Below are 221612 nucleotides of genomic sequence, written 5' to 3'. Positions count from 1 at the left end.
CGTGAGTGGTGCAGCGTGAGTGGTGCAGCGTGAGTGGTGCAGAGAGGCGGGATCGAGTGGCCTTGGCCGCGGGGACGGATGGTCTGGCCGGTGTTGATGGCCTTGCGGGCGGCTGCGCCGGAGACGAGGTTGGCCCTCACGCCCGGGTCGTTCGACGCCCGCCACCACTGGTCGGGTTCTTCTTGATCGATCTGGTCGCAGAGCTGGTCCGCGCTGGACGCGTTTGAGGTGGTGGATCGCTGACGACCGGCGTCCCGGAAGTTTCTTCAAAGAAATCCGGCAGGCGGTGTCGGATCGCGGTGGTGGTGCTCCGAGCGACGAAACCAGCCCCGGCAACCGTGATCCGGGTCCGCCGTGACGCGGGCGGCACCGGCCGCTTTGTCCGGCCGCGGCGACCTGGCCCCGACCTCGGCGGCGCGAACTCCGAGTCCCGGCACCCAGCCGCGTTCACCGATCAGCGGCCAGCACAGCCGCGAGGCCTTCTTGTAGGTCCTTGACGAAAAACTCGGGAACCTCCAGCGCCGGGAAGTGTCCCCCGATTTCGGGGGACCTCCATCGGACGATCTGTCGGTACCGCTCCTGTGCCCAGGGGCGCGGACACTTCTCGACGTCGCGGGGATACATGGTGAGTGCTGACGGGACGTCGACCCGGAGTTCGGGGTCCAGCGAGTTGTGGCTTTCGTAGTAAATGCGGGCCGCCGATGCGCCGGTCCGCGTCAGCCAATACAGGGTGACGTCGTCAAGAACGCGGTCTCTGGAGATCGTCTCGAACGGGCTGTCTTCGGTGTCTGTCCATTCGGCGAACTTGTCAAGGATCCAGGCAAGAAGCCCGACCGGTGAGTCGACGAGCGAGTAGCCGATGGTCTGCGGTCGGGTCGCCTGCTGCTTCGCGTACGCCCCGTGGTGGCGCCAGAAATGGCGGGTTTCCTGTGTCCACTTGCGCTCGACCGCCGTCAGCCCGTCCGTTGTCAACCCGGGCGGTCCCTCCGCGAACGTTGTGTGGATGCCGAGAACGTGCTCCGGGAACCTGCCGCCGAGAACCGTGGTGATATTACCTCCCCAGTCGCCGCCGTGGGCTGCGAACCTGCTGTAGCCGAGCCTTCTCATCAGTTCCACCCATGCGGCCGCGATCTTTTCGGTTCCCCACCCGGTGGTGGCCGGCTTGTCGCTGTAACCAAAGCCTGGCAGTGACGGGACCACGACGTGGAACGCCGGCGCGTCTGCATCTTTCGGATCTGCCAGCTCGTCTACTACATCGATGAACCGAACAATGCTGTCTGGCCAGCCGTGGGTCAAGATCAGAGGAGTGGCATCTGCGCGTGCGGACCGACGGTGCAGGAAGTGGATTCCCAGATCATCAATGGTCGTGCGGAACTGGCCGATCCGGTTGAGTTGCTCTTCGAACGACCGCCAGTTGTACCCGGTGCGCCAGTAGTTCACGACGTCGACGAGGTCCGCGAGAGGAACGCCCTGGTCCCATCGGCGCGGGTCGGGCGCGGCGCGATAGACCGTCTCGGCCTCCGGTAGCCGCGCCGCGGCCAATCGCGCGCGCAGATCGTCGAGGTCAGCGTCAGTTGAGTGGGCTTCAAACGCCTGCACGTCGCTGGTTGGACGGGGCATGAGACCTCCTGGCCATTGCGGAACCGGCTAAGGCGGTTCTAACATGTCTTCATGCCAGCGTGCAACCAGCTGCCCTGGTCTTTCATGAAGGTCGCTGGGGCGGGGCGTTTGCGTCGTTACCCGTGACCAGGCTCGCTGGGTTCACCGGCGGGCATGGCGGGGTGTCGGCCGACGCTGCCGGGCTACCGGGTCTCTGGGGTGCCTCGTGGGTGGACAGGGTCTGGTCAGGCGGGTTGCGATGTTGGCGGAGATCGTGACGATCGCGGCTTGCCCAAGGGCCAGGTTTCAGACAGGCGCATCCGTCGCCCGCGCGCGCCGAGAGTGAGTCGGATGAGGCGTGCAAGAATCGGTAGCGGATGGCCTTCGGTTCGCACGCGGCCAGGACCCACGCGCGAGCAGTCGGGTCCAGGTGACCAAGTCGGCGGCGATCCGGGTAAGTGTCAACCAAGGGGTGTTGATCGCGAACTCCCGCGACGGGAACCGGCCCAGCGCCGAGTCTTTGGCGGGCCGGATGCGGTCCTCGAATGGACGATTGAGGCTAAGGTGGTTCCATGCGTGCTGGATTCCCTGACTTTCGCCTCGGTACCGTGCTGGCGACCAGCTTCACGGGGACTTTGACGGAGCGTCATGGCAACGCTGTGGAGCGCATTCCCACACCGCAGCGACTCGTCGACTGGCTGGCAGTGTATGGCCTGGCCGTGGACTCCTGCACCACCGCCCAACTCGAACTCGCTTGGGAACTGAGGGAATCAATTCACGCCGCCGCGACGGCGGCTGCCATCCAAGGCGCTCTCCCTACGTCTGCCATCCAAATCATCAATGATCGAAGCATTCAGGGTCGGGCCGCGGCCATCCTGACGCCCGAGAAAAATCGTCAATGGCGACTTAGCTCGGCTTCCTGCATAGAAGATGCCCTAAGCGTAATCGCCGCCGATGCGATCAGCATCATCGCAGGCGAACGAGACGGAAAATTGGCCTTGTGTGCATCACCAACCTGCCAAGCCGCGTTCTTCGACACCAGTCAGAGTCGCACCCGAAAATGGTGTGACATGAACACGTGCGGGAATCGTCAGAAGAAGGCGCGATTCAATGCCAACCAGCGCAAGAACGGGACTGCCGCACGGAAGGGTGTCATCTGATCTGGCTTGTCCGAGAGGGCGAGCCTGGAAGAAGGGACCGATGCGCGAGCAGGTGTCAGTCTGATCTGATCGTGCATCAGTCCGGTGAGACCTAAATGGCGCGGGGATTGGGCAGAGGATCAAGCGTCACGGGTTGCCGGTCGCGCCGATCGCCAGGCGTGCTCCAGGGTCCAGTGGACCTCGTCGTATGGGCGTACGTGGGTCCAGAACTGCGGACTGAGGCCGCGCCGGTCGGCCCACTCGGGTTCGGCAGGAACGTCTTGGAGTATGAGGGTGTTGACGTTCCAGGGCTCCACCATGTTCAGGCCCTCTTCGATCTCGCGTTGCAGGTCGCGTTCGCGCAGGTAGGGGGCGGCGAACCAGGTGCGCTGAGCGCGGCCGATCTCCAGCATGGCCTGGTAGGCGGGGTGGGACGGGGAGCGGGTGAAGCATGCCAGGATCGCTTCGGTGGAGGCGGCGCGGGTGCGGATCGCGGTGGTGTACTTGATGACCTGGCCGTAGTCGTGGGCGAGGACGTCCCACTTGATGGGCTGGGTCAGCACCGTCTCCAGGTTGGGGTAGGTGCCGGGGCCGCCGGCGGCGGGCCGGTAGACGTGGACCTTAGAGAACAACCCTGGTCGCCACCCGCGCACCGTACGAGCGGCATCATCGGGCCCGCGACCCGTCACCGGCCAATACCAAAACGGAATCTTGTTCGTGCGCTGGCTACGGCGACCCCGTCTACCCCTGCTCAGGCGGGTCCGGCGGCGGCAAGCTGCGCTCAGATCGTTCGGACCGGACCTCACGGTCGGGTCGCAGCTCCAACAGCAGGCGAAGGACGGCCAGAGCGGCGTGCTGACGACGCTCGGAACCGAAGATCGCGACCATTGTGATGGTGGCGATGAGCGAGACCAGCACGGCAGCCGCCGCGACGATGAGCGTCGCAGCAACTGGTCCGACGGTCAGATAGGCGCCCACGGTGGCCGCCAGGGCCAGCGTGGTATTCACGGCACGCGGAAGTCTTCCCACAAAACAGGGCCTCCCTGGCTACTGAACTCCAGAGAGGCTCATTTTCTAAAAGGGTCACCCGCCGAACCTGCACCAAACCATCTTCCTCAAGATTTCTGTCCGCCCGCCCGTCCCCGCCTGGATCACCACGGGGGACGGCCTACCGGCCCTTGGAGCACCGAAGGCCTGCACCCTGCCTATCCGACCGCGGTTCCCAGGACGTCCTGGGACGCTCTCCCCCGACATTCCTGGTCGCCGGGCTCCAGAGAGCGCAGAGGTCACGGTCAACACAGCCGCCGAGGGAGTTGGGGGCAGAGGGCGCGGCCCAGGTCCGGGGCGTGGTTCTCGGCCAGGGGCCGGACGGCGGCCGTGCGGGTCTGCCAGGCGTCCTCTTCGACGCTCGCGTCGACGTCGTCGAGCACCGCCTCCACCGAGGCTCCGCCGCGCAGCTTCCCCAGCGAGACCGCCCACCTCGCCTACGTCCCGCTGCTGGAGGTCGGCCGCCCCAAGCGCACGATCTCCCTCACTCGCCGACTCCTTTCGGCACACCGAGTTTCGTCTCGGTGGACTCGCCTCGTGGAGACGGCGAGTACACCATCAGGAAATGGTGGGGCGGCCCGGCCCTGGCCCAGGTCAGCACCCCCGCTCAAGCAATCGCCATCGCCGTGGACCGCATCCCGAGCCGACTCCTGCAGCAGTCCCCCAATGTCGCTCCTGAGGACTGAGATCGCATGGATACCGCTGAACCGGCCGTTCGTACGAATGTCACGGCAAGTCGATCGACTGCCACTGTGCGCAGGTCTTCTGACATTCGTGAAGCGGACCTCGGAAACTGACATTGGGTTCCCGGGTCCGTTTCCGGGGCGGGCTTGATCATGGGAGTCTGGGCGGCATGCGTCCTTCGCGGATCTATGTCCGTGGTCTGCCCTTGCCCGTTCTGCTGATCGAGTTGATGGCCTCCGGAGGCTGGCCGGCTCAAGACGACACACGGCTGCGCGCCGTCATGCCGTGGTTCGAGGACCCGGTGGATCTCCTTGCGGACGTGCATCAGATAGGGCGTGAATCCGCGTCCCTCGACAGGATCACCGACCACCACGCCACCGCCGAGCTCTTCCGGCAGGCCCGCGGCAGCCAGGCCACCGATCTGGTCGAGCTTCCCTGGCTCGATGCCGATCTGGCCGTGCTGATCGGGGTCAACCGCAACCCCGGGGACGACGTCGCCATCGCATTGGACTACCGGACCGGCAGCGACGATCCGAGGGTCGTCGCCAGCGACTGGTGGACCGACCCGCACCGGTGCGCCTGGCGGGTCGTCGCGCCGACGTTCTCGGCGTTCGCTGCAGCCTTGGGCCTCTCCGCGCAGCGTCGCTACCGGTACATCGGACCGGACGAGATCCGCATGCAGATCTGGTCGGACGGGAGGGGGCAGCCGATCACCTCGCCCGGCGATCTCTCCGCGTGGCTCGCCCGGCAGGACGTCCCGGAGCGTGAGGAACCCTTCACCTTCGTCATCGACGAGACCCTGACACTGCGCGTCGCCCCGCGGCGCAGCGAGCATGTCGTCTGCGCGGGCGGTGAGCCGGTGCTGAGCGCCGGCGAGATCACCTTCGCGGGGAGCGGTGAGGGCTGGCGGGTGAGCGAGATCAGTAACCAGTCGACCGGCTATTGCCCGGACTTGGACTCGTGGACCGCGGTTCAGGCGGCCCTCGGAAATGCCGGCCTCGATCACCCGGGGTCCTTCACGGTGCCGTTCGTCTTCCGGCGATGCATGTGCTGCGGCCAGCTCAACATCGTGAAGGACGACCACTACGCCTGTGCGATGTGCGACGGGCCGCTGCCCGCCGCCTGGAACGCTGACGCGCCCGGCGAACCGCCGCCTCGATCGGGGAGCGAGGTCGCCGTCGGTGACGTCGTCTCGGGGACGGTCGTGGCCGACCAGCGGCCGTACGGGCCGCGCATGCGGCTCGACGGAGACGCCTCATCAATGCCCGCGCGCATCAGGGACTTCCCGTGGGAGGGAACGCGGTCTGACGCGGTCAAAGTCGGCCGGCGCGTCACGGCCGAAGTCGTCTCCGTCGACAAGGCCGCCGGGCGGGTCTGGCTGTCCCTTGCTGCGACCGAGCATCCCGAACTCTGGCGCTTCTTGAAGGGACTGCGCACCGGCGACGTGCTCACCGGCAGGGTCGCCGACATCCAGAACTTCGGCGTGTTCATCACTCTGGACGAAGGCCCGCGGCACCCGGTCTATCCCGGGGTCGGGTTCGTCACGATCCCCGAACTGACGTGGGAGCACTTCGACGAGGCGGCCGACGTCGTCCGCGTCGGCCAGCGCGTCCGCGGGGAGTTTCTCGCCTTCGACACCAGTAACGGCGAGGCCCGGCTTTCCTTGCGCTCGTTGCGTCCGGACCCGTTCCAGGTGTTCGCCGACAGCGTCGTTGAAGGGCAGCGCCTCACCGGCACCGTCACCAAGATCGTTCCATTCGGGGTGTTCGTCGAAGTCGCCCACGGTGTCCAGGGCCTCATTCACAAGGACGAGCTCGCCGACGTCCCGGTCGATTCGCCCCAGCAGGTCGCCGAGCCGGGCGACGACGTCCAGGTCACCATCATCGGCTTGGACCGCGACCAGCGCCGTCTGCACCTATCCCGCAGACGCACAAGCCACGATCCGAACACGGCCGAGATCGAGAGACCGGCACAAGGTGAGTGACATCCAGCCGTTGAACAGCCGGTGCCTCGACGCCCTCAGCGAACTACCGCCGGACCGGGCCGTCTCTTCGGACGACCGTGCACCATAGAGGCGAGCGTGGTGAAGGAGCTCTGGAGTCCTGCCCCAGACACCAGCCGCAAGGCAGCGAGATGATCAGGTGCTCGCCGCCGTGGCGACCTGCTCGTCGTGTTCGCGGACCATTCGCTTGACGGGTAGGTGGGCACTGCCGGTCACTGCCGCATCCTCGGGTCCTGTGTGGGATCGGCATACATGTGCGGGCAATCATGATCGATCGCATTGGTGCGCAGTTCGTAGTGCCAGGGTTCGTTCCTGTAGATCTGGCACAGTCCGTACTCGGCGCCGTGCTCGGACAGCCACGCCGTGGCATTGGACCGCCCGATGTCGATCGCGTCCCCCGACACGTGAGGAGACGTGTCCGCAGTGGCCACCCATCGGGCTGCTTCCTCTTCCGAGCCGTACTTCGAGACCGCCTCACGAAGAAGCTGGTTCTGGCGCTCCGGAGAACGCCAGCCGCTGTTGACGTAGAACTTGACGCCGTCGTCGGCGGCATCCGTCGCCGCTGCGCGCAGGGCCCGGAGTAGATCGGGGTCGAGGTTGGCCACGGCGGGATAGCCGTCGTCAAACACCGTCACGCCGTCCGGGACGGCGCCGCCCGCGCCGAGGGAACCAGGGCGCTCACTGCGCGGAGCAATCGGGGAGGGCGGTGATGGGGCCGAGGAGGATGAGGCATTCTGCGACTGGTAGCCGAGCGCTGCGGCGATCGCTGCAATGACGACTATCAGGCCGGCGGCAAGGATCCTGGGAATCCCGCGGGTCGTTGTTCGTGCTGATTGTGGAGTTCGAGTCATGCCGCCAGTCAAGGCAGCGTGGTGTTGCCGACTCGTATGTGGTTTTCGATACGCCGACAATATGCACCGGCTCGTACCATCGGAGCATGCGCGTATTGATCGCCGAGGACGAGCCCTATATGGCGGAAGCCATCCGCGACGGCCTGCGCCTGGAAGCGATCGCCGCCGACATCGCCGGTGACGGCGACACGGCTCTGGAACTGTTGAGCGTCAACGCCTACGACATCGCCGTCCTCGACCGGGACATCCCCGGACCTACCGGTGACGAGATCGCCAAACGCATCGTCGCCTCCGGCAGCGGCATGCCGATCCTCATGCTCACCGCCGCCGACCGGATCGACGACAAGGCCTCGGGTTTCGAGCTCGGCGCCGACGACTACCTCACCAAACCGTTCGAGCTCCAAGAGCTCGTGCTCAGGCTCAGAGCACTCGACCGCAGGCGCGCGCACCACAGGCCGCCGGTGCGGGAGATCGCGGGTCTGCGGCTGGACCCGTTCCGCAGGGAGGTCTACCGTGACGGCCGCTTCGTCGCGCTGACCAGGAAGCAGTTCGCCGTGCTCGAAATCCTCATCGTCGCCGAAGGCGGTGTCGTCAGCGCCGAGGAACTCCTGGAACGCGCGTGGGACGAGAACGCCGACCCGTTCACCAACGCCGTGCGCATCACCGTCTCGGCACTCCGCAAGCGTCTCGGCGAGCCCTGGATCATCGCCACCATGCCAGGCGTCGGCTACCGCATCGACACGCAACCCGAGGCCGGACGCGAGGGAGAAGACCGTGGATAGAGCGCCTGGGTTGAGCGTTCGCCTCAAACTCACCCTCACCTACGCCGGATTCCTCATGCTTGCCGGCGCCCTGCTGCTCGCGGCGGTGTGGGTGTTCCTCCTGCGTTACGTCCCTGAGCGTGCGCTCATCGTCCCGGGTGACACCACCAATCATGCTGTCTTCCCCGTCCGGTCCAACCTCCTGCGCGTTTTTGGACCGAGGGCGGCCGCAGTACTGGCGTTCCTGCTGGTGTTCGGCCTCGCGGGAGGGTGGATCCTCGCCGGCCGGATGCTCGCTCCGCTGACCCGAATCGCGGACGCCACACGCATGGCCACGAACGGATCTCTTTCCCATCGGATCCGGCTACCGGGCCGCAATGATGAGTTCCGCGAACTCGCCGACGCCTTCGACACGATGCTCGCTCGGCTTGAAGCACACGTCGCCGAACAGCGGAGATTCGCGGCCAACGCCTCCCACGAACTGCGGACCCCGCTGGCGATCTCGAAGACACTTCTCGACGTGGCGCGCACCGATCCGAACCACGACACCGGCGAAATCATCGACCGCCTCCACGCCGTCAACACCCGGGCGATCGACCTCACCGAGGCACTGCTCCTGCTCAGCCGCGCTGACCAGCGATCCTTCACCCGAGAACACGTCGACCTGTCACTCATAGCGGAAGAGGCCACCGAAACACTCCTCCCCCTCGCCGAGAAGCGCGGCGTCACCATCAAGACCTGCGGCGACATCACCCCCACGATCGGATCGCAAGCGCTCCTGCTGCAGCTGACCTTGAACCTCGTGCACAACGCGATCGTCCACAACCTGCCTGAACAGGGCGCCGTGCAGGTCAACACCAGCGTCCGTTCCAAGACCGCGGTGCTCACTGTCGAAAACACCGGCGAGAAGCTCTCCCCACAACTGGCCTCGACACTCACCGAACCCTTCCAGCGCGGCACCGAACGCATACACACCGACCACGCAGGCGTCGGCCTCGGCTTGGCAATCGTCAAAACCATCACCCACGCACACGACGGAACACTCACCCTCAACCCGCGCCCTGCCGGCGGGATCTGCATCACTGTGGAACTACCCGCGATAACCCCGCACACCGACAGGTAACCAATCAGAAAACTGATGCGAGGCCACACAAGATCGACCGATTCGGCTTCGGCTCCGATGCCATCTCAGAGCATTTTCGATTCTCCTTCGTTCGTCTTGCCCCGTCATAAAAACGATCCTTTGCCGACAAGCCCCAGCGGCCGGGGTTCGCTCAGCGCCGGTCTCGTCCTCTCCAGCTCGGGCCCGTCCAGCAGCCGCGCGCGGGTAGGACCAGCGGTGCGGGGGCGAGGTGAACACGTCGCGCCGGTTCAGGGCCCGGTGCCACTGCTCCAGCACGCACACCACGTACGCGTTGCGGTCGTCCGCCCCCTGGGGCAGATCAGGGTTGGCATAGACGGCACCGCGCCAGGCCGGCGGCAAGCTTGTCATCCACCTCGCGCGCAAGGTCGCTCACCTTCCGCTGAGCCAGCGCTCGGAGACAGCACCCGCGGCCAGGACCGGGCGCCGCCCGTCGCAGCTGGCAGTGCTTTCGACTCACCCAGCAGCGCCAGGAACGGCTTCACCGTGATGTGCCGGGTGGCCAGGGCCGACCGCATCGCGGGCTGGGCCGAATCCTCGTCAGCGGCCGGCGCAACCGCTCCAGCTCCGAGCACTGCCTGCCTCCGGCGTCTTCAGCGTGGTCACCAGGTCACGCGGCAGTGCCGGGTCCGCCCGCCGGGTGGCCTTGGCGACCGTGGAGTGCAAGCGCTTCTCCCCGACCTTGCGGGCCTCCAACACCTGCCGGGCCAGCACACTCCGTCCGCCGGCAGCGCCCGGTGACGGCGCAGCCAGCCCACCGCCTGGTTGAACAGCGTCTTCGGACGCTCGGTGTACCGCACCTCGACGCCGAGCTGCGCGGCCATCGGCGAACGTCGCGTACGCCTTGGCTTGCTCATCTTCCAGAAACTCCACCGGCACGACCGGACCTCAGCGAACGAGCGGATCATGCACCAAACGACGCTCCACTCGGGAAGCCGATGAGGCACCGAGTAGCTCTGCGTAGTGTTCAGTTTTCGCCACGCCGCGATCACGTCACAGGCCGAAGCGCTTATCCACACGGCCTTGGCCCTTAGGCGAGTGGCTCCGTGGCATCCGGCCACGGAGCCTCAGTAAAACCCGTTGGCGAACCACGACGACCACTGCTACTTTGCCGGAGGCCGTGCCAGAGAACGAGGAGGTGGTACCCGTGAACACAGTATCGACATGGGTGCTCCCCTCTGGGGTCACGGTCGGACGATAGGTCGTCCGGGAGCGCCGTTCAGAGCACTCCCGAAAGGCACGACCATGCAATTCACCTCCGAGCAGCGCCTCGACGACGGCGTCCTCGAACGCGAATTCACCCTTGGCGAGATCCCCGGCATCCTGTGGACGCCCGCATCCGCATCCGCACCGGCGCAGCTGATCCTGATCGGCCACCCCGGCGGACTGCAGAGGATGTACCCCCGACTGGTGGCCAGGGCCCGGCACTCCGCGGCGGACGGCTTCGCCGCGGCCACCATCGAGCTCCCCGGAAGCGGTGACCGGCCCCGCTCGGCCGCCGCCGAGCAGGCCCGCGCCGACCTGCAGCGGACGCTGGAGGCCGGCGAGCCGGTCGACGAGGAAATCGTCGACCGGCTCATCCTGCCGCTGGTCGAAAAGGCGGTCCCGGAGTGGCAGGCCGTCCTGGACGCCCTCCTTTCGCTGCCCGAGATCGGCGGCCCGGTCGGGTACTCGGGGGGAGTGATCGCCATCGGCGTCCGGCTGGCGGTGGTCGAGCCGCGCATTTCGGCCGCCGTTCTGTTCGCCGGGAGTTTCGTGCCCCGCACCATGTTCGAGGAGGCCCGGCAGGTCACCATTCCGCTGCACGTCCTGCTGCAGTGGGACGACGAAGGGAACGACCGGCAGGCGGCCCTGGACCTGTTCGACGCCTTCGGCTCCAAGGAGAAGACGCTGCACGCCAATATGGGCGGGCACACCGGCGTCCCGCAGTTCGAGGGGGACCCCGCGGCGCGGTTCTTCACCCGGCATCTGAGCTAGCCGCCGACCACCCCCGCCGTCACGTCCGGCCGACAACAGACGGTAGGTGGTGCCGATCAGGACGCCGCTCATCGAGGACAGGCCCCGGCCCTCCTCGATGGCGGTGGCCGACAGATGCACAACCGCCCCGACCGCGGCGGTACCACCGCGGTCGGGGCGGCGCCCGGCCACCAGCGCCTCCATCAGCTGGACCACGCCGTCATCCACTCGGCCCCGGACCTTGCCGATCGCCGGGCAGGCGACCGACTCGACCACCAGCGCCCGGGCCAGGCCGGGGTCGGCGACCAGCAACCGGCCGTCTGCGAACCGCAGCGCAACATGGAGCACCATGCCAATTTCCACGCCCGAACGCCGGTCACAGACCGTAGTGACTACTATGCAGGGCTACTTAGGTCTCATCGCAGCTTCCCGAGCGGAAGGCCTAACGACCATGATGGTTCCCGGCGCCAACGGCTGTACCGAAGTTCCAAGGCCGAGCACGTCCAGGGAATCGTCGATCGAGGCCGCCCCCAAGTGCCGGACCGTGGCCGGCAGCATCGCAGTCTGCCGCCGCACTTCCAGTTCCCGCACCGACACCCGCCGGTCTTCCGGCACCTGGAGCAGGCAGCGCAGCGCCACAGCCATCTCGACGGGCGTCCGCTCGGCCAGCAGAACGCGCAGCCGGAAGTTCTCGGCCCGACGCACCTCGCTGACCAGCCGGGTCAGCGTCGTGATCACAGCGGGCAGCAAGATCCCGGCCTCTGGCACGTACACCACCGCCCGGGTCGGACGACGGGCGTCGGCCGAGGCCCATACCCGTCCCGCGATGAACGCCTGCACGTCCTGCTCCTGCTCCCGGTCGGCGCACTCCGGCAACCCCAGCAGGTCGCGGATCTCCCAGGCATGCTCATAGGCGGTCTTGGGCCGAGCCAGGTAGGCTGGCGCGCACGCCTGATCGACCTCCGCCTGCTCGGCGGCGAACTCGACCACCTCCGCCGGCACCCTTCAGCGGAGTGTCCGGCGGTACGTCCCCGGCATCCGGACCATGCCCCCACTACACCGCCCAGCCCGACTTCGTCGCCGGGCGCCGCCTGCTCGCCACCATCGCCCGCGCCTTGGCATTCAGACGGAAGGACTGCTCCAGCCCGCCGACCGTCACCTCACCACGAAACCGCCGATACCGCCCTGCTGGTCCGACAAGAAATCAACTGGTATGTCCAGGAACGTAGAGCCCCGCCAACCGCACCAAGCCCGTCGGACCTCCACCGAAATCCGGTCCGATCCTCTTCGCGGGCCGGCCCCGAGGGCGAGGTGGCAGTCCGCCGCAGCGTGTGCCCCGGCCACCCCCAAGGGACGCTGACCGGGGCCGGTCAAGGTCGGTCTGACGACGCTCAGGCTGTAGCGCGCCACCAGCGGCGCGATGCCAGGGCGGCCAGTCCGGCGCCGGCGGTGTTGAGCAGTACGTCGTCCACGGAGGACACCCGGTCCAGCCGCAGGACGTACTGCGCGGCCTCGACCAGGACCGAGCAGCCTGCCGCGAGCGCCAGGATCCGCGGTACCGATGCCAGGGCCGCGAAGCGCAGCGGGGCGAGAAACCCCAGCGCCGCGAACACCAGAAGGTTGCCCACGATCTGGCCCGTATCCATCGTGAGCAGGTCCCGCAGCGGTACCAGGCTCACGACGGCGCCGGCCTCGTCGCCCGGCAGCATGATCATCCAGACCCACGGCACCGTCCCGTAGACGATGCCGACCTCGGCCAGCGACATCTGCCAGGCCGATGTGACTCCGGCGGCACTCCGACGGCGTGCCAGAGCCCACACCGCCAGCGCGGCGAACGGCAGTGCGGCCACCGTGATGAGTGCCACGCCGTTGAACGTGCCGACCAAGACGTACCACCCTGGCCTGCGGATCGGCATGTAGAGGATCTTCAACACCGTGTCGGCCGGGCCGAACACAGCGATCGCCGCACCGAGGATCGCCAGACTGACGATCACGATCCTGCGTGTACGACGGGCTGGAGCTGACAATGATGCGCCGTGGTCCATGCCTGCATTGAAGCCGGAGGACAATATCGCGGGCGTATGCGTTTTTCGATGCGCCCGCGATACACGGATTCCCCGGCCTCAAGGAAGCGGCGCAAGCCGGCAGTGGGACGGCGCCGCCGCTGGTGATCTCGACAGCCCAGCGAAGCCGCACCATCGGTCCTCTTCTCAGGCGGCGGTCGTGGTGGACCTGGCCGGGGTGGTCGCGTCCGGTGGCGTGTCGTCCGGTACGGCGGGCGCACGGAGGCCGAACGCGATGACGGTCGCGCCGAGCACCGCCGCCGTCACGGGAACGATCAGCGCGGTGCGCAGGGCGTCCAGGCCCGAGCCGGCGGCGACGCTGACGGCGGTGACGGCCGACAGCCCGAGCGCTGTGCCGAACTGCATGGAGGTGTAGAGCAGGCCGCCCGCCAAGCCATGCTCGTCCTCGGCGACGCCGTCAGTGGCTGCCATGGTCAGCGGACCGTACGCCAGGGAGAAGGCCAGCCCGAGCAGGAGCAGCGCCGGGAGCATGGCTGCGTAGGTCCAGTCCATACCGACGGGAAGGAACAGCGCGTACGCGGCCGCGGCGAGCACGATGCCGCCGAACAGCACGCGGGTGTTGCCGAAGCGGTTCACCAGGCGCGGCGTCAGGACGGGCGCGAGAACGGTGTCGATGCCGATCACCAGCATGGCCATGCCGGTCTGCATCGTGTTCCAGCCGCGCAGCTCCTGGAAGTACAGGGTGGCCAGGAACTGGAAGCCCGCGAACGCGGCCAGGAACAGCAGCGCGGCCACGTTCACGCGCACCAGCGGCCCCGTCCGCAGGATGCCCATCCGCAGAAGTGGGGACGAAGACCGCTGCTCGACCGCGGTGAACAGCCCCAGCAGAGCGAGTCCTGCGGCGAACACGCCGGCGGTCAGACCGGGGCCGTCGCCTGCGTGCTCCAGCCGGACCACCCCGTACACCAGCAGCAGCATCGCTCCGGTTATGGTGAACGCCCCCGCCAGGTCGAAACCGCCCGAGGGGCGCTTGCCGGCCGTGTCGCGGACGAGGGCCAGGGCCGCCACCAGGATCAGCGCCGACAGGATGACCGGTGCGAAGAACACCCATCGCCAGCCGAACGAGGCGAGCGCGCCGCCCGCGACCACGCCGAGTGAGAACCCGCCCGCCGCCGTCCCCGCGTACACCCCGAGCGCTTTGGTGCGCGCCGGCCCCTCCGGAAAGTTGGATGTGACCAGCGCCAGCCCGGCGGGGGCCATGAAGGCGGCCGCGACCCCCGTGACGAACCGGGCGACCAGCAGCGTCCAGCCCTCGGTGGCGAGCCCGCCGAGCCCGGAGAAGACCAGGAAGACCGCCAGCCACAGCAGGAACATCCGGCGGTGGCCGAGCAGGTCGGCGGCGCGTCCGCCCAGCAGCATGAACCCGCCGTAGCCCAGCACGTAGGCGCTGACGACCCCGCTGAGCATCCCGGTGGACAGGCCCAGGTCGGCGCGGATCGACGGCAGCGCCAGATTGAGCATCGCCACGTCGATCCCCTCCAGGAAGATCGCGCCGCACAGCACCAGCAGGACGCCCCACGCACGCCCCGCAAGGCGGGCCGGCCCATCGGCTCCATTGACGGAATCGGACATCGGTACCCGGCTTCCTCTTGTCGCGGGAACCGGTCCCGGGGTGGTTCCCCGAGTGCCTGCCGGTTCCCTCTTGTAACCGACAGCATCGTCAGGCACCATCAGTGATCATGGAAGACGGCACTCTCGAGTCCCTCGGTTACTGCGCGGATACCGGCGTAGACGACGACGTTCTCCAGTGGGACCAGCGCGCCGACTGCGAGGTGCGGCAGATCCTCGACCGCGTCGCCGACAAGTGGTCGCTCCTGGTGATCGCGCTGCTGGACAAGCGCAGCCTGCGGTTCACCGAGTTGCGCCGCGCGATCGACGGGGTCAGCCAGCGGATGCTGACCCGCACTCTGCGGCATCTGGAACGCGACGGGCTGGTGAGCCGGACGGTGCACCCGACCGTCCCGCCGCGTGTGGACTACGCGCTGACGCCGATGGGCGCGACGCTTCACAGCACCATCCGCGCCCTGGTCGTCTGGACCGAGGAACACCAGAACGCCATCGCCGCGGCCCGCGCCGCCTACGACCGCCGAGCCGCCGCGGAGCAGGCGGCCGCCGAACGCGAGGCGGCCGAACGCGACGCCGTGGCCCGCGCCGTCCTGCCGGCCAGGGGCTGACCGGCAATGGTTGTCAGGCGCGGGTGGTTGCCGGGTCCGGCTCGGACGAGACAGGTGCCGCCGCGCGGCGAGGAAGGAGCAGCGGGGTCGCCAGGAGGAGCACGCCGGCCAGGCCGATGGCCGTACGCGGGCCGAGCAGCCCGCCCAGCACCCCCCAGACGGCGGTCAGGAGTGCGGTCGAGGCCTTGGTCGTCACCGCCCAGGCGGACAGCGTCCGGGTGACCCGGTCGGTCGCGGTGCGCTCAAGGCGGTAGGTGGCGGAGACGGGATTGAAGACCCCGCAGCAGAAGATGAGCCCGAGCTCGACGCCGATCACCAGCAGCAGCCCTCCGGTTCCCGGCCCCAGGAAGGCCAGGCCGACGGGCCAAAGGGCGCGCAGCGCCCCGGCCGCGACCAGGACCCGGTGCTGCCCGAGCCGGGTGACGAGCGGTCGGGCCAGCCGCGAGCCGACCAGCCCGCCGATCGCGGGCGCCGCGAAGGCGAGGCCGTACTGCCATGGCGTGAACCCGAGTCGGCCGAGCATCAGGACGGCCAGCAGCGGTTGGGCGGCCATCACCAGGCCGTTGAACAGGACGGTGTTGAAGAACAGCCGGCGCAGCGCCGCGTCGGCGAGGATGTACCGCCAGCCGTCGAGCAGGTCCCCGGCCCGCATGCGTGCGGCCTCCCGGCGTTCGGGCCGCGGCTCGTGCCCGCCCATCGCGCGGATGCCCAGGGCCGAGAGCAGGTAGCTGACCGCGTCGGCCAGCACCGTCGCCACCGGACCGAGGAGCCCGATCGCCACGCCGCCCAGCGGGGGTCCGATCACCGTGGTCGTCCAGGCCGTGGACTCGAATCGGGCGTTGGCGACGAGCAGGTCCTCGGCCGGCAGCAGTGTCTTCAGGTAAGCGCCCGAGGCGGCACGGAAGGTGATGTCGGCCGCCGCGACGACGACCGAGACCAGCAGGAGCTGGAGGAAGGTGAGCACGCCGAACGCGAACGCGGTGGGGATCGTCAGCAGCGCCGCGAACCGTGCCAGGTCCATCGCGATCAGCATCGGCCGCTTGCGGCGGAACTCCACCCACGGGCCGAGCGGCACCGCCATGGCCGCGCCTACCGCCGTCCCCGCGGAGGAGAGTGCGGCGACCTCGGCCGGTCCGGCGTGCAGCACCTGGATGGCGATCAGCGGGAACGCGCCGAAGGCGAGCCATGTGCCGAGCGCGCTGGTCCCGTACGCTGCCCAGAGCCACCCGAACGGCCGTCCCAGCCGATGCCCGAGCAGCTGTCCCTGCCGGTGCCCGCTCCTCATGTCCGATGCCCCTCGCCGCTTACCCGCACAACTGATCCGCGTCCGAATGCATCAAAGCGAGCGGTATTGCAAGGGGTCAAACAACCACGAGGCCATGCAGCTACAACTGGAGGTTGTGTCTATAGGGTATCGGCATGGACCTCGACATCGTCCGGACCTTCGTCGTCGCCGCCGAGGCGGGGCGGTTCCAGGAGGCCGCCGCCGAGCTGGCGGTCACCCAGCAGGCCGTCTCCAAGCGCATCGCCGCGCTGGAGCGCGACCTCGGCGTGCGGCTGTTCACCCGCACCCCGCGCGGCGCCGAGCTCACTATCGACGGGCAGGCGTTCCTGCCGCACGCGCGCGAGTTGCTGCGCGTCGCCGAGCGCGCGGTCGCGTCCGTGCGCACCGGCCGCCGTCCGCTGCGCGTCGACGTGATCGCCTCGCGCGGCGCGGCGACGGGCCTGATGCGCGGCTTCCACCGCGCGCACCCCGAGGTCGAGCTCGACGTGGTGATGCTGTTCGACATCGAGACGGCCGTCGCCGCCATCCGGTCCGGTGCGATCGACGCGTCCTTCCGCGCCGTCGCCGTGCCCGGCCGGCCCCTCCCGCAGGACATCGAGTCCGTCCGGGTGCTCGACGAGCCGCTCCAGCTCCTCACCGGACCGGCCCACGCGCTGGCGAGCGCCCGGTCGGTGACCATCGCCGAGCTCGCCGGGCACCGGATCTGGATGCCCGGCCTCGTCGCCGGCACCGAGTGGGCCGCCTACTACGACGACCTCGTCGCCGAGTTCGGCCTCACCATCGAGGCGACCGGCCCCAACTTCGGCTCCGACGCGCTCCTCGACACCGTCGCCGACACCCCTGCCCTGGCCACGTTCATGGGCGGGCAGACCCGCCTCGTGTGGCCCGCCGACCATGGCCTGCGCCGTATCCCGGTGACCGACCCCACGCCCGTGTATCCGCACTCGCTGCTCTGGCACCGCGACAACCCCCACCCAGCGCTGGCCACCCTCCGCGCCCACCTCGCCGACACAGCGGCCCGCCGCGACGACGTCGGCACCTGGGCGCCGAGCTGGGTGAATCCGCGTTAGACGACCTCTCCCCCGGCCGCACTGCCGTGCCCGGGCGGTGAACGTCCCGTTCGACTGCTCATCAGCTGAACCTCCACAGGCGCGGCTGGACGGTCGCCGGCATGGAGCCTCGCCCGGCGGCCTTCTCCGCGGACCCCGGCGGCGCGTCACGCTTCTGCCTTCTCCGAGGTGGACAGGGTCGGCTGATGGGCTGCGGGCACACGGTGGCGTGCGGTTGTCAGGTGGTAGAGCAGCCCCAGGGTCGTGACACCGGCGGCCGGCAGCCCGAGCGCGGCGGGCACGATGGCGAACCACTCCTGGGCCATTCCGCCCAGGCCGCCGCCGAGGCCTATCCCGACGTAGATGGCCGAGGAGTTGAGGCCGAGAAGAACCGGTGCTGCGGCCGGGCTGAGGGCGATGAGCCGGTGCTGTTGGGGCACGACGACGACGCCCAGGGCCGCACCCCAGATCGCGGCCCATGCCAGGGTGGACACGAGTGTGGCGGTCGCCACCGAAGTGAGGGCAAGGGCGATGGCGGCGATGATGAGGGGACCGGTCAACACGTGCGCTGGGTCGTGCCGGTCCACCAGCCGTCCGGCGATGATGTTTCCGGTGAGGACGCCGATCCCCCAGGCCAGCAAGATGACGGTGAGCAGCGATTCGGAGCCGCCGGTCGCATCCTGTAGTGCCGGGCCGATGTAGGTGTAGAGGGTGTAGGCGCCAAGGAAGACCAGCGCGGTGACGGCCAGCAGCGCGAGGACTCGGCCCTGCTTGAGCGGGCGCAGCCGGTCGCCCAGTGAGGCGGCGGGGAGCCTCACCTTGGGCAGGCCGGCGGCGATTCCCAGGACCGCGACGAGGCCGATCCCGGCGACGGCCCAAAGGGTGATGTGCCAATCGGTACGGCCGATCAGCGTGCCGAGCGGAAGACCCAACGCCGTTGCCAACGTGAGGCCGCCCAGCACGAAGGCCAGTGCCCTGCCTCGGCGTTCCGGGGGTGCGATCGCCCCCGCGGTGCTGGAGGCGGCGGAGTTGATCATCCCCGCCCCGGCCGCGGTGACGATGCGAGCGATCATCACTACCCGATAGGTGGTGCCCAGGGCGGTGACGGCGTTGCCGACCACGAAGACGCTCAACGCGATCAGCAGCGCGGTCCGCCTGTCCAGTCCACTGGTGAGCGCGCCCATGACGGGTGCTGACAGAGCCATCACCAGGGCGAACACCGTCACCAGCTGCCCGGCGGCGGGAGTGGAGACCTGCAGGTCGGTGGCGATGGCGGGGAGCAGGCCCGCGATGACGTAACCGTCGGTGCCGACGGCAAAGGTCGCCAGGGCCAGGGGAAGAAGTCGCTTCAACACCGGGTGGTGCCGCCTTTCCAGAGGAACCTCGGAAGTACCGAGCGGAACCCTAGGCAATATATGGATGCTTGTCCATGTATCCATGCGTTGGTAGTGTGCGGGTGTGCGGAACACAGGGGGCGGCGATGCGTGAGGTGTCACAGCCGGCGACCGAGGCCATCCGCCTGGTGGAGGTGCTGCGCGCTCTGGCCGATCCGGTGCGGCTGGACCTCGTCCTGCGGCTGGACCAGATGGGCGAGGACTTCTGCAACGCGATCGGCGCCGAAATCGACGTGCATCAGACGACGCTGTCGCACCACTACCGCGTGCTGCGCGAGGCCGGCGTCACGTGGACGAAAGTGCAGGGCCGGTCCCGGCTGGTCCGGCTGCGCAGAGAGGACCTCGACGCCCTGTTCCCCGGCCTGCTCGACTCTGTACTGAGCGCACAGCGCCAAACACGCGACACCGCGACCACCGGCTCCGTCGAGGCGCCGTAGGCGCCGGCTCCCCCGGCAGGCACACCGGGCGGGATATCAAGGCCCACCGCCCGGCTGCGTCACCGGCGCGGCGCCCGCCAGCGGGGTGTGGAGCCGGCCGTAGCGCATTCGGCCTGCCAAGCGGACGTGCAACGTCTCCGGCGTGTCGTCGCCCGCGCCCCTGCCGATCGCCAGTTCGTTGTGCCGCACCGACACCTCGTTGGCGTCCACCACCAAGCCCCGGGGCGAGCACCGGGCGGCCAGCGCCGTGTAAAAGGTGCCTGACAGCAAGCCGATGTGCTTTATCAGGTCGATGTCTTGCTTATTCCAGTCGGCGGCGAGAAGGGCGAGGCCGATGATGGTCGAGCACTGGTCGGGGCTGTGGCGGACCAGCCAGCGGCCTGCCTCCTGGACGCGTTCGCGGTCCGCGCGCAACGCCGCGGCGGTGATGTGGTCGTTGCAGTGGACAGGGACGTCCACGTCGTGGAAGGCCCATGTCAGCTCGTCCGGTGTGGCCTCGGGCCGGGCGAAGAACGCGTCCAGGATGGCGGCCGCCGCGACGCCCTGCCGCCGTCGGTCGTCGGCCTTGGATTCATCGGCGATGCGCGTCGCAGTTTTGGTAGGGATCGCCGTCGTCCGGCAGAGGCACGTCGGGGTGAAGCCGAAGGAGCCGCACAGAGTGGTCGTACAGGCTCATCTGTTCTCCGAGCGGTCCGGGCTCGGTCGTCTCGCTCACAGGCGGACGGAGGACTCGATTCTCTCGATCACGCGCGCAGCATACTCCCGGCATCGGTACTGATCGCCCGCATCATAGAACTGGCGACACCGGCGGGGCACCGTCGACCTCTCGGAAATCGGAACCGAAGGACACTGCTCGTTCCAACAGCAGTTTTCCGAAAGGCTTGTAGGAAGCTGATTTCCGGTACGATCCGCCGATGGCATCTACCGGCTCCGGGATCTGGGAGAAGCGGCATTTCATGGCTAGGGTGGGTTGCACGGCGAGTTTCATGAGCTCGTTCTCATTGACAGGGTGGCCAGGAACGTCGCCCCTGGTGGTGGCCGATGACTGACCAGCACGGGACCGGTGACATACCCTCGCCCCAGACCGCTGCCGCGTGATTCGTCCTGGGGCTGGCACCTACCGGGCGCATCCCCTGGTGGGCGGCCCAGTGGCTGGCTGACGGCCACGACGGCCAAGCGCTGCGGGAACTGGCGGGATTGGACGGTAGTGACTCGCGCTCCATCGGCGACCTGGTTCCCGTTGCGCTGGCCGAGATGGATGTCCCCCTCCCATCCGCCGAACAGGCCGCCGACGCCGTATGGGCAGATGGAAGTGCCCCAGAGGCCCCCGCCGAGGTCACCATCGACCTGTCCCAGGTGACCGACTCACAGAGTCTGCACCGCCTGTTGCAGCGCGAACTGGACTTCGGCCCCTACTACGGCCGGAACTGGAGCGCCTTCCGGGACATGATCACGGCCTCCGTCGCGCTCCCCCAGCGGGTGGTCTTCACCGGGTGGGCGCGCCTTGAGGAGGCCCTGCCTGAGGACGCCTCCACCATGAAAAGGCTGCTCAAGGATAAGAACGAAATGTACGGTGGCTCCACAGAAATCATCTATCGATAAGACAAGCCTCCACGGGTGCAGGGTTGAACACCGACCGACTCTGAATGCCGCCTCTGGATGGGCACGCCGTGACCGGTGGTGAGCGCCCTGCGGTATGGAGGGAGAGACGTTCCCGCTGTCCACTCGTGCGGCCGACTGGCCCGTGACGAGGCTGAGTGCAGGAATTGGCGATGGGCGCCAGCACTTCAGGCGGTGTGTTGATCCTGGGTGCGGGGAGCCGTTGCTGGGGTCTTGGCCTCGGGTTCAGCGCGTTGTGGAGGGTGGGAGGGTGTTGACGGGGGTTTCGTACTTGCGGCTGGCCTTGCGCGGCGGCCGGGGCGCTTCAGGGGTCCGGCGAGGCGCTGACAGCGCGCAAGGGGTTCACTGTGGACCGCCTGGGGTGCTGACCCGCAGGGTGTAACCCTGGTCGCGCCGAACAGTGACGCCGTGGTCGAGGGTGGCTCTTTCGGTGAACTCCAGTTCCGCGGCGCGGAGGAAGTCGGCGACCTTGCCGGGCATGTCAAGGTGACCGGCAGTTCCGGGGCCGGGACATCCTCGCGGCCGGGGGGACGGGCATGAGGTCGGCGATGACGTGTGCGGGGCCTGACGATCGCTGTGCAGGACGTCGAGGATGTGCGCTTCGTGCCCTTGGGGTGGGGTGGTCAGCTGGTGGAGTGTGGTGCGGGCGAGGGTGTCTGAGGGGTGGCGGCCCAGGAGGCGAGCAGGCGCAGTCCTTCTTCGGAGGGGGATCCGGGCTGGGCGGTGTAGATGGTGAGGGTGAGGCCCGGTTCGGCGGCCATCTCCAGGCCCTCGTAGGCGAGGGTGAGGTCGCCGACGGCCTGGTGGTGGAAGCGTTTGGTGCCTGTGCCGTGGTGGCGGACGTTGTGGGCGCTCCAGCGGGTGCGGAATTCGTCGCTGCGGGTGGACAGTTCGCCGACGAGGTCGTGCAGGTCCTTGTCGTGGGGGTTGCGGCCGGCTTCGGTGCGCAGGATGGCGACGGCGATGTCGGCGGCCTGGTCCCAGTCGGGGTAGAAGCGGTGGGATGCGGGGTCGAGGAAGTTGAAGCGGGCCAGGTTCGCCTGGTTGCAGGGTGCGGCGTAGACGTCGGTGTAGAAGGCGCGGGCGAGCTGGTTGGTGGCGAGGATGTCCATGCGGCCGTTGCGGACGAACGCCGGCCCTGCGGTGATGGCGTCCAGGGTCCATTGCAGGCTGCGGTGCGGCTTCCATTGGTCTTTGCTGCGCCGGCGGCGGGGGCGGGTGAGGGCGTCGGAGCCGTCGGCGGCCTGGGCCAGGTTCAGCAGGTGGGCGCGTTCGGCGTCGTCGAGCCGGAGGGCGCGGGCGAGGGATTCCAGGACGGACGGGGAGACGCCGGCGAGGTTGCCGCGTTCGAGTTTGGCGTAGTACTCGACGCTCATGTCGGCCAGGGCGGCGACCTCGCTGCGGCGCAGCCCCGGCACCCGGCGCCGGGAACCGGATGGCAGCCCGGCCTGCTCGGGGGTGATCTTTGCGCGCCGCGAGGTCAGGAACTCGCGGACCTCGTCACGGTTGTCCACACCTCGACGCTACGCGCTGCCCGCAGCCGGAGGGGTGTACTGCCGGTACACCCCTTGATGGTGTCTCGCTGCGTGCGCCAAGAGGCGGTTACCTGGAGGTCGAGGTGCTCCTGCCGCAGCTGAAGCCCGTTGCGGGAGGGGCCCCGCGCTCGGCCCCGGGGTCCGCCACTTGGTGCTCCGGGCATATATCCGCACTCGGCGCGGCCCGTACCTCTCTGCCGGGCACGCCATGGAAGCAAAGGAACCTTTTCATGCGCGGAGCAGTGATCCACGCCCCCGGCGATATCCGTTTGGAGACCCTGGACGACCCGAAGATCCTCCACCCCACCGACGCGATCATCCGCACCGCGGTGACCTGCGTGTGCGGCTCGGACCTGTGGCCTTACCGCGGTGCGGAGCCGACCGATGCGGCGCATCCGATGGGGCACGAGTACGTCGGCTTCGTGGAGGAGGTCGGATCCGAGGTGACCGCGGTGAGGCCCGGCCAGTTCGTCGTCGGGTCGTTCGCGACCTCGGACAACACTTGCGCCAATTGCCGCAACGGCTTCCCGTCCAACTGCCTGAACCGCGAGTTCATGAGCACCTGCCAGGCCGACTACGTCCGCATCCCCAACGCCCAGGGCACGCTCGTGGCCACCGATGGCATTCCCGGTGAGGAGTTCTGGCCGGGCCTGCTGGCGGTTTCGGATGTGATGGGCACCGGTTGGTGGGCCGCCGACGCCGCCGAGGTCGAGCCCGGCTCCACCGCCGTGGTCGTCGGCGACGGCGCGGTCGGCCTGTGCGCGGTGATCGCGGCCAAGGAGATGGGTGCCGAACAGATCATCGTCATGTCCCGGCACGAGCCCCGCCAGAAACTGGCCCGCGAGTTCGGCGCGACCGACATCGTCACCGAGCGCGGCGAGGACGGTGTGGCCCGAATCAAGGAGCTGACCGGCGGGATCGGCGCCGACAGCGTGCTGGAGTGCGTCGGCACCGCCCAGGCGATGCACCAAGCCCTGCACTCGGCCCGCCCGGGCGGCAACGTCGGCTTCGTCGGCGTCCCCCACGATGTCGCGATCGACGGGCAGGAGCTGTTCTTCTCCCACGTCGGCCTGCGCGGCGGCCCGGCTCCGGTACGCCGCTACCTGCCCGACCTGATCGACCGGGTCCTGACCGGCGCCATCGACCCGGGCAAGGTCTTCGACCTCACCCTTCCCCTCGACCAGGTCGCCGAGGGCTACCGGGCGATGGACGAGCGCCGCGCCATCAAGGCCCTCCTGCAGCCCTGACCCCGTCCGCACCCGCGCACGGGCTCCGTCAGCTCACCCCACTTGACGCTCACCGACAGGAACGACCATGCAGATCACGCGAAGCTCGATCGACACGGCCAAAGGCCCCGCAGAGTGGTTCACCGGCGAGGTCTACATCGACGCCGTCGCCGCGGCGCCCGCCCCGTCCCGGGTCAGCGCCGGCCTGGTGCATTTCATGCCCGGCGCGCGCACCCACTGGCACCGCCACCCGCTGGGCCAGACCGTCTTCGTCACCGAAGGGATCGGCCTGTGCCAGCGCCGGGGCGGGCCGGTCGAGGTCATCCGTCCCGGTGACCGCGTCCTGTTCGAGGCCGATGAGGAGCACTGGCACGGCGCCGCGCCGAACCGGCTGATGGTCCACCTGGCCATCAACGAAGGCGACGCCGACCACGACGTCGTGCACTGGCTGACCCCCGTCACCGACGCCGAGTACGCCGCCGCCCCGGCCACCGCCTGACCCCGCTCTGCGAGCACGAGCCGAGCCGCTGACATGATGAAAGGAGCACAGACCGCCCATGCCGCGTGCCCCTCTTCGTCTTGCCGCCGCGATGGCACTGGCCGTGGCCGCGACGGCCTGCAGCAGCGGCGAGTCGGTGCCGTCCTCCGAGCCGTCCGTTTCGACCCGCCGGCCGACCGCGCCGGGCGAGACACCCTCGGCACCGTCTGAGAGGAACACCGCTGTGGACATTCGTGTCACCCTCGATGGGCAGCCCTTCGACGCCACCCTGAACGGCAGCCCGGCCGCCCGTGACCTGGCCTCCCTGCTCCCGCTCACCCTGGACCTGGAGGACTTCCACGGCACCGAGCGGATCGGCTATCCACCGCGCAAGCTGACCACCGACGGCGCCCCCGGACCGGCCGCGGCCAAGGCCGGGGACATCGCCTACTTCGCGCCGTGGGGCAACCTCGCCCTCTTCTACCGCGACGGCCCCGCCGCCTCCCCCGACCTGCTGATCCTCGGCCACATCGACGCCGGCGCCGATCAGCTCGCCAAGGCCGAGCGCGTCATCATCCAGGCCGCCCCCTGACCCGATCCAGGCCCCAGTCCGCGCACCTCCGTCAGGAGAGACACCGCATGAACCCCGCCTACGACTTCACCGGCCAGGTCGCCTTCGTCACCGGCGCATCCTCCGGCATGGGGCTGGCCGCCGCCCGCGCCTTCGCCGCCTCCGGTGCCGCCGTCGGCCTCGCCGACATCGACGACAACGCCGTCGAGCAGGCTGCGAAGGACCTCACCGGCGCCGGGCACCAGGTCCTCGCCCTGATCTGCGACGTCACCTGCGAAGACCAGGTCGCCGCCGCCGTCGACCGCACCGTGGCGGCGTTCGGACGGCTCGACATGGCCTACAACAACGCCGGCATCATGGTCCCGCCCACCGACGCCGCCGAGGAGGACGCCGACCAGTTCGACCGCGTCAACGCCGTCAACCTGCGCGGCATCTGGGCAAGCATGAAGCACCAACTGCGCCACATGCGCGCCCAGGGCAGCGGAGCCATCGTCAACTGCTCCTCCCTCGGCGGCCTGGTCGGCAACCCAGGCCGCGCCGCCTACCACGCCTCCAAACACGGCGTCATCGGCCTGACCCGGAGCGCCGCCCTCGAATACGGCCCGCGCGGCGTCCGCATCAACGCCGTCTGCCCCGGCACCATCAGCACCCCCATGGTCGACGCCATGGTCGCGGGCGGAGAACTCGACCGCGGCCAAGCGGAGGCGGGCCAGGCCATCGACCGGCTAGGCACCGCCGAAGAGATCGCCCAGGCCGTGCTGTGGCTGTGCAGCCCCGGCGCGAGCTACGTCACCGGCGTCGCGCTCCCCGTCGACGGCGGGTACACCGCCCAGTGACCCGGCCCGGCGAGCCGGCTCGGAGCCCTCGTCCCTCGGCGGCCGAGTCGTGGAACGGCCGCAACCCCGAGCGTGCGTCGACGCAGGTGACGGCGTAGCGGCGAGAAACGAAGGGCATGCCCCGGGAACGTACGAGCCCCTCACCGACCCAAACCCGCCCCCTGCTCCGGCGGCAAGATCAAAGGCCGCCGACCCGCGCTCGCTGCCCGCCACCGGCGGTTACATCCCCAAACTGATGGAGTTCCTCTCCGTCGGCCGCACCACCTGCGTCTGCTGTGCGGCAGGTAGCGATGAAATTGATCACGGTGGCGACCACCACGGCGTCCCGCTGCTTGACCTTGACACAGTGACAAGGTCTTCACTGCAGCCGAGGAGGTGGTCCGGTGACCATGGCGGAACAGGACGCGGATGCGGTTCGGGTTTTCCGGGGACTTGAGAACAGCAACTCGTCGGTGCGGCTGCGGGCCGCGCTGGCGGTCGGCACGGCCCCCGACCCGAGGTTCATCGACAAGCTCATCGAACGGTGCGCGATCGAGCCCGAATTTCACGTGCGCGACATGCTCACGTGGGCCCTTACCCGCCACTCGGTATCGATGACGGTTCCAAAGCTCATCGATGAACTCCGCTCGGAGCGTGCGCAGGCACGAAGCCAGGCGCTGCACACGCTGTCCAAGATCGGGGATCGGCGAGCGTGGCCGGCGATCACACAGGCGCTTCTGTCCGACGCCGACGATGAGGTGGCGCGGAGCGCCTGGCGGGCTGCGGTCGTGCTCGTGCCCGAAGGTGAAGAACCCGGGTTGGCCGCAGTGTTGTCCACACAGCTGGGGCGCGGTGAACGTGCTATGCAGCTGAGCCTCAGCCGGGCGCTGATCGCGCTCGGTGAGGTGATCCTGCCGATTCTGCGTGCTGCGATGACGGATCTCGACCCTCGCGTAAGCGCGCACGCGATCGCCACGGAGCGGCTGTCGCGCGACCCGGATGCCGGATTCGAGTTCGCGATCGAGGAGGCGAAGCGCATCGTGGCCCTCGGCACGATCGGTCAGGAGGGGTGACAGGCAGTGTTGATCGGTGAAGTGGCACGACGGTCCGGGGTCAGCGCCCGCATGCTCAGGCATTACGATTCGCTCGGCCTGGTGCGGCCAACGGGGCGTACCGACGCCGGCTATCGGGAGTACTCCAGCGAGGACATCCGGCGGATCTTCCATATAGAGAGCCTGCGGTCATTGGGACTGTCGCTGCGTGAAGTCAGGCGCGCGCTCGATGATCCCGGCTTCAGGCCCTCGGAACTCGTCGACGACCTCATCCGCCAGACTCGAGAACGCATCGCAGGTGAGACGGAGCTGCTCACGCGTCTCCGCCGGATCGGTGCCGCGGAACCCGCCGGCTGGGAGGACGTCCTCCAGATCGTTGCGCTCCTCCAGGCATTGGGGTCGGAGAGCGCTGGAAAGCGCCAGCGCGCGGCCCTGTCCTCAGGCGAAAAGGTTCGGGTGCCAGTGGAAGCACTGGTCGAGGCGGCGCTGAGCGAGACGGACCCGAACGTCGCCGGAGCCCTTCGATGGGCTCTGGCGCAATCGGGCGACGCCGGATTGGCGCTGCTGGCGGATGGCCTCGGCTCACCGATGGCCGAGGTGCGGAAACGTGCCGTCCAGTCCATCGCCGAGATTCCGAACGGTGAGGCGACCGCACTTCTGCAGGACGCCCTCACGAGCCCCGACATCGTGGTCCGCGAGCATGCAGCCGTGGCGCTCGGGGCACGTGGAGTGGCCGACGCCGTCCCGACGCTGATCGACATGATCGTCGAGGGGACGAACGATGCCGATGCAGCCGATGCACTGAGCGCGCTGGCGAGCCATCCCGCGTTGGCGGATCAGATCGCTACCGGGCTCGTTGACCGCCTCGCCCGCCGCACCATTGGATCGTCTGCACGTCAACGGCTGACACAAGCGCTCGCGGATATCCCGGGAATCACGACGTCACGTGCCCTCGCAGATCTGTCACATGACGAAGACCGAGCCGTTGCGCTCACTGCGATATACATTCTTGGGATACGCAGCGCACGATAACGGATCGTTCAGGGGATCCCGTGTGCGGTTCCACGACCCCCGCACCCGGGTCGCCTGGCGGGAACAATCTCAGGATGACGCGGCCCCTGCTCCTCCTCGACGTCGACGGAGTCCTCAATCCCTACGGCTACAGCAGCCGCCCGACCGGCTTCACCGATCATCGCCTATTCCCAGAAGACGACGACCCCGTCTTGGTCAACGCCGAACATGGCATCTGGATCACCGAGCTCACCCGCGTTTACGACGTCACATGGGCGACCGGCTGGAACGACAACGCCAACCGTCTTCTGGCCCCCTTGCTCGGTATTGCCCCATTACCTGTCCTCACCATGCCGCCCATCCCCTTTCACCCCAGCGGCAAGGTCCCAATCGTCGCCCGGCTGGCCCGCCACCGCCCCACCGCATGGATCGACGACCTCCACACCCCCCAAGCCCACACCTGGGCCGACAACCGCCCCGAACCCACCCTCCTCATCACCATCGATCCCTCAACCGGCCTCACCCGCGGCTCAATCGACCAAGCTCTGGTCTGGGCCACAAACCTTTGACCACGTGACGAACCCCATCGGCCCGGCTGGAACCCACGTCGCGGCCCTGGGCCGTCAAAGAACTGGCTGCGCGCGGTTGATGCCCCGTAGGGTGCCGATCATGGCTTGTCGTATTTCCGAGCTGGTGATCGATTGCCGGGATCCGCAACGGCTGGCGGAGTTCTGGTGCGAGGTGCTGGACTTCATCGTGCTCGACATCGAAGACGGCGCGGTGGAGATCGGACCACGGGAAGGGTTCGGCGGGTTGCAGCCGACTCTGGTCCTCAGCCCCACCACCGAGCCCAAGGCGGGCAAGCTGCCGCTGCACATCGACGTCAGCGCCACCGACCGCGATCAGGACGCCGAACTCGAACGTCTCCTGAAGCTCGGGGCGCGCCCGGTCGACATCGGCCAGACCGGCGAGGAGTCCTGGCACTGCCTGGCCGACCCCGAAGGCAACGAATTCTGCCTCCTGCGAGCCCGCCTGAGCTGAGCATCGGCCCGAACCGGCAAACGCCGAAACCACATCCTCAGAGCACGCGCTCCACGAGGTTTCGTCACGGACGACGCCGACGGCCGAGCCGGTCGTCTTCCTCGACGGTCAGCGTGTCGCCCGAACGCATCTAGTCCAAGGGCGTCCGCAGGCCGGGGCATTCGTCGACCTTCAACTTGCCCGGATGCTTCTCAAGCCCCTGATGCAGATCGGATCGAACGCGTCGTGCAGGCGCGCGCGATCTCCGGATCCTGGCACTGATCCGGACGAGTTCCGACCAGAGTCAGAAAGGCCGAGATGGACGACACGACGCGCCGCAGGAGAAGCGAGTTCTTCGGCGCCGAGGAATCCAGCCGATACGCCTTCCCCGCCGTCGGAGATGAGCGGACGCTAATCGCCCATGTCCTCGCCGCGCAGAGGGCGACGCTGGAGCTGAAGTGCACGGGTCTGAACGCCGAGCTGGCCCGGCGCCCGGTCGAGCCGTCCACGCTGTCGCTCTTGGGCCTGGTCCGGCACCTGGCCGACGTCGAGCGCCGCTGGTTCAGAACGGTCTTGGCCGGCCAGAACGCGTCCCCCCGCTTCTCGTCCACCGAAAACCCCGACGGCGATTTCGACGGCGCCGCACCGGACCCCGAGGTCATCGTCGGCGCTTGGCGGGCCTGGCGGGAGGAGGTGGCCTTCGCCGACGCCTACGTCGCCGCGGCGCCTCACCTTGACGTCGAGGGTCACGACGCCTGGCGCGGGCGGGTCTCGCTGCGCTGGGTGCTCATCCACATGATCGAGGAGTACGCCCGGCACAACGGTCACGCAGACCTGCTCCGCGAACGCATCGACGGGGCGAGGGGCATGTGAGCGAGGACAGACCGGGCCTACGCCCAAGCGGCATCGGCCGGCAGAGGCTGGTGTTGCCCGGCCACAAGCTTCCGGTACCTGCTTGCGCTCGGCGGCAGCGACCGCTGGGCCGTGTTTCTTGATGCTTCTAGGTGGCGACGGCGTAGGCGGAGAGGAGCGTCGCAGCGGCGAGGCTGCCCCAGAGGGCGGCCGGGCCGCGGGAGGCGAGAGCGGTGATGACCGCCGGGGAGACGGCGAGGCCGAAGCCTGTGGACAGCTGGAAACGAGCGAGGGCACGTCCCAGGACATGGGCCGGAGCGAGTGCGGTGACGAGCGCGGTGGCGCTGCCGGCGTAGATGATCTCGCCGATGGTGCAGACCACGGACACGGCGGCGACGGCCGGGGTACCCCAGCCGTGTCCCAGTGAGGTGGCCGCGAGGAAGCCGAGGTAGGACGCGGCGAGCACCGCGCCGGAGAGGGCCAGCACGGTCCGCCGGGAGAAGCGGGACATCAGGACGGTGACCGGCACCTGCAGGGTGACGACCAGCGCCGTGTTGGCCACGAAGACGGCTGCAGGCCACACCGGGGATGCGTGGAACTGCGTCACCAGGACCAGAGGGATCGCGATCTCGGGGACGTTGAGGCAGAAGACGTAGACCACGTTGGCGGCAAGTAGCGCGAGCATCCGGGGTGCGGGCTCGTCGTCCCGGTCCTTGGCCAGGGCGGCGTCCGCTGGATGTGCGTGCACGTGAACCGACCACGCCAAGGCGGCTGCGGCAAGGTAGGCGAGCGCGGTGACAGCCGCCAGCGCCCGCAGTGCGGTGGTGCCGCCCGCCAGGCATACGGTGGCGAGGAGTGCTCCGACGCCCAGGGCGGCGTTGCGCAGGGCGCGGGCCCCGGCGAGGGCGGTGTCGCGTTCTCGGCCGTGGGCGACCGTGGCCACGAGCGCGGCGTGGGCGGCAGGCCATGCCTGGTTGCCGATGCCGAGGAAGAGCGCCGCCGCCGCGAAAAGCCAGACGTGCCCCGCCGGGGCCGCCAGCAGCAGCGCCACGCCCAGCACCCGCACCAGCATCGACGCCGCCACGACCGTGCTGCGTGCGCCGCGGTCCAGCCACCGGCCCACCGCGGGCATGCACACCAGACCCGCGACGATGCCGGCCGTCATGGCGGTGCCGGTGACCGGCGCGGACAGCCTCAGTACCGTCACGCCGTAGAGCAGCAGAAAGGGCCGCAGCAGGCCGGTGCCCAGCGCGTCCACGGCCAAGGCGACGGCATAGCGGGGGCCTCCGGAGGCGCGGACGAAGGCGCGCGGCCGGATCTTGGTGGTGGTTGCCATGGCGTCAACGGTGCGTTCGGCCGCCGGGCCGGCCGCGTCGGTTGACGAACACCGTCAATCGACGGGGTCGTCGGCCATCCGACCAGCGAGAATGAGGGGGTGACGTTGAGGATCGACATCGGCGGCGTGCCGTCCGGGCGCGTGCGGTTCGCTGCCTCCCCGCTGGCCGAGCTGACCGCGATGCTGCACGTGCTGGCCGAACCCGGGCATCATCCGCAGCTCGCCGGCTGGGCCGGGGACGTCTGGGCCGGGCTGCGGCCGGAGCTGGCCGAGCGGCTCAGGGAGGCGGAGTTCCTCTGGCGTTCCTCACGAGCCGACTTCCTGGTCCCCGCTCGTCCCCGGCCGACCCTCGCCGAGGAGTTGGACGATGTGGACCGGATCGACGATGAAACCTATGTGACCGCCGCCCTCATCACCACGTGCGGCAGCAACCGGGTCCACTTCGCCGCCCCGTCACCGCTCGCCGACGCGGCGGCGCGCGAGCGGGCCCTGGACCTCGCCCAGGCCCGCGGCGCGCTCCAAGAGGCCTTCGCGGAACGGCTGCTCGCGGACCCCGCGGCCGTGCGGGCGCGGATGCGTCACACCCTCGAACAGTGCGCCGAGGCCTTCTTCGACGCCGCCTGGACGGGCGTCGCCGTGCAACTCGCCACCGACCTGCGCCTGAAGAACGACCTGCTGAAGCGCCAGGGCATCGGGGCGGCACTCGCGTCAGTCTCCAGCGCCGTCACCCTGGCGCCGGACGGCAACTGCATCATCGTGGACAAGCTGCAGGACAATGCGACCGCCGCCCACGGCACCGGGGTCACCTTCCTCCCCAGCGTCTTCGGCCGCCCGCACCTGGTGGCGGTCCACGCGCCCGGGTGGCATCCGGTGGTGCAGTACCCCGTCGCCGAGCCGAGCCCATCGGAGCCGGTATCGCTGGAAACGGTCACGCTACGGCTGGAGGCACTCGCGCATCCGGTACGGCTGCGGCTGCTGCGCACCCTGGCCCGCGGCCCGCACACCACCGGTGAGCTGGCCCACGCCTGGGAACTTTCACCCCCGGAAGTTTCCCGCCACCTTGCCGTCCTGCGCCGCGCGGGCCTGCTCACGGCCCAGCGGCACGGTCGTTACGTCCGTTACACCGTCAATCTGCCCTATGTGACGGCGCTGGGGGCCGACCTGCTGGCGGCCGTACTGCGCTGAGCAGCTTCGGTCTGCGAGAACGCGGGCGACGGGCGGCTCGCTCGGGACCGCGTTGATCAGCGGTCGTTCCGGCGCCGGCACCATGGGCCGATGCGCGGTCAGGCCGACTCGCGGACGACCAGGCGGGTGTCGCAGATGACCGGTGCGTCCGCTACGGGTATGCCGCGGATCCGGCTGAGCAGCAGCTCCGCCGACCGCCGGCCCATCGTCTCGGTGGGCTGGTGCACGGTGGTGAGCCTTGGCTGGGCACGCCGCTCCGCGCCCGCGTCCTCGAATCCGACGACCGCGACGTCGTCGGGGACGCGCCGTCCGTGCCGCTCCAGCACGCGGAGTGCGCCGAGCGCCATGTTGTCGGACGCGGCGAACACCGCGTCCAGCGACGGCTCCAGGTCCAGTAGCCGCAGCATCGCCCCGGCACCTCCGGACTCGCTGAAATCACCGTGGGCCACCAGTTCCCGGCCGCCGGACAGCGCCTCCCGGTAACCGGCGAGGCGGTCGACGCCGACGGAGGTGTCCTGCGGACCCGCGATCGTGGCGATGCGGCGGCGGCCTTGTCCGATGAGGTACTCGACGGCCCGTCGGGCTCCGCCCCGGTTGTCGGCGTCCACGTAGTCCGGCCGTGCGGCACCGGAGTCGTGCGGCCGGCCTCCCAGCACGACGGGAACGCCGTAGCGCTCCAGCAGGCTGGGAAGCGGGTCCTCGCGGATCAGCGAGACCATCACCACGCCGTCCACCCGCTGCGCGCGTAGAGCGTCGGCGAGGTCCGCGCGGCCGGCGGGCGATTGGGTGAACGTCAGCGTCAGCGTCGTTTCGGCCGCGGTCACGGCGGAGCTGATTCCGCGCACGATGTGGCCGAAGTAGGGCTGTTCGAACGGCCGTCCCCGTTCCTCCGACATGACCAGCGCGACCGTGCCGGTACGCCGGGCGGCCAGCATGCGCGCCGCGCGGTTCGGCACGTAGCCGACTTCGTCGATCGCCTGGAGTACCGCGGCGCGAGTCCGCGCGCTCACCTTGCCGTCGCCGTTGACCACCCGGGACACGGTGCCTCGGCTCACCTTCGCCCGTGCGGCGACCTGCTCGAGTGTGGGACGGCGGTTGACCATCCCCTATGTGTACAGCGCGAGGCCACGGCGGCGCCACAGCACGCCGGCCGGTCACGGCGGCGACGGCTATGCATGGCCCGGCGTCGCCGCCCCTGGGCGTGATGGCGCGGCGTTTCGCGTGGACGGCTCACGATGCCTGAGGCCATAGCGAGCCGCAGGCCAGGAGGGAAACAGAGCCGGTGGCTGTCCTCGTACCGCATCAGCTCGCCGGGCTCAGGGACGCAGTAGTTGCCGCACCCGTGCGGCCTTCCGTGTGAGGTGGTTGGGCTCCGGGATGCCGGCGGCGGCGTTGGCGGCCTCGGCGTACAGTTCGGCGGCGCGTTCGTGCAGGTATGCCGTCACCGCGGCGTAACGGGGCAGGTCAGGGCCCACGTCGGCCAGTGCCGCCAGGCCGGCCTGGGGCCCGTCGGCCTCCCCGACCGCCACTGCGCGGTTGAGTCCCACCACCGGGCTGCCGGTGAGGAGCAGCAGTTCGTCGTACCATTCCACGATCTGCACCCAGTCCGTCTCGGCGGCGGTCCGGGCGTCGGCGTGCAGGGCGGCGATCGCGGCCTGTGCCTGGTATTCGCCCAGCCGGTCGCGGGCCAGCGCGGCCTGCAGGATCGCCACGGTGATCAGGCCGGTGTCCCAGCGCGATCGGTCCTGCTCGCCGAGTGGCACCAGGCGGCCTCCCGGGCCGGTGCGGGAGGCGCGGCGCGCATGGTGCAGCAGCATGAGCGCGAGCAGCCCCGCGACCTCGGGATCGTCGGCCGGACGGGCGAGCTGGCGGGTGAGGCGGATCGCCTCGGCCGCCAGGTCGACGTCTCCGCCGTACCCCTCGTTGAAGACGAGGTAGAGGACGCGCAGCACCGTCCCGAGATCGCCGGGCCGGTCGAGCGGCTGCCCCGCGATCCGGCGCTTGGCCCGGCCGATCCGCTGCGCCATCGTCGCCTCGGGGACCAGGTGTGCCGCCGCGATCTGCCGCGTGGTCAATCCACCGACCGCGCGCAGGGTCAGCGCGACGGCCGAGGCCGGCGGGGTCCGGGAGCGGCGGACAGCTCCCCGGCCAGCTCGACCACGCGATCCCACGAGTCCACGTCGATGATGTACCAGCCGGCGATGAGGTCCTTGGTCTCGGCGAACGGGCCGTCGGTCGTCGCGCGGCCCTTCGTGGCCGCTCCTGTCCCTGGGACGGAGCGGGCGCCACATTCTCGACACTAGAGACGGGATCTCGCTGAGAACCGGCCGGCCTCCCGCCAACGAGACCCGACCGCGGTCATCTGGCGAGGTCACTCGTACTCCTGGCGGTTGTCGCAGACGCCCGTCAAACTGAACTCTGGCCCGTAAAATCCACAACGGACAGGCCTCCAGATGACAACCAGGAGTGGTGAATGGAGCTGGACCTCGGCGCCGTCCGGGCCTTCCTCGCCGTCGTCGACGACGGGCATTTCACCGAGGCGGCCGACCGTTTGGGCGTGACTCAGCAGGCCGTGTCCAAACGGATCGCCAGGCTGGAATCCGACCTGGGCGTACCGCTGGTGCACCGCTCCCGCGCCGGTGCGAGGCCGACCGGGGACGGCGCGACCTTCCTCCCGCACGCCCGGGCACTGATCAGCCTCGCCGACCAGGCCACCGCGATGCTCCGCGCACACCGCCGCGCCCTGCGCATCGACGTGCTCGCCCGCGCCGCGGCATCGATCGCCATGGTCCGGGACTTCTACGAGGCCGGCGACGTCGACGTCGACATCGTCGTCTCCCGCGGCGCCGTCCCACGATCGACGGCGCTCGCCGGCGGCTCGGTCGACGCGGCGTTCGGCCGGGCCACGGGCGTACTCCCTCCGGGGATCGAGCGCATCCCAGCCTGCCTGGAGCCGATCCCCATCCTTGTCGGCCGCCGACACAGGCTCGCCAGGCGCAGGCGTGTGCCGATGGAGGAACTCTCAGGCCTGACGGCCTGGATGCCGGGCAACGCCCGCGACAGCGAATGGGAGGAGTACTACCGCCTCCTCAGCGCAGAGTTCGGCGTCCAGATCGACACCTCCGGGCCCGTCTTCGGCCATGACCACATCATGGAGAGGATCGGAGCCTCACCGGACCTCATCACCTTCGGCAACAAGACCCAGTTTCCCGGGCACCCGGACGTCGTCCAGATCTCCGTCACCGACCCCACGCCGGTGTACCCGTGGTCCCTCATGTGGCACGAGGCGAACCGCCACCCGTCGCTGCCGCTGCTCATCGCCCACGTGAAGGACCGCTACCGTCCCTTCGCCGCCGGAAGCCGGTGGCTGCCCGCCCCTGACCGGCCCCTCTTCCCCGCCGCCCCCGAGCCGGGACCCTAGGTTCGGGCCGGCCGCGCCGATCGGGCGAGGCCGGGGATCAGGACCGCCGCGACGACCAGGTGCATTCCGGTCAGGATCGCCATGGAGGCGCCGTCGCCGGCGCTGCCGAGCGGCCCGGTCATCGACAGGACGAGGACGGCCATGGCGGTGACGGTCCAGACCCGTCCCGGCCGGGCGACGGTCCGTTCCAGCAGCGCGAGCAGCCCCCAGGCGGCAAGCCCGGCGATCAGGCCGCCCGCGACGACGGCGCCCGCCCCGACCGGGCGGACCTCACCGCCGGTCTCGGTGGACGGGTCCAGACCGGCCACCGGGCCGGTCAGCACCCAGAGGGCGAGGGCGGCGGCGGTGGCTCCCGCGACGGTCAGTCCACGCCGTGCGAGGTTCTCCCGGAACATGTGCCTCTCCTTTTCCTTGCGGCTGTTGGCAGGAAGCGTCGCCCCCGGAGCGGGCCGGCGGCATCGGGCGCTCGGCGAGAGCCGCTCCGACCGCGGAACGGGCGGGCACCGACTTTGGTCGGTGTCGCGCCGCCGGCCCCCGCGGCTAACCTCGGTCCGGTGGACGAAACGACCCTTGACCAGCCCGGACCCGGCGCCCTGCGGCGCGCGCCCGCCGCCGCCGGCGTCGTCGCGGTCACCGCGGGCGCGCTGATCACGGCGACGGTCTGGGGCCGTTTCACCGCGGACGTGGGCGGCCTGCTGGCCCTCGACATCGCGGTCGGCGTGGCGAGCCTGCTGCTGTCCCCGCTGCTGGTGTGGCGTCCGGTCGCCGTGACGCTGGCGCTCACCGTGCTGGCGGCGCTGTCACCGGCCGCGACCCCGCCGGCCACGATGGGCGCGGTTCAGGTCGCCCAGCGGCGCCCGTTCCGGCTTGCCGCGTGGGTGGGCGTGGCGGGGGTCGCGGCGCACGTCGTCCAGGGGCTGTGGCAGCCGAGCGGCGGGATCTCCTTCGGCTGGTGGCTGCTGCTGATCTCGCTCGGGTACGCCGCGCTGATCGGCTGGGGCGCGCTGGCGCGGGCGCGCCGCGACCTGCTGGAGTCGCTCCGTGAGCGCGCCCGCCGCGCGGAGGCCGAGCAGGGCCGCCGGGTCGCCGAGGCCCGCATGATGGAGCGGACCCGGATCGCCCGGGAGATGCACGACGTCCTCGCGCACCGGCTGTCGCTGCTGGCCACCTACGCGGGCGCGCTGGAGTACCGTCCGGACGCGCCGCCGGAGAAGCTGTCCCAGGCCGCCGGGGTGGTCCGCGCCGGGGTGCACCAGGCGCTGGACGAGCTGCGCGAGGTCATCCTGCTGCTGCGCACCGAGGACGCGGCCGAGGAGGACCGGCCGCAGCCCGTCCTGGACGACGTGCCCCGGCTGGTGGAGGAGTCCCGCGACGCGGGCACTCGGGTGGAACTGCGCGACGAGACGACTGGCGCGTCCTCGCTTCCACCGTCGGCCGGGCGCACCGCGTACCGGGTCGTGCAGGAGGGGCTGACCAACGCCCGCAAGCACGCCGGGGGGCGTCCCGTCCGGGTGGTGCTGGAGGGACGGCCCGGCTCCCGCCTCGTGATCGACATCCGCAACCCGCTGCCCGAGGACGATGCGGGGCCGCTGGCGCCCGGCAGCGGGACGGGACTGGTCGGGCTGACCGAGCGGGTCCGGCTGGCCGGCGGGGTGCTCGACCACGAGGCCGCCGCGGGTGAGTTCCGGCTGCGCGCCTGGCTACCATGGCCCGCGTGAACCCGCCCCTGCGCGTGCTGATCGTGGACGACGACGCGCTCGTCCGCGCCGGGCTGTCGATGATGCTGGACGGGACGGGCGGCATCTCGGTGGCCGGTGAGGCCGCCGACGGCGACGAGGTGCCCGCCGCGGCCGACGCGCACGCCCCCGACGTCGTCCTGATGGACCTGCGGATGCCCCGCGTGGACGGCATCACCGCGACCCGCAGGCTTCGGGCGCGGCCGAACCCGCCGGAGGTCATCGTACTGACGACGTTCGACTCCGACGAGAACATCCTGCACGCGCTGCGCGCCGGCGCCAGCGGGTTCCTGCTGAAGGACACCCCGCCGGACCAGATCGTGCACGCCGTGCGGCAGGTCGCCGCCGGCGACCCGATCCTGTCGCCGCGCGTCACCCGCCGCCTCATGGACCGCGCGGCGGTGGAGGCCGGCGCGCACCAGCGGGCCCGCGCGGCGCTCGCCCGGCTCAGCCCCCGCGAGAACGAGGTCGTCCTGGCGATCGCCCGGGGACGCTCCAACGCCGACATCGCCGTGGAGCTGTTCATGAGCGTGGCCACGGTCAAGGCGCACGTCTCCAGCGTCCTGACCAAGCTCGACCTGGACAACCGCACCCAGATCGCCCTGCTCGCCCACGACGCCGGGCTCGACTGACCGTCCGCCCTGGCCGCCTCCTCTTGCGCACGTGCGTGCTCGCATGCCAATCTTGGAACAGTCATTCCAAGTTGGAGGGTGCGGGAGATGCCGGACGTCAAGCACTTCGATCCCGACGCCGTCCTCGACCGGGTGGTGCGGCTGTTCTGGCGGCGCGGGGCCGCCTCCACCGGGATCGCGGAGGTGGTGGCGGAGACCGGGATCAGCCGGTCGAGCCTGTACGCGACGTTCGGCGGCAAGCAGCAGCTGTACACCGCCGCGCTGCGCCGCTACGTCGATCACCACTCGCGTCCGGTGTTCGACCGGCTCGCCTCCGACGGGCGCGGCCTGCCGGGGATCGCCGCGTTCTTCGACGGGCTCGTCACCGCGCGGTGCTCCGGCGAGCACGCGCGCTGGGGCTGCATGGTGTCCAACGCGCACGCGGCTCAAGACGCCGGCGCCGGCGAACGGGAAGTGCTCGACGCTCACCATGAGGCGCTGAGCGCCGCCATGCGGACCGCCCTGCAGGCCGCTCGCGACCAGGGGCAGCTCCGCGACGGCCTGGAAGTCGGCCCCACCGCTCAGATGCTGGCACTGCTGGCCTACGGCGTGAACCTCCGCTCCCGCGCCGGCGCCGAGCCGGGCGAGTTGTCCGCCACGGTGGACGCCGCACTCCGCTCCCTCACGTCCTCCCCCGGCAACCCCTGAAGGAGATGAAAATGGCCGAGTTCATCGTGTACGACGAGACCGACGCCCCCGAGGAGGCCCGCCCGCAGCTGGAGGCGGCCAAGAAGCGGATGGGATTCGTCACCACTCTGAACGGCGTGATGGCCGAGTCGCCGGAACTGCTGGCCGGCTACAACGCCCTGTCGGAGCTGTTCGGCAGGTCGTCGCTGCCCAGGAACGCCAAGCACGTCGTGTGGATCACCGCCAGCGTGCTGAACGGCTGCGAGTACTGCGTGGCGGCGCACTCCACACTGGCGTTGCGGTCCCGCGTCCTGGCCGAGGTCGTGGCGGCGCTGCGCGCCGGGCGTGCCCTGGACGATCCCGCGCTGGAGGCCGCCCGCCGCTTCACCGACGTCATGGTCACGCGTCGAGGCTGGGCGGGCGACGAGGAGGTCGAGGCGTTCCTGGCCGCCGGCTACACCCGTCGCCACGTTCTGGACATCGTCCTCGGGATCGGCATGAAGACGCTGTCCAACTACACCAACCACGTCGCTCACACACCCCTGGACCCTGCCTGGGAGGACCAGGAGTGGACGGCGCCCGCACCGGCCTGACGTCCGGCGGGGATCACCCGAAGGCGTGCCGGGCTTCAGGTTCGCCGGCCGGGACCCCGGGCGACGCGCCGGTCCTGCCGGACGTCGCGACGAGCACGGCGAGCAGGGCGAAGATCGCGGTGGCGATGAGCCCGGTGACGTGCAGGCCCGTGGTGAACGCTGCGTGGGCGTCGTGCAGCAGCGCGCTCGCCTGTGGGGGCGGCAGGTGGCCGCTCTCGGCGACGGCACCCGCGAGCGTGCGGGCCGCCGCCCCCGCGGCGTGGTCCATCCGGGCGTGGTAGACGGAGGCGCCGATCGCGCCGATGACGGCCAGCCCCAGCGACCCGCCGAGGTAGTTGCCGGTCTCCGACATCGAGGCCGCCGATCCGGCCCGTTCGGGCGGAACGGACCCGACCACCAGGCTGGTCCCCAGCGCGAAGAGCGGGCCGGTGCCCAGCGCCAGGACGGTGATGCCCACGGCGACGGCCGGATACCCGCCGGCCAGGGCCAGCGGGAGGCAGCCCGCCGCCGACACCGCCAGCCCGGAGGCGATCGCGGTGGCCGGCCTCATCCGCCGGACGAGCACGGGCGCGATCATCGTCCCGGCCGCGACGGCGAGCCCCATCGGCGCGAACAGCACGGCCGAGGCGAGCGGCGAGTAGCCCAGCACGCTCTGCAGATACTGGGTCACCATCAGGCCCGTCCCCGCCATGGCGACGCCCGCGAAGACCAGGGCGGTCAGGACCGCGGCCAGCGGACGGTTGCGCAGCAGCCGCAGGTCGAGCAGCGGGTGGGCGAGCGTCAGCTGACGCCGGACGAAGACGCCGCCGAGCACTCCCCCGGCGAGGATCGCGACGAGCGGGGTGAGCTTGTCGTGGGCGTCGGCGACGGTGAGCTGCTTCAGCCCGTACACCATCGGCAGCACGGCGGCCAGAGAGAGGCCGACGCTGACCAGGTCGATCCGTCCGGCCGACCGGTCCCGGAACTCGGGCAGCAGAACCGGGCCGGCGGCAAGGATCAGGAGCATGACGGGCACCGCGACCAGGAACACCGACCCCCACCAGAAGCGCTGGAGCAGGATCCCGGCCAGTACAGGGCCGAACGCCCCGCCCGTGAACTGGCAGGTCGCCCAGATGGCGATGGCCTTCCCGCGGCGGCGCTCGTCGCGGAAGATGTCGGTGATCAGCGCCAGCGTCGAGGGCGTCAGGGTCGCGCCCGCCACGCCCAGCAGCGCCCGGGCGAGGATCAGCGTCCTCGGGTCGGGGGCGAAGGCGGCGACGGCCGACACGGCGGCGAACGCGGCGGCACCGGTGAGCAGGAGGCGGCGCCGGCCGATCCGGTCGCCGAGCGTGCCCATGGTGATCACGAACCCGGCGACCATGAACCCGTAGGCGTCGCTGATCCACAGCTGCTCGGCGCCGCTCGCGCCCAGGTCGGAGCTGAGCCGCGGCAGCGCCAGGAACAGCGCCGTCAGGTCCATGGCTATCAGCAGTGTCGGCAACGCCAGCAAGGCCAGCGCGAGCCATTCGCGCGTCCCTGCGGGCGCGCCGTCGACGTCCTGCTCCTTGTGACCCATATCGGTATGCCCCATATCGGTTTCCCTCCGGTCCGCATCACGTGTCATGCGTTGGTCGGAGCGGACGAGCGATTCTCGACATCGCCTCGCCAGGAAACCGGTGGGATGTGCGGACGCGCGGTTCGGGCGTCCGTCTCGCGAGGCGCCGGAAGGGCGCCGGCTACGGCCGGGCGACGGGCGCGGTCGTGGTGCAGGACGCCAGCAGACGCAGCGCCGTGTGGGACGGGGAGCCCTCTTCCACGGTGTGGGCGATCAGCGCCTGGTCGGGGTCGTCGGCCGGGCGCAGCGTCTCGAACCCCAGGTCCAGCAGGCCGACGACCGGATGCCGGTACACATAGCGGCCGTGGGTCTTGTCCTTCAGGCGGTGCTCGGACCAGATCTCGCGGAACTCCGGGCTCGCCACCGACAGTTCGTCCACCAGCGCCTGGGTGGACGGGTCGCCCGGGTGGCGTCCCGCGTCCAGCCGCAGGTAGGCGGCCACGTCCTCCGCTTTGCCGCGCCAGTCGGCGTAGAGGCCGCGCATGCCGTCGTCCAGGAACACCAGGCGGGCGAGGTTGCGTTCTGCGGGCGGCAGCGCGCCGAAGTCGGTGATCAGCGCGGCGGCCAGGTCGTTCCAGGCCAGGACGTCGGTGTTGCGGCCGACGATGTAGGCGGGGACGTCGCCGGTCGAGTCCAGTAGCCGCCGCAGGCCCGGCCGGACCAGCTGCGGTTCGTCCTCCGCCGGTCCGGTGAAGGGCCGCGCCAGCCGGTACAGGTGCTCGCGCTCCACATCGCCGAGCCGGAGCGCGCGGGCGACGGCGTCCAGGACCGCCTCGGAGAAGTGCAGTGTGCGGCCCTGCTCCAGCCGGACGTAGTGGTCCACGCTCACCCCGGCCAGCTGCGCCAGCTCCTCCCGGCGCAGGCCGGGGACGCGGCGGCGGCCGCCGTAGTCGGGCAGCCCCAGTTCCTCGGGCCGCAGCCGGGCCCGGCGGGACCGCAGGAACTCCCCCAGTTCGGCGCGCCTGTCCAATGCCATGCCCCGATTATCGCGTGGCCACGACGGCGCGGGCGGGCCGGAGCCTGGTCACGCCGTGCCTAGGCATCGGCCGCAACTGGGTGGACGCGCTCCACCCGACCAGGCTCAGTGGCATGCAAACGATCAGCACACGCCCTCTGGGCGAGACAGGCATGAACATCTCCAGCGTCGGCTTCGGCTCCTGGGCGGTGGCGGGCTCAGGCTGGCGGTTCGGCTGGGGCGCCACCGACGACGCCGAGTCGGTCGCCGCGATCCGGCACGCGGTCGAGTCGGGCGTCAACTGGATCGACACCGCCGCCGTGTACGGGCTGGGGCACTCCGAGGAACTGGTCGGCAAGGCCGTCGCCGGCCTGCCGGAGGCGGACCGGCCGCTGCTGTTCACCAAGGCCGGTCTGGTCTGGGACCCGGACGACCCGCAGGCTCCGCCGCGCCGGATCATGAAGCCCGCCAGCGTGCGCCGCGAGGTCGAGGACTCGCTGCGGCGTCTCGGCGTCGAACGGATCGATCTTTACCAGGTGCACTGGCCCGACACCGGCGAGTCCCTGGAGTACGCCGGCGACGGCGGCGGCGCGGTGTCGCCGAACGCGACGCCCCTGGAGGAGTACTGGCAGGTCATGGCCGACCTGAAGGCGGAAGGCAAGGTCCGTGCGATCGGGCTGTCCAACCACCCGCCCGCCCTGCTGGAGGCCGCGGAGAAGGTCGCGCACGTGGACGCGATCCAGCCGCCGTTCTCGGCGGTGAACCGGTCCGCCGCCGCGGAGATCGCCTGGGCCCGCGACCGCGGGACCGGCGTGATCGTCTACTCGCCGCTCCAGTCCGGGCTGCTGACCGGCGCGTTCACCGCCGAGCGCGCCGCGGAGCTGCCGCCCGACGACTGGCGGGCCGCGCACGCCGACTTCACCACCGGGCTGAAGGCCAACCTGCGGCTGGCCGGGGCGCTGCGGCCCGTCGCCGCACGGCACGGCGCCACGGTCGCCGAGGTCGCCATCGCCTGGGTGCTGGCCTGGCCCGGTGTCACGGGCGCGATCGTGGGCGCGCGCCGGGCGGCGCAGGTCGACGGCTGGGTCGGTGCGGGCGCCGTGGAGCTGACCTCCGCCGACCTGGACGAGATCGCCGCGGCGATCACCGACTCGGGCGCGGGCACCGGCCCGGCCCGTCCGTGAGACCGGAAGGGAGCACCGTCATGTCGCTGACCGTCGTCGCCGAATGCCTGGCCTCGCCCGGGCAGGAGGACCGCCTGCGCACCGCCCTGGAGGCGATGATCGAGCCGTCCCTGGATGAGCCCGGCTGCCTCGCCTACCGCCCGTACGCCGACCCGAACCGTCCCGGCCGCATGGTCATCGTGGAGGAGTGGACGGACGGGGAGGCTCTCGACGAGCACTTCGCCACGCCCCATTTCCTGCACGCCGAGCGGGTGCTGGGGCGGATCCTCGCCGAGCCGATGACGATCAGGAGGCTGGTTCCGGCCCGCGGGTGAGGGCGCCGGAGCGGGCGGCGGCGCAGGCGGCCGCGGCTGCGTGGTCGGCGGCTGCCTCGTCGACCGGCTCGCCGGTGATGAACAGCCGGTAGTAGAGGGGGGCGACGGTGATGCGGACGACCTCGGCCGCGTCCGTCCCGGCCGGGACCTCACCGCGCCCGGCCGCGCGTTCGACGAGGACGGCGGCCTGCTCGTTGCGGCGGGCGAGGAAGGCGTGCAGGGCGCGGGCGGCGTCGCCGCTCTGCGCGGCCGCCAGCACGAACGCGCGGGCGACCGGGCCCTCGGCCGGGTCGGTGAAGCCGTGCAGGACGAGCCGGGCGAGGTCGCGCAGGTCGCCGGCGAGGGTGCCGGTGTCGGGGACCGGCCACGGTTCGTCGGCGGCGCGGTCGAGGGCGTCGGCGATGAGGCCGTCGGCGTTCCCCCAGCGCCGGTAGACGGTGGTCTTGTGCACCCCGGAGCGGGCCGCGACGCCCTCCACGGTGAGTCCCCGGTAGCCGTGCTCGGACAGTTCGGCGAGCGTGGCCTCCCGGACGGCGTCGCGCACCCGCGCGGTGCGGCCGCCGGGGCGGACGGTCCCGGGCCCGGCCGCGGTCACCCGGCGGCCCGGTGTTCTCGGCAGGACGTCACGTTCCGATCGTAACGCAACACAGGTTGCGTTAACCTCGACGCTGGGAGGAAACAGCACTTGAGGGACGAGGGGGGACGATTCATGCCGCAGGGTTCTTACGCCACGATCAAGGAGTTCACGGTCTGCGACCCGGACGCGGGCCCGTACGGCATCACCGCCGGCCCGGACGGCGCGCTCTGGTGCACGCTCGTCCACGCCGGCCGGATCGCCAGGATGACACCCGGCGGGGACCTGGTCCTGCACGGGCCCGTCCCCGCCGGCCCGATGATCATCACGGCGGGCCCGGACGGCGCACTGTGGTTCACCGCGTTCCAGGACCACGCCATCGGCCGGATCAGCACCGCGGGCGAGGTCACGCGGTTCGCCGCCCCCGAGGGCTGCGGCCCGTGCGGAATCGCGGCCGGACCCGACGGCGCCCTCTGGTTCACCCAGATGCACACCGGCGGCATCGGCCGGATCACCGTGGACGGGCGGCTGACCTCCCATCCGGTCCCCGGCGACGGCACCATGCCGTCGATGATCACGGCCGGGCCGGACGGGGCACTGTGGTTCACCCTCAACCAGGGCAACGCCGTCGGCCGGATCTCCCCGGACGGCGACGTCACCGTCCACGCGCTGCCCACCGAGGGGTCCGCGCCGGTCGGCATCACCGCCGGGCCGGACGGCGCGCTCTGGTTCGCCGCGATCGGCACCGCGCACATCGGGCGGATCACCACCGACGGGAAGGTCACCGAGTTCCCGCTGCCCGACCGGGGCGCCCGTCCGCACGCCATCGTCACCGGCCCCGGCGGGGACCTGTGGTTCACCGAATGGGGCACCGCCCACGTCGGCCGCATCACCACCGGCGGCCGCATCGACGAGCACCCGCTGCCCACGCCCGGATGCGAGCCGCACGGTATCGCGCCCGGCCCGGACGGCGCCCTGTGGGTGGCGCTGGAGACGGGCGCGATCGCCCGCGTCGCCGCCGGCTGACCCGCCGCCGACGGGCCGGGCACGAACAGGGGGCGCGGACGGTTCGAGCCACGCCGAAACGTCCCCGGGCCACCGTGGAGGCATGGGTTCCACGACGCAAGCCACCGACCGTCCCGGCGCCCGCGAGACGGGGACCGTACCCCGTCGCGGCGCCATGCTCGCGATCCTGTGCGCGGGAATGTTCCTGGTGCTGCTGGACGTGACGATCGTGAACGTCGCCCTGCCCGGCATCGGCCGGGCGCTCGGCACCGGCCTGCCCGGCCTGCAGGGCGTCGTGGACGGATACGCCGTCGCGATCGCCGGGCTGCTGCTCGGCGGCGGCGCCCTCGGCGACCGGATCGGGCACCGCCGCATGACGATGCTCGGGTTCGGCCTGTTCGGGCTCGCCTCGCTGGCCTGCGGCGCCGCGCCCGGGGCCGGGCCCCTCATCGCGGCGCGCGTCGCCCAGGGGGCGGGTGCCGCGCTGCTACTGCCCGGCAGCCTCGCCCTCATCACCGCGTTCTACCCGGGGCGCGCCGAGCAGGCCCGGGCGCTCGGGGTGTGGGCCGGCATCTCCTCCACCGCCCTGCCGGCCGGGCCGCTGCTGGGCGGGCTGCTGGTCGACACGATCGGCTGGCGGTGGATCTTCCTGCTGAACGTCCCGATCACGGCCGCGGCGATCGCCGGCGTCCGCGCGCTCGTCCGCGAACCCGGCGGGCCGCACGGGCGGGACGTCCCCCTCGACCGCGCGGGGATGGTCCTGGCGCCGCTCACCCTCGGCGGCCTGGTCTGGACGGTCATCGCCGCCGGCCACGGCCACCGGGAGACGGCCGCCGTCACCGCCGCCCTCACCCTGGCCGCCGCGGCGGCGTTCGTCGCCGCCGAGCGGCGCGCGGCCGCGCCGATGTTCCCGGGCGGGCTGCTGCGGGCCCCGGCGTTCCTCGGCGCGGGCGGCATCGCGCTGGCCATGAACCTGGTCACCAACGGGGTGCTGTTCGTCGCGACGCTCCAGCTCCAGCAGGCCGGGCACCGGTCCGCGCTGGCGGCCGGGGCGATGCTGCTGCCGATGGCCGTTCCGCTGGCGCTGCTGGCCCCGGTGAGCGGACGCCTCACCGCCCGGTTCGGGACCCGGGTGCCGCTCACCGCCGGCACCGCCGTCGCCGCGGCCGGATCCCTGTCCCTGCTCGGCGCCGCACCCGGCGGCCGCTACGGCGCGCTGCTTCCGGCGCTGCTCGGCATCGGGATCGGCGACGGCCTGATCGTCACCGCCGTGGTCGCCGCCGCGATGCGCGCCGTCCCGGCCGAGCACGCCGGCCTGGCCGGAGGCTTCAACAACACCGCCCGGCAGGTCGGGACGGCGCTCGGCGTCGCGGTGTACGGGGCGGTCGCCGGGCCTGCGCCGCGGCCCGCGTTCACCTCCGGCCTGCACGTCCTCGCCTGGGTGAGCGTCGCGCTGTGGCTGGCCGCGCTCGCCCTCACCCGTGTCGTCCCGGCCCGCTGAGGGAGCGAAAACCGGTTGGCATGATCGGCGGTGTTCGTTAGAACGGTCGGCATGCTGCGCAAGTACCCCCGGACCCGGCACATCGAGGGTTCCCGGCTCCAGCCGGGCGACCACGACCTCGCCTCGGTGCCGTTCACGGCGATCGCCGGGCGGTACCTGGTGGTGGAGGAGAAACTCGACGGCGCCAACGCCGGCATCAGTTTCACCGCCGACGGTGAGCTGCGGCTGCAGAGCCGAGGCCACTACCTGACCGGCGGGCCCCGCGAACGCCAGTTCGGGCCGTTGAAGGCGTGGGCGGCGTCCGTCCAGCACGTCCTGCGCGAGCACCTGCGGGATCGGTACGTCATGTACGGGGAGTGGATGTACGCCAAGCACACCGTCTTCTACGACGCGCTCCCCCACTATTTCTGCGAGTTCGACGTCCTGGACCAGGCCGACGGGACGTTCCTGTCCACCGAGGCGCGTCGTGAGCTGCTGGACGGCGCACCCGTGGTGTCGGTTCCCGTCCTGCATGAGGGGCCGCTGCCGGACGTGGCCGCGCTGACCGCGTACGCCGGGCCGTCCACCTGCCGCACCCCGGCGTGGCGGGACGCGCTGCGCGCGGCGGCGGAGGCGGGCGGCGCCGACCCCGGCCGCGTCACCGAGGAGACCGACACCGCCGAGGAGATGGAGGGCCTCTACATCAAGGTGGAGCAGGACGGGAAGACCGTCGACCGCTACAAGTGGGTCCGGCCGAGCTTCCTGACCGCGATCCTCGACTCGGGAACCCACTGGCAGGCCCGGCCGATCGTCGCCAACGGCCTCGCCGACCCGGAGGTGCTGTATGCGGGTGTTCGATGACCTGTGCCCGGCACCACCGCACTGGACCGTCCCCTGGGAGCGGATCCGGGACGCCTTCGCCTGGGTGCGTGACATGGCCGGCGTCCCGCAGGACGCCGTCTACCACGGCGAAGGCGACGTCGAGGTCCACACGCGGATGGCCTGCGAGGCGCTGGCGGCGATGCCGCAGTGGCGGGCTCGCCCGGCGGACGAGCGGGTCCGCCTGTTCACGACCGTGCTCATGCACGACATCGCCAAGCCGCACTGCACCGCCATCGACGACGAGGGCCGCATCACCGCCCGCGGCCATTCGCGCCGCGGCGACCTGATGGTCCGCCGCATCCTGTGGGAGCTGGGCGCGCCGGTCGAGTGGCGCGAGCACGTGGCGGCGCTGATCCGCCACCACCAGGTGCCGTTCTGGGCGCTGGAACGCCCCGACCTGCAGCAGATCGCGTTCCGGGTCAGCCTGCTGGCCCGCAACGACGACCTGGTGCTGCTGGCGTCCGCCGACATCCTCGGCCGGATCTGCCCCGACACCGAGGAACTGCTCGACAACGTCGCCCTGTACGGGGAGTACTGCGCCGAGCAGGAGTGCCTGGACGGGCCGCGCGCGTTCCCGTCCGACCATGCCCGGTTCTGGTACTTCCGCAAGCCGGGCCGCGACCCCGGCTACGCCGCCTACGACGACACGCGCTGCACCGTGACCGTCCTGTCCGGCCTGCCTGGCGTCGGCAAGGACCACTGGATCGCCGCCAACCGCCCGGACGTGCCCGTCGTCAGCCTCGACCGGCTCCGCGCCGAGATGGGCGTCGACCCGGCCGGCGACCAGCGCGCCGTGGCCGCCGCCGCGCACGAGCTGGCCCGCGAGCACCTGCGCGCCGGGCGGTCGTTCGTGTGGAACGCCACCAACGTGTCCCGGACGCAGCGCGACCTGTGCACCGGCCTCATCGCCGGGTACCGGGGGCGGGTCGAGGTGGTCGCGCTGGAGGCGCCGCCGCGGGTGGTCCGCGACCGCAACCGGGCGCGGTCCTCGCCCGTCCCGGACGCGGTGATCGACCGGCTCGTCCGCCGCTGGGAGACGCCCGACCCGACCGAGGCCCACCGCGTCCACTGGCTCAGCACCGCCTGAGCCGATAATGGAGGCGGCTACGGAGAGGAGGCCGCCGATGGACGGACGGGTGGCGCTGGTGACCGGCGCCGGATCGGGCATCGGCGCCGCGACCGCGGCCGCGCTCCTGGACGGCGGCTGGCGCGTGGCATTGGCCGGGCGCCGCGCGGAACGCCTGGAGGAGACGGCGCGCGGCTCCGCCGGGGAGGCGCTGGTCGTGCCCGCCGACGTCACCGATCCCGGCTCGGTCGAGGATCTGTTCGGCGCCGTCCGCGACCGGTGGGGACGCCTCGACCTGCTGGTCAACAACGCCGGCGTGTTCGGCGCGCCCGCGCCCGTCGAGGAGTTCTCCCACGACGAGTGGCGCACGGTGATCGGCACCAACCTCACCGGCGCGTTCCTGTGCGCGCAGCAGGCGTTCCGGATGATGAAGGAGCAGGACCCGCAGGGCGGCCGCATCATCAACAACGGGTCGCTGTCGGCGCACACGCCGCGCCCCCGCTCGGCCGCCTACACCGCCAGCAAGCACGCCGTCACCGGGCTGACCAAGACGCTGTCGCTGGAGGGCCGCCCGTACCGGATCGCCTGCGGGCAGATCGACGTGGGCAACGCCGCCACCGAGATGACCGGCGGCTTCGCCACGGGCACCCTGCAGGCGGACGGGTCGCTGAAACCCGAGCCGGTGATGGACGTCCGGCACGTCGTCGGCGCCGTCCTGTACATGGCGGGCCTGCCGCTGGAGGCCAACGTGCAGTTCATGACGGTGATGGCCACCGCGATGCCCTCGTTCGTCGGCCGCGGCTGACCGGACGCCCCCGCCCCGGCCCCGCGTCCATCGATCACCGCGCGTCGGGACACGCCCACGTTTAGCCCATGAACTGAGGGAACGCCACCAACCAGGCTTCGTAACACGACGCGGAGGGGGCCTGGAGGCTATGAGCATCGTGCGGCAGCGCCACGACGGCGAGAGCCAGGCCGGGACGATGGGCGCGCACCGGCAGGAACTCGGGCACGCCGCGGAGTTCCGCGGCGCGCGCCCGGAGGCGGGGACGGGCGAGCTGGTCCGGCAGGCCGCGCAGCAGGTGTCGGAGCTGATGCGCGCCGAGCTGCGGCTGGCCACGGCCGAGCTGAAGGACAAGGCCCGCCATGCCGGAACCGGGGCCGGCATGTTCGGCGGCGCCGGCCTGGTCGCCCTGTACGGGATCGGGGCCCTGCTGGCCGCCGCGATCGCCGCGATCGCGCTGGCGCTGCCCGTGTGGGCCGCCGCGCTGATCATCGGCGGGTTCCTGATGCTGGTGGCGGGCGTGCTGGCCCTGCTCGGCCGCGCGCAGACCAGGCGCGCCACCCCGCCCAAGCCCGAACGGGCGATGGACGAGGCCAGGCAGGCCGTGGCTGAACTGAAGGAGAGGGCGACGCACCGATGACGACGCAGGGCAAGCACGGCGCGGCCGCCGGCACCGAGGAGCTGCGCCAGGAGGTCGACCGGGCCCGGCACGATCTCGGCGAGACGGTCGAGCAGCTGGCCGCGAAGGCCGACGTGAAGGCCATCGCCCGGGAGAAGGCGGAGTACGCGCGCGGCAGGGCCCGGGACGCGGCGGCGTCGGCCTGGCAGGCCGCCGGTTCGGAGAAGACGATGACCAGGGCGCGGCGCGGCGGGGCGGCCATCGTCGCCGCGGGCGCCGTCGCCGCCGCGGCGGTGTGGATGCGCCGCAGCGGCACGCCGCGGGCACTGCCCGGACGCAGCCGCACGTCATGGGCACTGCCCGGACGCGGCCGCACGTCATGGGCACTGCCCGGACGCGGCCGCACGCTGAGAGCGCGGCTCGGACGTGGCCGTAACGTGCCGGTGCGAGTGCGGTTCAGCGTCGGCCAGAAACGCGCCGTGAAGGTGCGCCGCCGCAAGATGTTCTGAGAGGTCCGGAAAAGAGACAAGTCATGCGCAAGCGACCGGGCTCACCCACCGATCTGCCCGCGCGGTCGTGGGGACAGGCCCTGAAGCGCACGGCCGGCCAGTTCCAGAAGGACAACCTGTCGGACTGGGCCGCCGCACTCACCTACTACTCCGTCCTGTCGATCTTCCCGGCGATCCTGGTGGTGGTGTCGCTGGTGGGCCTGTCCGGCACGTCGGCCACCGACAGCCTGATCGACAACGTCGGGGACCTGGCGCCGGGCGCGGTCCGCGACCTGCTGATCAGCTCGATCAGGCAGCTTCAGGGAGGCAGCGGCGGCGCGGGCGCGATCGCCGTGCTGAGCCTGGCCGCCGCGGTGTGGTCCGCCTCGGGTTACGTGGGCGCGTTCATGCGCGCCTCCAACGCCGTCTACGACGTCCCCGAAGGCCGCCCGTTCTGGAAGACCCTGCCGATCCGCGTCGCGGTCACGGTGGTGACGCTGGTGCTGCTGTCGGCCTCGGTGATCGCGGTGGTGGTGTCCGGGCCGCTGGCCCGCAAGGTCGGCGACATGCTCGGGCTCGGCTCCGAGGCGGTCACCGTCTGGGGCATCGTCAAGTGGCCGGTGCTGGTGCTGGTGATCGGGCTGCTGTTCTCGCTGCTGTACTGGGCGTCCCCCAACGCCAAGCGCGGGTTCCGCTGGGTCACGCCGGGCAGCGCCCTGGCGATCGCGCTGTGGCTGGCGGCGTCCGCCCTGTTCGCGTTGTACGTGGCGAACTTCGCCTCCTACAACAAGACCTACGGCAGCCTCGCCGGGATCATCATCTTCCTGGTGTGGCTGTGGATCACGAACCTGGCGATCCTGCTCGGCGCCGAACTGGACGCCGAGGTCGAGCGCGGCCGCGCGATCGAGGCCGGCCGCCCCGCCGGGGCGGAGCCGTACGTGGAGTTCCGCGACACCCGGGCGTTCGACGAGGACGAGCGCCGCGAGACGGGCGTCGAGCAGGAACGGAGACCGGACGACGCAGACCGGCACGAGGCGGATGAGCACGAGGCGGACGGGCGCGGCGGGGATCAGCCGGAGGCCGCACCGGGTGCGAGCCGCGGCCATCCGGGGGCGCACCGGTCCTAGGCTGGGCGGGATGGTGCGTTTCCGGGGAATCACGGGTCGCACAACGGCAAGCACCGTGAATAGGATCATCGCATGCTCCGTCCCGCCTACCCGATCGAGACCGAGCGTCTGACCCTGCGGCCGTTCCAGGAGAGCGACCTTGAGGGGTTGTACGCCTACCAGTCCTTGCCCGAGGTCGCGCGGTTCCTGTACTGGGAACCCCGCTCCTTGGAGGAGTCGCGGACGTTCCTGAAGCAGAAGATGGGCGCGGCGACCGTGGAGAAGGAAGGCGACTGGCTGGTCCTGGCCGTGCAGTGGCGCGAGACCGGGGACCTGATCGGCGAGGTCAACCTGCAGTGGCGCAGCCGCGAGCACCGGCAGGGCGAGATAGGCTACATCTTCAACCCCGCCTACCACGGCAAGGGGTTCGCCACCGAGGCGGCCGAGGTGGTGCTGCGGCTGGGCTTCGAGGGCCTGGACCTGCACCGTGTCTGCGGGCGGCTGGACGGCCGCAACGCCGCGTCCGCCCGCGTCCTGGAGCGGCTCGGCATGCGCCGTGAGGCCCACCTGATGCAGAACGAGATCGTCAAGGGCGAGTGGAGCGACGAGGTCGTCTACGCGATGCTCCGCCACGAGTGGGACGCCCGCGCCGAGTCCTGACCGAGACCCGGTGGCCGTGGCCCCGTCAACGCGGACGGGTCCTGTCCGGTATCGACCGTAGCGTGGGTTCACATCCACGTGAGAGGGCGGTCGGCAGTGACATCCACGAGAGCGACGTTCGTACTGGTCCCCGGCTACTGGCTGGGCGCATGGGCGTGGGACGAGGTGGCCGCGCGGCTGCGGGACGCGGGCCACGACGTGCACGCGGTGACGCCGGCCGGGCAGGCCGAGCGGGCCGACGAGCGGGCGGACGAGGCCGCGCCCGGCGTCGACGTCGACACCCAGGCCGCAGACCTGGTGAAGCTCATCGAGGACGGCGGCCTGGAGGAGGTCGTCCTCATCGCGCACAGCGGCGCGAACATGGCCGCCACCGGCGCCGCCGACCGGATCCCGGGGCGGATCGCCCGCGTCGTCTACGTCGACACCGGGCCCATGCCGTCCGGCCTGGCCGCCATCGACTTCCACGACCCCGAGGCGCGGGCGGCGCTGGAGAAGTCGATCGCCGAGGAGGGCGGCGGCCGGTGGATCCCGGTGCCCCCGTTCGACCCCGGGGCCGACCCCGTCAACCTCGCGGACCTGACCGGGGAGCACCTGTCCGCGCTGCGGCGGCGCGGCACGCCCCAGCCGTCCGGGACCGCGACGCAGCCGCTCACCCGGCCCGATCCGCTGCCGGCGACGCCGCGGACACTCGTCGCGACCACCATCCCGCTCGCCGCGGTCAGGCAGATGGGCGAGAGCGGGCACCCGATCTTCTCGATGATGGCCGGGCCCGGCTGGACCTACCGGGAACTTCCGACCGGGCACTGGCCGATGCTGTCCAAGCCGCGCGAACTCGCCGCGCTCCTCGCCGGTCTCGCCACCGGCGACTCCTGAATGACTCACTTCTCCACAGCCCCACGGGCGATTCTTGTAACCCGCCCATGTAGATCATCTAGCGGGGGGCGAGGACACTCTGCGGGAGTCGCGCGGCCACGGGGGTCGGGCCGATCCTCGAGGTGAAGCACATGACACCGACCGTCCGCCCTCGATCACACCGGGTGCGGTGGCGGCGCTCGCTGGCGTCCGGCGCGGTCACCGCCGTCCTGGTCGCCGGGTTCGGTGCGGTGGCGACCGGGCCGGCGCGGGCGCTGGCCGGGCCGGTGAAGGCGGACGACGGCGCGCGCATCACCGCGGAGCAGAAGATCGCCTCCCGCGAGGTCGACATCACGATCGCCTCGCCCGCGCTCGGCAAGTCGGTGAAGACCCGCATCCTGCTGCCGAAGAACTGGACGCGGGGCGCGACCGCGACGTGGCCCGTCCTGTACGCCTTCCACGGCGGCCAGGACAACTACACCTCATGGACCCGCAACACCGACATCGAGGCGTGGGCGGCCAAGTACAACGTCATCGTCGTCATGCCGGAGGGCGACAACGGCTCCTACACCGACTGGTACAACTACGGCAAGGGCGGGACCCCCAGGTGGGAGACCTTCCACACCGCCGAGGTGCGCCAGCTGATGGAGCGCAACTACCACGCGGGCGCGCTGCGCGCGGCGATCGGGAACTCCTCCGGCGGCGCGGGCGCGATGTCCTACGCCGCCCGGCATCCGGGGCTGTTCAAGTACGCGGCGTCGCTGAGCGGGATCCTGTCGATGCGCTCGATCGGGATCCCGGCGCTGCTGATGTTCACCAACGCCGGGAACGGTCAGGACCCGTTCGCGATCTGGGGCATCCCGTGGGCCGACGACGCCAACTGGGTGGCGCACGACCCGTACTCGCTGGCGCCGAAGCTGCGCGGCACCGGGCTGTTCTTCTCCGCCGGCACGACCGGCCGGCCGGGCCCCGGCGACCCGGACGTGGCGCCGTGGGACATCGGCCTGCTCAGCGAGATCGCGGTCGGCGCGAACAACAGGGACTTCAAGAAGCGGCTGGACGAGCTGAAGATCCCCTACACGGCGCACATCTACGGCGACGGCCGGCACAACTGGCCGGCGTGGGTGCGTGAGGCGGGCTCGCTCTGGCCGACGCTGATGAAGTCGGTCGGCGCCCGCAAGGTGTGACCCTCACGGAAGGCGTGACGCTCACGGAAGGTGCGCGCTCTTCTGGACCGGACCCGGCCCGGTTCCGGTGCGGCTGCGGCTGCCGTCCCGGAACCGGGTCGCCGTCTTCGCGGGGTCAGTAGCCCAGGCCGTGCCCGAACGGGTAGAGGGCGGTGCCGGGCTGGTCCCGGACGGGGACGGTGACGGGCAGGCGTCCACCCGGGTTCAGCTCGCCGAACAGGGTTTTCGCGGCCGACCGCAGTGCTTCGGCGGTGTAGGAGTAGGTGGCCGCGTAGGTGGTCGCCTCGGGGAACCAGGCGATGTCGTAGGGGTCGCGGACGGCGATGACGACGACCGGTTTGCCGGTGGCGGCCAGCGCCTTGACGAGGTTCATCTGCCCGGGCCCGTTGTGGGTGGGCTCTTCCTTGATGTCCCAGGCGCGGTTGGTGACGGCGACGACGAGGTCCTGGTTCTTCGCGGCGGCGACGGCCTCGTCGATCTGGGCCTGGCCGGGGCTGATGCCGGTCTGCCGGATGGTGGTGGCGGCGCCGCGCCGGGCGATCTCGGTGCCGAGCGTCGCGGTGGTGGACACCCCCCAGCCGGTGACGAGGACGTTGCGGGCGCCGGCCCGCAGCGGCAGGATCCCGGCGTCGTTCTTGATCAGGGTGGTGGTGCGGTCGGTGGCGCGCTGCGCGGTGGCCAGGTGCGCGGGCGTCCCGACCACGTTGTCGATCTTCGACTCGTCGGCGTAGGGGTCGCGGAACAGGCCGCGCCTGTTCTTCAGCTCCAGGATCCGGTAGACGGACTCGTCGAGGCGCTTCTCGGTCAGGTCACCGGACTTGACGGCGTTGACGACGGCGGCGAGCTGGCGGGGGAACACGCCGTTGCCCTGGGCGTCGGCGGGCGGTTTCAGCAGGACGTCCGCGCCGGCCTTGAGGGCGAGGACGGGGATGTTCTCGTCGCCGTACTTGTCGCGGACGCCCTGCATGTCGAGCGCGTCGGTGACGACGACGCCGTGGTAGTGCAGCCGGCCGCGCAGTATGCCGGTGAGGATGGGCCGCGACAGGGTGGCGGGGTCCCCGGACGGGTCCAGGGACGGCACGACGATGTGCGCGGTCATGATCGAGTCGACGCCGTGCGCGATCGCGGCGCGGAACGGCGGCAGGTCGAGCCGTTCCCATTCGGCGCGGGTGTGGTCGATGTGCGGGACGCCGGTGTGGCTGTCGGTGGTGGTGTCGCCGTGTCCCGGGAAGTGCTTGACGGTCGCGGTGACGCCCGCGGACCGGTATCCGCCGATCTGCGCGGTGACCATGTCGGAGACGAGTCCGGGGTCGGATCCGAAGGACCGGACGCCGATGACGGGGTTGGCCGGGTTGACGTTGACGTCGGCGTCGGGCGCGTAGTCCTGGTTGATCCCGATGGCGCGCAGCTCGCGGCCGGTGATGCCGGCGAGGGCGCGGGCGTCGCCGGTGCGGCGTCCGGCGGCCAGGGCCATGCTGCCGGGCGACTGCGTCGCGGGCGGCAGGACGCGGGCGACGATGCCGCCCTCCTGGTCGGTGGCGATCGTGGCGGGGATCCGCAGCGGCGTCGCCGCGGCGGCGCGCTGGATGCCGTTGGAGAACGCGGCGATCTGGTGCGGGTCGGCGACGTTGTCTCCGTAGTAGATGATCCCGCCGGGGTGGTAGCGGGCGATGACCTGCGCGGCGTTGTCGGCCCCGTACAGCTTGCGGTTGGCGGCGACGGCGGCGGGGTCCGCGGTGGTCGCGCTCTTGCCGAAGATCTGCAGGACGAACAGCTGCGCGGCCTTGTCCTGCAGTGACATCGACCGCAGGGTCCGCATCAGCCGGGGGTCCTTGCCGCCGTGCGGCGCGGCCTGCGCGGCGGACGCGTCCAGTCCGCCCAGGCCGGTCACCGCGAGTGCTCCGGCCGTGAGGCCGGCGAGCCACCGGCGGCGGCGCGTGCGGGGACGGTACATGACGGCTCCCTCCCGCCCCCGAGGTGCCCGATGATCAAGGTTCTCCTTGGCACGTTAGACCGGGCGGGCGGCTCCGTCCACGGCAATGCTCGACGATCCGCCCTGGAACTGGGCCGGATCCGGTAAAGGGCCCCGCGTTTGGGTTCCACAATCGCAGCACTATCCTCAAACATCCCCATCACTCCCTAAGTAGGGTATTTTAGGGAGTGATGACGGAGCGAATGTACTCGGTGGAGGAGGTCGCGGACCGCCTCGGCCTGCATGTGCGGACGGTGCGCGGCTACATCCGTGACGGCCGGCTCAGGGCGGTGCGGATCGGCAAGCAGTACCGGATCGCGCGCGCCGACCTGGAGGCGCTGACCGGCCGGCCGGCCTCCCCGCCGGCGGGGGCGGTGGAGGTGTCGAGCATCGTGCAGGTCGACGGCGTCGGCCGGGCCGAGGCCGACCGCCTCGGCACGCTGCTGCAGGCCGGGACCAACACCGGCGACCCCGGTCGCGCGCTGCGCCTCCAGGTCGTCCACGACGAGGAACGGAACCGGATGAAGATCGTGATACTGGGCGGCGCGGCCGCCACCGCCGACGCCCTGCACCTGCTCGACTCGGTGATCGATTCGGTGCTCGGCGAGGCGCTCGGGCGGGAGGACGCCGGCGATGCCTGACGTGATCCAGGAGCGGGCCGGGGTCGCGGTGCTGATGTGCGACCCGGACGGCCCGCCGATCGCAACCGTCGAGGACGCGCTGGAGCTGATCGGCGCGGTGTTCCTCGGCGCCGAGGTGGTGGCGGTGCCGGCGGGCCGCCTCGACGAGCGTTTCTTCTCCCTCGGCACCCGCTTCGCCGGCGAGGTCATGCAGAAGTTCGTCAACTACCGGCTGCGCCTGGCGGTCGTCGGCGACATCTCACGGCACGCGGCGGCGAGCCCGGCGCTGCAGGCCCTCGTCCGCGAGTCGAACTCGGCCGGCCATGTGTGGTTCGTCCCGGATCTGGACGCGCTCGACGCCCGCCTGCGCACGGTCGCCTGAGGGCACGGCCGCCCGAGGGCCGGGCTCAGTCGCGGCGCAGCCATCGCCACCAGTGTGCGCCGGGCGCGTCCGGTTCGGTCAGGGGATGCTCCTCCACGTCGTAGCGGCGCACGTAGGCGTCGGCGAACGCCTGGAGGCTGGCGCCGAGCGGGATCGCCAGGACCACGCCGATGGGCCCGGCGACGGCGGCGCCGGCCAGGATGAGCCCGAACGCGACGGCCGGGTGCATGTCCAGGGTCTTGGCGGTGATGCGCGGCTGCAGCAGGTAGTTCTCCAGCTGCTGGTAGGCCAGGACGAACAGCAGGATCCACAGCGCCGTCGACGGCCCTTTCGTCAGCGCGATCAGCACGGGCACCGCACCGGCCAGGTAGGTGCCGACGGCGGGGATGAACTGCGACACCACCCCGACCCACAGCGCCAGTGTCGCCGCGTACGGGACGCCGAGCCCGGCCATGGCGGCGTAGTGGGCGATGCCGGAGATGAGGGCCAGCAGTCCGCGCGAGTAGATGTATCCGCCGGTCTTGTCGACGGCGATCTCCCAGGCGCGCAGCACCTCCAGCTGGCGGCGGGGCGGCAGCAGGGAGCAGACGGTCCGGCGGAACCGGGGGCCTTCGGCGGACAGGTAGAAGGTGAACAGCAGCACGCCGAGGGCGTTGAAGATGACGCCGAACGCGGTGGTCCCGATCCCCCACACGTTCCCGGCGAGGTCGGTCAGGTGCCGGGACAGGGTGTCGGTGACGGTGGGCAGCCGCTGGAGCAGGTTCCGCTGCGACAGGTGCGTCCCGAACGTCGAGTTCACCCATCCGATGAGGCGGCCGACGTAGTCGGGGAACCCGTCGATCAGGTTGGCGGCCTGGGTGGCCAGCAGCGACCCGATGCCGCCGAGGAACCCGGCGAACAGCAGCCCGACGACCACGAACATCGCACCGGTCGCGAGGCCCCGCCGCCATCCGCGCCGGGCGAGCCAGTTGACGGCGGGTTCGATCGCGAACGCCAGGAACAGCGAGATCAGCAGGAGCGTCAGCAGTTCCCGCAGCCGCTGCAGCAGCCACAGCACCGCCATGAACGCCAGCACGACCGCGGCGGCCAGGGCGAACGCCTTCGGCAGCCACGGCGGCATCCGCTGCCCGGCGGCGGGGCGCCCCGCGGCGGGGCCGGCAGCGGGTTCGGCGGCGGGGCCGGGGGCGTCGGGCGGGACGTCTGCGGGTGCGTAGGCGGGCGTGTCGCCGGGCGCCGGGTCTGGCGTCTGCGGCATTCCCGCACGTTAACGGCGTCTCACCGGTCATTTCGGGTGTTCTGCCCGCGGCAGGGTGAATCTTTGCCGAGACTTCAGCCCTCGGTCGCCGCGGTGAGCTCGGCGAGCAGTTCGCTGGCGTGGATCGCGTCGAGGTCGCCGGTCACCTGGACGCCGCCGATCGTGACGACCTCGGCGGGGTCGCGGCCGCCGATCGCGACCGCAGGCTCGAAGCCGAGCTCGGCGGTGGCGCCGCCGAGCAGTTCGCGCGACATTCCGCCGACGATGCCCGCGTCGGCCGGGCTCTCGTGTTCCCAGCCGTTCTGTTCCAGGCCGAGGAGCCGTCCCAGCGGGACCCTGACGCCGTCGAACCGGGCGAGGTGCCCGGTCCGGCGTTCCTCGCCGGTGAGGGTGTGGACGGGACGGGCCAGCTGCGGGAACGGCTGGGCGATCTCGTAGTCGGCGAAGACCTGCTCCCACGCGGCGAGGTCCTCCCCGGTCAGGTCGAGGCGGTGCGCGATGCGGACCTGCGCCGTGGCGTCGAGGACGAGGGCGTCGTCGGCGGGGCCGGCGAACGTGCCGTCCTCGGCGACCCGGAAGGTGGTGCCGCCGCCGGTGATCCAGACGAGGCGGCGGACGATGTGGCGCAGCAGCGGATGGGCGGCCAGCAGCCGCTCGAAGTCGGGAAGCGGCCAGCAGCGGCGTTCGATCATCGCGGTCTCCAGCCGCAGCACCTGCCCGGCGGCCACGGCGCGGACGTCCTTGCGCAGCGCCGCGAACCGCTGGTGGGCGGCGGGGGCGAGGCCGGGGTCGTCGTTGGCCCCGGGTCTGGGCAGCGTCTTGCGCGGCCTGCCGGACTCGTCCAGCACGTACGGTTTGAGCTGCTCGTCGAAACCGACGGTGAAGCGGCGCGGCCCGTAGTCCAGGACGAGCCCGCCCGCGGGGTCGAGTCCGAGGTCGGGCACGAGCCGGTCGGCGAGTTCGTCCCGCGTGAGTTCCAGCGTCCCGGCGATCTGCTCGATCTTCTCGCGGGCCTTGTCCCGGAGGGCCTTGAACCGCAGTTTCCGGGAGATGCCGTGCAGGTGCATGAGCGCGACGTCGGTGCCGATCTCGGCCAGGACGTCCAGGCCGGCGGCGGCGTTGCGGTGGCGACTCTGCCCGGGCCATGCCCGGATCAGCGGGGTGAGGCGGCGGGCGGCCTCGTCCCCGCCGAGGAGGCCGAGCTGGGTGAGCGCCCAGCCGTCCTTGGCCGGGTGCCCGGCCGCCTCCCACCGTTCGAAGGTCGCCCACGAGAACGCGGCGAGGGACTCGCGGTCGCAGGCCTGGAGGATCCCGGCGACGTCGGGGCGGGCGCCACCGGGGCGCTCCAGGGCGAGCGTCATCAGCAGGTTCCGTGTCGCGTCCTGCGGCAGCGCCCGTTCGCGCCCGTTCATCAGGATCTGCGGCAGCAGTGCCGGGTCGGCCCAGCCGCCGGTCTTCGGCGCGCGGGCCGGGGCCAGGTCGAGGGGGTCGGCGGCCATCAGCCCGGTGATCGCGTCCGCGGCGGCGTCCCCGTGGACGCGGGCGGCCTCGACGACCGCCTCCCGGCCGTCGATCCCGGCAGTGCCTTCGATCCCGGCGATGTGCAGCAGCGCGACCTCCGCGGCGCGCCGCTCCGTCCCGGCCGGTCCGAGCGCGGCGGGGATCAGCTGCCGGGCGGCGTCGATCCGGTGCCGGGCGAGCCAGGCGTGCGCGACGGGCCGCGCCGACTTCAGCCGGAGCGCCCAGTCCGCCATGAGCGCGGCGATCCGCGGGGTCAGGAACGGCAGCAGCACGTCACCGTCGGAGGCGGGCGCGTTCGCCGCCGCTTTGATCAGGAGCGGGACGGCGTCGAGCTCGTAGCGGGCCGCCACCTCCTTCAGCCCCCATCTGAGCGGAGGGTCGCCGGCCGCCCATTCGGCGAACAGGGGCCGCACCAGTGCCTCGGGGCCGTGGGTGAACAGCTCCAGCATCTCCCAGTTGGGCAGCCGGCCCGCCTTGTAGTCGTGGATCTTGCTGACCCAGCCGTCGCGTCCCGGCCCGTGTCCGGCCGGGGCCCATGCCTCGCGCTCGCCGGGCGCCCAGCGCACGGCGTCGACGTCCGGCGGTACCAGCCCGTCGATCACCGCGTGCCCGCGTTCGCGGCGTCCGCGGGCCCACGGCGGGTTCACCAGCGACGGCGGCACGTCACGGGTGTCCGCGTCCGGGACCCGCGCCGCGGCCGTCTCGCCCTCGGCGAGTTCGGGGTGGGCCACGAGGTGCTCGTCCAGCAGCTCGGCGGCGACCTTGGCGCCCTTGCCCGCCCCGGCGGCCCTGTCCCTCAGCAGCCGTGCCCCTCGGACGGGGAACCGTTTCATCGCCGCCGCCAGCGCGGGCCTGACGCGCTCCTGATCGGCGCGGTCCGTGAGCGCCCGGAACGCCTCGTCGGTCGGCAGGATCGCCAGCGCCTCGGTGGTGTTCTTGCGGGCCTTGGCGTTGTGGGCGGAGTCGTAGGCGTCGGCCAGGAGCGGCGCAAGGGCCGTCCCGACCCCGTCCACGGCGGTCGTCACCAGGTCGGCCTGGGACGCCTGCCACCCCAGGGGGCCCAGGGCGGGCAGCTGCGCGGCGGACTGCACCGAGCACCACAGCATCCACGAGTACATGTAGTCCGAGGGGCCGCCGTGTTCGGCCAATGACTCATCGACCCAGTCCTGGCGGGTGGGCGCGAGGTAGGCGGTCACCAGACGCAGCAGGATGTTGTCGCGGCACTCCCCCAGCTGCGCGACGGCCGCCTCGTACTCGGTGTCGTCCGCCGCGGCGAGGACGGCGCGCATCCGCCGCAGCGCGAACCGCGTCCCCCACCAGTGCCCGTACTTGGCATGCGGGTCCCGCAGGCGGACCCACGCCTCGCTCCTGACGCCCTGAACGATCCACTGCCAGGTGGGCTCGGCCTTGCCGATGCCCCCGACCGCCGCCGCGGCGAACGCGGCGCCGCGCTCGGCGCACCAGGCGTCCACGAGCCGGCTGTGCGGGTCGTCCTGCCAGGGGTCCTTGCGGATGGCGATCTGCCCGGCGACCGCGGCACCGAGCGGATCGGCCCGCCCGCCCAGGTACCGCCGCGCCGCCGCGACGAGGCCGGGGTCGCTCTGCGGGTTGGCGAGCACGTCCTCGATGTCGGTGGCCTGCTCGTCGATCTTCGCCCGGAGTTCGTCCGCGGCGCCGGGGTCGAGCTTGACCGCCGTTCCGGGCGTCCCGCCCCGCCGCGGGTGCACGCGCCGCCGCCACGCCGCCGGAATGACCAAGATCTCCTCGTCCATGCCCCCGCAACGTAGACCCCTGTAACGACAGAATCCGGCGGCGCCGAGGGTTCTAGCCGGGTTCGGCCGCTCGTTCCCGGCCTCGCGGTCGGCCGCCGGTCCAGTCGAAGCCGGTGATCGTGGTGCGCATCAGGTCGGCGGCGGTCGAGAGGCGGCCGCCGGCGAGCCAGAGCAGGGTGAGCCTGCGGCGGCAGTCGGGGCTGTCGACGGCGACCCAGGCGACGGGGGCCTGGGCGGCGGCGTTCCGGGCGATGTCGGGGGTGAGGCCGATGCCGATTCCGGCGCTGATCAGGGCCTGGACTGCGCTGGGCTCGTCGCCTTCGCAGACGATCCTCGGTGTGAGGTCGCGTGCGGCGAAGAGGCGATCGAGCAGGCGGCGCTGCCAGTGCCCCCTGCGGGAGGTGACGAAGGGCTGGTCGGCGAGTTCCTCGATGCGCACCGAGGCGCGGCCCGCCAGCGGGTGGCCGAGCGGGGTGGCCAGCCACACCGCCTCGTCCATCAGCTGAACCGCCTCCAGTCCCTCCGGGCGGATCGGCTGGGAGGCGACGCAGAGGTCGACGTCCTGGGCGTGCAGGTGGCGGACCATCTCCTCGGCCTGCATCTGGTGGAGCTCGACCTCGATGTGGGGATGGGCCTGCTTGTAGGCGGCGAGCGGCCCGGTGAGGGTGAGGAAGGTCTCCGACGCCAGTCTCACGGTGCCGAGCCCCGCGCCGGCGGCCTCGGCGACGGCCCGGCGCCCCGCCTCGAGCGCGCCGAGGGAGCGTTCGACGTAGCCGAGGAAGAGTTTCCCGGTGTCGTTGAGCCGGAGCCGGCCGGCCCGGTCGAACAGCGGTGTGCCGAGTTCGCTTTCCAGCCGGGCGATGGTGCGGCTCACTGACGGCTGGGCGACGCGGAGCTCGTCGGCCGCGCGGCTGAGGTGTTCCAGGCGTGCCACCACGAGGAACTGCTGGAGCGTGTTCAGGTCCATGGCACTCCGCTCGCTCGTTCGCGATCACTGATCGCGGGAACCTCGCGGTCATGACCGCGAGTGCATAACTGCATAGCAATATTGATCTTAGACAGGATAACTTGCCGATCATAATGTCGTGGGGCGTAATCGGAATCGACAGAAGTGAGGAGGACGCCCCATGCTCACCGCAGCGGGCAAGTCCCGGGCGGCCATGCCGGGCCGGTCCGATGCCGCGCGCCGGACGAGGCCCACCGTGTGGGTCCTGCGGGCCGTCGTCAGCGCGCACATGGTCGCGATCTTCGGCCAGCCGGTGTTCGCGGGCGTGTACTTGAGCGGCGACTACGACGGTCTTCGCTGGCACGAGGCGGGCGCCAACGCCGTCACCTCCATCGGCTACCTGCAGTTGATCGCGGCGATCGTGATCTGGGTGCGGCTGCGCCGGGCCTGGCCTTTCCTCGCGGCGGCGGCCGTGGTGACGGCCGAGACCGTGCAGTACTTCGCCGGGATGGCCGGCGCGCTGTGGCTGCACTTCCCGCTGGGAGTGATCACCATCGTCGCGGTCGCCGTGCTGTTCATCGACGTGTGGCGCGGGCCCCTCCGGGTGCGGCCGCGGCCCGCGCGCGAGCAGGAGCAGCCAGTGGAGGGGCCGGAGCAGCGAGGGGACGAGGATGCGTGAGGACGGCGACGGGCCCGGCGGAGCCCGTGGAGTGGGCAGGCGTCAGGTGCTGGGCATCGGCGGGGCGTTCGGGCTGATGGCGGCCGCCGGGCTGTCGGCCTCGGCCGCGCTGGCCCGCCGCCCGCCGGTCACGGGCGCCGAGTTGCGCAGCGCGGTACCGCTGCCGCCGGCTTTCCAGGTGCCGTTGCCGGTCCCCCGCGTGCTGGCGCCGGCCGGAACCTCGGGCGGCGCCGACCGTTACGAGATCACCCAGCGGGAGGCGACGCTGGAGATCCTGCCCGGCGTCAGGACACCGATGTGGACGTATGAGGGCACCTTCCCGGGGCCGACGATCGAGGCGCGCCGCGGAAGGCCGATCACCGTGAGGCATCGCAACGACCTGCCCGTGCCGACCGTCGTCCACCTGCACGGCGGACGGACCCCGGCGTCCTCCGACGGGTACCCGACCGACCTCGTCCTGCCCGAAGGCTGGCCCGGCACCGCTCACGGCTCAGGGCACGGCTCAGGGCACGGCTCAGGGCACGGCGGTCATGGCGGGCACGGGCATGCGCAGGGCTCTGCGCATGGCTCTGCGCATGGCATGAGCGATCCGCGGGCGGCGCCGACCAGGCTGACGCACGAGTACACGTTCCCGATGGAGCAGCGGCCGGCGCTGCTGTGGTACCACGACCACCGCATGGACTTCACCGCTCCGGCGATCTGGCGGGGCCTGGCCGGGCTGCAGATCGTCCGCGACGACGCCGAGGACGCCCTCGGCCTGCCCGCGGGGCCGCGCGAGCTCCCCCTCATGATCGCCGATCGTGCGTTCGCCGCCGACGGGAGCCTGGCCTATCCCTCGCTCGACCCGTCCCTGCGGGAGCGTCCGGGGGTCCGCGAGCCCTATCTCGCCGGAGTGCTCGGTGACGTGATCCTGGTCAACGGCGCCCCGTGGCCGATGCACGAGGTCGACGCCGCCCGGTACCGGCTGCGCGTCCTGAACGCCTCGAACGCCCGGCACTACGACCTCGAAGCGGTCGGCGACGACGGACGCCGGCTGGACCTCGTCCAGATCGGCGCCGACCAGGGCCTGCTCGCGGCGCCGGTGACGCACCGGTCCCTGCCCGTCGCGCCGGCCGAACGCTACGACGTGATCATCGACTTCTCGGCCGTTCCGGTCGGCGGCCGCGTCCGGGTGGTCAACCGGCTGGGCTCCGGGCGCACCCGCGACGTGATGGCCTTCCGGGTCGCGCGCCGCGCCGCCGACGACAGCCGCGTCCCGCGCGTCCTGTCCGCCGATCTGCCGCAGTGGCGGCGGTCGGACGCCGTCAGGGTGCGCGAGTTCTCCTTCCGCGCGGGGCGGATGCGCGGCGGGCATGGATGGCTGATCGGCGGTCTGCCGTTCGACCCCGCCCGCTCCGACGTGACCGTCCGGCTCGGCGATGTCGAGGTGTGGCGGCTGGTGGCCGACGTCCATCACCCCGTCCATCTGCATCTGGCCGGGTTCCGGGTGCTGTCGCGCCGCGGCGGCCCGCCGTTGCCCCACGACGCGGGTCTCAAGGACACCATTTCGCTGCGCCCGGCCGAGTCGGCGGAGATCATCACCCGCTTCGACGGCTACCGGGGCCGCTATCTCTTCCACTGCCACAACGCCGAGCACGAGGACATGGGAATGATGGCCAACCTCGAAGTCATCTGACACCGCTGTGCGGGGCGTCCCGCCGGTCAGGTGAGGCCGTCGCGGACGATCGAGAGCAGGCGGCGGACCCGGGCGGGATCGGCGCCGGAGGCGGCGACCGCGTTGGCCAGCGCCAGCACCTCGGTCACGGTGACGTCCCCGCGGACGGCGCCCGCGTCCTGCGCCCGTGCCAGCAGCCGCTCCGCGGTCGAGGTCAACGCGGAATGCCAGCGCTCGAACAGCTCGGTGCGCCGATCGCCGTCGCTCTCGGTGCCGGCGAAGGCCAGCGTCCGCCTGGTCGCGACGTGGACGGCGAAGGCGTCCAGCCAGGTGAAGAACGCCTCGCCGGGCGCCGTTTCGGCCGGCAGGGCGGCACCCTGGTCGCAGAGCGCGGCGACCTCGTCGGCGTAGACGGCGACGAGCAGGTCGCCCCGGGTCGGATAGTGCCGGTAGAGGGTCGCGTTGCCGACGCCCGCCCGCCGGGCGATCTCGTCCAGGGGCGCGCCGGGGCCCTGCTCGTCGAAGAGCTCCCGGGCGGCCGTGAGCAGCAGGCGGGCGTTGCGCTCGGCGTCCGCGCGGCGCGGCCGGCCGGAGGCGGCTGTCATCCCGGCTCCTGGTTGTTAAACGGGGACATCCCTGGTTAGCCTAGCGGAGGCATTAACCGGGGAGTACCCCGCTTAGTGCCCGCGCCGAACCCTGAGGAGGAGCGATGGCGTTCACCGCCGACGACCGCACCGAGATCACCGAGCTGATCTCCATGCACGGACACCTGTGCGACAGCGGGGAACTGGACCGGCTGGACGAGGTGTTCACCCCCGACGTCGTCTACGACGTGTCCGACTTCGGGCAGGAGCCTTTGCTGGGCGTCGCGGCGTGCGCCGCCGCGGGGCGTGCGCTCGGCGAGCTCAACCCGGTCGCCCATCACGTCACCAACGTCGTCCTCACCGAGGCCGCCGACGGCCGGGTGCACGCGCGCTCCAAGGGGATCGGCGTCAACGCCGACGGCACCGCCGGGAGCGTGACCTACGAGGACACCGTCATCCGAACCCCGCACGGCTGGCGGATCGGCCACCGAAAGATCCACGCACACCGCACCCCCTTGGGCGGACACGTGTGAGCGCCAAAGTTGGCAGGGCGACGCGTGCCGGGAACACCGGCGCTGCCCGTTGGCGTCACCGCTCAGGCAAGGCGCGGCTCAGGCAGCGCTGGGTCCAGGCCGTGTGTCGGGCGCGCAGGCCGCGGGTGGTGAGGTCGGCGCGTCCGAGGCTTTGGTAGTTCGGCAGCCAGGACTCGACGGTGGCGTGGGAGTTGCGTATCGCGAACAGATCCCACAGCTGCAGGTGGGCGATGGACCAACCGCGCCGTCGCCGGGCGGCAGGACGCGCAGGACCACACGGCGGGCGGCGCAGGTCTCCAGGACGTAGGTGCCCGCGTGTTTCCCCCCGGCCGGTCGCCGGACCATGGCCGCGGGGCGCTTCTCCCCCAAGGCTTCGGCAGCCTAGCTGAGCAGTGGCGCGAGATCTTCCACTGAGGTGGTCTCCCGCCGCATCGCGGTCTTCCACCATCGGGTTTCGGCGTGCACGACCAGGGAGATCAGGCGCGGGTGTCGGTGAGGAGGCGTTTGCGGTCGGGGGTGTAGTGCCACCAGGGGCGGGCGGGGCGTCCTTCGGCCTGGTCGACGGCGGACATGACGGTGTCGAGCAGGCAGGGGTCGAGGCGGTGGCCGCACGCGGCCGACATGCGCTCGTACAGCTCGACGGGGTCCCGGCCGGGGAGCTGGGCGATGGTGGTGATGCCGATGCGTTCGAAGTAGCGGGCCACGGCCGGTCCCACGTTGGCCAGCTCGGTCAGGTCGGTGCTCATGGGGCCACCGTAGGCGGGGGCTGCGGTGAGGTCTTGTCGGAATCGGTCAGGGGACGGCGAGGTCGAGGGCCTTGAGGCGGGACGGGTCGGCGATCATCTCGTATTCGGTGACGCGGCCGTCGTGGACGGTGATGGCGAGGGCGAGCAGGAGGCGGCCGTGGGGGGCGACGACGGCGCCGGCCGTGCCGTTGACGAGGGCGGGTCCGGCGTACCTGGCGCGGCTGCCGAAGAGCTGCATCTCGCGGGCGACGGTGCCGGCGCCGCGCAGGACGGAGGGGCGGCCGGGGGTGAGGGCGGCGTGGTCGGCGCGGCGGACGACGTCGGGTGCCAGGACGCCGAGGAGGGCGTTCAGGTCGCCGCTGCGGGCGGCGGCGAGGAACGCTTCGACGACGCGGCGTTGTTCGGCGAGTTCGGTGGTGGGGGCGGTGGCGCCGCGGACGCGGTGGCGGGCGCGGCTGGCGAGTTTCTTGGCGGCCGACGGGGTGCGGCCGACGATGGCGGCGATCTGGTCGAAGGGGACGGCGAACACGTCGTGCAGGACGAACGCGACGCGTTCGGCGGGGCCGAGGGTGTCCAGGACGACGAGCATGGCGCGTCCGACCGACTCGATCAGGACGGCCTCGTGTTCGGGGTCGCCGTCGTGTGCCTGGACGGGTGAGTGCCAGCCGTAGGGTTCCTCGCGCCGGGACGTGCGGGAGCGGAGCATGTCGAGGCAGATGCGGGCCACGACGGTGCGCAGCCACGCCTCGAGGTCGTCGATGCCGGCGGCGCCGGTGCGGGAGAGGCGCAGCCAGGCCTCCTGGACGGCGTCGTCGGTTTCGCCGGGTGTGCCGAGCATCCGGTAGGCGACCGCGCGCAGTGCGCCCCTGTGCGCCTCGAAGCGTTCGGCGAGTTCCTCGTCCATCGGTCACCTTTCCGCGCCGGGTTCCGTCTGCTTCGTGGCATCCGAGAGACGACTACGGCGGGAAGACGATGATCCGATGTGACCAGGGTAGCGAGCCGGGCGGGCAGCCGCTGCTGCGGCCGGTGACGCTCGGGGACCTGCGGCTCCCCAACCGGGTGGTGATGGCGCCGTTGACGCGGGCCCGGGCGACCAATTCCGAGCTGGTGCCGACGGACCTGCACGCCGCCTACTACGGGCAGCGGGCCACGGCCGGGCTGATCGTCGCCGAGAGCGCGTGGGTGAGCGAGCGGGCGATCGGGTTCCCCGGCGTGCCCGGCATCTACAGCGAGCGGCAGGTGGCGGCGTGGCGGCGCGTCGCCGGCGTCGTGCACGCCCTCGGCGGGCGCGTGGTGCTGCAGTTGTGGCACACGGGCGCCGGCTCCCATCCCGATCACCTGGGCGGGGCGCTGCCCGCCGGGCCGTCGGCGGTGGATCCGGGCGAGGTGTGCTGGACGGCGGCGGGACCCCGACCGACCGTCACGCCGCGGGAGATGACGGCCGCGGAGATCGGGCGGACGGTCGCCGACTACGGTGCGGCGTCCGAGCGGGCGCACCGGGCCGGGTTCGACGGTGTGGAGATCGCCGCGAACGGCACGTATCTGATCGCGCAGTTCCTCAACCCGCGCCTCAACCGCCGCGCCGACGGCTACGGCACCGACCGCGGCCGCCTGCTGCTGGAGATCGTGGACGCGGTGACGGCGGCGTGGGACGGGCGCCGGACCGGGGTGCGGCTGTCACCGTACTGGACCGTCCGCGACACCTCCGCCGGGGTGCGCGGCGACGGCTACCCCTACACCGCCGACGAGGAGACCCTCGCCGCCTTCGACGGCCTGGTGGCCGAGCTGGACCGCCGCCCGCTCGCGTATCTGCATCTGCGGGGGCCGGTGCCGGGCGGCGTCCCGGACTTCGACGCGTTCGCCCGCTACCGCAAGCTGTTCGGCGGCGCCCTGATCGCCAATCACGGGTTCGGCCGGGAGTCGGGGAACGCGATCGTCGAGGCGGGGGTCGCGGACGCGGTGTCGTTCGCGCGGCCGTTCGTCGCCAATCCCGACCTGGTCGCCCGGTTCGCGCTGGGCCAGGGGACGGCGCGCGGCGACCGGGGCACCCACTACCGCGGCGGGGCGCGCGGCTACGTCGACTACCCGATCTGGGCGGGGTCCTAGGCCCCGGAGGGCGGAACGAACTCGGGCTGGTCGAGGACGCGCAGCCAGCTGCCGTCGGGCTGGCGGCGGACGACCTGCGCGCGGGCGCCCGCCCCGTCCCTGGGCGGCGTGGAGGTGAGGGCGAGGTCGCCGCTGACCAGGGTCGGCAGGGGCTCCTCGGGCTCGAAGCGGGGACGGCTTGCCAGGACCTTCTCCCACAGCGCCCGGATCGCGTCGCGTCCCACGGTCTGTGATCCGGGCGGGTAGGCCATCACCGCGTCCTCCGCGTAGAGGGCGGCGACGCCTGCCGCGTCGCCGGCGTTGGAGCGTTCGACGAACAGCCGGGTGATGTCCTCGGGCCGCATGGCCTTGGCGTATTCGGTCATGGTCTCCTCCTTGTGCCGCTGACACCTCCCATCGTGGCCGCCTCCTGCCCGATAAGTCCAAGAGATGATCGTTCTCCAGTCCAGAAGCACCGGTTATACCAAGCCGGCTATGACGCTCGTTATAGCCCGTGGCCGGAGGCATGGTCGAGGAGGCGCGTGTCATGCCGAAGATCCGCCTCGTCGCCGCCCGGGGCGCGCTCGCGCCTGGGGGGCACCTGAACGTGCGGTCCGGGTCTGCGGCCGGGAGGCGGGGCGGGGATGCGTGAGCTCGTCACACCGGCCGCGGCGCCGTGCGGTGGCGCGAGCGGCCCGATCCGGTGGTGGCCGGGCCGGGTGAGGCGGTGGTGGCGCCGGTCGTCCCGCCGCTGGTGGAGCGGGAGGGCGGCACACTCCTGGTGCTGGGCGGCGGCGCCAAGAGCATCGGCCTGGACGCGGCCGGGCTGGCGGTCGCGCGCGCCGCGCAGATCGACTAGCTCGACGACGCCCCCGCCGCGTACGCGGCCCGCACCACCAGGCTCGTCCTGCGGATGCGGCAGGATGCCCGGTATGGGTGAGGTGTTCACGCATCGGCTGCGGGTGCGGTACAGCGAGTGCGACCAGCAGGGCGTGGTGTTCAACGGCCACTACCTGTTCTTCTATGACGTGGCGCTGACGGAGATGTGGCGGGCGCTGTTCGGTGACTGGGCCGGCATGGTGGAGCAGGGGTACGACCTGGTGGTGGCGGAGGCGCGGATCCGCTACCGGGAGGGCGCGCGGTTCGACGAGCTGCTGGACGTGTCGATGCCGGTGGCGCATCTGGGGACGACGAGCATGGTCGTGCGGCCGGTGTTCCGGGTGGGTGGGCGGCTCATCGCCGACGGGGAGGTGCGGCACGTGTTCATCGACCCGGCGTCCAAGGCCAAGAAGGAGATGCCGTCGCAGGTCAGGTCGGGCCTGGGGCCCTACCTGGACGGGGCGGGACAGGCGGCCGGCGCCTCGTCAGGTTCATCATCGCCTTGACGACGTCTCGAGCGTCGCGCGTTTCCCGGATTTGGAATCGGGGTTCCGCCTGACGTGCCCGGCACAGTTCCCGCGGATCTGATTCAACCGACTGCCGCGCCCCCGGGGCAACCCCTTTTCCTTTTGCGGGGCCCCAGCCGGGGGTTCAGCGGGCGAACAGGGACGCGTAGACGGTGCGGCCGCCGTCGGTGACGATCTGCCCGGCCAGGTGCGGGGCGGTGACGGTGGACAGCCGCAGGTCCAGGTAGCGGTCCTCCTCGGTCAGTTCGACGGGTCCGGCGGGGGCGGCGGCGAGCCATCCGCCGATCTCGGCGAGGCGGGCGGAGCGGTCGCGTTCCAGGGCGCCGCGCAGCCCCGCGAGGCCGTCCGCCTCGAAGGGCACGGGCCCGGCAGTGCTGGATTCGGCGGTGGCGGATTCGGTTGCGGATTCGGTGTGCCAGGCGGCGACGCCGTAGGCGAAGCAGACCAGCGCGGTCCACATCTCGGCGAAGTAGCCGGGGTCGGGCGCGATCTCCAGGCCGGCGAACCGGCCGGCGACGAAGAACAGTGCGCCGACCTGGCCGGGCTGCGGTTCCAGCCGGGACCGGAACTGGGTCAGCACGGGCCGCTTGCGGGACAGGATCTGCTCCAGGTGGCCGCGCCGCGGCAGGCCGTAGCGGGCGTTGAGGTCGGCGATGTCGCCCCACAGCTTGCTGTAGCCGGTGACGCCGCGCAGTTCCAGGGCGCGGGCGCGCAGTTCGACGGGCAGGACGAAGAACCACTGGTCGCGTTCGGTGAGGTAGCCGCCCTGGCTCTCCTGGACGCAGCAGGCGTCGTCGAACCGCAGGGTCTGCCCGGCGGCCAGGAACGCCGACCGGCACAGGGCGTGGTTCTGGGCGCGGTCCTGGATGTAGCCGATGTGCAGCGGGACGATCGCGACGCCGGAGCCGGCGCCGTTGGTGAGCTCGACCTGCCCGTAACCGACGACCCTGGACAGCTTGAGGCCGGTGCGGGGCGGGACGAAGCCGGGGTGGGCGGGCCCGGAGATCGGCACCATGGTGAGCGCGCCGGCCTGCTGGGGGGTGCCCAGGCGGTGCCCGGCGAGGCTGAGCGGGCCGGGCAGGAGGGTGTCGAGCGCCGTCATCTCGGTCATGCGGTGCTCCCTTTCCGTTGGTGCGGGCGGGCGCCGGCGGGACGTGCCGTCCGGCGCCCGCCCGGAATGGCTCGGGCGGCGTCCTCAGGGGTTCTCGGCGGGTTCTCAGGCGGCGAGGCGGGCGGCCAGGCCGTCGGCCTGCCGGTCCAGGACGTCCAGGCGGGCGTGCAGGGCGGCGCGCAGCCAGGGCGCGCCGGCGTCGCAGTGCCCGAACATCCACGGCAGCAGTTCGGCGAAGTCGTCCTGGTGCCAGAATCCGCGCTGCGGCAGGGACGGGGCGGGGCGCCGCAGCGTCAGGTCGTCGCTGCCGGTGAACAGGGCGTGGCAGAACACCACGGGGGTGGTGATGCCGGCGCGCGGCAGGCTCGCCGCGACGCGGGCCAGGTCGCCGGGGAAGACGTTCTCGTAGCCGTCGGAGACGACGGCGACCAGGTCGGGGTCGGTGCCGAGCGCGTCCAGGACGCCGGTGGCCAGGTCGGTGGCGCCGCGCGGGGCGCGTTCGTCGCCGCCGGCCTCGATGACCTCCAGCCGGTCGCACACCTGCGACAGCACCATCCGCAGCGCGGCGGCCTGGGACAGCACGGCCCATTCGCGGTCGCCGTAGCCGCGCATGGACGCCGAGGCGTCCAGCACGAGCGCGACCGTCCCGGTGAAGCGGGGGAACGCGCCGGCGGCGGCGCCGACGTAGCGGCCGAGCGCGGCGTACAGGTCCTCGGCGGGGCCGCCCCGGTACAGGTGGACGAGGGTGGCGGCGATGTCGCCGCGGTTGGTCGCGGTGATGGTGGCGGGGCGTTCCCGGACGGTGTCGACGGGCAGCACCGGATCGTCCGGCATCCCCGCCTCCGGCGCGGTGTCCGTTGCCGTGCCCGTGGTCCGGTAGAGGGCCTGGACGCGGTCGGCCGCGGCGGCGGGGTCGGTGAGGAACCGCAGGAGGCGGCGCCGCAGGTAGTCCGATCCGGTGTCGCCTCCGTCGATGCGGCGGGCGCAGCCGCGGGCGGTGGCGGTGCCGAGGGCGTGCTCGAAGCAGTCGAGCAGGGCGGGGCGGCGCGCGGCGATGAGCGCGTCGGCGGCCGGGTGCTCCAGGACGAACCGCAGCGCGGTGCGGGTGGTGTGCTTGTGGTTGGCGCGCTCCCGCCGCAGCGCGAGCAGGACGGTGATGACATGGGCGGGCGGCAGGCCGAGGGTCAGGACGCGGGCGACGCGGGCCTGCACGTCGCGGGCGGGCTCGTCCAGGCCGGCCTGGGAGGCGGCGAGGATCTGCAGCAGCACGCGGGCGCGCTGCCAGGGCCGCACGCCGGGCGCGAGGCCGAGCAGCGCGTAGCCCTCGGCGTCGTCGGTGTGGGCGGCGCGGTGCAGGTCCGCGTCGTCCCAGCGCAGTGAGGATCCCCTGGGCAGGGTGAGGGCGGTGTCGTGGTTCTCGAGGTGGGCAAGGAGCGTGGGGGTGTCCATGATTGTTCGCCTCCGCAATCATGGAGTGTAGGAATGATCGGGAGGGGCCCGACACTCATTTTCCGGTGGCGCGCTCCCCGGTGTCGCTTTCCGCCGCGCCTCCGGCCGGCGGCGCGGCGGGGGGTGCGGCGGCGTATCCGCCGAGGCCGTGTTCGAGGAGGTCGAAGGCGCGGGCGGCGGCGGCGTAGACGTCGTCGCGCATCTCCTCCAGGGTCTCCCCCGCGCTCTTGCGGTCGGCGATCTGCTCGACGAGCGTGGTCTGCACGGCGAAGATCATCGCGGCGGCCGCGCGGGGGGCGATGTCGTCGGGGCCGGCGCCGGTGTCGTCGGCGAGGAGCCCGGCGAGGTGGTCCTGGGCGAGGCGGACCATCTCGCGCCCGCGGGCGGTGAGGGCGGGGCTGTTGCGGACGGTGTCGGTCCAGACCTCCGAGCCCTCGTGGAAGGCGGTCTGGTAGGCGCGGGCGTCCAGTCCCTCGAAGAACCGGCGGCGGAACAGGGCGGCGGCGCTCTCGCCGGGGCGGCGGCCGCGGAAGTCGCGCGCGGCGGCTTCGATCATCTCGTCCTGCCGGTCGAAGAACAGGTCCTCCTTGGTCTTGAAGTAGTTGAAGACGGTGTTGACCGACACGTCGGCGGTGCGGGCGACGTCGGCGATGGTGACGTTGTCGAACCCGCGCGTCATGAACAGCCCGGTGGCGATGTCGGCGATGCGGCGGCGCGTCTCGCGCTTCTTGCGTTCCCGCAGTCCGAGTTCCGGCTGCGCGTCCGGGACGAGCTCTTCACCCATGCCCCGGAATATACCTTCGTTAGAGTCACTGAAAACTTGGTGTGACTCTAAAATTGGGGTTACGCTAGCGGGCGTCGTCGTTCTCTGAGGAGGTCATCGTGATCCAGGCGCGCGGGCTCGCCCGCACCTTCACCGGCGGGCACGGGACGGTCGAGGCCGTCGCCGGCGTGGACCTGTCGGTCGCGGCCGGCGAGATCGTCGGGTTCCTCGGGCCGAACGGCGCCGGGAAGACCACGACGCTGCGGATGCTGACGACGCTGCTGGCGCCGACCGCCGGGACCGCGACGGTCGCGGGATGCGACCTGCGCGCCGACCCGGCCGGCGTGCGGCGCCGCATCGGCTACGTCGCGCAGGGCGGCGGCACCGACCCGTCGGTCCCGGCGGCCGAGGAGCTTGACCTGCAGGCCCGCCTCTACGGCGTCACCGACCGCGGCGCGCGGATCGCCGCGCTGTGCGCCCGCCTGGACATCGGCGGCCTGGGGTCGCGTCCGTCGGGGGCCCTGTCGGGCGGGCAGCGGCGCCGGCTGGACATCGCGCTCGGGCTGGTGCACCGCCCGCCGCTGCTGTTCCTGGACGAGCCGACCACCGGCCTGGACCCGCAGAGCCGCGGCAACCTGTGGGACCACATCCGCTCCATGCGCGACCGGGACGGCACGACGGTGTTCCTCACCACGCATTACCTGGACGAGGCCGACGCGCTGTGCGACCGGCTGCTGATCATCGACCGGGGGCGGATCGTGGCCGAGGGCACGCCCGCCGACCTCAGGCGCCGTGTCGCCGGCGACGTCGTCACGCTGGAGCTGGCCGACCCGTCCGGCTCCGACGGCGCCCGCAAGGCGCTGTCTGAGCATCCCGCCGTCCGCGAGGCCACCGTCACCGGCGGCACCGTCCGGCTCACCGTGGAGGACGGCGAGAGGGCGCTGATGAGCCTGATCCGCGCGCTGGACGGCGCCGGGGTGGAACTGGCCTCGCTGAGCCTGGCCCGCCCCACCCTCGACGACGTGTTCCTCACCGTCACCGGCCGGTCCCTGCGCGACGCCGCCTGACCCCCCGGCTGAATCCCCCGCCGGCCCCTGCCCTGAATCGAGGAGTTTCGATGTCTCTCGCACGGACCGTGTCCGACACGCGGCTGATCTTCCTGCGGCACATGCGGCAGACGCTGCGCAGCAAGGTCGCGGTGGTGTTCGGCGCGATGCAGCCGCTGGTGTACCTGGTGCTGTTCGGGCCGCTGCTGTCGGAGCTGGTCGACGTCCGGGGGTTCGGCGCGGGCAACGCCTGGCAGGTGTTCGTGCCCGGGGTGCTGATCCAGCTCGCGCTGTTCGGCGCCGGGTTCGTCGGGTTCGGGCTGATCGCCGACCTGCGGTCGGGGGTGGTGGAGCGGCTGCGCGTCACCCCGGTGAGCCGCACCGCGCTGCTGCTGGGGCGGGTGCTGCGCGACACCGCCGTCGTGGTGTTCCAGGGGGTGGCGCTGGTGGCGGTCGGGCTGGCGCTGGGGCTGCGGGCCCCGGCCGGCGGGATCGCCGTCGGGCTGCTGCTGGTGGTGTCGCTCGCGGTGAGCGTGGCGTCCCTGTCGTATGTGCTGGCGATGAGGACGCGCAGCGAGGACGCTTTCGCTCCGCTGCTGTCGGCGGTGACGCTGCCGCTGATGCTGCTGTCGGGGATCCTGCTGCCGATGAGCCTGGCGCCGGGCTGGCTGGACGTGGTGTCGCGGTTCACGCCGTTGCGTTACGTGGTGGACGCGGCGCGGGCGGCGTTCCTCGGCGACTTCTCGTCCGCGGCGGTCGCCGAGGGCGCGCTGGTGGCGGTGGTGCTGCTGGTGGTGTCGGTGGCGCTGGGCGTCCGCCGGTTCCGCGGCGAGAACGCCTGAGCCGGTTCGGACGGGACCGCTCAGACCTGGTCGGCGGCCGGGGCGGCGGGGCGGTCACCGCCCCAGCGCCGCCGCGGCCTCACCGGCGCGTCCCCTGCTGTGGCCCCTGCTTTGTCCTCTGTCGCGTCCGCTGTGGTGCGGCCCGCCGGCGGAGCCGTGCCCGGCCGGGTGGCGGCGGCTCGCTGGGCGATGTAGGCGCCGGCCAGCACGATCGCGCCGCCGGTCATCTGGACGGGGGTGAGGCGCTCGCCGAGCGCGGCCCAGGCGATGAGGGCGGCGGCGACGGCCTCGGTGTAGCAGATGGCGCCGCCGACCTGCGCCGACAGCCGTTGCAGGCCGGCGACACCGGTGAGGTAGGCGATGACGGTGCTGACGATCCCGATCCAGGCGACCAGGGCCCAGCCGGGCGCGGTGTGCCCGGCGACGGGGACGTGCGCGGGCAGCACGTCCCACGGCAGCGCCCACGGGGCGGCGAACACGGTGAGGACGGCGGCGGCGACGACGCTGCCGGCGGAGGTGATGACGAGGGGGTCGACCTGCCCGGTGAGGCGGTCGACGATGAGGAAGTAGGACGCCTGGCAGGCGGCGGCGCCGAGCCCGGCGGCCAGCCCGACCGGGTCCAGCGACAGGCCCGACCACACCTGCACCACCAGCGCGAGGCCGGTCATGGCGATCGCGACGCCGGCGGCGGCGCCGCGGTGCACGGGGGCGCGGCGGACCAGCCGCAGCCAGCCGAGCACGATGACGGGGCCGGCGAACTCCAGCAGGATCGCCACGCCGACCGGCAGCCGGGAAGCGGCCACGAAGTAGAACGCCTGGCAGCCGGCGACGCCGGCCAGCCCGTAGACGGCGACCGACCGCAGGTGGGGGCGCAGCGCGCGGGCGGCCGAGGCGCCCCGCAGCGCCAGTGCGAGCGGGACCAGGACCGCCGCCGCCACCGCGATCCGCAGCCACACCGCCTGCAGGGGGCCGAGCCCGGCCTCGATGAGGGCCTTGCCGAACGGCCCGGACGCGCCGAAGCACACCGAGGAGAACAGCGCCAGGCCGAGGCCCCAGGCGCGGGTCCGTGCGGCGCCGTCCATCGTGCCCCCCGTTCGTCGCACCCGTTCACGCGGCGGCCCGCCGCACGGCAGGCTAAGGAGCATCCTGCCATAACGGTGCTTACACGTCGATGGCGGGGCTACCCGCCCGTAACTCACGCGATGCCGGACGGACCGCCCACTGGGACTACTATTCGCGTGATGAGCTGGCAGGCGGCCGGGGCGGGGCCCGGCGGAACCGGAGGCGGCCCGGGCGGCGACCTGTTCGCCTCGGTCGAGGGCAACGTGCGCGAGCTGGTGGCCTCACCGTGGTGGCAGACGGCCCAGCCCGCCGACCGCGCCGCCCAGGTCGCCGCGCGGATGCTGTGGGGCGCCGGCGAATGGTGGCTCTACGGCGCGTGGGGACGCTGGTACCGGTGCGGGCTGGACGGCACCTGGCACCCCTGCCCGCCGCCCGCGCAGCCCGAGGACCGCCGCGTCGCGGTCCCCGCGCCGCAGGGCGCCGGGACCCCGCCGGTCCCGCCGCAGCTGTTCCCGACCGGCCCCGACCTCGCCGCCGGGCGGGTCGCGCCGCTGGGGTTCCTCGGGCCCGTGCCCGACACCGCCGTCGTCGCCCGCATCTCCCAGGCCCTCACCACCGCCCTCGCGGTCAACCCGCAGCAGTTCGCCCAGCGCGACCCCATGTTCCAGCCGGGCACGCCCAGCACCGTCGCCGCCGCGTGGGGCGCGCTGCTGTGGTGCGCCGGATCCCCGGTCGTGCTGACCGAGCACCCCCTGATCGAGTCGTTCATCCCGTTCCTGACGACGTCGGCCGACCAGCTGCACTGGATGATGCCGCCCGACTTCGGCACCCTGGCCGGCTACTACGTCCACCGGCTCGGCGCGGGGGACGGCGGCGGCGCCGCCCACATCGCCCGCGTCATGTACGAGGTCGCGGCCGGGCTGCAGGCCGACCCCCGGTTCCGGCCCGGCGCCGACGCCCTGGCCGCGGTGACGGCTGCGTCGCTGCGGATGGTCAACCAGGACATGGCCACCGTCCGGTACGGGCCCGACGCGATCCTGCAGGAATGGCGGCGCCGCTGCCCCGCCGAGTTCGCCACCCCGATGGTCCGCGACACCGCGCCCGGCGAGTACCTGCGCCTGGCCCTGTACGACCTGCAGGAGATCGTCGCCGGGCTGACCGGGCCGCGCCCGGCCGCCACCGGCCGCGGCCACGACGAGGTCCGCCGCGCCGGGATCGCGGTGCTGGCCGCCGACCTTCAGGCCGCGCCGGGCGCGCTGCCCGCACTGCAGCGCTGGCTGGACACCGACAGCGCCCGGACGCTGCAGGCGGTGCTGGCCGACCCGGCGAACCCGCTGCGGTCGCTGTGGCCGCGCGACGGCCGGCTCCCCGACGCCCTGCGCAGCGACGACCCCGACGCCCTGGCGGCGCTGCTGTCCGCCACCTACACCCTCGGGCTGACATGGTGCCGGCTGGCGCAGGTGCCGCCGCCGGCGACGGGGTTCGCGGTGCCGCAGGCGGTCGCGGCGGAGCTGACGTCCCCGGCGATGCACACTCCGCCGTCCACCGACGAGCTGTCGGCGTGGGACATCATCAAGGCCGCCCGCGCCCACATGGCCGCCGAGCGCGCCACCTCCGGCACCGACCAGCCTGTCGCGCCGGTGCCCGAGCCGACGCAGGACGCCCCGGGCCCGCCGCCCGCGGTCGCGCCCGCCCCTCCCCCGGCCGCCCCGCCGGTGCCGCCGCCGGCCGCACCGGAACCGCCGCCACCACCGCGGGGTGAACAGCCCCACTACGAGCAGCACCGCAACGACCAGCCCCGCTACGAGCAGGCCCACCACGAGGCCGCGGCTCCGCCGCCGCCGGCCGCTCCCGCGGACCCGTTCGCCTCGGTTGCGCCGCCCCCGCGGATCCCTCCGCCCCCGGCGCCGGCTCCCGCGCCGCCGGTCCCGGGCCCTGCGGCCGCGGAGCCGCACGCTCCGGCCCCCGCACCGGCTCCCGTACCGGAGCCGCCGGCGTGGCCGCAGCCGGGCCCCGCCCCGGTCCCGCATCCGGCGCCCGAGCCGGTGTGGCCGTCGGATCCGCAGGAGACGCAGCTGGACCCCGGCCCGGTCCGCGCCCCCCGCGGCCCCGCCCCCGATCCCGGCCCGGCGTGGCCGGGTGCGGACGCCCCGGCGGCGCCGCCCGCCCCGGCCCCGGCACCGCACGCCGACCTTCCGCCGCCGCCGGCGCCGGTGCCCGAGCCGCCTCCCCCGACGCCGCCCGCGCCCGTCCCCGAGCAGAGCCCGCAGGTCGCCGAGGCGTACGGGATCCGGTTCCTGTGCGGCGCCGACGACATCGAACGCGTCGTCACCGAGGTGCGGCGGCGCGGCAAGTGGGCGCGGCGGCTGCGCGGGCAGCAGGTGTCGAGCGCGTCGGCGCCGGCGCTGCTGCTGATCGGGGCGCCGTCCAGCGGGCAGCGGCGGCTGGCCCGGATGGTGGCGCGCGCGCTGGCGGAGGTGGAGGCCTCCAGCGGCGAACTGCACGCCGTCCACGCCGAGGACCTGCGCGAGCACGGCCCCGACGGGCTGCGCGCCGCGCTGGAGGAGCACGCGGGCCATGTGCTGCTGCTGGACGGCCTGGACGGGCTGATCCTGGACGAGTCGCAGGGCGCGGCGTACGCCTCCGTGCTGTACCGGACGCGGCTGGAGGGCGTGAACGACACCGCGCTGCTGGCGACGTGCGAGCCGGACCGTGTCGGGGAGCTGTCGGCGGCGTCGCCGGAGCTGGTGACGGATCTGCGTGCGGTGCGGCTGCCGGACCTGGCGGTCGCCGATGCGCGCGCGGCGCTGGTGCGGCTGCTGGCCGAGGAGCGCAGCCTGCGGCTCGGGTCGGACGCGTGGGCGGTGGTGAACCGGGAGGTCGGCGCGCTGCGCCCGCGCGGGCGGCTGACGGGTGCGCGGCTGGTGGAGGCGTACCTGGACCGGGCGGCGACCCGGCATCTGGGCAGCGCGGAGGCGACGCAGGCGATCGGCAGCGCGCTGTCGCTGACGGCGGCCGACTTCGAGGGGCTGGCGGCGGAGCTGTCGGGCCGCTGACCCCGCGCGCCCACGGGGCCCGATTTCCCTTGCCCGCAGGGGATTTGGGCCCCTGCCGGGCGGCGGAATGTCGGTGGGCGGGGTCACGATGGAGGGCGTGGATCGCGTAGACCGGCTGCTGGCGCTCGTCGCGGAGCTGCGCGCGGCCTCCCCCGAGCCGCTGGACCCGGCCGTGCTCGCGGCGCGGCTGGGCGTCAGCGAGCGGACCGTCCGCCGCGACCTGGACCTGCTGGCGCACGGCGGGCTGCCGGTGCGGGCGGACAAGGGCCGCGGGTACGCCCTGACCGAGCCGCCGGAGCCCGAGCCGCTGAGCGAGGCGGGGTCGCTGATGGGCCCGGTGCACGACACCCTCGCCGAGGCGGTCCGCGCCCGCCGGGTCGTCCGGCTCGCCTACACCGATCAGGCGGGGGCCCGCAGCTTCCGTGACGTGGAGGCGCACGGCCTGGTCGTCGCCCCCTACGGGGAGTACCTGGTGGGGTGGTGCCGGATGCGGGACGGTCCGCGGATGTTCCGGCTGGACCGGATCGGCGCGGCGTTCCTGTCGGGGCGGGGCGCGGAGGTCCGCGATCTGGACGAGCTGCTGGCGGCGCTGCGGGTGCCGATGCCGCGTCCCCCGGCCGAGCCGGGGCCGCGCGGCCCGGCGGGCGCGGCGCGGGCCCGGGCGTGGACGCTGGACCGGCTGGAGTTCGTGCGGTCCCGGCTGCGCGACGCGGCCGCGGAGGTCCGCACCCCGGGCCCGCGCGGCGCCGGTGCCGGCGGAAGTGGTGCGGGGGCCGCGGCGCTGCGGGGGGTGCTGGGGCATCTGGCGGAGTGGACGCGGTGGCAGGCGGCGGCGATCCGGTCGGCGGCGACCGGTGAGGAGCCGGTCCTGGCGGGGCGGCCGCCGCCTTTCCCGGCGGATTTCGGGCGGGAGATGCCCTTCGACGCGCGGGAGCGGATGATCCAGGACGCGATGGCGCTGCGGTCGCTGGGCGATCTCGCGTGTGATCTGCAGGAGGTGCTGGAGGCGGTGGGCCATTGGGCGGCCGACTGCGACGACGCGCTGTGGGAGGCGGAGCTGCCCGACCCGCGCCCCTACGGCCCGCCGGGCCCGCCGCGTCCGCTGGCGGACCTGCTGGCGGGGTGGCGCGGCCCCCTCGCGCACATCGAGTGGCATCTGGACCGTCTGTCCGACGAGCCGCCGCTGCCACTTTCGGGTGACGACGAGGAGGTGTGGATCGTGGACCGCTGCCCCCTGCAGGCCTGACCCGGCCGGTTCTTGAGAACGGCACGGCCTCTCAGGACCACACGGCGCCGTTCCCGCCGGCGCCGGGGACGGCGGCCGGGGGGCTGAGGCTGCGGGTGAACCAGACGGTCTTGCCGGAGGGTGCGGGGCGGGCGCCGAACTCGGTGGCGAGGGCGGCGACGAGGAGCAGCCCGCGGCCGGCCTCGGACCAGTCCAGGACGGGCGGCGGCCCGGCGGGGACGCCGGGTGCGGCGTCGGCGCCGTCACCGACCTCGCCGGTGAGCCGCGCACGGTCCAGGCGCAGGGTGAGGTGGACGGGTCCGGTGCCGTGCACGACGGCGTTGGTGACGAGCTCGTCCACGATGAGGACGATGTCGTCGACGTCCGCGGTGTCGGTGACGTGCCATCGCCGCAGTGTCCGGGTGGTGAGCGCGCGGGCGCGGGACGCGGCCCGGGGATCGGCGTCGAGTTCCCAGGCCGCCGCGGCGGCGCCCGCGGCGCGGTCGCCGCCTGTTCCGGTGCCGCCCGGTGCGGCGTCGGTCCCCCTGTCCGTGCCCCCGTCCGCGCCGCTGTCCGTTCTTCTGTCCGCGGGTCGTGTGGTCCCGGTCCCCGTGGTGTGCACTTCGCCGTCTCCTCACCCTCTGGCGGTGTTGCGCGGGTCGGCGGCCTGGTGATGTGCCGCGTTCCCTCGTCGCGGTCGGTGTGCGGGGGTGCCGTGGGCTTGTGGCCGTGGCGGCGGTCCCCGTGCCGGCGGCCGGTGTTCGGCATTCCCCGCTTTCGACTCATATTCAGTGACGCGCCGCCCGGCGGGGTGGTGCACGGGCGTAGGGCAACCCTCACTCCGGGGTGAGGTGAACGCCACATGCGGGGTGGCGGTGGAGGAGGCACCCGCGGGGAGCCGTTACAGTGGACGGGTCGGTGTGGCATGTGTCCCCCGGGCTCTAATTGACGCCTTCGGGGAATACCGCCGGTCCCATGCGGTCCGGGCTGGAGCTTCGTTGTGCCTTTCGCCGTGAGGCGACCACCACACCGGCTTGAACGCCGAGGCCCCGGCGAGTTCGTCTCGCCGGGGTCTCGGCGTTCGCGTGTCCGGGGTCGTCCCGGCGGGTGGCGGGTGTGTGCGGGGGCGGGTGTCAGAGCGCGGCGGCCGCGATGCCGGCGCCGATCGCGGCGAGGACGACGAGGACGGCGGCCGCTGCGAGCGCGATGGTGCGGGCGCGGCGGCCGCGTGGGGTGCCGAGCCGTGCGAGGCGGTGCGCCAGCCGCGGGTCGTCCTCGCTCAGGCGGACCTCGATCTGCGTGAGGATCCGCTGCTCCTCCATCGACAGCGCCATGCTTCATACCTCCGGGGGGTGGTCAGGTGTCTGGTTCCTCCCCACGGATCATGATCATTATCCCTCGGGTGCGGTGACCGTTGCGCCGCGTGCGGGCCGGCTCTCGTGGTGGAGCCGGTCGAGGGCGGTGACGTAGTAGGTGTAGGCGCGGCCGGGTTTGGCGGCGGGGTCGATGATGCCGCCGCCGCGGACGTCGGCGATGAGGCGGGCGGGGTCGGCGGGGGCGCAGCCGGGGTGCTCGCCGTCCACCCGGTAGACGCCGTAGGAGGTGGCGCCCTGGGACGGCCGCCAGGTGACCTTGACGCCCTTCACGCCTTTGACGCCCTTGCCGCCCGCGGCGTCGGCGGTGGCGGGTGTGGCGGTGGTGTCCTGGACGGGCGGGGGCGCCTTGCCGCCGCGGCGGGCCACGACGGGCTGGATCGCGGGGCGGGCGTAGTGGTCCTTGCGGATGCGGGAGGCGAATCCCCGGCGGTCGGAGGCGATGTCGGAGGCGCTGAAGAACACGTCGCCGCGGATCTGCGGGTATTTGGCGTTCAGGGTGAGGTGGCGGGACAGTTCGGCGGGTTTCTTCCAGGTGGCGTCCTCGCCGACGCGGTAGCCGGCCTGCCCGATGGTCAGCTGGACGCCGGTGCCCTTGACCTGGCCGGCCCACCAGGAGGCGAGTTCGGCGTAGTCGGCGCGGGGGTCGCCGATCGGCCAGTACAGCTGGGGGGTGACGTAGTCGAGCCACCCCTTCTTGATCCAGGTGCGGGTGTCGGCGTAGATGTCGTCGTAGCTCTGCAGGGCGCTGGTGCGGGACCCGGCGGGGTCGGTGCTCTTGTTGCGCCACACGCCGAACGGGCTGATGCCGAACTGCACCCATGGTTTGGCGGCGTGGATCCTGCCCGACAGGGACTGGACGAGGGTGTCGACGTTCTTGCGGCGCCAGTCGGCCTTCTTCATGCCCTTGCCGTAGGTCTTGAAGGTGGCGCCGTCGGGGAAGTCGCCGTCCTCGGGGTAGGGGTAGAAGTAGTCGTCGAAGTGGACGGCGTCGATGTCGTACTTGGTGACGACGTCCATGACGGCCTTGGTGGCCAGGTCCCGGACCTGCGGAAGTCCCGGGTCGTACCACAGTCCCTTGCCGTACTTGCGGACCCAGTCGGGGTGCTGCCGGGCGGGGCTCTTGGCCGGCAGTTTCTTCACGTCGTCCTGGCGGGACACGCGGTAGGGGTTGAACCAGGCGTGGAATTCCAGGTTGCGGGCGTGGGCCTCCTTCAGCATGAACGCCAGGACGTCGTAGCCGGGGTCCTTGCCCTGCGTGCCGGTGATCCACTGCGACCACGGCTCGTACGGCGAGTTGTAGAAGGCGTCGGAGTTCGGGCGGATCTGCACGAACACCGCGTTCATGTTCATCGCCCTGGCGGTGTCGAGCAGCCTGGTGTAGGCCTTCTTCTGCTTGTCCGCCGCGGCCTTGGGGAAGTCGGTGTTGCCGACGGTGGCGATCCACATGCCGCGCAGCTGCCGCGCCTTGGAGTCGCCGGGCTCGGCGATCTTCGGGCACTCGGCCTTGGCGCCGGGCGGGACGGGCCCCGCGGCCTCGCGTCCGCCGGTGCCGAGGTCGGGGATGCCGCAGGCGGCGAGGGCGCCCGCCGCCGCCCCCGCCGTCAACGCCGCCGCCACTGCCCGGGTCCTGGATCGCCATGCCATAGCGGCCCATTGTTACGCACGCGCCGCGGTGCCACGTACGAAACACCCCCGCCCGTGTGATCCCACCCCGTCCCGTTTCGTCCGATCCCTCCCTTGCGATCTTCGAACACGCGTTCCATACTGGCCGGACGATTTTATCGTTCACGTGTTCGAAGGGGGCGGGTGTGCGCTGGGATCATCTGCGGCTGGACGCCAACACCGGCCCCGAGCCGCCGCTGATCGAGCGGCGGGCCGTGGCGCGCACGTTCGACACGCCGGAGTTCCGCGGCATGACGTTCTACGAGGTGCGCGCCAAGTCGGTCGTCAACCGCGTCCCGGAGGCGTCCCGCCTCCCGTTCCACTGGACGATCAACCCCTACCGGGGCTGTTCCCACGCATGCGTTTACTGCTTTGCCCGGAAAACGCACGAATATCTGGACATGGACTCGGGTGCGGATTTCGACTCGCGGATCGTGGTGAAGGTGAACGCCGCCGAGCGGGTCCGGGCCGAGCTGGCGGCGCCGCGGTGGCGGGGCGAGCACATCGCGATGGGCACCAACGTCGACTGCTACCAGCGCGCCGAGGGCCGGTACCGGCTGATGCCGGGGATCCTTTCTGCGCTGGCGGACGCGGCGAACCCCTTCTCGATCCTGACCAAGGGCTCGCTGATCCTGCGCGACCTGCCGCTGCTCCAGGAGGCGGCGGCCCGCACCCGGGTGAGCACCGCGGTGTCGGTCGGCTCGGTCGACCGGGACCTGTGGCGGCTGGTGGAGCCGGGCACCCCGCCGCCGCGGCGGCGCCTTGAGGTGTGCGCGGCGCTCAACGAGGCGGGCATCGGCTGCGGCGTGCTGATGGGCCCGGTCATCCCCTACCTGTCGGACTCCCCCGCCCAGCTGGACGCGGCGGTCCGGCAGATCGCCGACGCGGGCGCCACGTCGGTGTCGGCGATCACGCTGCACCTGCGCCCGGGCGCCCGGGAATGGTTCCTGGCGTGGCTGCGCGAGCACCACCCGGGCCTGGTCGTCCCCTACGCGCGCCTGTACCGCGGCCGCGCCTACGCACCCCGCGAGTACCAGGAGGACATCTCCCGTCGGGTCCGCGACCTGGCCGTCAAGTACGGCATCGGCGACCGCGCGCTCCACCGCCCGGCCGCCCCGCCACCCGCCGCCGCGCCGCCTGAGCAACTGGCCATCCTCTGACCGCGCCGGACACATGCCGGGACCCGCCCGGTGCCGGTCCGGTGTCGGTCCTGGCGCGGTGCCCTGCGAACACGCGGTGCCCGGCGGTCCGGTCCGCTGCGTCCGCGCGCCCCCGTGACGTCTGCCACCGGGTGCCGAGCCTCACCTCGCCGCCAGGTGAGCGCGGTGGTCAGGCGGCGCCGGCCGCCGGGTGGGCGGGGTGGCGGTGGATGTGGAGGCCCGTGCGGCCAGGGGCCAGGTCGGGGCGCAGGACCAGGTCGTCGTCGTAGTCGCCGCCGAGTTCGGCGCGGTAGGGGATGGGGGCGGCGGCGGGCAGGGTGTGCAGGCGGGCGTCCAGGGCGGCGGCGGCCGCGGCCTGGTCGGCTTCGGTCGCGCGGTCGGCGCCGGTGACGACCAAGGGCGGCAGGACGTCCATGCCGGTGTAGAAGAGGGTGCCGTGCAGGAGGGGGAACAGGACGTCCTCGGACGCGCCGTGGACGCCGCGGGGCCCGAGGCCGCTGGGGCGCGCGCCGGCGGTGGTGACGACCAGGGCGCGGCGCCCGGCCAGGCCGCCGTTGCCGTAGCGCAGGGTGCGGCCGCGCTCGTCGGTGACGCCGAACGCGAAGCCCTGGACGAAGACGCGGTCGAACCAGCCCTTCATGATGGCGGGCATCCCGTACCACCACAGCGGGAACTGCACGATCAGCGCGTCCGCCCAGGTGACCTTGTCCTGTTCGGCGCGGATGTCGGGGGCCAGCGTTCCGGCGGCGTGGGCGCGCTGCGATTCGGCGCCGACGATGAGGCGCGCCGAGGGGTCGTGGCCGAAGTCGGCGGGGCCGACGACCGGGTTCCAGCCCATCGCGTACAGGTCGGAGTGGCGGACGTGGTGGCCGTCGCGGCGCAGGGTGGCGGCGCCGTGGTCGCGGAGGGCGCCGTTGAGGGAGCGGCCGTCGGGGTGGGCGAAGAGCCACAGGACGTTCACGGATTTCTCCTTGTCGATCGTCGGTGTCGGTGTCGTCGGTCCGTGGTCTTCGATGCTGCCGGGCCGGGCGGGCGGCGGGCAGTGGCCGGTGGGCCAAGATGTGCAAGGATCGGGCCATGAGCGCGGCCGGGGTGCATCGGGTGGCGGTGGTGGTGCGCGAGGGTGTGCTGCCGATGGAGCTCGGGATCGTCCATCAGCTGTTCGGGCAGGCCCGGGCACCGGACGGGGCACCGCTGTACGAGGTGGTGTCGTGCGCGGTGGAGCCGGGGGCCGTGCGGGCGGACGCCGATTTCGCGGTGGCGGTCGGGCACGGGCTGGAGGCGCTGGAGACGGCGGGCACGGTGATCGTCCCGGCGTCGCATCTGCTGGACGAGGAGTACCCCGGGGGCGGTCCGGTGCCCGCGGCGCTGGCCGCGGCGCACCGGCGGGGCACGCGGGTCGCGTCGGTGTGCACGGGCGCGTTCGTGCTGGCGGCGGCGGGACTGCTGGAGGGGCGGCGGGCGACGACGCACTGGCTGTCGTGCGGCCGGTTCGCGGCGATGTTCCCCGGCGTGGAGGTGGACGCCGCCGTGCTGTTCGTCGACGCGGGGGACGTGCTGACCTCGGCCGGGGAGGCGGCGGGCATCGACCTGTGCCTGCACATGATCCGCCGCGATCACGGCGCCGCGGTCGCGGGGGACGTGGCGCGCCGCACGGTGGTGCCGCCGCACCGCGAGGGCGGGCAGGCCCAGTTCATCGCGCTGCCGGTGCCGGGGCCGCGGGACACCTCGACCGGGGCGGCGCGGGCGTGGGCGCTGGAGCGGCTGGACCGGCCGGTGACGCTGGCGGGGATGGCGGCGCGGGCGTCGATGAGCGTGCGGACGTTCACCCGCCGGTTCCGGCAGGAGACGGGCGTGTCCCCGCAGGTGTGGCTGACGGTGCAGCGGGTGGAGCGGGCGCGGCGGCTGCTGGAGGAGACCGACCTGCCGGTGGACCGGGTGGCCGAGCGGGCGGGGTTCGGGACGGCGGCGTCGCTGCGGCAGCATCTGCACACCGCGGTCGGGGTGTCGCCGTCGGCCTACCGCGCCACGTTCCGCGGCCCGTGAACGAACGGCCCGTGAACGCCCGGCGGGCGGGCGCCGGGCAGGTGCCGGACGGGTGTCAGGCGTGCTCGGCGTCCAGCTCGACGGGTTCGGCGATGACGTCGACCATGGCGCCGTTGCGCAGCACCGTGATGGGCAGGGGCCGCCCGATCGCCTCGGCGAACATGAGCCGCTGCAGGGACTGGGCCTGGGAGACCGGTGCGCCCCCGGCGGTGAGGACCAGGTCGCCGCGGCGCAGCCCGGCCCGGTCGGCGGGGCTGCCGGGCACCACCTCGGCGACGCGCAGCGCGTCCCGCTGACCGGTGCGTTCACGCAGCGCGGCGGGCACCGGGACGGGCGCGGCGGCCAGGCCGAGGAACGCGCGGCGGACCCGGCCGTCGCGGATCAGCGCGGCGATGATGCGGCGCGTGGTGGCGTTGATGGGGACGGCCAGGCCGAGCCCGATCCCGGCGACCGCGGTGTTGACGCCGACGACGCGGCCGTGGGCGTCGGCGAGCGCGCCGCCGGAGTTGCCGGGGTTGAGGGCGGCGTCGGTCTGGATGACGTCCTCGATGACGCGGACGGCGGTGCCGGTGCGCGTCGGCTGCGAGGTGGGCAGGGACCGGCCGAGCGCCGACACGACCCCCGCGGTGACGGACCCGGCGAGGCCGAGCGGGTTGCCGACGGCGACGACGAGCTGCCCGACGACCAGGGCGTCGCTGTCGCCGAGGGTGACCGGGTCGGGGACGGGCCCGTCGGCGCGGACGACGGCCAGGTCCGACAGCGGGTCGGTGCCGGTCACGGTGAACGCGCCGGTGGAGCCGTCGGCGAACGCCGCCTGCCCGCCGGCCGCGGACCCGACGACGTGGGCGTTGGTGAGCAGGAACCCGTCGCCGGTGAACGCGACGGCCGACCCCGTGCCCTCGCCGCGGCGGTGCCGGACGCGCAGCGCCGCCACGCGCGGCGTCAGCTCGCGGGCGACGGCGGACACGACGCGGGAGTAGGCGTCCAGCGGCGGCCCGCCCTCACCGCCCTGTTCACCGGGCTCGTGTTCACCGGGCTCGTGTTCACGGGGGTCGCTGCCGTGGGGGATCATCGCACCTCCCAGATGATTACATCGTTACACGGCAACGCCGGGAGGTGAAGAGGTGTTCCCGCTACGGGAGCACCTCGGTGCGCAGGATGCTGTACAGCACCTCGTCGCGGTAGCGGCCGTCGCGGAAGCTGTAGCCGCGCATGACGCCCTCACGAGTGAACCCGGCCTTCTCCAGCGCGCGCTGCTCGGCGATGTTGTCCACCTCGGTCTCGGCCTGCACGCGGTGGGCCAGGGTGTGCGCGAACAGGTACTCGGCCAGAAGCCGCTGCGCGCGGCTTCCCGCGCCGCGCCCGCGCGCCTCGGGCAGCAGCGAGATGCCGACGCTCCAGCACCACGCCCGCACCGTGGTGGGGACACGGTGGTAGGACACGATGCCGAGGAAGCGGCCGCCGCCGGCGACGGCCAGGTTCCCCAGGTCCTCGCCCAGCATCCGGTTCTCCTCCCACCGCCGCCGGTAGCGGCGCGGGTCGTGCCACCCCTCCCACAGGAACGGCCCGCACAGCTCCGGATCGCTGCGCAGCCGCTCCACCGCGGCAAGGTCCTCCTCGGCGACCGGCCGCAGCTCCACCTCGTCGTCCATCGCAGGCCCCCTGTTCAGCTCTGTGCGGTTTCAGCGCAGTGTGGACAGGCCGCCGTCCACATGGACGACCTGCCCGGTGACATAGGACGCACGGTCCGACAGCAGGAACACCGCGACGTCTGCGACCTCCCACGCCGTCCCCTGCCGGTGCATCGGGATCAGCCGCGCCACCTGGTCGCGGGAACCGTCGCCGCCCGCCGACGCGGCACGCCCCATCACGGTGTCGATCAGACCGGGCGCCACCACGTTCGCGCGGACGCCGCGCGACGCGCCCTCGGCCGCGATGTGCCGCACCAGCCCCGTCAGCCCCGCCTTCGACGCGTCGTAGGACGGCGACCGCGAACCCGGCTTCGTCCCCGCCAGCGACCCGATGAACACCATCGCGCCGCCGGCGTCCAGCGCCGGCATCGCGGCCTTGCCGACCAGGAACGGCGCCCGCAGGTTCACCTGCAGCACACGGTCCCAGTCGGCCAGCGCCGTGCCCGCCAGCCCGTACCCGATCCCGATCCCGGCGTTGAACACCACCCCGTCCAGCCCGCCGAGCCCCTCCGCGGCCTGCGTCACGACCCGGTCGCACGACGCCGGATCGGTCACGTCGGCGACGACCACGCACGCCTGCCCGCCCTCCGCGGCGATCATCGCGGCGGTCTCCCCCGCCGCGTGCTCGTCCACGTCCCCGCACGCCACCATCGCGCCCTCCCGCGCGGCGGTGACCGCGATGGCGCGGCCGTTGCCGACCGGCGCGGCGGGATCGTCGCTCGGCCGCGTCCCCGCGCCGACGACCAGGATCCGGCGCCCCGCCAGCAGCCCGCCGGAACGATGAGTCTCGGGCATGATCGGCACCGTAGCCGACGCCGCCCTCCCCCGCCCAGCCCCCGCCCGGCCCCGGCTAGGGTTCTGGGGATGGGACACGCGACCGGGACGGCCGGGGAACCGGTGGTGATCGAACGCGCCGCCGGCGCCGGCGGCGAACTCGTGCTGCGCCGCCACGGCGCCCACTACGAGATCATCAGCAACGGCGTGTTCCTGATGGACACCCGCAACGGCGAGTCCGAACGGCTGCTGGTCCGCGCCGCCATCGACGAACTCGGCGCGCTCGACGAGCCGGCGCGGCTGCTCATCGGCGGACTCGGCGTCGGATTCTCCCTCGCCGAGGCGCTGACCGTCCCCGGCGTCGCCCACGTCACCGTCGTCGAACGCGAACCCGCCGTCATCGCCTGGCACGCCACCGCGCTGAGGCCCTGGTCCCGCGGCGCGCTGGACGACCCCCGCGTCACCGTCCAGACCGCCGACCTCCTCGACGTCGTCGCCTCACCCGCCACCGGCCCGTTCGACGCGCTGTGCCTGGACATCGACAACGGCCCCGACTGGACCGTCACCCCCGGCAACGCCCGCCTCTACGCCCCCACCGGCCTGGACGCCCTCACCGCGCTGCTCACCCCCCGCGGCGTCCTCGCGGTGTGGAGCGCGAACGCCGCACCGGCGTTCGAGGCGCTCCTGCGCGACCGGTTCACCCACGTGCAGGCACGCTCCGTGCCCGTGCCGCGCGGCGAACCCGACATCGTCTACCTCGCCCGCGGCCCACGCCCCACCGGCTGACCGGCCCGCCCCGCCGCCCCCGGCGCATAGGCGCCGGACCGGCGGGCATGAGCACGGACGAGCCCCGCCCCCGCCCCATGTGGCGCACACCTCACGACCCACCGCCACCCCGCCCGTTTGAACAGGTTCAAATCTGTCGTACAGTGGCTCACGTGAAGCTCGCCGTGACAGCACCGGACCGACTCACCGTCCGCACCGTCCCGGTCCCCGACCCGGGCGACCTCATCGCGCGGCTTCCGCACCCCTCCGCGCTCGCCTGGATCCGCCACGGCGACGGAATCGTCGGCTGGGGCGAAGCCGCCCGCCTCACCCTCCCCGGCGGCGACGACCGCTTCGGCGCCGCCGCCCGCATGCTCACCGACCTGTTCGGCGCCGCCGCCGTCGACGACCCCGTCGGCGTCCCCGGCTCCGGACCCGTCGCCTTCGGCACCTTCGGCTTCGACCCCAAATCCCCCGACTCCACCCTCATCGTCCCCCGCCGCATCCTCGGCCGCCGCGACGGACACGCCTGGCTCACCACCATCGGCGACGACACCGACCCCCTCACCCTCGCCAACCCGCCCCAACCCCCCACCGGCCTGCACTGGAGCGACGGCGCCCTCCCCGAACACGCCTGGAAGCACGCCGTCGCCACCGCCGTCGACCGCATCCGCCACCGCTCCCTCGGCAAGGTCGTCCTCGCCCGCGACCTCACCGTCCGCGCCGACGCCCCCATCGACGCCCGCGTCCTGCTCAGCCGCCTCGCCGCACGCTTCCCCGGCTGCTACACCTTCTCCTGCGCCGGCATGGTCGGCGCCACCCCCGAACTCCTCATCCGCCGCACCGGCGGCGACATCGAATCCCTCGTCCTCGCCGGCACCACCGCCCGCGGCGACACCCCCGCCGACGACCAGGCCCGCGCCGCCCGCCTCCTCGCCTCCGCCAAAGACCGCGAAGAGCACCGCTACGCCGCCGAAATGGTCCGCGACGCCCTCACCCCCCTCTGCGCACACCTCACCGTCCCCACAGAGCCCGAACTCCTCACCCTCCCCAACGTCCTCCACCTCGCCTCCCCCCTCCGCGGACGCCTCGCCGCCGACCGCTCCGTCCTCGACGTCGTCGCCGCCCTCCACCCCACCCCCGCCGTCTGCGGAACCCCCACCGACACCGCCATGGACCTCATCCGCGAACTCGAAGGCATGGACCGCGGCCGCTACGCCGGCCCCGTCGGCTGGGTCGACGCCCGCGGCGACGGCGAATGGGGCATCGCCCTGCGCTGCGCCGAGATCGACGGCACCCGCGGCCGCCTCTTCGCCGGCTGCGGCATCGTCGCCGACTCCGACCCCGACGCCGAACTCGCCGAAGCCCGCACCAAATTCCGCCCCATGCAGTACGCCCTCCACGGCTGACCCCGGCCACCACCACCCCGGCCACCACCACCCGGCCGCACCCGGCACACTGGGACGATGCGCGCGACCCGGCTCCTGTCACTGCTGCTCCTGCTGCAGACCAGAGAACGGATGACCGCCCGCGAACTCGCCACCGAACTCGACGTCTCCATCCGCACCGTCTACCGCGACGTCGAATCCCTCAGCGCCGCCGGCGTCCCCGTCTACGCCGACCGCGGCCCCGACGGCGGCTACCGCCTCCTCAACGGATACCGCACCAGGCTCACCGGCCTCACCGCCGCCGAAGCCGAATCCCTCACCCTCTCCGCCCTCCCCGGCCCCGCCTCCCAGCTCGGACTCGGCGACGCCCTCGCCGCCGAACTCAAACTCATGGCCGCCCTCCCACCCGACCTGCGCTCACGCGCCACCCGCATCCGCGAACGCTTCCACCTCGACGCACCCGGCTGGTTCCGCTCCCCCGACCAGGTCCCCCACCTGCACACCATCGCCGACGCCGTCTGGAACCAGCACCCCATCGACGTCCTCTACCGGCGCTGGCAACGCCCCCAGCAGGTCACCCGCACCCTCGACCCCCTCGGCGTCGTCCTCAAGGCCGGCACCTGGTACCTCATCGCCCGCCCCACCGGCCACGACACCCCGCACCCACCACGCACCTACCGCATCTCACGCGTCCTCAGCCTCACCGTCCGGCCCGGCCGCTTCGACCGCCCCGAAGGATTCGACCTCGCCGCCTACTGGGCCGCCTACGCCGAACGATTCGAAGCCGACTCCTACCGCGAACACGCCACCGTCAGACTCTCCCCCGACGGCCTCACCCGCTCCCAGATCCTCCTCCCGCCCGTCATGGCCCGCGCCGCCCTCGAAGGCGCCACCACACCCGGCCCCGACGGATGGACCCACCACACCCTCCCCATCGAATCCGTCCGCCACGCCCACGTCGAATTCCTCAAACTCGGCGCCGACGTCGAAGTCCTCGGCCCACCCGAACTCCGCGACATGATCGCCGCCACCGCCCGCGCCCTCGCCGACCGCTACACCCAGCCCGCTGACCCCTACACCGCCGCAGGCTGACACCCCGGACACCAGAACAGATTCCGCCCCGCCAACTCCGCCACCGCCACCACCGACCCGCACACCAGGCACGGCTGCCCCGCACGCCGGTACACGTACACCTCACCGCCATGACCGTCCACCCGCGGCGCACGCCCCATCGCCTCCGGCATGTGCTCCGCCCGCACCGTGTCGATCCGCCCCGCCCGCACACCGTCCCCCATCAACAGCACCAGATCGTCCCAGACCGCCGCCCACTGCCCCGCCGACAGCCGCCGCCCCGGCAACCGCGGATCGATCCCCTGCCGGAACAGCACCTCCGCCCGGTAGATGTTCCCCGGCCCCGCCACCACCGACTGATCCATCAACAGCACCGCCACCGGAACCCGCGACCGGCTGATCCGCCGCCACGCCACCCCCGGATCCGCGTCACCCCGCAGCGGATCCGGCCCCAGCCGATCACGCAGCAGCTTCACATCCCCCGGCTCCAGCAGCTCACACACATTGGGACCACGCAGATCCGCGTAATGCCCGCCACCCTCCAGCCGCAACCGCACCAACCCCACCGGAACCGGAACCGGCGCCACCCCGAACACGTACTTGCCGTAAATCCCCAAATGCACATGCAACGTCCGGTCGTCATCGAACCCCAGCAGCAGATGCTTGCCATGCGCATCCGCCACCGACAGCACCCGCCCGTCCAGCCACCGCGCCCCCTCCGCGAACCGCCCCTGCGGACTCGTAGCGGAAACGGCAAGGCCGCCGAACATCCGCTGATGCTCGACGGCCAGACGATGAATCGTGTGTCCCTCCGGCATGGCCGGAGCATAGCCCCGCCCCTACCGCAGCGGCTCCCCGATCTCCCGCATGTGCCCCAGTGCCTCCCGGTAAGACGCCACCAGCCCCGTCTCGGTGTACGGCACCCCGACCACCGCGCAATGCTCACGCACCAGCGGCTGCACCCGACGCAGACTGCACCGCGGGATCCCCGGGAACAGATGATGCTCGATCTGATAGTTCAGGCCGCCCATCAGCCAGTCCGTCACCAGACCGCCCCGCACGTTCCGCGACGTCAGCACCTGCCGCCGCAGATGCCCCCACCGCTCCCCCGGCTCCGGCATCGCCATCCCCTTGTGGTTCGGCGCGAACACCGCACCCAGATGCACCCCGAACAGCGCATGCTGCAAAGCGATCAACGCCAGCGCCTTCCCCGGCGACAGCAGCGCGAACGCCAACCCCAGATACCCCACGGCGTGCACCAGCAGCAGACCGCCCTCCACCACCTGATCACGCCGTGAACGCCCCCGCAGGAAAGCCAGGCTCCCCACCTTGAGGTTCACGCCCTCCAACGTCAGCAGCGGGAAGAACAGCGCCGCCTGATGCCGCGCCACCCACCGCAGCACACCCCGCTGCCGCGCCGCCTGCTCACACGTCCACGCCAGCACCCCCTCCCCCACATCGGGATCCTTCCCGACATGGTTCGGGTTGGCGTGATGCCGGTTGTGCTTGTCGTTCCACCAGCCATGCCCCATCCCGAGCAGCAGGTTCCCCAGCAGCAGCCCCAGCCACCGGTTCCCCCGGGCGCTCCGCGCGATCTGCCGATGCCCCGCGTCATGCCCCAGGAAAGCGGTCCGCGTCGTGAGCACGGCCAGCGGAATCCCCAGCAGAACCGTCCACCAGCCGTCCCCCGCCCACGCCACCGCCCCCCACACCGCCGCGGTCGCGGCCAGATTCAGGCCGATCGCCCGCGCGTAGTAGCCGCGCCGGCGATCCAGCAGCCCGCCGTCGCGGACCCGGCGCGCCAGCGGCGCGAAGTCGCTGCCGGCCGACCGGCCGGACGATCGGGAAGGGGCGTGCAAGGTCACGGGCATGAAGACTCCATTCGACGGGAACGACTGCCCGAAAGTTACGGAGCGTGAGACCGGGAAGTCACCCCGCCAGGGAGCCATTCACGGTCTGGCTCGCAGGTCCCGGTCCCGCCCGGCGCCCCTCCCTCCACGAGATGATCACCAGCGGAACCCGCACCCTGCGCAAAGCCCCCGCCACCATCCCCATATAGGGTCACAAGTCATGGACGACGACTCTCGGTGGATCGACCTGGACGGTGCCGTCAACGCCCGCGACCTCGGCGGCCTCCCCACTGCCGACGGCCGCACCACACGGCGCGGACGCGTCCTCCGCTCCGACAACCTCCAGGACCTCTCGGTCGCCGACGTCCGAATCCTCCTCGATGACTACGCCCTCAAGAACGTCATCGACCTGCGCAGCGACGCCGAAGTACGCCTCGAAGGACCCGGCCCCCTCGCCCGCGTACCGTCCGTGACCGTCCACCAGCTGTCGCTGTTCCCCGAAGGCGGCCGCCACACCGACGTCGCCGCCGACGTCGCCAAAGCCCTCCCCTGGCAGGAACGCCCCTCGGACGGCCCCGAACAGGACCGTTCCACCGGCCACTACCTCGGCTACCTCACCGACCGCGGCGACTCCGTCGTCGCAGCCCTGCGCGTCATGACCCGCACCGACGGATCGGCACTGGTGCACTGCGCCGCAGGCAAGGACCGCACCGGCGTCGTCTGCGCCCTGGCCCTCGACATCACCGGCGTCACCCGCGAAGCGATCGTCGCCGACTACGTCAAGACCGGCGAACGCCTCGAAGCGGTCCTGCGGCGCCTGCGCGACAGCGACACCTACGCCGCCGACCTCGACTCCCGCCCCGCCGACACCCACATGCCCCACGCCGCCATCATGGAGAAGTTCCTCACCCGCATCGACGAGGAACACGGCGGCCCCCTCGGCTGGCTGTCCGGCCACGGCTGGACCACCGAGGACACCGACGCCCTCCGCGAGCGCCTCCTCGGCTGACACCCCGCCGCCCCACCGCCGCGCGGACGACTGCCCGCCGCTGGCTCATCGGCGCCGTCACGCCGCTCTGGCTCGGCGCGGGCCTTGCCGACTGGCATTTGTAGTTACGGGCGGTGGATGCAACCCGCCCGTAACCTTTACATTGTAATTTGAACGGTGAAGTAAGTGGCTGCTCGGGCGCCGCTCAGAGGGTCAGGCGAGGAGGTCACGGACGGCGGCCTGGGCCGCCTTGCGGAGCTCGGCGTGCAGGGCCGCGTTCGCCTCCCTGTCGGTGCGGGCCTCGATGATCCGCAGCCCCTCCCCCGCCATCGCCTTCGGCAGGTCCGCGGCCGCGTCCAGCCGCCGGTACGGGACGTGGTGCGCGGCGGCGACCGCCTCCAGGTCCACCTCGTGGGGGGTGCCGAAGACCCGCTCGAACGGGCCGCGCAGCGCCGCCTGCGGCAGCAGCGAGAAGATCCCGCCGCCCTGGTTGTTCACCACGACGATCGCCAGGTCGGGACGGCGGTCCCACGGGCCGACGATCAGCCCGTTCTGGTCGTGCAGGAACGCCAGGTCGCCGAGCAGGGCGTAGGAGCGGCCGCTGTGCACCAGCGCCGCGCCCATCGCCGTCGACACCAGCCCGTCGATGCCGCTGGCCCCCCGGTTCGCCATGATCCGGATGCCGCGGCGCGGCCGCATCACCTGGTCCAGATCCCGGATCGGCATGCTCGCCGCCGTGAACAGCAGCGACCCGCCGGGCAGGCCCGCGACCAGGTCGCGGGCCAGCCGCGGCTCGCTCACCTCGGGCACCGCGTCCAGGACGCCGTCCACGGCCGCCGCCGCGGCCAGGTCGGCGGCCCGCCACGACTTCAGCCACGCGTCGTCGCCCGACACCACCGGGATCTCCACCTCCGGCGCCACCTGCGTCGCCGACCGGACCGGATCGGGCCAGTGCGCCAGATCCGGCGCCAGCACGATGTGCTCCTCCGCACGGCGCAGCAGCGACAGCAGCGGACGCGACAGCCCGGGCTTGCCGAGCGTCACCACCACCTCCGGGCGGTGCCGCTCCACGAACTCCGGAACGCCCAGCAGGAAGTGATGCGACGACAGCGCGTGATCACCGTAGCGGGCGTTGCCGTTCGGCTCGGCGAGGACGGGCCAGCCCGCCATCGACGCCGCCGCCACGTACCGCTTGACGTTCACCGCGCCGTCCCCGACCACGAGGACGCCGCGGCGGGTCGGCGGGACGTGCAGCACCGAGCCCGGCGTCGCCGGGCGCACCTTCGTCCACGCGCCCGTCGCGTCGCCGTCCAGAGGCTCGCACCACGTCTCGTCGCCGTCCGGGATCAGCGGCTCGCGGAACGAGGCGTTCACATGCACCGGCCCCGGGACGGGCGCCTGTGCCACCCCCCACGCGCGGCTCAGCAGCGACCGCCAGTACGCCACCATGCCCGGCCGGTTCTCCGGGACGCCGATCTCGGTGCTCCACCGCACCGCCGTCCCGTACAGCTTCACCTGGTCGATCGTCTGGTTCGCGCCGGTGTCGCGCAGCTCCGGCGGCCGGTCCGCCGTGATCACGATCAGCGGGACGCCCGACTCGTGCGCCTCCACCACCGCCGGGTGGAAGTTCGCCGCCGCCGTCCCCGACGTGCACACCAGCGCGACCGGGCGCCCCGACCGCTTCGCAATGCCGAGCCCGAGGAACGACGCCGACCGCTCGTCGATCCGCACATGCAGCCGGATCCGGTCCGCCTCCTCGGCGGCGTGCAGCGCCAGCGCCAGCGGCGCCGACCGCGACCCCGGCGCCAGCACCGCGTCGGTCATCCCGCAGCGCAGCAGCTCGTCGACCAGGACGGTCGCCAGCGCGGTGGCCGGGTTCACGGCGCCTCCCCGATCACCGCCGGGCCGTCCAGATGGGCCTGCGCGTCCAGGGCCCGCCGGCGCCACCGCGTGCCGGGCGCCTCCCAGCGGCCCAGCGCCTCCTCGTCCACCACCGGCCGGCGCACCTCGATCTCACCCGCGACCGGGTGCAGCGGATCGTGCACGACGTCGCCCTCCAGCAGCGACAGCGTCGCCAGCCCGCACGCGTACGGCAGCTCGGGCAGCGCCGCCGCCAGCGCGAGACCCGCCGCCAGCCCCACCGACGTCTCCACCGCGCTCGACACCACCACCGGCAGCCCGCACGCCTCCGCCACCCGCAGCGCCGCGGCGACCCCGCCGAGCGGCTGCACCTTCAGCACCGCCACGTCCGCGGCGCCCGCCGCCCGCACCTTCAGCGGGTCCTCGGCGCGGCGGATCGACTCGTCCGCCGCGATCGGCACGTCCACGCGCCGCCGCAGCCGCGCGAGCTCCTCCAGCGTCGCGCACGGCTGCTCGGCGTACTCCAGCTCCCACCGGTCCAGCGCGCGGATCATCCGCGCGGCGCGGTCGACGTCCCAGCCGCCGTTGACGTCGATCCTGACCCGGCCCTCCGGGCCGATCGCCGCGCGGACGGCCTCCACCCGCGCCAGATCGTCGGCATCGCCCTGACCGCGCTCGGCGACCTTCACCTTCGCGGTGCGGCAGCCGGACTCCTTGGTCATCTCGAACGCCCGCTCCGGGCCGACCGCCGGGATCGTCACGTTCACCGGGATCCGGTCCCGGACGGGCGCGGGCCAGGCCCCGTAGGCGGCCTCGCGGGCGGCGGCGAGCCAGCGGGCGCACTCGGCCGGACCGTACTCGGCGAACGGCGAGAACTCCCCCCAGCCGGCGGGGCCCTGGATCAGGGCGCCCTCCCGCCGCGTCACACCGCGGAACCGCGTCCGCATCGGGATGGAGAACACCCGCACCCGCCGACCCCCTGACCTGCCCGTCGAATCACGGCATTCCGGATCACACCGTGCGCTCGGACCCTTAGTAGTACCACGGGAAACGCGACCAATCGGGATCGCGCTTCTCCAGGAACGAGTCCCGTCCCTCGGCGGCCTCGTCGGTGCCGTAGGCGAGCCGCGTCGCCTCACCGGCGAACACCTGCTGCCCGACGAGACCGTCGTCGATCAGGTTGAACGCGTACTTCAGCATCCGCTGCGCCGTGGGGCTCTTCCCGTTCACCTTCCGCGCCCACTCCAGCGCCACCGCCTCCAGTTCGGCGTGCGGGACGACGGCGTTGACCATCCCCATCCGATGCGCGGCCTCGGCGTCGTAGGTGTCCCCCAGGAAGAAGATCTCGCGGGCGAACTTCTGCCCGACCTGCCGCGCCAGGTACGCCGACCCGAACCCGCCGTCGAAGCTCGCCACGTCCGCGTCCGTCTGCTTGAACCGGGCGTGCTCCCGCCCGGCGATCGTCAGGTCGCACACCACGTGCAGGCTGTGCCCGCCGCCGGCCGCCCAGCCCGGCACCACGCAGATGACGACCTTGCCCATCATGCGGATCAGCCGCTGCACCTCCAGGATGTGCAGCCGCCCCGCGCGCGCCGGGTCGATCGTGTCGGACGTCTCGCCCTCGGCGTACTTGTACCCGTCCCTGCCGCGGATCCGCTGGTCGCCGCCGGAGCAGAACGCCCACCCGCCGTCCCTGGGCGAGGGCCCGTTCCCGGTCAGCAGCACGCACCCGATGTCGCTCGACATCCGCGCATGGTCCAGCGCCCGGTACAGCTCGTCGACCGTGTGGGGCCGGAACGCGTTGCGCACCTCCGGGCGGTCGAACGCCACCCGCACCGTTCCGTGGTCGACCGCCCGGTGGTAGGTGATGTCGGTGAAGCCGAACCCCTCGACCTCTTTCCACGCGTCCGCGTCGAACAGCTCCGAGACCATGTCGTCCTCTCTCGTCGGGCGCCCGCGCCGCCCGGGGTCCGCGGCGCTCGTGCACCATTCAACCCGCCCCGTGTTTGAACGCGTTCAGCGGGGTCGTCTACCCTGATGAGATCATGGATCGCCCGCTGCACGCCGCCGTTCTGCCCCCCGGCCCCCGCCTCTTCCGAGCCCTGGCCGACGCGCTCGACGGCGGCCCCGCGATCTGCCCGCTGTCGCCCGACTTGCCGGAACCCGCGCTCCGCGAACTGCTGGACGCCCTGGCCCCGGACGCGATCCGCACACCGGACGGCCTGGCACCGTTCCGCCCCCGCGGCGGGCGCCGGCCCACCGCTCCCGGCACCGCCGTGCTGATCGCCACGTCCGGCTCCACCGGCACGCCCAAGTTCGTCGAGCTGTCGGGCGCCGCGTTGCGCCACTCCGCCGCCGGGACGCTCGCGCGCATCGAGGCCGGCTCCCGCGACCGGTGGCTGTGCTGCGTGCCGACCAGCCACATCTCCGGCGTCCAGGTCCTGGTCCGCGCCCTCGTCGCCGGCACCGAGCCCATCATCGCGCCCCGCTTCGACGCCGCGGCCCTCGCCGCCACCGAAGGCGCGCACGTCTCCCTCGTCCCGACACAGCTGCGCCGGCTGCTGGACACCGGCGCCGACCTGGCACGCCTGGGCGCCATCGTCCTCGGCGGAGCCGCCGCCTCCCCCGGCCTGCTCGCCGGGGCGCGCGCACGCGGCGTCCGCGTCTTCACCACCTACGGCATGAGTGAGACCTGCGGCGGCTGCGTCTACGACGGGACGCCCCTGGACGGCATGCGCGTCGCCCTCGGCGACGGCGGCCGCATCCGCCTCTCCGGCCCGTCGCTGTTCACCGGCTACCGGCTGCGGCCGGAACAGACGGCCGAGGTCAGGGACGGCGACTGGTTCGTCACCCAGGACCTCGGCGCGCTGGAGGACGGCCGGCTCCGCGTCCGCGGCCGCCTCGACGACGTGATCAACACCGGCGGGGAGAAGGTCGTCGCGGGCGAGATCGCCACCGTGCTGTCGCGCCACCCGAAGGTCCGCGACGTCGTCGTGGTCGGCCGGCCCGACCCCGAGTGGGGCGAGCGGGTCACGGCCGTCGTCGTCCCGGACGCGTCCGGACGGCCGGAACTGACCGAGCTGCGCGCGTTCGTCCGGGAGACGATGCCCCCGTACGCGGCGCCGCACGAGCTGGAGCTGGTCGAGGCCATCCCGCTGCTGGCGTCCGGCAAACCCGACCGGGCCCGGCTGCGCTCCCCCGCACCGGACCCCGCCGCGTCACCGCGCGGCTGACGACGTCCCCGGGAAGCCGCGGCGCATGGCAGGGTGATCAGCTGGGGAGAGGACGACCATGGCGGCACAGCGCGGCGCGCGGGAGAACGGCGACGGACCGGAGCACGAGAGCGCCCTCACCGTCGTGCTCGCGTTCGCCGCCAACCTCGGCATCGCCGTCGCGAAGATCGTCGCGGCGCTGATCACCGGGTCGGCGTCCATGGCCGCGGAGGCCGCCCACTCCGTCGCCGACACCTTCAACGAGGTGCTGCTGCTGGTCGGCCTGCGGCGCAGCGGCCGGCCCGCCGACCGCCGCCACCCGCTCGGGCACGGCAAGGAACGCTACATCTGGACCCTGCTCGTCGCCGTCGCCATCTTCGGCATGGGCGCGCTGTTCTCCTACTACCAGGGGATCCAGACGCTCACCGGGCACCGGGGCGCCGCCGAGTCCGACGTGGCCGTCGGCTACGCCGTGCTCGGCGTGGCGTTCGTACTGGAGGCGATCTCGTGGCAGCAGGCCCTCCGGCAGGTCAGGGCCGCGGCGCGGGAGGAGGGCCTGCCGCTGGCCGCCTACATCCGCCGCACCGACGAGCCGACCGCGATCAGCGTGCTGCTGGAGGACTCCGCGGCCCTCATCGGCCTGCTCATCGCGTTCGGCGGGCTCGGCCTGCACCAGCTGACCGGCTCGGCGACCTGGGACGGGGTGGGGTCCCTGCTCATCGGCGTCCTGCTCACGGCCGTCGCGCTGGTCCTCGGCCGCATCAACCTGAACCTGCTGATCGGCTCGCAGGCCGACCCCCGGCTCGTCGCCGACGTGCGGGCACGCCTCGGCCGGGCGCCCGAGGTGGAGTGGGTCGTCGACATCGTCACCGTGACGTTCGGCGCCGACCGGGTCCTGGTCTGCGCCCGGCTGGACTTCCGCGACTCCCTCACCGCCGGCGACGTCGAGCGCGCCTGCGTCCGGATGGCCCGCGAGCTGCGCGACGCGCACGAGGAGGTCGACGAGGTGTTCCTCGAACCGGTCCCCCGCGACGACGCTGAGCTGCGGGAACGGGTCATCGCGCGCTACGGTCGGGTGTTGCGGCCGAAGGAGCCGGACGCGTAGTGGTCTTCGTCACGCTGCGACGGCCACGCGCCTTTACGTAGTAAGGTCATGTCGGACCGGCCTGGACGGTGTGAAACGCCCAGCTCCGGGCACCACGACCCTCTGGATCGCTCCTCCACGATCCCCCGCGGAGCGCCGCCGGCCCACGGCGCCGGGAACAAGAACCCGGTGCTGCGTCGTTCCGTTAAGTGCGTGCGCCAAGAGCGAACACAATCAGCGCCGCACTCACACACCGAAGGGAGGGGGGTGTCCCCATGCCGCGAAGCGCCGTCGAGACCCCGCTCACGGAGTCGGCGGGCCCCGCGCTCAACGACCTCCTGAAGCGTGGCCGCGCCCAAGGGCGCCTCTCGCTCGACGAGGTGAGGGGGGCCTTCGAGACCGCCGGCATCAGCCCGGCCCAGGGCCGTTCCATCCTGCGCGAGCTGTCCGAGGCCGGCATCAGCCTGGCGGGCGAGTCCGACACCGTCCGCAAGATGGCGGCGGCCGCCGACCACGCCGCCGGGGAGACCGCCCAGGGGACGCCGGGCACCATGAGCAACACGGGCACCGCCAAGAGGCGCGCCCCCCGCAAGGCCGCGGCGAAGGGCGCCCCCGAGACCGCGAGCCGGTCCCCGAAGAACACCGGCAAGGCCGACGCGCCGGCCGACGAGGGGTTCGAGGTCACCGAGGTCGAGGCCGAGGAGACCGCGACCGACCTGGACGACCAGTCGACCGGCATGGGCGACTCCGTCCACACCTACCTCAAGGCGATCGGACGCCGCCAGCTGCTCACCGCCGACCAGGAGGTCGACCTCGCCAAGCGCATCGAGGCCGGTCTCTACGCCGAGCACAAGCTGGAGAGCGAGGACCTCTCCCCCGCCCTGCGCGCCGACCTGGAATGGGTCGCCGCCGACGGACGCCGCGCCAAGGCCCACATGCTGGAGGCCAACCTCCGGCTCGTGGTGTCGGTCGCCAAGAAGTACTCCGACCGCGGCCTGTCGCTGCTGGACGTCGTCCAGGAGGGCAACCTCGGCCTGATCCGGGCCGTGGAGAAGTTCGACTACTCCAAGGGCTACAAGTTCTCCACCTACGCGATGTGGTGGATCCGGCAGGCGATCCAGCGAGGCTTCGCCGACTCGGCCCGCACGATCCGGCTGCCCGTCCACGTCCTGGAGATGCTCAGCAAGCTGAGCCGCGTCGAGCGCGACATGCACCAGCGTCTCGGCCGCGAGCCCACCCCGGAGGAACTGGCCGCCGAGCTGGACAAGAGCCCCGAGCAGGTCCGCGAGCTGCTGCGCACCAGCCGCCAGCCGATCAGCCTGGACTCCACCATCGGCGAGGACGGCGAGACCCGCATCGGCGACCTCATCGAGGACACCGACAGCCCCGAGGCGTCCGAGCTGGTGGACCGCCAGCTCATGGCCGACCAGCTGCGCCGCACCCTCGACATCCTGTCCCCGCGCGAGGCCAAGATCATGGCGATGCGGTTCGGGCTGTACGACGGGACGCCCCGCACGCTGGACGAGATCGGCAAGGCCCTCGGGCTGACCCGGGAGCGGATCCGCCAGCTGGAGAAGGAGTCGCTGTCGAAGCTGCGGCACCCGAGCAACGCGCGCCCGCTGCTCGACTTCGCCGTCTGACCCGCCCGCCCGTCACGCGAAGGGCCCGCCGGACCGTTTCGGTCCGGCGGGCCCTTCCGTTCTCCCGGGGCCGGCGGCCCCGGACGGCGGGAACCTCAGTCGGCGCGGCGGAACTCCAGGATGGCCACGCCCATCAGGCCCACGCCCATGCCGAGGACGATCAGGATCTCCAGCCAGATCGGCACCACCCAGCCGCCCCAGGTGACGCCCGGGTCGAACGTCCGCATCAGCTGCGGGGAGACGTCCAGGTGGGAGAACACCGCGTGCCGCAGCGGGTCGACCGCGTAGGTGAGCGGGTTGAACCGGGTCAGGACGGTCAGCCATGTCGGGAGCCCGCTCAGCGGGTACAGGGCGCCGGACAGGAACATCATCGGCATCATGGCCATCTGCATGAGGCCGAAGAACGACTGCATGCTGGTGATCCGCGCGGCCATCATGACGCCGAACCCGGTCAGCGCGAACGCCCCGATGAACATCATGCCGAGCATCTCCAGCAGGAGCAGCGGGTCGTAGGGGACCCCGGCGAGGCCCGCCAGCAGCACGATCACCGCGCCCTGCACGGTCGCCACCAGCGCGCCGCCGATGCACTTGCCGACCACGATGGCGCTGCGGCTGACGGGTGCGACGAGCATCTCGCGCAGGAAGCCGAACTCGCGGTCCCACACGATCGACCCGGCGGAGAACATCGCGGTGAACATCACCGACATCGCGCACACGCCGGGGAAGATGAAGGTCTTCAGGTCGACGGTCCCGGCGGGGCCGCCGCCGCTGGCCATCAGGTTCGACAGGCCCGTGCCCATGACCAGCAGCCACAGCACGGGCTGGACGAGCCCGGACACCATCCGCAGCTTGTCGCGCCAGAACCGGATCAGCTCCCGGTGCAGGACGATCTTCACGGCGCGCAGGTCCTGCCGCAGGCCGCGCTCGGGCACCCGCACCCGGACGACCTCGGTGGCCGCCGTCTCTGCCGTGGTCGCCATCGTCACCTCCTCATCGCGCGCATCGCGACGCGCATCCCGTCGCTCGCCGAGGCCTCGGCGTCGCGGATCGTGGTGCCGGTGAAGGACATGAACACATCGTCCAGCGACGGCCGCGCCACGTTCACCGACCGGATCGGGACGCCCAGCTCGGCGAACAGCCGCGGCACGAACGCCTCACCCGAGGCCACCGAGAAGGTGACCGCGCCCTCCGACACGACCGCCTCCAGGTCGAACCGCTCCTTGATCGCGGCGATCGCGGCCTCGTCGTCGGCGGTCTGGATCCGGATCCGGTCCTCGCCGACGCCGGCCTTGAGCGCCTCGGGGGTGTCCAGCGCCACGATCCGCCCCGAATCAATGATCGCGATGCGCTCGCAGAACTCGGCCTCGTCCATGTAGTGCGTCGTCATGAAGATCGTGATCTCTTCGGTCCGCTGCAGCCGCCGGATGTACTCCCAGATCGACGCCCGGGTCTGCGGGTCGAGGCCGACGGTCGGCTCGTCCAGGAAGAGCACCCGCGGGGAATGCAGCAGACCCCGCGCGATCTCCAGCCGGCGCTTCATACCGCCGGAGTAGGTCTGCACCAGGTCGCCGCGCCGGTCCGCCAGGTTGACCATCTCCAGCACCTGCTGGATGCGGTCGCCCGCCACCGAGCGCGGCACCCCGTACAGCTCGGCGTGGAACCGCAGGTTCTGCTCTCCCGACAGGTAGCCGTCGAGCGTCGGGTCCTGGAACACCAGCCCGATGTTGCGGCGCACGCTGTCGCGTTCGGTCGCCACGTCGTGGCCCGCGACGCGCGCCCGGCCCCCGGTCGGGCGCAGCAGTGTGCAGAGCATGTTGATGGTCGTGGACTTGCCCGCGCCGTTCGGGCCGAGGAAACCGAAGATCTCCCCCGGCCGCACGGTGAAGTCGATCCCCCGCACGGCCTCCACGTCGCCGAACCTCTTGGTCAGGCCGTCGACCTCGACGGCGGGTCCCCCGTCCGGCATGGGGCCTCCCTCCGCATGGAGAAAACACCCATATTTTGGGCTATCCAACGGTAGGAGTACCCTATCTCTCACGTCAAGAGAAATAGGACGTGCCAAGGAACCACGAGGGAGTTCAGGACGTGGAGGACCGGCCCGATCCGCTGTACGACTCGCCCACCTACCTGATGTTCGAGACGGTGCGGCTCGTCCGGCGCACCGCGGCGCAGATGTTCCCCGGCCAGCCGCGGATGCCGCAGTTGCTCGTCCTGTGGTGCGTGGCGCGGCACGGGCCGCTGTCGCAGCGCGAGGTCGCCGAGCGGCTGCGCATGGACGCCGGCGACCTGGTCGGCATCGTGGACGCGCTGGAGGACGCCGGCCACGTCCGGCGCCGCCGCGACCCCGATGACCGGCGGCGTTACGCGCTGGAGGCCACCGAGGACGGCCGGCTCAGCCTCGGCGAGGGACTCGACGCCCGCCTCCGCCTCAACGAGATCCTGTTCGAGCCGCTGTCTCCGGAGGAGAGGCTCCTGTTCAGGGACATGCTCCTGCGCGTCCTCGCCCACCACGACGAACGGTTCACCGAGGAGCCGGAACCGGGCCGCCCGGCTCCTGCGGAGGGTCTGGGGGGGCGTCCCCCAACCGCAGACCGGGCCGGTCAGCAGACCGGCGCGGGGCTCCCGAGCGGCAGCCGCGCCTCGTCGTAGCGGCGCAGGACCAGCCGAGCGGCCGCGCCGTGCGCCCCGATGGGGGCGGCGACCACGTCGGCGCCGCATGCCGCCATCCGGTCGTGGAAGCGGCCGGGCGCCAGCAGGTACGACGCGACGGCCACGCGCCTCGCGCCGTCCCTCCGCAGCCCCGCGACGGCCTCTTCCAGCGCCGGGCCGCCCGCGGCTACGAATCCGTGCGGGACGGGCCGCCGCAGCCGCCGCGCCAGCAGCCGGGCGGCCGCCCGCACATCGGCGATGCCCGCCGGGTCGGCGGACCCCGCCGCGCCGAGAACCACGCCGTCCGGGCGCGGCAGGGTCCGGTCCTGTTCCGCCAGCCGCGCGGCCAGCGCGTCGGCCAGCAGGGCGTCCGGGCCGAGCGGCCGGGACGTCACCGCCCCCGGCAGCAGCCGGGCCGCCCGCTCGGGGATGTCGATCAGCGCGTGGTAGCCGCGCGCCAGCAGCAGCGGGACGACGACCACCGGCCCGCCGCGCAGCGAGTCCGCGGCGTCCTCCAGGGAAGGTTCGGACAGTTCGCCGTACGCCTCGGCGACCCGCAGCCCCGGCCGCATCGCCCGCGCCCGGGCGAGCAGCTCCCGGACGGCGGCGGGACCGGCCGGATCCCGGGTGCCGTGCGCCACCGCCAGCAGCGCGGGCGCCGGCGCTCCCCGGTCAGCCACCGGCGCCCGCCGGGAGCCGGTCGGCGATCCGCGGATCGCACGCCAGCCGGTAGCCCCGCTTGACGACGGTCTCGACGATGCCGGGACGGCCGAGACCGCGCCGCAGCCGTGCCACGGCCATCTCGACCGCGTGCTCGTCGGCCTGCGGCCTGGCGTCCCGCAGCCGCGACTCCCGCGACCAGGCGTCCTTGACGGCCGGCGCGCCGACCAGCCGGCTCGGCAGCACCCCGCACAGCTCCGCCCGCGACACCACATGCCCGGGACGCCGCGCGAGCGCCCGCAGGATCGCCATCGGCGCGGGCGCGATGGGCCGCAGCTGACCGTCCAGGACGACGGCGTGCCCCCGCAGCTCCAGCGAGAACCCGCGCACCGACAGCTGCCGCGAGCGGCGCCGCGGCAGGTCCGACACCAGCGCCCGCACGAGCGCGCCGAGCCGGGCCCGCTCCGGCTGGACGGTCGGGACGCCGTGACCGGTGAGCGCCTGCGCGGTGACGGGGCCGACGCACGCCGCCACCACGTGGCTGCGCATCGCCTCCAGCAGGGCCTCCTCCAGCCCGTCCTCTGCGGCCACGGCCAGCGTCGCGGCGACCGCGGGCGCGCTGGTGAACGTGATCGCGTCGACCGTGCCGGCGACCGCCTGCCCGACGAGCCGGCGCAACGGCGTGGTGTCCTCGGTCCGCGACCACCGGTACACCGGGATCTCGATCACCTCGGCGCCGGCGCCGCGCAGCGCCCCGGTCAGCTCCGGCTCCCGCTCCCCGTACAGCTGCACGGCGACGCGCGCGCCGTCCAGGTCCTTCTCCAGCAGGTGCGCGATGACCTCGGCGCACTCCTCCGACTCCGGCGACCAGCGCTCCTGCAGCCCCGCCGACCGGATCGCGCCGCGCGCCTTCGGCCCGCGCGCCACGATGTCGGTCTCGGCCAGCCGGGCGATGAGGGCGTCCCGCATCCCGTGCCCGTCGGCCGCCTCCAGCCACGCCCGGAACCCGATCCCGGTCGTGACGACGACATGGTCCAGCGGACCGCTGACGCACGCGAGGGTCGCCTCCATCAACTCGGCGTCGTCGGCGAGGGGGACAAGGCGGATGGCGGGGGCGAGCACGACCCTGGCGCCGCGCCGTTCCAGCAGCGTCGCGAGCTCCTCCTGGCGGCGGGCCGCGGTCACGCCGACGGCGAACCCGGCCAGCGGCTCACTGCCGGTGCTCATCGGTGAGCGCCACCTCCACCCGGTCCCCGGAACGGCGGACGGAGAAGGCCGGCACCGCCACCCGGGGGTCGTCCAGGCACACCCCGGTGCGCAGGTCGAACACCTGCTTGTACATGGGGGACGCGACGGTCGGCGTCCCGTCCCGGGTGCCGAGGATCCCCCGCGACAGCACGTACGCGCCACTGAACGGGTCGAGGTTCGACAGCGCGTACAGCGTGCCGTCGAAGACCCGGAAGATCGCGACCTGCGTCCCGTCCACCATCGCGCAGGCGCCCCGCTCGGGGGTCAGCGCGGAGTAGGAGCAGATGTCGAACCAGCGGGCCGCGGGCCGGCCCGCCCGCTCCCTGACGATCGTCGCATCGGGTGAAGTGGTCATCGCGCGGCAACCTCCTGGCGGGAACTGTCAATGGTCCGATACTCGGCAGGGGCGGTTTCACGGTTGGGTCCCCTTTGTCACCGGCGTGTTAAAAGCGGCTCACTGCCGGGCGCCGGTGGCCCTCGGCAGGCGCGGGAGGCTCCGCCGGGGGCACGGCGGGAGTCAGCCGGACGGCGCAGACCTTGAACTCCGGCATCCGCGACACCGGGTCGAGTGCGGGGTTCGTGAGCAGGTTCGCGCGGCCGTCCCCCTCCCAGTGGAACGGGATGAAGACGGTGTCGGGACGGATGGCGTCGGTGAGCCGCGCCCTGACGGTCGCCACGCCCCGGCGGCTCTCCACCCGCACGTCGGCGCCGTTCTCGATGCCGAGGCGCTCGGCGAGGTCGGGATGCAGCTCGACGAACGGCCCCGGCGCCGCCTCGGCCAGCGGCCGGACCCGCCGGGTCTGCGCGCCCGACTGGTACTGGGCGAGGACCCGCCCGGTGGTCAGGTACACGGGATAGTCGGCGTCGATGTCCTCGGCGGCACCGTGATGCTCGACCGGGACGAACCGGGCCCGGCCGTCCGGGGTGGGGAAACGGTCCAGATAGGGCCGGGGCGTGCCCGGGTGGTCGGGCGACGGGCAGGGCCAGAACACCCCGCCCTCCGCCTCGATCCGCTCGTAGGAGATGCCGGAGTAGTCGGCGACGCCGCCCGCGCTGGCGCGGCGCAGTTCCCCGAACACCGCCGCCGGGTGGGTGCTCCACTCCCCCGGCGCATCGAGCCGCCCGGCGAGCGCGCTCAGGATCTCAAGGTCGGTGCGGACCCCGTCCGGCGGGCGGACGGCCCGGCGGCGGCGCAGCACCCGGCCCTCAAGGTTCGTCATCGTCCCCGACTCCTCGGCCCACTGCGCGGTGGGCAGGACGACGTCGGCGCGCCGCGCGGTCTCCGACGGGACGAAGTCGGCCACCACCAGCAGGTCCAGCGCGCCGAGCCGCTCCTCCACCTCCGCGGCCCGCGGCGCCGACACCACCGGATTGGAACCGAACAGCAGCAGCGCCTTCGGGCCCTCCTCGGTTCCCAGCGCCGACAGCAGCTCGTACGCCGACCGGCCCGGCCCCGGCAGGACGGCCGGGTCGACACCCCAGACCTCCGCGACGTGCGCGCGGGCCGCCGGGTCGTCGATCCTGCGGTAGCCGGGAAGCTGATCGGCCTTCTGCCCGTGCTCGCGCCCGCCCTGCCCGTTCCCCTGCCCGGTGAGGCACCCGTAGCCGGAGCCCTCCCGGCCCGGCAGCCCCAGCGCGAGGGCGAGATTGATGAACGCGCTCACCGTGTCGGTGCCGCGGGCGTGCTGCTCGGAACCCCGAGCGGTCAGGACATGCGCGCGGGCGGCGCGGGCCAGCAGCCGGACGGCCTCCCGCATCAGCGGCACCGGCACCCCGGTGATGCGCTCGGCCCGCTCCGGCCAGTACGCGTTCACGACGGTCCGGACGGCGTCGAACCCGCTGGTGCGGGCCGCGATGTACTCCTCGTCCGCCAGCCCCTCGGCGAGCGCCAGATGCAGCATCCCGTTGGCGAGCGCGATGTCGGTGCCGGGGGTCGGCTGCAGGTGCAGGTCGGCCTGGCGGGCGGTCGCGGTGCGGCGCGGATCGACGACGACGAGGGCGCCGCCGCCGTCCCTCATCTCGGTCAGGTGCCGCATGAACGGCGGCATCGTCTCGGCCACGTTCCCGCCCGCGAGCAGGACCGCGCCGGACGCCGCCAGATCCGTGACGGGACCGGGCAGGCCGCGGTCCATGCCGAACGCCCGGCCGGACGCCGCCGCGGCCGACGACATGCAGAACCGCCCGTTGTAGTCGATCTGGGACGTGCCGAGTGCGATCCGGGCGAACTTGCCGAGCTGGTACGCCTTCTCGTTCGTCAGCCCGCCGCCGCCGAACACCGCGACGGCGTCCGGCCCGTGCAGCGCCCGCAGCCGCCCGATCTCGGCGGTGATCCTGCCGAGCGCCTCGTCCCATGTGCAGGGCTCCAGCGGCGCGTCCCGGCCGCGGCGCATCATCGGCGCGGTCAGCCGGTCCGGGACGGTGAGCAGCTCCGCCGCCGTCCAGCCCTTCTGGCACAGCCCGCCGCGATTGGCCGGAACATCGTCGCGCGGCGTCACCCGCAGAGTGTCCCGGTCCCGCTCGTCGTGCAGGGTCATGCCGCACTGCAGGGCGCAGTACGGACAGTGCGTAGGAGTCCCGACCATGCGCCGAGACTCGGCGGGCGCCGTTTCGCGCGCGAGTCCCGCATGTGACTCCAGCGTTAAATGCCTTTCACGCCCCGCGTCCGCCGAGGTCAGGAGCCCGGCACGGCGGGGCCGCGGCGCCGGCCCGAGGGCGGCGCGATCCGCCTTGACGAACGCGGGTCAAGCGTTGTCGATCCCTGTCATGGCCTATTCGTCGCCGATCGCCCGGTTACCGAACGGATTCGCGGCGGTCCGGCGATCTCGCGGCGAATGCGGCCGACGCCCCGGTACGCCCGGGACCGCCGCGCGGTGATCGCGCCTAACCTCGGTACATGCCCGACCTTGCTTACTACGCCTCCCTGCCGCGCGCCCGCGGCGCCGCGGCGGCCCTGCTGCTGGACGATCTCGGGCGGGTCCTGCTGGTCAAGCCCACCTACAGCGAGGGCTGGTTCCTGCCCGGCGGGGTCATCGAGGCCGACGAGTCCCCCCTGTCGGCATGCGTGCGCGAGTGCGAGGAGGAGCTCGGCCTCGTCCCCCGGCTGGACGGGCTGGCCTGCGTCGACTGGGGGTCCCCCCGCGCCGACGGCGTGGACGCCGTCAACGTGTTCGTGTTCGGCGGCACGATCACCGGCGCGGAGATCGCCGCGATCCGGCTGCCGCCCGAGGAGCTCTCCGACCACGTCCTCGTGGCCCCGGAGAAGGTCCCCGAGCTGGCGCCGCCGCACGTGTCGCGCCGGATGGAGCCCAGCCTGCGGGCCATGGCCGCCGGGCGCGCCGTCTACCTTGAGGACGGCCGGGAACAGCCGTTCGGCCTCTCCCGCACCTGAACCCCGCTCCGCGCCCGGCCCTACACCGGCACCGCGTCCTGGATCGAGCGGGCGAGCTCGGGCTGGGCGGCGTGCGCGCAGTGGGCGCAGCAGTAGAAGTGCCCGGCCACGTCCACCCCGTGCCCCATGATGCGGCACTGGCAGTGCTCGCAGATCGGCGCCATCTTCGTGACCGCGCACTCGAACGAGTCGAACGTGTGCACCTCGCCCTGGGCGTGCACCTCGAACGCCATCGCGTAGTCGTTGCCGCAGACCTCGCAGGTCGCCATCTGTCCCGTCTCCGTTCCCCCGCCGCCTCGCGATCTCTGCCTACCCGGGCCGGCCCCGGTCAACCCGCACCTCACAGCGGGCGGGGACACGCTGTGCAGCGGAGTTATCACCGCTGTATGACCGGACACACGTCCGCGAAACGCCGGCTTCCTACGGTCGTGACCGTCCGAGCGACCAAGGAGACCGCCTGATGACCGTCACCACGCAAGCCGCGCGCCGCGAGCGCCCCCATCCGCTGAAGGGCCGGTGGATCGACGACTGGCGCCCCGAGGACCCCGCGTTCTGGACGGCCGGCGGATCCAGGATCGCCCGCCGCAACCTCGTCTTCTCGATCTTCTCCGAGCACATCGGGTTCTCGGTGTGGACGCTGTGGTCCGTGCTCGTCCTGTTCCTCGGCCCCGCCTACGGCATCGACCCGGCCGGCAAGTTCACCCTCACGGCCGTCCCCGCGCTGATCGGGTCGGGGCTGCGGATCCCCTACACCTTCGCCGTCGCCCGCTTCGGCGGCCGCAACTGGACGATCCTCAGCGCGTCGCTGCTGCTCATCCCCGCCGTCCTCGCCGCGTTCCTCATCAAGCCCGGCGTATCGTTCACCACGCTGCTGCTCCTCGCGGCCGTCGCGGGCGTCGGCGGCGGCAACTTCGCGTCCTCGATGGCCAACATCAACGCGTTCTACCCGCAGCGCCTCAAGGGGTGGGCGCTCGGGATCAACGCCGGCGGCGGCAACCTCGGCGTCGCCGTCGTCCAGCTCGTCGGGCTGCTGGTCCTCGCCACCGCGGGCAAGGGGCACCCGGGCCTGGTCGCCGGCGTGTACATCCCGTTCATCGTCCTGGCCGCGCTCGGCTCCGCGCTGGGGATGGACAACCTGTCCCAGGCGCGCAACGACAAGCGCGCCATGCGCGACGTCTGCAAGGACGCCCACACCTGGATCATGTCCGCGCTGTACATCGGGACGTTCGGCTCCTTCATCGGGTTCGGCTTCGCATTCGGCCAGGTGCTGCAGGTGCAGTTCAAGGCCGACTTCGACACCCCGATCAAGGCCGCCTATCTCACCTTCCTCGGCCCGCTGCTCGGGTCCCTGATCCGCCCGGTCGGCGGCTGGCTCGCGGACAAGGCCGGCGGCGCCAAGGTGACGTTCTGGAACTTCGTCGCGATGGCGGCGGCGGCCGCGCTGGTGCTGACCGCCTCGCTCAACAAGTCGCTCGCGCTGTTCCTCACCGGGTTCATCCTGCTGTTCGTGTTCAGCGGCCTCGGCAACGGCTCCACCTACAAGATGATCCCGGCGATCTTCCGGGCGAAGGCGGAGCTCGGCGTCGCCAACGGCGGCGACCCGGTGGCCGCCGAGCACGAGGCCCGCCGCCTCGCCGGTGCGCTCATCGGCGTCGCGGGCGCCATCGGCGCCTTCGGCGGCGTACTGGTCAACATCGCGTTCCGGCAGTCGTTCCTGAGCTACAAGACCGGCGACGGCGCCTACATCGCGTTCATCACCTACTACGCGCTCTGCTTCGCCCTCACCTGGCTGGTCTACCTGCGGACCCACCCGAGGAAGCTGGCGGGCGTCTGACCCCGCGCCGACCGCCCCGCCGCCGGCCGGACCCCGCACCGGGGTCCGGCCAGCGCGGCGACCGGCCCGACGAGCGCAGCACCGCCTCCCACGCGTCCCCCGGCTCCAGCGGCAGATGCGGGACGCCCCAGTGCCACGCCGACACCAGCAGATCGGGGTCCCGCGGCCGGTAGTCGGCCCCGACCGCGCGGGCCATGTCCCAGGCGTGCAGATGCCACTCCACGCAGGCCGCGCCCGCGTGGTCGCCGACCGTGTACTTGGTGCCGCGGTAGATGAGGTGGGTACGGTCCCACATGTCGGGCATCAGGTCGGCGTACGCCCCCGCCGACACCCCGAACGCCATGATCCGCTCGGGCCCGGGCTCCGCCGGCAGCACCGCGAGCTCCGTCGCGTTCTGCCGGGCCTGCTGCCGGATCAGCACCGCCGTCGCCGCCTCCTGCGCGAACAGCTTGGCCAGCCGGCTGTCGGGCGCGTCCTGCAGGTACTCCAGGAAGTTCTCCGCCACGCACCGCAGATGGCCGGCCAGATCGATCAGCTGCCAGTCGGCGCAGGGCGTCGGCACGTCCCAGTCCCCGACGGTGTCCGCCAGCGCGCGGATCGCCTTCACCCCGTCCTGATAGGACTCGAGTACGCGGCACCGGTCCGGCGGCGTGCGCTCCACGTGACTTCCCCCAACGTCCAGAGCACCGTGTGCCCTCTCCGCCGGGACGTGTCCGCGCGCCCGGCACGCTGGTACGACGTGCGGCGCGGGGCACCCCCCGGCGTTCCCCGAGAGGGCAGACTGTCAAAGTTCGGTGGCCGGTGCCACCCGGTGACGCTGTGTCGTCACATGTCCGCGACGGCTCAGACGCGCACGGTCGGCTGCGTCCGGAAGCTGAGCCGGTGCGCCTCCCGCGCGGTGCGCAGCCGGTCGACCTCGTCGGTCCACGGGCGGACCGCCGGGCGGGCCTTGGCCTTGCGGTAGGCGATCTCGGCGGCCCGGCGCGCCGCGGCGTCCTGCGTCTCCACCGAGTACACCTTCGGGCCCATCGCGACCCGCTCGGACGCCTCGGCGGCGGCGAGCACGGCCGTCAGCGCCTTGTCGAACGCGACGGTGAGCCCACTCAACTCCGGGCCGGACACGCCCGCGGCCTGCGCGGCCCGCAGCGCCCGCTCCGCCTCGCCCGCCGCCGCCAGCCGGTCCTCGTACTCGGCGGCCAGCCGCTGGTCGGCCTCGTACGGCTCCGCGACGTCCTTGCTCACCCGGCGGCCCAGCGGCATGGCGGTACTCCCTCGACGGTCGTGCAGTGTGCGGTCGTGCAGTGTCCGATCGAGGTAAGCGTACGCGTGGTCCCGGCGTGTCGTGACGCCGGACACCCGGCTTCGGCCCTTTACGCAGTAAGGTCATCGCATGGTCCGGCAGCCCAGCATCAACGCCCAGCACCGCGCCCCGCTGTCCATCGAGCGGATCATCGAGGCCGCCCTGCAGATCGTGGACGGCCAGGGACTCGGCCGCCTCACGATGCGCCGCCTCGGCGACGCGCTGGAGGTCGAGGCGATGGCGATCTACCACCACCTCCCCCGCGGCAAGGAACAGCTCCTGGACGGTCTCGTCGCGCACGTCGCCTCCGCCCCGGCCGACGCGTCCGCCGACGCGTCCGGCGGGGGACGCTGGCAGGACGCGCTGCGCGCGTGGGCCGGCGGCTACCGGGGGCGGCTGCTGACGCACGCGGGCGTCCTCCCGCTGGTCGTCACGCGCCGCAACCCCGCCGCGCTCACCACTACGGTCGCGTCCCTGCGGGAGGTCCTGCGCCTCGGGGGCGTCGCCGAGGACACGGCGGCGGTCGCCGCGCACACGCTGCTCGGCTACGTGATCGGCCACGCCGCCCTGGAGGTCCGCGGCACCGCCGAGGACGGCGCCGACCGCACCGTCGACTGGGACGCCCGCTTCACCGCCGGGCTCGACGTCGTCCTCGCCGGAGTGCGCTAGTCCTCCACGACGAGGACTTCCAGGTGGTGCGGGCCGTGGGCGCCCTCCACCCGGACCATCTCGATCCCGTAGGTCGCGGAAGGGCCGCTGATCCAGGTGAGCGGGCGCGCCGGATCGAGCCGCCCGATCGCCTCCGGGACCGTCCCGACGATCTGGTCGGCGTGGACGACGCACAGGTGGTAGCCGGGGACGAGGGTGAGCGCCCGCCTCCCCTGCGCCCGGCCGCCGTCCAGGACGACCGTGCCCGTCTGCGCGACGGCCACCGCGCAGCCGGTCACCACGCCGTCGACCGCGGCGAGAGTGTCCAGGTCGACCGGCGGGGTGTCGGCCAGCGCACGGACGCCGTCCAGCTCCGCGAGCCAGCCGAACGGCAGGTCCGCCGGGACGACGATCTGCTTGGCCTCGCGGCCCCACAGCGCGGCCGCCACGGCGGTGCCCGCCTCGTCCGCGCCGACGTGCCGCACGGCCGCGCGGTTGTCGGCGACCCGCTCGGTGAACAGGGCGAGGACGTCGGCCCTGGTCTCGGCCTCCGCCTCGGTCAGACGGCGGGCATAGCCGCGCGGGACCGGCGGACGCGTCCCGCGGCTGCCGCCCAGCGCCTCCCGTACCCGCCGCAGCACCTCGTCGCGCGAGCTCATGCCCGCGTTCTCTTCCACCAGGCGCGGAAGCTCTCCGAGGGCGGCACGGGAACGTCGCGGGCCTCCGTCCACTTGCCGAGCAGGCCGGGAAGCCGGCGGATCCGGCCGCCGCGCGACAGCAGCCGCGCCCAGCGGGTGCCGCGGCGCATCGCGGTCTCGTGCCGGCGCGGGTCGCCCATCGTCCAGGCGAGGCCGCGCATCAGCACCATCTCGGGCGTCGGGACGGGACGCCGCCGGCGCGACTCGACCACCGCTCCGCGCAGGTGGACCAGCACGTCCGGAATGTCGATCTTCACCGGGCAGACGTCGGCACAGGCGCCGCAGAGCGTGGACGCGTACGGCAGCGAGGCGTCGGCGGCGCTCTCCACACCGCGCATCAGCGGGGTGAGCATCGCGCCGACCGGCCCCGGATACACCGGCCCGTACGGACCGCCGCCCGTCCGCTCGTAGACGGGGCAGACGTTCAGGCAGGCCGAGCAGCGGATGCAGCGCAGGGCGGCGCGGCCGGCCTCGTCGGCGAGCGCCCTGGTGCGGCCGTTGTCGAGCAGGACGAGGTGGAACTCGCGTGGCCCGTCGCCCGGCGTCACGCCCGTCCAGGACGAGACGTAGGGGGTCATCCGGTCACCGGTCGAGGAGCGCGGCAGGAGCTGAAGGAACACCTCCATGTCATCCCACTCCGGGACGACCTTGTCGATACCGGCGACGGTGATCAGCGTCTCGGGGAGCGTGAGGCACATGCGCCCGGCGCCCTCCGGCTCCAGCAGGACGACCGTGCCGGACTCGGCCACCAGGAAGTCCGCGCCGGTGATCGCGACCCGGGCCCGCAGGAACCGCTCGCGCAGGTGGGCCCGGGCGGCGGCGGACAGCGCCTCGGGGTCGGCGGCCGGCTCCGGGCCGGCCGCCGGGACCGCGCGCCGGAACAGCTCCCCGATCTCCGCGCGGTCGCGGTGCGCGGCCGGCGCCAGCAGGTGGGACGGGGCGTCCTCGCCGAGCTGGACGATCATCTCGCCGACGCCGGCCTCGCGGACGGTGACGCCCGCCCGGGCGAGCGCGTCGTCCAGGCCGGTCTCCCGGACCGTCGCGGACGCGCCCTTAACGACGTCCTTCGCACCGGTGCCCCGCACCAGGCCGGTGACGACGCGGCGCGCCTCCGCCGCGTCCGCCGCCCAGTGGACGGTCCCGCCCGCCTCGGTGACGGCCCGTTCCAGCTCCTCCAGGTGGGCGTCCAGGTCGAGGAGGGCCGAGTCCCTGACGGCGCGCCCGGTTTCGCGCAGGTCCTCCCAGTCGGCCGGCTCGCCCGCGGCGGCGGCCTGCCGCTCCCTCATCGCGGCCGTCGCACCGCGCAGGTTGCGGCGCAGCCGGGTGTCGGACAGCGCGGACCGCGCCGCGGCGGAGAACTTCGGCATCGGCAGTGGCACCGGCCCGCTCGTCCCCGGGGAGGACGGCGTCGTCCCCGGGGAGGAGGCCGTCACGACGGCCCCGTCTCGGCGAGGATCTCGGCCAGGTGCATCGTCCGGACGCCGCCACGCAGCCGGGACAGCGCGCCGCCGATGTGGGCGAGGCACGCGTCGTCGACCGCGCAGACCACGTCGGCGCCGGTGTCGCGGATGTGCCGGACCTTGTCGGCGACCATCGCCACCGACACGTCGGAGTTCTTCATGGCGAACGCGCCTCCGAAGCCGCAGCACTCACCGGCGGCGGGCAGTTCCACCAGATCGAGGCCCTTCACCGCGCGGAGCAGCCGCAGCGGCCGGTCACCGAGGCCGAGGGTCCGCATGGACTGGCAGGACGGGTGGTAGGTGACCCGGTGCGGGAAGTAGGCGCCGACGTCGGTCACGCCCAGGACGTCGACGAGGAACTCGGTCAGCTCGTAGACGGCGAGGCCTTCGGCGGCGCGGGCCAGGCCGGGGTCGCGGGCCGTCCGGGCGATCCTCGGGTAGGCGTCGCGGACCGTGGCGGCGCACGACGCGGACGGCGCCACCACCACCTCGCAGCCCTCGAACGCGGCGGAGTAGGTGCGGGCGAGGCCGGCGGCCTCACGGTGGTAGCCGGCCGTCCAGTGGATCTGGCCGCAGCACGTCTGCCCCGGAGGGAACGTCACCTCGTGGCCGAGCCGCTCCAGCAGGACGGTCACGGCCTTCCCGGTGTCGGGGAACAGCGCGTCATCGAAGCACGCGACGGACAGCGCGACCCGCACCGGCCTCACTCCCCCCACGCCCTGCAAAGCCCGTTCCCCCGCCGAACATCGTAGGGGTTTCAGGCCCCGGCGGCGTGTCGTTCTCCGTCCGTTATCGCGCGGAAGGGAGGCTATTGCCTGGCACCTCGGGGTGAGGGGGATCACAGCCGTCCGGTACTCCGGTACCAACGGACAACCGTCCCAACGGGCTATGGCCGGGTGGATGCGAACCACTTCACACTGGGGTGCGTCAATACAGGAAAGCACCACGACCGACCAGTAGTTGAGACCGGAGGCACACGATGTGCCCGCACCAGCCGCCCTGTCCCTCCCACGACGCACCCGACCGCGACGCCGCCCGCACGCTGGCCTCGCACCCCGAGCAGGGGTGGAGCCTGCTGTGCAACGGTGTCGTGCTCTTCGAGGACACCGGTGAGCTGCTGCCCGACGGGGGAGTCATCGCGCCGCACCGGCCGACGGACCTGCAGGCGCCGTCCGCCGCTTGAGCGGTCTCCACGGGGGACTAGTTCAAACGGGTGATCATCCTCGGGGGCACGCCCACCTGCCCTTGACCTCTGGGCCCGCGCCGGGCCCGGAGGAACCCTACTCCCGGCCCGTCCGCACCGGACGGGCCGCCCACTTTCTCAGCCACGGTTCCACCGCCCGGCCGACCGCCGCGGGGTCCTTGTTCAGGTCGTGCCGCTCCCCGGGCAGCACCGTCACCGCCGCCGCGTCCGCCGGATCGGGCACGCCGAACGGGTCACGGTCGCCGTTGACGACGAGGACCTCCACCCCCGCCTCCCGCAGCTCGCCCACCCGGCTCTTCTCCGGCCTGCCCGGGGGATGGAGCGGGAACGCCAGCGCCACCACGCCCGCCGCCCCGGCCGCCGTCGCCGTCCGGCACGCGACCCGCGCCCCGTTGCTCCGGCCGCCCTGGACGAGGGGCACGTCCCCGAACCTCTCCCGCAGCACGGCGACGATCTCCAGCCACGCCCCGTCCTGCTTGACCGCCGAACCGGGCGCCCGGCGTCCGGCGAGCCGGAACGGCTGCGTCACCCGCGCCACGGCGCCGCCGAGCCCGAGCGCCGCCGCGCGGACCGCGAGCAGGTCGGCGGCGTCCACTCCCCCGTTCGACCCGTGCGTCAGGACCAGCAGGAACGCCGGGTCGTCGACCTCGTCCGGCGTCACCTCGGCCGGCCCGTGCGCCGTCAGGATCTCCATGTGACTCACCGTAGCGGCACGTCCAAATGATCTCTGCGGCAGACTGGGCACATGGAACAGATGACCGACAGCGAGTGGCGCGCGTTCGTCATGGAGGGCACCCGCACCGGCAAGGCCGGTGTCACCCGCAAGGACGGCACGCCGCACGTCACGCCGATCTGGTTCGTCCTCGACGGCGACGACGTGCTGTTCAACACCGGCCGCCACAGCATCAAGGGCCGCGTCCTCGCCCGCGACCCGCGCATCTCCATCTGCGTCGACGACCAGGTGCCGCCGTACTCGTACGTGCAGATCCGGGCCGAGGCGACCCTGGTCGAGGACCTGGACGAGGTGTTCCGGTGGGCCGCCGCCATCGGCGGCCGCTACATGGGCGCCGACCGCGCCGAGGAGTTCGGCCGCCGCAACGCCGTCCCCACCGAGTACCTGGTCCGCGCCCGCATCACCAAGGTGGTCGCCGAACGCGCCATCGCCGGCTGACCGGCGGAGCGCGGCTCAGCCCTCCGGCCGGTTCGGGGCGGGGGTGCCCATGGCGAGGCGGAGCCGCTCGGCGAAGCTCTCGTGCAGCAGCGGACCCCACGGATAGCCGTTCGGGACGCGCACCGCCCTGCCGAGGACCTCGTGCGTCTCCCCCGGCCGGCGCTCGCCCGGCTCGTCCGCGTACCGGACGGCCAGCAGCGCGTACATGTGGTCGAGGGCGCCGAACGCCTCGCCCGCGACGGCGGGGAGCGTCCCGTCCGACACCGCCTCCTCGACGACCGGCTCCCACCACAGGTCGCCGGGGTCGCCGTCGTCCTCGGCGTCGCCGAAGTCGCGGCGCAGCCGCGCCCGCACCTGCCCGGCGATGCCCGGGTCGGCGAGCCCGCGCCGCCACACCTCGGCGGCCTCGCCGCCCCGCCCCCGCAGCGGCAGCGTCCGCGCGAGCAGCTCGGTGGCCAGCGGCCCGACCTCCGCGTCGGCCGGGTCCTCCCCCAGCGCCGCGCCGAACGCGCCGATCGCCTGGTCGAGGTAGGAGATGCCGAGCGCGACGGCCAGCCGCCCGTAGGCGTACGGGGCGGTCTCGCGATCGATCAGCTTCAGCGCCGCGGTCAGGATCCGCTGGGCCCTGGCCGGCTCGCCGCGCTCCAGCAGCCGCTGCGCGAGGTCGTGCGCGGCGGGCGGCCCGTACTCGGGGTCGCCGGTCCCGATCACCGCCTCCCAGTGATCGCGCGCCGCGTCGAAGTCGCCGGCGTCGTCGGCGATCCTGGCGAGGGCCAGATGGGCGGGCGGAAGGTAGGCCGGGTTGCCGAAGTCGACCACGACCCGCCAGGCGGGCGCCGCCTGCTCGTGCTCACCGGCCCGTTCGTGGGTGAGCGCCAGATGGTAGGCCGCCCTGGGGCCGTACTCGGGGTCGGCGGTCGCGATCGCGGCCCGGTCCGCCTCCCGGGCCCGCTCCACCTCCCCGGCGTCGTCGAGGACGACCGCCAGCCCCAGCGCGGCCTGCGCCCGGCAGGACGTCCCGCCCAGGGCGAGCACCTTCTGGAACAGCAGTGCCGCCCGCTCCGCCTCACCGTTCTCGGCGAGGCTCCGGGCCTCCTCGCACAACCGCGCCGCGTCGTCGGATACCGGTTCCGGGGACTCGCTCATCGCTCTTCTGCCCTCTGGGGGTCGGGGTCCGCAAAGAGACTAGCGACCCGGCCCCGCCGCGTCCCGCGACGACACCCCGAAACCCCCAGCAAGATCACTAATCGGTCCCGTTCTGCCCAGGGAGCGACCCCCTGGAACCCCCGTCACGGGCCGTGCGACCTCCGGCCACCCGGCCCGTTGTCCCGGTGCGCGGCTCAGTCCTCGAAGGCCTCCGGGGGCGGGCAGGAGCAGACGAGGTTGCGGTCGCCGTAGGCCTGGTCGATGCGGCGGACGGGCGGCCAGTACTTGGCCTCGCGGAGGGACGGCAGCGGATAGGCGGCCTCCTCGCGGGTGTAGGCGTGCTTCCAGTCGTCGGAGACCAGGCAGCCGGCGGTGTGCGGCGCGTTCTTGAGCGGGTTGTCCTCGGCGTCGTAGCCGCCGTCGGCGACCCGCCGGATCTCCCGGCGGATCTCGATCATGGCGTCGCAGAACCGGTCGAGCTCGGCGAGGTCCTCGGACTCGGTGGGCTCGATCATCAGGGTGCCGGCGACGGGGAACGAGAGGGTCGGCGCGTGGAAGCCGTAGTCGATGAGGCGCTTGGCGACGTCCTCGGCGGTGATCCCGGTCTCCTTGGTGATCTTGCGGAGGTCGGCGATGCACTCGTGCGCGACGAGGCCGTTCCGCCCGGTGTAGAGGATCGGGTAGTGCGGGCCGAGGCGGGCGGCGAGGTAGTTGGCGCCGACGATCGCGCCCTCGGTGGCGGCGCGCAGGCCGTCCGGGCCCATCATCGCGATGTAGGCCCAGGAGATCGGCAGGATGCCCGCCGACCCCCACGGCGCCGCGGAGATCGGGCCGACGCCGGTCTCCGGGCCGGCCTCCGCGCGGAGCGGGTGGCTGGGCAGGAACGGGGCCAGATGCGCGCGGACGCCGATCGGGCCGACGCCGGGACCGCCGCCGCCGTGCGGGATGCAGAACGTCTTGTGCAGGTTGAGGTGCGAGACGTCCGAGCCGAACTCGCCGGGGCGGGCGAGGCCGACGAGCGCGTTGAGGTTGGCGCCGTCCACGTAGACCTGGCCGCCGGCCTCGTGCACCGCCGCGCACACGTCGGTGATGCTCTCCTCGAAGACGCCGTGCGTGGACGGGTAGGTCACCATGATCGCGGCGAGCCGGTCCCCGTGCTTGCCGATCTTGGCGTGCAGGTCGTCCAGGTCGACGTTGCCGCCCTCGTCGCACGTGACCACGACGACGCGCATGCCCGCCATCACCGCGCTGGCCGCGTTGGTGCCGTGCGCGGAGGAGGGGATCAGGCAGACGTCGCGGTGCTCCTCGCCACGGGACGCGTGGTAGCCGCGGATGGCGAGCAGGCCGGCCAGCTCGCCCTGGGAGCCGGCGTTCGGCTGGACGGAGACCTTCGCGTACCCGGTGATCTCGGCGAGGTACTCCTCCAGCTCACCGATCAGCTCGACGTAGCCGGCGGCCTGGTCGAGCGGCGCGAACGGGTGGACGTTCGCGAACTCGGGCCAGGTCACCGGCTCCATCTCGGCCGTGGCGTTCAGCTTCATCGTGCAGGAGCCGAGCGGGATCATCGAGCGGTCGAGCGCGATGTCCTTGTCCTGGAGCCTGCGCAGGTAGCGCAGCATCGCGGTCTCGGAGCGGTGCGCGTGGAAGACCGGGTGGGTCAGGTAGGGGCTCTCGCGGCGCAGGGCGTCCGGGAACGCCTCGGCCACCTCGCCGACGGCCGCGCCGGACGCCGTGACGCCGAACGCCTCCAGCACGGCCGTCACATGCGCGGGCAGCGTCGTCTCGTCGCAGGCGATCCCGACGTGGTCGGCGTCCGCGGGCCGCAGGTTGATCCCGCGGTCGCGGGCCGCCGCGACGACCTCGGCGGCCCGGCCGGGCACGCGGGCGAGGACGGTGTCGAAGAACGCCTCGTGGACGACCTCCACGCCCCCGGCGCGCAGCCCGGCGGCGATCTCGGCGGCGCGGCGGTGCGCCCGCTGCGCGATCGCGGCCAGCCCCTCGGGCCCGTGGTAGACCGCGTACATGCTCGCCATCACGGCGAGGAGGACCTGCGCGGTGCAGATGTTGCTGGTGGCCTTCTCCCGGCGGATGTGCTGCTCGCGGGTCTGCAGCGCGAGCCGGTAGGCGGCGGCGCCGTCCGCGTCGACGGACACGCCGACGAGCCGTCCGGGAAGCTGCCGCTGGATGCCCTCGCCGACCGCCATGTAGCCGGCGTGCGGGCCCCCGAACCCGTAGGGGACGCCGAACCGCTGCGCGGAGCCCACCGCGATGTCGGCGCCGGACTCGCCGGGCGGCCGCAGCAGCGTCAGCGCGAGCAGGTCCGCGGCGACGACCGCCTTGGCGCCGCGCCCGTGTGCCTGCGCGATGACCGGCTCCAGGTCGCGGACGGCGCCGGACGTGCCCGGGTACTGCAGCAGCACGCCGAAGAAGTCGCCGTCCGGCAGCCCGGCGGACAGGTCGGCGGTGACCACCTCGATGCCGAGCGGGACCGCGCGCGTCCGGACGACCTCGATCGTCTGCGGGAGCGTGTCGGCGTCGACGAGGAACGTCCCCGGCTCCTTGCGCTTGGAGACGCGGTGCGCGAGGGCCATCGCCTCGGCGGCGGCGGTGCCCTCGTCCAGCATGGAGGCGTTGGCGACGGGCAGCCCGGTCAGGTCGGCGACGACCGTCTGGAAGTTCAGCAGGGCCTCGAGCCGGCCCTGGGAGATCTCCGGCTGGTAGGGCGTGTAGGCGGTGTACCAGCCGGGGTTCTCCAGCACGTTCCGCATGATCACACCGGGGGTGGTCGTCCCGTGGTAGCCCAGCCCGATCATGGAGGTGAGCACGGTGTTGCGGGACGCCAGTTCGCGGAGCCGCTCCAGCGCGGCGGTCTCGCTCAGCGCGGGCGGCAGGTCCAGCGGGCGGGAGGTGCGGATCGCGGCGGGGACCGCGTCGTCGATCAGCGCCTCGATGCCGGAGTAGCCGATGGCGGCGAGCATCCTGGCCTGGTCGGCGGCCGAGGGGCCGACGTGCCGGTCGGCGAACGCGGAACGGGGGTGCTGCGGCGAGGCCACGGGGGCGAAGAACTGGCCGGTCATGGAGAGCCTCCTGGCTGCTGCGGTCGCTCAGGGCCACCGCCGGCACGGGCCGGCGGCCGGTCTCCCCCTCTGTCATCGGCACCTGAGAGCTTCACCCGCGCGGCGGGGTTTCCCCTTCGGTGAGCCGCCCTTCCCCGTGTGCGGGGATCGACGCCTGCTTTCCAGAGGTGCCTCGCCCGCGCGGTCCTTTTGCCTGAGAGGTTCCGGGGAGGTTGCCCCTTCGGCGCCCCACGCTGGCGGCGTGGGATCTCTCCCGCACAGGGTCGACGGCATGTCCTGGGACGAACCCTACCCAAAGACGCGTCCGCCGGTCCGTCCCGCCCCCGCGGAGGGCAGGCCCCGGGCCGCGACGCCGTACCGGCGAGTACGATGTGCTCACTCACCTGGGACGGGACGGCCCCGGGCCACGGGGGCGCAACCGGGGGGCCGCCGGGGTGGACACGCGTCCGGCCGGGCGGCGGCCCGCTCGACGGCGCGCCGCCCGGTCTGGGACGCTGATCACGATGACGGACGGTCGGGGCGGCGGTACGGCGTGACACAGACCCACGACGGCGCGGTGCGCCGGAGGCAGGGTGCGACCGCCGGGGTGCCCGTGGACGAGCCCGCGCAGCCGGACCGGATCCGCCGTCCGTCCGACGCGATCAGGTTCGCGGCCTCGGTGGTGGGGCTGGCGGCGGTGATGCTGCTGGTGTCGATCGCGCAGCAGACCACGCACGGCCTGCAGACCGACATCGCCGAGGGCACCGCGCACGCGCCGCGGCTGCTGCTGACGCTCGCGACGCTGGTGTCCAGCTTCGGGGTGCTGGCCGTCCCGGTCGCGTTCGGGATCGAGCGGCTCTTCAACAAGGACGGCACGCGCGTCGCGATCGCGCTGCTGGCCGCCGTGATCGCTTTCGGGATCACGGTGGGCCTGGACGACCTGGTGGTGCGGGCGGCCCCCGGCGGCGTGCTGGACTCGCTCATCTGGGGCGGCACGGAGACGGCGCCGGTGCACACCGACATCGCCCCGGTGATCGCGTTCGTCAGCGCGGTCGGGATGGCGGGCCGCGCCCGCTGGCAGGCCGCGACATGGACCATGATCGGGCTGGCGGCGCTGACCGGGCTCACCGCGTCCTACGCCTCCGTCGCCGCGCTCGCGGCCACCTACGCGCTGGGGCGCGCCATCGGCCACGGCACCCTCTACGCGGTCGGGACGCCGAACCCTCGTCCGTCCGGCATGACCGTGGTGGCGTCGCTGGAACGGCTCGGGCTGCGCCCGAAACGGGGAGCGCGGCTCGACGACCCGGCGGACGACACCGGGGAGGCCCGCCGCTACGGCGTCGTCCTCGCCTCCTGCCCGGCGGACGGGTACGGCGCGCGGCTCCCGGCGGGGCGCGGCCCGCACGGCGACTGGGACCTGGAGGTCCGCGTCCTCGACCGGGACCAGCAGACCGCGGGCCTGCTCTACCGCGTGTGGCGGCTGCTGCGGCTGCGGGCCGCGACGACCGGGCGGACGCTGCGGTCGCTGCGCCGGTCCCTGGAGCTGGAGTCGCTGATGGCGTACGCCGTGGACGCGGCGGGCGTCCGGACCCCGCGGCTGGTCGGGACGTGCGAGGTCGGCACGGAGGCGGCGCTGCTGGCCTACGAGCACGTGCCCGGGCGGCGGCTCGGGGACGTCTCCGACGAGGAGATCACCGACGCGCTGCTGACGGACGTGTGGCGGCAGCTCCGGTCCCTGCAGGCGGGGCGGCTCGCGCATCGCCGGCTGGAGGGCGACGCGGTCCTCGTCGGCGAGGACGGGCTCGCCTACGTCACCGATCTGCGATCCGGGGAGACGGCGGCGGGCGACCTGGCGCTGCGCCTGGACCTCGCCCAGCTGCTCACCACGCTGGCGCTGCGGGCCGGACCCGAGCGGGCCGTCCGGACGGCCGCGCCCGTGCTGGGCGAGGAGGCGCTGGGCGGGGCGGTGCCGCTGCTGCAGCGGGTGGCGCTGTCCCGGGCGACGCGCACCCGGCTGCGGCACCACCGGGACCTGCTCACCCGGATCCGGGAGCAGATCGTCCGGCTCAAGCCGGAGACGGAGGCGGCACCGGCCCGGCTGGAACGGTTCCGGCCCCGGACCATCTTCAGCATCGTGGCGCTGTCCGTCGCGGCGTACATCGTCATCCCGCAGGTGACGAGCCTGGACATCGGCCATCTGGCGGCCACGGCCAGCTGGCACTGGGTGGTCGCCGCGCTGGCCGCGGCGTCCCTCACCTATGTCGCGGCGGCGCTGATGCTCATCGGGTTCGTCCCGGAGAGGCTGCCGTTCTGGCGGACGGTGCTGGCGCAGGTCGCGGCGTCGTTCGTGAAGCTGGTGGCGCCCGCGGCGGTCGGCGGCGTGGCCGTCAACACCCGGTACCTGCAGCGCTCGGGCGTCCGGCCGGCCCTCGCGGTCGCGAGCGTGGGCGCGTCGCAGCTGGTCGGGCTGGTCACGCACGTCCTGCTGCTGGTGCTGTTCGGGTTCCTGACGGGGTCGACGGCGAAGGCGACGCAGGATCTGGCGCCGTCCCGGACGATCGTGATCGCGGTGCTGGCGCTGGGACTGCTCGCCGGGCTCGCGCTGACGGTCCCGCGGGTCCGGCGCGTCGTCACCTCACGGCTGCGGAGCATGTTCTCGGGCGTGCTGCCGCGCCTGGTGGACGTCCTGCAGTCGCCGAAGAAGCTGTCCACGGGGATGGGCGGGACGCTGCTGCTGACGCTGGCGTTCACGCTTTGCCTGGACGCGTCGATCCGCTCGTTCGGCGGGTCGCTGCCCTGGACGACGGTGGTGCTGGTGTTCCTCACCGCGAACGCGGTCGGGTCGGCGGCGCCGACGCCGGGCGGTCTCGGCGCCGTCGAGGGCGCGCTCACGCTGGCGTTGACCATCTCGGGGCTGACCGCGGAGACGGCGGCGTCGGCCGTCCTGCTCTACCGCCTGCTGACGCTGTGGCTGCCGGTGCTGCCGGGCTGGGGTGCGTTCACCTTCCTGCAGCGCAAGGAGGCGCTCTGAGGGTCAGCCGGTGCGGCGGGCGCGCCGCCGGTTGGCGAGCTCATCGTGGGGGTGTTCGGCAGGGTCCGCGTCGGCGGCGGCGGCGCGTTCACCGGGAAGTTCCGCCAGGCTGCCCTCCACCTCCTGCCACACCCGTCCGAGCGCGATGCCGAACACGCCCTGCCCGCCCTGGAGGAGGTCGACGACCTCGTCGGCCGAGGTGCACTCGTAGACGCTCACTCCGTCGCTCATCAACGTGATCTGGGCCAGGTCCTGCACGCCCCGGTCACGCAGATGGGTGACGGCGGTGCGTATCTGCTGGAGCGACACACCCGTGTCGAGCAGCCGCTTCACGACCTTCAGCACGAGGATGTCGCGGAAGCTGTAGAGCCGCTGGCTCCCGGACCCGTGCGCGGACCGGACGCTCGGCTCCACCAGCCTGGTGCGGGCCCAGTAGTCGAGCTGCCGGTAGGTGATCCCCGCCGCGGCGCACGCCGTCGGGCCGCGGTAGCCGACATCCTCCGGTGGCACCGACACCTGCGTGTCGAAGAGCAGTCCCTGCTCCCCGGCGCGCTGGGACGCCATGTGCCTGTCGGGGGTCGCCTTGCCCTCGCCGCTGCTCACCGCCACGCGGACCTCCGGCTCCTATCATCCCGCGGCGCTTCGTCAAGGGGGTTTGACGAATTACACCACGGGTGTTCCACCAGCACGGTAGGTGCCGGTCAGGGCGTGGTCAACGTTCACCGTCGGCGCGTCGCATGCCCGGATGAACCGGCTTCACGTGGGCAAACTGCGCACCTTCGCCGCCAACGCACTCCATACCCCGATGCTCCCCCCGCAAAAACCGCCAGGTCCACCGCAATGGAAGACCAATCGCCCCATGGCGTGAACTTACCCTCCACAGTGACATTCCCCACACACCCCCGACCCGCAAACCCCCAGGCCGACCCCCCTTTCCCCAAGCCAAAGCCGCCCAGGGGGTGCGGGGCGGAGCCTCGCAGCGGGGGTTCCAGGGGGTCGCCCCCCTGGGTGGACGCAGGACGCGCGAGTTTGGGAGCAAGCGAAGCTTGCGACCATACCTCGCCCCGAGCAGCGGCCTATCCGGCGCGGCCGAAGTCCTCGGGGGAGATCGTGTCGAGGAACTCGCGGAACTTCTCGACCTCGTCCTCCTGCTCGTCCGGGATGGCCACGCCGGCCTCTTCGAGGACGTCCTCGCTGGCGAAGATCGTGGCGCCGGTGCGCAGGGCGAGGGCAATGGAGTCGGACGGGCGGGCGCTGACCTCGACGCCGTTGGAGAAGATGAGGTCGGCGAAGAAGATGCCTTCGCGCAGGGCGGTGATGTTGACGGTGCGGAGCTGGACGCTGAGGGCGTCGAGCACGTCGCGGAACAGGTCGTGGGTGAGGGGCCGGGCCGGCAGCACCCCCTGCTGGGCGAAGGCGATCGCGGTCGCTTCGACCGCCCCGATCCAGATGGGCAGGTAGCGATCGCCCTCCGTCTCCTTCAACAGGACGATCGGCTGATTGGAGGGCATCTCGACCCGGACGCCGACGACCTCCATCTGCTTCACTGCGGCTCCCTGCTGGTTCTCGCTGTCTCGATCACCACGTGCAGCGGGTCGAATCCTGACCGAACCATGTAGCCAACGTACACCCAGGCCCGGACACCTCGTGGTGCCGCGCGGACGGGAAAATCCTCCGCGGCCCGCATGATCAGGGGTCGAGGCTTTCACGCAGACCCGCGCTGACCAGCGCGGTGTGCAGCCGGACCGACAGCGCGGCGATCTCCCGGGCGGTCTCGGCCGCCTGCTCGTGCGCGCCGCGGCTGCGGCGGCGCAGCTGCGGCGCGACCATCTGCTCGATGAGGCCGACCTGCCGGTCGGCGGCGGCCTTCACGGCGCGCAGGTGCCGGACCTCGAACCCGAATTCGCCGAGCGCGGCGGCGACCCGCGCGATGTTCAGCGCTTCGCCCTCGTAGTGCGTGCCGGTCCGGCGGACGAGACCGTACTCCTCAAGGCGGACGAGGAGGGCCTCGTCGATCCCGGCGCCGTCCAGGAGCTGGCGGCGGGTGAGCCGGACGGCCGGGTCCTCGGCGGTGGTGTCGGCGGCGACGAGCGTGCGGGGGCGGCGACGGGACGGTTCGGCGGCGCCGGTTCCGCGGTCGCCGAGCGGCGGGACGTTCTCGCCGCGGTCACGCGCCTCCAGGTGCTGCCTGATCACGCGCAGCGGCATGTAGTGGTCGCGCTGGGCGGTGAGGACGAACCGGAGGCGCTCGACGTCGGCGCCGCAGAACTTGCGGTAGCCGGAGGGGCTGCGCTGCGGCTCGACGAGCCCCTCGGACTCCAGGAACCGGATCTTGGAGATGGTGATGTCGGGGAACTCGGGCCTGAGCAGTCCGAGGACGTCCCCGATCGTCATCAGGGACCGGGCTGGCTCCGCGTTCAACGCCCCTCCCATCGTCGCCGCGACCTCGCTGTCCCCGGGCGCCGGGCGGTCAGCCGTGCGCCGGGTTGGTCAGGAACACCAGCCGGAACTTGCCGATCTGGACCTCGTCACCGCCGGACAGCCCCGCCTGGTCGATCCGCTGCCGGTTGACGTAGAGGCCGTTGAGGCTGCCCACGTCGCGGACGGCGAACGCGTTGCCCTGACGGGTGAACTCGGCGTGCCGGCGGGAGACGGTGACGTCGTCCAGGAAGATGTCGCTCTCGGGGTGCCGCCCGGCGGACGTGCGGTCCTTGTCGAGGAGGAAGCGGCTGCCGGCGTTCGGGCCGCGCTTGACGACGAGCAGCGCCGTGCCCGGGGGGAGCGCCTCCATCGCCATCTGGTCGGGCCCGACCGGCTCCTCGGCGCCCGTGTCGGTGTCCAGCGCCTCGAACCCGCCGATGGAGATCGTGGACGTGGACTCGCCCGGCGACTCCCGGGGAGGCGGCGGCGCCGAACTCCTCAGCGGAGTGCCGCAGTTCGAGCAGAAGCGGGCATCATCCGGGTTGGCGTGACCGCACTGCGTGCAGTAGACGCTCGGCATCGATCGGCTCGGCCTCCTACCATCGGCGTGCCACCGGCGGACGTCCCCCCTTTGCGGGAGCCGCCTGCGCCACGCGCATCCTTCACCCAACCCCACGCCGGGGACCCGCCCCGGCCACGGTCCAACTCACCGCCCGCTTTCGCGACGGTCGCCGCAACTTACGCGGGTATTACCCGAGGGGTCAACTGGAACGGTGAACCGGCTGGACCAAACTACATTCGCCGATGATCGCAGGTCCATGCCGCCGCGCGGACGGCCGCGATCATGACGCCCGAGCCCGGCGTCCGGTTTACCGTCTCCCCCGTTCCCTCTATGGAGACCGTATCGCGCCGACGGTCACTTTCGCGCGCTGGGTGATCAGGACGGTGGCGCCGGCCCCCTCCAGCGTCCGGACGAGGCCGCCGGGGATGTTGAGCGCCGTCGTCATCGTGTGCGGGTCGCCGATGGCGACGAAACGGTAGGGGGCGGCCAGGAGCCGCCCGTCCGCCCGGACGCCGTCGCGGTCGTCCAGGAAGTAGGTGTCGACGCCGACGCGCACGTCGCCGACCTGGACGACCTCGGCGCCCGCGTCGCGGAGCTCCTCCAGGGCGTCCAGGAGGTTGATCGCCTTGACCCCGCCGCCGGGGTCGTTGATCACGAGTTCGATGCCGGGCCCCTCGGCCGGGAGCGTGCCCGCGAGAAGCCCGTAGGCGGTCGCCCGCTCGCGCGCCTCCTCCAGGGCGGTGCCGCCCTCGGCGTCCCGTTCGAGCCTGGCCTTCGTCTCCTCCAGGTCGCGCAGGTCGCCCCTCAGGCGGTCGGACCGCTGACCCAGATCGGACAGGGTGCCGACGAGCTCGTCCTGCCGCGCGGTCGCGAACGTGGTGTCGCGCTCGGTCGAGCGCACCTGGGCGACGATCGCGAAGCCCAGCAGAAGGCACAGCAGTCCGGCGACGACCTGTCCCGGGCTGACCCGCGGGCGCAGCAGGCCGGCGAGTGAACGCAGGCCCCCGGGCTCCGCCGGCCGGGTCTCCTCGTGGCCGCCGGCGGGCCCGTCCTCGGCTGCGTGCTCGTCCTCGGGTGCGCGCTCGCCGCCGGTCATGCGCCGAACAGCTTCCGCCGGATGGCCGCCGCGTTGGAGAAGATCCGGATGCCGAGGACGACCACGACCCCGGTGGACAGCTGCGAGCCGACCCCGAGCTTGTCCCCGAGGAAGACGATCAGCGCGGCGATGACGGTGTTGCTGGCGAAGGAGACCACGAACACCTTCTCGTCGAAGATCCCCTCCAGCCGGGCCCGGACGCCGCCGGACATGGCGTCGAGCGCGGCCACGATCGCGATCGGCAAGTAGGGCTGCAGCCACAGCGGGACGTCCGGCTGGAGCATGAGGCCCAGGGTCACGCCGACCACGAGCCCGATCAGCGCGATCACCGCCGGGTCACCTCTCCCCCGTCTCTCCCGCTCACCGGCCGGCCCCGTCGCGGGGGGCGGCGTAGCGCAACCGGGGCGTCCCTGCGGCGGGCAGCCGCACCTCGTCCTCGCCGCGGATGCCGTACCCGATCCCGAGCCGCTCCTTCAGCGCGGCGAGCCGGCGGTCCGCGGCCGAGCCGGTGAAGGCGTCCCGCAGGCGCCCGGGGTCGCCCAGCGCCGTCACCTCGTAGGGGCTGCCGAGCGGCCGGTAGTCGACCAGGATCGCCTCGCCCGCGGTGCGGATCGCGGTGGTCGGGGTGAGCCGCCGGCCGTTGATCCCGACGGCCTGGGCGCCCGCCGCCCACAGCCCGTTCACCAGGACCTGGAGGTCCTGGTCATAGACCCGGCCGCGGTCGGCGGCGCGGGCCGGCGCGGAGTGCCCGGGCGGAGTCTCGCGCGGGGCGTCGGCCAGGGTGACGACCAGCCCCTCCCCCGTGGCGGGCGTCGCGGCCGCGGCGGCGCCCGCCCGGGTCAGCTCGTGCCGGACGCGGCGGCCGGCTGTCGCTGCGGGCCAGCGCGGCGGCGCGGCGCCGCTCGGTGTCCGCGCGCAGCCGGTCGAGCCGGCGCTGGAGGCCGTCGGTCTCGGCGGTGCGGGCGTGGATCTCGCCGATGAGCCGGGAGCGGCGCTCGGCCGCCACCGGTTCGCTGCGGCGGGCCTCGACGCCCGCGACGGCGACCAGCGTGCCGGCCAGGGCGACGACGAGGAGGACGCCGGCGCCCCGGAGCCGTCCCCGCCGCGGACCGGTCTCGCCGGCCGCGGCGCGGCGCGCCGCGGCCTCCGCGTAGCCGGGGTCGAGGCGCTTGCCGGCGATCAGGTCCGCGAGCAGCGACATGGAGGCGTCGGCCCGCAGCCATCCGGACGGCCGCGCACCGCCGTCCCGGCGCTCGTCCGGCTCCCGGCCGCCGAGGGTGTCCCGTCGTGCGATCACCGGCCCATCATGGCAAGGAACCGCGGACCGGCGGAGGTCAGGTCAGGCGGTGGCGGGGCGGTTGAGGCCGATGTGGATCGCCAGCCCGGCGAGGACCGAGCCCATCAGGTACCGCTGGGCGCGCTGCCAGCCGGGCCTGCGCGCCAGGAAGACGGCGATGGAGCCCGCGCCGAGGACGATGAGGGCGTTGACGGTGATGGCGATGGTGACCTGGACGACGCCCAGCAGGAGGATCTGGCCGGCGACGTGGCCGCGGTCCGGGTCGGCGAACTGCGGCAGCAGCGACACGTACAGGATCGCGATCTTGGGGTTGAGCAGGTTGGTCACCAGTCCCATGGCGAACAGGCGGCGCGGCGGGTCGGCGGGCAGGTCCTTCGGGGCGAACGCGGTCGTCCCGCCCGGCCGCAGCGCCTGCCAGGCGAGCCAGAGCAGGTAGCCCGCGCCGGCCAGCTTGATCGCCGTGTAGAGCGGCGGCACGAGCGTGAACACGGTGGTGAGGCCGGCGGTCGCGGCGGCGACGTAGACCAGGAAGCCCGCGGCGACGCCGCCGAGGGAGATCAGCCCGGCGCGGCGGCCCTGCGTCACCGACCGCGACACCAGGTAGATCATGTTGGGCCCGGGGGTGAGGACGAGCCCGAGGGCGAAGAGGGCGATGGCCGCGACGGCCGTGAACGAGATCATTGCGCTCCAGTCATCCGTAATGCCCCAAGGCTAGAAGCCGGAGTATGATCGGTGCAATATTGAAATTGCTCTCGGTGCAATATGGGGTTCAGATGGCGGACTTCCGGCGGGTGGCCGACGAGGTGGCGGCCGACATCGCGGCGGGACGGCTGCGGCCGGGCGAGCGGCTGCCGCCGCAGCGGGCCTTCGCGCGCGGCCGGGGCATCGCGGACTCGACCGCGGGCCGGGTGTACGCGGAACTGGCCAGGCGCGGCCTCGTGGTGGGCGAGGTCGGCCGCGGCACGTTCGTCCGGGCCGCGGAGCGGGCTCCCGGACCCGCGCTCGCCGAGCCGGCCGCCGCGCGCGTCGACCTGGAGTTGAACTACCCGGTCGTCCCGGGGCAGAGCGCGCTGCTGGCCGCGGGGCTGGAACGGCTTCGGCGCCCGGACGTCCTGGACGCGGCGCTCGGGCCGGTGGGCGTCGCGGGAACGGCCGCCGCGCGGGAGGCCGCCGCGGCGCTGCTGTCCGCGTCCGGCTGCCGGACCGCTCCGTCCGAGGTGCTGTTCGCGGGCAACGGCCGGCAGGCGATCGCCGGCGCCGTGGCGGCGCTCGTGCCTCCGGGCGGGCGGCTCGCCGTCGAGGCGCTGACCTATCCGGTGATCAAGGGCATCGCGGCAAGGCTCGGCGTGACGCTCGTCCCCGTCCCGTCGGACGAGCAGGGGCTGCGCCCGGACGCCCTGGCCGACGCGCACCGCGTCGCGCCGCTCGGCGCGGTCTACCTCCAGCCGACGCTGCACAACCCGTCCGGGACGACGATGCCGTCACAGCGCCGCGCCGAACTGGCCGCGACCCTGGAGCGGCTCGGCCTCCACGCGATCGAGGACCGCATCTGGGCGTTCCTCCGCGAGGACGGCCCGGAGCCGCTGGCCGCGCACGCCGCCGGCCGCACCGTGCTGGTCGACAGCCTCTCCAAGCGCCTCGCGCCCGGCCTGAGCCTGGGCTTCGCCGTCCCGCCCGCGAGCCTGTCCGGCCGCGTCGCCGCGGCGCTGCGCTCCGGCGGCTGGGGCCCGGCGGGATTCGCCCTCGACGCGGCCGCCGGCTGGATCGCCGACGGAACGGTCGAGTCGGTCACCCGCGCCAAGCGCGCCGATGCCGCCTCCCGACAGCGGATCGCCGCCGGCCGCCTGGCGGGATCGGCCGTCCGGTCCGACCCGTGCTCGTACTTCTGCTGGTGGGACCTGCCGAGGCCGTGGCGCGCCGAGACGTTCGTGGCGGCGGCCGCGCGGCGCGGGATCGCCGTCACCCCCGCAGCCGCCTTCGTGGTCGGCAACAGCGCCGCCCCGCGCGCCGTCCGCTTCGGGCTGGCGTCCCCGCCGCCCGAGGTCCTCGCCCGCGCCCTGGACGCGGTCGCCGAGATCGCCGCGGCCGGCCCCGACGACGCCACCGTCGACTGACGCGTCCCGTCCGCGAGGCCGCCGCTCTGTCATACCGGGGACGGGACGGTGGACTGTTCCGGGGTGATCGTTCATCTTCGTTATGAGGCGATGCTCGGCGGGAGGGTGGATGATCGAGGTCTGCGGGGTCGGTCAACGGGCGGGCGGGCGGCGGACACTGCGGGACGTGTCGCTGTCGATCGGGGCCGGACAACTGGTGGCGATCATCGGCGGCAGCGGGGCGGGGAAGACCACATTGCTGGACGCCATCGCGGGAGTGCGGCCGCCCGCGGAGGGCGAGGTGCGGTACGACGGCGAGAACGGCGCGCTTGGGTACGTGCCGCAGGACGACATCGTCCACATGGAGATGCCGCTGCGGCGCACGCTCCGCTATGCGGCGGGGCTGCGGCTGCCCTCGGGCACGCCGCCGGAGCGCGTCGAGCGGGCGGTGGACGACGTGCTGGAGGCGCTCGCGCTCACCGAGCGGGCGGGGCAGCGCGTCGGCTCGCTCAGCGGAGGCGAGCGCAAGCGGGCCAGCATCGCGGTCGAGCTGCTGACCCGTCCCCGCGTGTTCTTCCTGGACGAGCCGACGTCGGGCCTCGACCCGGCGACGGCGGCGGACCTGATGCGGCTGCTGCGCGGGCTCGCCGATTCGGGGACGGCGGTGGTCCTGACGACCCACCATCCGCCGGACGTCCTGGCCTGCGACCGCGTGGCGGTGCTCGCGCAGGACGGGCGGCTGGTCTTCTACGGGGAGCCGGACGAGGCCGCGGAGAGGTTCGGGGCCGACGGGATAGAGGACATCTACCTGCGGCTGGCCGAGGCGGAGACGCACGACTGGGAGGGACGGTTCGGCGCGTCTCAGGCGCCGGCGGCGGGCCCGGGGATCGGCGCGTTCGGTCAGTGGGCGCTGCTCACCCGGCGCAGCCTGGATCTGCTGACCCGCAACCGGCTCACGCTCGCCGTGCTGGCCGGGTCGCCGCTCATGGTGCTGGCGATGTTCGCGGTGCTGTTCCGCCCCGGGGCGTTCGCGCCGGAGTCGCCGAGCCCCGGAGCCACGGTGATGATCCTTTTCTGGATCGCGTTCGGCGGGTTCTTCTTCGGCCTCACCTACGGGCTGCTGCAGATCTGCACCGAACTGCCCGTGCTGCGGCGGGAGCGGCTCACCGGATTGCGCATCGGGCCGTACGTGCTGGCGAAGACGGCCGTCCTGCTGCCGCTGCTGGCCGTGGTCGACGCTCTGATGCTCGGCGTCCTGCGAGGGCTGGACCGGCTTCCCGCGATGGGCTGGAGCACGTACGGGGAGCTGTTCGTCACGCTGCTGCTGTGCTCGCTGGCGGCCCTGGCGCTGGGCCTGCTGGTGTCGGCGGCGGTCACCGATCCGGCGCAGGCCACGATGGCGCTTCCGATGCTGTGCTTCCCGCAGGTGCTGTTCGTGGGCGCGATCCTGCCGGTCCCGGTGATGGCGGCGCCCGGACGGTGGCTCAGCTACGCCATGTCCAACCGGTGGGCGTTCGAGGGACTCGGGCACAGTCTCGGCGTGGAGCGGCTCTGGGCGACCGGACGTTCGCCGCTGGGCCCGCCCTTGCTCGATTCGTACGGCGGGACGTTCTCGCGGGCGGTGGTCCTCGACTGGGCGCTGCTCGGCGGATTCGCCGCGCTGTTCCTCGCGGGCACATGCCTGGTCCTCACCCGCAGGACATAGAAAACATCCCTTTCTGTGCCACTTAAGGCTCCTGAATCGCTCTTGCACCACCTCCGGGGATTTTGGACCGTTCATTAAGCAATGTCGCTTTTGCTGGCGGGGGTGCACAATGAGCGTTTCATCCGATTACCAGGTCGATGTCATGCCCGGCTACGCGGAGACGCGGCGGCTGGACGAACTGCGCGCCGCCGAGTACCGCCACCTCGACGTCCAGACCTACCTGGACTACACCGGGGCGGGCGTCGCCGCCGAGGCCCAGATCCGCGCGCACGCCGAGCGCCTGACCGGACGCTGCTACGGCAACCCGCACTCGGAGAACCCGACGTCCAGCGCCTCCACGGGCCTCGTCGACCAGGCCCGGGAGGCGATCCTGGCGTTCTTCAACGCCTCGCCGGAGGAGTACGCGGTGGTGTTCACGCCGAACGCCAGCGGCGCGTGCCGCCTCGTCGGCGAGGCGTACCCCTTCGCCCGCGGCGGCCGGCTCGTCCTCACCGGCGACAACCACAACTCGGTGAACGGGATCAGGGAGTTCGCCAAGGCGCGCGGAGCCGAGGTCGTCCACGTCCCCGTCCGCGGGCCCGGCCTCCGGGTGCGCGAGGCGGAGATCCGCGCCGCGCTGGGTGACCGCCGCGGCCTGCTGGTGTACCCCGCGCAGAGCAACTTCAGCGGCGTCCAGCATCCGCTGAGCTGGATCGGCCTCGCCCAGGCGCACGGGTACGACGTGCTGCTCGACGCCGCGGCGTTCGTCCCCGCCAACCGCCTCGACCTGAGCCTGGTCCATCCCGACTTCGTCCCCGTGAGCTGGTACAAGGTGTTCGGCTACCCGACCGGCGTCGGCTGCCTCATCGCCCGCCGGGAGGCGCTCGCCCGGCTGCGCCGGCCCTGGTTCGCGGGCGGGACGATCCAGGCGGTCAGCGCGCTCGGCGGCTGGCACGTCCTCGCGCCCGACGAGACGGCGTTCGAGGACGGCACCCTGAACTTCCTGTCCATCCCGGACGTGGAGTTCGGCGTCCGCTGGGTCGAGGACATCGGCATGGACCTCATCCACCGCCGTGTCGGCTGCCTGACGTCCCTGCTCCTGCGGCGGCTCGCGGACCTGCGCCATTCCGACGGCTCCCCCCTGATCCGGTTCTACGGCCCGGACGGCACCGACCGGCGAGGCGGGACGGTCGCGTTCAACGTCCTCGACCCGCGCGGCCGGATCGTGGACGAGCGGATCGTCGCCCGTGACAGCGCCGACGCCGGAATCTCCGTCCGGACCGGCTGCTTCTGCAACCCGGGCGCCGGGGAGGGCGCGTTCGAGATCTCCGAGCGCGCGCTGCGCGGCACCGCCGGCCGGCGGATGCGCACCCTCGACGACTATCTGGGCGTGCTCGGCCTGCCCAGCGGCGGGGCGGTCAGGGCGTCCCTCGGCCTGGTCTCGAACGTCGCGGACGTGGACCGCCTCATCGAGTTCCTGGACGCCGCATACGGCGACCGTGAACCGGACGCCACCGGCCTCAAACCCCGCGAACGGTGCTGAGAACGCCTAAGAGCCGGCGCGTTCGACCACGACGGCCCATTCCTCCAGCAGCGCCTGGGCGGCGTCCGCGTCCGGCCCCTCGGCCCACAGATGGGTGACCGCCTCCGCCGGGTCGGGCAGGACGAGGACCCAGCGGCCGTCGTCCTCGACCACGCGGACGCCGTCGGTGGTGTCGATCGTCCGCTCCGCGGCGGCCTCCACGACGTGCCGCATCACGCTGCCCTTGGCCGCCCACGGCGTCGGGACGGAACGGCGCAGCAGATGCGCGTCCGGGATGCGCCGGTCGATCTGCGACAGCGTCAGCCGCGTCCGCGCGACGAGGCCGACGAGCCGGACGAACGCCGCGATCCCGTCCACGGTGCCGCTGAACTCCGGCATCAGGAACCCGCCCCGCCCGTCCCCCGCGAAGATCACGCTGGGCTGCGCGGCGGCCTTGGTGAGGACGTCCTGGGACGTGGACGTCCACTCGACCTGCACGCCGTGGAACCGGCACACCTGCTCGGCGACCCGCGTCGTCGTCACCGGCAGCGCCACCCGCCCGCCGCGGCGCTCCGCCGCGACCAGGTCCAGCATCACCAGCAGCGCGCGGTCGTCGCCGACCAGCTCGCCGTTCTCGTCCACCAGCGAGATCCGCTCCCCCACCGGGTCGAACCGGACGCCGAACGCGGCGCGCGACGACGACACCAGCTCGCCGAGCCGCTCCAGGTCGCGCATCCGCTCGGCGAGCGTCTCGGTCGGGTTCGCCTCGTCCAGCCCCGCGTTGCGCGTGAGGACCTCCACGCCGACCTTGCCGAGCAGGCTCGGCAGGACGAGCGAGGCGACACCGCCCGCGCAGTCCAGGACGATCTTCAGCCCGGCCTCGCGGACGCCGCGGATGTCGACGCGGCGCAGCAGGTCGCGGGTGTAGGTCTCGACGACGCGCGGCGGGTAGGTCAGCTCGGCGATCTCGCCGGGGAACGCGCGGCGGTACTCCTGCCGGCCGAAGACCCGCTCCAGCTTGCGCTGCGCGCCCTGGGACAGGTCGGCGCCGCCCGCGTCCAGGAACAAGATGTCGACGCCCTGGGGGTCGCCGAGCGTGGTGCGGATGTAGATGCCGCCGACGCTGTCCTCGCGGCCGGTCTCGAACCGCGCGACGGTCAGCGGGGTCGCCTCCAGGTCCTGGACGTTGATCGCACTCGCGGTCAGGGCGCTGTTCACCGCGCGCTTCAGGGTGCGGGCGGCGCGGGACACGTCCCTTCCGGTGACGACCGTGCACCCCTTCTTCAGTGTCGTCGCGTAGGCGCTGGCGAGCCGGACCGCCAGTTCGGGCGTGATCTCCACGTTCACGAGCCCGGACACGCCGCGCGGCCCGAACAGGTTGCGCTGCCCCCGCGACTCCCAGATCACGCTGGTGTTGACGACCGCGCCGGCCTCGATGGTCTTGAACGGGTAGACCTTCACGCCGCTGGAGACGTACGCCTCGGCCTCGATGACGCACTCGTCCCCGATGACCGCGCCCTCCTCGACGCGGGACCCCGCCATGATGTCGGTGTTCTTGCCGACGACGCAGCCGCGCAGATTCGTGGACGGCGCGACGAACACGTTGTCGTGGACGATGGCCCGGTGCAGGAACGCGCCCTCCTTCACGACGACGTTGCTGCCGAGGACGGTGTACTCGCGCAGTTCGACGCCCGCCTCGACCTTCGCGTAGTCGCCGATGTATAGCGGCCCCTTGAGGACGGCCTCTGCGTCCACCTCGGCGCCCTCGGCGACCCACACGCCCGGCGACATCTCGAACCCGTCGAGGTCGATGCCGACCTGCCCGGACAGCATGTCCGCCTGCGCCTTGAGGTAGCTCTCGTGGGTGCCGACGTCCTCCCAGTAGCAGTCGGCCACGTACCCGAACAGGCGGGCGCCCTCGGCGAGCAGCTTCGGGAACACGTCTCCGGACCAGTCGACCGGCTCGCCTTCGGCGACGTGCTCAAGGACCTCGGGTTCCATCACGTAGATCCCGGTGTTGACGGTGTCGGAGAACACCTGGCCCCAGGTGGGCTTCTCCAGGAACCGCTGCACGCGGCCATCGTCGTCCACGATGATGATCCCGAATTCGAGGGGGTTCGGGACCCGCTTCAGGCCGATCGTGACGAGGGCGTCGTTCTCCTCGTGGAACCGCACCATGTCGGTCAGGTTGATGTCGGTGAGCGCGTCCCCGGAGATCACGAGGAACCGGTCGTCGCGCAGCGCCTCCTCGGCGTTCTTGACGCTGCCGGCGGTGCCGAGCGGGACCTCCTCCGTCGCGTAGCTCAGCGACATGCCGAGTTCCTCGCCGTCGCCGAAGTAGTTGCGGATCAGCGCCGCCAGGAACTGGACGGTGACGACGGTCTCGGAGAACCCGTGCTTCTTCAGCAGCCGCAGCACGTGCTCCATGATCGGCCGGTTGACGAGCGGAAGCAGCGGCTTGGGCTGGTTGGCGGTCATCGGACGCAGCCGCGTCCCCTCGCCTCCCGCCATCACGACGGCCTTCATCGGGGGGTCTCAGCTCCCTTCTGGTCGCCGGCCGGCGGTTCCGCGCCCGGATCGCGCGGGCCGCCCGTGCCGCCGGGATCATGCGCGGAGCCCGGCCCGAGGGCCGGGGACGAGCCGCGGCCGGCCAGCACCAGCTGCCGCGTCTGCGCCCAGTACAGGACGGCCGCCCACCAGTACAGGCCCGTCCCCCAGATGGCGAAGGCCCATCCGATGATCTTGGCCGCGGTCGCCGCGCCGCCGTCGTGGTCGCCGAGCAGCAGCAGCGGGAACGCGTACAGCAGGCACATCGTCGCGGCCTTGCCGATGAAGTGGACGGGCAGCGTGCCGCCGTACCCGAGCCGCCGCACGATCGGGGCGATCGGCAGGATCGCCACCTCGCGGGCGACCAGCACGGCCACCAGCCAGACCGGGATGATGTCGCGGATGGTGAGCCCGATCAGCGTGGCCAGGATGTAGAGCCGGTCGGCGGCCGGGTCGAGCACCATGCCGAGCCTGCTGGTCTGGTTCAGCGCGCGCGCCAGCTTCCCGTCCAGCCAGTCCGACAGGCCCGCGAACACCAGCAGGCCGAGCGCCCACCAGTCCGCCTCCACCAGGACGAGCCACAGGAACAGCGGGACGCCGACGAGCCGGGCCAGGCTCAGGATGTTCGGCACCGTGAAGATCCGGTCCTGCGGGGCCTCCTGCAGTGTGCTCACCGACGCGTTCCCCTCCCCTGGTCCCCTTGATCCTGACCCTACCGGTAAGGGTTTGAAAGCCCCCGGCAGCGTCCGGTGGGGTTGGGAGGTTCCCGGCGGATGGATCGAGCGCGGCGAAGACGCCGGAGGGGCCTGTTCCGTTCCGTCACCGCGAGGTGACGGCGCCGGCGAGCGGGAGAACGGCCGTGACGACGAACCCGCCGGCCTCGCCCGGGCCCGCGTCGAGTGACCCGCCGACGCTGCGCGCCCGCTCGATCATCCCGAGGATCCCGAACCCCTCGGGCGTCCCGCCGGAGGGGCCCTTCCCGTCGTCGGCGACCCGCACGACGAGTCCTTCGCCGTCCCGGGTCAGGCTCACCGTCACGCGCTCGGCGGCGGCGTGTTTGACAACGTTGGTCAACGCCTCCTGGACGATCCGGTACGCCGCGACGCCGATCTCGGGCGGCAGCGCCCCCACGTCGCCGTCCTGGAGGTCCACGTCGATCCCGCCGCCGCGGGCCGCCCGCGCCAGCTCCCCGATGCCGCCCGCGCCGGGCAGCGTCCCCGGCGTCCCGACGTCGGTCCCGCGCAGAACCTGGAGCGTACCGCGCAGCTCGGTGCGGGCGTCCCGGCACGTGCCCGCGATCGACGCGAGGGCATCGGCGAGCTCCTCCCGGTCGAGGGGGCGGTCCCCGCGCACCAGATGGGCCGCGGCGCCGGCCTGGACGCCGATCAGCGTGATGCTGTGCGCGAGGAGGTCGTGCAGGTCGCGGGCGATCCGCAGGCGCTCCTCGGCGACCCGCCGCCGCGCCTCCTGGTCCCGTGTCCGCTCGGCCCGCTCGGCCCGCTCGGTGATCGTCGCGAGCCGCGCCCGGTGCACCCGCCACACCTGGACGGCGATCACGACGGACACCACCGCCTCGATGACCGCGATCTGCTCGCGCAGCGAGCCGCCGCCCGCCCGCATCGCCATGCCGACCACGCACACGGCGAGCAGGGACGCGACCACGCCGAGGACGATCCGGACCCGGTGCCCGAGCACCGCGTAGGCGAACAGCGCGATCACCTCGGCGGGCACGAGCGCGTGGTGCTGGTACTGCGCCAGGTGGTACGGGAGCACGAGGACCACCAGCGAGACCAGACCCGGGGTCGGCCGGCGCCTGATGACCGCGAGCGGCACGTGCGCGGCCGCCAGCAGCAGCGCCCCCGGCGCGTCCAGCTCCCGGACGCCCGGCCACACCGCCGCGACGACCGCCGCGGCCCCCGCCAGCAGCGTCGCGAGCAGGGCGTCCTTCGCCGTCACACCGACCCTGGGCATCGTCACCACCCGGCCATTGTCCCCGAGTCCCGCGATCTTCGCGCATCACCCCGTCTCATCGCGCTCTTCTTCGGGACCGGCCGCCCCGCCCTATAGTTCTGCAAACCCCGTCACGAAGGGCCGACAGTTGTCCGTCCCCCCGCCCGCTGTCCCCCCGCCGGAACTCCGGATCACGCTCGGCCGGAGAGCGTACCGACGGCCGTTCCGGATCTTCCTCTCCGCGCTCGCCGCCGGCCTGCTCGTCTCCCTGTCCACGCGTTCCAGCGCCGAAGCCTGGGAACCGGAGAAGGCCCGCCAGGTCATCGGCTTCTTCGGCGGCGGCTGCGCGCTCGTCGCGCTGGCGGCCGCCCTCTGGGCATGGGCGATCTACCGCGACCGCCTCGTCGTGACCATCTCGGAGAAGGGCGTGACCCTTCGCCGCCGCAAGCAGCTGGCGGAGATCCCGGCCGGCGCGGTCGAGGCGGCCGGGATCACGTGGCCGGTCACCGACCCCGTCTGGACGATCTGGTTCGACCCCGAGGCGGCGCCGGGCGTCGACGCCGTCGCGGAGGTCGAGGGCGGCGCCGTGACGCTGCTGCGCGACCGGTCGCTCCCCCTGGGCTGGGTCCGTGCGGCGGAGAACGCGACCGCGGAGATCCTGGGCGCCGTCTGGCGCGTCATGGACGACGAAGGCAGGGAGGTACCGCCGCCCCCGGCGGGCGCCCTGCTCAAGGCGGACCGCGTCCTGGTCGACGGCGTCGGCCGCTACCGCGACGAACGCGGCGGCGCCCTCCTCGCCGTGGCCCACGGCCCGCTCGGCAGGCCGCCGCGGGGGCGGTCGGGCTTCTTCCCCCTCGCCTCCGGGAGAGGCCGCCGGAGGATCGTGCTGCGCGATCCCCACGCCCGCACGCTGCTGGTGCTCAAGCGCCGGTCCTCGCCGCTGGGCCGCGACCGCCTGCGCGTCTTCGACCCCGAGGGCCGCCTCCTCGGCGTGGTGCGCGGCCGCCATGAGCCGTCCTTCCACACCACCGGCGGCGTGCTTCTCGGCAGCACCCGGCAGGCCGGCGACCGCCACGTCGTCACCGGCGTGGACGGACGGCGGTCGGCCACGCTGCGGGCCAGGAGCGGCGCCGACGACAGCCGCATGTGGCTGGAGCGGTCGCCGTCGGCTCCGGAACCGCTTCGCGCGCTCACCCTGGCCCTGCCCATGGCCGTGCGCACCGCCCGCCAGTCCTGATGCCGGCGCTCAGGCATCCCGCGCACGGTCCACGCGGGCGCGCTTACCGTATCGGCGGCGGTTGCGGCAACGGGGGTGCGGCGGGTTAGCGTCGGGGGCGACAGATCGCGGGGGCCCGGCGAACCGGGCTGAGATAGCGGCTGGGACGGCCGCTGACCGCATGAACCTGACCGGGTAATGCCGGCGTAGGGAGAGATCGAGTCGTCATGACCGAACCTGTGGTTCCAGCTGCGCGCAAGACCTACCTCCAGGGCTCGCGCCCCGACATCCGCGTCCCGATGCGGGAGGTGCCGCTGACCAACGGCGACGCCGTCGTCCTGTACGACACCTCCGGGCCGTACACCGATCCTGAGCAGGACACCGACGTCCGCAGGGGGCTGCCCCCGGTGCGGGAGGCGTGGATCGCCGAGCGCGGCGACACCGTCCCGTACGAGGGGCGGGCGGCGCGTCCCGAGGACGACGGGAGGCGGTCGGCGCCCGCCGCCCTTCCCGGGGGCGGCGGCCCCCCGCAGGTGGTCCGGGAGGACTTCCTGCCGCGGCGGCCGCGCCGGGCGGCCGGCGGCGCGGTGACCCAGCGCGCCTACGCGCGCCGCGGGGAGATCACGCCGGAGATGGAGTTCGCGGCGCTGCGCGAGGGCGTGCCGCCGGAGTTCGTCCGGGACGAGCTGGCGGCCGGGCGCGCCGTGCTGCCCGCCAACGTCAACCACCCCGAGATCGAGCCGATGGTCATCGGGCGGAACTTCCTGGTGAAGGTGAACGCGAACATCGGCAACTCGGCGGTCGCGTCCTCGGTCGAGGACGAGGTCGAGAAGATGACGTGGGCGACCCGGTGGGGGGCCGACACGATCATGGACCTGTCGACGGGGAAGGACATCCACACCACCCGGGAGTGGATCCTGCGGAACTCCCCGGTGCCGGTCGGGACCGTCCCGCTGTACCAGGCCGTCGAGAAGGTCGGCGGCGACCCCGCTGAGCTGACCTACGAGGTCTTCCGCGACACGGTGATCGAGCAGGCGGAGCAGGGCGTGGACTACATGACCGTGCACGCCGGGGTCCTGCTCCCGTACGTGCCGCTGACGGCGCGGCGCAAGACGGGGATCGTGTCGCGCGGCGGGTCGATCATGGCGGCCTGGTGCCTGGCGCACCACGAGGAGAACTTCCTCTACACGCACTTCCGGGAGCTGTGCGAGATCTTCGCCGCGTACGACGTCACCTGGTCGCTCGGGGACGGCCTGCGCCCCGGCTCGATCGCGGACGCCAACGACGAGGCGCAGTTCGCCGAGCTGCGCACGCAGGGCGAGCTGACGAGGATCGCGGCGGAGTACGGCGACCAGGTGATGAACGAGGGGCCCGGGCACGTCCCGATGCACAAGATCAAGGAGAACGTCGACCTGCAGCAGGAGTGGTGCGACGGGGCGCCGTTCTACACGCTCGGCCCGCTGACCACCGACATCGCGCCCGGCTACGACCACATCACCTCGGCGATCGGCGCCGCGATGATCGGCTGGCACGGCACCGCGATGCTCTGCTACGTCACGCCGAAGGAGCACCTCGGGCTGCCGGACCGCGACGACGTCAAGGCCGGCGTGATCGCCTACAAGATCGCCGCGCACGCCGCCGACCTGGCCAAGGGGCATCCGGGCGCGCAGGCGTGGGACGACGCGCTGTCGGACGCGCGGTTCGACTTCCGGTGGGAGGACCAGTTCAGCCTCTCCCTCGATCCGGACACCGCCCGCGCGTTCCACGACGCGACGCTCCCGGCGGCGCCCGCGAAGACCGCGCACTTCTGCTCGATGTGCGGCCCGCACTTCTGCTCGATGAAGATCACGCGGGACGTCCGGCGGTACGCCGGCGAGCACGGGCTGGCCGAGGACGAGGCGCTCGCCGCCGGGATGCGGGAGAAGGCGGCGGAGTTCAAGGCGGCAGGCGGGCGGGTCTACCTGCCGGTCTCCCCCGCCGGTTCCTGACCGCACGGCGTCCGGCCCGCCGCGGCGCCGTCCGCGGCGGGCCGGGCGTCCGGGTGCATCCGGCCACCGGTCACCGGGGCGGCGCGGATAGGATCGAAGGACCGTTCCAAAGCCGCGGATCCCCTCGAATCGCCGCAGCGCCGTCTACCCGCCGGGAAGGACCGACGACCCAGGTGACCAGCGACGACACGCCGAAGGCCCGCGCCCGGGCGGTGCGCGCCGACGTGCGCCGCAACCGTGCGCGGCTGCTCGCCGCCGCGCGGGAGACGTTCGAGCGGGACGGGGCCGGCGCGTCCCTGGAGGCCGTCGCCCGTGGCGCCGGGGTCGGCATCGGCACGCTCTACCGCCACTTCCCCACCCGCCAGGACCTCCTGGAGGCGCTGCTCGCCGGGGTCTACGACGACCTCGCCGCGGCGGCCCGCGATCTGATGGTCACCCCGGCGCCGGACGAGGCCCTCATGACGTGGCTGCGGACGTTCATCTCCGAGGTCACGGCGTTCCCCGGGATGGCGGCCTCGGCGATGGTGTCGCTCCAGGACGAGCGGCCGGAACCGTCCCGCTCCTGGAGGGCGATGCACGGGGCGGGCGAGGCGCTGTTCGCCCGCGCTCAGCGCGCCGGGGACGCGCCCGCGGGGGTCTCGTTCACCGACGTGCTCCGGCTCGCCGGGGCGATCGCGGCGGTCACCGAGCGGGAACCGGTCGCCGCGGGCCGGCTGCTGTCGCTCGCCGCCACCGGCGTGATGCCGGGCAAGGCCCGCTAGCCCTCGCCGCCGGTCAGGCCGTCTCGGGACCGGGCAGGACGCGGCGAGGGCCGCGCGGCTCCTCGCCCCGCTTGCGCCATTCGCGCGGGTAGCCGACCGACACCTCGATGTGCGGGACGTCGCCGGTCCAGATCGTCCGCGGGATGTGCAGGTGCCCGTACACGACGGACACCGCGCCGTAGCGCGCGTGCCAGTCCGCGGTGCGCTCGGTGCCGCACCACTGGGCGAACTCGGGATACCACAGGACGCGGGTGGGTTCGCGGACGAGCGGCCAATGGTTGACGAGCACGGTCCGCGTTCCCGGTTCCAGGGCGGCCAGGCGTTCCTCGGTGTAGGCGATCCGGGCGTCGCACCAGGCGTCCCGAGTGGGGTACGGGTCGGGGTGCAGGTAGACCTCGTCGGTGCACACGACGCCCGCCTCGTGTGCGACCGCAAGCGCCTCTTCCTTGGTGGACGTCCCGTCCGGCCGGAAGGTGTAGTCGTACAGGATGAACAGCGGCGCGACCGTCACGGGACCGGCCTCGCCGTCCCACACCGGGTACGGGTCCTCAGGGGTCAGCACGCCCAGGCCGCGGCACATGTCGACGAGCCGGCGGTAGCGGGCCTCGCCGCGCAGCGCCACCGGGTCGTCCTTGACGGTCCACAGCTCGTGGTTGCCTGGCACCCACAGCACGGTCGCGAAGCGCTCGCTCAGCGTGCAGAGCGCCCACTCTACGTCGGCGAAGTGCTCGGCGACATCGCCCGCCACGATCAGCCAGTCGCCGCCGGACACCGGCCGCAGTCCCTCGACGAACGCGCGGTTCTCCGGGAACCCCACGTGCAGGTCGCTGATCGCGTAGACACCGCCCATCCAGAGATCGTAAGCCCCGGCCGGGAGGGCGGCCTCACTCGTCGTCGGCGGGCAGGGTGAACAGGCGGATGTGGACGGGACGCGCCCCCGGCGGCGCGTCCTCCCGGCGGTGCGCGTGCTCGTGCAGCAGGCGGATGTACGCCTCGAAGAACTCGGCCAGGCCCTCCTCGGTCATGTGGGCGAACCCACGCGACAGCAGGGCCCACGTCCGCTCCCGCTCGTGGACCGCGGGCAGCCGCCCGAACAGCTCCATGTCCTCGGCGTGGCCGATCCGGAGCAGCTCGGCGAGGACCGGCCGGTCCTCGGGCGGCAGGGACTCCGGGTCGGGCGTGCGGACGTCGCGCGGGCCCTCGGCCCGGCGCCACCAGCGCTCCCGGCCGGCGGACCGCTCCGGGATCTCCTCGATGAACCCGTACTTCTCCAGCTGCCGCAGGTGGTAGCTGGTCGTGCCGGTGTTGGCGCCGAGCGCCTCGCCGATCGTCGTGGACGTCGCGGGGCCGTGCGCCCGCAGCCGGTGCAGGATCCGGCGCCGCAGGGGATGGCTCAGCGCCTTGATCCGTCCCGGGTCGTCCAGGATGACGGGCTCCTCGTCCTTCATGGGGAGCAGCCTAGTACTCCAGAGGTATCTTTGCAGAGAACTCTTTGCAGAGCTTTCTCTGTAGTTCTAGGGTCACCGCCATGAAGACCGCGATGACCCTCCTTCTGGCGCTCGTGCTCGGCGCCCTCCTTGCGGCGCCCGCCCGGGCCGCCGCACCCGCGCCGGGGCCGGTCCCCGCACCGCCCGGTCTGACCGCGACGGACGTGAGCTTCGCGGGGGCCGGCGGACTGACCCTCCACGGCACCGTCCTGGCGCCGGCGGCGAAGGGCCCGAGCCGGCCCGGGGTCGTCCTCGTCACCGGGTCCGGCTCCGGTGTGCCGCGCGAGCACCTGCTCACCGAGGCCACGGAGTTCGCCCGCCGGGGACTCGCCGTGCTGATCTACGACAAGCGGTCCGAGGGGTACACCCAGTTCCGCCGGGACTACTCCGAACTCGCGGACGACGCGCTCGGCGGGCTGCGCGCCCTGCGCGCGCGGCCCGGTGTCGATCCCGCGAAGGTGGGCCTGTGGGGGCTCAGCGAGGGCGGCTGGGTGGCGCCGCTCGCCGCGTCCCGCTCGGCCGGGGCGGCCTTCGTGATCGTCGTCGGCGGAAACGCCATGACGCCGATCCGCCAGCAGAACTGGAACGAGAGCTACGACCTGCGCCGGGCCGGGGTGTCGGGCTCGCTGGTCGACCGCGGCAAACCGGCCCTCGCCCGGCTCGCGGGCGACGCCGGCATGTTCGCCGAGGCGTACTTCGACGCACAGGGCGTCCTGCAGCGCGTCCGGCAGCCGCTGCTCGGCATCTGGGGCGAGCACGACCTGCAGACCCCGCCCGAGGACAACCCTCCGCTGTTCGCGCGGGCCCTGCGGCGGGGCGGCAACACCCACTACACGTTCCGCTTCTTCGCCGGCGCCGACCACGCCGCCCACCTGACGCCGGACGGCGGCGTCACCCGCGGCGCCGAACTGGCTCCGGGCTACGCCGACCTCGTCGGCTCGTGGGTGCACGACGTGACGAACGGGAAGCCGCCCGAAGCCGATGCCGCCACGCCCCTGCACCAGAAATACCCCAGTGCCGAGGTGCAGCCGTTGCCGTGGTGGGAGTCGCGGTGGGTGCACCTGGCGGCGGTTCTGCTGTTCCTCGTGGCGTTCACCGCTTACCCGCTGGTGGCGCTGGTGCGCAGGCTCCGCGGCCGGAGGGTCCGCCCGGTGAGCCGCTGGGCGCGGCTGCTGGCCGGCGCGGGCTTCGCGGCCGGGTTCGGCCCGGTCGTGTACCTCTTCTACCTGGTGGCGGGCAACTCGCCCGACCCCGGCCCCGTGCTCGGCGGCAGGCCGCTGCCGTGGCTGATCCTGCAGGGACTCGCCGTGGCCGCGGTCGCGGCGGCGGTCGCGACCGCGGTGGCGTGGCGCCGTGCCGCGGCGGCCGCCGCGCCGGGCGAGCGCGTCCGGCTCGGCCTGCTGATGGCCGCCGGCGCGGTGCTCGTCCCGTGGGGACTCCACTGGGGCCTGCTCCTGCCGTGAGCCGGACGGGCGACGGAGGACGGCCCGTGCTCCTCCCGGGAGCACGGGCCGCTTTCCGCCTCCGGTCGTCAGTTGTTCTTGCCCCAGACGTAGACGCCCAGGCTCATGGCGAGGAGGCTCGCCCAGCTGAAGACGGCCCGCGCCGTGTTCCAGGCCGTCCAGCGGCCGGAGTAGTCCGACCAGATCTTCGCCGCCTCGGTCACGTCCTTCGGGATCGTGACGCCGTCCAGGTCGTTGTTCATCGGGATGTTCACCGCGAAGCTCGGGACGAGCGCGCCCACGAAGTACACCGCCGCCGCGACGAAGAACAGGACGGCCGCGGACTTCTGGTCCAGGGTCAGCAGCAGCACCCCCGCCGCGATCGCCAGGAAGGGGACGAGCAGGAACACGGCGATGAAGACCGGATTCTGGATCTTCTGGTTGATGCCCTGCATGGCGTCGATGGCCGAGCCCGGCTTCGCCGCGTTCAGGCCCGGCATAACGCCGGTGGAGAAGGCGAAGAACGCCCCGGCCATGCCGGCCGCCATGATGATGGAGAGGGTCGCCGAGACGCCCGCCAGTGCGAATTTCATGATCAGGTCCAATCGTCGCGATGGGGAGGATCAGGTGTTCCAGATGCCGCTGGCGGCGGTGTCCCGCGCGTAGTCGGCGAAGTCGCGCGGCTCGCGGCCGAGCGCCCGCCGGACGCCGTCGGCGGGCCGGGCGTTGCGGCCGTCCAGGACGTTCGCGAACAGGTAGGTGAGGAATCCGGCGAGCTCCTCGGGAAGGCCCTGCTCACGGAGCGCCGCCGCGTAGTCGTCCGCGCTGACCTGGACGAAGGCGATCTCGCGTCCGGCGGCGCGGCCGATCTCGGCCACGGCCTCGGTGAAGGTGAGCGCCCGCGGGCCGGTCACCTCGTACACCTCGCCGTCGTGCCCTTCCCGGGTGAGCGCCTCGACGGCCACGTCCGCGATGTCGCCGGCATCGATGAACGGTTCGGGAACGTCGCCCGCCGGGAGGGTCACCTCGCCGGCCAGGACGGGGTCGAGAAGGTAGTCCTCGCTGAAGTTCTGCGCGAACCAGGCCGACCGGACAACCGTCCACGCGAGTCCCGACTCGCGGACGACCCGCTCGCACTCCTGCGCCTCGGGCTCGCCGCGTCCCGACAGCAGGACCACCCGCCGGACGCCCGCGTCCACCGCCGCGTCCGTGAACGCGCGGACGGCCTCCCGGGCGCCGGGCGCCGCGAGGTCCGGGTAGTAGGAGAGGTAGACGTTCTCGACGTCCCGCAGGACGGGCGGCCAGGTGCTCTCGTCCTCCCAGTCGAAGGCGGGCGCCGCCGACCGGGACCCCATCCGGACCGGGACGTCCAGGGCCTCCAGCCGCTCGACGACGCGGCGGCCGGTCTTCCCGGTCCCGCCGAGGACGAGGGTGAGGCCCTTCTCGATGATGTTCGCTGCGCTGTTCGTCATGCTTTTGAGTCAACAGCCGGGCGCTCCCGGCGACCATCGTTGAGAAGCTCGCCTCAATACGCGAGCGTCTACGCTTGGCCCATGGACGCTCTGGCCGACCTCCTCGACGGGCCGCGCGCGCGGGGGGCGTTCATGCTGCGCGCGACCCTCACGCCGCCCTGGTCGATGCGGATCCAGGACGAAGCCCCGCTCACGCTGCTCTCCATGGTCAGGGACGACGCGTGGCTGGTCCCCGACGAGGGAGAGGCGCAGCGCGTGGGCCCCGGCGACATGGTCGTCTTCCGCGGCCCGGATCCGTACACGGTCAGCGACGACCCCGCGACCGAGCCGCAGATCGTCATCCATCCGGGGCAGCACTGCACCACCCCGGACGGGACGAGCCTGTCGGAGGCGATGGACCTCGGCGTCCGCGCCTGGGGCAACGACCCCGACGGGTCGACGGTCATGCTGGTCGGCACCTACCAGTTGCGCGGCGCCGTCACGCGGCGGCTGCTGTCCGCGCTGCCGCCGATGGCGGTCGTCCGCGGCGACACGTGGCGGTCACCGCTCGTCGACGTGCTCCAGGAGGAGATCGGCAAGGACGAGCCCGGCCAGGACGTCGTCCTCGACCGGCTGCTGGACCTGCTGCTCATCGCGACGCTGCGCGCCTGGTTCTCCCGGCCGGAGGCCGAGGCGCCCGGCTGGTACCGCGCGCACGGCGACGCGGTCGTCGGCCCGGCGCTGCGGCTGCTGCACGAGGACCTGTCCCACCCCTGGACGGTCGCGGACCTGGCGGCCAAGGTCGGCGTGTCGCGCGCGGCGCTCGCCCAGCGGTTCGCGAAGCTGATCGGGGAGCCGCCCATGGCGTACCTGACCGGTCTCCGCCTCGCGCAGGCCGCCGACCTGCTGCGCGAGAGCGACGCGACGCTGGAGGCCGTGGCACGCCGGGTCGGCTACGGCAACGCCTTCGCGCTCAGCACCGCGTTCAAGCGCGAACGCGGCCTCAGCCCGCAGGAGTACCGCGGCGGCCCGGTGACCGCCTGACCGGTCAGGCCGCCGCGCCGAGGTGCTCGTGGAAGAAGGCGGTCATGAGCGCGAGGACGCGTTCGCTCTCCTTGCCGTAGACGACGAAGTGGTCGCCGTGCAGGATCTCCAGCCGCTTCGGGTGCAGGGCCCGCTCGTAGGCGGCGAAGGCCAGGTCGCTGTGGGTGAGCATGTCCTGGTCCGCGACCACCATCAGCAGCGGTGTCGGCGTGATGCGCGCGATGGAGTCGCCCGGCTCGTACTCGGCGGTCATCTCGACCGAGCGCAGCGTGACCTCGTTCCGCCAGGTCTTCAGCCGTTCCGGCTCGATCGTGCGGTACCACTCGTAGGTCGGGCGGTCGGGCAGCGCGGCGAGTTCCCCGGGCGTCTCGGTGATCAGCGGGATCATCGCCGGGGCCTCGCCGCGGAACCGGGCGAGCCGGTCCGCCTCGAACGTCCGGCGGACCTCGGCGAGCGCCTCGGACGGGATGAACCGGGACATGCTCGTCCCGCCGCTGATCACCGGGACCTGTGCGTAGACGCACTTGACCCGGCGGTCCACCGCCGCGACGACGAGCACGTGGCCGCCCGAGTAGCTGGAGCCGAACACGCCGATGCGGCCGGCGTCGACCTCGTCCCGCGTGCACAGGAACGTGATCGCGTCCCGGTAGCCGCGGATCTGCGCCCACGGGTCGACCTCCTGGCGGGGCTCGCCGTCGCTGGCGCCGAACGACGGGTGGTCGTAGAGCAGGACGGCCAGCCCGGACGCGGCGAGCGCCTCGGCGATGTCGTCGGTGTACTGCTCCTTGACGGCCCCGTAGCCGTGGGTGACGACGACCGCCGGGTGCGGGGCCGGGCGGCCGTCCGGCGTGTAGAGCCAGCCGCGGAGCGTCGTGCCGGCCGAGTCGAACTCGATGTCGTGGCGCATGCCGGGTCCTTCCGGGAGGGGCGGCGGATCACCGCCCGTGGTCAGGGGTCCTGGGTTCCGGGAGGCGAGAACGCGCCGCCCAGCGCGGCCGCGTAGGCGGCCGCCGCGGCGGTCTCGGCCAGGGCGTCGTCCACCGGCCCGCGCATGATCAGCAGCCGGTAGTAGAAGGGTGCGCCGACGGCGGCGACGACCGCGGCGGCGTCGGTGCCGGGAGGCACCTCTCCGCGCTCGGCGGCGCGCTCGACGATCCGCGCGGCGAGCCGGTTCCGCTCGGCGAACACCTCGGTCAGCGCGGCCGCGGCCTCCGGCGAGCGGACGGCGGCGGCCACCATGCCCTCGACCAATGCGCGGTACCGGGGCCGGGCGTACAGCCCGGCGATCTCGGACGCGAGGGCGCGCAGGTCGTCGCGCAGCGACCCCGTGTCGGGGATCGGCACCTCCCGCGTCGCGATCTCGCCGAGGACGTCGACGACGAGCCCCTCGACGCTGCGCCACCGCCGGTACAGCGTGGCGAGGTGGACCCTCGACCGCTCGGCCACGCGGTCGAGGGTGAGGCCGGCGTATCCGGCGTCCTCCAGTTCGCCGAGCACCGCGTCGAGCACGGCCGCACGGGTGCGGGCCGTCCGGCCCCCGGGTCGGGCGGCCCCCGCCGCCGGCGCGTCCTCGGTCACCCGGCCGATGCTAATGCGAAAGGCTTCGCATTAGCAATGCCGGATGGTTCAGAGCTCCGTGCGGAGCGTGGGCTCGGCGCGGACGACCGTGTCGTCGGCGGCGTCCGGAATGAACGGGATCACGAACGCGTAGTCCGCCAGGACGGACTCGGGGACCTCCCCCGACTCGCCGAACGCGGCGATCTCGCCCCAGCAGGGCGAGCCGAGCGAGCCGCTGCGGTGCCGCACCGACAGCCCCGCGCACAGGTTGGCGAACCGGAGCCGCTCGGCCAGCGGGAGGCCGGCGAGGGTCGCGAACACGAATCCGGCGGCGAACACGTCGCCCGCACCGGTCGGGTCGAGCGCCTCCACCGGCAGCGCGCCGGTCTCGGCCCGCTCCCCCGCCACCGAGTCGATGGCGATCGCGCCGTCCCCGCCGCACTTGACCACGACGACGGGCACCCGCTCGGCGAGCGCCTCGGCGGCTTCGGCGGGGGTGCGCGTGCGCGTGTAGGACATCGCCTCGGCGGCGTTCGGGAGGAACACGTCCACGTGCGCGAGACGGTCGAGGACCTCGGCCGGCCAGGCGCCCGTCTGGTCCCAGCCGAGGTCGCCGAAGACCAGCGTGCCGCGCTCGCGCATCCGGGCCGCCCAGGCCGGGACCGGCTGGTCGACGTCCACGAAGCACGCCCGCGCGGCGGGTGGTGCGCCGACCTCGTCCGGCTCGCCCGGTTCGCCTGGAGAGGAGGGGACGGGACGGGCGAACGTCACCATGCTGCGGTCGGAGTCGTAGGCCATCGACACCGTCACCGGCGTCGACCATCCCGGCACCCGCCGGGACAGGCCGAGGTCGACCCCCTCCTGCTCGGCGAGGGTCCGCCACAGGTAGGCGCCGAACATGTCGTCCCCGAACGGGGCCGCGAGCCCGACCCGCAGGCCGAGCCGGCTCATCGCCACCGCGATGTTCGCGACGCCGCCCGGCGCGGAACCGAGCCCGTCGGTGACGATCTCGGTGCCGGGCGGCGGCAGCCCCGGCAGCCCGGTGAAGATCATGTCCATGAAGACCCGGCCGGACAGGAAGACGTCCAGCCCGGCGGCCGCGCCGTCCGGGCGCAGCCGCGCCCCCGCCGGCTCCCGCTCGGCGCAGGGGTCGGCGAGGGACGGCTCTGGCGCCCGGCCGGGCGCGGTCTGCTGAGTCACGAGGCCCCCAGAGCGAGGCTTGGGCACGTTTTCACGGGACCCTAGCCCGCACCACTGACATCAATGTCTACTTCGGAACGTACAGGCGGATGTCGTCCACCTGCGCGGATCCCTCGTAGAAGTTCATGTGCGGGTCACCGATCATGAACCGGTCCGGGTAGGCGGACCCGGCGGGCCAGGTGTCGTGGTCGACGAGGGTGCCGCCCGGTCCCTGCCAGGTCCAGTCGGCGTTGTACCGGCCGTCGTACTCGTCCGGCCGCTGGTTGTAGTGCCATATCGGCTCGCCGTCCTGGACGAACGAGCGCGTGTACCGGAAGGTCGCCCGGCCCACGTGCGCGAACACGCCCGACATCTCCATCGTGTAGGCGCCGCCGCGCCGCTCGATCGCGAACGTGTAGGGCTCCTGCGGCAGCAGTTCGGGCTTCAGGTCGACGGTGGAGACGATCGCGCCGGCCTTCTTGAGGCCGCACTCGCTCTGCATCAGGTACTCGGTGCCCGGCATCGCAGGGTAGCGGCGGTCGTCGGTCATGAAGATCGCGTTGACGCCGTTGCCCGTGCCGGCCGAGTAGGGCTCGTACTGCTTGGTCGCGGGATTGCAGTACAGCAGTCCGCTACCGGTGTACTTGTAGCGGTTGTAGCCGTCCATGGCGACCTTGCGGTGGCCGTGGATGAAGATGTTGTTGTGCGGCGCCACCTGCCGGTAGTCCATGATCGACATGTAGTAGAAGCCGTTGGAGTCGGTGCGGACGTCGGCCCACTGGCACTCCGGCCTGGCGAAGTCGCCTCCCGAGGCCCACGGGAAGTTGGTCTTGCACCCTTCGGGCGAGTAGCCGTTGACGCGCCCGTCCGGATAGTCCCAGGAGCCGCCCCGCTGGCCGCCGAAGTCCAGGCCGCGCAGCGTCATCTCCACCCGGTACTCGGCGGGCAGGTCGCGGGTCGAGCGGATGACGACGCCCGCCTGGTGGCTCGGCTCGTCCAGGTGGGCGGTGCCCTGGCGGGAGGTGAGCGCCGGGGGCGCGTCCGGTCTGCCGTCCCCGTCGGCGTCGCGCGCGGCCAGTTCGGCGGTGAGCCAGCCGCGCTCTCCGAACGCGAACGACTTGCGGTACGTCTTCATCTTGGCCAGCTGCTCGCGGAACGCGGGCCCGCCCACCGTGTCGAAGTAGGCGCCGTCGTTGTCGTAGATGTCGACGTCGTAGGGGCTGGACGGGCCGTCGCCGTCCGGTCTCCACGGCACCTTCGCGTCGTCGAGGTGCCGGTCGAACGGCTCGGCGGCCATCAGCCGCCACCCCTCGCGGGCGCCGGGCCGGGCCGTGTCCGCGTGGGCCGGGGCCGCGCTGAGCGCCGCCGGCATGAGCACCGGAAGTGCCAGCGCCACGGCGCCGCGCACGAACTTCCTCATCTCGCCGCCTTCCTCGCCGCGCGCCGGGCACGGCATAGCCACGGTCAGGACGATCTGCCGAGAAGGTAGGCGGCACCGGCGGCCCACGACCACGGCAAACATCGCCAAAGTGGTATTGACCAGTCGCCACAATGGGACATACGGTGTGCGACGACGAGAACAGCGGCCGCAGGAGGTGAAAGGCGTGCCATCCGCCGGTGAGGCCCGGTCCGGGAGCACGAAACGGCAGGCGGTGCGCCGCGAGCTCCTCGCCATGCTGGACGGCCTGGACGTCGGCGACGCGCTGCCGTCCGAGCGCCGGCTGGCCGAGGAGCTCGGCGTGTCCCGGCCCACGCTGCGGCAGGCCATCGACGGCCTCGTCACCGAGGGCCTGCTCGACCGCCGGCACGGGAGCGGCACCTACGTCGCCGAACCTCGGATCGCCGTGTCGCTGACCATGACCTCGTTCACCGAGGACATGATCAGGCGCGGGATGAAGCCGGGCGGCCGGGTGCTGTCGTTCCGCACCGAGACGGCGGGCGCGCGGATCGGCCGGCGGCTGGCCCTGTCACCCGTCGAAGAGGTATTTACCATTCGCCGGCTCCGGCTGGCGGACGGGACCACCATGGCCATCGAGACCCTCTACCTGCCCCGGTCGCTGATGCCGGGCCTGCGCAGGCACGACCTCGAAGGGCAGTCGTTCTACGACCTGCTGCGAGGCCACGGCGTCGTGATCGCCTCGGGCACCGAGACGATCGAGCCGACCGTCACCACCGCCGAGGAGGCCGCCGAGCTGGGAGTGCCGGTGCACACGCCGGCCTTCCTGTTCGAGCGGGTCACCCGGGACGAGGGCGGGCGGCCACTGGAGTACGTCCGGTCCGTCTACCGGGGCGACCGGTACCGGCTGGAACTGGACCTGCGACCGCCGACCCACTGATCCCCGACCCACCGATCCTCATCGACCAGCGGCTCATCGACCAGCGGCCCGGCGCCCGCCGTTCCGGGCGCACGACCGTCCATCCGCGCTGACGGGGGCGACAGCGCACGACCACTCCCCCGAGATGTGGAGGCCGACCTCACCATGGACGTCATCAAGGACATCCTCACGTTCCTGGCCGACAACGTGTTCGGCCAGGTGCCCATCCTCATCGGGATCATCACCCTGCTCGGGCTGATCCTGCAGCGCAAACGGTTCGAGGACGTCTTCGCCGGCGCGCTGCGCGCCACGATCGGCGTGGTCATCCTGTTCATCGGCGTGGAGGTGTTCACCGGCGGGCTGACCAGCTTCCAGACCGTCCTCGCCAGCGCGATGGGGACGACGCCGCCGAAGGCCGACAACACCCTGGCGGACTTCCTCACCGACCAGGGCGGCACGGTCGCGCTCGTGATCACGGTCGCGTTCCTCGTCCACGTCCTGGTGGTGCGGATCTTCCCGGCGGCCCGGTACCTGTACCTGACCGGGCACCTGATGTTCTGGATCAGCACGGTCACGGTCGCCTCCCTGGTGACGATCGCGCCGGACGCCGACCAGCTCACGCTGGTGCTGTGCGGGGCCGGGTTCGTCGCCGCGTACTGGACGCTCCAGCCGCTGTGGATGCGGCCGCTGATGCGCCGCGTCATGCCGGACGACCGGTTCGGGTTCGCGCACACCAGCTCGCTCGCCTGCCTGATCACCGGCTTCGCGGCCCGCCCGCTCGGCAGCCGCGACAAGCACGACACCGAGAAACTGAAGCTGCCCCGCCAGCTGTCGTTCTTCAAGGACGTCAACGTCAGCACCGCGCTGATCATCACGGTGATCATGCTCATCGGGGTCGCGCTCGCCGACGACGGCGTGGTGACCAAGGCCGCGGCCGAGATGGACGACAAACTGTCCCCGTGGGTGTGGGCGATCCTGGTCGGCCTCCGGTTCGCCGGCGGCATCGCGATCCTGCTGTTCGGCGTGCGGATGTTCCTCGGCGAGATCGTCCCTGCGTTCAAGGGGTTCAGCGACCGCGTCATCCCCGGCACCCGCCCGGCGCTGGACGCGCCGACCGTGTTCCCGGTGGCGCCGACCGCCGTCATGGTCGGCTTCGTCGCCTCGACCGCCGTGTTCCTGGTCTGCCTGGGCGTGTTCGCCGCCGCCGGCTGGTTCACCCTCGCCCCGCCCATGATCATGCTGTTCTTCGTGGGCGGTGCGGCGGCGCTGTTCGGCAACGTGGTGGCCGGCTGGCGCGGCGCGGTCCTCGGCGGCGTGATCACCGGGCTGGTCCTCGCGTTCGGCCAGGCGGTCACCTGGGATCTGTACGAGAAGACCGCGCCCGAGCTCGCCACCCTCGCCGACCCCGACTGGTACGCGATCGCGTGGCTGCTGAAGGCCGCGGACCCGGTGGCCGGCGGCTCCGCGATCTGGCTCGTGCCCGCGGTCGCGCTCGCCGCGATGGTCGCCACCCTGCTGCTCCTCGGCCGCGCCGAGAAGCGCCGGGCGCCGGCGGACGAGGACGCCGCGCCCGAGGACAAGGCCGCCGCGACGGCCTGACCCGCCTACGGAGAGAGAAGAAACGAGATGGCACTGGACCGGCAACTGGAGATCCTCGCGGTCTGCGGCGTCGGCATGGGCTCCAGCCTGATGCTCAAGATGACCGCCGAGGACGCGCTGCGCTCGCTCGGCGTGGACGCGCGGGTGGAGAACGCCGACGTGTCCACGGCGCGCGGGATGGCGCCCGACGTGATCATCGGCCAGGGCATGCACACCAGCGAGATCGCCGACCTCGCGCCCGTGGTGATCACCATCAGCGACTTCCTGGACACGGACGGGCTGGAGGCCCGGCTCAGGGAGCGCTTCACCGAGCAGGGCTGGCTTCCGTGACGGCTCACTCCGAGGGGGCGGTTCCCCAGCGACAGCCGGTCATCGCCGCCACCGACCTCGCGGGCGCGCGCGACTGGCGGGAGGCCGTCCGGGCGGCGGCCTCCGCGCTGGTCGACGCGGGCGCGGCGGACGAGGGCTACCCGGATGCGTGCGTCCGGGTGGTGGAGGCGAACGGCCCGTACATCGTGCTGGCGAAGGGGCTCGCGCTCGTTCACGCCCGTCCCGAGGAGGGCGGGCTGGCCGTCGGCGTCGGCGTGACCCGGCTGGCCGCGCCGGTCGAGTTCGGTCATCCTGACAATGACCCGGTCGACCTGCTGCTCGCGTTCTGCACCCCAGACCCGGACGCGCACGTCGGCACCCTGTCCGGGCTGGCGCGTGCGCTGTCCGGCGGCCTGGCCGGCCGGCTCCGCGCGGCGTCCGGCGAGGACGACCTGGCCCGCGCCCTGAAGGAGGCCCTCGCCCATGCCTGAACACACCCGGACGAAGCTCCCCGGCCGGGTGCGGGACCTGCTGGACGACCTCGATGCGGCCTCGGGGGAGGCGGCCGGTGACGCGGCCGCCCTGCTGCTGGAATCGATCGAGGCCGACGGGATCGTGCACGTCGCAGGGGCGGGGCACTCCCTGGCGATGGTGTGCGAGACGTTCTACCGGGCGGGCGGCCTCGCCGCCGTCCGCCCGATCTGGGATCCGGCGGTGTTCCCGCTCGACCACGCGCTGCGCAGCACCCGTGCCGAGCGGCGGGGCGGCGTGGGACGCTCGGTGGTCGAGAAGGCGGCGCCCGCACCGCCGGACGTTGCGGTGGTGTTCTCCACCAGCGGACGGAACCCGTATCCGGTCGAGGTCGCCGAGGAGTGCGCGGCACGGGGCGTGCCGGTCGTCGCGGTGACGTCGGCGCGCGCGTCGGAGGGGGCCGCGGCGCGGGCCGACACGATGCTGGCCGACCACGCGGCGATCGTGCTGGACACGCGCGTCCCGCCCGGGGACGTCCTGCACCCGGCGGAGGCGCCGCGCACCGCGGCGGTCTCCACGGTCCTGGCCGCGTACGCGTGGGCGCGGGTGCTGGCCGACCTGGACGACCTCGCGGCGGCGCGCGGCGTCGACCTGCCGCGCTGGACGAGCGCGAACGTCCCGGGCGGCGACGACGTGAACGCCCGCCTGCTGGCACGCTACCGAGACCGGGTCCCCGAGCTGACGGGCGGCGAATAGCGGGGGGAACAGCGCCGCTTCCCGCGGCGTTTTGCATATGGTCCGGATCGCCCGCTATGACAAGATGCGGGGTTCACATCGGACCGGAACGAGGAGCGAGATGACGACCAGACCGACCGGGGACGACCTTCTTTCCGTGTTCACGCGCGCGGACCTCGGCGGCGATCAGAAGCTCGACCTGATGGAGTTCACGATGGTCCTGGACGAGCTCGGCCTCGCCTGGTCGCGCGCCGAGACGCAGGACCGGTTCGAGAGGGCGGACAGCAACCTCGACGGGTTCATCTCCTACGAGGAGTTCCGCGCCATCCTCGAGTCCGAGGGCTGGGCCGGGGGCGCCATGCCCGGCGCACACGCCTGATCACGCCGAAGACGAAGGGCCCGCCGGCACGGCCGGCGGGCCCTTCTCATGCGCGTCAGGCCTTCCGGCCGCGCAGCCGCCGGTACCTGCGCACGAGGGCGGCCGTGGACGGGTCGGGCGCCTGCGCGGGCGGCTCGTCCGAGGTGAGCGCCGGGGCCAGGTCCATCGCCATGACCTTGCCGAGCTCGACGCCCCACTGGTCGAAGGAGTCGATGCCCCAGATCGTCCCTTCGACGAACACGATGTGCTCGTAGAGCGCGACGAGCGAGCCGAGCGTCTTCGGGGTGAGCTTCGGCACGAGGATCGTGCTGGTCGGCCGGTTGCCCGGCATCACCTTGTGCGGGACGACCGCTGCGGGCGTGCCCTCGGCGGCGATCTCCTCGGCGGTCTTGCCGAACGCGAGCGCCGACGTCTGGGCGAGCATGTTCGCGGTCAGCAGGTCGTGCATGCCGGCGCGGTCCTCGAAGGGCTCGGCGAACCCGATGAAGTCGGCCGGGACCAGCCGGGTGCCCTGGTGCAGCAGCTGGTAGAAGGCGTGCTGGCCGTTGGTGCCGGGCTCGCCCCAGAAGATCTCACCGGTCTGCGCGACGACGGGCGCGCCGTCGGCGCGGACCGACTTGCCGTTGGACTCCATCGTGAGCTGCTGGAGGTAGGCGGGGAACCGCGAGAGGCGCTGGCTGTACGGCAGGACGGCCCGGGTCTGCGCGCCGAAGAAGTCGGTGTACCAGACCCCGAGCAGCCCCATCAGCACCGGCATGTTCGCCTCGAACGGCGCGGTGCGGAAGTGCTCGTCGACCTCCCGGAAGCCCGCGAGCATCTCGCGGAACGCCTCGCCGCCGATCGCGGTCATCAAGGAGAGGCCGATGGCGCCGTCGAAGGAGTAGCGTCCGCCGACCCAGTCCCAGAAGCCGAACATGTTGGCGGTGTCGATGCCGAACTCGGCGACCCGCTCGGCGTTGGTGGAGACCGCGACGAAATGCCGGGAGACGGCCTTGTCGTCGCCGAGGCCCTCGACGAGCCACTGCCGCGCGACCTTGGCGTTGGTGAGCGTCTCCAGCGTCCCGAACGTCTTGGAGCTGATGACGAACAGCGTCTGCTCCGGGTCGAGCCCGGCGAGCTTCCCGAGGATGTCGGCCGGGTCGATGTTGGAGACGAACCGGCAGGAGATGCCGGAGTCGGCGAAGTCGTGGAGGGCCTCGTAGGCCATGGCGGGGCCGAGGTCGGAGCCGCCGATCCCGATGTTGACGACGGTCGTGATCCGCTTCCCGGTGAACCCCGTCCACTCCCCCGAGCGGACCCGTCCGGCGAAGGCGGCCATCTTGTCCAGGACGGCGTGGACGTCACCGGAGACGTCCTGCCCGTCGACGGTCAGGGCCTCGCCGGGCGGCAGCCGCAGCGCGGTGTGCAGGACGGCCCGGTCCTCGCTGACGTTGATGTGCTCGCCGGTGAACATCGCCTCGATCCGGGCGCGCAGCCCGGCCCGCTCGGCGAGCGCGGTGAGCAGCGTCAGGGTCTCGCCGGTGACCCTGTGCTTGGAGTAGTCCAGGTAGAGGTCCCCCGCGGTCGCGGTCATCCGGTCGGCGCGCCCCGGATCGTCCGCGAACAGCTCGCGCAGGTGCCGCCCCGCGAGCGCCGCCTGGTGCTCGGCGAGCGCGGACCATTCGGGCGACTCGGTGATATCAGCCATTGCCTCTCTCATCTCCTTGCGGGGCGAGGTCCTCTCCTCGCAGGGCGGGCGCCGCGCGTCCCCCGGGCGCCCCGCCGTTCCCCACCGGCGATCATAGGTCGACCGCGCGTGACCGTATCAGGGCCGTCCCCCACCGCGCAGGCGTCCGCACCCGCGAGTAGGGTCACCGGCAGGTTGCGGGAGGTTCCCTGATGAGCGACGCCCCATATGCCATCACGCACATGTTCGACCTGACGCCGCTCGGCGAGGACTCGTTCATGGCCACGTCTCCGCCGGTAGGGCGGCCGCGGCTGTTCGGCGGCCAGGTCGCCGGGCAGAGCCTGCGCGCCGCGTGCCTGACGGCCGGCGGGCGCCCGCCGCACTCCCTGCACGCGTACTTCATCCGCCCGGGCTCCCCGGACGAGCCGCTGGCCTTCGACGTCGCCCGCACCCGGGACGGCCGCTCGTTCTCGACCCGGCACGTGACCGCGAGCCAGGGCGGGAAGCCGATCCTGGAGCTGATCGCCTCGTTCCACGACCCGGAGGACGGGTTCGACTGGCAGGCCGCCCCGCCGTCCGGCACGCCCGGCCCCGAGGGACTGGGCGAGCCGGAGCTGCCGGCGTTCCTCCGGCATCCGGTCGGGTTCGACATCCGGGTGGTGAACCCGCCCGGCGAGGAGGGGTTCCCGATGCCGCACCCGTTCTGGATCAAGGCGTCGGCGCCGGTCGGCGACGATCCGGCCCTGCACGCGTGCCTCATCGCCTACCTGTCGGACATGGGGGTCGTCAGCAGCGCCCGCGCCCCCGGCTCGCCGCGGCGCCTCGCCACCGCGGTCACCCTCGACCACGCCGTGTGGTTCCACCGGCCGCCGCGCGTGGACCGGTGGCTGCTCTACTCGGTGGACCCGGTCACGAACCACGGCGCACGCGGCCTGGCCCGCGGGACGCTCCGCACAGAGGACGGGACGCTGCTGGCGTCGATCGCCCAGGAGGCGCTCCTGCGCCCGGCCTCTCCTTGAGCACGGCCCCTCCCTGAGCGCGTCGAAAACCGGTGGGGCGCCGCGACGGCCGGCGCTAGGGTCCCCGCCCATGGGAGCTCGCGCGAACTTCGCCCTGATCGACGAGGACGGCCTGCGGCTGCACTACTCCCACTGGGGCGCCGACAGGGTGTGCTCGGCACTGGTCGCCGGTCCCGTGGCGGCCGGGCGCTTCATCTCCGCACAGCATCGCTGCGACGACCCGTCCCGTGACTGGCTGGACGACGCCTGGGCCGAGGGCGGCGCGGTCGTCGACCACACCGCACGGAACCTGGTGTTCTACGGCGGCCAGCTGTTGCTGGAGCTGCCCTGCAAGCGGGTCTTCCTGGCACTGCTCGCGCTGACCTGGCCCGGCTGGACGGTCCGGTGGGCCTACGACGGCATCGGCGATCTCGCCGCGGCGGCTGGGGTCGCCCGGTCGGTCGTCCGCCGTCCCGACGAGGAGGAGCGCGTCATGCCGGGCGAGACGGAGACCGACCTGGAGTGGGAGGTCCATCTCCTCACCGTCCGCGCGGCCGGCGAGACCACGGCGTACCCGCTGTTCTCGGAGGCCCACACCGCCTGGCAGGGCCCAGGCCTGCTGGAGCGGCCGCCCTCCGGAGGGCGGTCGCGGCTGGACCTCCCGACGACCCCTGCGAGCGGGCTGCACGTGGACGTCGCGGCACGGACGGCGGGCGTCTGGCTGGGTGCCTGCAGCACGGGCCTGGTGCCGGAGCTGGACGGGCTGTGGCCCGGTTGGCGCGTGGAGTTCTGGGAGGACCGGTACGAGGAGCAGATCGCCCGCTGCGGCGGCGCGGTCACCGTGCCGGATCCGGACCCGCCCGCCGCGCTGGACGGGCTGATCTCCGGGATCGCCCGCGAGCGCGGGCACGACCCGGTGCCGGGGATGCTGGACGCCGTCCGCAGGCACGCCGGGGACCGGGAGGTCGAGCTGAACCCGTACTTCACCGCGCACCGGCAGGTGGACGCCTCCGGCACCGAATGGGCAGCGGTCCTGAGCGCCGCCACCGACCTGCGCGCCCGCCTCGCCCCAGGGTCCTGACGTTCGCGACGCCGGTGCCGAGTGATCGCGACCGGGGTTAGGCTCGCCCTCGACCGTCCGAGGGCGGGTGGAGCGCGTTTCGAGGGGAGTCCCGGGTGAGCGAGCGGGCGTTCTGGGTGGGCACGTACACCGGAGAGGCCGGCGGCGGCGCCGGAATCTACCGGGTGGCGCGGCGGGCGGACGGCTCGCTGGAGGCGCTCGGGCTCGCCGCCGAGGCGGTGTGCCCGTCGTACCTGGCGGTCCATCCGGCCGCGAACGTCCTGTACGCGGTGCGGGAGGAGGACGGGGGCGGGGTTCTCGCCTACGAGGTGACCGGCTCGGGGCTGCGGCAGTTCGGAACGCGCCGGGCGGGGGCGCTGCCGTGTCATCTGTCCGTGGCACCGGACGGCGGCCGTCTGCTCGTCGCCGACTACGGGTCCGGGACGGTCCGGGCCGTCCCGCTCGGCCCGGACGGCGGTTTCACCGGCGATCCCGCCGTGGCCGAGGGGCACGGGAGCGGGCCGAGGGCCGACCGCCAGGAGGGCCCGCACGCCCACGCGACCGCCCACGCACCGGACGGCACCGTGCTCGCGACCGACCTGGGGGCGGATCTCGTGCGGTCCTTCCGGATCGACGACGGCTCCCTGCGGCTCGTCGGGGAGACGGCCATGCCGGCCGGGTGCGGGCCACGGCATCTGGTCGTCCACCCGGGCGGGTACGTGCACGTGCTCACCGAACTGGCGGCGACCGTGCTGGTGCTGCGGCCGGCGGACGGGTACGCGCGGCTGGAGATCGCGGCGGAGTCGCCCGCGACGGCGGATCCGGCGGGTGACCGCGCGCAGGGCGCGGCGATCAAGCTCGGCGACGGCGGCCGGTACGTGTACACGTCGATGCGCGGCACCGATGTGGTGACGGTGCACCGGGTGCTCGACGGCGGCGCGGCGCTCAGGCCGCTCGCCGACGTCCCGTCCGGCGGTCACTGGCCCCGCGACCTGCACGTGGACGGCGGGTGGATGCACGTGGCCAACGAGCGGAGCGACACGATCGCGACGTTCCGCATCGGCGATGACGGTGTCCCGGTGCCGGCGGGGGCGCCGCTGCGCATCCCCTCCCCGGTGTGCGTGATCCCCGCCTGAGCGGGGGCCCGGCAAGGCGTTTCCTGGAGCGCGCCACGGGCACCTCCCGGGTGAACAAGACGGACACCCAGGGAGCATCCCGACATGACGACGATCGCCACGACCAATCCCGCGACGGGCGAGGTCGAGAAGACCTTCGACGCGCTGACCGACGAGGAGGTCGACCGGCGCATCGCACGGGCGGCGAACACGTTCGCCTCCTACCGCACGACGGGGGTGGAGCAGCGCGCGGAGTGGATGAACGCGGCGGCGGACATCCTCGACCGGGAGGCCGACCAGATCGCCGCCATGCTGACGACGGAGATGGGCAAGACGCTGAAGGCCGCCGGGGCGGAGGCGCAGAAATGCGCCAAGGCGTGCCGGTTCTACGCCGGGCACGCGGCGGAGTTCCTCGCCGACCGGCGTCCCGCCGACGCGGCGGCGGTGGGAGCGCGGGACGCCTATGTCCGCTACCAGCCGCTCGGGCCGGTGCTGGCGATAATGCCGTGGAACTTCCCTCTGTGGCAGGTGATCAGGTTCGCCGCGCCGGGCCTGATGGCGGGGAACGTGGGGCTGCTGAAGCACTCCTCGAACGTCCCGCAGACGGCGCTGTTCCTGGAGGACCTGTTCCGGCGCGCCGGTTTCCCCGAGGGCGCCTTCCAGACCCTGCTGATCGGCTCGTCCAAGGTCGAGCGGGTGCTGCGCGACCCGCGGGTGAGGGCGGCGACGCTCACCGGCAGCGAGCCGGCGGGACGGTCGGTCGCCGCGATCGCCGGGGACGAGGTCAAGCCGACCGTGCTGGAGCTGGGCGGAAGCGACCCGTTCGTGGTGATGCCGTCCGCCGACATCGAGGCGGCGGAGTCCCGCTGCCTCAACAACGGGCAGAGCTGCATCTCGGCGAAGCGGTTCATCGCCGGCATCGACTGCGCGGACGAGTTCGAGCGGCTCTTCGTCGAGAACATGCGCGCGAAGAAGGTCGGCGACCCGATGGACGACTCCACCGACATCGGCCCCCTAGTCAGCGAGGAGGGGCGCGCCGACGTCGAGGACCTGGTCACCGACGCGGTGGCCAAGGGCGCGACGGTGCTGTGCGGCGGCGAGCGCCCGGACGGGCCCGGCTGGTTCTACCCGCCGACCGTGATCTCCGGCGTGACGCCCGAGATGCGCATGTACCACGAGGAGGTCTTCGGGCCGGTCGCGTCGCTGTTCCGCGTGCGCGGGGTGTCGGAGGCGGTCGAGGTCGCGAACGCGACGGGGTTCGGCCTCGGCTCCAACGCCTGGACGCGCGACGACGTCGAGCGGGAGCGGTTCGTCCGGGAGCTGGACGCCGGGCAGGTCTTCATCAACGGGATGGTGACGTCCTATCCCGAGCTCCCGTTCGGCGGGGTGAAGCGCTCCGGGTACGGGCGGGAGCTGTCGGAGGAGGGCCTGCACGCGTTCTGCAACACCAAGACCGTCTGGGCCGGCTGACCCTCCCCCGCGACACGTGCGCCGCAGGCGCCTATCGGACGGGCCCGGTCACCGGACGGCCTGCGGGACCTTCCACGGATTGCCGTCTCGCAGTGGCGGCGGCAGGAGGTCCTGCGGCCAGCCCTGGTAGGCGACCGGCCGCAGGAACCGCTCGATCGCGGCCGTGCCGACCGAGGTGGTGGCGGGCGCCGTCGTGGCCGGGTACGGGCCGCCGTGCTGCATCGCGTGCGTGACCGAGACGCCGGTGGGCCACTGGTTCCACAGGACGCGGCCGCTGCGGTCGGCGAGCACGGCGGCGAGCGCCCCGAGGTCGCCGGTCTCGTCCTGCTCGGCGTGCAGCGAGGTGGTCAGCTGACCGGGCAGGCCCGCGAGGACGTCCGTGACGTCGGGGAGCCGTTCGTAGGTGACGACGAGGCCGAGCGGCCCGAAGCACTCCTCCCCCGCCGCGTCGACGTCGTCCTTGAACGCCTCCAGATCCATGGTGAGCAGGCGGGGCTCCGGCGAGGTCTCGTCGTCCGGCCACACGAGACGGCGCACGCCGGGACGCACGCCCAGCGCGCCCGCCGCCGCCAGGAACCCGGACCTGATGCGCTCGTTCAGCATCGGGGCGCCGGCGATCTCGCGGAGATGCGCGGTGATCTCGTCCAGCAGCCCGGCGGGCGCGAACAGCAGGCCGGGATTGGTGCAGAACTGGCCCGCGCCCAGCGTGAGGGACGCCGTGTACCCCCTGGCGATCTCCTCGGCGCGGGCCCGGGCGGCCCCGGGCGTCACCACGGACGGGTTGACGCTGCCCATCTCGCCGTAGAACGGGATCGGCACCGGACGCTCCGCGGCGATCCTCGCGAGGGCGAGGCCGCCCCGCTGGGAGCCGGTGAACGCGGCGGCGGCGATGCCGGGGTGCCGCAGCGCCGCGACGCCCGCGTCCTCGCCCTCGATCAGGCCGAACACGCCGGCGGGGAGCCCGGACCCGGCGATCGCCTCGGCCGTCCGGCGGGACAGCCGGGGATGGCCGGGGTGGGCCTTGACCACGACGGGGCAGCCCGCCGCCCACGCCGACGCGGTGTCGCCGCCGGCGACGCTGAACGCGAACGGGAAGTTGCTCGCCGCGAACACCAGCACCGGGCCCGCCGCCATCCGGTAGCGGCGCAGGTCGGGGCGGGGCCCGGTGGGCCAGTCGGGATCCGGCCGGTCGATCCGGGCGTCGTAGAAGGCGCCGTCCAGCACCTGCTCGGCGAACAGCCTCAGCTGGAACGTGGTCCGGGTCAGCTCGCCGTTCAGCCTCGGCCCGCCGAGACGGGTCTCCTCGTCGGCGAGCGCGACCAGTTCCTCCCGGGCGGCCTCCAGCGCGTCCGCGATCGCGGTCAGGTGCCCGGCGCGCTCCGCGGGCGGGGCGGCGGCCCAGCCGGCCGCGGCGGACACTGCGGCGGACACGGCCTGGTCCGGTGTCATGAGGTGCTCCCTTCGTCCTTGGGGCCCGGGGCGGTGCGGGCGGTCTCCGGGGCCCGGTTCTCCACCGAGTTCCGGTACCCGTAGAAGATGTAGACGACCAGGCCGAGCAGCATCCAGACCACGAACCGGGCCCAGGTGATCCAGTCGAGGTTGGCGATGAGCCAGATCGAGAAGGCGATGCCGATCAGCGGCACCAGCGGCACCAGCGGGGTGCGAAACGAGCGCGGCAGGTCCGGGCGGGTGCGGCGCATCACCATCACGGCGATCGCGACCACGATGAACGCCATCAGGATGCCGATGTTGGTGAGGTCGGCGGCCTCCTTGATCGGCAGGAACCCGGCGATGACCGCCGAGCCGACGCCGACGAGCCAGATGACGCGGGTCGGCACCTGACGCCTCGGGTGGTTCCGGGCGAAGTAGGCGGGCAGCAGGCCGTCCCGGCTCATCGAGAACCAGACGCGGGTCACGGCCAGCATGTTCGCGAGCGCGGAGGTGGTGATGCCGACGACGGCGCCGACCGCGACGACGGTGCCGAGGCCGGCCAGTCCGACGGAGGCGAGCGCGCTGGAGAACGGGCTCTTGACGTCGATGTGCCGGTAGTCCTGCATGCCGAGCAGGACGATGCAGACCAGCAGGTAGATGACCGCGGCGATGGCCAGCGAGATGACGATCGCCTTCGGCAGCACCTTCTTGGCCTCGGCGCTCTCCTCCGCCGCCGCGCTCATCGCGTCGTAGCCGTACACGGCGAAGAACGTGGTGGCGGCCCCGGTGATGGCGCCGCCGACGCCGAACGGCAGGAACGGGCTGAAGTTGCCGGCGGAGACGTGGAACGCGCCCGCGACGATCACCAGCGCGACGATGCCGAGCTTGACCACGACGAGGATCGTCTCGAACCGCGCGGACTCCTTCGTCCCGCGCGACAGCACGAAGGCCAGCAGCAGGCACAGCAGCGCCGCGAACAGGTCGACCTTGTGGCCGGCGCCGGTGCCGGGCGCGCCGAGCGCCCAGTGCGGGAGGTCGAGGCCGACCTGGTCGAGGATGTAGGACAGATAGCCGGAGATGGCGATCGCGACGACGGCGACGATCGCGGTGTACTCCAGCAGCAGGTCCCACCCGATCGCCCAGCCGACCGCCTCGCCGAGCGCCGCGTAGGAGTAGGTGTAGGCGGAGCCGGCCTTCGGGATCGTGCCGGCGAACTCGGCGTAGCAGAGCGCGGCGGCGGCGCTGGCGATGATGGCGATCAGGAACGAGATCATCACGCCGGGCCCGGCGTCGTCGTGGGCCACGACGCCGGCGAGCGAGAACACACCGGCGCCGACCAGCCCGCCGAGGCTGAGCGCGACGAGCTGCCACAGCCCCATGGTGCGGCGGAGGCCGCCCTCGGTCTCCTCCTCCGACGAGTCGACGGGCTTCAGGCGGAAGATGCCCGCGCGGGTGAACAGCCCGGTTCCGGCCGGACCCCGGGGCGGTCGTGTTTTCGGCATGGCTTGGGACATGAAGGTCCCTCCCGACTGGGTGCAGGGGACTGGCGATGTGGTGACTGCGGCGGCCAGGCCGCCGTGAAGGGCTCGTGAGGAGCCGGCCGGAGGGCCCCGCGTCTAGAGGACGAAGCCCTCGGGGAAGGGGTCGGCGGGGTCGAGCAGGTAGGTGGCGGTGCCGGTGATCCATGCCCGCCCGGTGAACTCCGGGATCACCGCCGGGAGGCCGCCGGCCTCGGCGGTGCCGACGAGGCGCCCGGTGAAGCGGGTGCCGATGAACGACTCGTTGACGAACTCGGTGTGCAGCGGCAGTTCGCCGCGCGCATGGAGCTGCGCCATCCGGGCGGACGTGCCGGTGCCGCACGGCGAGCGGTCGAACCAGCCCGGGTGGATCGCCATGGCGTTGCGGGAGTGCTTCGCGTCCGAGCCGGGCGCGAGGAACTGGACGTGCTTGCAGCCTCCGATCAGCGGGTCGGCGGGGTGGAGGGGACGGTCGGTCTCGTTGATCGCCGCCATGATCGCGAGCCCGGCGGCGAGGATGTCGTCCTTGCGGGCCCGGTCGAACGGCAGGCCGAGGGGTTCCAGCCCGGTGATGGCGTAGAAGTTGCCGCCGTACGCCATGTCGTAGCGGACGTCGCCGAGCCCCGGCACGGCCACGACGGCGTCCTGCCGGAGCGCGAAGGAGGCGATGTTGCGGAGCGTCACGTTCTCGGCGACGCCGTCGCGGACGGCGACCCGAGCCTCGACGAGCCCGGCCGGGGTGTCCAGCCGCACGATCGTCTCCGGCTCGGTCACCTCCACCATCCCGGTCTCGACCAGCACGGTCGCGACGCCGATGGTGCCGTGCCCGCACATCGGCAGTAAGCCGCTGACCTCGATGTACACGACGCCCCAGTCGGCGTCCGGCCGGGTGGGCGGCTGCAGCAGCGCGCCGCTCATCGCGGGGTGGCCGCGCGGCTCGTCCATGAGGAAGCGGCGCAGCCCGTCCAGGTGCTCGGCGGCGTGGCGGCGGCGTTCGGCCATGGTGGCGCCCGGGATGGGCGCGACGCCGCCGGTGACGACGCGGGTCGGCATCCCCTCGGTGTGCGAGTCGACCGCGGTGATCGACCGGGCCGAGCGCATCAGGCGGCCTGCCGCCGCGCGAGCGCCTCGACGGCGCGGGCCATGTCGGCGGTGACGGCGGCGCGGTGCTCGGGGACGAGCGGGCCGCGCGGCGGGCGGCAGGGGCCGCCGTACCGGCCGACCTGCTCCATGCCGAGCTTGATGGCCTGGACGAACTCGGTCCGCGAGTCCCAGCGGAACGCGGCGACGAGCGGCTCGTACAGGGCGCGCGCCTCCGCCAGCCTCCCGGTGGTGGCCAGCTCGTAGAGCAGCGCCGACTCGGCGGGGAACACGTTGGGGAAGCCCGCGAACCAGCCGGTCGCGCCCATCAGCAGCGCTTCGAGGGTGACGTCGTCGGCGCCCGCGACGACCTCCAGGCCGGGGGCCTTCTCCTTGATCTCCAGGACGCGGCGCACGTCGCCGGAGAACTCCTTCACCGCCACGACATTGTCGATCTGGGCGATCTCGGCGAGCAGGTCCGGGGTGAGGTCGACCTTCGTGTCGATCGGGTTGTTGTAGACCATGACCGGCAGGCCGACGGACGCGACCGCCTCGTAGTGCGCGACGACCTCGCCGCGGTTGGCCCGGTACATCGTCGGCGGCAGGCAGAGGACGCCGTCCGCGCCGTCCTCGGCGGCGATCTCCGTCCAGTGCCTGGCCTGGTGGGAGCCGGGGCCGTGCACGCCGACCACGACGACGCCGTCCCTGCCTACGGCTTCGACGGCGGTGCGGGCGACCCGGCGGCGCTCGTCGTCGGTCAGCGAGGAGTACTCGCCGAGGGAGCCGTTGGGGCCGACGCCGCGGCAGCCGCTGCCGACGAGCCAGCGGCAGTGCTCGGCGTAGCGGTCGTAGTCGACGGCGAGCCCGGCGGGGGCGGCGGCGTCCTCGCGGTAGGGCAGCGCCGTCGCCACGATGACGCCGCCGAGGCTCTGGAGCTTGCTGTCGCTCATCGGGCGCTCTCTTTCTTATCGGGGTTCTCAACTGGGGGTTTCGCGAGTTCGCCGAGCCTGATCGGCTGGGCGATCGGCCGGTGGTGGGGGTTCCCGCCCGACCGCAGCTCGGCGACCGTGGGGCCGCAGATCCGGGCCTGGCAGGGGCCGAGGCCGGCGCGGGTCGCGAGCTTCACCGCGTGCGCGGAGTCCTCTCTGGCCGCGCGCTGGAGGGTGCCATAGGCGGTGTCCTCGCAGCGGCAGACGATCGTGTCCGGCCGCAGCCATCCGGGCCAGGCCGCGCCGATCGGGTGCGCGGCGGCGAGACGCGCGGCGAAGGCGCGGGCCTGATCGCGGCGGCGGCGCGCGGCCACCGCCTCGGGGGCGTCCGGGGAGCCGCCGCCGGCGGCCCAGCCGGCGAGGAGGCCCTCGGTCCTGGCGGCCGGCGCTCCGGCGATCCCGGTGATCTCGCCCGCCGCGTACACGGCGGGGACGCTGGTGCGCTGTTCGCCGTCGACCTCGACGAACGCGCCGGCGCGCAGCCGGCACCCGGCCGCGACGGGAAGTTCGAGGCGCGGGCTGAATCCGTGGGTGACGCACAGCGCGTCCACCGCGATGACCTTCTCGGTGCCGGGGACGATCGACCAGTCGGGGCGGAGCCGCGCCGTGACGGCCTCCTCGACGCGCCCGTCGCCCCGGGCCTCGATCACGGCGCGGCCCGTCCGGCAGGGGACGCGGTGCCGGGCCAGCAGCGCGGCGTATCCGGCGAGTTCGGCGGCCTTCCCGGGCTGGGAGGCCAGCTCCCAGGGGCGGCGTGTCCAGCCGCGCGCCACGGTCGCGGCGGGGTTGGCCTCCAGCACCGCCAGGACGCGCGACCCCGCCTCCAGCAGGGTCGCGGCGACCGGCAGGAGGAACGGGCCGGAACCGGCGATCAGTGTCCGGTCGCCCAGGGCCAGGCCCTCCCCCTTCACGAACGCCTGCGCCGCTCCGGCCGTGGAGACGCCGGGCAGCTCCCAACCGGGGAACGGCAGGACACGGTCGTGCGCGCCGGGCGCGAGGACCAGCGCGTCCGGTCGCAGGACGTGCCGGTCCCGTTCCGCCGCGTCGATCTCGCCGCACAGCACATGGACGTGGGGTGCGCCGTCCCCGACGCGTTCGATCGACCAGATCGAACTCTCCGGCCACCAGTCGCAGCGCGGGTGCCCGAGCACGTGGTCGCGGAGCCGTTCGAAGCCGCGCCAAGCACGGATCTGGCCGCCGGGGTTCTCAGCGGCATCGACCAGCGTCACCTCCGCGCCCGCGCGCAGCGCTCCGGCCGCCGCGCACAGGCCCGCGGGCCCCGCCCCGGCGATCACGACGTGCCGGCTCATCGGGCCCTGCCTTTCTGGGGGGCGACCCCCAGACCCCCAGACCCCCGGGCCCGGACTCCCGACGATCCTCGCTTCGCTGCGGTCATCGGGCGTCCTCGCCCGCGCGGGACTGGGTGGTGACGGCGTCGCCGTCGTGGGCGCGGCGGCGGCACGCCCGGACGTCCCGGACGCCGTTCACGGTGACCAGGCAGTCGAAGCACACGCCGATCCCGCAGAAGACGCCGCGCGGCGCGCCGGACGGGCCCCGCCGCCAGGCCCGGCGACCGGACGCCAGCAGCACGCCGGCGATCGTCTGGCCGTCACGGCCGGTGAAGGGTTCGCCGTCCACGGTGATGCGCAGCGGGCTCAAGGGGTCTCTCCTTCGGTCTGGACGGCGGGGCGGTCCGCGCGGAACGGGGCCGCGTCGATCGCCGGCGCGCGGCCGAGCATCAGGTCGCGCAGGACGGCGGCGGTCCCGGTGGAGAGGCCGATCCCGGCGCCCTCGTGCCCGGTGGCGTGCCAGAGGCCGTCCAGGTGCGGGTCGGCGCCGATGACGGGCAGGTGGTCGGAAACGTAAGGGCGGAACCCGCCGTAGGCCCGCATCACGGCCACGCCGGCCAGCGACGGGAACAGCCGCAGCGCCTTGGCCGCGATGACCGACAGCACTTCGGGACGGATCCGGTCGTCGAAACCGACGCGCCGGCGCGAGGAGCCGAGCAGGATGGTCCCGGCGCGGGTCGACTCGACGACGGCGGACGCCTGCAGTTCGCCGGCGCCGCTGCCGACGGCGCCCACGTAGTCGGCGTCGTAGACCTTGTGGAAGACGGTCGGCGGCATCGGCGCGGTCACCAGGACCTCGCCGCGGCGGGGCCGGACGCCGAGCCGGACGCCGAGCCGCCGGGCGACCTGTCCCGACCATGGGCCGGCCGCGTTGACGAAGGCGTCGCCGCCGATCGTCCCGCCGGAGGTCCGGGCGCCGGTGATGCGGCCGCCGCTGCTGATCGCACTGAGCACCTCGCATCCGGTCCGCACGACGGCGCCGGCGCGCACGGCGGCGGCCAGCAGGGCGGTGGCCGCGCCGGCGGGCTGGACCTGCGCGTCCTCGGGATAGTGGACGGCTTTGGTGAACGCCCTGGTGAGGTGGGGTTCGGCGGCGGCGAGGGCGGCCGCGTCGAGATCCTCGGCCGCGACCCCGGCCTTGCGCTGGCCGTCGGCGAACTCCTCCAGCGCGCCGGCGCCCGCGGGGGTGGTCGCGACGACGATGCCGCCCTTGGCGTCCCATTCGACGCCGGCGGTGTTCGGGTCGCCGTCCAGGATCGCGGGCCACAGCTCACGCGACAGCTTCGCCAGTTCCAGCTCTGGGCCGGGCCCCTTGTCGGAGACCAGGACGTTGCCTTCGCCGTGGGCCGTGGTCCCGGCGGCGGGGCCGCCGCGGTCGACGACGGTGACCGCGCAGCCCGCGAGGGCCAGCTCGCGGGCGCAGGCCGCGCCGACGATCCCGGCGCCCAGCACCACGACCCGCATACACCCCTCCCGTTCATCGTTCGTTAAACCGAACGATTCCGAGCGTAAGCGCGCGCCGCGCGTGATGTCAACGCGTCGCCGGTGCCGGATTCAGGGCGTTTCGACCAGGTGCGACGGAGCCGCGGGCGACGCGTGAAGCCGCTGGTCAGCGTCGTATTGCAGGAGCAGCACGGAGCGGACGGTCCCCTCGACGGCGGTGTAGCTGTGCGGGAGCCGCGCGTCGAAGCTGACGTAGTCGCCGGGTCCGAGCTCCACGTCCCGGTCGTCCACCCGAACGGCGAGCCGCCCGGCCTGGACGATCGTGTGCTCGGTCCCGACATGGCCGAGCGAGTCCTGCCGGCGACCGGCCCTGACCTGCTGGTCGTACACCTCGAACATGGCGCCGCCGGACTCGATGCCGCGCAGCGGCCGCAGGTCGACGCCCTCGCCCCGGAGCACCTCCACCTCGGCGGCGCGGACCACCGTGAGGCCGGACCGCTCCTGGTGGTCCAGCAGGTCGGAGATGGGGACCTCCAGCGCGCGGGACAGGCTGAACACCGTCTCGATCGTGGGATTGCCCGCCCCCGCCTCCAGCTGGGAAAGGGTGGCCTTGCCGATCTTCGAGCGGCGGGACAGCTCGGACAGCGACAGGCCGAGTTCCAGCCGCGCTCGGCGCAGGTTGCCGGCCAGCACGTCCCGCACCGATTCCCCTGACGCGCCCACGCTCGCCGCCCCTCGCTCCGTCGCCCGCCACGTTCGCTGTATCGAACGGCCAGTGTACTCGGCGGGGGACGGGTCAGAGGTCCACGAGCCTGCCGGCTCCGGCGTCCCGGGCGCGGTCGACGATGACGGCGGCCGCCGCGGCGTCCTGCACGCCGAGGCCGACGCTGTTGTAGAAGACGATGTCGGCGGCGGACTCACGTCCGGTGGCGAGACCGGCGACGATGGGGCCGAGCGGACGGACCTCGCCCGGGTTCAGGACGCCGGCGCGGACGGCGGCCACCACCGGGCCGGCGTGCTCCAGCGCGGTCGTCACGTCGTCGACCACGACGGACGCGGCGCGGGTGAGGGTCTCTCCGTCCACCTCCGTCCGGTCCGGGGCGAAGGAGCCGACGCTCACGACGGTGCAGCCGGGGTCGAGCCAGGAGCCGAGGACCACCGGTTCCGGGCTGGTGGTGGCGGTGACGACGATCTGCGCGCCCTCGACGGCCGCGCGGGCGGACGCCGCCGCCTCGACCGGCATCTCCAGTTCGTCCGAGAGCTCGGACGCCGCGGTGCAGGTCTCCGGATGACGGCAGGTCACCGTCACCCGGCCGATGGGACGGACCATCGCCATCGCCCGGACGTGCGCGCGGCCCTGGACGCCGCAGCCGATCACCGCGAGCCGGGACGCGTCCGGCACCGCGAGATGGCCGGCGGCCACCGCGCTCGCCGCCGACGTGCGCAGCGTCGTCACGGCCTCGCCCTCGATGATCGCGACGGGCCGGCCGTCCACCGGGTCCTGGACGGTGACGAGCGCGGCCACGGTCGGGAGGCCGCGCGCCGCGTTCCGGGGGTTGACGCTGCCGAACTTGGCGACCGCTCCCGTGCCGGGCAGCCGGGAGACGTAGCTGAACGCGACGTCGCCGTCCGGGCCGTCCAGCAGCACCCGCGGCGCGAGCCGCGCCTCGCCTCGGCCGAGCGCGCCGAACGCGGCCCGCTGCGAGGCGATCGCGGCGGGCAGGTCGAACACCGCGCGCACGTCGGCCGCGGAAAGCAGCAGGACACCGGCCATGGGGAGATCCTCGCGAGCCCGCCGCCGCGCTGTCGAGACCGAAAGGGCAAGCGGTGCTTACCGATCACTACATGAGATCGCATGCTTGCCCGTCTCGACGCCCGTGCCCCGACGTTTCAGGCTTTCACCATCCCGGACGACGAGCGACGGAGAGCCGCCGATGACCCCACTGAAACCGCGGGACCGCGGACGACGGTTCCGCCTGTGCACCGCGGCGGGCGCCGGCCTGCTGCTCGTCCCGCTCGCCGCGGCCTGCGGCTCGAACGACTCCGGCGGCTCCGGCGCCATCAAGATCGGTGTCCCGGCACCGCTGAGCGGCGACTCCGCCTCGGCCGGGCAGGACATCCTCGCCGCCGCCAAGGTCGCCGCCGACGAGATCAACAAGGCCGGCGGGGTGGACGGCCGCAAGATCCAGATCGTCGAGGCGGACGACCAGTGCAGCGCCCAGCAGGGCGCGCAGGCCGCGCAGAAGCTGCTCAACAGCAAGGTCGTGGCGGTCGCCGGCGGCTACTGCTCGGGCGCCGCGGTGCCCGCCATCCCGATCTACGGGCGGCGCAGCGTGCCGTTCGTGATGGACGCCTCCACCAACCCGTCCCTCACCGACACCGGCAAGGGCAAGGTCTTCCGCACCTGCGGGCGGGACGACAACCAGGGCCTGGTCGCGGCCAAGTTCATGACCGGGCCGCTCGGCGCCAAGCGCATCGCGCTGCTGCACGACAACACGACCTATGCCAAGGGCCTCGCGGACGCGGCGGCGAACTCGGTGAAGCAGTCGGGCGGGCAGGTCGTCTACGAGGACGCGCTGCAGCCCGGCCAGTCCGACTACAGCCCGGTCCTCACGAAGATCGCCTCGGCCAAGCCGGACGTGCTGTACTTCACCGGCTACTTCGCCGAGGCCGGCCTGCTGATGAAGCAGCGCAAGCAGCTCGGGCTGAAGTTCACCCTGATGGGCGGGGACGCGACGACCGACTCGACCGTGCTGAAGACCGCCGGCTCGGCGGCCGACGGCTACATCGCCACGACCGCGCCGCTCGCCAAGGACCTGCCGGCCGCCGCGAAGTTCGTCTCGGCGTACAAGGCCGCGAGCAACGCCGACCCCGGGCCGTTCTCGGTGTACGAGTACGACGCGGTCAAGGTCGTCGCGAAGGCCATCGACGACGCGGGGTCCACCAAGGGCACGGCGATCACCGACGCCCTCCACAAGATCAAGGACTTCCCGGGGATCACCGGGCCGATCACCTTCGACGAGAAGGGCGACCGGACCGACCCGCTCTACATCACCGTCCAGGTCCAGAACGGCGCGTTCACCGCCTACAAGAAGCTCGACAAGAGCGGCGCCACCTGGGTGGACGCCAAGACCTCCTGATCAGGGCCCGATGAGCGAATTCGTCCAGTACCTCGTGAACGGCCTGACGATCGGGGCGTTCCTCGCGCTGATCGCGCTCGGCTACTCGATGATCTACGGCGTGGTCCGGCTGATCAACTTCGCGCACGGCGACATCTTCATGATCGGGGCGTTCGCCGGGTTCGGGACGCTGACCACGCTCGGCGCGACCGGCGGGATGGCGCTGCCTGCCATCATCGCCGCCGTGGTGGTCGGCGCCCTGGCCACCGGCGTCGTCGGCACCGGGATCGCGAAGGCCGCCTACGTGCCGCTGCTGTCGTCCCCGCGCCTCGCGCTGCTCATCGCGGCGATCGGGGTCTCGCTGGCGCTGGAGGAGGGCGTGAAGGTGCTCACCGACGCCCGGTTCAAGTCGTATCCGAACGCGCTGGACGGCGGCCGGATCTTCAGCGGCGCCGTCCACGTCACCTGGGGCCAGCTCACGCTGGTCGTGCTGTCGGTGGCGCTGATGGCGGGGCTCTGGCTGTTCGTCACCCGCACCGTGACCGGCACGGCGATGCGCGCCCTCGCGATGGACCGCGACGCCGCCCGGCTGCAGGGCATCAACGTCGAACGGCTGATCCTGACGACCTTCTTCATCGGCTCGATGCTGGCGGGCGCGGCCGGGGTCATGTACGGGCTCTACTACGTGCAGATCAGCTTCGGCATGGGATTCCTCATCGGGCTGCGCGCGTTCACGGCGGCGGTGCTCGGCGGCATCGGGAACCTGCCGGGGACGATGGTCGCGGGCGTGTGCATCGGCCTCGTCCAGTCGTTCTCCGCCGGGTACGTCTCGTCCCGCTGGACGGACGTCATCATCTTCGGGCTGCTCATCGCGGTGCTGGCGCTGAGACCCACCGGCCTGTTCGGCGAGCGTGTCGTGGAGCGGGCATGAAGGGCGCGCCGTTGGGCGGGCAGAGGCTCGCGCGCGGGGAGACCGCCGTCCGGTACGGCGGCTGGCCGCTGCTCGTCGTGGTGGCGCTGGTGGCCGGGCAGACCCTCGACGACTACGCGCTGACCGTCGCCGGGACGATCCTGATCTACGCGATCCTCGGGCTCGGCATCAACATCGTCGTCGGGTACGCAGGGCTGCTGGACCTCGGGTTCGCGGCGTTCTTCGCCATCGGCGCCTACACGTCCGGCCTGCTGATGCTGAAGCTGGAGTGGGGGTTCTGGCCGACGCTGCCGGTGGCGGTGGCGGCCGCCGGGGTCGCCGGGGTCGTGATCGGGTATCCGACGCTGCGGCTGCGCAGCGACTACCTCGCCATCGTCACGCTCGGCTTCGGCGAGATCATCCGGATCACCGTGGTGAACCTGGAGGTGACCGGCGGCCCGAACGGGCTGACGGGGATCCCGCCGGTGACGGTCGGCGGCCGGGAGATCGTCACGCCCAAGGACTTCTTCCACCTGGCGCTCGCCTTCTTCGTCGTCGTGCTGGCCGCGACGGCGCTGCTCGCCCGGTCGCGGCTCGCCTACGCGTGGCGGGCCATCCGGTCCGACGACACCGCGGCCGAGGCGGTCGGCGTCCCGGCGCGGCGGGTGAAGCTGCTCGCGTACGTGCTCGGCGCGGTGGTCGGAGCGGTCGCGGGCCCGCTGAACGCCGCGCAGCTCGGCACCGTCGACCCGTCCAGCTTCACGTTCCTGACCTCGCTGATGATCCTGCTCGTGGTGATCATCGGCGGGATGGGCAGCCGGCCGGGCGTGCTGATCGGCGCCGTCGTGATCGTCGCGCTGCCGGAGGTGCTGCGGACCGTCCAGGAGTACCGGGGGCTGTTCTTCGCGCTGCTGCTCATCCTGATCGTGATCCTGCGGCCGCAGGGCGTGTGGCCGTACCGGCCGCGCCGCCTCCGGCTCCCCGCGACGGCGGGCCCCGCGCCGGAGCTCCCGGCCGCCGCGGGGACGCTGCTGGAGGTGGACGGCCTGGCCAGGACGTTCGGCGGCGTCACCGCCGTGGACGGGCTCGGGCTCCGCGCGGACGCCGGGCAGGTCGTCAGCGTGATCGGCCCGAACGGCGCGGGCAAGACCACCGCGTTCAACTGCATCACCGGGATGATCCCGCCGTCGGCCGGGACCATCGTGCTCGCCGGGCGGAACGTGCGCGGGCTGGCGCCGCACCGGGTCGCCGCCGCCGGGCTCGCCCGCACGTTCCAGAGCATCCGGCTGTTCGACGAGATGACCGTCGCGGAGAACGTCCTCGTCGGCCGGTTCGCGCGGGACCGGGGCCTGCTGCGGCCGCTGTCCCGCGCGGACCTCGACACGGTGCGCCGCTGCCTGGACTTCGCCGGCCTCCTCGGCATGGCGGACCGCCCGGCGGGCGGGCTCTCCTACGGCGACCGGCGCCGGCTGGAGATCGCGCGGGCGCTCGCCGGGGACCCGCGCGTCCTGCTGCTGGACGAGCCCGCGGCGGGCGCGAACCCGACCGAGAAGCGGGCGCTGATGGAGCTGATCGCCCGGATCAGCGCGCTCGGCACCGCCGTGGTGCTGATCGAGCACGACGTCGCGCTGGTCATGTCGATCTCCGACCGGGTGACCGTGCTGGAGTACGGGCGGACGATCGCGGTGGGCCCGCCCGCCGAGATCCAGGAGGACCAGCGGGTCATCGCCGCCTATCTCGGCGTCCCGGACGACCCCGAGACCGACCTCGTCACGGAGGTGCTCAGGTGACGCTCCTGCGGGTGACGGACCTGCACAGCCGGTACGGGCAGGTCGAGGCGCTGTCCGGGATCTCGTTCGAGGCCCGGGAGGGCGAGATCGTCGCGCTGCTCGGCAGCAACGGCGCCGGCAAGACCACCACGCTCCGGACGGTCACGGGCCTGCACCGGGCCCGGTCCGGGCGGGTCGAGTTCGACGGCCGCGACATCACCCGGCTCGCCGCGCACAGGATCGTCGCGGCCGGGCTCGGGCACGTCCCGGAGGGCCGGCGCGTGTTCCCGGCGCTGAACGTCGCCGAGAACCTGCTGCTCGGCGGCTATCTGCGGCGCCGGGACCGGGCCGCGGTCGCGGCCCGCCGGGAGGAGGTCTACGAGATGTTCCCGCGCCTCGGCGAGCGGCGCGGGCAGCTCGCCGGGCTGCTGTCGGGCGGCGAGCAGCAGATGCTCGCGATCGGCCGGGCGCTGATGCTGCGGCCCCGTCTCCTCGCGCTGGACGAGCCGACGATGGGGCTGGCGCCGCAGATGGCGCAGCAGGTGCTCCGGGTCGTCCGGGAGATCCGCGACCAGGGCACCACGATCCTGATCGTCGAGCAGAACGCCCACCAGACCCTCCGCCTCGCGGACCGCGCCTACGTCCTGGAGACCGGCCGGATCGTCCTGGACGGCGCGGCGTCCGCGCTCGCCCAGGACGACCGGGTGAAGGCCGCCTACCTGGGCGGCGACCCGGTCATCGAGGCCACGTGAGGAGCTTCAGCGCCGCTTCTTCGATCGCGTCCTCGGACAGGAGGACGTGGTAGGCGGCGTCCCCGAGGGGGATGAAGCTGTCCTCGCAGGCGACCCTGGCCGTCCGTCCCTGGAAGCCGGCGTCGGCGAGCGCGGTCAGGACGCCCTCGGAGACGCCGCCGGTGCGGCGGGTCTCGTCCGCGATCAGCACGGCGCCGGTGGCACGGGCCTCGCGGAGCAGGTCGTCGACGGGCATCGGGGCCAGCCAGCGCAGATCGAGCACGCGGCAGCGGACACCCCTGGCCTCCAGGCGGCGGGCGGCCCGCAGGCTCATGCGCAGGCCGTTGGCGAACGTGACGATGGTGAGATCGCCGCCGTCACCGTAGGTGCGGCCGAGCCCGATCGGTACCCTTCCCCCGGCCGGGGCGAGCCAGCCGCCGTCACCGTCCTCGTGCAGGTCGCGCACGTGATACAGCGCGATCGGCTCCAGCATGACGCAGACGCGGCCCTCCCCTTCCGCAGCGTCCATGCAGGCGCGCAGCATCCCGGCCGCGTCGTCGGGACGGGCCGGTGAGGCGATGACGAGCCCGGGTACGTCCCGCAGCGCCGCCACGGCGTTGTCGTTGTGGAAGTGACCGCCGAAGCCCTTCTGGTAGGCGTATCCGGCGATCCGTACGACCATCGGGTTGCGGTACCGCCCGGAGGAGAAGAACGGCAGCGTCGCCGCCTCGCCCCGGATCTGGTCGGCGGCGTTGTGCAGGTAGGCGAGGTACTGGATCTCCGGGACGGGCAGCATCCCGGCCGTCCCGAACCCGAGCGCGAGACCGAGGATCGACTGCTCGTCCAGGATCGTGTCGAACACCCGGGCCGCCCCGGACCGCTTCATGAGCCCCCGCGTGACCCCGTAGACGCCCCCTTTGCGCGCCACGTCCTCGCCGAAGACGAGCATTCCCGGGCGTTCGTCCAGCAGTTCGCCGAGCGTCCGGTTGATCGCCTGCGCCATCGTCACCCCGTCCCCGGCCGCCTGCTCCGCTCCCCCGCGGATCCCGGTGTACCGGAGCGGCGCCATGACCTCCGCGGCGGACGACAGGCGGGGGGCGCCGGCGATCTCGTCGGCCAGGGCCATGACCTCGGCGCGTTTCGCCTCGTAGAGGTCGATGACGTCCTTGGCCTTCGCCGCCCCGCGGTCGATGAGAAGGCGCGCGGTCTGTAGCAGGGGGTCGCGCTCCAGGTCGGACGCCACCTCCGCAGGGGTCCGGTAGGACGATTCGACGTCGGACCCGGCGTGGCCCATCAGGCGGACCGTCCGCAGGTGCAGGAACGCGGGACGGCGATGTTCGCGAACCCATTCGGCCGCCTGCGCCGACACGGCGTGGGCGTCGGCGAGGTCGCAGCCGTCCGCGTGGAAGTAGGCGAGCCCGGGGCGCGACCCGTAGGCGGCGTGGATCCAGCCGAGCGCCGTCCGGACGCTGATGCCGATCCCGTTGTCCTCGCAGACGAACAGGAGCGGCAAGGGCAGGCCTTGGAAGCCGCAGTTGATCGCCGCGTTGATGGCGCCGGTTGCCGTGGAGTGGTTGGCGGATGCGTCCCCGAAGCTGCACACGGTGATGGCGTCACGCGGCCATGGCGAGTCCAGGCCGAGCCGGGCGGCGCGTTCGATCGCGAAGGCCACGCCCAGCGCGCGCGGGAGGTGCGAGGCGATCGTGGAGGTCTGCGGGATGACGTTCAGCGGATGGCTGCCGAACACCTTGTGGCGTCCGCCCGCGATGGGTTCCTCGGCGGCCGCCACCAGGCCGAGGAGCACGTCCCGCAGCGGATTCCGGCCAGGGACCTGGCGTGCGCGCTCCAGGAAGAACGCGCCCGACCGATAGTGCAGGAGCGCCGGGTCGTCCGGGCGGAGCGCGGCGGCGACCGCCGCGTTCCCCTCATGGCCGGAGGAGCCGATCGTGTAGAAGCCGTGGCCTTGGGCCTGAAGGTGGCGGGCGGCGAGATCCAGATGCCGGCTGCCGAGCTGCGCGTCGAACAGTTCCAGGCAGCGCTCGTCGCTCAGCACGCCGGGCGGGGCGGGCGTGCCGGACCCTTCGAGGGACGCGGCCGTCTCCAGGAAATGGACGTCGGCGGGTTCGGCCATGTGGGCTCCTGCACGGAACGGGGACGCCTGTCGAGCATCGGTCGCGGCCACCGGCCGGGCCAAGCCGCGGGAGGCCGCGAACCGGTTGGGAGTTGGCCAAGGATCGCTTAACGACGTCCCCCGGGGAGGCTCAGCCGGGCTTGGCCTCTCGGTAAGGAAGCCGTGTTCTGCCCGATCTTGGCTCGGGCGCGGTGGTCCGTTCAGGCTGGGAACCGTGCTCACCTCCGTCATCGGCGGCGCCCGGATCCCGGCGGGGCCGCGCTCGTACCGTTCCACCGACCCGTCCCGCACGTCCGAGACGGTCGCCGAGGTGTCCCTCGCGGACGCCGGCGACCTCGTCCGGGCCTGCCGGGCCGCCCGCGCGGCGCAGGACGCCTGGGGGGACGTCCCGGCGCCCGTCCGCGGGCAGGTCGTCGCCGCGATCGGCCGGCTCGTCGAGGCCAACAAGGCGGCGCTCGCCCGCGTCGTCACCCGGGAGGTCGGCAAGCCGTACGCCGAGGCGCTCGGCGAGGTCCAGGAGATCGCCGACACGTGCGCGTTCTTCCTCGGCGAGGGGCGGCGCCTGTACGGGCAGACCGTGCCGTCCGAGATGCCCGACAAGCAGCTGTTCACGTTCCGGGACCCGGTCGGCGTCGTCACCGTCATCACGGCGGGCAACTTCCCGGTCGCGGTGCCGTCCTGGTACATCGTCCCGGCGCTGCTGTGCGGGAACACCGTGGTGTGGAAGCCCGCCGAGTACGCGGCGGCGTGCGCCGACGCGTTCCACGAGCTTTTCGCCCACGCCGGCCTTCCGGACGGCGTCCTCAACGTCGTGTACGCGGACGGGCCGGAGACGTTCCGCGGCCTTGAGCAGGCCCTCGCCGACGGGCTCGTCGACAAGGTCGGCTTCACCGGCTCCACCGAGGTCGGGTCGCGGATCGGCGAGCTGTGCGGCCGCCACCTCCAGACGCCGTGCCTGGAGCTCGGCGGAAAGAACCCGATGGTCGTCACCGAGGACGCGGACCTGCCGCTCGCCGTCGAGGGCGCCCTGTTCTCGGGGTTCGGGACGGCCGGGCAGCGCTGCACGTCCCTCGGGACGGCGATCGTCCACGAGTCGGTGCACGGCGAGTTCGTCCGGCTGCTGGACGAGGCGACGCGCGCCGCCGTCGTCGGGGACCCGGCGGGCGACGTCCTGTTCGGCCCGCTGATCAGCGAGCGGTTCGCGGACGGGTTCGAGAAGGTCCTCGGCTGGATCGGGCCCGGCCACACCGTGCACGGGTCGACCGCGACCGGCCGGATCACCGCCGCGGACCCGCGCGAGGGCTTCGCCGGGGACCCCGCGGCGGGGCTGTTCTACCACCCGGTGATCGTGGACGGGGTCGGCCCGGGCGACGAGCTGTTCATGAACGAGACGTTCGGCCCGATCATCGGGGTCGCCTCGTACCGGACGATGGACGAGGCGATCGCCCTCGCCAACGCCCCCGGCTACGGCCTGTCGGCGTCGATCTACACCACCGACCCGGCGAAGGTCTTCGCGTTCCGGCGGCGGATATCGGCGGGGATGGTGAGCGTGAACAACTCCACGTCCGGCGCGGAGGCGCACCTGCCGTTCGGCGGGAACGGACGCTCGGGGAACGGCAGCCGCCAGTCGGGCATGTGGGTGCTGGACCAGTTCACCCGCTGGCAGTCGATGAACTGGGACACCTCGGGAAGGCTGCAGAAGGCGCAGATGGACGTCCTGGAGATCAGCCCCGACCTGGGCTTCCGGCTGTAGGGGGACGCGTGGAGAGCGAGGCGGAGGTCGTCGTCATCGGCGGCGGCGTCATGGGGACGAGCATCGCGTTCCATCTCGCCGAGGCCGGGGTCCGGCGCGTGGTCCTCCTCGAACGGGACGAACTCGGCTCCGGGTCGACATGCAAGGCCGCCGGCGGCGTACGCGCCCAGTTCTCCGACGAGGTCAACATCCGGCTCGGCGCCCGCAGCCTGGAGGCGTTCACGCGGTTCCCGGACCGCCCCGGCCAGGAGATCGACCTGCACCAGGTCGGGTACCTGTTCCTGCTGTCGCGGCCGGAGGACGTCGCGTCGTTCGAGGCGAGCGTGGCCCTGCAGAACGAGCTGGGCGTGCCGAGCCGGATGATCTCGGTGGCCGAGGCGCGCCGGCTGTCCCCGCTGATCGACGCGGACGGGCTGCTGGCCGCCGCGTTCTCCCCCGACGACGGGCACTGCACGCCCGAGTCGGTCGTCCTCGGGTACGCGACCGGCGCGCGGCGGCACGGTGCCGCCATCCGGACCCGCTGCGAGGTCACCGGCATCGAGACGGACGGCGGCGAGATCGTGGCCGTCCGGACGTCGCAGGGCAGCATCCGGACGTCCGCCGTCGTCTGCGCGGCCGGGCCCTGGTCGGCGGCGGTCGGCGCGATGGCGGGCGTCGACCTCCCGGTGGAGCCGCTGCGGCGCCAGATCGTCTTCACCGAGCCGATCCCGGACCTCCCCCGCCCCGTGCCGATGACGATCGACTTCACGACGTCGTTCTACTTCCACGCCGAAGGCGCGGGCCTGATGCTCGGCATGTCCGACCCGGACGAGCGTCCGGGCTTCCTCCTGAACCGCTCGGACGCGTGGCTCCCCCGGCTCACCGACGCGATCGGGGCCCGCGCGCCCCGGCTCCTCGACGTGGGCCTGACCGGCGGCTGGGCGGGCCTGTACGAGGTCACGCCGGACCACAACGCCCTCATCGGCGAGGACGGGGACGTGTCCCGGTTCCTGTACGCGACGGGCTTCTCCGGGCACGGCTTCCTGCAGGGCCCGGCCGTCGGCGAGGTCGTCCGCGACCTGTACCTCGGCCGCGTCCCGTTCACCGACATCGCTCCCCTGCACGCCGCGCGTTTCGCCGGCGACGTCCTCCGCCCGGAGATCAACTGTGTCTGACGTGCTCGCGCTGATGGACGAGTGGGGCCCCGAACGGGTCGTCTGCGTCTCCGACACCCGGACCGGGATGCGCGGCGTCCTCGTCATCGACAACACCGCCCGCGGCATGGGCAAGGGCGGCATGCGGATGAGCCCGTCGGTGACGGTCGCGGAGGTGGCGCGCCTCGCGCGGGTCATGACCTACAAGTGGGCGGGCGTCGACCTGTTCTTCGGCGGCGCGAAGGCCGGGATCATGGCCGATCCCGGGTCGCCGGACCGGGAGGCGATCCTGCGGTCGTTCGTCCGGGCGCTGTCGCAGGAGATCCCCCGCCGGTACGTCGCGGGCCTCGACATGGGGCTGTCCGAGCGGGACGCGGCGATCGTCCAGGACGAGCTGGACGACCGGGGCGCGGCCGTCGGAACCCCGCACGCCCTCGGCGGGATGCCGTACGACGAGCTGGGCGTGACCGGCCACGGGGTCGCGGAGGCCGCCGACGCCGCGGCGCGGCACGCCGGGACGTCCCTGCGGGGCGCGCGGGTCGCGGTGCAGGGGTTCGGGGCGGTCGGGCACGCGGCGGCCCGGCGCCTGGCCGAGCTGGGCGCGGTCATCGTGGCCGTCTCGACCGTCCACGGAGCGCTGCACGACCCCGACGGCCTCGACGTCGGACGGCTCCTCGACCTGCGCGCCGAGGCGGGCGACGCCGCCGTGACGGAGTACGGCGGAAGGCTCCTGGAGGCGGGGGCGGAGCTGCTCGTCCCGGCGGACGTCCTCGTCCCCGCCGCGCTGCAGGACGTCATCGACGAGAAGGTGGCCGCGAACGTCCGGGCGAAGATCGTGGTGGAGGGCGCGAACCTGCCCACCGGGCCGGGGGCGCAGCGCGTGCTCGCCGAGCGCGGCGTGACGGTCGTGCCGGACTTCGTCGCGAACGCGGGCGGCGTCGTCGCGGCGGGTTTCGCGATGGACGCCCGCTACTCGGCGTTCCGTCCCGACCCGGACGCGGTGTTCGCGGCGGTCTCGGCGAAGATGCGGGAGAACACGGAGAAGGTCCTCGACGCGGCCCGCGCGCAGGGCACGACGACGCACCGGGCCGCGGTCGCGCTGGCGCAGGAACGCGTCCGGGCCGCGATGGAGCTCAAGGGCCGGTTGCGCCGCTGATCTCCGCCTGCACGCAGCGGGCGACCTCGCTGAGGCCGCGCATCGCGTCCTTGACGAGCGGGTTGGTGTTGCTGGTGCGGCGCAGCACCGTGACGTGCCGCTGCGGGCTGCGGCGGCTGAGCCGGAGCATCTTCAGCCCCGGCGCGGGCACGCAGCCGAGCGCCGGGACGAGCGCGATGCCGAGACCGCACCCGACCAGACCGCACACCACGGCGTAGTCGTTGCTGCGGAACGCGATGTTGGGGGTGAACCCGGCGGTGCTGCACAGCCGCAGCAGGGCCTGCGCGCCCGAGCTCTCGGGGCGGCTCGCGATCCACGTCTCCGACCGCAGGTCACGCAGCCTGACCGTGCGTCCGGCGGCGAGGGGATGCTCCTCCGGCACGCACAGCACCAGGTTCTCGTCCATCACCGGTGTCTCCACGATCTGGTCGGGCCAGGTGCGCGGGAACAGGTCGTACCGGTAGACGAGCTGGAGGTCGAGATCGCCGTCGAGCAGCTCGGGCAGCAGCTCGTCCGGCTCGCCCTCCGACAGCGTGATGTCGATGCCGGGGCGGATCCGGGACAGCTCCGCCAGCACCCGCGGCAGGATGCGGGCGCTGGCGGTCGGGAAGCTGCCGAGCTGCAGCGCGCCGCGCTCGCCGCTGGCGACCGTGCGCAGCTCGCGTTCCAGGGTGTCGAGAGCCGACAGCACGTCGTTGCCCTTGCTGACCATGAGGAACGCGGCGCTGGTCGGCCGCACGCTGCGGGCCCGGCGCTCGAACAGCACCAGGCCGCAGGCGCGTTCCAGCGCGGCGATCTGCTGGGAGACGGCGGACGCGGTGTACCCGAGGTTGCGGGCCGCGTCCGCGAACGAGCCGGTGCGCACGACCTCGCGCACCGTCTGGATGTGCAGGGGACTGATCATGGGCGCACCCCGTTCAGCGCTGAACGTGACCGTCTCCCCCGCAGACGCCTCTCCTACATCATCAGTCGTGCCTAGGCCTCTTCGCCACCAGCGTGAGCACGTCGTACTTGGCGACCGACGCCCCTTCCTGGTTCGTGACGTCGGTGTCCCAGCGGACCTCGCCGTAGTCGGCGCCCTCGCGCGGCGTGATCTGCTTGGCGGTCAGTGTGACCGTCAGCTCGTCGCCCGGCTTGACCGGCGTGAGGAACCGCAGGTTCTCCAGGCCGTAGTTCGCCAGGACGGGCCCGGGCGCGGGGTCCACGAACAGGCCGGCCGCGAACGACACGACGAGGTAGCCGTGGGCGACGCGCCCGCCGAAGAACGGGTTGGCCTTGGCGGCGTCCTCGTCCATGTGGGCGTAGAACGTGTCGCCGGTGAACTCGGCGAAATGCTCCACGTCGCCGAGGGTGACGGTGCGGGGGCCGCCGACGGCGGTGTCGCCGACGCGCAGGTCCTCCAGGTGCTTGCGGAACGGGTGCTCGTCGGTGACCGTCCGGTCGGTGCCGGGGACCCAGCGCCCGGTGATCGAGGTGAGCATCGCCGGCCCGGCCTGGACGGCGGTGCGCCGCATGTGGTGCACGACGCCGCGCATCCCGCCCATCTCCTCGCCGCCGCCGGCGCGCCCGGGACCGCCGTGGACGAGCGGCGGCAGCGGCGACCCGTGCCCGGTCGACTCCTTGGCGTCCTCGCTGTTGAGCACCAGCAGGCGGCCGTGCCAGGGCGCGGTGCCGAGGACGACGTCGCGGGCGAACCCGGCGTCCGCGGTCACGATGGAGCCGGCCAGGCTGCCGCGCCCCCGCACCGCCAGCTCGACGGCCTGCTCGGCGCCGTCGTACGGCAGCAGCGTGCTGACCGGCCCGAACGCCTCCACCTCGTGCGGCTCGGCGCGTCCGGGGTCGTCGGCGCGCAGCAGGACCGGGGAGATGAACGCGCCGCGCTCGGCGTCCGCGCCGACGACCTCGACGTGCTCGGGGTCGCCGTACACGACGCGTCCCGCGTCCATGAGGGCCTTGAGGGAGCGCCGCACCTCCTCGCGCTGGTCGAGGGTGGCGAGGGCGCCCATCCGCACGTCCGGGTCGGCCGGGTCGCCGACCGTCACCTTCGACAGCCGCTCGCGGACGGCCTCGGTGACGTCGTCGATCAGCGCCGACGGGACGAGCGCCCGGCGGATCGCCGTGCACTTCTGCCCCGCCTTCACGGTCATCTCCGCGACCAGCTGCTTGACGAAGAGGTCGAACTCCTTCGTGCCGGGCGTCGCGTCCGGCCCGAGGACGGAGCAGTTCAGCGAGTCGGCCTCGGCGTTGAACCGGACGGCGTTCCCCACGATCACCGGATGCGTGCGCAGCAGCCGGGCCGTCGACGCCGATCCGGTGAACCCGACGATGTCCTGCTCGGTGAGGTGGTCGAGGAGGTCGCGCGGGTCGCCGCAGACCATCTGGACCGTGCCCTCGGGCAGGATCCCCGACTCGACGATCAGCTCGACCAGCCGGGCCGTCAGGAAGGCGGTCTGGCTCGCCGGCTTGATCAGGGTCGGCACCCCGGCGAGGAACGCGGGGGCGAGCTTCTCCAGCGGACCCCACACCGGGAAGTTGAACGCGTTGATCTGCACCGCGACGCCGTGCGACGGCGTGCACAGGTGCTGGCCGACGAACGTCCCGCCCTTCCCGAGCGGCTCGACGTTCCCCTCGACCAGCACCCGGTCGTTCGGCAGCTCCCGCTTGCCCTTGCTCGCATAGCCGAACAGGACGCCGATGCCGCCGTCCACGTCGAACTTCGAATCGCCGAGCGTCGCGCCCGTCCGCGCCGACAGGGCGTACAACTCCTCGCGATGCTCTCTCAGATCGGACGCGAGGGCTTTCAGCAGGGCCGCGCGCTGGTGGAACGTCAGCTCCCTCAGCACCGGGCCGCCGACGGCCCTGCCGTACTCAAGGGCGGCTCCCATATCGACCCCTGCCGAAGAGATCCTCGCGACCTCCTCCCCTGTGACGGCATCGTGCAGCGGCGCCCCCTCGTCCTCCGGGGCACGCCATGAACCCGACACATAACTGCGCAGCACGACCACTGGGACCTCCTTGTCCACATCTCCTGACCATTCTTGCCACCTACGAGCTTCCTTCACCCCTCGCAGAGGTGACAGCCGGGCCCGGGACACTTTGTGTACTCGCGCGGGCGCCGCCCTACCTCAGGCGTAATCGCCCGGCCACCGCGGCGTCCGTAGCGTCGAGGTCATCGACGAAGAGAGAGGGACTTCGATGACCGCGACCCGTTCCATCACCCAGAAGGGCCTGCTCGCCGACGGCCGCCGCCTGCTCCGCCTCGCGCTGCGCCTCGACTCCGTCGTCACCGGTGTCAACGGCCTCGCCTACCTGGCGCTCGCGGGCCCGGTCGACGACCTGCTCGGCCTGGACGCCGGCCCCGGACGGGTGCTCGGTGCGTTCCTGCTGGTCTACGCCGCCGCAGTGTGGGCGATCTCGGTACCGGCCCGCCCCCACCGCCACGCCGTGACCGCGGTGGTGGAGGCGAACCTGCTGTGGACGATCCTGAGCGTCGTCGCGGTGGCCCTGGGCTGGTTCTCGCTGAACACCGCCGGCGGCGTCTGGGCCGTGCTCCAGGCGATCGTCGTCGCCGGTTTCGCGGCGCTGCAGTACACCGCGCAGCGCCGCGCCCGGTGACGGTGCTCAGTGGTCGGGGATGACGTCCCACGCGTACTGGCGGACCTCCACGTGGGCGGACCGGCGCAGGCCGTCCAGGAGGTCCCGCCACTCGCCCGGCCACCCCGCGGCGGGACCGGCCGTCCGGACGACGCCGGCGGCGAGCAGCTGGGCCGCGAAGTCGTCCCGTCCGGCGAGCAGGCGGGCGGCGGGCAGCAGCCGCTCCGGGCCGCCGCCCGATCGCGCGCCGTGCCCGCCGATCGCGTTGACCAGCCTTCGCCCGGTGACCGTCGCGGCCAGCGCGGGGCGGTCGTGGAGCAGGTCCGCCAGGGCGCCGAGCTCGGCGGCCACCCGCTCCGCGGTGACGCCGTCCTCGGTCAGCCGCGCCGAGTCGAGCGCGACGTCCACCGCCTGGGCGACGTAGAGCGGATGTGCGGCCAGCATCCGGACCACGCGGCGGGCCAGCGGGGCGCTCCGGTGCCCGGACGGCAGCCTGCCGAAAAGGTGCGCGATGCCGACCGCCCTCGACCGCGCGCTGTCACCGGGTTCCGCCGCCAGCAGGGAGGAGAGCACGTCCAGCGCCTCGTCCCCGACGGTGCCGTCCCACACCAGGGCGCGCAGGATGGGGAGCTCGTCGTCGCCGGCGGGGTCCGCGGGATCCGCGATGGCGGCCAGGACGTCTCCGTATCCCTCCGCGTACCAGGGCGCCCAGGCCGCGAAGGGCTTCGCCGCCCGGAACCGGACGCCGGGGCCGTCCGCCGCCCTGCCCAGCCGCCGGACCAGCGCGGCATAGGCGGGGCGGTGCCGGGGCGCGTACTGCGACGGCTTCGCCTGGAAGAGCGTGCGGAACAGCAGCTCGCTCGCGTGGGGGCCCGCGGCGTCGGCGAGCGCGGCGATCGCGCGGGGATCCTCCGGCATGCGGCGCAGCGCGGCCGCGACCGCGACGCGCACGTCCCGGTGCAGGCCCGGGTCGTTCCATGCGCGCAGGAGGACGTCCGCGGCGTCCGGCGGCCGCAGCCGTTCGAGGAGCCGGGCGGCCTGCTTGCGGACGACCACCTTGGCGTCCGGCCCGGTCAGCGCCTCCGCCAGGATCGGGCCGAGCCTGGACGGCGGCACCGACGCGCTGCACGCCGCCATGGCCGCCACCGCCACCGCCGACCGCGCGGTCCGGGCATGGAGGAGAAGCTCGTCGAGGGCCTCTGCAGGGCGGTCGGTGGCCGCCATCGCCTCCACGGCCGCCTCGGCGAGGACCGGCTCGTCCTCCCGGCCCGCCCGGGACGCGAGATCCGGGAGACCGCCGGGAAACAGGCCGAGCGACAGCACCGCGTCGATTCTGGCGTCCACCGGGAGCCGCTCGTCCCTCGTCGCCGCGGCGAGGACCGCCCGGACGCGTCCGGCCTGGGCCGGGGTCCAGCGGCCCGCGTCCCGCGGCCCGACGTCCGGCACCCATTCCGCCGTCTCGAACCGTCCCGCCCGGTCACCGTCCAGGACGGGGACGAGGAGGTCCGTACGGCGGCGGGCGACGGCCTGCCAGACGCCGGGCAGGACGATCGCGGACGCGTCGGCGGCCAGTAGCTCCACGGCGCGTGCCTCGCGCCGTGCCGGGTCGGCCAGCCACAGCTCCGCCGCCTCGCGGGCCTGCGGGCCGGGCGCCTCCAGGGCAGCCTTCCGGAGGCCGTCCTGGACATCCGCCAGGGCGAACGCCCGCCGCCCGAGCGACCTGGCCAGCCCGACGACCACCGCGTGATCGTGCAGACGGGGGCGCAGGACGTCGAGGACGTCGCGTTCCCGGCCACGGGGAAGCACCCGGTCCAGACGATGATCGTCCAGGGCTTCGGCCCCGTGCCCGGCCACGAGGCGGCCGTAGACGCCGGCCGCCCACGCGACGAGCACCGGCGACGCCGCATGGGCGAGGACGCGGTCCGCCAGGTCGCGCAGCTTCCGGCGGGTGGCCGGCGAGGAGTCGCGCGCGCCGGCGGCCATGGCGGCGACCTCGTCCAGCGGCTCGGCGAGCGTGTCGTCCAGCAGCCCGACCGGCACGGACGCCAGGGCGCTGATCAGGACGGCCCTCAGCGGATCCCGCTCGTTCCGCGTGCGCTTCACCAGCTCGGCGACGATTCCGCGCAGGAGGGCGGGGTCGCCTGTGCGCGCCGTCAGTTCGACGAGCAGGACCCGGGCGAGCCCGCGGCGCCGCGGGTCTCCGCCGAACGCCGCCTCCCTGACGGGCCCGGCGGCCTCCGCATAGGGGAGATGGGCCGTGAGCTTCAGCGGGATGTCAGGGTCGTCCAGGCGGGACCGGGCCGAGTGCCACACCGAAGCGTGCCACTCCAGCATCCGGCGCGCCTCGCGCGCCGCCCGGTCCCGCGGCAGGAGCGCGAGCAGCGGGAACGCGTGCAGGCCCGGGAACCGGCCCTGTTCCACCGCGAGGTCGTAGACCGCGGCGCGCCGGCCCGGCGGCACGTGGACCAGGAAGTCCCGCAGCCAGTACGTGTCGGCCGGCAGGAACTCGCGGAGGTCCGGCAGCGGAAGCCGGCCCACGTTCTCGAAGTACGCGCGCGGAAAGCGGTTCCGGCGCCCGATGCGCCGCAGCACGCGGGCGGCCCGCACCGCGTCCGCCCTGAACAGCGCCGGGACGAGGGCGCGCGGGAGCCGCATCGCCGCCGCCCGTGAGCCGTTCCCCTCCAGCAGGTCCAGCAGGCCCGCCGGATCGTGCCGGACGAGCGCCGGCAGGCCGGCACCGCACCGGCGCCAGAAGGACGGTTCCCGCGCACGGTCACGGCCGCGGGCGAGGAACACGGCGGGATGGCGGGTGGCCAGGGCCCGCCACGCCGTGACGGCGTGTTCCAGTTCGGGAAGGAGCCGCGCGACCGTCTCGCCGGTGCACGCGGGCAGGAGCGCGGCGGCCTCCGGGTCGCCCCAGCGGGCCCGCACCTCCGGGAGGAGCCGGTCGGCGAGGGCCGCGCGGCGGGAGTGGCGGAGCATCTTGTAGAACGCGCGGCGCAGGGCGGCGGGCGCGTCGTCCAGCACGGCCGCGGCGGCGTCATCGGACACGGGCAGGGTGCGGACGGCCCGCAATGCCGCGCGTCTCAGCTCCATGCCGGGACCCGCGAGGACACCTTCGACATACGGGAGATCGCGCGCCGCCATGGCCATGTGCAGGGCGATGCGGCGCTCGTACCGTCCGCCTGCGGAAAGGCCCGCGAGAACGTCGCGGAGTTCGGGCGTCCCGGCGAGGCCGCGGGCGCGCAGTGCCAGTTCCCGCATGCGCTGCGAGGATGGCAGGGATTCGAAGGCCGGTTCCGGGACCGGCTCGATGGGGCTCAACGGCCCGGGCGGAGACCGCCCTTCCTGGAGATCATGAACTCGATGATGGCGGAACCGTGCCGCGTCCCGCAAGGCGGCCGCCCTGAGATACTCGCGACCATGACGTATGTGGCGGACGGTGAGCGGTATGAGCGGATCCCCTACCGGCGGTGCGGGCGCAGCGGGCTGCGGCTCCCGGCGATCTCGCTCGGGCTGTGGCACAACTTCGGCGACGACCGGCCGCTGGACGTCCAGCGGGCGATCCTGAGGCGCGCGTTCGACCTCGGCGTCACGCACTTCGACCTCGCCAACAACTACGGGCCGCCGTACGGGTCCGCGGAGACCAACTTCGGCCGGATCCTGCGCGAGGACCTCGCGCCGTACCGGGACGAGATCATCATCTCCACCAAGGCCGGGTACGACATGTGGCCCGGCCCGTACGGGGAGTGGGGGTCGCGCAAGTACCTGCTCGCCAGCCTCGACCAGTCGCTGCGCCGGATGGGCGTCGACTACGTCGACATCTTCTACAGCCACCGTTTCGACCCGGAGACGCCGCTGGAGGAGACGATGGGGGCGCTGGACCGGGCCGTCCGGTCCGGGAAGGCCCTGTACGCGGGGATCTCGTCCTACTCCCCCGAGCGCACGGCCGAGGCGGCGGCGATCCTGCGGGAGATGGGGACGCCGCTGCTGATCCACCAGCCGTCCTACTCGATGCTCAACCGCTGGATCGAGGGCGGGCTGCTCGACACGCTCGGCCGGGAGGGCGCCGGCTGCATCGCGTTCTCGCCGCTCGCCCAGGGGATGCTGTCCGACAGGTATCTCGACGGCGTTCCGGAGGGGTCGCGGGCCAGCAAGGGGACGTCGTTCTCCACCGGCCTGCTCACCGAGGAGAACCTGCGGCACGTCCGGACGCTCAACGAGATCGCCCAGGGGCGCGGGCAGTCGCTCGCCCAGATGGCGCTGGCCTGGTCGCTGCGGGACGGGCGGGTCACCTCGGCGCTGATCGGCGCGAGCGGCGTCCGGCAGCTGGAGGAGAACCTCGCGGCCCTCGGCCGGCTCGACTTCAGCGCGGACGAACTCGCCGCGATCGACCGGGACGCGGTCGAGGCGGGCATCAACATCTGGGCGGCCTCCAGCGCGGGGTGATCATGCCGGGGGCGCATTGACCGGGCAGGACGGGGCACGAGCAGCGCATGGAAGAGATGATGCTGCGGAGCGCCGCGTTCAGCGACCACACGCTCATGCCGTCCGAATACTCCCACGACAGCGGCGACGTCTCGCCGCCGCTGGAGTGGTCGCCGCCTCCCGAGGAGGTCGTGGAGCTCGCGCTGGCGTGCGAGGACCCGGACGCCCCGGCGGGCACGTTCGCGCACTGGCTGGTCGCGGGCATCGACCCGGTGACGACCGCGCTGGACGCCGGGGAGCGGCCCACCGGGGCCGTCGTCGGGCGCAACGACTTCGGCTCCGACGGGTACGGCGGGCCGAAGCCCCCCGCGGGCGACGACCCGCACCGGTACTTCTTCCGGCTCTACGGGCTGTCGCAGCCGTCCGGGCTGCGCGCCGGCTTCACCGCCGAGGACCTGCGCGCCGCCGTCCAGGAGAAGATCGTCGCGTCCGGGACGCTCGTCGGCACGTTCGCGAGGTGACCCGTGGGCGGCCCCGGCCGGGACGCCCACGGCCCGCCCGAGGACGAGGGGCGGGGCCCCGGGCCACCCGGGCCCGAGCCGCCGCGGCGGCCGCGCGGGAGCGAGCCGCTGACGGCGCGCAGCCCGCTGCGGCTGCGCGCGGTCCTGTCGGTGATCGCGCTGGTCGGGGCGGTGGCCGCCGCGATCCTGTTCACGCTGAAAGCGCAGGGGGACGGCTCCTGGGCCGCGGCGGGGATCTGCGCGGCGGTCGCCGTCATCGCCGCGGCCGACCTGGTGGTGATCGCCCGGCGTACCCGCATGTGAACCGGCGCCCGCATGCGAACCGGCCCGCGTGCGAACCGGCTCAGTGCCGGTGCTCGGGGGCGGCGGCCTCGGGATGGTCGAGCAGCCAGCCGATCCGCTCGCGGCTCTCCTCGTCGGTCGGCGTGTAGGCGACGAGCCGCGCGTCCGGCGACGCGGTGATGTCCATGCTCGTCGTGCGGGTCCGGATCTCCCCGACGGCGTGGTGCCGGAACACCTTGACGCTCGGACCCGGCAGCGCCACGTCGTGGGAGGCCCACAGCCGGGCGAACTGGGGGCTCACCGCCTGCAGCCGCCGGACGAGCTCCTTCCAGCCCGGCTCGTCGAGATGCCGGCTGTAGCGGTGCCGGAAGACGGCGACGTGGCCCGGCGCCGCCTCCTCCATGTTCACGACCGGGTTGCAGCACGGCGGCAGCGTGAACGCCATCCACATCGAGTTGCGCTCGCACGGCCGCGCCGTCACCACGTGCGGGAAGATCGCCGCGTAGGCGGAGTTCCAGGCGAGGATGTCGGAGCGGCCGTTGGCCACCGCCGCGGGCATCGGCACGAGCGCGTCCAGGATCGCCTGGACGTCCTCGGGCAGGGTCCCGGCCTCCTCGTCGACCGCGGCGTCGGGGACGTCCGCCAGCCGGTACAGGTGCTCGCGCTCGGCGCCGTCCAGCCGCAGGGTGCGGGCCACCGCCTCCAGCACCTGGGTGCTGGCGTTGATCGGACGGCCCTGCTCCAGCCACGTGTACCAGGTGACGCCGACCCCGGCGAGCTGGGCAACCTCCTCGCGGCGCAGGCCGGGCGTGCGGCGCCGCGGTCCCGGCGGCATCCCCACGTCCTCGGGCGTGATGCGCTCCCGCCTGCTGCGCAGGAACGCCGCCAGTTCGGTGCGGCGGCGCGGCCCGGCGCCGTTCCGGCGGGCCGTGGCCGTGGTGTCCACGCTCGTCATCGTCACTCCCCCAGCCTGCCTCCGGCCGGCGTCCGCTGCCAGGTGCTGTCAGTACCAGTATCGACAGGCTCTCGTTACTGGTACTGCTCCGGCCGCAAGCTCGTACACATGACACAGACAACCGATCTGCGTGGGATTGTTCCCGAACGGGGATCGCGGAACGGGTCCGGCGGCGTCGCGCTCGCCGTCATCCTGCTCGGCCAGTTCATGGCCATCCTCGACGTCAACATCGTCAACGTGGCGCTGCCGACGATGCGCGTGGACCTGCACGCCTCCGGCGCCGGGCTGCAACTCGTCGTGGCGGGCTACATCATCTCCTACGCCGTACTGCTGATCACGGGGGCGCGGCTCGGCGACCTGGCGGGCCACCGCCGCATGTTCCACGTCGGCCTCGCCTCGTTCACGGTGGCGTCCCTGGCGTGCGGGCTGGCGCCGACGACCGGGACGCTGGTGGTGTTCCGGTTCGTGCAGGGCGTCGGCGCCGCGATGCTGACGCCCCAGGTGATGTCGATGATCCAGCGGAGCTTCACCGGCGCCGCCCGGGCGCGGGCGCTCGGGATCTACTCGGCGGTGATCGCGGGCGGCGTGGTCGTGGGGCAGGCCGCAGGGGGCCTGCTGGTCAGCGCGGACCTGTTCGGCACCGGCTGGCGGACCGTGTTCCTCGTCAACGTGCCGATCGGCGTGGCGCTGCTGCTCGCGAGCCCGCGCGTCGTGCCGCGCGACGAGACCTCGCACCGCACGGGCGGGCTGGGGGCCGAACTGGACGTCCCGGGACTGCTCACGCTGGCCCCGGCGGTGCTGCTGTTCGTCGTCCCGCTGATCATGGGGCACGAGCTGGGCTGGCCGCTGTGGGGCTGGGCGTCGCTGGCCGCGAGCGCCGTGTTCATGGCCGCCTTCACCGCCGTGGAGCGGCGCGTCGCGGCCTCCGGCGGGCGGCCGCTGATCTCGCCGCGGGTACTGCGCGCCCCGCTGCTGCTCCCGGCCTGCGTCGCGATGGTGTTCGGGCCGGGCAGCTGGGGAGCGTTCCTGTTCACCACGACCCTGCACCTGCAGGGCGACATGAGGCTGTCCCCGCTGGAGTCGGGGCTGGCGTTCGTGCCGTGCGTCACCGCGTTCGCGCTGGTCGGGCTGAACTGGCAGCGGCTGCCCGCCCGCTGGCACGGGCGCCTCATCCCGGCCGGGTTCGCGGTCGCCGCGGCGGGCTACCTGTGCGTCGGCCCGCTCGCGGGCGGCGGCGTGCCCTACGAGACGCTCACCGTGATCATCGGCTTCGGGCTCGGCGTGATGCCGATCATCATGACGACCGCGCTGCGGCACGTGGCGCCCGAGGACGCCGCGGACGCCAGCGGGCTGCTGCTCACGCTGATGCAGCTCGCCCAGGTGATCGGCATCGCCACCATCGGGACGCTGTTCCTCACCCTGGCCGAGTCGAGCGGCTCCACCCGGCACGCCGAGTACGGCACCGGCTGGGCGCTCGCCGGCGCGGCGCTGCTGGGCGCCCTGTGCGCGCTGTCGCTGGGGCGCGGCCGGACGACGGCCAAGCACTGAACGACCGGGACGACCGGCACCCGTCCGGCCTCAGCCCGCGCGGTCGCGCGGGCTGAGGCCTATGAAACGCCCAGTACCCGCCGTTTTCCGCTCCATATGCGCGAACGCCGTATGAACTGGCACTTCGTCTACCGGCGACTTTTCTGACTTCGGAGTTTAGGTCCGCGCTGCTCGGCAATGTCGAAATCACCTATGGGGGATCCATTTCGCCGGTGATCGCCGGAAGCCGATGCCTACGACGCAGGCATCACCCCCACCTCGCGAACGCCGTACCTGAACCGAACGCCGTGCCTGACGGGGGCTCCCATGCGCCTGCTCGGAAACAACGCGATCTCCTCTGATCCGGCGGACACCGCCGCCGGGCTCGTCCCCGGCGGCGGACGGCGCCGATGAGAGTCCTCGTCGCGCGCCAGGACAACATCGGCGACGTGCTGCTCGCCGGCCCCGCCGTCCGGGCGGTCGCCGAAGGCGCCGACGAGGTCGTGCTGCTGTGCGGGCCGCGCGGCCGCGCCGCCGCCGACATGCTCCCGGGCGTGGACGGCGTCATCGAGTGGCGCGCCCCCTGGATCGAACCCGGCCACGTGCCCGTGGAGCAGACCGCGATCGACCGCCTCACCCGCAGGCTCGAAGGCTTCGACCGGGCGCTGATCCTCACCTCCTTCCACCAGTCGCCGCTGCCGCTCGCGCTGCTGCTGCGGCTCGCCGGGACGCCCTGGATCGGCGGCATCGGCGACGACTATCCGGGGTCGCTGCTCGACCTGCGGCACCGGCCCGACACCGACCTGCCCGAGCCGCTCCGGATGCTCGCCCTGGCGGAGGACGCCGGGTTCCCGTCCCTGGCCGACACCCGGCTGCGGGTCCGGGGCCCGCTGCCCGGCACCGGTCACCTCACCGGCGGCCCCGGATATGTGGTGCTGCACCCGGGCACGTCGGTTCCCGCGCGCGCCTGGCCGCCGGGGCATTGCGCCGAGGCCGTGCGGCTGCTGGCGGCGGCAGGGCACCGGGTCGTCGTGACCGGCCATGCCGACGAGAAGGACCTCACCGCGTTCGTCGCCGGAGAGGACGGTCTCGACCTCGGCGGACGCACCAGCCTGCCCGAACTGGCATCCGTGCTGGAAGGCGCCCGCGCACTCGTCGCCGGCAACACCGGCCCCGCGCATCTGGCGGCGGCCGTCGGCACGCCCGTGGTGTCGCTGTTCGCGCCCACCGTCCCGGCCGCCCGGTGGGCGCCGTTCGGCGTCCCGATGGCGCTGCTCGGCGACCAGCGGGCCCCGTGCCGGGACACCAGCGCACGCGAGTGCCCGGTGGACGGCCACCCGTGCCTGTCGTCCGTCCCCGCCGACGAGGTCGCCGCCACCGTGGAGATCGTCGCCAAAGCCCCACCCGCAACCCAGGAGGTGCCCGCGCGATGAAGATAGCCATGATCTCCGAGCACGCCGGCCCCCTCGCCGCCAAGCGCGGCCCCGCGGAGCACAGATCGGGCGGGGCCGGCGGCGGGCTGAACGTGTTCGTCGCGGAACTGGCCACCGAACTCGGCCGCCAAGGGCACTACGTCACCGTCTACACACGCCGGGACGCGCCCGTCCTCCCCGAGCGGGTCCGGCTCGCTCCCGGCGTGACCGTGGAGCACGTCCCCGCGGGCCCGGCCGAGCACATCGCCAGGGACGACCTGCTCCCCTGGACGCACGACTTCGGGACCCATCTGGAGCGGCGCTGGGCCACCGACCCGCCCGACGTGGCGCACGCGCACTTCTGGATGAGCGGACTCGCCGCGATCCAGGCCGCACAGGCGGCCGGGGCGTCGCGCGTGCCGGTGGTGCAGACCTACCACACGCTCGGCACCGCCGAGCGGCGCCACCACGGCGGCAAGGACACCGGCCCCGCCTCGCGCGTCCGGCTGGAACGCGCGATCGGGCGCGCCGCCGACACCGTCATCGCCGCCTGCTCGGACGAGATCGTCGAGCTGACCGCGATGGGAATCCCCCGCGACCGCGTCCACGTGGTGCCTTGCGGGGTGGACCTGAACCTCTTCACGTCCGACGGCCGCCTCTCCGGCGGACACGGCGGGCACCGGCTCGTGGTGGTGTCGCGGCTCGTCGAGCACAAGGGCGTCGACACCGCGATCCGCGCACTCGCGCACCTGCCGGGCGCCGAGCTCGCGGTCGCGGGCGGGCCGCCGCACGGCGACCTGGACGGTGACCCCGAGGTGCGCCGGCTGCGTGAGGTGGCGCGCGACGCGGGCGTCGACGGACGGGTGGAGTTTCTCGGCCGGCAAGACCACGACGAGGTGCCGCCGCTACTGCGCTCGGCGAGCCTGGTCGTCGCCCTGCCCTCGTACGAACCGTTCGGCATGGTGCCGCTGGAGGCCATGGCATGCGGCGTCCCCGTGGTGGCGACCGCCGTCGGCGGGCATCTCGACACCGTCGTGGACGGCGTCACCGGCACGCTCGTCCGGCCGCGGGACCCGGAGGGGGCGGCCGCGGCGGTCAGGGCGCTGCTGGACGACCCGGCGAGGCGGGCCGCGATGGGGTTCGCGGGAAGCGACCGGGCACGCGAACGCCACTCGTGGGCGCGCGTCGCCGCCGACACGGCCGAGGCCTACCGGCACGCCGCGCTGAGCGAGGTACCCGCCTGATGACCGCGCAGAGCCCCGTCCATCACGAAGGGAAACGCGTCATGAACGTCCTCATCACCGGCGGTGCCTCCGGACTCGGCGCGGCCGTCGCACGCAGGGTCGCCGACGAAGGCGGCCGGCCCCTCGTCCTCGACCGGCACCCGCCGAAGGACGAGTTCGAGCACATGCAGGCCGACCTCGCCGACCGCCGGTGCGCCGAGCGCGCCGTGCACGGCCTGGCGCGCGCCGCGGGCGGGCTGAACGCGGTCGTCACCGCCGCGGGCATCGACGCGTGCGGGCCGCTGGGCGACGTTCCCGCCGAGGACTGGGAGCGGGTCGTCCAGGTGAATCTGCTCGGCACCGCCGCCGTCGTCCGCGCCGCGCTCCCCTACCTGGAGAACGAGCCGCACGGACGGATCGTCACGGTCGCCTCCACGCTCGGCTTCAGGGCCGTGGGCGACGCCACCGCGTACTGCGCGTCCAGCTTCGGCGTCGTCGGGTTCACCCGGGCGCTCGCCGCGGAGATGGCCGGGAAGGTCGCCGTCACCATGGTCGTGCCCGGCGGGATGGACACCGCGTTCTTCGACGATCGCGCCGACAGGTACAAGCCGGCGCCGGACGCCGAGCTGAGCCGCCCCGAGGATGTGGCCGCGACCGTCGTGTTCGCGCTCTCCCAGCCGACGGGCTGCGAGGTGCGCGAGCTGGTCGTCTGCCCCTCGCGGGAGCCGTCGTGGCCGTGACGGCCTTACCGGCGGTGTGCTCGGCGTGAGATGCGGCTCTGCCCGATCGGTGACAGTCCAAACACCTACCGGTTTACCGAAAGGCCCGGTTGGGCAGAGTCATCTCGCGGCCCACTCGCGAGCTCGGAGCCAAGTGCCCCGAACTGCGAGCCTGGGCCGCACCAGGCGTCCGGACGGCTGCGGCGTCACCCCGGGACGGCATGCGCGATCGCCATCCCGCAGTAGGCCGCGCCGAGCCCGGCGACGATGCCCGCCGCCGCGTTGAGCACCGCGTAGAAGCGTGCTCCGTCCTCGGCGAGGCGCAGCGTCTCGTAGCCGAACGTGGAATACGTGCTCAACGCGCCGCAGAAGCCGGTCCCGGCGAAGGCCATCACGCCGCGGCCCGCCGGCAGCGCCGCCAGCAGGCCGAGCAGGAACGACCCGGCGACGTTCACGGTGAACGTCCCCCAGGGGAACACCGAGTCGTGCCGCGCCTGGACGGCGCGATCGGTGAGGTAGCGCAGTGGAGCTCCGAGGGCCGCGCCCAGGGCGATCAGCAGGACGGTCACTCGCCGTCCCCCGCGCCGCGGCCGGTGTAGCGGATCACCTCGACCGGGTCGATGATCACCAGTCCCTCCGCCACGAGCTCGTCCAGCTGCGGCAGGAACTCGCGGATCTTCCGCTCCGCGTCGACGATGACGATCACCATCGGCAGGTCCTCCGACAGCGACAGGATCCGCGAGGTGTGGATGCGGCTGGAAGCCCCGTACCCCTCGCAGCCCCGCAGGACGCTGGCGCCGGCCAGTCCCGCCCGGTGCGCGCGGTGCACGATCTCGGTGTACAGCGGTTTGCGGTTCCACCGGTCGCTCTCGCCGACGAAGATGCTGAGGCGGAGCGCGGGCCCCTGGATTCTCATGGCCGCTCCCTGTGGCGCGGGCGGGTCGACAGGCGGGCGAGACGTACGCCCGCGAAGACGGCCGCGAGCGCGGCCACGAGCGTTCCGGCGAGGTACGACAGTCCCACGAGCGGCGCGCCGGCGGCCACCGCATCCTGGATGTCGACCACGTAGGTCGAGAACGTGGTGAAGCCTCCGAGCACCCCCACGCCGAGGAACGGCCGCACGAGCGGGTGCACCCGCCAGGTCTCGGTGACGAGCACCATCAGCGCCCCGATGGCGAGGCAGCCCGACACGTTCACCAGGAACACCACCCAGGGGAACTCCCCGGCCCGGTACGGGAACGCACTGCTCAGCCCGTAACGCGCGAGCGCCCCGAGCACCCCGCCCGCCGCGACCGCCGCGAGGATCCGCCATGGCGCCCGGCGCAGTTCGAAACGCCGGCGCGGAACGCTCAGATCGACATCGGGATCGACGGGACGGCCGGTCACGGGCACGGCACACTCCTACCAGTAGCGCTGACGTTCACCGGTAGGGACCGTTGGCGGATCACCTCCGCGGTTCACCCCGTCTCGGGCACGGCGGGCCCCACCGCCGCGTCCCCGCTCCCCGGGGCACGGCCGAGTTTACGGCACGTCAGCGGCCGTCCATCCGCTCGCCCCGGCCGGCGATCCGGGCGCCGCGGGTCTCGACGAAGGTCTTGAAACGGCGCAGGTCGCCCTTGAGGCGGTGGGTGAGGGCGCCGAAGCGGTCGCCGGCCCGCTCGGCGAATCCCTCCGGATCGATCTCCAGCTGGACGGTCACGCGGGTGGTGGTGTCGTCCAGGCGGTGGAAGGTCACCACGCCGGCGTGCATGGGGCCGTCCAGCGACCTCCAGGAGACGCGTTCGTCCGGCAGCCGCTCGGTGATCCGCGCGTTGAACTCACGGGTGACGCCGGCGATCCGGGTCGTCCAGCGCAGGGTGGTGTCGTCGAGGCGGCGGACCTCCTCGACGCCGTCCATGAACCGCGGGAACGTCTCGAACCGCGTCCACTGGTCGTAGGCGGTGCGGATCGGGACGGTGACGTTGACGGACTCGGTGATCGTGCTCACGGCTCACCTCCTGTCTCACCTCCGGCGCCATGGAACGCCGTTCCCCGTGAGGCCGGTTCGATTCCCGGCGACCCGGGCGAGCGCGCGGCGGTCGTGTGACCCTGCGATCGCCGGGTAAAGGGACGGCACCGAGCGATCGCCCCCGCCCTCGCCGGCCTCGTCCGCAAAGGAGACCACCCGCATGACGTCGGCGCAGTCCACCCGGTTCGACGACGGACAGACCGAGATCCTCCTCGCGGAGATGAACCGGCTCTCCCAGGAGGATCCCCGGCGGGAACGGCTGCGGGAGCGCATCGTGGACAGGCACGCGTCGCTGATCCGGGGCGTGGCGCGCCGGTACGCCGACCGCGGCGAGCCGCTGGACGACCTTCGGCAGGTCGCCTATCTCGGGCTGGTCAAGGCCATCAACCGGTTCGATCCCGCGGTCGGGGACCGGTTCGTCACCTATGCGTATCCGGTGGTGACCGGGGAGGTGAAGCGGCACTTCCGCGACAAGACGTGGGGCGTCCGGGTGTCGCGCCGCATTCAGGAGCTGCGCCCGGTCCTGCAGCGCACCGTCCAGGAGTTCACCCGCGAGCACGGCCGCTCCCCCACGACCACGGAGACCGCGGCGCTCATGGACATCACCGAGGAGGAGACGGTCGAGGTCATCATCGCCTGCGACGCCTACCGGCCGCTGTCCCTGGAGGCGCCCGCCGACGGGTCGCGGAACGCCGACAACGGCACGGTCGGCGAGTACCTCGGCTCGGACGACCCGGCCCTGGACGCCTTCGTCGACGGCCACGCCCTCGCCCCCCTGATCGACGACCTGCCCGAGCGCGAGCGGACGATCCTGCTGCTGCGGTTCTTCGGCAACAAGACCCAGACGCAGATCGCCGAGCAGATCGGCCTGTCCCAGATGCACGTGTCCCGCCTGCTGCGGGCCACCCTCGACCGGCTCCGCGCCGGCCTGCTGACGGAACGGTGACCGGGCCCGTCCAGGTGGAACGGCACCTCGTGCTCGGCGACCGGCGGCCGTCACGCGCCGGTCAGGGCTTGGGGAGCGCGCACGCCTTGCCCAGCACGACGTCGTTGCCCTTGCCGAGGCAGCGGGCGAGCAGGTACGTCTGCTGGCCGTAGTGGCTGCCGTGGCGGACGGTGACGTTGCCGCTGCGGTCGACCTCGCAGGGGTTGTTGAGCGTGCAGCGCTCACCGTCGTCGTTGCCGGTGTTGTTGATGCCGACGACGTGGCGGGTCCGGACGTCGATGACCGGCGACCCGGACGTGCCGTGGATCGTCTGGCACTCCTGCCTGTAGCGGATGGAGTCCTTCCACGTCCATCCGGCCTCGCGCAGCCGGTAGACGGTCGCGTCGGTCTTGCAGCCGTAGATCGTCCGCCAGTAGCCGGACACGACCCGGATCTCCGTCCCGTCGTGCGGCCTTGCCGTCGACAGCCGCAGCGCGGGAATCCCGTACTTCTTCTGGATCGCGGCGTAGGTCGTGTTCAGCCGGTAGACCGTCACGTCGGTGTCGGTCATGGTCGCGTACTCGACCTTGGTGGCCTGGAGGGTGCCGAGGCTCTTCTTGCCCGCGCGGTCGAGGAGCGTGAACGTGCGGGACGACTTCTGGTCCACGACGACCTGGCCGGCCTCGGGCATGCCCGACTCCAGGCAGTGCCCGTTGGTCAGCACCAGGGCCGCGTCGGTGTCCCGCGACTGCGGGCCGCGCACGAGGGAGCCCGAGCAGTTGCTGAGCGCGACGATCCCGGTGAAGTCGATCTCCGCCCGGTGGGTCCGGGGCGCCTGCTGCGCGGGAGCGGCCTGGGCGGCCGCGGTGGCGAACGTCGCGGCGCCCGCGACGGTGAACGTCCCGGCGGCGGTGAGGGCTGCTGCGGCGAGGCGGCTGGGCATGCGGATCCTCTCGGGCGGGCCGGCGAGACGCTCCGGCGGTGACGACGCTGTCCCGCCGGATGCTAGATCATCTCGACCCGCCGGAGAAGGACCGCCGCGGTGCGGTCAGTCGACCTCCACCCAGCCGTAGGTGCGTTCGACCGCCTTCTTCCATCCCGCGTAACCGTGCTGCCGTTTGTCCTCGTCCCAGGTGGGTTGCCAGCGTTTGTCCTCGTTCCAGTTCTGGCGGAGTTCGTCGGTGGTGTTCCAGAAGCCGACGGCCAGGCCGGCGGCGTAGGCGGCGCCCAGGGCGGTGGTCTCGGCCACGACGGGCCGCGAGACCGGGACGCCCAGGATGTCGGCCTGCATCTGCATGCACAGCTCGTTCTGGGTCACACCGCCGTCGACCTTGAGGACGTCCAGCGAGACGCCGGAGTCCTCGCGCATCGCCTCGACGACGTCGCGGGACTGGTAGCAGATCGCTTCGAGCGTGGCGCGGGCCAGGTGGGCGTTGGTGTTGAACCGCGACAGCCCCACGATCGCGCCCCGGGCGTCCGACCGCCAGTAGGGCGCGAACAGGCCGGAGAACGCCGGGACGAAGTACACGCCGCCGTTGTCGTCCACCTGCCGGGCCAGCGCTTCGCTCTGCGCCGCACCGGCGATGATGCCGAGTTGGTCGCGCAGCCACTGCACGGCCGACCCGGTCACCGCGATCGACCCCTCCAGCGCGTACACGGGCGCGCGGTCGCCGAACTTGTAGCAGACGGTGGTGAGCATCCCGGCCTTCGACCGGACGAGTTCCTCACCCGTGTTGAGCAGGAGGAAGTTGCCGGTGCCGTAGGTGTTCTTGGCCTCGCCGGGCGAGAAGCACACCTGCCCGACCGTCGCGGCCTGCTGGTCGCCGAGGATGCCGGTCAGCGGCACCTCGCCGCCGAGCGGGCCGTCCACGCGGCTCGTCCCGTACGGTTCGGGCGCCGAGGAGGGCTTGATCTCGGGCAGCATGGAGCGCGGGATGCCGAAGAAGGACAGGAGTTCGTCGTCCCAGTCGAGGGTCTCCAGGTCCATCAGCATGGTGCGGCTGGCGTTGGTGGGGTCGGTGACGTGCACCCCGCCGTCCACGCCGCCGGTCAGATTCCACAGCACCCACGTGTCGATGTTGCCGAAGACCGCGTCGCCGTTCTCGGCGGCCTCGCGGACCCCGTCCACGTTCTCCAGGATCCACTGCACCTTGCCGCCCGAGAAGTACGTCGCGGGCGGCAGGCCCGCGCGGTGCCGGATCGTCCTGCCCCTGCCGTCGCGCTCCAGCGCGGAGGCGATGCGGTCGGTGCGGGTGTCCTGCCAGACGATCGCGTTGTAGTAGGGCCGGCCGGTGCGCCGGTTCCACACCACCGTCGTCTCGCGCTGGTTGGTGATGCCGAACGCGGCCAGGTCGCTGTGGCTCAGGTTCGCGCTGTTCAGCGTGCTCTGGATGACCGCGCGGGTGCGTTCCCAGATCTCGGTGGGATTGTGCTCGACCCAGCCGGCCTGCGGCAGGATCTGCTCGTGTTCGAGCTGGTGGCGGGCGACCTCGTTGCCGCCGTGGTCGAAGATCATGAAGCGGCTGCTGGTCGTGCCCTGGTCGAGCGCTCCGACGAAGTCGGCCATGGTCTCTCCTTTTCTGCGTGACCCCGTCAGGGAACGTCGTACTCCGGTTCGGGCTTGAGCCCGCCGGGGCCCTCCTCCTCTTCGGGGATGTTCCGGCCGACGAGCAGGAGGTAGAGCCCGGCGCCGAGCACGCCGCCGATGAACGGGCCCACGATCGGCACCCAGAAGTAGAGGTCGCCGTACTGATCTCGCCACGCCGTGCTGTAGCCGGTCAGGTACTGCGCGAGCCGCGGCCCGAGGTCGCGGGCCGGGTTGATCGCGTAGCCGGCGTCGGTGCCCCACGCCATCCCGATCCCCACCACCAGCAGGCCGATGATGAACGGGCCGAGGTTGGCCAGCGGCGGCGCGTTGCGCAGGTCGGTGAGGGCGAGGACGACGAACAGCAGGATCGCGGTACCGATCACCTGGTCGCGGAACGCGCCCCAGGTGTGGATCGGGAGGGCCCCATTGCCGGGCAGCGTGGAGAACACGAACTGCGACTTGATCGTCAGGTCGGGATCGAACTTGTGCAGGACCTCGGTGTAGTCCCACCGGACGATCAGCGCGGCCACGAAGGCCCCGAGCCACTGGGCGAACCAGAACGGGACGACCTTGCGCCAGGGGAACCCCTTGAACACGGCGAGCGCGAGCGTCACGGCGGGGTTGATGTGCCCGCCGCTCATCCGCGCGGAGACGTAGACGCCCAGCGTCACGCCGATGCCCCATGCCCAGGCGATGCTGTCGTGGTCGCCCAGCGTGCCGTCGCTGGCGACGACCTGAGCGACGACGCCCACGCCGAACAGGATGAGGATCATCGTGCCCGCGAACTCCGCCAGCATCTCCCCGGCGAGCTCGGGCACCCTCGGCCGGCGCGTCATGTCCCCTCCTCCCGGGTGTGCGGCATCAGACACAGCCGCCGCGAACCTGTGTACGCCCGACAAAACGGGTCAATTGCCGAATACCGGCAACGTCGGCACTTTGCGCCGCCCATGGACACCCCCCGGAAGATGATCACACTCCGATCGTTACCCGGTGAGCGCGTCGCTACACAGCGTTGCCGCAGGTCGCCGCTAGTGACCGCGGAACGCCTCCGCCAGCCACCAGGCCGGATGCCCCCGGGTGACCTTGGCGTCCACGACCATCGGCCGGTCCCGCGGGCCGGCCAGCCAGTCGGCCACCGCGGCGAGGTCGGCGCGGCGCCGGACGGTCGCCGCCGCGCAGCCGAAGCCGCGTCCGATGGCGGCCAGGTCGGCGGGCGGGAAGGTGACGGTGTCCAGCGGGTGCCCGCCGGGCCCGAAATGGTGCACCTCCGCCCCGTACGCCTCGTCGTCGTAGACGAGCACGAGCAGCCCCAGCCCGAGCCGGACGGCCGTCTCCAGCTCCGCGACGGACATCAGCACGCCGCCGTCGCCGAGCGCGGCGACCGTCAGCCGCCCGGGACGGGCCACCGCGGCGCCGATCGCGGTGGCGAGGCCGAGGCCGACGGACTGGAACGCCTGGGTGAACACCAGCCCGTCGCCGTCGGGGACGTCCAGGAACATCGCCGGGTAGCCCATGAAGTTGCCGGAGTCGACGGCGACCGTGCGCTCGCGCGGCAGCATCTCGTCGAGGGCGATCGTCAGCGTCCGCGGGTCGATGCGGGGGCCGCCGTCCTCCTCCTTGGCCTCGGGATGCTCCTCGTACGGGACGTCCTGCCAGCGGCCCTCCCGGGCGAGCCGCTCCGCCACCTCGGGCGTGCGGTACCCGGTGGCCCGGTGCCCGCGCGCCGCCAGCTCGGCTTCGGCGGCCCGCGCGGTCTCGGCGGCGTCGCCGATGAGGCCGAGGTCGACCGGGCGGTGCGCGCCGAGGGCCCGGGCGTCCACGTCGACCTGCACGACCCTGGCATTCCGGTCGATGAGCGCGCCGTGCCGCGTCGTCCACATGTTCAGCGAGCAGCCCCACCCGACGATCAGGTCGGCGCCGCGGATCAGCTCCGCGGCGGCGGGAGTGGCGAACCCGCCGCTGACGTCCAGGGCGAACGGATCGCCGGCGAACAGGCCGCGGGCGACGGCCGACGTCGCCGGCAGCGCCCCGCAGCGCCCGGCGAGCTCGCTGAGAGCGTCGCGGGCGCCCGCCTGCCGCGCGCCGCGCCCGGCGATGAACACCGGCCGCTCCGCCGCCTGGAGCGCGTCGGCGAGACTCGCGATCGCGGCCGGCGGCGGCACCGGCAGCGGCGGCACCCGCCCGGGCCGCCGTCCCGCGGTCCGGCCCGCCTCGTCCGGGAGGTCGGCGCTCTGGACGTCCAGCGGCAGACCGAGCAGGACGGTGCGGCGCTCGGCGACCGCCGTCCGGCATGCGCGCGTGACGTCGGCCAGTGCGGTCTGCGGGGAGTGGACCCGCTCGGGGACCGCCCCGACCGCGGCGGCGATCGCCGCCTGGTCGACGCGGAAGTTGGAGCGGACCGCGGCGGCGGCCACCTCGCCCGCGACGACCAGCAGCGGCGTGCGGCTCTTGGCCGCCTCGGCGATGCCGGTGAGTGCGTTGGTGAGGCCCGGCCCCTGGTGGACGGTCACGACGCCGAGGCCGCCGCTCACCCGCGCGTAGGCGTCGGCCATGGTGGCGGCGCCGGCCTCGTGCCGGGCGGCGACGAACCGCGCCCCGCCCGCGACGAGCGCGTTCGTGACATGGAAGTTGCCGCTGCCGACGACGCCGAAGACGGTGCCGGCGCCGAGCCGCGCGAGGGCCTGCCCCACGGCCTCCGCGACGTTCATCGCTCGATCAGCGCGAGCACGCGGGCGGGGCTGCCCGAACCGCCGACGATGGGCAGCGGCGAGGCGAGCAGCACGGCGCCGCGGGCGGGGAGCCGGTCGAGGTTGCGCAGCTGGGTGAGGCCGTATTTGCCGGCACCGAGGAAGTAGGAGTGGCAGGGGAACGGCGGCTCGAACCCGTGGGCGGCGCCCGCGTCGGTGCCGACGGTCTCCACGCCGAGGCCCAGGACGGGCGTCTCCTCGGCGAGCCAGCGTGCGCACTCGGCCGAGATCCCCGGCGTGTGCGGGCCGTTCTCGCCGGCGTTGAGGAAGGTGTCCTGGTCCGCGGAGCGGGCGTCCCAGCCCGTCCGGTAGAGCAGCCAGCCGCCGTCCGGGAGCGGGCCGTGCGCCGCCTCCCAGTCGCGGACGTGGTCGATCTCCAGCAGGAAGTCGGGATCGGCGGCGGCGTGCGCCGACGCGTCCAGGACCACGGCGGGCGCGACGAGGCGGCCGGGCGGGACCTGCGACACGTCCTCGCCGTCGCGGCCGGTCGCCCAGTGCACGGGGGCGTCGAAGTGGGTGCCGACGTGCTCGCCGGTCTCGATGTCGTTCCAGTACCAGGCGGGCCCGCGGTCGTCGTACCGGCTGATCTCCCTCAGCCGGAACGGGACGGTGTTGGCGAACGGCTCCGGCAACTGCAGGATCGGGGTCCGCTCCGAGAGCGGCGCGGTCAGATCGACGATCTCCACCGAGCCGTCGGCGACGGCGGTGAGCAACTGGGCGAGCACGGACATCGTTCCTCCGGCGGCGGCACGGGCGGCTGAGGGGGTCGCGCGACTCCATGAACGTATCGCAAAAGGATCTGTTCGGAGGGTCACCCGGCGCAGGCCGGGGGCGTTCACGGAAACCACGTCCGGGCCCGGATTTCGTCGGCTTTCCACATGGACGGAACGGCGCGGTTCGATCACCATCGGTGCGGAACCCCGCCGTCCCCGCCCCCACGGAGGTCCCATGCGCCGCAGGCCCTGGACGCTCGCGCTCGCCGCAGCCGCCGTCACCGCCGCACTCGCCGCTCCCCCGGCGTCCGCCGCTCCCCGCCCGCCGGCACCGCCCGCGCCACCGCCCGCCTCCGTCACCGGACGCTCGGCCGGCTTCGACCCGCTGGTCCCCTCGTCCGACCCCGTCGACCTGCGGGAGGCGCATCGGCCGCTGCCGGTCACCTACACCTACGCGGGCCGGAAGCACACGCTGGACGACTACCTCGCCCGGACGGGAACCCAGGGATTCGTCGTTCTGGACGGCCGGGACATCGTCTTCGAGCGTTACGTCGCGGCCGGCCGCGACAGCCTGTTCCAGTCGTGGTCGATGGCGAAGTCGTTCACCTCGGCCGCGGTCGGCATCGCCCTGGGCGAGGGCTTCATCGACTCGATCGACGACCCGGTCACGAAATACGTCCCGGAACTGAAGGGCTCCGGATACGACGGCGTCTCGCTGCGGAACCTGCTGCGGATGTCGTCGGGCATCAAGTGGACGGAGACCTACGACGTCCCGCCCGTGCACGTCGCCGCCAGCCTGGGGTATCCGCTCACCGAACTGGCCCGGCAGCGGAAGCGCGGCTGGGAGCCCGGGACGAGGTTCGAGTACACCAGCATGAACTCGTTCGTCCTCTCCTGGGTGGTGGCCAAGGCGACCGGGGTCCCGTATCACGCCTACGTCCAGAAGAAGATCTGGGGCCCGGCCGGGATGGCGTCCAAGGCGTACCTCGGCAACGACTCCAACGGCAACAGCATGGGGTACTGCTGCTACTACGCCACCGACCGCGACTTCGCGCGGTTCGGCCTGCTCTACCTGAACGGCGGGAAGGCGAACGGGCGCCAGGTCGTCCCCGCCTCCTGGGTGGCGCTGTCGACGCGCCCGTCCGCCCCGTTCAACCAGGGGTACGGCCTGCACTGGTGGCTAGGCGAGCACGGCGACTTCTCCGCCAGCGGCCTCGGCGGCCAGCTCATCTGGGTCTCGCCCCGGTACGGCGTCGTCATCGTCAAGTCGACCCTCGCCACCGTCCTCGGCGGCGAGGAGACCGACGCCGCGTTCGAGGCGGTCGCGGCCGAGGTGGCGCGGACCCGGAACAAATCGATCACCTTCGCCGGTTAGGCTTACCTAAGTAAGTGTTCCGGATCATCGGAGGGGACCGCATGGCGACTGAACCGGCACGCAGGGGACGCAGGCTCCACCGGGGCACGGTGCTGCGCACCGAGCGCCTCACGCCGCACATGATCCGCGTGGTCGTCGGAGGCGAGGGGCTCGCCGCGTTCGGCGCGGGCGAGTTCACCGACCACTACGTGAAGCTGCTGTTCCCGCAGCCGGGCGTCGAGTACCCCGAGCCGTTCGACATGGAGAGGGTCCGCGCGGAGCTGCCGCGCGAGCAGTGGCCGAGCACGCGGACCTACACCGTCCGCGCGTGGGACCCCGATGCCGGCGAGCTGACCATCGACTTCGTCTACCACGGCGACGAGGGCCTCGCGGGCCCCTGGGCGGCGAACGCCCGGCCGGGCGAGGAGATCTTCTTCAACGGGCCGGGCGGCGCCTACGCGCCGAGCGAGGACGCCGGCTGGCACCTGCTCGCCGGTGACGAGAGCGCCCTGCCGGCGATCGCCACCGCGCTCGAACGCATCCCGCGAGGCGTGCCCGCCCGCGTGTTCGTCGAGGTGGCCGGTCCCGAGGAGGAGCAGGAGCTGCCGACGCGCGGCGACGCGGAGATCGTGTGGCTCCACCGGGGCGCCGGGCAGATCGGCGATCTGCTGGTCGAGGCCGTCCAGAAGCTGGACTTCCCGGACGGGGAGGTGCACGCCTTCGTCCACGGCGAGGCCAACTTCGTCAAGGCGCTCCGGCGCCACCTGCGGGTCGAGCGCGGCCTGCCCATGGACCGCCTGTCCATCTCCGGCTACTGGCGCCGCGGCCGCGACGAGGACGGCTGGCAGTCCACCAAGCGCGACTGGAACCAGCAGGTGGAGCAGGAGGAGGCCGAAGCCCTGGGCTAGCGGGTCAGGCGGTGGCCTGGGTCTCGGTGTCCAGGTCGGGGCCGTCGTCGTCGGCGAAGCCGGGGAGCCAGCGTTCGGCCTCGGCACGGAAGGGGCCCTCGGCCTCCAGCTGGCAGAGGACGCCGCCGCACCCGGAGAGGGCGCGGCTGACGGCGAGGTATTGCGGGGGCAGCCGGAAGGCGCGGGCCAGGGCGCCGGGGCGCAGGTCGGACGCGAGCCCGAAACCGCGCGCGGTCTGCTCGCGGAGCCATTCGCGGGAGTAGCGGAAGCGCTCCACGGCGAACGGGGCCGCGTGCGGGGCGACGAGGGCGGCGACCTCCTCGGGGTCCACCTCCGCGTCCGGGGCGAGGAAGCCCTCCTCGCAGAGGGCGTCCACGATGTCGTCGGGATCGCCGAGGGTCCCGATGCGCAGCAGCCGGCCGATCGACCACTGGAGCTCGGCGGGCACGCGGGCGGCGCCGCCGAAGTCCATGACGCCGAGACGGCCGTCGTCCAGCAGCCGGAAGTTGCCCGGATGCGGGTCGATGTGGATCATCTCGCAGCGGGCCGGGCCGGACAGCAGGAAGCGGAACAGCAGCAGGCCTGCGCGGTCCCGGCTGTCCTGGTCGCCGTGGGCGATGACCCAGGCGAGCGGGGTGCCGTCCAGCCACTCGGTGACCAGCACGTTGCCCGCCTGCGCGACGACCGCGGGGACGACGAAGTCGGGGTCGCCCGCGTAGGCGTCGTGGAAGGCGGTCTGCGCGCGGGCCTCGTCGACGTAGTCGAGTTCCTTCTCCAGCCGCCGTTTGAGGTCGGCGATGACCGGTTTGACCTCGACGCCGGGGAACAGGGGCGTGAAGAGGCGGCTGAGGCGGGAGATCTGGTTGAAGTCGCTCATCACCGCCTGGGCGGCGCCGGGGTACTGGACCTTCACGGCGACCGCGCGGCCGTCGTGCCAGACGGCCTTGTGGACCTGGCCGATGGACGCGGCGGCGGCCGGCCGGTCGTCGAACTCGGCGAACCGCTCGCGCCAGTCCTCGCCGAGGCCTTCGGCGAGGACCTTGTGGGTGGTGGCGGCGGGCATGGGCGGCGCCGCCTCCTGGAGCCGGGTCAGGCTGGCGCGGAACGGCCCGGCGATCTCCTCGGGCAGCCCGGCCTCGAAGATCGACAGCAGCTGGCCGACCTTCATGGCGCCGCCCTTCAGCTCGCCGAGCACGGCGAACAGCTGCTCGGCGGTCCGGCGCTGGACCTCCAGCGCGACGGCCTCGGCGGGGCGGCCGATCGTCCGCTTGCCGAAGCCGAGGGCGGTGCGCCCGGCGAACCCGAGCGGGAGGGTCGCCAGCTTGGCGGTGCGCGTCACCGCGCGGCGGGGGATGTCACTCACGGCCCGGCCGTCCCTCTTTCGACGATGCGTCCAATGACTTCAGCCTCTCACGGGGAGCGATTGCCACCAAATGGTCATTCCCCGTCAAAGACTCAGCGTTCGGCGGACCCCGGAGATTCCCCGCGGGCGGTGGCGGGGCATGGACGGAGCAGCAGCTCGACGACCTCCAGGGCCTGGTCGATCTCCGGCCGGTTCCCGCCCAGATAGTGCGCGTACATGAAGGAGTCGGCGACCCGGACGATCGCCTGGGCGAGCGTCCGGGTCGGCAGCGGGACGCGCAGCTCCCCGCGGTCGATCTCGGCCTGAAGCTCCCTGGTGAGCAGCTCGGTGGCGCGGTCCTCGATGGTGCCGGGCATGGTCGCCAGCCTGATGAACAGCCGGGGCTCGCGTTCGGTGAACGCCTTCAGGGGCTCGGCGTCCACGACCGCGCGCATGAACCGGTCGAGGACGGCGAGGATGCGGCCGGCGCCCGCGCCGCCGACGCCCCGGGCCGCGACGCGGTAGGTGCGCTCGGTCATCTCGCCGAGCAGGGTCCCGAGGAGCTGCTCCCGGCTGCCGACCCACCGGTAGAGGGTGGCGCGCCCGACGCCCAGCTCGCCCGCCAGCGCCGACATGTCGATCGGCTCGCCCCTCAGGTAGTGGGCGGACGCGGCGGCGAGCGCCGCGGCGGGCCCGGACGAGCGCGCCGGCGACCCGGACCGCGGCCGGGCGGGGCCGTCCGGAGGGACGGGGCTGCCGCTCATCCGGACAGCATGTCACAGCCGCCGGGGCGGCCCGCCGCATCGCCCATCGCAATTGCGAGACTACCGGGTGTAATGGAGGGTAGTTGGCAGATGTGAAGGATAAACGTGGGGGCGCCGGACGCAAGGGCCGGCTGCTGATCATCGGTGGGGCGGAGAACCGGACGTGCGGATCCGGGCCGCTCGAGACGTTCGTCGAACTGTCGGGCGACGAGGACGCGCGGATCGTCGTCATCACGACGGCCACGGAGGTGCCCGAGGAGGTCGCCGACGAGTACACCGCGGTCTTCGGGCGGCTCGGCGTGACCTCGGTCAGGGAGCTGCGGCTCCTCGGGCGGGCCGCCGCCGACGACGCGGCGACCCTGCGGGCGCTGGACGCGGCGACGGGCGTGCTGTTCAGCGGCGGCGACCAGTCGCGGATCCGCACCCTCGTCGGCTCGAAGACCAACGACCTGCTGAAACGGCGGCTCGACCAGGAGGGCCTGGTGATCGCCGGGACGAGCGCCGGCGCGACCGCGATGGGGCACTGGATGATCCTCGGCGGCCGCGGCCACGAGGTCGCCGCGTCCAGCGTGAAGGTCGGCCCCGGTCTGGGCCTGCTCGACCACGTGCTGATCGACATGCACTTCAACGAGCGCGGGCGGCTGCCGCGGCTGATGAGCGGGATAGCGCTGGACACCCGGCTGCTGGGCGTCGGCATAGACGAGGACACGGCGATCGTGGTGGGCGACGGCCAGTTCGAGGTCGTCGGGACGGGCGTGGTCACGGTCGTGGACGCCGGGCAGTCGACGATCGCCTACGCCGCCTCCGACGACGAGCCCATGGCGATGTTCGACGTCTCGCTGCACCTGCTGCCGGCCGGCTGCACGTTCCAGATGAACGACAAGCTCCCGGCGATCGGCAACATGCGCGGGCCGGAGGAGGAGTAGCCGTGCGGCTCGATCACGTCCGCCGCCTGAGCGGCCCGAACGTCTACCTGCCCCGTCCCGTCGCGATCGCGCGCCTGGACCTGCAGGGCCTGACCGGCCACGAGACCACCGACCATCCCGGGTTCGCCGAGCGGCTCGTGGACGCGCTGCCCGGCCTGGCGGGGCACCACTGCTCGGCGGGCCGGCCGGGCGGGCTGCTGGACGCGATGGCGCGCGGCACCTACTTCGGCCATGTCACCGAGCACGTCACGCTGGAGCTGTCCGGGCGGATCGGCCGCGAGGTGTTCTTCGGCCGCACCGTGCGCGCCGGCGGCCCGGCCGAGTACGACGTGATCCTGGAGTGCCCGCCCGACGAGCCGTCCGGCAGCCCGGTGGTGGAGCAGCTGATCATGCTCGCGGTGCGGGTCGTGAACGGCGCGCTGGCCGGGCTCGTGCCCGACCCGTCCGGCGAGCTGGCCCGCGTCGCCGCCGTCCACGAGGAGGAGCGGCTGGGGGTGAGCACGGCGGCGCTGGCGCGGGCGGCGCGCGAGCGGGGCGTGCCGGTCCGCCGGGTCGGCGGCCTCAACCTGCTGCGGCTCGGGTACGGCCGGTACCGCCGGACGGTCTGGGCGGCGATGACCGACGCCACCTCGGCGATCGGGATGGAGGTCGTGGGCGACAAGCGGCTCGCGCACCGGGTGCTCGCCGACGCCGGGGTCCCGGTGCCGGAGGGGCGGGTCGCGGCGTCGCCGGCGGAGGCGCTGGAGGCGCTGCGCGACATCGGCGGCGCGGTGGTCGTCAAGCCGCTCTCGGGCCACCAGGGAGAGGGCGTCCACATCGAGCTGACCACGCCGCCGGAGGTCGTGGCCGCGTTCGCGTCGGCCGCCGGGGACGAGGGCGAGGTGCTCGTCGAGTCCTACATCCCCGGCAACGACTACCGGGTGCTGGTGGTCGGCGGCCGGGTCGCCGCGGCGGCGGAGCTGACCGCCGCGTGCGTGACGGGCGACGGGGCGGCCACGGTCGCGGCGCTGGTGGAGCGGGTCAACGCCGACCCGGCGCGCGGGGAGGGCCACGACCGGCCGCTCACCCGGCTCGTCCTCGGCCCGACCGAACTGGCCCTGCTGGCGCGCCAGGGGCAGGCCCCCGGGTCGGTGCCCGCCGCCGGGGAGCGGGTGTGGCTGCGCCGCAACGCGAACCTGTCCACCGGCGGCACCAGCCGGGACGTGACCGGGGACGTGCACGCCGAGGTCGCCGCGATGTGCGTGCGGACCGCGGCGGCCGTCGGCATGGACGTGTGCGGCATCGACCTGCGGCTGCCCGACATCGCGTCCCCGCCGCCCGCCGAGCGGGGCGCCGCCGGGGTCCTGGAGGTCAACGCCGCGCCGGGCCTGCGCATGCACCTGGCCCCGCACGAGGGCGCGGGTCGGGACGTCGCCGGCGACATCGTCGCCCTGATGTATCCGGACGGGACGCCGTCGCGGGTTCCGGTCGTGTCGGTGACGGGCACCAACGGCAAGACCACGACGGTCCGGATGATCGCGCACATGCTGGAGCTGGACGGGCGGCGGACCGGCATGACCAGCACGGAGGGGGTGTACGTCGGCGGGCGGCTCGTCCACATGTCCGACGCGTCCGGGCCGCGCTCGGCGGAGATGGTGCTCGGCGACCGGTCGGTGGAGGCGGCCGTGCTGGAGACCGCGCGGGGCGGGATCCTCCGGCGCGGCCTCGGCTACGACCGCGCGGACGTCGCGGTCGTCACCAACATCACCCGCGACCATCTCGGCATGGACGACACCGAGTCGCTGGACGATCTGGTCGACATCAAGGCCCTGGTCGCCGAGGAGATCCGGCGCGGCGGCCATCTCGTCCTCAACGCCGAGGACGGGGCGTCGGCCGGGCTCGCCGCCCGGCCGGCGGTCCGGCGCCGCGGACCGGTCCTGTGCTACTTCTCCCTCACCCCGGACGCTCCCGTCCTCGCCGGGCACCTGCGGGACGGCGGCCTGGGCTACTACCTGGAGGACGGCGTGCTGACCGAGGCGCGCGGCGACCGCCGGACCCCGATCCTGCCGGCCGGGGAGGTGGCGGGCTCGTTCGGCGGGCACGCCCGCCATGTGATCGCCAACGCGCTGGCCGCGGCGGCCGCCGCCCGCGCGCTCGGCGTGCCCGCCGGCGTGGTGGCGAGCGCGCTGCGCACGTTCGACCCGCACTCGCGCAACCCCGGCCGCGGCTGCGTGTACCAGGTCGGCTCGAATCCCGTCCTGGTCGACTACGCGCACAATCCGGCGGCGGTCACCGCGATGGGCACGTTCGTCGAGCGGCGCTGGGGGGCGGCGGGCGTCGCCGCGGTGACGCTGCCGGGCGACCGGTCCGACGAGCTGGTGGGCGAGACCGCGCGGGCGCTGGCGGGCACGTTCGGCCGCGTCGTCGTCTACGAGGACGAGGACCTGCGGGGCCGCCGCTCGGGCGAGATGACCCGGCTGATCGTCCAGGGGCTGCGGGAGGGCCGCCCGGACGTGTGCCACCACCCGGCGGGCGATCTGAAGGGGGCGCTGACGTCGGCGCTGGACATGGCGGGGCCGGGCGAGCCCGTCCTGCTGCTGTACGAGAAGCTGCAGCCGGTGACGGAGCTGCTCGAAACGCTGGGCGCCGAGCCCGCCGGCTAGTCCGCAGGTACCGCGGCGAGCGGCGGCCGCAGCAGCAGGACGATGACCGACAGCAGCGCCAGCACGACGATCCCGTCCAGCCAGTAATGGTTGGCGGTGCCGACGACGACCGCGATCGTGACGACCGGATGCAGCAGCCACAGCCATCGCCACCGCGTCCGGGACGTGACGATGAGCCCGAGCGCGATGACGGCCGCCCAGCCGATGTGCAGGGAGGGCATGGCGGCGTACTGGTTGGAGACGGTGTCCGTCTGCGGCGCGCCGTAGACGGCCGGGCCGAACTGGGCGGCGGTGTCGATGAGCCCCGTCGCGGGCAGCATGCGCGGCGGCGCCAGCGGGACGAGCAGGTGCAGGACGAGCGCCGCGGCGGTGATCGCCACGATGACCCGGCGCGTCCACCGGTAGTGGACCGGCCTGCGCAGGTAGATCCAGAGCAGGAACGCCGCGGTCGCGGGGAAGTGCACGTAGGCGTAGTAGCAGTTGGCCGCGTGCACGAGGAGCCCGCTGTGCAGCAGGCCGTGCTGGACGCCGGTCTCCCCCGGCAGGCCGAGGAGCCGTTCGAGGTCCCAGACGCGGTGGGCGTTGTCGAACGCCTCCCGCACCCGCCCGTCCGCCAGCAGCCGCCCGAGCTTGTAGGCGCCGAACAGCACGATGATCAGCACCAGCTCGCGGACGGGCCGCGGCCGGCCGCCGGGACCCGGCCCGCACACGCCGGGCCGGCCGGGGCGCAGGCGTGCCAGCGCCGCGGCCGGCCGGGACGGCTGATCGAGGAGGCTCACTGCGCTGTCCTTCGCGGGTCGGGTCGGGCGCCGGTCAGGACCGGGCGGGGCGGGCTCGCGCTCGGCGGCGGGCGGTCCGGCGTCGCGGAGCAGATGCCGAAGCCTTTCACCTTCCGCGCCGGCGTTGGGAACGACGCGCGCCACCCGCCCGGGCGGCCACCACGCGGCACGGCCGGACATCGGTTCCCCGGAGGCGACGAAGCCCGCGAAACACCGCGATCATGATCACGGCCGCGGTGGCGACGACGCTGGCGCCGTGCCGGAAGGAGTGACACGCCAACGGTAGACCAAAGTTGCCTAGACGGCAAAATTTCAGGGGCTGCCAATTTACGTGACCTGCGTCTCACTGCGCCGCGCCGCCGGCCGCCGGGGAAGACCCGCTCTAGGCGATGGGGAGCCCCACGTAGTTCTCGGCGAGGGACGTCCTGGCCGCCTCCGACGAAGCCACATAGTCCAGGTGGGAACGCTGGAGCCGTCGCTCGAAGTCACTCGCGGACGGGTCGGCGTGCAGCAGCGTGGTCATCCAGTAGGAGAAGTGCTCGGCGCGCCAGACGCGCTTCAGGCACGCGCCGGAGTACCCGTCCAGCAGCGTCTCCGAGCCCGTCGCGTACCGCTCGGCGAACGCCCGCGCCAGGATGATCACATCGGACACCGCGAGGTTGAGGCCCTTCGCCCCGGTCGGCGGGACGATGTGCCCGGCGTCCCCGGCGAGGAACAGCCGGTCGTGCCGCATCGGCTCGGCCACGAAGCTGCGCATGGGCGTGATCGACTTGTCGGTGACCGGGCCCTCGTGCAGCTTCCAGCCGTCGTCGGTGGCGAACCGCGCCGCAAGCTCGTCCCAGATGCGGGCATCGGGCCACGCGGCGATGTCCTCGTCCGGCGGCACCTGGAGGTAGAGGCGGCTGACGTGCGGCGAACGCAGGCTGTGCAGGGCGAACCCGCGGTCGTGGTTGGCGTAGATCAGCTCGTCGGTGGACGGCGGGACGTCGGCGAGGATCCCGAGCCAGGCGAACGGGTACTCGCGTTCGAACGTCCGCAGCCCCGGGACCGCCGGGCGGCTGACGCCGTGGAACCCGTCGCAGCCCGCGATGTAGTCGCAGTCGAGAGTGCGCGTCCGCCCGCCGCTGCGGAACGTCACGCTCGGCGCGGACACGTCCAGCCCGACGACCTCGGCCTCGAACCGGACGTCCCCGCCGTCCTCCAGCCGCTTGGCGACCAGGTCCTTGACGATCTCGGTCTGCGCGTAGACGGTGACGGTCCGGCCGGTCAGGTCGGTCAGCGGGATGCGGTGCCCCGCGCCGCCGAACCGCAGCTCCAGCCCGTGGTGGACGAGCCCCTCCCGGTCGAGCCGCTCGCCCACGCCGCTCTCGCGCAGGACGTCGGTCGTGCCCTGCTCCAGCATCCCGGCCCGCTGCCGATGCTCCACGTAGTCGCGGTCCCGGCTCTCCAGGACCACCGAGTCGATCCCCTGCAGATGGAGCAGATGGGACAGCAGCAGTCCCGCGGGTCCGCCGCCGATGATCGCGACCTGGGTACGCATCGCTCCTCCTCGTGGTCCGTCCACCTTGGCGATGCTCGCGCGCATCGCCGCAGCTTCAAGCGCCGGTTTTCCGCTCAGCGGAAAAGAGGTCCGGATCGCCGTGCCAGTGCGCCGCCACGTCCCGGGACAGCGCCCGCACCGCCGTCGTCAGCGGCGGCAGCAGCCGCCGGAGGTCGGCGCTGCGCGTGCCCGTCACCAGCGACATCGACGCGACGACGTCGCCCGACCCGTCCCGCACCGGGGCGCCGACGGACGCCGCGCCGAGCGTCATCTCGTCGCGGGTCACGGCGTAGCCGGAGCGGCGGACCCGCTCGACGCGGCGCCGCAGCTCCGCCGGATCGGTGATGGACCGCGCCGCATACCGGGCCAGCTCACCGGCGAGCACCTTCTCGCGGACCTCCGGCGCCGCGAACGCCAGCAGCACCTGGCCGACGCCGGTGGTGTGCAGCGGCAGCATCGCGCCGACCTGGGTCACGACGGGCACCGACCGCGTGCCGCGCAGCCGCTCGACGATCAGCACGCGGTCCTCGCGGAGCACGCCGAGCTGGACGTTGTCGTGGGTGGCCTCGTACAGGTCCTCCATGTGCGGGAGCGCCAGCTCGCGCAGCCCGGTGACGGCCGGGGCCTGGCTCCCGATCCGCCAGAGCCGGGTGCCGATGCGGTACGTCCCGTCCGGCACCCGCTCCAGGAAGCCGCCGCCGACCAGCTCACCGACCAGGCGGTGGCCGGTCGCGAGCGGCAGCTCCGAGCGGCGGCAGATCTCGCTCAGGTTGAGGCGGACGCCGCCCTGGGCGAAGGCGTTCAGGATGGCCATCACCTTGCCCGCCACGCTGACCGGCCGCGCGCCTTCCGCACTCTCACCTGCCACGTGGCCCTCCACCCGGGCTCGTGCCCGTCACTCCTGCTCGGTGAGTACCCGC

General features: G+C 73.0%; 212 protein-coding genes, 2 pseudogenes and 3 riboswitches (1 of these 217 cut by a window edge). Of the genes and pseudogenes, 104 read left to right on the top strand and 110 right to left on the bottom strand.

Annotated features, from left to right (window positions below):
• Positions 1 to 447 precede the first annotated feature (447 nt).
• Positions 448 to 1620, bottom strand: coding sequence for an epoxide hydrolase family protein (locus ACQPZP_RS22420; RefSeq protein ID WP_433471695.1), 1173 nt, complete (start codon positions 1618 to 1620; stop codon positions 448 to 450).
• A 551-nt stretch (positions 1621 to 2171) separates the two neighbouring features.
• Here ACQPZP_RS22420 and ACQPZP_RS22415 point away from each other — a divergent pair.
• A complete protein-coding gene (locus ACQPZP_RS22415) occupies positions 2172 to 2759 on the top strand; it encodes a CGNR zinc finger domain-containing protein (protein WP_433471694.1) in 588 nt (195 codons plus the stop codon).
• A gap of 119 nt (positions 2760 to 2878) precedes the next feature.
• On the opposite strand, the gene ACQPZP_RS22410 is transcribed toward ACQPZP_RS22415, so the two are convergent.
• From ACQPZP_RS22410 to ACQPZP_RS22400, 3 genes are all read right to left on the bottom strand, one after another.
• Positions 2879 to 3370, bottom strand: a complete 492-nt coding sequence (locus tag ACQPZP_RS22410; protein ID WP_433471693.1) for a Tn3 family transposase — start codon at positions 3368 to 3370, stop codon at positions 2879 to 2881.
• Positions 3371 to 3479: 109 nt separating this feature from the next.
• Positions 3480 to 3746, bottom strand: a complete 267-nt coding sequence (locus ACQPZP_RS22405) for a hypothetical protein (RefSeq protein ID WP_433471692.1) — start codon at positions 3744 to 3746, stop codon at positions 3480 to 3482.
• Positions 3747 to 4030: 284 nt separating this feature from the next.
• Entirely contained in the window at positions 4031 to 4177 is a 147-nt protein-coding gene (locus ACQPZP_RS22400; protein WP_433479778.1) for a hypothetical protein, read from the bottom strand.
• Here ACQPZP_RS22400 and ACQPZP_RS22395 point away from each other — a divergent pair.
• Together ACQPZP_RS22395 and ACQPZP_RS22390 are read left to right on the top strand one after the other, a co-directional pair.
• Positions 4124 to 4471 (top strand): DUF6193 family natural product biosynthesis protein, encoded by a 348-nt coding sequence (locus tag ACQPZP_RS22395; RefSeq protein ID WP_433479654.1) that lies wholly within the window; start codon positions 4124 to 4126, stop codon positions 4469 to 4471. The genes ACQPZP_RS22400 and ACQPZP_RS22395 overlap by 54 nt on opposite strands.
• 203 nt (positions 4472 to 4674) lie before the next feature.
• Positions 4675 to 6453: a S1 RNA-binding domain-containing protein gene (locus ACQPZP_RS22390; RefSeq protein WP_433471691.1), complete on the top strand. Its 1779-nt coding sequence runs from the start codon at positions 4675 to 4677 to the stop codon at positions 6451 to 6453.
• A 230-nt stretch (positions 6454 to 6683) separates the two neighbouring features.
• Here the strand turns inward: ACQPZP_RS22390 and ACQPZP_RS22385 are convergent, their stop codons facing one another.
• Positions 6684 to 7322, bottom strand: coding sequence for a M15 family metallopeptidase (locus ACQPZP_RS22385; protein ID WP_433471690.1), 639 nt, complete (start codon positions 7320 to 7322; stop codon positions 6684 to 6686).
• An 86-nt stretch (positions 7323 to 7408) separates the two neighbouring features.
• Here ACQPZP_RS22385 and ACQPZP_RS22380 point away from each other — a divergent pair, with 86 nt between their 5' ends.
• From ACQPZP_RS22380 to ACQPZP_RS22370, 3 genes are all read left to right on the top strand, one after another.
• The gene (locus ACQPZP_RS22380) at positions 7409 to 8104 is read left to right on the top strand and encodes a response regulator transcription factor (RefSeq protein WP_433471689.1); all 696 of its coding nucleotides are present in this window, start codon (positions 7409 to 7411) and stop codon (positions 8102 to 8104) included.
• A gap of 10 nt (positions 8105 to 8114) precedes the next feature.
• Positions 8115 to 9206, top strand: a complete 1092-nt coding sequence (locus ACQPZP_RS22375) for a sensor histidine kinase (protein WP_433471688.1) — start codon at positions 8115 to 8117, stop codon at positions 9204 to 9206.
• A 1263-nt stretch (positions 9207 to 10469) separates the two neighbouring features.
• Complete coding sequence (locus ACQPZP_RS22370; RefSeq protein WP_433471687.1) at positions 10470 to 11201, top strand: dienelactone hydrolase family protein; 732 nt, start codon at positions 10470 to 10472, stop codon at positions 11199 to 11201.
• A gap of 384 nt (positions 11202 to 11585) precedes the next feature.
• Here ACQPZP_RS22370 and ACQPZP_RS22365 read toward each other — a convergent pair whose 3' ends face one another.
• The 3 genes from ACQPZP_RS22365 to ACQPZP_RS22355 form a co-directional block, all read right to left on the bottom strand.
• Positions 11586 to 12170 (bottom strand): DUF4158 domain-containing protein, encoded by a 585-nt coding sequence (locus ACQPZP_RS22365; protein WP_433471686.1) that lies wholly within the window; start codon positions 12168 to 12170, stop codon positions 11586 to 11588.
• A 401-nt stretch (positions 12171 to 12571) separates the two neighbouring features.
• Entirely contained in the window at positions 12572 to 13174 is a 603-nt protein-coding gene (locus tag ACQPZP_RS22360) for a VanZ family protein (RefSeq protein WP_433471685.1), read from the bottom strand.
• Positions 13175 to 13390: 216 nt separating this feature from the next.
• On the bottom strand, positions 13391 to 14836 hold the full coding sequence (locus ACQPZP_RS22355; protein WP_433471684.1) for an MFS transporter: 1446 nt from the start codon (positions 14834 to 14836) through the stop codon (positions 13391 to 13393).
• A 107-nt stretch (positions 14837 to 14943) separates the two neighbouring features.
• On the opposite strand from ACQPZP_RS22355, the gene ACQPZP_RS22350 reads away from it, so the two are divergent.
• Entirely contained in the window at positions 14944 to 15438 is a 495-nt protein-coding gene (locus ACQPZP_RS22350; RefSeq protein ID WP_433471683.1) for a winged helix-turn-helix transcriptional regulator, read from the top strand.
• Positions 15439 to 15451: 13 nt separating this feature from the next.
• Here ACQPZP_RS22350 and ACQPZP_RS22345 read toward each other — a convergent pair whose 3' ends face one another.
• On the bottom strand, positions 15452 to 16723 hold the full coding sequence (locus ACQPZP_RS22345) for an MFS transporter (RefSeq protein WP_433471682.1): 1272 nt from the start codon (positions 16721 to 16723) through the stop codon (positions 15452 to 15454).
• Positions 16724 to 16857: 134 nt separating this feature from the next.
• Here ACQPZP_RS22345 and ACQPZP_RS22340 point away from each other — a divergent pair, with 134 nt between their 5' ends.
• On the top strand, positions 16858 to 17793 hold the full coding sequence (locus ACQPZP_RS22340; RefSeq protein WP_433471681.1) for a LysR family transcriptional regulator: 936 nt from the start codon (positions 16858 to 16860) through the stop codon (positions 17791 to 17793).
• Between the two features lie 146 nt (positions 17794 to 17939).
• Here the strand turns inward: ACQPZP_RS22340 and ACQPZP_RS22335 are convergent, their stop codons facing one another.
• Positions 17940 to 19127 carry an MFS transporter gene (locus ACQPZP_RS22335; protein ID WP_433471680.1) on the bottom strand — a complete coding sequence of 396 codons (1188 nt, stop codon included), beginning with the start codon at positions 19125 to 19127 and terminating at the stop codon, positions 17940 to 17942.
• Positions 19128 to 19252: 125 nt separating this feature from the next.
• Here ACQPZP_RS22335 and ACQPZP_RS22330 point away from each other — a divergent pair, with 125 nt between their 5' ends.
• Positions 19253 to 19603: an ArsR/SmtB family transcription factor gene (locus tag ACQPZP_RS22330; RefSeq protein ID WP_433471679.1), complete on the top strand. Its 351-nt coding sequence runs from the start codon at positions 19253 to 19255 to the stop codon at positions 19601 to 19603.
• Between the two features lie 36 nt (positions 19604 to 19639).
• Here ACQPZP_RS22330 and ACQPZP_RS22325 read toward each other — a convergent pair whose 3' ends face one another.
• Positions 19640 to 20062, bottom strand: a complete 423-nt coding sequence (locus ACQPZP_RS22325) for a hypothetical protein (protein WP_433471678.1) — start codon at positions 20060 to 20062, stop codon at positions 19640 to 19642.
• Positions 20063 to 20800: 738 nt separating this feature from the next.
• Here ACQPZP_RS22325 and ACQPZP_RS22320 point away from each other — a divergent pair.
• Positions 20801 to 21205: a barstar family protein gene (locus ACQPZP_RS22320; protein ID WP_433471677.1), complete on the top strand. Its 405-nt coding sequence runs from the start codon at positions 20801 to 20803 to the stop codon at positions 21203 to 21205.
• A 360-nt stretch (positions 21206 to 21565) separates the two neighbouring features.
• Here ACQPZP_RS22320 and ACQPZP_RS22315 read toward each other — a convergent pair whose 3' ends face one another.
• Positions 21566 to 21703 carry a hypothetical protein gene (locus ACQPZP_RS22315; RefSeq protein WP_433471676.1) on the bottom strand — a complete coding sequence of 46 codons (138 nt, stop codon included), beginning with the start codon at positions 21701 to 21703 and terminating at the stop codon, positions 21566 to 21568.
• 143 nt (positions 21704 to 21846) lie between these two features.
• Positions 21847 to 22737 carry a helix-turn-helix transcriptional regulator gene (locus ACQPZP_RS22310; protein WP_433471675.1) on the bottom strand — a complete coding sequence of 297 codons (891 nt, stop codon included), beginning with the start codon at positions 22735 to 22737 and terminating at the stop codon, positions 21847 to 21849.
• A gap of 251 nt (positions 22738 to 22988) precedes the next feature.
• Between ACQPZP_RS22310 and ACQPZP_RS22305 the strand changes: the two genes are divergently transcribed.
• From ACQPZP_RS22305 to ACQPZP_RS22265, 9 genes are all read left to right on the top strand, one after another.
• Positions 22989 to 24005 carry a zinc-dependent alcohol dehydrogenase family protein gene (locus ACQPZP_RS22305; RefSeq protein WP_433471674.1) on the top strand — a complete coding sequence of 339 codons (1017 nt, stop codon included), beginning with the start codon at positions 22989 to 22991 and terminating at the stop codon, positions 24003 to 24005.
• Between the two features lie 67 nt (positions 24006 to 24072).
• Positions 24073 to 24483 (top strand): (R)-mandelonitrile lyase, encoded by a 411-nt coding sequence (locus ACQPZP_RS22300; protein ID WP_433479530.1) that lies wholly within the window; start codon positions 24073 to 24075, stop codon positions 24481 to 24483.
• A 223-nt stretch (positions 24484 to 24706) separates the two neighbouring features.
• The gene (locus ACQPZP_RS22295; RefSeq protein WP_433479529.1) at positions 24707 to 25054 is read left to right on the top strand and encodes a cyclophilin-like fold protein; all 348 of its coding nucleotides are present in this window, start codon (positions 24707 to 24709) and stop codon (positions 25052 to 25054) included.
• 47 nt (positions 25055 to 25101) lie between these two features.
• On the top strand, positions 25102 to 25869 hold the full coding sequence (locus ACQPZP_RS22290; protein WP_433479528.1) for an SDR family NAD(P)-dependent oxidoreductase: 768 nt from the start codon (positions 25102 to 25104) through the stop codon (positions 25867 to 25869).
• A gap of 389 nt (positions 25870 to 26258) precedes the next feature.
• Positions 26259 to 26921 carry a HEAT repeat domain-containing protein gene (locus ACQPZP_RS22285; RefSeq protein ID WP_433479653.1) on the top strand — a complete coding sequence of 221 codons (663 nt, stop codon included), beginning with the start codon at positions 26259 to 26261 and terminating at the stop codon, positions 26919 to 26921.
• Between the two features lie 6 nt (positions 26922 to 26927).
• Positions 26928 to 27932, top strand: a complete 1005-nt coding sequence (locus ACQPZP_RS22280; RefSeq protein WP_433479527.1) for a HEAT repeat domain-containing protein — start codon at positions 26928 to 26930, stop codon at positions 27930 to 27932.
• Between the two features lie 74 nt (positions 27933 to 28006).
• Positions 28007 to 28480, top strand: a complete 474-nt coding sequence (locus tag ACQPZP_RS22275; protein WP_433479526.1) for an HAD domain-containing protein — start codon at positions 28007 to 28009, stop codon at positions 28478 to 28480.
• A gap of 100 nt (positions 28481 to 28580) precedes the next feature.
• Entirely contained in the window at positions 28581 to 28952 is a 372-nt protein-coding gene (locus ACQPZP_RS22270; protein ID WP_433479525.1) for a VOC family protein, read from the top strand.
• Positions 28953 to 29249: 297 nt separating this feature from the next.
• Positions 29250 to 29804 (top strand): DinB family protein, encoded by a 555-nt coding sequence (locus ACQPZP_RS22265; RefSeq protein ID WP_433479524.1) that lies wholly within the window; start codon positions 29250 to 29252, stop codon positions 29802 to 29804.
• A gap of 127 nt (positions 29805 to 29931) precedes the next feature.
• On the opposite strand, the gene ACQPZP_RS22260 is transcribed toward ACQPZP_RS22265, so the two are convergent.
• Complete coding sequence (locus tag ACQPZP_RS22260) at positions 29932 to 31119, bottom strand: MFS transporter (RefSeq protein WP_433479523.1); 1188 nt, start codon at positions 31117 to 31119, stop codon at positions 29932 to 29934.
• Between the two features lie 99 nt (positions 31120 to 31218).
• Between ACQPZP_RS22260 and ACQPZP_RS22255 the strand changes: the two genes are divergently transcribed.
• Positions 31219 to 32304 (top strand): DUF5937 family protein, encoded by a 1086-nt coding sequence (locus tag ACQPZP_RS22255; protein WP_433479522.1) that lies wholly within the window; start codon positions 31219 to 31221, stop codon positions 32302 to 32304.
• 98 nt (positions 32305 to 32402) lie between these two features.
• Here ACQPZP_RS22255 and ACQPZP_RS22250 read toward each other — a convergent pair whose 3' ends face one another.
• The 3 genes and pseudogenes from ACQPZP_RS22250 to ACQPZP_RS22240 all read right to left on the bottom strand — a co-directional run.
• On the bottom strand, positions 32403 to 33407 hold the full coding sequence (locus tag ACQPZP_RS22250) for a LacI family DNA-binding transcriptional regulator (protein WP_433479521.1): 1005 nt from the start codon (positions 33405 to 33407) through the stop codon (positions 32403 to 32405).
• 213 nt (positions 33408 to 33620) lie between these two features.
• Positions 33621 to 34421: pseudogene (locus ACQPZP_RS22245) on the bottom strand (DUF6596 domain-containing protein); the annotation flags it as partial.
• Positions 34400 to 34540: pseudogene (locus ACQPZP_RS22240) on the bottom strand (YciI family protein); the annotation flags it as partial. The pseudogenes ACQPZP_RS22240 and ACQPZP_RS22245, both read right to left, overlap by 22 nt.
• A gap of 237 nt (positions 34541 to 34777) precedes the next feature.
• Between ACQPZP_RS22240 and ACQPZP_RS22235 the strand changes: the two are divergent.
• The gene (locus ACQPZP_RS22235) at positions 34778 to 35725 is read left to right on the top strand and encodes a LysR family transcriptional regulator (protein ID WP_433479520.1); all 948 of its coding nucleotides are present in this window, start codon (positions 34778 to 34780) and stop codon (positions 35723 to 35725) included.
• Here the strand turns inward: ACQPZP_RS22235 and ACQPZP_RS22230 are convergent.
• Positions 35722 to 36120: a DUF6069 family protein gene (locus ACQPZP_RS22230; protein WP_433479519.1), complete on the bottom strand. Its 399-nt coding sequence runs from the start codon at positions 36118 to 36120 to the stop codon at positions 35722 to 35724. The two genes, ACQPZP_RS22235 and ACQPZP_RS22230, sit on opposite strands and share 4 nt — an antisense overlap.
• A 159-nt stretch (positions 36121 to 36279) precedes the next feature.
• On the opposite strand from ACQPZP_RS22230, the gene ACQPZP_RS22225 reads away from it, so the two are divergent.
• From ACQPZP_RS22225 to ACQPZP_RS22210, 4 genes are all read left to right on the top strand, one after another.
• A complete protein-coding gene (locus tag ACQPZP_RS22225) occupies positions 36280 to 37443 on the top strand; it encodes a sensor histidine kinase (protein ID WP_433479518.1) in 1164 nt (387 codons plus the stop codon).
• Positions 37431 to 38093 (top strand): response regulator, encoded by a 663-nt coding sequence (locus tag ACQPZP_RS22220; protein ID WP_433479517.1) that lies wholly within the window; start codon positions 37431 to 37433, stop codon positions 38091 to 38093. Before ACQPZP_RS22225 ends, ACQPZP_RS22220 begins: the two co-directional genes overlap by 13 nt.
• 87 nt (positions 38094 to 38180) lie before the next feature.
• Complete coding sequence (locus tag ACQPZP_RS22215) at positions 38181 to 38780, top strand: TetR/AcrR family transcriptional regulator (protein ID WP_433479516.1); 600 nt, start codon at positions 38181 to 38183, stop codon at positions 38778 to 38780.
• An 11-nt stretch (positions 38781 to 38791) separates the two neighbouring features.
• Complete coding sequence (locus ACQPZP_RS22210) at positions 38792 to 39352, top strand: carboxymuconolactone decarboxylase family protein (protein WP_433479515.1); 561 nt, start codon at positions 38792 to 38794, stop codon at positions 39350 to 39352.
• A gap of 13 nt (positions 39353 to 39365) precedes the next feature.
• On the opposite strand, the gene ACQPZP_RS22205 is transcribed toward ACQPZP_RS22210, so the two are convergent.
• Positions 39366 to 40922 carry an MFS transporter gene (locus ACQPZP_RS22205; protein ID WP_433479514.1) on the bottom strand — a complete coding sequence of 519 codons (1557 nt, stop codon included), beginning with the start codon at positions 40920 to 40922 and terminating at the stop codon, positions 39366 to 39368.
• A gap of 145 nt (positions 40923 to 41067) precedes the next feature.
• A complete protein-coding gene (locus tag ACQPZP_RS22200) occupies positions 41068 to 41922 on the bottom strand; it encodes a helix-turn-helix transcriptional regulator (protein ID WP_433479513.1) in 855 nt (284 codons plus the stop codon).
• 152 nt (positions 41923 to 42074) lie between these two features.
• Here ACQPZP_RS22200 and ACQPZP_RS22195 point away from each other — a divergent pair, with 152 nt between their 5' ends.
• Together ACQPZP_RS22195 and ACQPZP_RS22190 are read left to right on the top strand one after the other, a co-directional pair.
• Entirely contained in the window at positions 42075 to 43085 is a 1011-nt protein-coding gene (locus ACQPZP_RS22195) for an aldo/keto reductase (RefSeq protein ID WP_433479512.1), read from the top strand.
• A 20-nt stretch (positions 43086 to 43105) separates the two neighbouring features.
• A complete protein-coding gene (locus ACQPZP_RS22190; RefSeq protein WP_433479511.1) occupies positions 43106 to 43399 on the top strand; it encodes a putative quinol monooxygenase in 294 nt (97 codons plus the stop codon).
• Here the strand turns inward: ACQPZP_RS22190 and ACQPZP_RS22185 are convergent.
• Complete coding sequence (locus tag ACQPZP_RS22185; RefSeq protein ID WP_433479510.1) at positions 43371 to 43994, bottom strand: TetR/AcrR family transcriptional regulator; 624 nt, start codon at positions 43992 to 43994, stop codon at positions 43371 to 43373. The genes ACQPZP_RS22190 and ACQPZP_RS22185 overlap by 29 nt on opposite strands.
• A gap of 114 nt (positions 43995 to 44108) precedes the next feature.
• On the opposite strand from ACQPZP_RS22185, the gene ACQPZP_RS22180 reads away from it, so the two are divergent.
• From ACQPZP_RS22180 to ACQPZP_RS22130, 11 genes are all read left to right on the top strand, one after another.
• A complete protein-coding gene (locus ACQPZP_RS22180; protein WP_433479509.1) occupies positions 44109 to 44999 on the top strand; it encodes a Vgb family protein in 891 nt (296 codons plus the stop codon).
• A gap of 82 nt (positions 45000 to 45081) precedes the next feature.
• A complete protein-coding gene (locus ACQPZP_RS22175; protein WP_433479508.1) occupies positions 45082 to 46479 on the top strand; it encodes an MFS transporter in 1398 nt (465 codons plus the stop codon).
• A gap of 51 nt (positions 46480 to 46530) precedes the next feature.
• A complete protein-coding gene (locus ACQPZP_RS22170; protein ID WP_433479507.1) occupies positions 46531 to 47319 on the top strand; it encodes an RNA ligase family protein in 789 nt (262 codons plus the stop codon).
• A complete protein-coding gene (locus ACQPZP_RS22165) occupies positions 47303 to 48427 on the top strand; it encodes an AAA family ATPase (protein WP_433479506.1) in 1125 nt (374 codons plus the stop codon). The genes ACQPZP_RS22170 and ACQPZP_RS22165 overlap by 17 nt, the downstream gene beginning before the upstream one ends.
• 37 nt (positions 48428 to 48464) lie before the next feature.
• Positions 48465 to 49211, top strand: a complete 747-nt coding sequence (locus ACQPZP_RS22160) for an SDR family oxidoreductase (RefSeq protein WP_433479505.1) — start codon at positions 48465 to 48467, stop codon at positions 49209 to 49211.
• A 130-nt stretch (positions 49212 to 49341) separates the two neighbouring features.
• The gene (locus tag ACQPZP_RS22155; protein ID WP_433479504.1) at positions 49342 to 49830 is read left to right on the top strand and encodes a phage holin family protein; all 489 of its coding nucleotides are present in this window, start codon (positions 49342 to 49344) and stop codon (positions 49828 to 49830) included.
• Positions 49827 to 50318, top strand: a complete 492-nt coding sequence (locus ACQPZP_RS22150; protein ID WP_433479503.1) for a DUF3618 domain-containing protein — start codon at positions 49827 to 49829, stop codon at positions 50316 to 50318. The genes ACQPZP_RS22155 and ACQPZP_RS22150 overlap by 4 nt, the downstream gene beginning before the upstream one ends.
• A 23-nt stretch (positions 50319 to 50341) precedes the next feature.
• Positions 50342 to 51424: a YihY/virulence factor BrkB family protein gene (locus tag ACQPZP_RS22145; protein WP_433479502.1), complete on the top strand. Its 1083-nt coding sequence runs from the start codon at positions 50342 to 50344 to the stop codon at positions 51422 to 51424.
• Positions 51425 to 51496: 72 nt separating this feature from the next.
• Positions 51497 to 52063, top strand: coding sequence for a GNAT family N-acetyltransferase (locus tag ACQPZP_RS22140; RefSeq protein WP_433479501.1), 567 nt, complete (start codon positions 51497 to 51499; stop codon positions 52061 to 52063).
• A gap of 96 nt (positions 52064 to 52159) precedes the next feature.
• The gene (locus ACQPZP_RS22135; protein ID WP_433479500.1) at positions 52160 to 52936 is read left to right on the top strand and encodes an alpha/beta fold hydrolase; all 777 of its coding nucleotides are present in this window, start codon (positions 52160 to 52162) and stop codon (positions 52934 to 52936) included.
• Positions 52937 to 53067: 131 nt separating this feature from the next.
• Positions 53068 to 54102: an alpha/beta hydrolase gene (locus ACQPZP_RS22130; protein ID WP_433479499.1), complete on the top strand. Its 1035-nt coding sequence runs from the start codon at positions 53068 to 53070 to the stop codon at positions 54100 to 54102.
• Positions 54103 to 54217: 115 nt separating this feature from the next.
• Here the strand turns inward: ACQPZP_RS22130 and ACQPZP_RS22125 are convergent, their stop codons facing one another.
• A complete protein-coding gene (locus ACQPZP_RS22125) occupies positions 54218 to 56056 on the bottom strand; it encodes a glycoside hydrolase family 3 protein (RefSeq protein ID WP_433479498.1) in 1839 nt (612 codons plus the stop codon).
• 209 nt (positions 56057 to 56265) lie between these two features.
• Here ACQPZP_RS22125 and ACQPZP_RS22120 point away from each other — a divergent pair, with 209 nt between their 5' ends.
• Together ACQPZP_RS22120 and ACQPZP_RS22115 are read left to right on the top strand one after the other, a co-directional pair.
• Entirely contained in the window at positions 56266 to 56715 is a 450-nt protein-coding gene (locus tag ACQPZP_RS22120) for a helix-turn-helix domain-containing protein (RefSeq protein ID WP_433479497.1), read from the top strand.
• Positions 56708 to 57076: a DUF4180 domain-containing protein gene (locus tag ACQPZP_RS22115; RefSeq protein WP_433479496.1), complete on the top strand. Its 369-nt coding sequence runs from the start codon at positions 56708 to 56710 to the stop codon at positions 57074 to 57076. The genes ACQPZP_RS22120 and ACQPZP_RS22115 overlap by 8 nt, the downstream gene beginning before the upstream one ends.
• A gap of 25 nt (positions 57077 to 57101) precedes the next feature.
• On the opposite strand, the gene ACQPZP_RS22110 is transcribed toward ACQPZP_RS22115, so the two are convergent.
• The 3 genes from ACQPZP_RS22110 to ACQPZP_RS22100 form a co-directional block, all read right to left on the bottom strand.
• Positions 57102 to 58331, bottom strand: a complete 1230-nt coding sequence (locus tag ACQPZP_RS22110) for an AI-2E family transporter (protein WP_433479495.1) — start codon at positions 58329 to 58331, stop codon at positions 57102 to 57104.
• A 74-nt stretch (positions 58332 to 58405) separates the two neighbouring features.
• Positions 58406 to 61624: a DUF4132 domain-containing protein gene (locus ACQPZP_RS22105; protein ID WP_433479494.1), complete on the bottom strand. Its 3219-nt coding sequence runs from the start codon at positions 61622 to 61624 to the stop codon at positions 58406 to 58408.
• Between the two features lie 52 nt (positions 61625 to 61676).
• Positions 61677 to 62591 carry a LysR family transcriptional regulator gene (locus tag ACQPZP_RS22100; protein WP_433479493.1) on the bottom strand — a complete coding sequence of 305 codons (915 nt, stop codon included), beginning with the start codon at positions 62589 to 62591 and terminating at the stop codon, positions 61677 to 61679.
• A gap of 160 nt (positions 62592 to 62751) precedes the next feature.
• On the opposite strand from ACQPZP_RS22100, the gene ACQPZP_RS22095 reads away from it, so the two are divergent.
• Both ACQPZP_RS22095 and ACQPZP_RS22090 read left to right on the top strand, forming a co-directional pair.
• Entirely contained in the window at positions 62752 to 63249 is a 498-nt protein-coding gene (locus tag ACQPZP_RS22095) for a hypothetical protein (protein ID WP_433479492.1), read from the top strand.
• Positions 63242 to 64924 (top strand): multicopper oxidase family protein, encoded by a 1683-nt coding sequence (locus ACQPZP_RS22090; RefSeq protein WP_433479491.1) that lies wholly within the window; start codon positions 63242 to 63244, stop codon positions 64922 to 64924. Before ACQPZP_RS22095 ends, ACQPZP_RS22090 begins: the two co-directional genes overlap by 8 nt.
• Before the next feature lie 26 nt (positions 64925 to 64950).
• Here ACQPZP_RS22090 and ACQPZP_RS22085 read toward each other — a convergent pair whose 3' ends face one another.
• Positions 64951 to 65508, bottom strand: coding sequence for a TetR/AcrR family transcriptional regulator (locus tag ACQPZP_RS22085; protein WP_433479490.1), 558 nt, complete (start codon positions 65506 to 65508; stop codon positions 64951 to 64953).
• A 104-nt stretch (positions 65509 to 65612) separates the two neighbouring features.
• On the opposite strand from ACQPZP_RS22085, the gene ACQPZP_RS22080 reads away from it, so the two are divergent.
• A complete protein-coding gene (locus ACQPZP_RS22080; RefSeq protein ID WP_433479489.1) occupies positions 65613 to 66020 on the top strand; it encodes a nuclear transport factor 2 family protein in 408 nt (135 codons plus the stop codon).
• A 476-nt stretch (positions 66021 to 66496) separates the two neighbouring features.
• Here the strand turns inward: ACQPZP_RS22080 and ACQPZP_RS22075 are convergent, their stop codons facing one another.
• Both ACQPZP_RS22075 and ACQPZP_RS22070 read right to left on the bottom strand, forming a co-directional pair.
• Positions 66497 to 66766, bottom strand: coding sequence for a helix-hairpin-helix domain-containing protein (locus tag ACQPZP_RS22075; protein WP_433479488.1), 270 nt, complete (start codon positions 66764 to 66766; stop codon positions 66497 to 66499).
• Positions 66767 to 66812: 46 nt separating this feature from the next.
• A complete protein-coding gene (locus tag ACQPZP_RS22070; protein WP_433479487.1) occupies positions 66813 to 67670 on the bottom strand; it encodes a sigma-70 family RNA polymerase sigma factor in 858 nt (285 codons plus the stop codon).
• 68 nt (positions 67671 to 67738) lie between these two features.
• On the opposite strand from ACQPZP_RS22070, the gene ACQPZP_RS22065 reads away from it, so the two are divergent.
• On the top strand, positions 67739 to 68872 hold the full coding sequence (locus ACQPZP_RS22065) for an alkene reductase (RefSeq protein ID WP_433479486.1): 1134 nt from the start codon (positions 67739 to 67741) through the stop codon (positions 68870 to 68872).
• On the opposite strand, the gene ACQPZP_RS22060 is transcribed toward ACQPZP_RS22065, so the two are convergent.
• Complete coding sequence (locus tag ACQPZP_RS22060) at positions 68869 to 69237, bottom strand: YybH family protein (protein WP_433479485.1); 369 nt, start codon at positions 69235 to 69237, stop codon at positions 68869 to 68871. The two genes, ACQPZP_RS22065 and ACQPZP_RS22060, sit on opposite strands and share 4 nt — an antisense overlap.
• Positions 69238 to 69527: 290 nt before the next feature.
• Here ACQPZP_RS22060 and ACQPZP_RS22055 point away from each other — a divergent pair, with 290 nt between their 5' ends.
• Both ACQPZP_RS22055 and ACQPZP_RS22050 read left to right on the top strand, forming a co-directional pair.
• Positions 69528 to 69710 (top strand): hypothetical protein, encoded by a 183-nt coding sequence (locus ACQPZP_RS22055; RefSeq protein ID WP_433479484.1) that lies wholly within the window; start codon positions 69528 to 69530, stop codon positions 69708 to 69710.
• A 73-nt stretch (positions 69711 to 69783) separates the two neighbouring features.
• Positions 69784 to 70236, top strand: coding sequence for an acyl-CoA thioesterase (locus tag ACQPZP_RS22050; RefSeq protein WP_433479483.1), 453 nt, complete (start codon positions 69784 to 69786; stop codon positions 70234 to 70236).
• A 145-nt stretch (positions 70237 to 70381) separates the two neighbouring features.
• Here ACQPZP_RS22050 and ACQPZP_RS22045 read toward each other — a convergent pair whose 3' ends face one another.
• The 3 genes from ACQPZP_RS22045 to ACQPZP_RS22035 form a co-directional block, all read right to left on the bottom strand.
• On the bottom strand, positions 70382 to 71368 hold the full coding sequence (locus ACQPZP_RS22045) for an ARPP-1 family domain-containing protein (protein ID WP_433479482.1): 987 nt from the start codon (positions 71366 to 71368) through the stop codon (positions 70382 to 70384).
• Positions 71369 to 71473: 105 nt separating this feature from the next.
• Positions 71474 to 72817, bottom strand: coding sequence for a hypothetical protein (locus ACQPZP_RS22040; RefSeq protein ID WP_433479481.1), 1344 nt, complete (start codon positions 72815 to 72817; stop codon positions 71474 to 71476).
• A 55-nt stretch (positions 72818 to 72872) separates the two neighbouring features.
• Positions 72873 to 73601 (bottom strand): TetR/AcrR family transcriptional regulator, encoded by a 729-nt coding sequence (locus ACQPZP_RS22035; protein ID WP_433479480.1) that lies wholly within the window; start codon positions 73599 to 73601, stop codon positions 72873 to 72875.
• A gap of 98 nt (positions 73602 to 73699) precedes the next feature.
• On the opposite strand from ACQPZP_RS22035, the gene ACQPZP_RS22030 reads away from it, so the two are divergent.
• Positions 73700 to 74647, top strand: a complete 948-nt coding sequence (locus tag ACQPZP_RS22030; protein WP_433479479.1) for an ATP-binding cassette domain-containing protein — start codon at positions 73700 to 73702, stop codon at positions 74645 to 74647.
• Between the two features lie 50 nt (positions 74648 to 74697).
• A complete protein-coding gene (locus ACQPZP_RS22025) occupies positions 74698 to 75468 on the top strand; it encodes an ABC transporter permease (RefSeq protein WP_433479478.1) in 771 nt (256 codons plus the stop codon).
• 20 nt (positions 75469 to 75488) lie between these two features.
• On the opposite strand, the gene ACQPZP_RS22020 is transcribed toward ACQPZP_RS22025, so the two are convergent.
• Entirely contained in the window at positions 75489 to 76550 is a 1062-nt protein-coding gene (locus ACQPZP_RS22020; RefSeq protein WP_433479477.1) for an EamA family transporter, read from the bottom strand.
• Positions 76551 to 76709: 159 nt separating this feature from the next.
• On the opposite strand from ACQPZP_RS22020, the gene ACQPZP_RS22015 reads away from it, so the two are divergent.
• Together ACQPZP_RS22015 and ACQPZP_RS22010 are read left to right on the top strand one after the other, a co-directional pair.
• A complete protein-coding gene (locus tag ACQPZP_RS22015; RefSeq protein ID WP_433479476.1) occupies positions 76710 to 79586 on the top strand; it encodes a hypothetical protein in 2877 nt (958 codons plus the stop codon).
• A 97-nt stretch (positions 79587 to 79683) separates the two neighbouring features.
• Complete coding sequence (locus ACQPZP_RS22010; RefSeq protein WP_433479475.1) at positions 79684 to 80832, top strand: helix-turn-helix transcriptional regulator; 1149 nt, start codon at positions 79684 to 79686, stop codon at positions 80830 to 80832.
• Positions 80833 to 80863: 31 nt separating this feature from the next.
• Here ACQPZP_RS22010 and ACQPZP_RS22005 read toward each other — a convergent pair whose 3' ends face one another.
• From ACQPZP_RS22005 to ACQPZP_RS21995, 3 genes are all read right to left on the bottom strand, one after another.
• Positions 80864 to 81433: an ATP-binding protein gene (locus tag ACQPZP_RS22005; RefSeq protein ID WP_433479474.1), complete on the bottom strand. Its 570-nt coding sequence runs from the start codon at positions 81431 to 81433 to the stop codon at positions 80864 to 80866.
• A 511-nt stretch (positions 81434 to 81944) separates the two neighbouring features.
• Entirely contained in the window at positions 81945 to 82145 is a 201-nt protein-coding gene (locus ACQPZP_RS22000; protein ID WP_433469739.1) for a DUF3040 domain-containing protein, read from the bottom strand.
• Between the two features lie 57 nt (positions 82146 to 82202).
• Positions 82203 to 83804, bottom strand: coding sequence for a family 10 glycosylhydrolase (locus tag ACQPZP_RS21995; RefSeq protein WP_433479473.1), 1602 nt, complete (start codon positions 83802 to 83804; stop codon positions 82203 to 82205).
• A 191-nt stretch (positions 83805 to 83995) separates the two neighbouring features.
• Here ACQPZP_RS21995 and ACQPZP_RS21990 point away from each other — a divergent pair, with 191 nt between their 5' ends.
• Entirely contained in the window at positions 83996 to 85009 is a 1014-nt protein-coding gene (locus tag ACQPZP_RS21990; protein ID WP_433479472.1) for an Rv2578c family radical SAM protein, read from the top strand.
• A gap of 169 nt (positions 85010 to 85178) precedes the next feature.
• Here ACQPZP_RS21990 and ACQPZP_RS21985 read toward each other — a convergent pair whose 3' ends face one another.
• On the bottom strand, positions 85179 to 85970 hold the full coding sequence (locus ACQPZP_RS21985) for an NAD(P)H-dependent oxidoreductase (RefSeq protein ID WP_433479471.1): 792 nt from the start codon (positions 85968 to 85970) through the stop codon (positions 85179 to 85181).
• Between the two features lie 116 nt (positions 85971 to 86086).
• On the opposite strand from ACQPZP_RS21985, the gene ACQPZP_RS21980 reads away from it, so the two are divergent.
• Entirely contained in the window at positions 86087 to 87055 is a 969-nt protein-coding gene (locus tag ACQPZP_RS21980) for a GlxA family transcriptional regulator (protein WP_433479470.1), read from the top strand.
• Positions 87056 to 87110: 55 nt separating this feature from the next.
• Here the strand turns inward: ACQPZP_RS21980 and ACQPZP_RS21975 are convergent, their stop codons facing one another.
• From ACQPZP_RS21975 to ACQPZP_RS21965, 3 genes are all read right to left on the bottom strand, one after another.
• A complete protein-coding gene (locus ACQPZP_RS21975; protein WP_433479469.1) occupies positions 87111 to 88127 on the bottom strand; it encodes a S1C family serine protease in 1017 nt (338 codons plus the stop codon).
• 61 nt (positions 88128 to 88188) lie between these two features.
• Complete coding sequence (locus tag ACQPZP_RS21970; RefSeq protein WP_433469733.1) at positions 88189 to 88707, bottom strand: GNAT family N-acetyltransferase; 519 nt, start codon at positions 88705 to 88707, stop codon at positions 88189 to 88191.
• A gap of 30 nt (positions 88708 to 88737) precedes the next feature.
• Entirely contained in the window at positions 88738 to 89541 is an 804-nt protein-coding gene (locus ACQPZP_RS21965) for an SDR family NAD(P)-dependent oxidoreductase (RefSeq protein ID WP_433479468.1), read from the bottom strand.
• A 69-nt stretch (positions 89542 to 89610) separates the two neighbouring features.
• Here ACQPZP_RS21965 and ACQPZP_RS21960 point away from each other — a divergent pair, with 69 nt between their 5' ends.
• The 3 genes from ACQPZP_RS21960 to ACQPZP_RS21950 all read left to right on the top strand — a co-directional run bounded on the left by ACQPZP_RS21960 (position 89611) and on the right by ACQPZP_RS21950 (position 92765).
• Entirely contained in the window at positions 89611 to 90306 is a 696-nt protein-coding gene (locus ACQPZP_RS21960; protein ID WP_433479467.1) for a spermidine synthase, read from the top strand.
• Positions 90307 to 90458: 152 nt separating this feature from the next.
• A complete protein-coding gene (locus ACQPZP_RS21955; RefSeq protein WP_433479466.1) occupies positions 90459 to 91694 on the top strand; it encodes an isochorismate synthase in 1236 nt (411 codons plus the stop codon).
• Between the two features lie 57 nt (positions 91695 to 91751).
• A complete protein-coding gene (locus ACQPZP_RS21950; protein WP_433479465.1) occupies positions 91752 to 92765 on the top strand; it encodes a helix-turn-helix transcriptional regulator in 1014 nt (337 codons plus the stop codon).
• Here the strand turns inward: ACQPZP_RS21950 and ACQPZP_RS21945 are convergent.
• Both ACQPZP_RS21945 and ACQPZP_RS21940 read right to left on the bottom strand, forming a co-directional pair.
• Positions 92747 to 93562 (bottom strand): Fpg/Nei family DNA glycosylase, encoded by an 816-nt coding sequence (locus ACQPZP_RS21945; RefSeq protein ID WP_433479464.1) that lies wholly within the window; start codon positions 93560 to 93562, stop codon positions 92747 to 92749. The two genes, ACQPZP_RS21950 and ACQPZP_RS21945, sit on opposite strands and share 19 nt — an antisense overlap.
• A gap of 21 nt (positions 93563 to 93583) precedes the next feature.
• Positions 93584 to 94615, bottom strand: a complete 1032-nt coding sequence (locus tag ACQPZP_RS21940; RefSeq protein WP_433479463.1) for a fatty acid desaturase family protein — start codon at positions 94613 to 94615, stop codon at positions 93584 to 93586.
• A 199-nt stretch (positions 94616 to 94814) separates the two neighbouring features.
• Here ACQPZP_RS21940 and ACQPZP_RS21935 point away from each other — a divergent pair, with 199 nt between their 5' ends.
• Complete coding sequence (locus tag ACQPZP_RS21935; RefSeq protein WP_433479462.1) at positions 94815 to 95603, top strand: tyrosine-protein phosphatase; 789 nt, start codon at positions 94815 to 94817, stop codon at positions 95601 to 95603.
• 192 nt (positions 95604 to 95795) lie between these two features.
• On the opposite strand, the gene menD is transcribed toward ACQPZP_RS21935, so the two are convergent.
• The 3 genes from menD to ACQPZP_RS21920 all read right to left on the bottom strand — a co-directional run bounded on the left by menD (position 95796) and on the right by ACQPZP_RS21920 (position 99374).
• A complete protein-coding gene (gene menD, locus ACQPZP_RS21930; RefSeq protein ID WP_433479461.1) occupies positions 95796 to 97463 on the bottom strand; it encodes a 2-succinyl-5-enolpyruvyl-6-hydroxy-3-cyclohexene-1-carboxylic-acid synthase in 1668 nt (555 codons plus the stop codon).
• Positions 97460 to 98389, bottom strand: coding sequence for an o-succinylbenzoate synthase (locus tag ACQPZP_RS21925; RefSeq protein ID WP_433479652.1), 930 nt, complete (start codon positions 98387 to 98389; stop codon positions 97460 to 97462). Before ACQPZP_RS21925 ends, menD begins: the two co-directional genes overlap by 4 nt.
• Positions 98390 to 98474: 85 nt before the next feature.
• Positions 98475 to 99374 carry a 1,4-dihydroxy-2-naphthoyl-CoA synthase gene (locus tag ACQPZP_RS21920; protein WP_433479460.1) on the bottom strand — a complete coding sequence of 300 codons (900 nt, stop codon included), beginning with the start codon at positions 99372 to 99374 and terminating at the stop codon, positions 98475 to 98477.
• 113 nt (positions 99375 to 99487) lie between these two features.
• Here ACQPZP_RS21920 and ACQPZP_RS21915 point away from each other — a divergent pair, with 113 nt between their 5' ends.
• The 3 genes from ACQPZP_RS21915 to ACQPZP_RS21905 all read left to right on the top strand — a co-directional run bounded on the left by ACQPZP_RS21915 (position 99488) and on the right by ACQPZP_RS21905 (position 103378).
• Positions 99488 to 100675: an AMP-binding protein gene (locus tag ACQPZP_RS21915; protein ID WP_433479459.1), complete on the top strand. Its 1188-nt coding sequence runs from the start codon at positions 99488 to 99490 to the stop codon at positions 100673 to 100675.
• Between the two features lie 58 nt (positions 100676 to 100733).
• Entirely contained in the window at positions 100734 to 101759 is a 1026-nt protein-coding gene (locus ACQPZP_RS21910) for a cation diffusion facilitator family transporter (protein WP_433479458.1), read from the top strand.
• Positions 101760 to 102013: 254 nt separating this feature from the next.
• Positions 102014 to 103378, top strand: coding sequence for an RNA polymerase sigma factor (locus tag ACQPZP_RS21905; RefSeq protein ID WP_433479457.1), 1365 nt, complete (start codon positions 102014 to 102016; stop codon positions 103376 to 103378).
• A gap of 95 nt (positions 103379 to 103473) precedes the next feature.
• Here the strand turns inward: ACQPZP_RS21905 and ACQPZP_RS21900 are convergent, their stop codons facing one another.
• Together ACQPZP_RS21900 and ACQPZP_RS21895 are read right to left on the bottom strand one after the other, a co-directional pair.
• Positions 103474 to 104358 carry an ABC transporter permease gene (locus ACQPZP_RS21900; RefSeq protein WP_433479456.1) on the bottom strand — a complete coding sequence of 295 codons (885 nt, stop codon included), beginning with the start codon at positions 104356 to 104358 and terminating at the stop codon, positions 103474 to 103476.
• Between the two features lie 2 nt (positions 104359 to 104360).
• Positions 104361 to 105344: an ABC transporter ATP-binding protein gene (locus ACQPZP_RS21895; protein WP_433479455.1), complete on the bottom strand. Its 984-nt coding sequence runs from the start codon at positions 105342 to 105344 to the stop codon at positions 104361 to 104363.
• 119 nt (positions 105345 to 105463) lie between these two features.
• On the opposite strand from ACQPZP_RS21895, the gene ACQPZP_RS21890 reads away from it, so the two are divergent.
• Positions 105464 to 106027, top strand: a complete 564-nt coding sequence (locus ACQPZP_RS21890) for a MarR family winged helix-turn-helix transcriptional regulator (protein WP_433479454.1) — start codon at positions 105464 to 105466, stop codon at positions 106025 to 106027.
• On the opposite strand, the gene ACQPZP_RS21885 is transcribed toward ACQPZP_RS21890, so the two are convergent.
• From ACQPZP_RS21885 to ACQPZP_RS21870, 4 genes are all read right to left on the bottom strand, one after another.
• Complete coding sequence (locus tag ACQPZP_RS21885; protein ID WP_433479453.1) at positions 105979 to 106707, bottom strand: sirohydrochlorin chelatase; 729 nt, start codon at positions 106705 to 106707, stop codon at positions 105979 to 105981. The genes ACQPZP_RS21890 and ACQPZP_RS21885 overlap by 49 nt on opposite strands.
• On the bottom strand, positions 106700 to 107914 hold the full coding sequence (locus ACQPZP_RS21880; RefSeq protein WP_433479452.1) for a uroporphyrinogen-III synthase: 1215 nt from the start codon (positions 107912 to 107914) through the stop codon (positions 106700 to 106702). Before ACQPZP_RS21880 ends, ACQPZP_RS21885 begins: the two co-directional genes overlap by 8 nt.
• Positions 107898 to 108290 carry a nitrite reductase small subunit NirD gene (gene nirD, locus ACQPZP_RS21875; RefSeq protein WP_433479451.1) on the bottom strand — a complete coding sequence of 131 codons (393 nt, stop codon included), beginning with the start codon at positions 108288 to 108290 and terminating at the stop codon, positions 107898 to 107900. The genes ACQPZP_RS21880 and nirD overlap by 17 nt, the downstream gene beginning before the upstream one ends.
• An 88-nt stretch (positions 108291 to 108378) precedes the next feature.
• Complete coding sequence (locus tag ACQPZP_RS21870; protein WP_433479450.1) at positions 108379 to 110517, bottom strand: molybdopterin oxidoreductase family protein; 2139 nt, start codon at positions 110515 to 110517, stop codon at positions 108379 to 108381.
• 311 nt (positions 110518 to 110828) lie between these two features.
• Between ACQPZP_RS21870 and ACQPZP_RS21865 the strand changes: the two genes are divergently transcribed.
• Positions 110829 to 111323, top strand: a complete 495-nt coding sequence (locus ACQPZP_RS21865; RefSeq protein ID WP_433469712.1) for an NUDIX domain-containing protein — start codon at positions 110829 to 110831, stop codon at positions 111321 to 111323.
• A 20-nt stretch (positions 111324 to 111343) separates the two neighbouring features.
• On the opposite strand, the gene ACQPZP_RS21860 is transcribed toward ACQPZP_RS21865, so the two are convergent.
• Positions 111344 to 111592 (bottom strand): hypothetical protein, encoded by a 249-nt coding sequence (locus ACQPZP_RS21860; RefSeq protein WP_433469711.1) that lies wholly within the window; start codon positions 111590 to 111592, stop codon positions 111344 to 111346.
• 191 nt (positions 111593 to 111783) lie between these two features.
• Here ACQPZP_RS21860 and ACQPZP_RS21855 point away from each other — a divergent pair, with 191 nt between their 5' ends.
• The gene (locus tag ACQPZP_RS21855; RefSeq protein ID WP_433469710.1) at positions 111784 to 113157 is read left to right on the top strand and encodes a nitrate/nitrite transporter; all 1374 of its coding nucleotides are present in this window, start codon (positions 111784 to 111786) and stop codon (positions 113155 to 113157) included.
• Here the strand turns inward: ACQPZP_RS21855 and ACQPZP_RS21850 are convergent.
• Positions 113105 to 113764, bottom strand: a complete 660-nt coding sequence (locus tag ACQPZP_RS21850) for a maleylpyruvate isomerase N-terminal domain-containing protein (protein WP_433479449.1) — start codon at positions 113762 to 113764, stop codon at positions 113105 to 113107. The genes ACQPZP_RS21855 and ACQPZP_RS21850 overlap by 53 nt on opposite strands.
• A gap of 236 nt (positions 113765 to 114000) precedes the next feature.
• Positions 114001 to 114417, bottom strand: a complete 417-nt coding sequence (locus ACQPZP_RS21845) for a plectin (RefSeq protein ID WP_433479448.1) — start codon at positions 114415 to 114417, stop codon at positions 114001 to 114003.
• A 130-nt stretch (positions 114418 to 114547) separates the two neighbouring features.
• Between ACQPZP_RS21845 and ACQPZP_RS21840 the strand changes: the two genes are divergently transcribed.
• Positions 114548 to 115126 (top strand): TetR/AcrR family transcriptional regulator, encoded by a 579-nt coding sequence (locus ACQPZP_RS21840; protein ID WP_433479447.1) that lies wholly within the window; start codon positions 114548 to 114550, stop codon positions 115124 to 115126.
• Here ACQPZP_RS21840 and ACQPZP_RS21835 read toward each other — a convergent pair.
• The 3 genes from ACQPZP_RS21835 to ACQPZP_RS21825 form a co-directional block, all read right to left on the bottom strand.
• A complete protein-coding gene (locus ACQPZP_RS21835; RefSeq protein WP_433479446.1) occupies positions 115123 to 115764 on the bottom strand; it encodes a LutC/YkgG family protein in 642 nt (213 codons plus the stop codon). The genes ACQPZP_RS21840 and ACQPZP_RS21835 overlap by 4 nt on opposite strands.
• Positions 115761 to 117170, bottom strand: a complete 1410-nt coding sequence (locus ACQPZP_RS21830) for a lactate utilization protein B (protein WP_433479651.1) — start codon at positions 117168 to 117170, stop codon at positions 115761 to 115763. The genes ACQPZP_RS21835 and ACQPZP_RS21830 overlap by 4 nt, the downstream gene beginning before the upstream one ends.
• Positions 117171 to 117232: 62 nt before the next feature.
• Positions 117233 to 117961, bottom strand: a complete 729-nt coding sequence (locus tag ACQPZP_RS21825; protein WP_433479445.1) for a (Fe-S)-binding protein — start codon at positions 117959 to 117961, stop codon at positions 117233 to 117235.
• A 281-nt stretch (positions 117962 to 118242) separates the two neighbouring features.
• Here ACQPZP_RS21825 and ACQPZP_RS21820 point away from each other — a divergent pair, with 281 nt between their 5' ends.
• The gene (locus tag ACQPZP_RS21820) at positions 118243 to 118446 is read left to right on the top strand and encodes a DUF5999 family protein (protein WP_396448514.1); all 204 of its coding nucleotides are present in this window, start codon (positions 118243 to 118245) and stop codon (positions 118444 to 118446) included.
• Positions 118447 to 118543: 97 nt separating this feature from the next.
• On the opposite strand, the gene ACQPZP_RS21815 is transcribed toward ACQPZP_RS21820, so the two are convergent.
• Positions 118544 to 119161 carry an alpha/beta hydrolase family protein gene (locus ACQPZP_RS21815; RefSeq protein WP_433479444.1) on the bottom strand — a complete coding sequence of 206 codons (618 nt, stop codon included), beginning with the start codon at positions 119159 to 119161 and terminating at the stop codon, positions 118544 to 118546.
• Positions 119162 to 119212: 51 nt separating this feature from the next.
• Between ACQPZP_RS21815 and ACQPZP_RS21810 the strand changes: the two genes are divergently transcribed.
• Positions 119213 to 119638: a PPOX class F420-dependent oxidoreductase gene (locus tag ACQPZP_RS21810; protein WP_433479443.1), complete on the top strand. Its 426-nt coding sequence runs from the start codon at positions 119213 to 119215 to the stop codon at positions 119636 to 119638.
• A 15-nt stretch (positions 119639 to 119653) separates the two neighbouring features.
• Here ACQPZP_RS21810 and ACQPZP_RS21805 read toward each other — a convergent pair whose 3' ends face one another.
• Both ACQPZP_RS21805 and gcvP read right to left on the bottom strand, forming a co-directional pair.
• Positions 119654 to 120784 carry a tetratricopeptide repeat protein gene (locus tag ACQPZP_RS21805; protein ID WP_433479442.1) on the bottom strand — a complete coding sequence of 377 codons (1131 nt, stop codon included), beginning with the start codon at positions 120782 to 120784 and terminating at the stop codon, positions 119654 to 119656.
• A gap of 194 nt (positions 120785 to 120978) precedes the next feature.
• Positions 120979 to 123861, bottom strand: a complete 2883-nt coding sequence (gene gcvP, locus ACQPZP_RS21800) for an aminomethyl-transferring glycine dehydrogenase (protein WP_433479441.1) — start codon at positions 123859 to 123861, stop codon at positions 120979 to 120981.
• A 59-nt stretch (positions 123862 to 123920) separates the two neighbouring features.
• Positions 123921 to 124032: riboswitch (glycine riboswitch) on the bottom strand.
• Positions 124033 to 124127: riboswitch (glycine riboswitch) on the bottom strand.
• Positions 124128 to 124393: 266 nt separating this feature from the next.
• On the opposite strand from gcvP, the gene ACQPZP_RS21795 reads away from it, so the two are divergent.
• Positions 124394 to 126871, top strand: coding sequence for a lysylphosphatidylglycerol synthase transmembrane domain-containing protein (locus ACQPZP_RS21795; RefSeq protein WP_433479440.1), 2478 nt, complete (start codon positions 124394 to 124396; stop codon positions 126869 to 126871).
• Positions 126872 to 126874: 3 nt separating this feature from the next.
• On the opposite strand, the gene ACQPZP_RS21790 is transcribed toward ACQPZP_RS21795, so the two are convergent.
• The 9 genes from ACQPZP_RS21790 to ACQPZP_RS21750 form a co-directional block, all read right to left on the bottom strand.
• Positions 126875 to 127480 carry a MerR family transcriptional regulator gene (locus ACQPZP_RS21790; RefSeq protein ID WP_433469698.1) on the bottom strand — a complete coding sequence of 202 codons (606 nt, stop codon included), beginning with the start codon at positions 127478 to 127480 and terminating at the stop codon, positions 126875 to 126877.
• Positions 127481 to 127947: 467 nt separating this feature from the next.
• Positions 127948 to 128418: a bifunctional nuclease family protein gene (locus ACQPZP_RS21785; protein WP_067468341.1), complete on the bottom strand. Its 471-nt coding sequence runs from the start codon at positions 128416 to 128418 to the stop codon at positions 127948 to 127950.
• 142 nt (positions 128419 to 128560) lie between these two features.
• A complete protein-coding gene (gene ftsR / locus ACQPZP_RS21780) occupies positions 128561 to 129292 on the bottom strand; it encodes a transcriptional regulator FtsR (RefSeq protein ID WP_433479439.1) in 732 nt (243 codons plus the stop codon).
• A gap of 49 nt (positions 129293 to 129341) precedes the next feature.
• The gene (locus ACQPZP_RS21775) at positions 129342 to 129872 is read right to left on the bottom strand and encodes an FHA domain-containing protein (RefSeq protein WP_433469696.1); all 531 of its coding nucleotides are present in this window, start codon (positions 129870 to 129872) and stop codon (positions 129342 to 129344) included.
• 310 nt (positions 129873 to 130182) lie between these two features.
• Complete coding sequence (locus ACQPZP_RS21770) at positions 130183 to 130950, bottom strand: DUF881 domain-containing protein (protein WP_433479438.1); 768 nt, start codon at positions 130948 to 130950, stop codon at positions 130183 to 130185.
• Complete coding sequence (locus ACQPZP_RS21765; RefSeq protein ID WP_433479437.1) at positions 130947 to 131279, bottom strand: small basic family protein; 333 nt, start codon at positions 131277 to 131279, stop codon at positions 130947 to 130949. Before ACQPZP_RS21765 ends, ACQPZP_RS21770 begins: the two co-directional genes overlap by 4 nt.
• 31 nt (positions 131280 to 131310) lie before the next feature.
• Positions 131311 to 131742, bottom strand: a complete 432-nt coding sequence (locus tag ACQPZP_RS21760) for a DUF881 domain-containing protein (protein ID WP_433479650.1) — start codon at positions 131740 to 131742, stop codon at positions 131311 to 131313.
• Positions 131654 to 132247: a hypothetical protein gene (locus ACQPZP_RS21755; protein WP_433479436.1), complete on the bottom strand. Its 594-nt coding sequence runs from the start codon at positions 132245 to 132247 to the stop codon at positions 131654 to 131656. The genes ACQPZP_RS21760 and ACQPZP_RS21755 overlap by 89 nt, the downstream gene beginning before the upstream one ends.
• A 42-nt stretch (positions 132248 to 132289) precedes the next feature.
• Positions 132290 to 132928, bottom strand: coding sequence for a LysE family translocator (locus ACQPZP_RS21750; RefSeq protein ID WP_433479435.1), 639 nt, complete (start codon positions 132926 to 132928; stop codon positions 132290 to 132292).
• A gap of 92 nt (positions 132929 to 133020) precedes the next feature.
• Between ACQPZP_RS21750 and ACQPZP_RS21745 the strand changes: the two genes are divergently transcribed.
• From ACQPZP_RS21745 to ACQPZP_RS21735, 3 genes are all read left to right on the top strand, one after another.
• Entirely contained in the window at positions 133021 to 134361 is a 1341-nt protein-coding gene (locus ACQPZP_RS21745; RefSeq protein ID WP_433479434.1) for a PLP-dependent aminotransferase family protein, read from the top strand.
• 109 nt (positions 134362 to 134470) lie between these two features.
• The gene (locus ACQPZP_RS21740) at positions 134471 to 136045 is read left to right on the top strand and encodes an ATP-binding cassette domain-containing protein (RefSeq protein WP_433479433.1); all 1575 of its coding nucleotides are present in this window, start codon (positions 134471 to 134473) and stop codon (positions 136043 to 136045) included.
• A 109-nt stretch (positions 136046 to 136154) separates the two neighbouring features.
• Positions 136155 to 137567, top strand: a complete 1413-nt coding sequence (locus ACQPZP_RS21735) for an aminotransferase class V-fold PLP-dependent enzyme (protein WP_433479432.1) — start codon at positions 136155 to 136157, stop codon at positions 137565 to 137567.
• A 6-nt stretch (positions 137568 to 137573) separates the two neighbouring features.
• Here ACQPZP_RS21735 and ACQPZP_RS21730 read toward each other — a convergent pair whose 3' ends face one another.
• The 3 genes from ACQPZP_RS21730 to ACQPZP_RS21720 all read right to left on the bottom strand — a co-directional run bounded on the left by ACQPZP_RS21730 (position 137574) and on the right by ACQPZP_RS21720 (position 142064).
• On the bottom strand, positions 137574 to 140072 hold the full coding sequence (locus ACQPZP_RS21730) for a sugar phosphate nucleotidyltransferase (RefSeq protein WP_433479431.1): 2499 nt from the start codon (positions 140070 to 140072) through the stop codon (positions 137574 to 137576).
• Complete coding sequence (locus ACQPZP_RS21725; protein ID WP_433479430.1) at positions 140069 to 140767, bottom strand: CDP-alcohol phosphatidyltransferase family protein; 699 nt, start codon at positions 140765 to 140767, stop codon at positions 140069 to 140071. Before ACQPZP_RS21725 ends, ACQPZP_RS21730 begins: the two co-directional genes overlap by 4 nt.
• Before the next feature lie 145 nt (positions 140768 to 140912).
• Positions 140913 to 142064: a sensor histidine kinase gene (locus tag ACQPZP_RS21720; RefSeq protein WP_433479429.1), complete on the bottom strand. Its 1152-nt coding sequence runs from the start codon at positions 142062 to 142064 to the stop codon at positions 140913 to 140915.
• Positions 142065 to 142191: 127 nt separating this feature from the next.
• Here ACQPZP_RS21720 and ACQPZP_RS21715 point away from each other — a divergent pair, with 127 nt between their 5' ends.
• From ACQPZP_RS21715 to ACQPZP_RS21705, 3 genes are all read left to right on the top strand, one after another.
• Positions 142192 to 143280: a hypothetical protein gene (locus tag ACQPZP_RS21715; RefSeq protein ID WP_433479428.1), complete on the top strand. Its 1089-nt coding sequence runs from the start codon at positions 142192 to 142194 to the stop codon at positions 143278 to 143280.
• Between the two features lie 97 nt (positions 143281 to 143377).
• A riboswitch (TPP riboswitch) is annotated at positions 143378 to 143491 on the top strand.
• Entirely contained in the window at positions 143487 to 145247 is a 1761-nt protein-coding gene (gene thiC, locus ACQPZP_RS21710) for a phosphomethylpyrimidine synthase ThiC (RefSeq protein ID WP_433479427.1), read from the top strand. Its footprint overlaps the riboswitch before it by 5 nt.
• A gap of 173 nt (positions 145248 to 145420) precedes the next feature.
• Positions 145421 to 146008, top strand: a complete 588-nt coding sequence (locus ACQPZP_RS21705) for a TetR/AcrR family transcriptional regulator (RefSeq protein ID WP_433479426.1) — start codon at positions 145421 to 145423, stop codon at positions 146006 to 146008.
• Between the two features lie 13 nt (positions 146009 to 146021).
• On the opposite strand, the gene ACQPZP_RS21700 is transcribed toward ACQPZP_RS21705, so the two are convergent.
• Both ACQPZP_RS21700 and ACQPZP_RS21695 read right to left on the bottom strand, forming a co-directional pair.
• Positions 146022 to 146858, bottom strand: a complete 837-nt coding sequence (locus ACQPZP_RS21700) for a metallophosphoesterase family protein (protein ID WP_433479425.1) — start codon at positions 146856 to 146858, stop codon at positions 146022 to 146024.
• 34 nt (positions 146859 to 146892) lie between these two features.
• Positions 146893 to 147456 carry a helix-turn-helix domain-containing protein gene (locus ACQPZP_RS21695; protein WP_433479424.1) on the bottom strand — a complete coding sequence of 188 codons (564 nt, stop codon included), beginning with the start codon at positions 147454 to 147456 and terminating at the stop codon, positions 146893 to 146895.
• 80 nt (positions 147457 to 147536) lie between these two features.
• Between ACQPZP_RS21695 and ACQPZP_RS21690 the strand changes: the two genes are divergently transcribed.
• Complete coding sequence (locus ACQPZP_RS21690; RefSeq protein WP_433479423.1) at positions 147537 to 148958, top strand: alpha/beta hydrolase family protein; 1422 nt, start codon at positions 147537 to 147539, stop codon at positions 148956 to 148958.
• A 68-nt stretch (positions 148959 to 149026) separates the two neighbouring features.
• On the opposite strand, the gene ACQPZP_RS21685 is transcribed toward ACQPZP_RS21690, so the two are convergent.
• A complete protein-coding gene (locus tag ACQPZP_RS21685; protein ID WP_433479422.1) occupies positions 149027 to 149530 on the bottom strand; it encodes a DUF1772 domain-containing protein in 504 nt (167 codons plus the stop codon).
• Positions 149531 to 149560: 30 nt separating this feature from the next.
• Positions 149561 to 150409: an NAD(P)H-binding protein gene (locus ACQPZP_RS21680; RefSeq protein WP_433479421.1), complete on the bottom strand. Its 849-nt coding sequence runs from the start codon at positions 150407 to 150409 to the stop codon at positions 149561 to 149563.
• Between the two features lie 81 nt (positions 150410 to 150490).
• Here ACQPZP_RS21680 and ACQPZP_RS21675 point away from each other — a divergent pair, with 81 nt between their 5' ends.
• Positions 150491 to 151432, top strand: a complete 942-nt coding sequence (locus tag ACQPZP_RS21675; RefSeq protein ID WP_433479420.1) for a cupin domain-containing protein — start codon at positions 150491 to 150493, stop codon at positions 151430 to 151432.
• Between the two features lie 4 nt (positions 151433 to 151436).
• Here the strand turns inward: ACQPZP_RS21675 and ACQPZP_RS21670 are convergent, their stop codons facing one another.
• From ACQPZP_RS21670 to ACQPZP_RS21655, 4 genes are all read right to left on the bottom strand, one after another.
• A complete protein-coding gene (locus ACQPZP_RS21670) occupies positions 151437 to 152339 on the bottom strand; it encodes an alpha/beta hydrolase (RefSeq protein ID WP_433479419.1) in 903 nt (300 codons plus the stop codon).
• Between the two features lie 41 nt (positions 152340 to 152380).
• The gene (locus ACQPZP_RS21665) at positions 152381 to 153010 is read right to left on the bottom strand and encodes a TetR/AcrR family transcriptional regulator C-terminal ligand-binding domain-containing protein (protein ID WP_433479418.1); all 630 of its coding nucleotides are present in this window, start codon (positions 153008 to 153010) and stop codon (positions 152381 to 152383) included.
• A 48-nt stretch (positions 153011 to 153058) separates the two neighbouring features.
• On the bottom strand, positions 153059 to 154189 hold the full coding sequence (locus ACQPZP_RS21660) for a carbohydrate kinase family protein (protein ID WP_433479417.1): 1131 nt from the start codon (positions 154187 to 154189) through the stop codon (positions 153059 to 153061).
• A gap of 67 nt (positions 154190 to 154256) precedes the next feature.
• Positions 154257 to 155588, bottom strand: coding sequence for a hypothetical protein (locus tag ACQPZP_RS21655; RefSeq protein ID WP_433479416.1), 1332 nt, complete (start codon positions 155586 to 155588; stop codon positions 154257 to 154259).
• A 184-nt stretch (positions 155589 to 155772) separates the two neighbouring features.
• Between ACQPZP_RS21655 and ACQPZP_RS21650 the strand changes: the two genes are divergently transcribed.
• From ACQPZP_RS21650 to ACQPZP_RS21625, 6 genes are all read left to right on the top strand, one after another.
• Positions 155773 to 156504, top strand: coding sequence for a GntR family transcriptional regulator (locus ACQPZP_RS21650; protein ID WP_433479415.1), 732 nt, complete (start codon positions 155773 to 155775; stop codon positions 156502 to 156504).
• A 144-nt stretch (positions 156505 to 156648) separates the two neighbouring features.
• A complete protein-coding gene (locus ACQPZP_RS21645; RefSeq protein WP_433479414.1) occupies positions 156649 to 158082 on the top strand; it encodes a PTS ascorbate transporter subunit IIC in 1434 nt (477 codons plus the stop codon).
• A gap of 27 nt (positions 158083 to 158109) precedes the next feature.
• Positions 158110 to 158412 carry a PTS sugar transporter subunit IIB gene (locus ACQPZP_RS21640; RefSeq protein ID WP_433479413.1) on the top strand — a complete coding sequence of 101 codons (303 nt, stop codon included), beginning with the start codon at positions 158110 to 158112 and terminating at the stop codon, positions 158410 to 158412.
• Positions 158409 to 158882, top strand: a complete 474-nt coding sequence (locus tag ACQPZP_RS21635) for a PTS sugar transporter subunit IIA (protein WP_433479412.1) — start codon at positions 158409 to 158411, stop codon at positions 158880 to 158882. Before ACQPZP_RS21640 ends, ACQPZP_RS21635 begins: the two co-directional genes overlap by 4 nt.
• The gene (locus tag ACQPZP_RS21630; protein WP_433479411.1) at positions 158875 to 159618 is read left to right on the top strand and encodes a sugar isomerase domain-containing protein; all 744 of its coding nucleotides are present in this window, start codon (positions 158875 to 158877) and stop codon (positions 159616 to 159618) included. Before ACQPZP_RS21635 ends, ACQPZP_RS21630 begins: the two co-directional genes overlap by 8 nt.
• 100 nt (positions 159619 to 159718) lie before the next feature.
• The gene (locus ACQPZP_RS21625; RefSeq protein WP_433479410.1) at positions 159719 to 159976 is read left to right on the top strand and encodes an EF-hand domain-containing protein; all 258 of its coding nucleotides are present in this window, start codon (positions 159719 to 159721) and stop codon (positions 159974 to 159976) included.
• A gap of 55 nt (positions 159977 to 160031) precedes the next feature.
• Here the strand turns inward: ACQPZP_RS21625 and pgi are convergent, their stop codons facing one another.
• Positions 160032 to 161663 (bottom strand): glucose-6-phosphate isomerase, encoded by a 1632-nt coding sequence (gene pgi / locus ACQPZP_RS21620; RefSeq protein ID WP_433479409.1) that lies wholly within the window; start codon positions 161661 to 161663, stop codon positions 160032 to 160034.
• Between the two features lie 191 nt (positions 161664 to 161854).
• On the opposite strand from pgi, the gene ACQPZP_RS21615 reads away from it, so the two are divergent.
• The 4 genes from ACQPZP_RS21615 to ACQPZP_RS21600 all read left to right on the top strand — a co-directional run bounded on the left by ACQPZP_RS21615 (position 161855) and on the right by ACQPZP_RS21600 (position 166285).
• On the top strand, positions 161855 to 162661 hold the full coding sequence (locus ACQPZP_RS21615) for an acyl-CoA thioesterase (protein WP_433479408.1): 807 nt from the start codon (positions 161855 to 161857) through the stop codon (positions 162659 to 162661).
• Between the two features lie 70 nt (positions 162662 to 162731).
• A complete protein-coding gene (locus ACQPZP_RS21610) occupies positions 162732 to 163721 on the top strand; it encodes a hypothetical protein (protein WP_433479407.1) in 990 nt (329 codons plus the stop codon).
• A gap of 95 nt (positions 163722 to 163816) precedes the next feature.
• Entirely contained in the window at positions 163817 to 164836 is a 1020-nt protein-coding gene (locus ACQPZP_RS21605; protein ID WP_433479406.1) for a lactonase family protein, read from the top strand.
• A gap of 84 nt (positions 164837 to 164920) precedes the next feature.
• Complete coding sequence (locus ACQPZP_RS21600; RefSeq protein WP_433479405.1) at positions 164921 to 166285, top strand: NADP-dependent succinic semialdehyde dehydrogenase; 1365 nt, start codon at positions 164921 to 164923, stop codon at positions 166283 to 166285.
• 48 nt (positions 166286 to 166333) lie between these two features.
• Here ACQPZP_RS21600 and ACQPZP_RS21595 read toward each other — a convergent pair whose 3' ends face one another.
• The 9 genes from ACQPZP_RS21595 to ACQPZP_RS21555 form a co-directional block, all read right to left on the bottom strand.
• Complete coding sequence (locus ACQPZP_RS21595; protein ID WP_433479404.1) at positions 166334 to 167734, bottom strand: aldehyde dehydrogenase (NADP(+)); 1401 nt, start codon at positions 167732 to 167734, stop codon at positions 166334 to 166336.
• On the bottom strand, positions 167731 to 169218 hold the full coding sequence (locus tag ACQPZP_RS21590) for an amino acid permease (protein ID WP_433479403.1): 1488 nt from the start codon (positions 169216 to 169218) through the stop codon (positions 167731 to 167733). Before ACQPZP_RS21590 ends, ACQPZP_RS21595 begins: the two co-directional genes overlap by 4 nt.
• 114 nt (positions 169219 to 169332) lie before the next feature.
• On the bottom strand, positions 169333 to 170334 hold the full coding sequence (locus ACQPZP_RS21585) for a proline racemase family protein (RefSeq protein WP_433479402.1): 1002 nt from the start codon (positions 170332 to 170334) through the stop codon (positions 169333 to 169335).
• Positions 170334 to 171263 carry a dihydrodipicolinate synthase family protein gene (locus tag ACQPZP_RS21580; RefSeq protein ID WP_433479401.1) on the bottom strand — a complete coding sequence of 310 codons (930 nt, stop codon included), beginning with the start codon at positions 171261 to 171263 and terminating at the stop codon, positions 170334 to 170336. The genes ACQPZP_RS21585 and ACQPZP_RS21580 overlap by 1 nt, the downstream gene beginning before the upstream one ends.
• Positions 171260 to 172612: an NAD(P)/FAD-dependent oxidoreductase gene (locus ACQPZP_RS21575; protein WP_433479400.1), complete on the bottom strand. Its 1353-nt coding sequence runs from the start codon at positions 172610 to 172612 to the stop codon at positions 171260 to 171262. Before ACQPZP_RS21575 ends, ACQPZP_RS21580 begins: the two co-directional genes overlap by 4 nt.
• Before the next feature lie 82 nt (positions 172613 to 172694).
• Complete coding sequence (locus ACQPZP_RS21570) at positions 172695 to 172961, bottom strand: (2Fe-2S)-binding protein (protein ID WP_433469657.1); 267 nt, start codon at positions 172959 to 172961, stop codon at positions 172695 to 172697.
• A complete protein-coding gene (locus ACQPZP_RS21565) occupies positions 172958 to 174115 on the bottom strand; it encodes an NAD(P)/FAD-dependent oxidoreductase (protein WP_433479399.1) in 1158 nt (385 codons plus the stop codon). The genes ACQPZP_RS21570 and ACQPZP_RS21565 overlap by 4 nt, the downstream gene beginning before the upstream one ends.
• A gap of 90 nt (positions 174116 to 174205) precedes the next feature.
• Complete coding sequence (locus tag ACQPZP_RS21560) at positions 174206 to 174817, bottom strand: helix-turn-helix domain-containing protein (protein ID WP_433479398.1); 612 nt, start codon at positions 174815 to 174817, stop codon at positions 174206 to 174208.
• Positions 174818 to 174890: 73 nt separating this feature from the next.
• Positions 174891 to 175868: an ornithine cyclodeaminase family protein gene (locus tag ACQPZP_RS21555; protein ID WP_433479397.1), complete on the bottom strand. Its 978-nt coding sequence runs from the start codon at positions 175866 to 175868 to the stop codon at positions 174891 to 174893.
• A gap of 160 nt (positions 175869 to 176028) precedes the next feature.
• Here ACQPZP_RS21555 and ACQPZP_RS21550 point away from each other — a divergent pair, with 160 nt between their 5' ends.
• The 4 genes from ACQPZP_RS21550 to ACQPZP_RS21535 are packed head-to-tail and all read left to right on the top strand — an operon-like array spanning position 176029 to position 180644.
• Positions 176029 to 177234 (top strand): branched-chain amino acid ABC transporter substrate-binding protein, encoded by a 1206-nt coding sequence (locus tag ACQPZP_RS21550; RefSeq protein ID WP_433479396.1) that lies wholly within the window; start codon positions 176029 to 176031, stop codon positions 177232 to 177234.
• 10 nt (positions 177235 to 177244) lie between these two features.
• Positions 177245 to 178144, top strand: coding sequence for a branched-chain amino acid ABC transporter permease (locus ACQPZP_RS21545; protein ID WP_433479395.1), 900 nt, complete (start codon positions 177245 to 177247; stop codon positions 178142 to 178144).
• Positions 178141 to 179913: a branched-chain amino acid ABC transporter ATP-binding protein/permease gene (locus ACQPZP_RS21540; RefSeq protein ID WP_433479394.1), complete on the top strand. Its 1773-nt coding sequence runs from the start codon at positions 178141 to 178143 to the stop codon at positions 179911 to 179913. Before ACQPZP_RS21545 ends, ACQPZP_RS21540 begins: the two co-directional genes overlap by 4 nt.
• Positions 179910 to 180644 carry an ABC transporter ATP-binding protein gene (locus ACQPZP_RS21535; protein WP_433479393.1) on the top strand — a complete coding sequence of 245 codons (735 nt, stop codon included), beginning with the start codon at positions 179910 to 179912 and terminating at the stop codon, positions 180642 to 180644. Before ACQPZP_RS21540 ends, ACQPZP_RS21535 begins: the two co-directional genes overlap by 4 nt.
• On the opposite strand, the gene ACQPZP_RS21530 is transcribed toward ACQPZP_RS21535, so the two are convergent.
• Positions 180628 to 182754, bottom strand: coding sequence for a thiamine pyrophosphate-dependent enzyme (locus ACQPZP_RS21530; RefSeq protein WP_433479392.1), 2127 nt, complete (start codon positions 182752 to 182754; stop codon positions 180628 to 180630). The two genes, ACQPZP_RS21535 and ACQPZP_RS21530, sit on opposite strands and share 17 nt — an antisense overlap.
• 214 nt (positions 182755 to 182968) lie before the next feature.
• Here ACQPZP_RS21530 and ACQPZP_RS21525 point away from each other — a divergent pair, with 214 nt between their 5' ends.
• From ACQPZP_RS21525 to ACQPZP_RS21515, 3 genes are read left to right on the top strand one after another with little or no spacing between them, the layout of a single operon-like run.
• A complete protein-coding gene (locus ACQPZP_RS21525; RefSeq protein ID WP_433479391.1) occupies positions 182969 to 184507 on the top strand; it encodes an aldehyde dehydrogenase family protein in 1539 nt (512 codons plus the stop codon).
• A gap of 8 nt (positions 184508 to 184515) precedes the next feature.
• On the top strand, positions 184516 to 185661 hold the full coding sequence (locus tag ACQPZP_RS21520) for an NAD(P)/FAD-dependent oxidoreductase (protein WP_433479390.1): 1146 nt from the start codon (positions 184516 to 184518) through the stop codon (positions 185659 to 185661).
• On the top strand, positions 185654 to 186796 hold the full coding sequence (locus ACQPZP_RS21515) for a Glu/Leu/Phe/Val family dehydrogenase (protein ID WP_433479389.1): 1143 nt from the start codon (positions 185654 to 185656) through the stop codon (positions 186794 to 186796). Before ACQPZP_RS21520 ends, ACQPZP_RS21515 begins: the two co-directional genes overlap by 8 nt.
• Here ACQPZP_RS21515 and ACQPZP_RS21510 read toward each other — a convergent pair.
• Positions 186774 to 187700: a LysR family transcriptional regulator gene (locus ACQPZP_RS21510; RefSeq protein ID WP_433479388.1), complete on the bottom strand. Its 927-nt coding sequence runs from the start codon at positions 187698 to 187700 to the stop codon at positions 186774 to 186776. The two genes, ACQPZP_RS21515 and ACQPZP_RS21510, sit on opposite strands and share 23 nt — an antisense overlap.
• A gap of 61 nt (positions 187701 to 187761) precedes the next feature.
• Positions 187762 to 189819 (bottom strand): phenylacetic acid degradation bifunctional protein PaaZ, encoded by a 2058-nt coding sequence (paaZ, locus tag ACQPZP_RS21505; RefSeq protein WP_433479387.1) that lies wholly within the window; start codon positions 189817 to 189819, stop codon positions 187762 to 187764.
• 172 nt (positions 189820 to 189991) lie between these two features.
• Here paaZ and ACQPZP_RS21500 point away from each other — a divergent pair, with 172 nt between their 5' ends.
• Positions 189992 to 190411: a hypothetical protein gene (locus ACQPZP_RS21500; RefSeq protein ID WP_433479386.1), complete on the top strand. Its 420-nt coding sequence runs from the start codon at positions 189992 to 189994 to the stop codon at positions 190409 to 190411.
• Between the two features lie 6 nt (positions 190412 to 190417).
• Here ACQPZP_RS21500 and ACQPZP_RS21495 read toward each other — a convergent pair whose 3' ends face one another.
• Positions 190418 to 193654, bottom strand: coding sequence for a HEAT repeat domain-containing protein (locus ACQPZP_RS21495; protein ID WP_433479385.1), 3237 nt, complete (start codon positions 193652 to 193654; stop codon positions 190418 to 190420).
• Between the two features lie 159 nt (positions 193655 to 193813).
• Here ACQPZP_RS21495 and mgrA point away from each other — a divergent pair, with 159 nt between their 5' ends.
• The 3 genes from mgrA to ACQPZP_RS21480 are packed head-to-tail and all read left to right on the top strand — an operon-like array spanning position 193814 to position 195642.
• Positions 193814 to 194839 (top strand): L-glyceraldehyde 3-phosphate reductase, encoded by a 1026-nt coding sequence (gene mgrA, locus ACQPZP_RS21490; RefSeq protein WP_433479384.1) that lies wholly within the window; start codon positions 193814 to 193816, stop codon positions 194837 to 194839.
• A 47-nt stretch (positions 194840 to 194886) separates the two neighbouring features.
• Entirely contained in the window at positions 194887 to 195339 is a 453-nt protein-coding gene (locus tag ACQPZP_RS21485) for a YbhB/YbcL family Raf kinase inhibitor-like protein (RefSeq protein WP_433479383.1), read from the top strand.
• Between the two features lie 3 nt (positions 195340 to 195342).
• Positions 195343 to 195642, top strand: a complete 300-nt coding sequence (locus ACQPZP_RS21480; RefSeq protein WP_433479382.1) for a DUF6343 family protein — start codon at positions 195343 to 195345, stop codon at positions 195640 to 195642.
• 40 nt (positions 195643 to 195682) lie between these two features.
• On the opposite strand, the gene ACQPZP_RS21475 is transcribed toward ACQPZP_RS21480, so the two are convergent.
• Positions 195683 to 196576 carry a helix-turn-helix transcriptional regulator gene (locus tag ACQPZP_RS21475; protein ID WP_433479381.1) on the bottom strand — a complete coding sequence of 298 codons (894 nt, stop codon included), beginning with the start codon at positions 196574 to 196576 and terminating at the stop codon, positions 195683 to 195685.
• Between the two features lie 108 nt (positions 196577 to 196684).
• On the opposite strand from ACQPZP_RS21475, the gene ACQPZP_RS21470 reads away from it, so the two are divergent.
• The 4 genes from ACQPZP_RS21470 to ACQPZP_RS21455 all read left to right on the top strand — a co-directional run bounded on the left by ACQPZP_RS21470 (position 196685) and on the right by ACQPZP_RS21455 (position 201478).
• A complete protein-coding gene (locus tag ACQPZP_RS21470; RefSeq protein ID WP_433479380.1) occupies positions 196685 to 198124 on the top strand; it encodes an MFS transporter in 1440 nt (479 codons plus the stop codon).
• Positions 198125 to 198513: 389 nt separating this feature from the next.
• The gene (locus ACQPZP_RS21465) at positions 198514 to 199536 is read left to right on the top strand and encodes a glycosyltransferase family 9 protein (RefSeq protein ID WP_433479379.1); all 1023 of its coding nucleotides are present in this window, start codon (positions 198514 to 198516) and stop codon (positions 199534 to 199536) included.
• On the top strand, positions 199533 to 200759 hold the full coding sequence (locus ACQPZP_RS21460) for a glycosyltransferase (RefSeq protein WP_433479378.1): 1227 nt from the start codon (positions 199533 to 199535) through the stop codon (positions 200757 to 200759). Before ACQPZP_RS21465 ends, ACQPZP_RS21460 begins: the two co-directional genes overlap by 4 nt.
• Positions 200759 to 201478 (top strand): SDR family oxidoreductase, encoded by a 720-nt coding sequence (locus ACQPZP_RS21455; protein ID WP_433479377.1) that lies wholly within the window; start codon positions 200759 to 200761, stop codon positions 201476 to 201478. The genes ACQPZP_RS21460 and ACQPZP_RS21455 overlap by 1 nt, the downstream gene beginning before the upstream one ends.
• Positions 201479 to 201663: 185 nt before the next feature.
• Here ACQPZP_RS21455 and ACQPZP_RS21450 read toward each other — a convergent pair whose 3' ends face one another.
• The 4 genes from ACQPZP_RS21450 to ACQPZP_RS21435 form a co-directional block, all read right to left on the bottom strand.
• A complete protein-coding gene (locus ACQPZP_RS21450; RefSeq protein ID WP_433479376.1) occupies positions 201664 to 202026 on the bottom strand; it encodes a fluoride efflux transporter FluC in 363 nt (120 codons plus the stop codon).
• The gene (locus ACQPZP_RS21445) at positions 202023 to 202373 is read right to left on the bottom strand and encodes a DUF190 domain-containing protein (protein WP_433469632.1); all 351 of its coding nucleotides are present in this window, start codon (positions 202371 to 202373) and stop codon (positions 202023 to 202025) included. The genes ACQPZP_RS21450 and ACQPZP_RS21445 overlap by 4 nt, the downstream gene beginning before the upstream one ends.
• On the bottom strand, positions 202370 to 202849 hold the full coding sequence (locus ACQPZP_RS21440; protein WP_433479375.1) for a fluoride efflux transporter FluC: 480 nt from the start codon (positions 202847 to 202849) through the stop codon (positions 202370 to 202372). Before ACQPZP_RS21440 ends, ACQPZP_RS21445 begins: the two co-directional genes overlap by 4 nt.
• A gap of 139 nt (positions 202850 to 202988) precedes the next feature.
• Positions 202989 to 203444 carry an SRPBCC family protein gene (locus ACQPZP_RS21435; protein ID WP_433479374.1) on the bottom strand — a complete coding sequence of 152 codons (456 nt, stop codon included), beginning with the start codon at positions 203442 to 203444 and terminating at the stop codon, positions 202989 to 202991.
• A 181-nt stretch (positions 203445 to 203625) separates the two neighbouring features.
• On the opposite strand from ACQPZP_RS21435, the gene ACQPZP_RS21430 reads away from it, so the two are divergent.
• Positions 203626 to 204411: a SigB/SigF/SigG family RNA polymerase sigma factor gene (locus ACQPZP_RS21430; RefSeq protein WP_433479373.1), complete on the top strand. Its 786-nt coding sequence runs from the start codon at positions 203626 to 203628 to the stop codon at positions 204409 to 204411.
• A gap of 61 nt (positions 204412 to 204472) precedes the next feature.
• On the opposite strand, the gene ACQPZP_RS21425 is transcribed toward ACQPZP_RS21430, so the two are convergent.
• The 5 genes from ACQPZP_RS21425 to ACQPZP_RS21405 all read right to left on the bottom strand — a co-directional run bounded on the left by ACQPZP_RS21425 (position 204473) and on the right by ACQPZP_RS21405 (position 210455).
• Complete coding sequence (locus tag ACQPZP_RS21425) at positions 204473 to 205333, bottom strand: S1 family peptidase (RefSeq protein WP_433479372.1); 861 nt, start codon at positions 205331 to 205333, stop codon at positions 204473 to 204475.
• 105 nt (positions 205334 to 205438) lie between these two features.
• Complete coding sequence (gene glpK / locus ACQPZP_RS21420; RefSeq protein WP_433479371.1) at positions 205439 to 206956, bottom strand: glycerol kinase GlpK; 1518 nt, start codon at positions 206954 to 206956, stop codon at positions 205439 to 205441.
• 26 nt (positions 206957 to 206982) lie between these two features.
• Positions 206983 to 207813, bottom strand: coding sequence for an MIP/aquaporin family protein (locus ACQPZP_RS21415; protein WP_433479370.1), 831 nt, complete (start codon positions 207811 to 207813; stop codon positions 206983 to 206985).
• Positions 207814 to 208005: 192 nt separating this feature from the next.
• On the bottom strand, positions 208006 to 209685 hold the full coding sequence (locus ACQPZP_RS21410) for a thiamine pyrophosphate-binding protein (protein WP_433479369.1): 1680 nt from the start codon (positions 209683 to 209685) through the stop codon (positions 208006 to 208008).
• The gene (locus ACQPZP_RS21405; protein ID WP_433479368.1) at positions 209682 to 210455 is read right to left on the bottom strand and encodes a cyclase family protein; all 774 of its coding nucleotides are present in this window, start codon (positions 210453 to 210455) and stop codon (positions 209682 to 209684) included. Before ACQPZP_RS21405 ends, ACQPZP_RS21410 begins: the two co-directional genes overlap by 4 nt.
• Before the next feature lie 217 nt (positions 210456 to 210672).
• On the opposite strand from ACQPZP_RS21405, the gene ACQPZP_RS21400 reads away from it, so the two are divergent.
• Both ACQPZP_RS21400 and ACQPZP_RS21395 read left to right on the top strand, forming a co-directional pair.
• Entirely contained in the window at positions 210673 to 211812 is a 1140-nt protein-coding gene (locus ACQPZP_RS21400) for a serine hydrolase domain-containing protein (protein WP_433479367.1), read from the top strand.
• A 41-nt stretch (positions 211813 to 211853) separates the two neighbouring features.
• Positions 211854 to 212699 (top strand): siderophore-interacting protein, encoded by an 846-nt coding sequence (locus ACQPZP_RS21395; RefSeq protein WP_433479366.1) that lies wholly within the window; start codon positions 211854 to 211856, stop codon positions 212697 to 212699.
• A 4-nt stretch (positions 212700 to 212703) separates the two neighbouring features.
• Here ACQPZP_RS21395 and ACQPZP_RS21390 read toward each other — a convergent pair whose 3' ends face one another.
• Both ACQPZP_RS21390 and ACQPZP_RS21385 read right to left on the bottom strand, forming a co-directional pair.
• Complete coding sequence (locus tag ACQPZP_RS21390; RefSeq protein WP_433479365.1) at positions 212704 to 214062, bottom strand: ABC1 kinase family protein; 1359 nt, start codon at positions 214060 to 214062, stop codon at positions 212704 to 212706.
• Between the two features lie 92 nt (positions 214063 to 214154).
• On the bottom strand, positions 214155 to 214805 hold the full coding sequence (locus ACQPZP_RS21385; RefSeq protein WP_433479364.1) for a QsdR family transcriptional regulator: 651 nt from the start codon (positions 214803 to 214805) through the stop codon (positions 214155 to 214157).
• A 92-nt stretch (positions 214806 to 214897) separates the two neighbouring features.
• Between ACQPZP_RS21385 and ACQPZP_RS21380 the strand changes: the two genes are divergently transcribed.
• Both ACQPZP_RS21380 and cphA read left to right on the top strand, forming a co-directional pair.
• Positions 214898 to 215731: a cyanophycinase gene (locus ACQPZP_RS21380; protein ID WP_433469619.1), complete on the top strand. Its 834-nt coding sequence runs from the start codon at positions 214898 to 214900 to the stop codon at positions 215729 to 215731.
• A gap of 2 nt (positions 215732 to 215733) precedes the next feature.
• Complete coding sequence (cphA, locus tag ACQPZP_RS21375; protein ID WP_433479363.1) at positions 215734 to 218373, top strand: cyanophycin synthetase; 2640 nt, start codon at positions 215734 to 215736, stop codon at positions 218371 to 218373.
• On the opposite strand, the gene ACQPZP_RS21370 is transcribed toward cphA, so the two are convergent.
• From ACQPZP_RS21370 to pcaC, 4 genes are all read right to left on the bottom strand, one after another.
• Complete coding sequence (locus ACQPZP_RS21370) at positions 218370 to 219152, bottom strand: phosphatase PAP2 family protein (protein WP_433479362.1); 783 nt, start codon at positions 219150 to 219152, stop codon at positions 218370 to 218372. The genes cphA and ACQPZP_RS21370 overlap by 4 nt on opposite strands.
• Before the next feature lie 382 nt (positions 219153 to 219534).
• Positions 219535 to 220692, bottom strand: a complete 1158-nt coding sequence (locus ACQPZP_RS21365) for a 4-hydroxybenzoate 3-monooxygenase (RefSeq protein WP_433479361.1) — start codon at positions 220690 to 220692, stop codon at positions 219535 to 219537.
• Between the two features lie 55 nt (positions 220693 to 220747).
• A complete protein-coding gene (locus ACQPZP_RS21360) occupies positions 220748 to 221560 on the bottom strand; it encodes an IclR family transcriptional regulator (RefSeq protein WP_433479360.1) in 813 nt (270 codons plus the stop codon).
• A gap of 27 nt (positions 221561 to 221587) precedes the next feature.
• A protein-coding gene (pcaC, locus tag ACQPZP_RS21355; protein ID WP_433469613.1) for a 4-carboxymuconolactone decarboxylase crosses the window boundary here: on the bottom strand, positions 221588 to 221612 show its 3' portion. The gene runs 365 nt beyond the window's last position; 25 of the gene's 390 nt are visible here — the last part of the coding sequence; its start codon lies beyond the right edge, outside the window — the gene reads right to left on this strand; it ends in the stop codon at positions 221588 to 221590.

The organism is Spirillospora sp. CA-142024 (assembly GCF_050942325.1).
Classification (GTDB): domain Bacteria; phylum Actinomycetota; class Actinomycetes; order Streptosporangiales; family Streptosporangiaceae; genus Spirillospora.
Note: the sequence above shows the minus strand (reverse complement) of the source record. Positions and strands in the feature narration are given on the sequence as shown.

Bases quoted from the DNA above. Each gene is read 5' to 3' on its own strand.
- ACQPZP_RS22420 (WP_433471695.1), bottom strand. From the start codon at position 1,620: ATGCCCCGTCCAACCAGCGACGTGCAGGCGTTTGAAGCCCACTCAACT.
- ACQPZP_RS22415 (WP_433471694.1), top strand. From the start codon at position 2,172: ATGCGTGCTGGATTCCCTGACTTTCGCCTCGGTACCGTGCTGGCGACC.
- ACQPZP_RS22385 (WP_433471690.1), bottom strand. From the start codon at position 7,322: ATGACTCGAACTCCACAATCAGCACGAACAACGACCCGCGGGATTCCC.
- ACQPZP_RS22380 (WP_433471689.1), top strand. From the start codon at position 7,409: ATGCGCGTATTGATCGCCGAGGACGAGCCCTATATGGCGGAAGCCATC.
- ACQPZP_RS22370 (WP_433471687.1), top strand. From the start codon at position 10,470: ATGCAATTCACCTCCGAGCAGCGCCTCGACGACGGCGTCCTCGAACGC.
- ACQPZP_RS22355 (WP_433471684.1), bottom strand. From the start codon at position 14,836: ATGTCCGATTCCGTCAATGGAGCCGATGGGCCGGCCCGCCTTGCGGGG.
- ACQPZP_RS22350 (WP_433471683.1), top strand. From the start codon at position 14,944: ATGGAAGACGGCACTCTCGAGTCCCTCGGTTACTGCGCGGATACCGGC.
- ACQPZP_RS22345 (WP_433471682.1), bottom strand. From the start codon at position 16,723: ATGAGGAGCGGGCACCGGCAGGGACAGCTGCTCGGGCATCGGCTGGGA.
- ACQPZP_RS22340 (WP_433471681.1), top strand. From the start codon at position 16,858: ATGGACCTCGACATCGTCCGGACCTTCGTCGTCGCCGCCGAGGCGGGG.
- ACQPZP_RS22330 (WP_433471679.1), top strand. From the start codon at position 19,253: ATGCGTGAGGTGTCACAGCCGGCGACCGAGGCCATCCGCCTGGTGGAG.
- ACQPZP_RS22315 (WP_433471676.1), bottom strand. From the start codon at position 21,703: ATGCCCGGCAAGGTCGCCGACTTCCTCCGCGCCGCGGAACTGGAGTTC.
- ACQPZP_RS22305 (WP_433471674.1), top strand. From the start codon at position 22,989: ATGCGCGGAGCAGTGATCCACGCCCCCGGCGATATCCGTTTGGAGACC.
- ACQPZP_RS22300 (WP_433479530.1), top strand. From the start codon at position 24,073: ATGCAGATCACGCGAAGCTCGATCGACACGGCCAAAGGCCCCGCAGAG.
- ACQPZP_RS22290 (WP_433479528.1), top strand. From the start codon at position 25,102: ATGAACCCCGCCTACGACTTCACCGGCCAGGTCGCCTTCGTCACCGGC.
- ACQPZP_RS22285 (WP_433479653.1), top strand. From the start codon at position 26,259: ATGGCGGAACAGGACGCGGATGCGGTTCGGGTTTTCCGGGGACTTGAG.
- ACQPZP_RS22275 (WP_433479526.1), top strand. From the start codon at position 28,007: ATGACGCGGCCCCTGCTCCTCCTCGACGTCGACGGAGTCCTCAATCCC.
- ACQPZP_RS22270 (WP_433479525.1), top strand. From the start codon at position 28,581: ATGGCTTGTCGTATTTCCGAGCTGGTGATCGATTGCCGGGATCCGCAA.
- ACQPZP_RS22265 (WP_433479524.1), top strand. From the start codon at position 29,250: ATGGACGACACGACGCGCCGCAGGAGAAGCGAGTTCTTCGGCGCCGAG.
- ACQPZP_RS22260 (WP_433479523.1), bottom strand. From the start codon at position 31,119: ATGGCAACCACCACCAAGATCCGGCCGCGCGCCTTCGTCCGCGCCTCC.
- ACQPZP_RS22250 (WP_433479521.1), bottom strand. From the start codon at position 33,407: ATGGTCAACCGCCGTCCCACACTCGAGCAGGTCGCCGCACGGGCGAAG.
- ACQPZP_RS22235 (WP_433479520.1), top strand. From the start codon at position 34,778: ATGGAGCTGGACCTCGGCGCCGTCCGGGCCTTCCTCGCCGTCGTCGAC.
- ACQPZP_RS22230 (WP_433479519.1), bottom strand. From the start codon at position 36,120: ATGTTCCGGGAGAACCTCGCACGGCGTGGACTGACCGTCGCGGGAGCC.
- ACQPZP_RS22220 (WP_433479517.1), top strand. From the start codon at position 37,431: ATGGCCCGCGTGAACCCGCCCCTGCGCGTGCTGATCGTGGACGACGAC.
- ACQPZP_RS22215 (WP_433479516.1), top strand. From the start codon at position 38,181: ATGCCGGACGTCAAGCACTTCGATCCCGACGCCGTCCTCGACCGGGTG.
- ACQPZP_RS22210 (WP_433479515.1), top strand. From the start codon at position 38,792: ATGGCCGAGTTCATCGTGTACGACGAGACCGACGCCCCCGAGGAGGCC.
- ACQPZP_RS22205 (WP_433479514.1), bottom strand. From the start codon at position 40,922: ATGGGGCATACCGATATGGGTCACAAGGAGCAGGACGTCGACGGCGCG.
- ACQPZP_RS22200 (WP_433479513.1), bottom strand. From the start codon at position 41,922: ATGGCATTGGACAGGCGCGCCGAACTGGGGGAGTTCCTGCGGTCCCGC.
- ACQPZP_RS22195 (WP_433479512.1), top strand. From the start codon at position 42,075: ATGAACATCTCCAGCGTCGGCTTCGGCTCCTGGGCGGTGGCGGGCTCA.
- ACQPZP_RS22190 (WP_433479511.1), top strand. From the start codon at position 43,106: ATGTCGCTGACCGTCGTCGCCGAATGCCTGGCCTCGCCCGGGCAGGAG.
- ACQPZP_RS22180 (WP_433479509.1), top strand. From the start codon at position 44,109: ATGCCGCAGGGTTCTTACGCCACGATCAAGGAGTTCACGGTCTGCGAC.
- ACQPZP_RS22175 (WP_433479508.1), top strand. From the start codon at position 45,082: ATGGGTTCCACGACGCAAGCCACCGACCGTCCCGGCGCCCGCGAGACG.
- ACQPZP_RS22170 (WP_433479507.1), top strand. From the start codon at position 46,531: ATGCTGCGCAAGTACCCCCGGACCCGGCACATCGAGGGTTCCCGGCTC.
- ACQPZP_RS22165 (WP_433479506.1), top strand. From the start codon at position 47,303: ATGCGGGTGTTCGATGACCTGTGCCCGGCACCACCGCACTGGACCGTC.
- ACQPZP_RS22160 (WP_433479505.1), top strand. From the start codon at position 48,465: ATGGACGGACGGGTGGCGCTGGTGACCGGCGCCGGATCGGGCATCGGC.
- ACQPZP_RS22155 (WP_433479504.1), top strand. From the start codon at position 49,342: ATGAGCATCGTGCGGCAGCGCCACGACGGCGAGAGCCAGGCCGGGACG.
- ACQPZP_RS22150 (WP_433479503.1), top strand. From the start codon at position 49,827: ATGACGACGCAGGGCAAGCACGGCGCGGCCGCCGGCACCGAGGAGCTG.
- ACQPZP_RS22145 (WP_433479502.1), top strand. From the start codon at position 50,342: ATGCGCAAGCGACCGGGCTCACCCACCGATCTGCCCGCGCGGTCGTGG.
- ACQPZP_RS22140 (WP_433479501.1), top strand. From the start codon at position 51,497: ATGCTCCGTCCCGCCTACCCGATCGAGACCGAGCGTCTGACCCTGCGG.
- ACQPZP_RS22130 (WP_433479499.1), top strand. From the start codon at position 53,068: ATGACACCGACCGTCCGCCCTCGATCACACCGGGTGCGGTGGCGGCGC.
- ACQPZP_RS22125 (WP_433479498.1), bottom strand. From the start codon at position 56,056: ATGTACCGTCCCCGCACGCGCCGCCGCCGGTGGCTCGCCGGCCTCACG.
- ACQPZP_RS22120 (WP_433479497.1), top strand. From the start codon at position 56,266: ATGACGGAGCGAATGTACTCGGTGGAGGAGGTCGCGGACCGCCTCGGC.
- ACQPZP_RS22115 (WP_433479496.1), top strand. From the start codon at position 56,708: ATGCCTGACGTGATCCAGGAGCGGGCCGGGGTCGCGGTGCTGATGTGC.
- ACQPZP_RS22110 (WP_433479495.1), bottom strand. From the start codon at position 58,331: ATGCCGCAGACGCCAGACCCGGCGCCCGGCGACACGCCCGCCTACGCA.
- ACQPZP_RS22105 (WP_433479494.1), bottom strand. From the start codon at position 61,624: ATGGACGAGGAGATCTTGGTCATTCCGGCGGCGTGGCGGCGGCGCGTG.
- ACQPZP_RS22100 (WP_433479493.1), bottom strand. From the start codon at position 62,591: ATGGACCTGAACACGCTCCAGCAGTTCCTCGTGGTGGCACGCCTGGAA.
- ACQPZP_RS22095 (WP_433479492.1), top strand. From the start codon at position 62,752: ATGCTCACCGCAGCGGGCAAGTCCCGGGCGGCCATGCCGGGCCGGTCC.
- ACQPZP_RS22090 (WP_433479491.1), top strand. From the start codon at position 63,242: ATGCGTGAGGACGGCGACGGGCCCGGCGGAGCCCGTGGAGTGGGCAGG.
- ACQPZP_RS22085 (WP_433479490.1), bottom strand. From the start codon at position 65,508: ATGACAGCCGCCTCCGGCCGGCCGCGCCGCGCGGACGCCGAGCGCAAC.
- ACQPZP_RS22080 (WP_433479489.1), top strand. From the start codon at position 65,613: ATGGCGTTCACCGCCGACGACCGCACCGAGATCACCGAGCTGATCTCC.
- ACQPZP_RS22075 (WP_433479488.1), bottom strand. From the start codon at position 66,766: ATGAGCACCGACCTGACCGAGCTGGCCAACGTGGGACCGGCCGTGGCC.
- ACQPZP_RS22070 (WP_433479487.1), bottom strand. From the start codon at position 67,670: ATGGACGAGGAACTCGCCGAACGCTTCGAGGCGCACAGGGGCGCACTG.
- ACQPZP_RS22065 (WP_433479486.1), top strand. From the start codon at position 67,739: ATGATCCGATGTGACCAGGGTAGCGAGCCGGGCGGGCAGCCGCTGCTG.
- ACQPZP_RS22060 (WP_433479485.1), bottom strand. From the start codon at position 69,237: ATGACCGAATACGCCAAGGCCATGCGGCCCGAGGACATCACCCGGCTG.
- ACQPZP_RS22050 (WP_433479483.1), top strand. From the start codon at position 69,784: ATGGGTGAGGTGTTCACGCATCGGCTGCGGGTGCGGTACAGCGAGTGC.
- ACQPZP_RS22045 (WP_433479482.1), bottom strand. From the start codon at position 71,368: ATGACCGAGATGACGGCGCTCGACACCCTCCTGCCCGGCCCGCTCAGC.
- ACQPZP_RS22040 (WP_433479481.1), bottom strand. From the start codon at position 72,817: ATGGACACCCCCACGCTCCTTGCCCACCTCGAGAACCACGACACCGCC.
- ACQPZP_RS22035 (WP_433479480.1), bottom strand. From the start codon at position 73,601: ATGGGTGAAGAGCTCGTCCCGGACGCGCAGCCGGAACTCGGACTGCGG.
- ACQPZP_RS22025 (WP_433479478.1), top strand. From the start codon at position 74,698: ATGTCTCTCGCACGGACCGTGTCCGACACGCGGCTGATCTTCCTGCGG.
- ACQPZP_RS22020 (WP_433479477.1), bottom strand. From the start codon at position 76,550: ATGGACGGCGCCGCACGGACCCGCGCCTGGGGCCTCGGCCTGGCGCTG.
- ACQPZP_RS22015 (WP_433479476.1), top strand. From the start codon at position 76,710: ATGAGCTGGCAGGCGGCCGGGGCGGGGCCCGGCGGAACCGGAGGCGGC.
- ACQPZP_RS22000 (WP_433469739.1), bottom strand. From the start codon at position 82,145: ATGGCGCTGTCGATGGAGGAGCAGCGGATCCTCACGCAGATCGAGGTC.
- ACQPZP_RS21980 (WP_433479470.1), top strand. From the start codon at position 86,087: ATGAGCGCGGCCGGGGTGCATCGGGTGGCGGTGGTGGTGCGCGAGGGT.
- ACQPZP_RS21975 (WP_433479469.1), bottom strand. From the start codon at position 88,127: ATGATCCCCCACGGCAGCGACCCCCGTGAACACGAGCCCGGTGAACAC.
- ACQPZP_RS21970 (WP_433469733.1), bottom strand. From the start codon at position 88,707: ATGGACGACGAGGTGGAGCTGCGGCCGGTCGCCGAGGAGGACCTTGCC.
- ACQPZP_RS21965 (WP_433479468.1), bottom strand. From the start codon at position 89,541: ATGCCCGAGACTCATCGTTCCGGCGGGCTGCTGGCGGGGCGCCGGATC.
- ACQPZP_RS21960 (WP_433479467.1), top strand. From the start codon at position 89,611: ATGGGACACGCGACCGGGACGGCCGGGGAACCGGTGGTGATCGAACGC.
- ACQPZP_RS21950 (WP_433479465.1), top strand. From the start codon at position 91,752: ATGCGCGCGACCCGGCTCCTGTCACTGCTGCTCCTGCTGCAGACCAGA.
- ACQPZP_RS21945 (WP_433479464.1), bottom strand. From the start codon at position 93,562: ATGCCGGAGGGACACACGATTCATCGTCTGGCCGTCGAGCATCAGCGG.
- ACQPZP_RS21940 (WP_433479463.1), bottom strand. From the start codon at position 94,615: ATGCCCGTGACCTTGCACGCCCCTTCCCGATCGTCCGGCCGGTCGGCC.
- ACQPZP_RS21935 (WP_433479462.1), top strand. From the start codon at position 94,815: ATGGACGACGACTCTCGGTGGATCGACCTGGACGGTGCCGTCAACGCC.
- ACQPZP_RS21925 (WP_433479652.1), bottom strand. From the start codon at position 98,389: ATGCGGACGCGGTTCCGCGGTGTGACGCGGCGGGAGGGCGCCCTGATC.
- ACQPZP_RS21920 (WP_433479460.1), bottom strand. From the start codon at position 99,374: ATGGTCTCGGAGCTGTTCGACGCGGACGCGTGGAAAGAGGTCGAGGGG.
- ACQPZP_RS21915 (WP_433479459.1), top strand. From the start codon at position 99,488: ATGGATCGCCCGCTGCACGCCGCCGTTCTGCCCCCCGGCCCCCGCCTC.
- ACQPZP_RS21910 (WP_433479458.1), top strand. From the start codon at position 100,734: ATGGCGGCACAGCGCGGCGCGCGGGAGAACGGCGACGGACCGGAGCAC.
- ACQPZP_RS21905 (WP_433479457.1), top strand. From the start codon at position 102,014: ATGCCGCGAAGCGCCGTCGAGACCCCGCTCACGGAGTCGGCGGGCCCC.
- ACQPZP_RS21900 (WP_433479456.1), bottom strand. From the start codon at position 104,358: ATGGCGACCACGGCAGAGACGGCGGCCACCGAGGTCGTCCGGGTGCGG.
- ACQPZP_RS21895 (WP_433479455.1), bottom strand. From the start codon at position 105,344: ATGCCGGACGGGGGACCCGCCGTCGAGGTCGACGGCCTGACCAAGAGG.
- ACQPZP_RS21880 (WP_433479452.1), bottom strand. From the start codon at position 107,914: ATGAGCACCGGCAGTGAGCCGCTGGCCGGGTTCGCCGTCGGCGTGACC.
- nirD (WP_433479451.1), bottom strand. From the start codon at position 108,290: ATGACCACTTCACCCGATGCGACGATCGTCAGGGAGCGGGCGGGCCGG.
- ACQPZP_RS21870 (WP_433479450.1), bottom strand. From the start codon at position 110,517: ATGGTCGGGACTCCTACGCACTGTCCGTACTGCGCCCTGCAGTGCGGC.
- ACQPZP_RS21865 (WP_433469712.1), top strand. From the start codon at position 110,829: ATGCCCGACCTTGCTTACTACGCCTCCCTGCCGCGCGCCCGCGGCGCC.
- ACQPZP_RS21860 (WP_433469711.1), bottom strand. From the start codon at position 111,592: ATGGCGACCTGCGAGGTCTGCGGCAACGACTACGCGATGGCGTTCGAG.
- ACQPZP_RS21855 (WP_433469710.1), top strand. From the start codon at position 111,784: ATGACCGTCACCACGCAAGCCGCGCGCCGCGAGCGCCCCCATCCGCTG.
- ACQPZP_RS21845 (WP_433479448.1), bottom strand. From the start codon at position 114,417: ATGCCGCTGGGCCGCCGGGTGAGCAAGGACGTCGCGGAGCCGTACGAG.
- ACQPZP_RS21840 (WP_433479447.1), top strand. From the start codon at position 114,548: ATGGTCCGGCAGCCCAGCATCAACGCCCAGCACCGCGCCCCGCTGTCC.
- ACQPZP_RS21835 (WP_433479446.1), bottom strand. From the start codon at position 115,764: ATGAGCTCGCGCGACGAGGTGCTGCGGCGGGTACGGGAGGCGCTGGGC.
- ACQPZP_RS21830 (WP_433479651.1), bottom strand. From the start codon at position 117,170: ATGCCGAAGTTCTCCGCCGCGGCGCGGTCCGCGCTGTCCGACACCCGG.
- ACQPZP_RS21820 (WP_396448514.1), top strand. From the start codon at position 118,243: ATGTGCCCGCACCAGCCGCCCTGTCCCTCCCACGACGCACCCGACCGC.
- ACQPZP_RS21815 (WP_433479444.1), bottom strand. From the start codon at position 119,161: ATGGAGATCCTGACGGCGCACGGGCCGGCCGAGGTGACGCCGGACGAG.
- ACQPZP_RS21810 (WP_433479443.1), top strand. From the start codon at position 119,213: ATGGAACAGATGACCGACAGCGAGTGGCGCGCGTTCGTCATGGAGGGC.
- ACQPZP_RS21805 (WP_433479442.1), bottom strand. From the start codon at position 120,784: ATGAGCGAGTCCCCGGAACCGGTATCCGACGACGCGGCGCGGTTGTGC.
- gcvP (WP_433479441.1), bottom strand. From the start codon at position 123,861: ATGACCGGCCAGTTCTTCGCCCCCGTGGCCTCGCCGCAGCACCCCCGT.
- ACQPZP_RS21775 (WP_433469696.1), bottom strand. From the start codon at position 129,872: ATGCCGAGCGTCTACTGCACGCAGTGCGGTCACGCCAACCCGGATGAT.
- ACQPZP_RS21770 (WP_433479438.1), bottom strand. From the start codon at position 130,950: ATGACCGGCGGCGAGCGCGCACCCGAGGACGAGCACGCAGCCGAGGAC.
- ACQPZP_RS21750 (WP_433479435.1), bottom strand. From the start codon at position 132,928: ATGATCTCGTTCACGGCCGTCGCGGCCATCGCCCTCTTCGCCCTCGGG.
- ACQPZP_RS21745 (WP_433479434.1), top strand. From the start codon at position 133,021: ATGGCGGACTTCCGGCGGGTGGCCGACGAGGTGGCGGCCGACATCGCG.
- ACQPZP_RS21740 (WP_433479433.1), top strand. From the start codon at position 134,471: ATGATCGAGGTCTGCGGGGTCGGTCAACGGGCGGGCGGGCGGCGGACA.
- ACQPZP_RS21735 (WP_433479432.1), top strand. From the start codon at position 136,155: ATGAGCGTTTCATCCGATTACCAGGTCGATGTCATGCCCGGCTACGCG.
- ACQPZP_RS21730 (WP_433479431.1), bottom strand. From the start codon at position 140,072: ATGAAGGCCGTCGTGATGGCGGGAGGCGAGGGGACGCGGCTGCGTCCG.
- ACQPZP_RS21720 (WP_433479429.1), bottom strand. From the start codon at position 142,064: ATGCCCAGGGTCGGTGTGACGGCGAAGGACGCCCTGCTCGCGACGCTG.
- thiC (WP_433479427.1), top strand. From the start codon at position 143,487: ATGACCGAACCTGTGGTTCCAGCTGCGCGCAAGACCTACCTCCAGGGC.
- ACQPZP_RS21700 (WP_433479425.1), bottom strand. From the start codon at position 146,858: ATGGGCGGTGTCTACGCGATCAGCGACCTGCACGTGGGGTTCCCGGAG.
- ACQPZP_RS21695 (WP_433479424.1), bottom strand. From the start codon at position 147,456: ATGAAGGACGAGGAGCCCGTCATCCTGGACGACCCGGGACGGATCAAG.
- ACQPZP_RS21690 (WP_433479423.1), top strand. From the start codon at position 147,537: ATGAAGACCGCGATGACCCTCCTTCTGGCGCTCGTGCTCGGCGCCCTC.
- ACQPZP_RS21685 (WP_433479422.1), bottom strand. From the start codon at position 149,530: ATGAAATTCGCACTGGCGGGCGTCTCGGCGACCCTCTCCATCATCATG.
- ACQPZP_RS21680 (WP_433479421.1), bottom strand. From the start codon at position 150,409: ATGACGAACAGCGCAGCGAACATCATCGAGAAGGGCCTCACCCTCGTC.
- ACQPZP_RS21675 (WP_433479420.1), top strand. From the start codon at position 150,491: ATGGACGCTCTGGCCGACCTCCTCGACGGGCCGCGCGCGCGGGGGGCG.
- ACQPZP_RS21670 (WP_433479419.1), bottom strand. From the start codon at position 152,339: ATGCGCCACGACATCGAGTTCGACTCGGCCGGCACGACGCTCCGCGGC.
- ACQPZP_RS21655 (WP_433479416.1), bottom strand. From the start codon at position 155,588: ATGAGGAAGTTCGTGCGCGGCGCCGTGGCGCTGGCACTTCCGGTGCTC.
- ACQPZP_RS21645 (WP_433479414.1), top strand. From the start codon at position 156,649: ATGGACGTCATCAAGGACATCCTCACGTTCCTGGCCGACAACGTGTTC.
- ACQPZP_RS21640 (WP_433479413.1), top strand. From the start codon at position 158,110: ATGGCACTGGACCGGCAACTGGAGATCCTCGCGGTCTGCGGCGTCGGC.
- ACQPZP_RS21630 (WP_433479411.1), top strand. From the start codon at position 158,875: ATGCCTGAACACACCCGGACGAAGCTCCCCGGCCGGGTGCGGGACCTG.
- ACQPZP_RS21625 (WP_433479410.1), top strand. From the start codon at position 159,719: ATGACGACCAGACCGACCGGGGACGACCTTCTTTCCGTGTTCACGCGC.
- pgi (WP_433479409.1), bottom strand. From the start codon at position 161,663: ATGGCTGATATCACCGAGTCGCCCGAATGGTCCGCGCTCGCCGAGCAC.
- ACQPZP_RS21615 (WP_433479408.1), top strand. From the start codon at position 161,855: ATGAGCGACGCCCCATATGCCATCACGCACATGTTCGACCTGACGCCG.
- ACQPZP_RS21610 (WP_433479407.1), top strand. From the start codon at position 162,732: ATGGGAGCTCGCGCGAACTTCGCCCTGATCGACGAGGACGGCCTGCGG.
- ACQPZP_RS21600 (WP_433479405.1), top strand. From the start codon at position 164,921: ATGACGACGATCGCCACGACCAATCCCGCGACGGGCGAGGTCGAGAAG.
- ACQPZP_RS21595 (WP_433479404.1), bottom strand. From the start codon at position 167,734: ATGACACCGGACCAGGCCGTGTCCGCCGCAGTGTCCGCCGCGGCCGGC.
- ACQPZP_RS21590 (WP_433479403.1), bottom strand. From the start codon at position 169,218: ATGCCGAAAACACGACCGCCCCGGGGTCCGGCCGGAACCGGGCTGTTC.
- ACQPZP_RS21585 (WP_433479402.1), bottom strand. From the start codon at position 170,334: ATGCGCTCGGCCCGGTCGATCACCGCGGTCGACTCGCACACCGAGGGG.
- ACQPZP_RS21580 (WP_433479401.1), bottom strand. From the start codon at position 171,263: ATGAGCGACAGCAAGCTCCAGAGCCTCGGCGGCGTCATCGTGGCGACG.
- ACQPZP_RS21575 (WP_433479400.1), bottom strand. From the start codon at position 172,612: ATGAGCCGGCACGTCGTGATCGCCGGGGCGGGGCCCGCGGGCCTGTGC.
- ACQPZP_RS21565 (WP_433479399.1), bottom strand. From the start codon at position 174,115: ATGCGGGTCGTGGTGCTGGGCGCCGGGATCGTCGGCGCGGCCTGCGCC.
- ACQPZP_RS21555 (WP_433479397.1), bottom strand. From the start codon at position 175,868: ATGGCCGGTGTCCTGCTGCTTTCCGCGGCCGACGTGCGCGCGGTGTTC.
- ACQPZP_RS21550 (WP_433479396.1), top strand. From the start codon at position 176,029: ATGACCCCACTGAAACCGCGGGACCGCGGACGACGGTTCCGCCTGTGC.
- ACQPZP_RS21545 (WP_433479395.1), top strand. From the start codon at position 177,245: ATGAGCGAATTCGTCCAGTACCTCGTGAACGGCCTGACGATCGGGGCG.
- ACQPZP_RS21540 (WP_433479394.1), top strand. From the start codon at position 178,141: ATGAAGGGCGCGCCGTTGGGCGGGCAGAGGCTCGCGCGCGGGGAGACC.
- ACQPZP_RS21530 (WP_433479392.1), bottom strand. From the start codon at position 182,754: ATGGCCGAACCCGCCGACGTCCATTTCCTGGAGACGGCCGCGTCCCTC.
- ACQPZP_RS21510 (WP_433479388.1), bottom strand. From the start codon at position 187,700: ATGATCAGTCCCCTGCACATCCAGACGGTGCGCGAGGTCGTGCGCACC.
- ACQPZP_RS21500 (WP_433479386.1), top strand. From the start codon at position 189,992: ATGACCGCGACCCGTTCCATCACCCAGAAGGGCCTGCTCGCCGACGGC.
- ACQPZP_RS21495 (WP_433479385.1), bottom strand. From the start codon at position 193,654: ATGCGGGAACTGGCACTGCGCGCCCGCGGCCTCGCCGGGACGCCCGAA.
- mgrA (WP_433479384.1), top strand. From the start codon at position 193,814: ATGACGTATGTGGCGGACGGTGAGCGGTATGAGCGGATCCCCTACCGG.
- ACQPZP_RS21485 (WP_433479383.1), top strand. From the start codon at position 194,887: ATGGAAGAGATGATGCTGCGGAGCGCCGCGTTCAGCGACCACACGCTC.
- ACQPZP_RS21475 (WP_433479381.1), bottom strand. From the start codon at position 196,576: ATGACGAGCGTGGACACCACGGCCACGGCCCGCCGGAACGGCGCCGGG.
- ACQPZP_RS21470 (WP_433479380.1), top strand. From the start codon at position 196,685: ATGACACAGACAACCGATCTGCGTGGGATTGTTCCCGAACGGGGATCG.
- ACQPZP_RS21465 (WP_433479379.1), top strand. From the start codon at position 198,514: ATGAGAGTCCTCGTCGCGCGCCAGGACAACATCGGCGACGTGCTGCTC.
- ACQPZP_RS21460 (WP_433479378.1), top strand. From the start codon at position 199,533: ATGAAGATAGCCATGATCTCCGAGCACGCCGGCCCCCTCGCCGCCAAG.
- ACQPZP_RS21455 (WP_433479377.1), top strand. From the start codon at position 200,759: ATGACCGCGCAGAGCCCCGTCCATCACGAAGGGAAACGCGTCATGAAC.
- ACQPZP_RS21445 (WP_433469632.1), bottom strand. From the start codon at position 202,373: ATGAGAATCCAGGGGCCCGCGCTCCGCCTCAGCATCTTCGTCGGCGAG.
- ACQPZP_RS21430 (WP_433479373.1), top strand. From the start codon at position 203,626: ATGACGTCGGCGCAGTCCACCCGGTTCGACGACGGACAGACCGAGATC.
- ACQPZP_RS21425 (WP_433479372.1), bottom strand. From the start codon at position 205,333: ATGCCCAGCCGCCTCGCCGCAGCAGCCCTCACCGCCGCCGGGACGTTC.
- glpK (WP_433479371.1), bottom strand. From the start codon at position 206,956: ATGGCCGACTTCGTCGGAGCGCTCGACCAGGGCACGACCAGCAGCCGC.
- ACQPZP_RS21415 (WP_433479370.1), bottom strand. From the start codon at position 207,813: ATGACGCGCCGGCCGAGGGTGCCCGAGCTCGCCGGGGAGATGCTGGCG.
- ACQPZP_RS21410 (WP_433479369.1), bottom strand. From the start codon at position 209,685: ATGAACGTCGCGGAGGCCGTGGGGCAGGCCCTCGCGCGGCTCGGCGCC.
- ACQPZP_RS21405 (WP_433479368.1), bottom strand. From the start codon at position 210,455: ATGTCCGTGCTCGCCCAGTTGCTCACCGCCGTCGCCGACGGCTCGGTG.
- ACQPZP_RS21400 (WP_433479367.1), top strand. From the start codon at position 210,673: ATGCGCCGCAGGCCCTGGACGCTCGCGCTCGCCGCAGCCGCCGTCACC.
- ACQPZP_RS21395 (WP_433479366.1), top strand. From the start codon at position 211,854: ATGGCGACTGAACCGGCACGCAGGGGACGCAGGCTCCACCGGGGCACG.
- ACQPZP_RS21385 (WP_433479364.1), bottom strand. From the start codon at position 214,805: ATGAGCGGCAGCCCCGTCCCTCCGGACGGCCCCGCCCGGCCGCGGTCC.
- ACQPZP_RS21365 (WP_433479361.1), bottom strand. From the start codon at position 220,692: ATGCGTACCCAGGTCGCGATCATCGGCGGCGGACCCGCGGGACTGCTG.